Genomic DNA, 230,686 nt, shown 5'->3' on the forward strand with positions numbered 1-230,686 from the left:
AAAATGGATTTCCTGTACCCGCAACGAAAACACAAACTTCACCTTGGCTCAAATGACGGATAGCATCACGACTTGAATAAGACTCTACTACCGTACCAATTGGCAATGCAGACATAAGACGAGTTCTGATATTACGACGAACTAGAGCATCACGCATAGCTAAGCCATTCATTACAGTTGCAAGCATACCCATTTGATCGCCTGTTACACGACCAACTAGGCCATCTTTTTGCAACTGACTACCACGGTACAAATTACCGCCACCCACAACGATACCCACTTGTACACCCAAGCCAACCAAGTGTGCAATTGAAAGGGACATATGATCTAAAACTTGGGCATCAATACCCATGTCTTTATTACCTGACAATGCCTCACCAGATAATTTTAATAGGATACGTGAATAACGAGGGCTAATTGTTTCCGCCATGACTTTGCTCCAAAACCTCTTAAACTGAATGCTCTTTAATATATTTCGATTAAACCGATTTAATTTTAATTAACTTTGCAAATAAATCGTATTCATCCGCATCGGTAATTTCGACTTCCAACATATCGCCCGGTTGAATAGTGTTCTTATCGATATCTTCTACAAACACATTACCGTCAATTTCTGGAGCATCAGCATAAGAACGTGCAACGGCAACAGGATATTCATCTTCTAAACTATCGACCAAAACAGTCATCGTTTGACCAATACGTTTTTGCAATCTGGCAGCAGAAATTTCTTGCTGGACTTGCATAAAGCGCTCGTAACGCTCTTGTTTAATTTCTTCTGGCACATGATCTGGCAAATCATTTGCCGTTGCACCTTCTACTGGTGAATAGGTAAAACAACCCACACGATCAAGTTGAGCTTCTACGAGCCAATCAAGTAACAGTTGGAAGTCTTCTTCAGTTTCACCTGGGAAACCCACCACAAAAGTAGAACGGATCACAAGATCAGGACATTTTTCACGCCACAACTTAATTTTTTCTAGTGTATTTTCACTATGAGCCGGACGCTTCATTAACTTAAGAATACGTGGGCTTGCATGTTGAAATGGAATATCTAGATATGGCAGAATTTTACCTTGTGCCATTAAATCAATTACTGCATCCACATGTGGATATGGATAAACATAGTGTAAACGCACCCAGATGCCCAGTTGGCCTAGTGCTTCACACATGTCGAAGAATTTTGTCTTAACAGGCTGACCATTCCAAAAATCAAGTTTGTACTTGGTGTCTACGCCATAAGCTGATGTATCTTGAGAAATAACCAAGATTTCTTTAACACCCGCTCTTTTAAGCGCAGCAGCTTCTTCTAATACACTACCGACTGGACGAGAAACCAAGTCACCACGCATACTTGGGATAATACAGAAGGTACAACGATGGTTACATCCTTCAGATATTTTTAAGTAAGCATAATGCTTTGGTGTTAATCGAATTCCTTGTTCAGGAACTAAGTCAACAAACGGGTTATGTTTAGGTGGTGCTGGTACATATTCATGCACAGCTTCCATCACATCTTGATAAGCTGCTGCACCAGTAACCTTTAAAACGTTTGGATGCATTTGACGAATTTTATCTTCGTCTTTACCTAAGCATCCAGTAACGATCACTCGACCATTTTCACTCATGGCCTCGCCAATTGCATCTAGCGACTCTTGTACCGCAGATTCAATAAAACCACAGGTATTAACAACTACTAAATCAGCACCATTATAATCTGATGCAACTTGATAACCTTCAGTCTTTAACTGAGTTAAAATTCGTTCAGAATCTACCAATGCCTTAGGACAACCTAAAGAAACAAAACCGACTTTGGGGGTCTTCATGAATCTGCGCTCCACTTGAATGCGCGTATTGTATGTCTTTTCTTGTCTCAAGCATAGGTGGAAAGCCTACTCTTTGTGTAATGCACCAAAATACAACCAACATTTGCACCAAAACTCATCTTTGCACCAATTTAGATCATGTTATTATCTAAACTTAAGCCATCTGCTTTGATCAAAAGATATAAAGAACGATTTCAGCGCGTTTTTAAGTACCTTAAAACTTTAAAAGAACCCATAAACAAAGTTGGCGTATATTTTGCATCGTTCATGTTCTATAACGGTGAAAATCCGATAACCAAGAAGATGCCATTGCGCTATTTTAAGACAGGAACGATTCGCTAATGGATCAACACAACCCTATCGACTATCGCCTATTGGTAGACAATTTAACTACTGCGATTTTATTAATCGATAGTAACTTGAATATTTTTTATTTAAATTCAGCCTGCGAAGCACTATTTGACATTAGTTTGCTCCGTGCTTCAGGACAGCCCGTTTTAAACTTGCTTCATGCACCTGACGATACTTTTAATACGCATGAAGCTTTATTGAACACAATAAAAACCGGACAACCCTATACGCGTCGAGAAGCTGTCATTAATGTCAACTTTAAAGATCTCCACGTGGATTACACAGTTTCTCAATTAAATGCAGGTAAAAGCTACCATCCATTACTGTTGATCGAACTTAATCCAATTGATCGCATGTTAAAGATTTCAAAAGAAGAAAATCTGGTTCAACAGCATCAAGTCGCTAGACAGCTCGTACGTGGTGTTGCACATGAAATTAAAAACCCACTTGCAGGTATTCGGGGAGCAACCCAGTTACTCGCTCGTAGTTTAAATGATAAGACTTATGCTGAATTCACCGATGTCATTATTAATGAAGTAGATCGTTTAACTAACTTGGCTGATACCATGTTAGGTTCTAGACAACTACCAAGCTATGAAAATGTTAACGTACACGAACCCTTAGAACGAGTACGCTCTCTTATTGCAAACCAGACAAAGAAGAAAATTAAAATTATACGTGACTATGATTTGTCATTACCCGATGTTAATGCCGATCGAGATCAGTTAATACAGGTCATGCTCAATATTAGTGTAAATGCAATTCAAGCCATTACAGAAAACAAAGCATTTTTTATAGATCAGGAACCGGAATTAATTCTACGTACGCGAATACAGCGTCTTGTCACGATTAATGGTGTACTGAATCGATCCACCGTTCGGGTCGACATTGAAGATAATGGACCAGGCATTCCTGAAAGTATTTTAGAGTCTGTGTTTTATCCGTTGGTTACCGGACGAGCAAAAGGTACTGGGCTTGGCCTGAGTATTGCACAGAATATTATGCATCAACATAACGGAATGATTGAATGCCAATCTGTTCCTGGAAAAACTATTTTTAGCTTATATTTACCTTGGGAGTCAGACCGTGTCGCGAAATAAAATATGGGTTATTGATGATGATCGCGCCATGCGATGGGTATTGGAAAAGACCTTTAAAGAAGAGGGTTTTGATGTTACCAATTTTGAAGAAGCTCAAACTGCGCTTGAACGTTTGCATCATGACGCTCCCGATGTCATTTTAACTGACATCCGCATGCCTGGGATTGATGGGTTAACTTTCTTATCTAAAGTCAAAAACACTCATCCAGATTTACCTGTCATTATTATGACTGCACACTCCGATTTAGAATCTGCTGTTTCAAGCTATCAAACAGGTGCTTTTGAATATTTACCAAAGCCATTTGATATTGATGAAGCTTTAGCTTTAGTAAATCGTGCAATCCTGCATATCAACAAGCTACAACAGCAAGAAGCTACAAAAACAGCTTTACCTCTTCAATCAACAGAAATTATTGGTGAATCTCCAGCAATGCAGGAGGTTTTCCGCGCCATCGGCCGTTTATCTCAATCTCATATTACCGTTTTAATTAATGGTGAATCAGGTACAGGTAAAGAACTAGTTGCGCATGCTTTACACAAGCACTCCCCACGCCGTGCCAAGCCTTTTATTGCTTTAAATATGGCTGCAATTCCAAAAGACTTGATTGAAACCGAGTTGTTTGGTCATGAAAAAGGCGCTTTTACAGGAGCAAACACTCAGCATCAAGGCCGCTTTGAACAAGCAAATGGCGGAACACTATTCCTTGATGAAATTGGTGACATGCCATTTGAAACACAGACTCGACTACTTCGTGTCCTTGCCGACGGTGAATTTTATCGTGTAGGTGGACATATCCCAGTTAAAGTTGATGTTCGAATCGTTGCAGCAACGCATCAGGATTTAGAAAAGCTGGTAAATGAAGGTCGCTTCCGTGAAGACTTATATCACCGCTTAAATGTGATCCGCATTCACATTCCTAAACTTGCTCACCGTAGCGAAGATATCCCAATGCTTGCTCAGCACTTTCTTGCGCGTGCAGGTAAAGAGCTTGGCGTAAGTCCAAAAATCTTACGTACCGAGACGACAGATTATATGCAACAGTTGCCATGGCCCGGCAATGTTCGACAACTTGAAAACACGTGCCGCTGGTTAACTGTAATGATCACCGGGCGTGAAGTGTATCCAGAAGATTTACCTTCTGAGCTCAAACAGGTTCCATTGCAAAAGAATACTGATGCTGGACAACCTGCCCCTTCATTTGAACGCATTTCTTTACACCATTGGGATGAACTGTTAAACCAGTGGGCAATTCAAAAGCTTAAGAATGGTGAAATGAAGATTTTGGATATCGCTACACCAATGTTTGAACGCACATTAATTAACGCTGCTTTACAACAAACACGTGGACGCAAACGCCACGCAGCAGAATTACTGGGTTGGGGTCGCAACACCTTAACTCGCAAGTTAAAAGAACTTGGAATGGATTCTGCTGACGATGATGAAGAAGATGAACATAAGGTTACCCAAACTGAAGCCTAAAAAGCTTATTACCTAAATGAAAAGCGGCTAAGGATGTCTTAGCCGCTTTATTTTTTTATTAAATTTAAAAATGAACATCAGGTTACATCATTAGAGCACCCTAAAAATAGATCTAACCAACTATTTTATATAAGTTAATTTTAAAGTTATTTTATTTAGTGTTCAGCAGTTGATCTAAAAAAATAGTGATGACCATCCTTAAAGATAGTTTTGCTATACTAAATAAGCAAAGTTAGTCGTTGTTATTAAATTTTATGCATGATTCAGTCCTTGAGTCACATCATTCAGTATGTGAAAAACCTCAAACACGCCGCGGTATTGAACGTCGTTTAGCTCTTCTGTTAAGCGCGACCGAGCTGTTCCTGGAAAAAGGATATGATGCCGTTTCACTTGATGACATTGTTAATCATGCCGGTGGCTCTAAGGCTTCTATTTATAAATATTTTGGCAATAAAGAGGGGCTTTTTGCCGCTATTTGTGATCATAAACGTGAAATGTTTTTTAAAGATGTATGTATTCCATTCCAACCAGAAAAAAGTACTTTAAGAGAATATCTTATTCAAACACTCAATCGTGTTTATGTTCACATTATTCAACCCGAACATGTTGCTTTTTTACGACTTATTATCGAACAGACCGAGTGTAATACTGTGCTCATACAATACCTATATGACAAATGGGTACACAATTTACAAAACACGCTTACCCAAGCATTAGAGTCTGCAGATAAATCAGGGGAAATTACATGCAATTCTCCCTATTATTCTTCACTCATGTATTTTGGGATTTTACGCGATATTGAATGGCGTATGATTATGGGTATGCCCGCTCTACCAGATGAGAAAGAAGCTATTGATTATATTGAATATTGCGTAGATATTTTCCTCAAGGGCCACCATAAAGTCTAATTCTTTTGCATTTTAAAATGCTTATAGTATAGTAGACTTCTTTTTTTCCACATCCACCCAGCCAACAACAGATAATTGTTGTATTTCATAACAATTATTATGGAGTAGCTACATGGCTCTAAGACATTTCCTGACTTTACGTGATCTATCCACTCTAGAACTTAATCGCATTTTAGAACGCGCAAGCGAGCTTAAAAAAATGCAGCATGACAATAAGGTATTCCAACCTTTTGTTGGTAAAGTATTGGGAATGATTTTTGAGAAATCAAGCACGCGTACACGTATCTCTTTTGAAGCAGGCATTAATCAATTTGGTGGTAGTGCGATTTTTCTATCGCCTCGCGACACACAATTAGGTCGTGGTGAACCGATTGAAGACTCAGCACGTGTAATTTCAAGTATGCTTGATATTGTGATGATTCGTACTTTCGGTCATGACATTGTTGAACGTTTTGCATCGTATTCAAAAGTTCCTGTTATTAACGGTTTGACAGATGACCATCATCCTTGCCAGTTACTTGCAGATTTACAGACTTATAATGAACACCGCGGTAGCATTAAAGGCAAAACTGTTGCTTGGATTGGTGATGGCAATAATATGTGCAACTCATATATTGAAGCTGCACACATGATGGGCTTTAAACTCAAAATTGCATCGCCGAAAGGATATGAGCCTAAACCTGAATTTCTAGCAGAGTTTGGTCATTGTGTTGAAGTTTTTGACAATGCAGAAGACGCTGCTGTAAATGCTGATCTCATTGTGACAGATGTATGGGCAAGTATGGGACAAGAAGAAGAACAGAAGCTTCGTGAAAGAGCCTTTGCTGCTTTTCAAGTCAATGAAAAATTAATGGGATTTGCTCATCCTGACTGTTTGTTCATGCACTGTTTACCTGCCCATCGTGGTGAAGAAATTTCTGAAACAATGCTAGACCATAAAAATGCAGTGGTCTGGGATGAAGCTGAAAATCGCCTACATGCACAAAAAGCCTTGATGGAATTTTTACTAAATGAACATCTAAAATAAGCTTAATTTCTTTCTTTAAAAACAGCACTTTTATCGTGCTGTTTTTTTATTTTCTAAATTACTTCTTTTGTTTAGTATAATTTTTTTAATATTCTTGTTTAGGCTGATGAATATATAAGCAAGCCGTATTTTATCTCTCATATATAATCGTGTATAACATTGAACACAATAAGCCAAACTCACTCTTGCTGAGTACGATCATGACCACTCTTGAACAATCATTAGCTCAAATCCCTACTTTTTCTGTTATTCATGAGCACTTATTTAGTTCAGCTCAACCCTCAATCGAACAACTGAAACTGATTAAAGAATATGGTTGCAGTACAGTCATTAATCTCGCTTTAAGTAACGCACCAAATCATATTGAAAATGAAGATCGTATTTGTTTAGACCTCGGTTTAAATTATATCCATATTCCAATTGATTGGGAGACTCCATCTGCCGAGCAATGTTTATTGGTACTCGATCTCATTGATCATTTAGTCCAGAATGAAATTGTCTGGATTCACTGTACTAAAAACGATCGCTCTAGTTGCCTCATGTATGTCTATAGACAGTTTTATATGAATATGGACATGCCTACTTCTCAAGATTTACTCCATGAAATTTGGGAACCTAATGAAACTTGGACAGGGCTTATTCATAGCATTACCTTACAGCTACAAGGCCGTAAGGCAACTCTAGAGCTTCAACAGTCTTTGCAACAGGTCGATCACTTAGTGTGATGAGAGACTAGAACAGTTGCTGTAGCTAAAATACCTTCTTGACGACCGGTAAACCCAAGTTTTTCGGTTGTCGTCGCTTTAATACTAATTTGATTAACATCTACATTTAAAACATTAGCAATACTTTGACGCATTTCCAAATTATGCTTAGCTAATTTGGGACGCTCACAAGCCACCGTAATATCAGCATTATTTAACTGATAACCGCGATCCAATATGAGTTGGTAAACATGCTTTAACAATACTCGACTATCTGCGCCTTTGTATTCTGGGTCAGTGTCAGGAAAGTGTTGTCCAATATCTCCGAGTGCCAGAGCACCTAACAAAGCATCACACAGAGCATGAAGCACCACATCGCCATCAGAGTGTGCTTTCAAGCCATGTGCATGTGGAATTTGAATGCCAGCCAATGTAACGAAGTCCCCCGCTTCAAAGGCATGTACATCCATTCCTTGTCCAATTCGAATTTGAGCAACCATATAACTATTACCTTCCATAAAAACTTAAGAAATCTTGTATTCAGCCTTTCTGTTTCGCTATAGTACACCTAGCAAAGTAGACTGAAAGTATAAGCGATCATGCTGTCTAATACTGATATGAATCAATTGAAAAGATTAAGTTTTGCCGTGACACTGAGTTGTTTATGTTCATCTCTTGTCTTTGCAGAATCAATAGACTGCTCCAACTCTGGAACTGAGCTTAAAATCTGCTCAAAAACATTTAGTGAATCGAAGAAACAACTCGATAATAAATATCTTTCCGCATATTTAGTTACTGATGCCCCCTTACAGCTTTTACAGGATACACAAAAGTTATGGTCTAAACATACTCAGCAATGCAAGAGTAATACATGCATTCAGCAACAGTTTGATTTACGTACTGATGACCTAAATTTTTATGCATCACTTAAGCAAACGCTTACCCAACATTATCTTAAGTTTGAAAATGGACGTATAGCTGCACAACCTGTTCACATTCAAGTCCATCAGCTTGCAAAGGATAAAATCAAGATTGAAGGAATCGCATACCGCAATCCAAATAACCGTAAAGAAACTCAAACGATTTCCTTAATGGCCTATAGTTCACCTGAACAAAAAAGTGAAATTTTGGACAATGAGCACAACTGTAAATATCAGTTTAATTTTCAAAAAGCTTTACTTCATGTGAAAACCCAACAAAAAGGCTGTGAGCGTTTTAGCGGAATCTACCGATTATATGATTAATTTAATACTTAAAATAAAAGCCAGTGTTTAAACACTGGCTTTTTTACTTTCTAGACCGGATATTTTTGAGCAATATCCTGACCCACTAAAACTGCTGTCGCCGCAGACAAAGTCCACCCTAAATGTCCATGTCCGGTATTATAGAAAATTCGAGGTTGTTTAGACTGCTTCACCACAGGCAGCATATTAGGCATCATAGGTCTTAAACCCGCCCAAGGCACCACATGCTCAGTGGAAATATCGAAATTACGGTTTACCCAATTTACTAAAGGTTGAATACGATCAGCCCGTATGTCGCGGTTGTAACCGTTAAATTCAGCAGTCCCTGCCACGCGCAACCGATCTTTACCTAAACGAGAAGTCACGATTTTAGCACTTTCATCTAGTAAACTTACCCACGGTGCATTCTTTACACTTTGCTCATCTTTTAATTGCACGGTAATTGAATAACCTTTTACGGGATAAACATTTACTCGCTCACCAATCATATCGGCGAGTTGATAACTCCCTACACCACCACAAACCACAAGCACATCACCTTCGATTTGGATGCTATCAGATTCAACAAGATAAGGGTGCTCTGCACTTGGCTGACAACTTACGATCACTTTGTCTGGATGACACTTAATATCTGTGACTTCCAGACCAAATTTATACTCAACACCGTATTGTTTAGTCTTTTCAGCCAAAGAGGTTGAATATTTATGAATATCCCCCGTTGCATCACTTGGCGTGTAATAACCACCAAAATATTCACCTGTTAACGATGGCTCTATTGTTTTCATCTCATCAGGTGAAACTGAATAACGCTCCAATTTACCTTTATTCAAGACATCATTGACTTGTTTAGCAATCTCGTAGTCAGCCTTACTATGATACATATGAAGAATGCCACGTTTCTCCAAATCAAACTGAAGTTGTTCTTTTTCTGCAACTTCAAACAAGCGCTTACGAGCGAGTAATGCCAATCGGACCGTCTCGATCGTATTGGCTTCATAGTGTTTAATATGGGATAAGAACTCAACCAGCCAACTATACTTATGCAAACTAAATGAAGGATTCAGTAGTAGCGGCGCATCTTTTTGTCTCATCCACTTAAAGCCCTTAACTACAGTGGCTTTTTGGTTCCATACTTCGGCGTTACAAGCCGATAATTGCCCTCCATTGGCAAATGATGTTTCCATTGCAGGATATAGATGTCGATCAATCACTGTGACTTGATAACCCAGTTGCGATAATTCATAGGCAGAGGTAACCCCTGTGATTCCCGCACCTATCACAATAACATGTGGCATAACAGACTCCTCAGAAATGCAAAACATTTCATCAGTACAGCCCATCTGTCATTGGTACCTGAGAGTTTCGACCCCAACGTTACCTTTTAACGTTTAGATCTTCCCCTTCGGTGAGTTTATAATTTATAAGTTATTATTTTCACTTCTTATAAATCTAAGCTTCTCTCCAGATTTTTTAATTATTACAGTCCTTCTGCCTGAGAGTTTCCGGGCTTGTTGCTCCTTCGGCGGGTTCTTTCGAACCTCTCTCCCGCAATAATTTTGTATTTATATAAGCAATGTATCTGCCACTTTAAAAAAAACGCATTCTTTTCTTGTAAACTTTTGTACCGATAATTATCAAGTTATAAATCATTAATTTAATTATAAAAATAAAAAAGGTGAATCTTTATGAATTCACCTTTTGTGTTTAATTAGAGTTTTCCATTGAGCACTGGGTCTGAAACTATACCCTTCCATTGCTCACGCAAGGTCGGTAAATAAAATTTCTCACCAATAGTGACCAGTTCTGCATCAATCAATGCGTGAACTTCGTGCATAAAAATATAATCAAGTGCAACCAAAGAGAGTTCATGATTTTTTTGGGCAGTTTTTTTGCGTTTCGCTTGAGCTTGTTTCACTAACTCATTCGCAAAGTTTTTATCTTTATAAGCCGTAATTGCATTTAAACGAAGTTCAATAACACCCCATCCAGCCAATAGCTTTTTAAAGACATCAAAATCTTCTGAAGTTGATTCCCATGTTACATTTTCTAGATCGTTATCATCGGGTAAAACTGGCAATAACAGATCACCTGTACTTGGGAAAATCTTTTTAAGATTTAACAGAAACTTAACAGGCTGATCACCGGGATAATCATTAAATTGCACATGTTGTTCGGTATCTGTTAAATAAATAGAGAGCATTCAAAAATCCTTAGCTAAGCTTCTGTTTTCAATTACTTTATCCTCAATTCTGCAAATTAGATGCAAAACAAAAACAATATAAAAACAGGACAAGGTGCGCATTTTAACAATTATGACAGCTTATTCAACGCTAATTCGCCATTAATTAGTGAAACTTCCCTCCTCTTGATAAAAAGCCCTCCGAAAAGAGCTCTTTGTTGATGCAGGCTCAATTCTTGCCATCGCTATAAACCCTACCAATAACTTGTCTTTAGCAGGGCTTCTTATGCCGTAATAGATATACAGCTAATAAGACTTTTTAATAAAGTTGTTCGCCCTAGTTCTAAACTAAACTGAAGAAATAAACTCTGCTGTAGTTTTTAACTGAGCAAAAGCATTGCTTAAAACTTGGTTATGATGATCAATGACTTGCGGAGCATTTAAAGCTGCCGAATCAGTTGTTGTATGTGCATCTGAAATTAGTGTCACTTTATATCCATACTCTGAAGCAGCCCTAACAGTAGTATCAATACAATATTCAGTTTTCATTCCAGTCATTATGATTTCATCAATATCAAGTTTCTCTAATACTTCTTTTAAAACAGTATTTTTAAAGCTGCTCGGGTACATTTTTTTAATGACTGTATCTTTATGTGGATTAAAAGGTAAATCTGTAATTAGTTGAGTGTTCGGGCTGTTTGGATCTAATGGTGTACCTTTCTCACCGACATGCCGAATAAAGATAATTGGTCTATCATTCAACCGGCAATATTCAATAAGGCTAAGAATATTTAAAAGTACAAGTTTGACATTATGTGGCTTAGGGTCCCCGTTAAATAAGCCATTTTGCATATCAATAACGAGTAAAGCCGATTTTGAGTTACTACTGAGTTTTTTCATAATCTTTCTCTGTAAAACCAATAATGAACAGAGAAAAATTAACCCAGCCATTATTGGCTGGGTTTGGTTATCTTATTAAGTCACTTTAATAAAAAATCACACGCAGCCTTCCTTAAAGGTCGTGGTGGTTGTGGTGATTTTATTCAAAAAACAGTTCATTTGTTTTAACTGCCCATAATTAAAGCGTGATTAACCATACCATAGCTTTTTCAAAAGAAATAAAGCTTTTTAACTTTTTTATTCTGTGAAGTACCTTTTACTCTTACCTAGTTCTTACAGAAATACTTCATACTAAAAAACTAATTTATTTAACTGACAGTAAGTATTCATATGCTGTTTTTTCATCACTCTGTAGTTTAATGACTGCATCAGTTTCATCATTCAAAGTAAGGTTAAATACTTTCTCACCATCATAAGAAATTTGATGGCCCATACGGAATTCTGAATCAATTGACTCAAGAATAATAAAATTCCCTTCGATACTCGAAGCAATATAGTAAGTATTGTTCCGATGAACATATCTAATTGTGTACATCACTATTTAAATTCCATCTAAAAAATTATGTTTTTTCTTAAATAATAAAAAAAGCTCACTTCCTGATCTCAAGCAGAAATGAAGCTAGCGAAAAAAGATCCGCCCTTCTTTTGATTTCTAGCACTAATCGTTCAGCGCCAAACTAATATATAAATATTACAGAAATACTTAACAATAAAAAACCCCGCCATTAGTCGATACTGAGTCGGGTTTCTTATAGCGCCATATGTCTGAGAGAACTAACTCTCACATGGGCTAACTTCTATTTAAATTAATCTTTACACTTAACTTTCAAAACGGCTGCTTTGGTATTTACTGGAATTAGCAGTCCTGAATTATAGACACTATGATGATTTACGATTTTGTTATTGCTATCCAACTCATCAAAACCTTTATCTTTACATATTTCCTCTGCTTTCCCTATTAACTTTGACCTCAAAGCTTCTCTTGAACCAAATGCATTACTTTGAGCATGAAGTTGGTAAACACCAGGATTCACCTCAGCTACAGTAGGTGGAAACATTTGTAGACAACCGGACAAGGTACAAGCTGCTATTGCTAAAACAACTATTGATTTAGTCTTTTTCATTTATTTGAACTTAAAATAAAATAACGTAGCAAAAATAAAGTCTAGATATGACATTTATATTTCAAGGTATAAAAAAAGCCCACTTTTTCAAGCAGGCCTTCCCCTTATGATTTTTTGCGCTGATCATTCAGGACTTTTGTTGTACTTAGCAACTCGCGGATATTACAGAAGTATTTGACAATAAAAAAGCCCATTAGAAGAGATTATTTACTATTTGGTGAAACCATTTTTTCAGGTTTAACCACTTCATCAAATTGCTCTGCCGTAACTAAACCAAGCTCAACAGCAACCTGCTTTAAAGTTTTATTTTCTTTATAAGCGGTCTTGGCAACTTTTGCAGAATTTTCATAACCAATCACTGGATTTAAAGCAGTGACCAACATGAGAGAATTATGTAAGAAGTGATCAATTTTATCCTGATTAGGCTCAATTCCCACCGCACAGTGATCATTAAAACTATTACACGCATCGCCAAGCAACTGAATAGACTGCAATAAGTTGTAAGCAATCACTGGCATAAATACGTTTAATTCAAAGTTACCTGAAGCACCAGCCACATTAATGGTCGTATCATTTCCAAGCACTTGTGCAACAACCATCGTCATTGCTTCACTTTGTGTTGGGTTTACTTTGCCCGGCATAATACTTGAACCAGGTTCATTTTCAGGAATACGGATTTCACCGAAACCACAACGTGGACCACTGGCCAACCAGCGAATATCATTCGCAATTTTATTTAAACTGACTGCAAGCGTTTTTAATGCGCCAGAAGCAAAAACAGCAGCATCACGTCCTGCAAGTGCTTCAAATTTGTTTGGAGCAGTCACAAATGGTAAGCCCGTAAGTAAAGCAAGCTGATCCGCTGCTTTCACTGCATAGTCAGGATGTGCATTTAGCCCTGTACCTACCGCAGTACCACCCAATGGTAATTCATATAAGCCTGTTAATGCCTGTTGCAAACGAACTAATCCATGCTCAAGCTGAGAAACATAGCCACTGAATTCTTGACCTAATGTTAATGGCGTTGCATCTTGTAAATGGGTACGACCAATTTTAACAATAGACTGAAACTCATCAGATTTTTTTTGCAAAGTTGCTTTAAGCTGCTCTACAGCAGGAATGAGTAATTCATTAATTTGCAAACTTGCAGCAACATGGATTGCCGTTGGAAATGAGTCGTTCGTTGATTGAGCACGATTGACATGGTCATTTGGATGTACAGGTTTTTGGGCACCTAACACTTGACCTAATTTTTGGTTTGCAATATTTGCAATCACTTCATTGCAGTTCATGTTACTTTGCGTACCAGAACCAGTCTGCCATACAACTAAAGGAAACTGAGAATCCCATTTACCATCAATTACTTCTTCAGCCGCGCCCACAATATATTGGCTCAAATCTTGCGGTAACTGTTCAAGTTCAGCATTGGTTATCGCAGCAGCCTTTTTTACTAGCCCCATTGCTCGAATCATGGCACGTGGTAATCGTTCTTGCCCGATTTTAAAGTTCTGTAAGCTGCGTTGAGTCTGTGCTCCCCACAATGCTTCATTCGGAACTTCAATCTCACCCATAGTGTCATGTTCAATTCGTGTTTGCATAGAAACCTCAGTTGTCTGGTTAAAGAACTTACGGGCTGAAGCAAGTATTTGCTCTGGCTAGTTAATTTTTAATATCGTACTCAAGCATTTCATTATTGTAAATAAGAATCATTATCCTATCTTCCATTTAATGTATTTTGATAAAAGCGCCATTCATCTTCAATCATTTGTTTTAACGAGCGTTTAGGTGTCCATTGCAATAATGTTTTTGCTTTTTCTATATTTGCCCCAACCTGACCTAACTCAACATGCTTATAAATCGCAGGTTGAGTCGCAATTTCGGCTTGAGTTACTTGTGAAATTTCATCTAGTAATTGACGAATAGAGTGAACTTGGTCATGGGCAATATTAAATGCCTCACAACAATGTGTTTGATTACGCAGCCAATGTAAGCTTGCAGTTACAGCTTCACACACATCTAAAACGTGTAGAAAACTGCGTTCAGTCGTCTGGTCTGATGTTTCAGCTTGATCTTGTAATTCAATTAAATCGCGTTGCATGGCTGCAACTTGCATCGCAAGCGGTACAATATTTTTAGGGAGCTGTGCGACATATTCTCCAAGCACCCCATGTTCAAATGCACCGACAATATTAGATAAGCGCAAGATTGCAATTTTCCACTCATGATCAATTTTATAAGTATCACGGATGATTTCTTCAATCATCTGTTGAGACTTAATATAAGGATTAGGATAAGTGTAATTAAATTCGTCTGTTTCGCTTAATTGCAAACCAGATTTTCCATAAGCTGCAAGGCTTGACAGCTGAATAAAGTGACGAACACCTGTGCGTTGCATGGCACGCAGTAAACTCATGATGCAACTTACATTATCATTATAATATTCAAGAGGTTTAAGATTAGATTCTTCAATTGATTTAAACCCAGCAGTATGAATAACTGCATCAATTGAATATTGCTCAAAGACCTTATTCAATGCAGGTGTATTACGTACATCAAGTTTAACAAATGGAACGTACATACCAGAAATAAACTCTAGCCGTTCCAGCGTTTGTAAGGTCGAATTAGCCAAATTATCGACAATTACCACTTCTTGCCCTTGGGCCATTAGACTCAAAGCAATGTGTGAACCGATAAAGCCTAAACCACCTGTCACTAAAATCATTGTATACTTACCTTTCTCTTAATGCATCTACGCCCATTTAGACGTATGACCATAGTGAATTCTTAATGAGTACATTACTACTAATTACCTCTGCTCCTACTTCCATTCATGCTTGGCATGCGTTAGGACTTGCTCAGGCACTCAAAAGTAAAAATGAAGACTTTCGTGTATTCTTTTACCAAGACGGCGTGCAGGTTGCTAATGATTTTCAATGGGTTCCTGACGACCAGCGTAATTTAACGCATGAATGGCAAAAGCTTTCGATTCGACTTCCTGTATGTGTGAGTGCTGCCCTCGCTCGTGGTATTACCGATGCAGAAAATGCCAGTCGCCATCACCTTACTCATTACAACCTTGCCAAAGACTTTCAACTCGTCGGGTTAGGTGAACTTGCTGATGCGGTACAGTCAGCGTCTCGTCTTATTCAATTTTAAGTTACTTTGTTTGCTTAGATTGTTGCTTTTAAAAGGTATATTGTGTGAAATCTGTACTCGTCATTTTAAGCCAAGCCAACTTAACTAGTCTTCAAATCAATGAAAGCCTTTCCGCTACTATGGTTTTAGCAACCTTTGGCTCACCAGTCAAAGTATTATTGAAAGATGCTGCTCTTAGTCTCTTGCAAAATGACCTGAGCTTTAACCAGTTTCATCATACCTTCAAAGTAGCATCAAATATGGTCGAAAGCTTTGAATTTTATGATTTAAGCCCAATTCTTATCGAAAGCAAAAATCAACAAAATCCTTTTGTTCAACAAACAGAACAAGAGCTCGAATTCATTCAGTTAAATAATGAGTTCATTCAGTCTTTTGACCATGTCTTATATTGGTAGATGAAGGTGTAAATTTAATGAATCCATCAACACTTTATCTCGTGCAATCTACTTATCACAATACACCGAATATTATTGATGAATTAGGTCATCTTTATCAGGTAGGTGACCAAATTATTTTTATGGGTGATTCTGTTGCAAGGCTTTCAGCTCAAATTATTCAACAGTTTAAATCTGTTTCATGCTTAAGTATCGAAAAAGATTTACTCGATGCAGATACTTTAGCTCAGATAAATGTATTGGACTATGATCAATTTGCAGATTTAGTTTTAACGTTTAACCGCTGTATTTCTCTTAAATAATAGATTTAGGCTAGTTTCATGAATTTAGAATTAGACCAAGATGGTCATTTGGTTGATTATACAATTTGGAATCCTGAAGTTGCACAAGAGCTTGCCAAGTCACTTGATCTTGAACTAACGGATTGGCATTTCGAAGTTTTAGCTGCTGTGCGTCAGTTTTATCAACAGTTTGGGCACTCTCCAGCAACTCGCCCACTCATTAAATTTTTAATGAAAACCGTAAGTCCAGAAATTAATAATGCCGTTTTACAGCAACAATTTAATACTGGTTTAGTTGCCCGCCATTTAAGTCGTTTAGCAGGTGTTCCTAAACCAGCAAATTGTTTATAAAGCTAAGCAAACTTTTTAGCAGCAGCGACGCATAAAAGGGTTGCTGCTGTAACCACCAACATCGACCAGCTCACATGTTCATGCAATAAGGCTGCCGCAATGGCTAGACCCATTAAAGGCTGTAAGAGTTGTAGTTGACTAATCGCAGCAATTCCACCTTGGGCAAGTCCTTTATACCAAAAAAAGAAACCAATAAGCATGCTAAACAAAGACACATAAATGAGGCCAACTACAGCTGATGCCGATATATTCTGGAAAGAAGTAGGCATATAAAAAATAGTAAGAAACAGCATGAAGGGTAATGATAAAATGAGCGCCCAACAAATGACCTGCCACCCGCCTATTTTTCTTGAAAGTACACCGCCTTCTGCATAGCCAAAACCACAGAAAATAATCGCCATCAACATATAAAAGTCCCCTATTCCAAGTGATGTATCACCAGAAATAAAAAACATATAAGCAAAAACAACCGCACTCCCCAAGACTGCAAATATCCAGAAAAATTGATTCGGCTTTTCTCCACCTCTCAGTACAGCAAATATTGCAGTTGCAAGCGGCAAAAGACTAACAAAGACAATTGAATGAGCTGCATTCATATATTGCAAAGCGAGGGCGGTAAATAACGGAAAACCAATCACCACCCCTATAGCAACAATGGCAAGAGGCCACCAATCTTGTTTGGCTGGTTTCTTTTGTTTTAAAACCAATATAAGAATAAGTCCTAAAATACCAGCAATTGCCGCACGTGCTGCGGTTAGAAAGCCTGGTTCAAACCCCATTACAGCTACACGTGTCGCTGGTAGCGAGCCTGCAAAAATAGCCACGCCAATAAAACCATTTACCCAGCCATTCATAAACCTATTCATAATTTTCTCCGTCACTATACGAAGAATTTAAGCTGTGCTAAGGTGATTAAACCAGATACAAAGCAGTACAATTTAAAAGAACTGTTATGTACTCACCACCAGTACAGTTGAGATTGTAAGCCCGTGAACCAGAGCAAAACAAAAATTGAAATTGTCATTTCAGAGATTGAGCAACAAATAAAAAATCGATCTTTAATGCCCGGAGCACGCTTACCTTCTGTTCGTAAATTAGCAAATGATTTGGGTTTTTCAGTCTCAACCGTCGTAGAAGCATATGAAAGATTAATTGCTTTGGGGAAAATTGAATCAAGAACAGGATCGGGATTTTATATTGTTGGTCCGCTCGCCCCCTTAGCTTTAAGTGAATTAGGCCCTAAATTAGATCGTTCAGTTGATCCATTATGGATTTCACGTCAATCTTTGGAAGCGAAAGCAGATGTTTTTAAGCCCGGCTGCGGTTGGCTACCCGATGACTGGATGCCACTAGACAGTATTCGTAAAGCTTTAAGGATGGCTGCAAGGAGTTCAGACGCTTGTTTAATGGGTTATTCAACCCCGTTAGGATTACCACCTTTGCGGGATTTGTTAGCAAGACGTGCACAATCAAAAGGAATAGATGCAAATCTGAATCAAGTACTTTTAACAGATTCTGGTACTCAATCGATCGATTTAGTTTTCCGGTTTTTACTAAAGCCCGATGACGTCGTTCTGATTGATGATCCTTGTTATTTTAATTTTCATGCATTGCTTAAAGTTCATCAAGTCAAGGTCATTGGTATTCCCTACACACCAACAGGTCCCGACTTAGAAGCATTTAAAGAAGCAATTGATACTTATAACCCACGTCTTTATATCACCAACTCAGGAATTCACAATCCAACTGGAGCAACGCTTTCTCTTTCTACGGCGCACCAACTCTTAAAATTGATTGAGCAATCTAACTTAATAGTAGTTGAAGACGATATTTTCTCAGATTTTGAATATACACCAGCTCCTAGGCTCGCGGCTTTAGATAATCTTTCACGCGTAATTTTTATTGGAAGCTTTTCTAAAACATTATCTGCTTCTATTCGTTGTGGCTATATTATTGCCAAACCTGAATGGATGGATCAGCTCACCGACCTAAAAATTGCCACAAGTTTTTCTCACAATGGTGTTTCTGCTGAAGTTTTGCTTACCGCTTTAACAGATGGCTCTTACCGTAAACATATAGAACTATTAAAAGTTCGTTTAGCAAAAGCCATGCACGATACTATTACAAAACTTGAACCTCTGGGTATAAAGCCATGGATTAAGCCTCAAGCGGGAATTTTTGTTTGGTGTCATTTGCCAGACGGTATTGAAGCTTCAAAAATTGCGAAATATTGTATTAATCATAATGTGATTCTTGCGCCAGGCAATGCTTTTAGCCAAGCTCCTAATGCTGGTCAATTCATACGATTTAATGTAGCGCAGTCAAATCATGAACATATTTATAAGACTCTTGCTGATGCTATTCAACAAGAGTCTTCATAATTTATAGAGAGAAAATTAAGCTTGTTTCTGTTTTTGTTCAATATATGCAAAATAGCCTGGTCCAGCTGAGACTTGCACTTGTTTTGCATGTAAAGGCTCACGGCAGACCGAACATACCATAACAGGTTCAAACTTATGTCCACAAGTTTTATGACGATATTCTAGTGGCTTACCTAAACCTTGATCCATCCATTTATCTGCCCAATTCGCCATAGACAAGATAATTGGATAAAGTTCAAAGCCCTTATCAGTGAGTTTGTATTCAAAGCGTTCTTGACGATCAAAATAAGGAGCTTTGGCTAATATTTCATATTCAACCAAACGCTTTAAACGATCTGAGAGAACATGACGAGTTACGCCTAATGATTTTTGAAAATCGTCAAAACGTCGTATTCCCATAAAAGCATTACGTAATATTAGCATCGTCCATCGATCGCCAATCACTGATAGCATACGAGCAACCGAACAAGGTTGATCACCGATGTCATCCCATTTCATCTTTATGCGTTCCTCGATATTTTCTAGCCCAACGGCCCTATTGTTTATACCCTAAACCACTTACTACGATTTATGCAACATTCATTATAAAAATAACTTCTTATCAACTTTATAAAAAAATTTCATTATGAAAAAAAGAGAAAGTTATTATTAAAAATTGCTAAATAAATATAACCCACTCATTTTTCATAATGAGTCATATTTATCCTTCTTTATAATTAATTTGAAATAAATACGCCTTTCAATATATTGCCTGCTTCCAGTTTTACGCCTGCCGGAATGCGAACCAAACAATTGGCCTGCATTAAGTTACTCAGCATATGTGATTGCTGTTTTGCCAGACTTTTGATTTTAAGCTGTCCATTTTCAAAATAAGCATACATTCGTAAAAAACGCTCACGTGCATCTTCTTTTAAATCATGATCTAAAATCGCACTAAACCACTCCGGCCCTGCTTGATTTCCCTGTAAAGTATCTAGTAATGCCTTACCATACACTTGCATAGACACATAGACCGCAGCGGGATTACCCGGCAAACCGAGCAAATAACAACAATGATCTGTTTCTGGGGTTGAATATTCAGCAAAGAACAATGGTTTGCCAGGTTTCTGTTTTACTTTCCAAAAGATTTGTTTAAAACCAACCTCAAAAGCACATGGTCGTACAAAGTCATAATCACCTACAGAGACTCCACCTGTCGTTATAATGACATCATGGCTGTCTTTTAACTGATTAAAGTAATGTGTGACTTGCTCTGCCTCATCTGCCACATGAATCAGTTCAACATCCAAGCCATAATCTTCAAACCAAGCTTTTAATAATGGCCCATTTGCATCAAAGATTTTGCCGTCGACAAGATCTTCTGCCGTTTCTGCAACTTCATCACCAGTCACCAAAACAGCGACTTTCGGTGCACGATAAACTTCAACAGTTTGCACACCTGCCATACTTAAGGCAGCCAAGCTTCCAATATTTAGAAACTGTCCAGTTTGTGCTAGCAATTGTTCTTTCTGGACTTCTTCACCTGTAAATCGAATATCAGCTTGGGGACGTATATGCTCAGTTAAGCAAATTTCTTGGGTCGAAAGAACCGATACAATTTCCTGCCGAGCAACATGTGTTGTTCCTTCTGGAATTTTACCGCCTGTGAATATACGAATAGCCTGACCTTCATGAAGGGTGTCATGGCTCTCACTTCCCGCTCGAATCTCGCCCGTAACCTGAAATTTTTGATTATTTAAATCTTCCGCATGGCTACAAAGTGCATAACCATCTACAGCACTTTGAGAAAAGCTTGGAAGATTAATTTCTGAATAAATTTCTTTAGCGAGATATCTGCTTAGACTGTTTTGAAGAACTTGGTTAATCGAACCCAACTTTTTTGGCTGCTTAATAATCAGCTCAAGTGCTTCATCTACACTAATTAATCCACGCTCTGTACCACAACCTGACATTATTCATAGCCTCCCGGATGCGGTAAATCACGGCACACATCAAAAATATGAACGAGGGCTGGTAAAATAGCAGCCATTGATTCACTTGCTCCACCACGGCTTCCCGGTAAAGTCACCACTAGAGAACGGTCAATAAAACCTGCTACTCCGCGAGACATTGCAGCATATGGCGTGCGTTTTTGTCCAAAAGATCGTGCAGCTTCCATTAAGCCATCTAGCTTACGCTCAAGAAGTGGCTCTAATGTATCGACCGTAATGTCACGCTTACCAATTCCGGTTCCACCCACCGTCATAATGCAAGCATATGACTTACTCAGCTCAAGCACTAAATCTTTTAGAACATCTGCTTCATCAGGCAAAATTTGATAATGGATCGGATCAAACCCTGCTTCAGTTAAAGTTTCAACCACAGATTTTCCGGCTGTATCGGGTTTTCTACCAGCTGCAACAGTGTCGGATAACACGATAACAGCAGCTGAAACGGGTTGACGAAGAACACGTTTAAAGTGCGATTTCCCACCCTTTTTCTTAAGCAGTTTACATTGATCCATCCAGAGTTCTTCTGGCTCACAATGCGGTTTTAACATGTCGTAAATGGTTAAACCTGCAAGGCTTGCAGCCGTGAGGGCTTCCATTTCTACCCCAGTAGGACCAATGGTTTCGACCACCGTAATAATCTTTACAAAATCATGTTCTAATTCATATTCAACATCTGCGCGATAAATCGGCAGTGGATGACACAAAGGAATCAGCTCATCGGTTCGTTTGGCTGCCAAGATTCCTGCAACACGTGCAGTTTTTAATGCATCACCTTTTTCGGTGTTCCCTTGTCTTAATAGCTCAATACAGTGTGGGGGTGCATATAAAATGGCTTGTGCTTCAGCAACACGATAACTTTCCGGCTTCATTCCTACGTTTTTCATTATTTATCCTAGTGGTGCATATTTCAGTGTGAGTGTTCATGGCCGGCATGATGGTGGTGATGCTTGTGCTCTTGTGGCGCATCTTTGCGAATACAACAACCTTCTACATAATGACTCGTACCGTCTGTAAAGAACTCTTCTTTAAAAACTGGCACTTCATGCTTCACCCGCTCAACCGCTTCCTCGCATGCTTGAAAAGCTTCACGGCGATGGGCTGCATAAGCAATCGCAATAATGGCTGTCTCACCTACATCCAGATGACCAATCCGATGAACGACCCGCACATAAGATACCTGATACTTTTTCTCAATTTCCAGTTCAATTTCACGTATCATTTTTTCAGAAAGTGGCTTATAGGACGTATATTTCAACGATTTAACAGCTTTACCCTCATGATGATTACGAACCGTACCTATAAAAATATCGATTCCACCACATTCAGGAAATGATTGGATAGGATCAAAAGTATCTAAACTTAAAGCCTGCTCTTGTATACGTGCAAAATCTCGCATGATTCATCCTCCTGCAACTGGTGACAATAAAACCAAAGTACATGGCTCACTTAAAGTAGATTGTCTCGTTATGACATTATCGCCAATCGCACATGCACATTTTTCCATGGCTTGTGTACATTCTGGATATAATGAAACAATTTCATCTAATACATTTTTAACCAAAATATGATTGGGACAAACCAACGAAAGGTTTTGAGGAAGCAATTTTTCAATTGCACCAAACGCTTCGATTTTAATTTGGATAGATTGCTGCATTTATCCCCCAAGCATATGCATACTGATTTTACGGGTTTGTTGATGTTGTAAGGCATGAAAGCCTTTAGCTTTGTGCCAAATATATGGCATAACCATATCTGTTAACTGTTGAATATACATTGCATGATCAGCTGTAGTACGCGCACGTAATAATGATTGAAGCTGCGGTTTAATATTGAGACCTTGCGGTGCAAATAAACAGTTGTAGAGTTCGCCTTGTGCAGTTAACCGTATACGGTCGCATTGATGGCAAAATGAATGAGTGATTGTGGAAATAATCCCAAGAGAGTAACTATTATTGATCAGATATTGGCGTGCTGGCTCATGCTGTTGTTCGACGACCTGTACTGAATAATGGGGTTGCAAAGCCTGTAAAATTTCAGCCTCACTCACTACATCTTTGCTAGACCAAAGCGCATCGCCATCAAGTGGCATAAACTCAATAAAGCGTAAAGGAATATGATTGGCGATTGACCATTTAACCATCGGTAAGATCTGATCGTCGTTTTTATTTTTCATCAGTACGCAGTTAATTTTGAATGGTAATCCTACATCCTTAGCAGCCTGAATACCCTCGAGAACGGGTTCTAATTTTTTCTTGGTTAGCTCTTTAAACTGAATAGCATCAAGACTGTCTAAACTAATATTTAAGTCATCTAATCCGGCATCTTTTAACTGCCTAGCGTATTTTGCAAGGTAATGCCCATTTGTAGTCATTGAAATACGTTTTAGGCCTAACGCCTTCAAAGCTTGTAACTCACGAACAAAATGCACAATGCCTTGACGCATTAATGGTTCGCCGCCTGTAATGCGGATACTTTCAACACCATGTTGCACCATAAAATGACAAAATTGAAAGAGTGCCTCAAAACCAAGCAGATCTTGCTTATTCAACCATTCAGGATGTTCAGGCATGCAATATACACACTTAAAGTTACAGCGATCAGTTACGGAAATACGCAGCTTTCGCTTTATACGACCATATTGGTCTTGAAGAACCAAAGGCGTATGTTCAGAGTGATATTGTTTCATCATTTGCACTCATATCGAGAACAGTTCAAATATTGCTGGCACTTTTTCTGAGCAATTAAAATAGAAATTTGCTCTTCAATAGTGCTGTGCTGTTTAAGCAAAATTTGTTCCAATTCTATTTATCATCCATAGTTTTTTAGGGTATCAGCAAGATTAACGTCGTCCAATTTTTGTCTTAAATTTTAAAGCTGTACAAATTTAGTGCGACGTCAATCTCTAGTATGCCCTACATTATTTCTAGCATTTTTCTAGACGGATGGGTACATATTTATGGTACGGCGTTTTCGATAAAGGATCACAATGTTCACCAGACACCAGAAGATTTAATTGTGGCCCTATTGGTTCTCCACCTTGAAAGCGCATGCCATAACCATGTGGAAGTGACACAACACCTTTTCGCATACCCTCATCAAAATCTACAGTTACCTGAATTTCTCCATGTTGGGAGATACATTTAAGTTGATCTCCTACTGCTACATTCAGGTTTGTTGCGTCTTCAGGATGAATTCGCAAAGCGCCTTCTGCATCTACTTTTCGCCATGCAGGGTCACGGTAAATCTGATTAGCGTTATAACTACGGCGCTCCCCCGACAAAAGTATGAAAGGAAACTCTTCAATACTAAATTGATGGTTTTTTAAATTTGCCAACTCACTCAACATCTCTGGGATAACCAGACGTATTTTTTTGTCTTTGTATGCCACGAGCTTCCACATTTCATCATATTCATGTTGTGATAACACTACACCTGAACGCTGATTTAAAATTTGCTCAAACAACCGAACACCTAACGTTAAAGGATTACCTTTGTAACCTGCACGACGCACCGCTTTGGTATGTAAAACAGCATATTGAATAGACAGAGGTAATAAAAAAGCAACTGAAGCAGCTGAGTTTTCTAAATGTTTACCTAAAGTGCGATAGAGAATTGAAGCTGCAAAAGGAATGTATTTTTTATGTCGAGCAAAAGTTAAACCCAAAGCCGACAGATAAGGTAAATATGCTGTTTTTTTCGAGTCGACCGCAGCTATTTTTTCTAACACTGGAAAGCTTTTAGGAATGACCTTCATGGCTTCAAGTAATCGTGTATAAATTTCTGCTTCGGGTAACGTATTGCCTTGGGCAGTGAATACCGGATGTCTCAGGTGAAAACCATTTTTAGGAAACTCAAGATTAAACCCTGTAAATTCCCATTTTTCAAATTGCGTATGTGCAGGCAAAATATAATCTGCAAATCTAGCTGTTTCCGTCATGGCAACATCGACTACGACCAACAAATCTAATGCTTTAAATGCTTTTTCGTATGCGGGTGTATCGGGATAGGTTAATAAAGGATTACAGCTATCAACAAAAACTGCGCGAATTCGTTTTTCGCCTGCTTTTAATATTTCGTCAGGTAAAATATTGGGTGGGAAAAGACCTGAGATGGGAAACATTTTATGGTAAACACTGCGTCGATATTTCGGCTTTCTTTCATCGGTATCGCTTAAAATTGGAATAAACATAGTGTGTAAATTATTGGTGCCTTGTTTTCCAAAGTTTCCGGTCAATAAATACAGTAGTTTTTCTAAATATCCGTTTAATGTCGTATTTAAAGTATGCTGAATACCTAAATCGATGCGCACACAGCCTCTTTTAGCCTTCGCAAAATCTCTTACCACTTGATAAATCAAATCGACTGGTACATCAGCTTTTGCAATATATTCTTCAATCGGGACACGGCTAAAAGTTGTTTTTACCTCTTCAAACCCTTGTGTATGCTGTTCAATGAACTTCGCATCATAAAGTTGTTCTTTAATAATAATGGCAATCATGGCCGACATTAAAAAAGCATCTGTTCCAGGTTTTAACTGCACATGAATATCTGCTTGTTTTGCCGTTTCGGTAACACGTGGGTCAAACACCACCATGGTACGGTTGGGGTCTTTTTTAATATGCTTTAGCGTGTCTCGTGCATTGGGAATGCCATGTGCCTGAAACGGATTTGTACCAATAAAAAGTACATAATCAGCGTATTCAACATCTTCGGTGGTATGACAGGCCTGATTTCCAAATAAACGCCCATTAAGCCAAAAATCACCCGTTTTTTCTTGGGCAAGAGAGTTGTAAGCATAATAACTTTTCATGGCTAGCAAAAGTTGACGCCCGTAAGCTGCACCCAGATGATTACCCTGACCACCGCCCCCAACAGAAGCAAAAGCGGTACCGCCAAAATTATCTCTAATCTGAACTAAACGCTCGGCAATTTCTTGTATAGCATTATCCCAACTAATTTCTTGAAAAGAACCATCTGGTTGACGTTTTAACGGCGTAGTCAAACGGTCTGCATGCTGCTGATAATGCTGTAATCTTGCGGCTTTTTGACAAATGTAGCCTTGTGAAAATGGATGCTCTGGATTACCTTTAATTTTGACAAATTGATTATCTTTAATTTCGACACTTAACCCGCAATTTCTTGAACACAAAATACATGCGGTAACATCCGTTTTGTTTTCCTTTAGCGCTTCTACCATTTCGATTGACTCCCTTTATTTTTATGCATATGGATAGAACTAAAACAATAAGTTCCAAAATAGAACTTATATAATAAATAGTCAACGGCACAAAAATTAAAAACGTTTTTCGCATGACCAATGTAAGGTTAAAAGCTCTTCAAATATATCGTTAATTTGCTGTAAAAATTTCTTTAAATGCTGTGATTTGTTTGTATTGCTGAAGCTCATCTAGAGAATTGATGCTATGAAAAAATAAATTTTGTTTTTGAAATATGGCGACTTGTGCATGTAAAAGCTTAAAGCACTCTTTCAAACTTAAGCATTGTTTTTCAATTTGCTCTGTTATCGTGATTAGACTTTCACGCTTTAACAAACAAAATGGGTACAAGGCATCTCCATTAATTGACACATAAGCGGCTTGAGCTTGTTTATTTTTCCTAAGTGCACTGTGTAATTTGGCAACGACTTGTGTTGGTACATAGGTCACATCACAGGGAATAAACAAAACATAATCTGCTTCTACATGTGACCACGCACTTTTCATACCCATCAGTGGGCCGAAAAATCCAGAAGCATCGTCTTGAAAACATTTAATATCTGGCACAATACTCTGATAGATGGAGTAGTCGCGATGACTATTCACCCAAATTTCAGACACTGATAGTTTTAATTTTTGATGAATTTTAAGAAGTTGGGGTTCACCATCAAATTGCTGCAACAACTTATTTAAACCGTTCATACGGCGGGCTTGTCCACCCGCCAGAATGACCAGATCAGTTACGGGATATCCCTTATTCACACTTCCACCTCCTGTTGGCAAGCTTTAATCAGGCCACGGATTTCAGGTAAACATGAACCACAGTTCCCACCCGCTTTTAAACAAGCAGTGACCTGTTTTTCATGAGTAATATTTTGCGTTTTAATGGCTTCAATAATTTTATTCTTACCCACTTTAAAACAACTACACACTAAAGGCCCATCATTATTTGTAGCAGACATTGGCATGCCCGCTAGCAAAGCTTTGCGGTGCAAGGCACTTAAACGCTCACGTTTAAACAGACTCGCTACCCAATCACGGTCTGGCAATAAATCTGGCGGTGCAATATATAAGCTTGCAATTACAATGCCATCTTTCAAAATAACGCTATGACTCAGTTGTGAAGAGATATCTTCAATACTTAACCATTCAAAAGTTTCATCGGCAAATGGCAAGAAATTTTTCAGGTTCTTTTGAGTATCATGAAAAGTTTGGCGGTCTGCAAGCTCATAACGGTTGGTTTTAACCATTTTGACCTTAGTCCACCATGCACAGTGATGTAGCGATTGTTGGATATGCGAATCATATCCTTCACGAACATAGAGCACACCTTGCCAAGTGGTATAGAACGGCTGAATGGTGACAGGTGTATGTTTAAACTCAGGCTCGCCTGAAATTGCATCAACTTCTGGGTTAACCACTTTACCAATACGAGCGTCGGAGGCAACTTGTTCAGTCCAGTGAATCGGTGCAAAAATTTGCCCACGACGTACACCCGATGAGAATGTCACACGTAATACACAACTGCCCCACTTTGAACGAACTTCAACCAAACCTTGATCACGCACACCAAACTTTAGCGCATCGCTCGGGTGAATCTCACAGAACGGTTCTGCGCGGTGACTGGTTAAGTTTGCTGACAAGCCAGTACGGGTCATGGTATGCCACTGATCACGGATACGGCCAGTGTTCAAAATGAGTGGATAGTCTTCCGAAACTGCATGAACTGGATCAATTGCGACCGTTGGAATCAGTTTTGCCTTCGCATTTTTATAGCTAAATTGGCCCTTGCCAAACAGTTGCTGAACGGCTTTAGCATCTTGGGTTTTATCCCACACTGGCCATTGTAGAGGTTGCAGAGCATCGTACTCAGCAGCATTTAAGTTCATCAAACCTTTAAGGTTGAAATAACGAAAAATACTACTTTCTTCACGCGCATCTATATCTACATTATCTTGTGCAGATAGTGCCGCATGCTCATTAAAGATGTCACTAGGACCCGCAAAGTCAAAACCATTAAAGCCTAATTTTTTCGCAACTTGGCTCACTGACCACCAGTCTGCTTTTGCTTCACCTGGAGCAGGTAGGAAAGCACGCTGACGAGAGATACGGCGTTCAGAGTTAGTTACAGTACCGTCTTTTTCTCCCCAACCTAAAGCAGGAAGTAAAATATCAGCATATGCTGTCGTATCGGTATCTGCACAAATATCTGACACCACGACCAGCTCGCATTTTTCTAATGCACGTTTGACTTGGTCTGCATCAGGCAAACTCACAACAGGATTAGTTGCCATAATCCAGATGGCTTTAATTTTTCCTGATTCAACAGCACGGAACAAATCAACTGCTTTTAAGCCCGCTTGATTAGCAATGAATGGGCTATCCCAAAAGGTTTGCACGACTTTTTGATGCAGTGGGTTATCTAAATCCATGTGAGCTGCTAGCATATTTGCCAAGCCACCCACTTCTCGGCCACCCATCGCATTGGGTTGCCCGGTCATTGAAAACGGTGCTGCGCCCAGTTTACCAATTTTTCCAGTGAGTAAATGACAGTTAATAATACTATTGGCTTTATTTACACCCTGAGTGGATTGATTCACACCCATTGAAAATAGGGTTACCACTTTTTCTGTCTGAGCAAATTTCTCAAAGAACTGCTGTAACTTATCTAGCGCAATTCCTGTACGCTTTGCCACATACTCCATATCAGTTTCTGGCTGACTGCTCGCCAAAACTTCTTGTAAACCTTCGGTATAGGTATCGACAAAAGCTTGATCGGCATGACCATTTTGATATAAGTATTGAAATAAGCCATTAAATAAGGCGACATCTTGGCCCGGTAAAATCGGCAAATGTAAATCGGCTTGTTCACAGGTACTGGTAAAGCGTGGGTCAATCACCACCACAAACATATCTGGGTTTTGGCTCTTTGCCTGCATAATCCGTTGATAAAGTACCGGATGACACCATGCAGTATTGGAACCCACCAATACCACCATGTCTGCGTGTTCAAAATCTTCATAGCTTGCTGGTACAAGATCTTCACCAAAGCTACGTTTGTGTCCAGCCACCGCTGATGACATACAAAGACGTGAGTTAGTATCGATGTTGGCTGTACCTAAGTAACCTTTTACAAATTTGTTAACGACATAATAGTCTTCAGTAAGCAATTGTCCTGAAACATAAAAAGCGATGCTGTCACGACCATATTGATCGATACAAGATTGGAATTTATCGGCAATCTTATCGATTGCATCATCCCATGTAGTTACAGTCCGATGAGACTTACGTCCCATCATTGGCTGTAAAACACGTGTTTCTAACCCCAAAGTATCCGCAAGACGGCTACCTTTAATGCATAAGCGTCCAAAGTTGGAGGGATGCTCTGCATCCCCCTCAACTTGAACCACAGGCCCTTGAGGTTTTTGTTGAACGTGTACACTGACACCGCAACCAACACCACAATATGGACATGTTGTTTTAGTTGTTTTTGCCACATGATCGGAGCTATCGATTTCAACGCTTGGAATACTGTTCATAACTGCTCCTTTCCCTATTTAGCCTGCATTTTTTAATGCAAAATCTCGACCAAATAACAGTTTATTTCTGAATGAAGAAACAGGGGTTTGATCTGCGATTAACTCTGCATACCACATGCCATCTTCAGTATCACCAAACAATACTGCACCAATTACTCTATCGCTTTGAATGATAATGCGTTTGTAAATCTGGCGTTTTTCATCGTTCAGGATAATGTCTTCATAATCATCTTTCGGCTCAAAATTGCCCGCAGAGAATACATCGACACCACTGACTTTTAACTGGGTCGGTACAGTCGGTGCCTTAAAGGTTAAACTACCATGCTCAGCCAAGTGCGTCGCACAGATAAAGGCTTGGCCCCATAATGGCTCAACCAAACCAAATGTTTGCCCACGGTGTTCAATACACTCACCCACAGCATAAATACTTGGGTCAAAGGTTTGCATAGTGTCATTCACCAATACGCCGCGGTTACAGCGTAAACCTGCACTTTGTGCCAAGCTAATATTTGGTCGGATACCAACTGCAAAGACCACAAGGTCTGCATCTAAAACAGTACCGTCTTTTAGTCGAATCTGTTTTACATGACCATTTTCATCACCTACCAATGCTTCTGTATTGGCTTCGGTAATAATATTAATGCCTTTCTGTTCAATGCTATGACGAAGTAACTGACTCGCACGGCCGTCGAGTTGACGCTCCATAATACGGTCCATTAAATGCAATACGGTCACATTCATACCACGTTGCTTTAAACCGTAAGCTGCCTCCAAACCGAGTAAGCCACCACCAATCACTACTGCATTGCTTTTTGAACCGCAGTACTCAATCATGGTGTTAACGTCATAAATATCACGGAAGGTTAAAACACCTTTTAAATCGACACCTTGAACTGGAGGAATAAATGGTGCCGAACCGGTTGCCAAGATCAAACGGTCATAATCAACTGTTTGTTCCTTTTCGGTGTAAACCACTTTACGTGGGCGATCAATTTTTACAGCTTTGTCGCCTGCAATAAATTTGATGCCTTTATCGCTATACCATTTTGGTGGGTGCAGCATAATGTCTTCAATGGTTTTTTCACCCGATAAAACCGGAGATAACATAATACGGTTGTAGTTACCCCAAGGTTCTTCACCAATCACCGTGACTTCATAACGATCTGGCGCCATATCAAGTAAATCTTCTAGGCAACGCATACCTGCTAAGCCATTACCAATCAGTACTAGTTTAAGTTTGTCTTGAGAGACACCTGTATTGGTAATATAAGTTTTTTGTGGCACGAGGTTGATCAAAACACGACCATCAACAATTTTGCTTGGATAAACTGAAAGTTTTTGATCTTTATCTTCTAAACAGCGACCAGTTGCCAAACTAAAGTGTTGTTTATAAATTGGTGATGCAATTACACGCTCACCTTGTAAATCGCCAATAATCCCACGGCTCATGACGTTGGCTTGGCTAAATGGATCCTTATTGCTCAGCACATAAACGCGTTTTTCATGTCCAACTCGGAAGATTGCAACTGCTTGATCACCCACTAGCGCACCAGCGCCAGTGTTTGGGATTAAATCATCTAGTGCACACACATCAATCCATTGATCATCAGGAAGCATATTTTTGTCTTGTACAATATTCATAGAAATTCTCCTGCTTATGCTTCAACCATTGGAATACGGTCTTCTGAACGCTCAACGTCTGTTAATGGTCGGATTTGGCCACGTTCAGTCGTAAATTGAATGTGTGGATCGGCCTGTTCATTTGCACTTGCATTGATATAAGTTTGGAAGCGTTTACGAACTTCAGGATTTTCTACCGCAGTACGCCATTCATCTTGATATGTGCCAATGACATGTTCCATACGGCGCTCAAGCTCAGCAGCCAACCCAAGAGAATCATCAACCACCACAGATTTAAGGTAGTCCAAACCACCTTCCATGTTGTCGCGCCATACGCTGGTACGTTGTAAACGGTCTGCTGTTTGAATGTAGAACATATAGAAACGGTCGATATAACGGATGAGTGTTACTTTATCGAGGTCAGATGCAAGCAATTCTGCATGACGCGGTTTCATACCACCATTACCACACACATAAAGGTTCCAACCTTTTTCAGTCGCGATAATACCAACGTCTTTACCTTGTGCTTCGGCACACTCACGTGTACAGCCAGACACCGCCATTTTTAATTTATGTGGTGAACGTAAACCCTTGTAGCGATTTTCAAGCTCAATCGCTAAACCAACTGAGTTGTCTACACCATAACGACACCAAGTACTTCCGACACAAGATTTCACGGTACGTAATGACTTACCGTATGCATGACCCGATTCAAAACCAGCAGCATTCAATTCTTCCCAAATGAATGGAAGCTCATGAACTTGTGCACCGAACATATCGACACGTTGACCACCAGTGATTTTGGTATACAGATTATATTTCTTGGCAATTTGACCAATGGCAATTAAACCATCTGGAGTCACTTCACCGCCAGCCATACGTGGTACGACCGAGTAAGAACCATCTTTTTGGATGTTACCCAAGTAGTAGTCGTTACTGTCTTGCAGACCTGCATGACTTGGTTCAAGTACGAAGTCATTCCAGCAAGATGCTAAGATGTTAGCCGCAGCAGGTTTACAGATATCACACCCTAAACCATGACCATGTTGATCAATCAAGTCATCAAAAGTTTTGATTTCATTAACACGAACCAAGTGATACAACTCTTGACGTGAGTACGGGAAGTGTTCGCAAATGTGGTTGTTAACGGTTACACCTTGACGTTGTAACTCAGATTTCAATACTTGAGTTACTAATGGTGCACAACCACCACATGCAGTTGCTGCTTTGGTGCATTTCTTCAATGCACCTAAAGAAGTCGAGCCATCGCTAATTGCTTGGCAAATGTCTGCTTTTGATACGTTGTTACATGAACAGATCGTTGCGCTATCTGGAAGTAAATCTACACCGCTACCACCAGATTTACCTGCTGATTGCTCAAAGCCCGGCATGATTAAACTTTCAGGCACTGCCGGTAAATCCAGACCGTTTAACATCATTTGTAAAAGGTCGTTATATTCTTTGGCATCGCCCACTAAAACTGCACCAAGCAACTTAGTTTTGTCTGCATTTACAACAATCTTTTTATAAACTAGTGCATGCTCATCTGTATAGAAGTAGCTTAATGCACCCGGAGTCATGGCATGCGCGTCACCTACAGATGCAACATCAACACCCATCAATTTCAACTTGGTGCTCATATCCGCACCAGCGAAAGAGTGACATTCTTCATCTAACACATGTTTCGCTGCAATACGTGCCATGTCATAGCCCGGTGCAACTAAACCATAGATTTTGTTTTGCCAAAGCGCACATTCACCAATTGCGTAAATGTTGCTATCTGAGGTTTGGCAGTAATCATTAATCACGATACCGCCACGTTCACCAATCGCCAGACCACTATTACGTGCTAACTCATCACGTGGACGAATGCCTGCTGAGAATAAAATGATATCTGCTTCAAGTTCACTACCATCAGCAAACTTCATCACATGAGTTGTGCTATCACCGCATTCAATGCATTGAGTCGCTTTTTGCGTGTGAACTTTTACACCCAAATCTTCAATTTTACGACGTAGAACTTTACCACCCAAGTCATCAATTTGAACTGCCATCAAACGTGGAGCAAACTCAACAACGTGCGTTTCCAAATCTAAGTCACGTAATGCTTTAGCTGCTTCAAGACCAAGCAAACCACCGCCAATGACCACGCCAGTTTTAGCGTTCAAGCTCGCTGCACGAATCGCATCTAAGTCTTCAATGGTACGGTAAACAAAGCAGTTTTCACGGTCATTACCCGAAATTGGAGGAACGAACGCATACGAACCTGTTGCCAACACCAATTTGTCATAGCTAATCACATCGCCATGATTGGTTGTTATTGTTTGTGCGGCAGTATCAATTGCAGTTGCTTTGGTATTTAAACGCAGGTCTATGCCATGAGCATCAGCAAAGTCAAAACGAGCTAAAGATAAATCTTTTGCCGATTTCCCCGAAAAATATTCAGTCAAATGTACGCGGTCATACGCGATACGAGGTTCTTCCGCGAGGATAGTGATTTCCAGTTCATCATCTGCTTTTTCTAAAATGGCTTCGATGAATTTGTGGCCCACCATACCATGACCAATCATTACCAATTTCATAGTGTTTCTCCTCAAATCACGTTGCTTTTAAGCTGCGTTATTACGTTCTCAAATAGACGTTGTTCTTTTGCTTTGTGCTCTACCGAGAAGCGAATCAACATCACGAAGCATCTAGCTGCTTGAAACCAATTTTTTTCACTCATTGACGACGCCCAATGCACAGCAAAGTCATAAAAAGAAATAAAAAAAGCGAGCCCCCTCATAGAGAAGGCTCGCATCGCTGGAACTGAAAATTTAAATAATTCAGATGTAACTTTTTTATGCAATAAAAATAAAGACATGACCTTCACTCCGACTGAACGTAACTTCTTTGTGTGTACGGTTGCACTCACAAACTCGATCAGAACGGACATCGTTGGCCGTCTTTAAAACTCTTGGTCGTCTTCGACCTGTAATTAAGTAAGCACTTTGCATGCCAATATTTTAAAAACTTAATAAGATAATATTTTTTATATTTAATTTCATATAGATAATAATTTTCAATGTGTAGGTAAAGAATTAAGTCTTATTTTGCCTGCTCCATCACTGCACACTTATATGGTTTAAATAAAAATACGCCTTGCTACAAAATGAATCGTATTTTTGCACCAAGATTGATCAGACCCATACTTTGGCATGCTAAAGTGCCATTAAAGCTCGATTTTTTCGTTAGTTTTCGATGGCACTAATCTTGCTTAAAAAACTGATAACAAAAAACGCGTCGAATTGGCGCATTTTCTTAGCCTGATTTTCTGAACTTATGCCAAAACTCAAAATAGCCCTTATTGATGATGATCATGCGCGAGCCGACTATATAAGAAAAAGTCTGCTTGAAAATGATTTTGAAGTGGTCGCTTGCCTTACTTTGGACCACTTGAATATCTTTCGCCTCGAACATTTACAAGCTGATGTGATCTTGCTTGATATGGACCATCCTCACCGTGACATTATTGAAAGCTGTGTCAGTAGCTATGACCTTCCTACCGTTCTGTTCACAAAAAATTCAGATAAAGACACAATCAAACAAGCCATAGATGCGGGGGTGACTGCTTATATTGTTGATGGCATAGACCCTGCCCGCTTACATACCATTTTAGAAATCTCTATTGAGCAATATAAAAAACACAAAAAACTCGAAGGAGATCTAAAAGATGCTCAAACTAAACTCGCTGATCGTAAAGATGTTGAAAAAGCCAAAGTTTTACTTATGCAACTCCATGGCCTTCCTGAAGATACAGCATTCCAGTTGCTCAGAAAAAATGCCATGAGCCACCGTATCACGATTGGAGAAATGGCGCGGCGTTTACTTGACGCCCAAAAATTACTTGGCAATCAACTAAAGGATGAATAAATGAGCACAATAGAAAAGACTCAGTTACAACTCGGCTATATTCCTTTGCTTGATTGTCTTGCATTGCTTTGGGCAAAACAAAGAGGTTTCTTTGACGAAGTAGGGCTCGATGTTACTTTAGTTAAAGAAGCTTCATGGGCAAGTCTTCGCGACCGCCTTGCTTTTGGTTTATTAGATGCAGCTCACTGCTTATCTGCAATGTTACCTGCGGCCGCAGTAGGATCAGATCAAATTGGTACACCACTGCAAACCTCACTAGTTTTGAGTGAAAATCGTGCATTTATCAGCTTAAGCCAAAAATTAACACATCAACTTAAACTTCAAGAAAATGATACAGCTCAAGTAACGGCGCAAAAAGTGGTGCATTACATTGAACAAGGTCATTCCCTTTCTTTAGCACATGTGTTTAAGCACTCCATTCATCATTATTGTTTAAGAGAATGGTTAGCTTTAGCAAACCCTGAACTCGCTCAATCGATTCAGCTCAAAACCTTACCACCACCTTATATGGTCGAAGCACTAGATAAACATGTGATTGATGGGTTCTGTGTTGGAGAACCTTGGAATACTCAAGGCGAGCTTCTCGGTTTAAGTAAAATGATTTGCTCAAGCCAGAACATTATTCCACCTGTGGCTGACAAGGTTTTAGCCGTAACGCAAGAATGGGCTGAACAGCATCCACAAACGCTGGTTGCACTCACCGCTGCAATTATGAAAGCTCAGCAAGAACTTAGCGAACTAGAAGACTTTGCTCCAATTTTAAAATTATTGGTCGAATTTGGAATTGTTCGTTTTCATTGCTCCGAAGAAGTGCATGTCGACAAATACTATATGATTCAGAATATTGTCCGTCATTTGGTAAAAGAAAGCGCTCTTCCGAAAGTAGAAGACTTTTATTGGCTCTTTCAGCAAATGCAGAAGTGGGATGACCTTCAGCTAGACCAAACGCAAATCAATGCACTGGGTCATAAATGCATCAATCTTGCGGCTTATGAACAAGCGAAACAGCTTAATTTCGTCTAACACGCCCTATCAATCAACAAAAAAAAGCTGTCTTTTATATAAAAGACAGCTTGAAAGACCCATAAGACAAAATGCGAAACACGCATTACTATACTTTTTGGACTCAATTGATCCATTTAAAATATAGCGCTTATGGACATGATCATATCCATCTAAACGTATCATTTTCAGACATTTTCATATCAATAACTGACACATCATCAATTTCACTTAATCATCCTTAACATTTTAAGCAAGCCTTTGAATATTGCTTTTTTTGTAGGCGTTAAATGTGGTCATAAACTCTACAAAATGTAGGCTGCATAAAATATGTTAATCAGCACAAATATTCCGATTTAATTTTAAAGCAATTTCAGTCACGAGTTTTAATTTGCAAAACCCTATGCTCATTAAATTATTTTTTATAGGTGAAAAGTAATTTATTGCCTATCTAGTTATATTTAAAACATTTATTAATTAGTCACTTTATAAAATATAAATATTAACATTCAAATAATTACACAAAAAAATTTAGTGAAAATTCCTATAAGTCACCCCTCTTTTGCGTTACAAACCGCAACAATCATGTCACAATTGGTAATAATAATTAAATTAATAATCATTATCATTCACATCACATAAAAACCTGAGAAGATCTACCATGATCCATGAAAATATTCTCGACTGCATAGGCAAAACGCCACTATTACAATTATCAAGGCTATTCACGCATCAATCGATCTCAGTGATTGCGAAAATGGAATTGTTAAATCCAGGAGGAAGTATTAAAGACCGTCCAGCATTATTCATGCTACAGGAAGGCCTGAAATCTGGAGTAATTAATAAAGATAGTCATATTGTTGAAAGTTCTTCAGGAAACTTAGCCATCGCACTTGCAATGGCATGCAAAATATACGGATTAAAATTTACTGCCGTTATTGACCCGAAAATTGCTTCAGCAAACTTACAAATGTTGAAGCTTTACAAAGCCAATATCGAAATGGTCTCTGAAAAAGACCAAAACGGCGGTTATTTAAAAACCAGAATTGACACTGTAAAGCGGCTATGCCAACAACTGCCGAATGCTGTCTGGATTAATCAATATGCAAATCCAAACAACTGGAAAAGCCACTATTTTGGTGAAGCTGAAGAAATCCTAAATCAAATTGATCGCAAGATTGATTACCTCGTGATCGGGGCAAGCACCTCCGGCACGATTATGGGTGTGTCCCGTCGCCTTAAAGAAAAGTTCCCAGAATTAAAAGTGATTGCAGTCGATATTGTTGGCTCTGTCTTGTTTGGGGGCACATCTGGTCCACGCGAAATTCCCGGTATTGGAGCAAGTACTGTTCCACCTCTGCTCTCCCCCGATGAAATTGATGATGTCATTTATGTGGATGACTATGAATCGGCAGTCGGTTGCAGAGAACTTCTTGAACATGAAGGAATCTTTGCAGGCGGCTCAAGCGGCTCATCTATTTCAGCCATAAAAAAACTCATTCCAACCATTCCCGAAGGTTCATGCGTCTTAACGCTGCTGCCTGATCGAGGCGACCGTTATCTAGATCTAGTTTATGCCGATGAATGGTTCGAAATGATCAAGAAACGTCACTTCAATCGAAACTTACGACGTCAAGAAAACCTTACTTTACAAAATGTTGTTTAACCTTCTCCTTAGGACATATTCATGAGCAATTTGGCTACTCTTCGTTATCTTAGTCAATCAGATTTATTAAATCTTGGTGCAAATCATAGCAATTCATTTATTGAAGCGATTACTGAAGGTTTAACCCTCCATGCAAATAAACAGTTTGTACAACCCCTAAAACCTTACCTCCGCTGGCAAGGTGCAGACCACATTGCTGACCGTATTATTGCAATGCCTTGTTATTTAGGCGGCAACGACCCGATTGCCGGAATCAAATGGATTGGTTCAAGACAACATAACCCTAAAAAATTCAATATTCCGCGTGCCAGCGCACTGATTGTTCTGAATGACTCAGAAACAAATTACCCAGTCGCAGTGATGGAAGGCAGCTTAATTAGCGCAATGCGAACTGCTGCAATTACGGGTGTTTCGATTAAGTATCTAGCTAAAAAAGACTTTTCAGATATTACCGTGATTGGCTGCGGACCAATTGCTCAAATGCAGATTAAGACTGTGCTTGAACAATACGCTCAAGTGAAAAAAATACATTTATTTGATGTGAACCCTGAAGCAGCTGAAAAACTCAAAGCCTTGTTTCTTTCAGAATATCCACATCTAGAAATTGAAATTCATGACAGTGCCAAATCTGCGATTCAACAAGCAGATGTACTCATTACTTGTACGGTTTCAGATAAGCCTTACATCCCATTTGAGTGGCTTAAAAAGGGCTGCTTTGTTTCAAATATTTCAATTATGGATATTGAGCCTGAAGTCTTCTTAAAAGTGGACAAAGTTATTGTGGACGACTGGGACCAATCAAATCGAGAAAAGAAAGTCATCAACGTACTAGTTGAAGACGGCTTATTCAGTCGTGAAAAACTGCATGCTGAACTTGGCGACATCATTATTGGTCATAAAAACGGCCGCGAACATGAAGATGAAATCATTTTGCTCAATCCAATGGGCATGGCGATTGATGACATTGTTTGCGCTAAATGGTTCTTCAATGCCGCACAAGAACAAAACGTTGGCACGGTTCTACCACTTTTATAAGAATAGGAATAACTAAAATGCTAGATCGGATTTACACAGCACAACTACAAAAAACAATAGATGCCCTCTACATGGAGAATTATGGAGATTTTAGAGATCATATTTCCTATAAAAAGCCTTATCTGGCAATCACTCTAAATGATGAGTTGGAACTCTATTTCAGCTGTTTAAAAGTAGATGGTGTAAATCCTTTCTATGTTACTCAACCGGAAGTTTTACTTCATAACCTCTCGAGTAATACGACTTCTAAAATTTCTATTTCTGAAGTTTTTACCTATTTAACCCAAGCATCTTGGTGGCCCTCACCTCATCATCAAAAAGCGATTGACTATTGGCTCGACAACTTAGTAACGGCTGAAAAAATCCCTCAAATTTTACAGTCAGCACTTTCATTTTCTTCGCCTTTAATTACCAGTGAATTGCTATCGCTGGTAGCTGATCGTCCATTTCATCCGTTCGCTCACTCAAAAGGTGAACTTGCACCACTTACGACTCAAAAAGAAATTGAAGTGTATTGGTGGGCTTTTAAGAAAGATGACGTGATCAACAATATGGATTCAATTCCTTATAAAGAACTATTGCTATCAGACTCTGAAACCAACCTTATTACTGAAAAAATGGCCGAGCTTTCAGATGACTACTTAGCACTTCCTTTATTAGAGACTCAACATCGCTATTTAAAGTTTGAAGAAAATAAGTATGACGGTATTGACCTGAACCATGTCACGACAATTGGTTTACCGACTTCATCTTTAAGAACCCTTATTCACAACTCAAATCCTAATCTGCATTTAAAACTATCAACAAATGCCAAAACATTAGGTGCGATCCGTTCTATGCCCGGACGTTATTTAATGAATGGTCACAGGGCATATGATTTTTTAAATGAAGTCATTAATGAAACTCCTTTAATAAAAAATCACCTCTTTTTAAGTAATGAAACGCATTGGTGGGTACTGGGTAAACAAGAGCACATTGTAAAAAATTTAGGTGTAATCGGTTGCCAAGTAAGGCACCTACCCGAATTTTGCCAAGATAAAAACGTCACCCCAATTACCATGTCGGCTTTAAGCTGCACCTATATTGACCCTTGGAAAACTTTAGGCGTTGAAGGTGATAAATGGTCATTATTAAAAGATCTTAGCGTTCATTTTATTCAAACATTCTTAACGCTTTGGTCGAAAGGAATCATGCCTGAATGCCATGGGCAAAACACCATGGTGTGTTATGAAAATAATAAGTTCAAATGCTTTATTTTGCGTGACCACGATACCTTAAGAATATGCACACCAGCAATTGAAGAAAGTGGGTTTACTCCTCCAATCTATACCATCGACACGAGCACGCCAAACAATCTTATCTTTACTAAAAATGAAGACTTATTTAACTACTTCATCACCTTAGGGATTCAAATTAACCTCTACCCAATTGCTTTAGCTGCGTTGAAATATACAGATCGTTCAGAAAGCGATTTTTGGGAGATGGTTCAAGACATTATTCATGATTTTGTAGAAACCCAACCGATTTCAGAACAGACAAAGTCTCAAATTCAAACCTATCTTTTTGACAATAAGACTTGGCCGTTCAAACAGCTACTTACGCCGCTGTTAGCCCAAGAAAGTGATTCGACGGGAATGCCAAGCAAAATCGGAACCACGTCAAACCCTTATCAAGGCTTATCTGTTTCTAGCTATGAGACCATGGATATCTAAATCATGCGCTCATCTCGCCTAGATCATTTCGTTATTTTGCTCTGTCAGTTTTTTTCCACTTTCGGGCTCATGGTGCTTATTCCGATCATGCCGCTTTATATGGAAAAACTGACGGTGCATATGAGTGCTCCCACTATCTGGGCAGGTTTGGCACTCGCTGCACCCGCAATTGGCAGTTTATTTACCGCACCGATTGTTGGTCACCTATCAGACACTTTTGGCCATAAAAAAGCACTGCTACTTTCATTGGCTGGTTTTTGTATTTCCATACTGCTCATGGCTAGCGCCCAGCATTTATACCTATTTATTTTTGCGCGGATTTTACTTGGGTTTTGCGGTCTTTCAGTCATTTTAAATGCCTATGTTTCATATCTTTCTAATGAACAACAACGAGGTGCGGCTTTTGGGCAACTACAAAGTAGTGTTGCGCTAGCTTGCCTGTGTGGTCCAGTACTCGGCGGTATATTTATGGACCACTGGCGGGTTGAAATATTACTTAATGCAACTGCATTTATTGTAGTTACATTAATTGTGATCGCATCCTTTTTATTAGCCAATCCAGTTAAAGCTGAGGCTGTAAAAAACAAAGAAAAATCTAAAATTCCAGACTTTTTTGATAGAACAATTTTTTCTTGGCTGAGTGCTGGCATCTTGGTGCAAGCCGGCGGCTTTGGTTTAGTGTCTTGCTTCGTTTTATATATTAGTGAAATAAGCCAAAGCACTCATTCATCGTTATCTGCTGCAAGTTTAACAGGCACAATCCATGCGCTTTCATGGGGAGCTGCTTTTATTGCGGCAACCTATTGGGGAAAAAGAAATGATGATAAGGGAGATTCTTTTAATAACTTCGTTTACGCATCTTTAATTTGTGGCATCACGATTTTCGCGTTGATATGGGTGTCTAATCTCTGGCTCATTCTTATATTGCGACTCATACAAGGTTTTTGCTTCGCAGCGCTTATTCCTTCGATCTTACACACGATTTCTCTAAAAGCTGGCACTCAAAGCCAAGGAAAAGTGATCGGCATTTCTAACAGTGCTTTTGTCTTAGGCCAACTTTTTGGTCCGATCACCATCACGCTTACCTACTCATTTTTCAATATTACAGCCGCATTAATCTGCACCTCTTTATTTTTTATCGGTGCGGGCTTAGTGGTGATTTTGAATAGATTCTTAATGGATACAATTTTAGAAGAGGCACAAGAATGAACTCAATTATTACAACCGATGCATGGTCTTATAAACTTTTCGAACAGTACCTGAATACTTTCTTTCGCGAACTGAAAGTAGATCTTGAAGAGCACATTATCTCAGCTCAAGATTCCCCTTTATTCACACGAGATGCGGAACAGCCGAACTCAATCTATTTTTCTTATACGTTTAATGCGTCTAATACGATTGTTTATGGTGCAGTTCAACACTTCTCAACCACTGGCTATCATCGATATCAGCGTGGCTTTGCTCTGCAAAACTTAAGCGAAAATACTTTTGACTCTCTAAATGATCCTAAAAATTTGGTGAAACTCATTACCGATGAGTTAAATAACCTATTCAAAGACAAAAACCAGAACAAGAACCTTTATTCCGATATTGCCAATAGTATCGAGAACACAAAATTCTTTTTAGAAAATAGACCATCTCAAACAACATCTAAAGCTTTGAGTGGTTTTCAGGCTACTGAACAAGGAATGTTATATGGCCACCCTTTTCATGTCACCTCTAAAGCCAACTTAGGCTTTTCTAAAGAAGACATGAAAAAGTATAGCCCTGAGTTAGGTGCAAGTTTCCAACTCCACTACTTCGCAATTCATTCTTCTTTAATAGAAAAATTAATGAGTGAAACTCAAGCCTCGAACCGTATTGAAGATGAAGTTTTAAACATTGCAAAAGAGCGCTTGCAAGAAAATCTAGCCAACTATGAGCTCATGCCAACCCACCCTTGGCAAGCTAACTTCTTACTTCAACATTCATCTTTAAAGAAATATTTAGACAGTCAAGAAATCATACATCTGGGTGCATTAGGCCAAACCGTGTGGCCTACCTCATCAGTTCGCACAGTGTGGTTACCTCAATCCAACCTATTCTTAAAGCTCTCAATTGATGTGCGAATTACCAGTTTCATTCGTAATAACCCAATGGATGAAATGGAAAGAGCTATTGATGCAAGCAAAATTATTATCAATCACAAGATTAATGAGCAATATCCAGACCTTGTGATTCTGCCAGAGTTAGAGGCGAAAACAGTCAAAATTCCAGAGCTTGAAAGTTCATTTGGCATTATTTATAGAGCTGGACTCACGCCTGAGGTATTAGAAAATACAAGAATGCTCGGTGGCTTGGTTGAAGAAAATGAAAACTATGAAATTCCTCTATTAAGCTTTATTCAACAAGCTGCACCCAACCAAAATTTACAAGCACCTGATGCAAAAGACTTCATTACTTTTTGGTGGAAACAGTACGTTAAAGTTTCACTCATTCCATTAATTGAATTGTTTGCAAATAAAGGCATTAGCGTAGAAGCGCATATGCAAAACAGTTTAATGGAATTTAAAAATGGCTATCCACATCGCCTCATTCTTCGAGATATGGAAGGCATTAGTATTGTTCCAGAAATGATAGAAGATGACTCATCTATTTCTGAAGATAGTACCGTTTGGTTCTCTCAAAAAGATGCATGGACCTTTTTAAAATATTACCTCGTTATCAACCATATTGCTCATCTCATCAGCGCGATTGCACGAGTTACCGTAATTGAAGAATCTGAACTTTGGCAAGCAACACGACTTACCCTTACACAAGAAAAATTTACCGCCAAAGGTCAGCACTACCGCGATTTATTAATTAATTCACTCACATTACCAATTAAGGCAAATATGTTAAATACGCTCTACCACAGTGGTGGCAATCCAATCTGGATTGAAGTTGAAAATCCTATTTATAAATATCGCGGCGCAGAAGCCCTTTGCCCTCTTCAACCGACACAGCAAGCCAACTATAAGACTCTTGCAGAAAATCGAGTGATGGGCCAATTATTAGAAGCGCTTATCTTTGAAAATACCTTTAAATATGAACTTTCTAAAGGTCAGATCAAGTTTTATATTTCCGATACCATTTTTTATACCTGTGCGGCTAAACGACATTTCAGCTTTAAACGAATTAAGTTAGATCCTTCAAGCTTAGTCCGTTCTGATATTACTTTAGGCGCTGAAACCCGTCCTAACTTAAAAATGCTACTTGCCGATCTAAAAAATATTATTGAAGCTGACCCAGTTAAATGGCAAAACTTTAATGATGAACTCAATTTAACTTACGTTAAACATGCGCAGACTTTGAGCCAAGCACCTGCCCAACCTTTAAGAACTTTGCCTTATTTAGAACAAGAAGCAAGGATTACCAATGCGCATTTATACCATCCAAGCTTTAAGTCTCGTATTGGCTTCGATTTAAAAGAAAATCAAAAATATGCACCTGAGCTTTCTGAAGGTTTTACGGTTAAATGGGCAGCGACTCATAACAGTTTATGCAAACTGGTTTTAAGTGAAACCATTAACTTAGAGCAGCTTTATAAACAGCATTTTTCAGAAAAAGATCTACAAGCCATTAATGATCAATTGAAAGAGCAAAATGTAGATTTTAAAGATTATATCCTCACTCCAATTCACCCGTGGCAGTGGGATAAAATTATTGAATTATATTATCAAGATGCAATCAGCAACCAACTGATCATCTCTTTAGACATTGAAGGGTCAACTTATTTACCTCAGCAGTCGATTCGAACCTTATCAAATATTAGCGATATCTCGGCACTTTCTCTCAAGTTGGCAATGAACTTAGTCAATACCTCCACATCTCGTGTATTGGCACCGCATACCGTTCAAAATGCGGCAAAAATGAGTGACTGGCTTTATAACATTGTCGAGCAAGACCATATTTTAGAAAAGCATCGCAAGCCTGTCATTCTAAGAGAGATTGGCGGTCTTTCAGTTAACCAGCAAATTGCTTTACCTGTTCAATACGGCGCACTCGCCTGCATTTGGCGCGAAAGTATTTACAGCTACTTAAAAGAAGGTGAATCGGCAACACCTGTAACTGGCCTAATGCAAGTCGATACTGACCAAAAACCTTTAATTGATGAGTGGATTCAAGAGTACGGTATCGAGTTCTGGTTAGAAAAATTACTCACCAATGCTTATTTGCCTATCATGCATATTTTATGGTGCCACGGCCTCGCTTTAGAGTCACATGCCCAAAACATGGTACTGATTCATAAAAATGGCCTGCCAGTTAAGGCAGCCTTGAAAGATTTCCACGATGGAATTCGTTTTAGTCGTCATCTTTTACGTGAGCCAGATCTTTTACCTAACTTACAAGATGCGCCAAAAGAGCACGCCAAAATTAACCCGAACTCGTTCTTGGAAACCCACTCTTCAAATGAGTTAAGAGACTTTACTCAAGATGCACTTTGGTTTGTAAATTTGGCAGAGTTAGCGATTTTCTTAAATGAGCATTATGACTTCGATGAAATCAAATTCTGGACAATGTTAAGAACCATCATCAATCAGCACAAGGAAGCTCATCCAGAGTTTGCCGAGCGATATGAATTGTTTAACTTTACAGATGACACCATCGATATTGAACAGCTCGCAAGCCGCCGTTTCCTTCCGGAAATTCGCTTAAGAGTACAAACCACACCGAACCCGCTTAGCCTTATTAAGGAAATCGAATATGAATAAGCATTCGATTTCTTTTAAGAAACGAATAGCAAATGGTGAGATGCTCTACGGAATATTTTGTTCCGTAGCATCTCCCATTAATGTCGAACAACTGGCACTTGCGGGCTATGACTTTATTATTATCGACTTGGAACATACTTTATTTACCACGTCCCAAGTCGAGACCATGATTTTAGCAGCTAGAGCCACGTCTATTGATGTGTTTGTAAGAGTGCCTTTAAATGCTAACCACCTAGTTTTACCTTTGCTTGATGCAGGGGTAACTGGCATTGTTTTCCCGCGTATTGAAAATGCCCAGCAGGCACGAGAAGCTGTGAATTATTGCCACTATATGCCGCTTGGTCAAAGAGGACTGAATTCGACAAGATTAAATCGATACGGCATTGATGATTTAGCCAGTTTTGTTCAACAAGCTGCAAGCGAGACGGTTATGGTTGCCATGATTGAAAGCTTAGAAGGACTAGAACAACTAGATGAAATTCTAAAAGTCGAAGGCATCGATATTATTCTTGAAGGTGCTGCCGACCTTTCCCAATCTATGGGAATGCCGTGGCAAACCAGCCATCCGAAGGTCAAAGAAAAAGTCCAAGAGATGTATGCAAAGACAAAAAATAGTCAAAAGCATTTCTGTGCTATTCCCCGACAACCTGAGGATATCGCGGCGTGGAAACAACAATCTGTTCAGCTTTTTGTACTCGGTGATGACCGCAGCATTATCCGCCGCGCCCATCAAAATCACCTCAATGCTTTTAAAGAAATCTAATCACTATTCAATTTTTTGGGGGAATAAACACTTATTCCCCTAATGCATTGAATAAATTTCAGATATATTATTTTTTAAGCAATTAATAATATTGTTAATTACAATGATTCTCATTTATAATTCGCTCAATTTAAAATCACTCTCAGGGCGAGAAAATGGGAAATAAGATAAAAAGTAATAAGCTTTTTACGAGAAAGTCAGAAGTTAAAAATATCATTCCACTCCTTTCACTTGGTGGGGCTATTTTTCTTTCAAATTCAGCATTTGCAGCTTCACCTGCTGAAACCACAGAAACAGAAAAGAAACCTGAAGCACTCCCTACAATTACAATTACTGCTTCACGTGCAGATGAACTTTCTACTTCTGCTAAACAAGTCACCAAACTAGATGAAAAACAAATTGAACTTTTAAGAAATGGTTCCTCTGGAAGTATTGCAACCGTTTTAGCCAAAGCTGTACCGGGCCTGTCTGACTCAAGCCGAACCATTACCGATTACGGTCAAACTTTACGTGGTCGTAATGCCCTAATCTTGGTCGATGGCGTGCCAATGAACCTTACACGTGATACAGCTAGAGGACTTTCAGCAATTGATCCTGAGAGTATTGCGAACATTGAAGTGATTCGCGGCAGTAACGCAATTTATGGCGGTGGCGCTGCGGGTGGTATTATTTCAATTACCACGAAAGCTGCGGGTGGTGAACCTACTGCAAAAACCGTCATTGGGCTACAAACACCTTTAACGAATTTCCGTTCTGATGCTTTGGGTGGAGATATTCACCAATATTTCACAGGCAGCTTTAACGCCTTTGACTATGCACTCGACTTTGGCTATCAGCGTATTGGTAGTCCGTACGATGCAAGTGGTGACCGAGTTGCACCAGAACCAAGTCAGGGCGACCTTTATGATGCCGATGCCTACAGCGTAGGCGGCAAGCTGGGTTACCATATTGATGACAATCAATACCTACAATTTGCCGCTAATTATTATAATGCCGAACAAGACTCAGATTATGCATCTGACACAAGGGTTAAGAATACCCCTGCTGGAACTGTACCAGCGAAAGCCATTAAAGGCTTAAAACTCAAAGACCAGACTAAAAACGAAAACCAGATATACAATCTAACCTATAACCATAAAGACCTGTTTGGTAATAAGGTTGATGCTCAAATTTATTACCGTGACTTCTTTACTCGTTTTTCACCATTTGACGCACGTGTTGCCCCAGATAAAGTCAGCCCACGCGGTGGACAAGTGGATCAGGTCTATCAAGAAAATAACGTACTCGGTAGCCGTTTAACTATTACCACACCACTTGAGTTTTTAGGTGATACCTCATTGGTTTGGGGTGGCGACTTTAGCCGTGAAAAAAGCGAAATGCCTTTGGATATTTTCGATCAAAAAATTTATGATCAATCTGGTGGTTTAGAGTTTGTAAAAATTGGCAAGCTCATTTATTTACCTGAACTCACCACGCAAAGTGTGGGTGGTTTTCTACAGTTAAAACACCGCTTTAATGATCAATGGTCAGCTGAAGCTGGTACGCGTTATGAAGACAGCTATGCACAAATTGATAGCTTTATTCCATTATCACAATTAGGCAAAACCAACCCTTACACTGTTCCGGGCGGAAAAGTGAAAGCTGATGCATGGTTATACAATGCTAATGTGACTTTCTCTCCAAATGATCAACACTCGATCTATGCATCGTTTAACCAAGGCTTTCAGTTACCTGATGTCGGTGTGATCATCCGAAATGCCGACACAGGTTTTAACCTTGGCTCATCATTCTTAGAGCCTGTAAAAGTTGATAACTATGAGTTGGGCTGGAAAGGAAATTTCAATAACTTCTCTTCAAGTTTAGCGGTATTCCACTCTACTTCTGACCTTGGTGCTGTGCAACCAGTGAGTAATAGTTTGGTTATGCTTAGAACCAAAGAGAAAGTCACTGGTGTTGAAGCAACACTTGATTATCTTGACGATGCAAATATTTGGGGAACTGGTGGTAGTGTTACGTGGATGAAAGGCCGTGAAAAACCTCAAAACGGTGCTGAACAAGACATGACAGGTTTCCGTATTCCACCATTAAAACTTACAGCTTACGTTTCTTATAGCCCAACTGAAACTTGGACCAACCGTCTACAAGCAACTTACTTCGGTTCAGAAGATTACCGCTTGAATGGTGTAAATAGTTTTGGTCGCTACGATGTAAAAACTTATACAACAGCCGATTTAATCAGTAGCTTTGCGCTTAACAAAAAAGACACTGTGACGATTGGTTTAGAGAACATGTTTAACCGCAAATACTATCCTCTCTATAGTCAATTATTAAGATCTGGTAATAACACCAGCCACTTAGTCGCAAATGGCGCAACGCTTAAAGTTTCTTATAGCCATAAATGGTAATTAAAATTACATAGAATGTGTCACAAAAAAGGAGATCTATACGGTCTCCTTTTTTATTTAAAAATTATTTAAGCCTTATCTTCTTTTCTTTGTTGGCTAAAAGCAAGGTTGTCGGAAATCCCCTAGCTTTCCAGCAGAAATTTTGTTAACTTGATTTTGTTACATATTCAAGATGTGATTTTCTCCCAACACTTTTCAACATCGTGTTTATGAAATCCAATTCATGCATGTGGCTTTAGTAATATTTTAAGGGGAAATCATAATGGAAATTTCACATCGAGAAATTTATGCGCTTGTAGACATTAATAATTGTTATGTCAGTTGTGAGCGACTATTCAATCCCAAACTTATTGGTTTGCCTGTTGTGGTACTTTCTAACAACGATGGATGTGTTGTATCACGCAGCGAAGAAGCAAAAGACCTGGGTATAAAGATGGCAACCCCATGGTATCAAATTGAAGAAGAAGCTCTCAAAGCAGGCGTACACGTCTATTCAAGCAACTACACTTTATATGCCGAGATGTCTCGTCGCTTTTTTTCGGTTCTTGGGGAGTTTTTCTCATCCGATGATTTAGAGGCTTATTCTATTGATGAGTGCTTTATACGTCTGACTCCTTATCTTCAATCTCTAGAGATCCATTCTTATTGTGGCAAAGTCGTAGAAACGCTAGATGAATGGTTAAGCTTACCTTGTTGTATTGGCATCGGATATTCAAAAACTCAGGCAAAGTTAGCCAATCACTATGCCAAAAAAATTAAAAGCTTTAATAGGATTTGTAATTTCACTACTTTAGATCCCCTACTTCTTGAAGACCTCATGCAACAAACTTCTGTTAAAGAAGTCTGGGGAATTGGCTACCAATTGGTCAAACAACTACGAAGCTATGAAATTTATTCATGCTTAGACTTAACTTTTGCCAATGAATACCATCTAGCCAAAGCTTTTTCTGTGGTTATGGCACGTACCATTCGTGAGCTAAAAGGCCAATCCTGCATTCAACTTGATGATCCTGCCATCCTAACAAAACGAATTTTAGCATCACGAAGTTTCGCTCAAGCTTTATCCAGCATTGAGATTATTAAACAAGCGCTTATCTTCCATCTCAATCGTGCTCATCGGCGTTTAATGAAACAAGAACAACTCTGTGCGTGCATTCAAGTCATGCTTTATGAAAAAACAGATAAACCACCTTATAAAAAAGCGTCATCTCAAGCAATTGGCTTAACGTATGCAACAGATGATCTATGCATATTAACCAAAGCAGCAATGCAACAAATTGATGTTTTATATAAAGAAAATAAAAAATACATTAAGATTGGAGTTTTATTTTGTGGTTTGCACGCCCGTCAACATCACATTGATGATTTATGGCAACCTCTTGAGTTGATCCAGCAAAGACAACAACTCATGAAAACACTAAGTACAGTGCGTAATCGATTCGGTAGTCACTATTTACAAGTGGGCTATCATTCGCGTAGCCCATCTTGGCATATGAAACAATGTCACCGGTCAAAAAACTATCTAACTCGATGGAATGAGCTACTCGTAATTGAAGAGAACTCTACAGCCGTTACACAAAATACATGAACTGTTTTTGTCAATTCAGTTTAAAATAAGCTTCATTAAATTACTTGAAATTTTGTCATTTTTTAACATTGCTAAATCATCGCAAAATTTACAATATATAAGCCGAATTTGGCGTACCCTTTCTGCGACAATTAAAACAAATTATAAAAAAATTGTAGAAACATATGCCATAATAAGCAAACTTTGCAGACATCTTGCAAAGACTATTTGCAACTTTAGAGCTGGAGCAATCTGAATGAGTTCGACCATTTTGGTGATTCATGGACCGAATTTGAATTTGCTGGGAAAACGCGAACCAGAAGTATATGGTCATCTTACCTTAGGTGATATTAACCAACAACTTATTACCCAAGCTCAACGCGCATCAATTACATTAGATACTTTCCAGAGCAACTGGGAAGGTGCCATTGTTGACCGTATTCATCAGGCACAAACTGAAGGCGTAAAACTTATTATTATTAATCCTGCCGCCCTCACTCATACTTCTGTTGCTCTACGCGATGCTCTACTTGGCGTTGCCATTCCATTTATCGAAGTACATTTGTCGAATGTTCATGCACGAGAAGCATTCCGACACCATTCTTATTTATCTGATAAAGCAATCGGCGTGATTTGTGGTCTAGGTGCAAAAGGCTATAGTTTTGCACTCGATTACGCCATTGAAAAAATTCAACCATCTAACCCAAACTAGTTTAGGAATAGTCGCCCATGGATATCCGCAAAATTAAGAAACTCATCGATTTAATGATTGAGTCTGACTTGCAAGCGATTGAAGTTAAAGAAGGTGATCAATCAATCGCTTTAACTCGTCGTAGTCCAGTCGTTGCTGCGGCTGGTGTAGCACTTCCGGCAGCTCCTGTTGCAGAAGCACCAGTTGCAAAAACACCACGTGGAGCAGTTGAACCTTCTCCAATGGTTGGCGTGTTCTACGCTGCTCCAAGCCCAGGCGAAGCACCATTTGTTAAAGTAGGTCAAACTGTATCTGCTGGTGAAACTTTGGGTATTATTGAAGCAATGAAAATCATGAACCCAATTGAAGCAACTCAAAGTGGCGTGGTTGAAGAAATTTTAGTGAAAAATGGTGATGTTATCCAATTCGGTCAACCTTTATTCCGTTATCGCGCGTAATTACCTCGGGGACGTCTATGTTGCAAAAAGTTTTAATTGCAAACCGTGGTGAAATCGCTTTACGAATTACCCGGGCTTGCAAAACATTAGGAATCAAGACTGTTGGTATCTATTCAGATGCTGATAAGGATTTGATGCATTTACGTTTTGTTGATGAAGCAGTATGTATTGGTCCGGGCGCAAGTAGTGATAGCTATTTAAATATCCCGGCAATTATTACTGCTGCAGAAATTACTGGTGCTGATGCCATTCACCCTGGTTATGGTTTCCTTTCAGAAAATGCTGAGTTTGCTGAAATTGTAGAAAGTTCAGGCTTTACTTTTATTGGTCCTCGTCCAGAACATATTCGCCTCATGGGGAATAAAGTTTCTGCGATTGTTGCCATGAAAAAAGCAGGCGTACCTACTGTACCGGGTTGCGACCATGCTGTAACCATCCACAATGCCTTAGCTGAAGCGAAAGAAATCGGTTTCCCGCTTATTGTTAAAGCGGCATCTGGTGGTGGTGGACGTGGTATGCGTATTGTTGAGCGTGTAGATACACTACTTGAATCAGTTCAAGCAGCACAACGCGATGCAGAAATGTGGTTTGGTGATGATACTGTTTACATGGAGCGTTTTTTACAAAAACCTCGCCATGTCGAAGTTCAAATTCTTGGTGATGGTAATGGTCATGCGATTCATTTATATGACCGTGACTGTTCATTACAACGTCGTCACCAAAAAGTGCTAGAAGAAGCACCTGCACCAAACCTGCCAGAACAAGCTCGAGCTGATATTTTAGAAGCGTGTGTTCATGCATGTCAGCTAATGCAATATCGCGGTGCTGGTACGTTTGAATTTTTATTTGAAGACGGTGAATTCTTCTTTATCGAAATGAACACTCGTGTTCAGGTAGAGCACCCTGTTACCGAAATGGTGACTGGTGTTGACATTATTGAACAACAGCTACGTATTGCAGGCGGGCTAGGACTAGAACTTCAACAAGAAGATATCAAAGTTCAAGGACATGCCATCGAATGTCGTATCAATGCAGAAGATCCAACAACTTTCTTACCTTCACCGGGTAAAATTGAAAGTTTCTATGCGCCAGGCGGTGCGGGTATTCGTTTAGACTCTCATATCTATCCAGAATATAGCATTCCACCTTACTATGACTCTATGATTGCCAAACTGATTTCTCATGGTAAAGACCGTGAAACGTCAATTGCACGTATGCGTCAAGCTTTAGATGAAATGATCCTTACAGGAATTAAAACCAATATTCCTCTGCATAAAGATCTTATTTTGCAAGATAAAAGCTTCTGCTCTCAAGCAATGGACATCCATTACCTTGAAAAACACTTGCTAAAGCAATTGGAAGAAAAGAAGAAAGCTGAAACTGCATAATAAAAAAAGCCTCTTATAAATAAGAGGCTTTTTTTATATCTATTACTTTATGGTAGTACTCTACGCAAAGTCGCAAAACACTGCTCCCCCTTAGCGGTTGAACAGAAGTTAATAGTATGATCATTTTTCCACTGTACAAAATATTGAGAAACATCACCTGTTTGATCTTGTTTCTGTCCAGAACAATCCATTTTATTATTATCAAATTTAATTTGCATGACTAAAGCAGCTAACTGCTCTTTAGGATCATCTGACGGTTGATATTCATATAAGCCATATGACCATTCTTGACCACTTTTGATCACTACATCATTACTGCTACGGAAATTATAATATTCCACACATTTCTTATTATTTGGAATTTCCATTCCCCATAATCCCATAATTTCAGGACGCGTAACAATACGTATAGCATTAGGATTATTTGCTGTCCGAACGAGTTGTTCGGCTGGCTGCTGAGTCGCCGTTTCTGCCACAGCTAAACCAGAACAAGCCCACAATAATCCAATAATATAAATATTTTTCATAGATTTATTAATCATTAAACGCATGAACTTAAGTTAGCATATTTTTTGACAAATTCACGGGTTCATAACCATATAAAAACAATATTTTTCAACTGTAACGTGCTACAACAAGTCATCAAACAATTTTATATTTACTTGCTTTTTTCAATATAAATACCTTGTTTTTCATCATTTCGAGCTTATGCCGTTGAAGAGTCGATTTGTTTAGGAAGCCACATTACAAAGCATAAGCCTAAGAGTACAACCAAGCTGGTACACATAAAGATAATTTCACCGGAAAAAATTTTCCAAAAATGTCCAGCTAGAACACTACCCAAAGCTACACCTAAGCCCCACATAGTGCTGTAAAGAGCTTGTCCACGCCCTTGTTGTCCAGCCGAGAAATTTTGAAAAATAACTCGCATCGCAATTAAGTGAAATAGACCAAAACTAAAAGCATGTAAACACTGTGCAAAAAGTTGACCAACAAAATAATGTGAAAATAGTGCAACTAACATCCAGCGTATGCTCGTCACTAGTAAACACACAATCACCAAACTACGCCATGAAAAACGTTGAAAAATCTTTGGAGCAATTGAAAACATAAAAATTTCTGCACAAACACCCATAGCCCATAAAAATCCAATTTCAGTTGTACTGAAATTCAAAGATTTTAGAAAATTACTATAAAAACTATAAAAAGGCGCATGCGAAAAAAGTAAAATAAATTCAATGGTAAAAAATGCAGCTACTGTCGGGCGCTTAAGTACGGGAAGTAAAGGCTCTAACAGCTTTTGTGAGGTAGGCGCACCATCCGGTTCTCGAATTGTGAAAGACCAAATAAATGCCAATGAAGCAATAATTAATAATAAAATCGGAAGCATCGAAATAGGTACTATTTCTAGAAGTGCACCAATAACGAAAACACCCACAATGAATCCAACAGATCCCCACTTACGGATTTTGCCATAAAGTTTAGCTTTTTGATCGCCCAACCAAAATAAAGTAACCCCTTCAAATTGAGCTAAAATAGCATTTTGAAAGAAACTAAAAATAAGCATGAGTAAAGCAATGGATTGAAACGTATTTGGAACTATAAAAATAGCCAGCCATATACATGATTCCATCCAAGTCGCCAACCGTACTAATAGCATTCGCTTACCAGATTTGTCAGCAATCCATCCCCATACCAATGGTGCAAAGAAACGCGTTACAATAGCAATTGACGATAAAACACCAATTTCTTGATAATTAAACCCTTGATCTTGAAGATATAAATTCCAGTAAGGCATAAATGTGCCAACAATGGAATAATAGAAAAAGTAGAATCCTGACAGTCTAGCTGTGATTGTTAATGGTTGCATTCGGTTGCTTTATCTTGCATTTTCAAATAGTTAATCATAATTAAAGTTGCATCCGCTTGTACCACAATGCTGTATTTTGCAATTCAACAGTCTACAAATCAGTCTACAAATTTATTTTTCAAATAATTTAAAAAAATTTGTAGACTGCATGCTTTTTAAGCTAAACACATCCAACTTTCAAACCTGAGTAATTCTATCATTTTGAATAGGATAGAATTGAATTATTATCAGTTCATGGCTAAGTTTTGCTTCTTAATAGAAAGAAATTAGTAAAGTGAAATTATGAAAGATTGGGTTTACTTTTATATCGAGCACACAATTAAATATGGTCAGCCTTTCTATAAAGAGTCAGGCTGGTCATTAAATTTAAAAAATAGTTTTATAGTTATGAGCATGATAATAAGCTAAACAAAAAGAAATGATACAATGGCGGGATTATCATTTGGATAGTTGGGTGAGCTGATTTAATCCTTAGAATTTGATAATGAAATTGTATACAGTAAGTTTAGAGAATTTTATTAAATGAAAAAATTAAACCTCTTCAAAAGAAATATAGTACCAAATGAATTAGCAGAAACTATTTCACTTAGTTTGATTTTTTATATCGTTTTAGCGTGTTTTGCATTATGTATTGGTCTCGCTCTTACCACAATATTTGGAACAGCTGAGCCAGACATTCCTTCAGTGATATCAAATATGTTTGTCTGGTCAGCCACTTTAATTTCCCCTTTAGTAGTAATACTATTGATTAATTCATGGAAATCTCAGAAAAATTATGAATTAAAGAAAGAATATGCTTCAAATATTTTAAAAGATACTCATTCTATTGAATTGTATTTGATTGATACGATTGCTTTGATTAAAACAATGCAAGATATAAATAAGTATCTAGTTGTATATAAAAAATACTTTCATTACCAACCTATGGATGTGTCGGAAGATTTACAAAAATCTTATGCAAATATTAAAATATTTAATGAGTTATATGATAAAAGTTTTGGTGAAAAATTTTCTAAACTTCAAATTTATAGCCATGCTATTGATGAGAACATTAAAGAATTAATTTCTGCATATTCTGTTTATTTTGAGTCTCTTGTTAAAGAGTTACCTGATTTATTAAAGAATGAAAACCATAATTTCAAGAAGCTTTTTCCATATGAAGACTTTCCTATAAAACTTACCAATGAAATAGGGCCCGTTAATATTTGTTTATCCGAACCGCTAGAAATAGAAATTCAAGATAAAAATACTGGAGAATTTAATTGTTATGCTAAATTCACTTCTTTATCTAACCTAGTTGATGAAACAAAAATACTGCTTAAAGACCTTCAAAATAGCTGTATAAACTCTCTTAGGGTTTAGGTATGGGATAAATTATGTGTGCAAATTATGAGCCTATATCAAAAGATCGGGTACACCTTTTAGATTTACTCGAACCTACTTTCGACTATAAAGCGGATATTTATCCTGGTTATGACTGCCCTCTTATTTTTAGCAATAATGGGAATATAGAATGGAGATCTGTTAAGTTTGGTTTGATTCCAAAATGGAAACATGACCTTAAATATTCTCGCTTTACTTATAATGCTAGAACCGAAACTGTTTCTACACTACATAGTTTTAGACATGCATGGGCTAAAAGTCAGTTTGCACTAATACCTGTAGAAAAGATTTATGAACCCAAATATGTGAACGGGAAAGCAGAACGTTGGGGAATTTATCGTGAAGATCGCATGCCATTCACTGTGGCTGCCATTTATGAATCTACAATAATTGAGGGGCAGCAAGTTAGATCTATGGCTATGCTGACTATCAATGCAGACAATCACCCTTTCATGAGCCAGTTTCATAAACCTGAGGATGAGAAAAGATCGATCATTGTTATTCCAGAAGAGTATCGAGAAGATTGGTTGAACTGTAAAAAAGAAGATGCTGATCAATTTTTCTTTGAAATGCCGATCGGTGAATTTTCTACATCCTCTATTAGACGCTTACAAATTTAATTAATAGATCTTCGTTCTTCACGAGGTATTGGTCCTTCATGCAGAATTACACGATCGACAAGTCTATTGATTCTTGGATTGTTGTTATAGAGAACATTCAACATCCTTTCTAATATTACAAATGAATCAAATAAGTCTTCTAATTTAATATCATCATCTTCGTGACTTCCAGCATTCCCCAGCCATTTTATTGCTAACATTTGGCTCTTAATCGGATGCAATGGATGGGATTCATTTATTGAGCTTATTCTTTTATTAAGTGAAATGAACCTATCATGAGAGTCTCTTCCCGGGATATTGTTCAATGTTAAAATGACTTCTATTGCAGCTCTAATTTTATTTACTGCACTACTAGGAGATACTGGCGTCAAATCAAATGCATATAAAACAATGCCTTTAACTTCACCTGGTGTAGTTTGGGGAATATTAAAATAATTTATAGCTGGCAAGAAAAACTTAGGAACAAAGAAGCTTTCATAATAAGCGTCTTCTGGCTCACCATATTCACCATGAGAATATATAAGCTCTTCACCGCCTATTCCAACTGATTGAACAACCTCCAAACAATGAGGATTGGTACATCGATAAACTACAGAGTAAGAGTATTCAATCCATTCAGGCTCAAATTCATCACATTTGCGCAATTTTTTACTATTTTCTTTTTCTACTTTATTAAGAGATTGTATATCAATTACCAGACAAGATCTTATACAAATGGGGCAATTAAATGGAACCTCATCATTGACATGAAATTTTTTAAGATACTTGATTGCATTCATATTTATTGATTTTAAATTGACATATTTAATTAAAGTTTAACCTTAATTAAAATTAAAAATCCATAAACGATTCATCAATTTCCTGTATTTCATCAAAATCAGTTTGAATTTTAGTATAGCTCTAGGCATAAAAATGGGCGTTTCCCCTATTCCAGATCAAAGATATTGTTCAGCAAAACAAGATAATCGTACTTTCAAACAATTATGCAATGTATGCAGAAATGTCTAGACATTTTCATAAAATTCTGAGCTCGTACGTAACCGCAGAAGAAGTTGAGCCTTACTCAATAGATTAGTGTTTCGTTGATTTTATTAGAGAAAGATCTCGTCTAGTTGGTCTACAAACTTACTGTTAAAAAAACCAATTAGAATTAAAAGCATTACCAAAATATATGGCTGAGCTAAGTGAAGAACAATCTCAAAATTTAAGACTGGAATTGGCAAAAATATATTTTAAAGGATATTCAGATTACACAGAAAGTAAAAGTGATACAGCTACTGCAAGTCAAATAAGCTCTTCATTAGAACAAGTTTCAAAATAAATAGTTGAAATTAAGAATATTATTTCAAAATAGATAAATAGCCCTCAAAGGAGGGCTAAAATATAGTTATACAGATTAATTATTTAATCAGATTCTCAAATAATATTTATTAAATGATTAATCTACCGATAACTTTTCATTTATTATTTTAAATTCATTTTGAATAGAGTCAAAGCCATATTTATTTTCAAGTCTTTTAATAATAAAATGGCCTAATGCTATATCTTGATAGTAGTCTATAAAAAGAGTATTTATTGTGGCACCAGTAATTGCACCCACAGCAGGGATAATTTGTGTAGCAACCTTTCCAGTTATTGCTATACCAAATTTTTGTGTGACTATTTCAACAAGCTTCGCCATAAAAACTCCAATTTGTGCAGGAGAAAGACCTTTTAGCATTGCTTCTTTTAAAACTGTTTTGCCAAACTCCTTGTTAAATGATTTTAAAACTTCATTAATTGCTATACGTGTAAAATAATATCCCGTATCTGTTCCATCATCTGACTTAGTTGGTCCACCAAAAGAAAAGACCTCTAAGCACATTCTTTTAGTCTCCATATCAGTAATATCAAAGCCTTCACTTCTTGCAATATCTGCAACGGCTCTCATAATAATGGTTATGGAAATTGGAATTTCTACTACTAATGCAGGAGCTCCAAAAATACCCCCTATTGCGCCAGTACTTGCTGCTAAGAGTTTATGCTTAATAGTTGAGGATTCCATTTGCTTATTATTCATTGTTTTTACAGCACCATCTATTGATTTTATTAATGCTGATGAAACAGTTCCTTGAATTGACTTTTTTAATTTTACTGGAAGTTTTTCAACTGCACCCTCGATAGGACTACCAATTATATTAGAAATTTGAGCAGTGATACTAGGGGTAGTTAAAAGCTCGACAGCTTTTTTTAGATCATTGTAGTCTTGTAAATTTTCCTGAATTTTCATAAGTGCAAGAATATAAGTGAAGTTTATTAAGTTAAAAGTATTGATAACATGTATTAGGTATTTTATCTATATTTAATACTATTCTATTTTCTTATACCAAATAATTACCTTACATATATTTTAGTAAATATCAATATTACTTATCGCATGTACTATATATTGCTGTGCAACCTAAAAGCAGAATGCACAGCAATACAATAAATCTTCATTATGAAATTCGATTAGCTATCCAGCCATAAAAGAATTGTTCTTGCGTGGGATTGCGTTCACATATTTCAATATAACGCTGCCCTTGCATAATATTAAGAACTCGAACAAGCACTTTCTCTCCGTCTTTCCCCCGTTTGGCCAAATAGGTTTTTAGAGCTCCTAATGTTGTTGATCCATAGACACCATCAATCACAAGATCAGGAAAACCAGCTTTACCTTGGTTATTCAGCAAGTTCAATGCACGTTGTAAAAGTGGCTTTGTAAATCCAGTACCACAATTAACGCCAGTGTCTAAAATCTCTTCAGCAACTAACGAGCTAATTACATTCACCTGATCAAATCGTGGATCTGTCCAATACTGTTTCCGATAAATCGATTTAGCTACATCAAGCGGCAAATCTTTCATGTTGCCCTTAAAACCATTTGCTCGAGCAACTGCTTCAGTAATGCCGTACTTGGTTGCTCCTCCTCGATCCGCTGGATTATTTACGTACCCACCTTCACGTTTAATAAGTTCTTCAAGATATTGTTCAATGTTCATTTCAATTTTCCTTTAGACGTAAAAAAAGCCACCGGAAGGTGGCTTGAAAGTTGTGTTGCTTATTGCTGCTTTGTATCTTCAGACTTCTTTTTCTTTTCAAGTTCAGAACTACCAAAGTAATAACCGCAAGCCATAGACATAGCCCCTGCAATAAAACCTAAGGCAGTGTTGATTTGAGTGCTATTTTCACGTGGCATTTCCACAAAAAACAAGGCAATCACCAATACAAACATTAATGCTACAAGAGCAAATGAAAGATAGGCTCTAGTTTGTTCACTGCTCATCGTTATCACCTTTTAAACGTTTTTTAGTCAGCTCATATTGCTTCGTTTGAAGCGCATGAATCTCGTCCTTACGCTTTTCATCTCGCTTTTTGAAATAAAGATTCGTTAGGTAGGTTGCTATACCGATTAAGATTGAAAAGACAACGGCCCAATCAATTTTACCTATTACACCGATCAAGCTGCCTCCTACTACATAGCCATAAGTAAATTTTGTTGCAGTCGCGGCAGCCGTACTTGCAGCCGCTTCGACTACACTATTTGTTTGACCGTTCATACATGCCTTCCTCCAGATCATAGGCAATAAAAAAGCACCCGAAATGGGTGCTCTAAGTACTTTCAAAGTATTAAAGGGTTTGTAAGATTTTCCCTCCATTTATCAATTTAGTTGTAAGAGGTTCCACTCCGATAATTGCCGTACCACCTGCTCCTGGTTGGCCTTCTGTTGTGCCATGGTATTGCCAGTTCCATGTTCCATCATTCGTTGACTTGGTACCACGCTGTCCCCAGCCTCCGCCATCACCGGATAAAGGGGGTCCATAACGACCATCATTTGGCGTTCTATAACCTTTACCCGATATCTCAGCTTCAGCATCAGTAACTTTTACTACTAATAAATACCCCCCTTCCAGATACCAGCGCCAATCCTGAGTATCATTGTAAATCGGCTGACCAGTCATAACACGACCAAACGGTGCACCGGCTCCTCCAGGAACACCCTGCACTCCATAACCTAGCTCGGTATAAATACCGCTTGGTGTAGCCCCGCCTCCAGAGCCACCTCGAGCCAAAGTTCCTCCGTCAATAATGAGATTCAATTTGCTATGTCGATTCATTAAGCCTGGTGCACCTTGGAATCCATCACGACGTGTTTTGGTGAAGTTGTAATCAGGATCCGTAGACCACGCACCAAAAGCAAGATGAGGCAAACCGCCATCACCACCACGACCAACTACTGAACCTTTAATCGTGAGATTTACAGTAAGACCAGAAGGAAACTCTCCTGTATCAATCGCTGGTAATTCAGGAGCAGCTGGAATAATAAATTCTCTTCTTGCAGGGCTGTCATGATAATCAAACTTATATACCATTCGTGTTTCAGGTCGAAGTGAACTGGAACTCGAAACCAAAGCACCAGCTTCAACAATAAAGCTAATTTCTCCAGTCGTTGGCAAGTCACCTCTTTGCATCTGATACAAACGTGCAAGATTAATATCGAGCTGGTCATAACGGATGTAAATCGGAGAGTTATCAATTGGTACGTCAATAAAGTCTTTATCGTTTAGGTAATACCGAACATCGTAATTTACTGCTGTAACGGTATTTGAGAACTTATCAACCGGATCTTTTTTAGCTACCAGATAAGGTAATGAGTCTTTTGTATCGTCATTAACAACCGTATAGATTGTATTCACAAAATCATCGGAACTCAGCTTTAAAGCGCCATTTGGCAACCGTCCTAAAACTACTTTGTTCTTAGCAGATCCAGCAGTAATAGGAAGTAGATCAACGGTACCATCACCCATTTGTAAATAAATCACGTAACTTTTGCCTGCTATGAAATCAACATCATGGCTTAGAGTGAGAATTAAGCCCTCTTGTTTCACCACATCACCACTTTGATGGATGCCATTTCGATAATCAGCTACAGCAATACGGTCACGTAAAACCAGTAATTCCGATTCTGGCGCTGCATCAAAGGTAATGGATTTGCGCTGAAAGCGGAGCTTGTTCCACAACCGATACGCATTAAAACGGGCTTGCCATTTATTTCGTACACCAACAGATTTAACCTCTTTAGGGTTCTTGGCTCCCTTATCCGGCAAATAAATATTGATACGGCTATCATCAGCCGGATCCGTATATTCATAGACCAACCCATCATAGTCATCCATCATGCCTAGCGTTAGATCATGCTTATAACTATCTGGGATGATATTCCTGAAGTTAAACAGCAATACCGAGTTATCAGTTGGACGCTCAAAGTAGATCTTTAGCTTGTTGTTCTGACGATAAGCAGTACAAAACACCGCATCACAAAGGTTGGTAACTAGCTCTTCAAATGAAAGATTCGTATCATCAATCGTCGTACAGAACTCGGCTGCTAAGGGCGTACCGAAGTAATCGACAATATCGTTATAAGTACGATAGATGTTTTCAATATCAATCTCATCGACCGTTCGGCGGCCAATCTTGTCATCGAGCGTCATTGATACCAGTGCATCTGCAAAGCTTGAAGTTGGAAACAATTCTGTCGTCATTGCTCCATTTTTATAGGTGGGCAACATCCGCTGAAGGTCAAAATTGATCTTGCGTGACTTAACAGATAAAGCTCCAGTCGTTGCATATGTACGTGCACGAAAAACCGTTTCATGTTCATACATCGTGCTTTGCAATGGAAATGCACCGTATAAGGCTTGCCACTTCACTTCATCAACTACAGTCGTCACTGCTGGAGTTGGAGTTAAACGTCGAGCACGTACGCTACAGCGCCCTTGAAATGTAACCATATCCAGCGTTGCGCCAACCGTCTGGCGTGATTTCGCGGAGCCTTTAAGAATGATCTGCTTTAGCATTGGATTACCAATAGCTGCGCCAGACTCATTAACTGGAGTTACTTCAACTTCAATCGTGACATTGACTGCCGCCTGATTGCCTCCTGAAGAGACTGTATAAAGCCCATTATTCGCCACAAAATTAAAGATGACGCGATTACGTTCAATATTGTCCAGGATAAACGGGCCGATCCATTTCTCGCCAATAGATGAAAGCTTTGGTGAGGCAGCAGCTGTTTGCTGGTTAGTGAGTTCTTTTACCTTTAGCCAGTTCGGATTAACTGCTGCCGGGTTAGACAAAGCCATTCGATCATCAGCAACGGATAAGACGCTGTAAGTGCCGTTTAAATCGTATGTTTGCCCGTTATAAGTAAAAGAAGCATTAGTAATTTCTACACGGTCATTACTGACAAATTTAGTCGTTAAATCGGTATTGTTAGCAGCTGCTCGAAGGATCTCATTGGGATAAGCAAAATGAAGATAATTGGTGCCTTCCAGACTTTGAGTGTCCGCAGGTCGCAAGATCTGACCATTCACCGAGTTTTGGTGCTGGACAGTTAAAGGCGGCGTAGTAATTTCGCTACCGAGCGAAAAATAAGGCTGTCCAGAAACAATATCGACACCTGGTCGAAAGACCTCTACCGACGCGCCTGCAATATCAACAATGTTGGTTTCACCATCGTAAGCACCTTTGATGTGATAATGGCCACGCCCAATACAACCAACAAGATGTTCAACTTCAACGTTGTTTTCATAGACTTTGTAAGGAACTGCAATTAAATCGGGCGTATCCCAAGCAGCCCCATAAATATCAGCAATACGGCCATTTACCCGCATTTTGTTTTCGCGATTTGAAAGCTCATTATTTGCAGATGATGATTGGTTGTTATTCTGAGTAGTTTGGGCAATTGACGGCGCGGGCATTAAAAATGCAATCGCCACACTTAAAACAATAGAAACAATAGCAGCAATAAGCGCAGGCATACCTTTTGGGTTTTCTATCACAATGAAAGTGCCTGGCAAGAAATCAAGCTGCTTTAAGTCATAAGCATTCTTCGGTGTAACTTCATTGGCAAAAGAGATCTCCGCATGATCCATATTGCTTGATGTATGAAAAATACGGACATGTTCAGGCAGATATTCATATTTTGAAGTAAGCCATTGCCCGATAGTTTCGGCATGTTCAATTGTCTTCTCTTCAGATAATGGATCTTGTTTATAAATAATCTTAATCATAGTAACTAACCCGACTAAACCCCATTGCTTTAATGACGTCTTCAGCTAAATAAGTGACTCCACTCTCCATGAGGTGTAAAACCTTCTGCCCACGAAAAAGCCCCACATGCGGGGGCTTATTTCTTTGTCTCGGATGGAAGGCGACTATGCAGCCTTCCTTGGGCATGGGCAGAGGATTTAAGAGTTTTAATCGTGAGACTTTAAATTCGATATGGCCTTTAGGTTGCATGAATAAATCCAAAGCTTCACTCCGATCTACTCCATATAGATCTAGAGCGGCTTCATGTGCAAAGTGAACACAGTTGTAGTGCTCTTCGTCGTATTGCTTATCAAGCAAATGATCATGACTTTTCATACAGCCCCCTTCAGCCCACTAAACCGATCTAATGAAAAAATGTCACCAGTTTTGGAAGTATTTAAACGAGGGGATTCAGCTTTAAATGTCACGGCTTTATTGTTCATTGAAACTCCAGCAAGTTGAAGGCCAAGCAAATAATGGATTGGTGTATTCAAGTTATCTGAACTATAGAGCCGATAATTAACAGTAGGTTTCACATCTGCAAATTGACCTTCCAGCACACGCTCAAACTCATCTGGCAATATATCGCCAAGACCAGAAACTGAGACAGTTAAAGTCTGGTCCAGATCACCTAACATTCCGGATCTTTGAATCGTTAATGGTAAATATTCATAGTAGAACTGGCCTGACCCTTCTTTGTGCTGTACATAGACACCTCTATCGTCATTACGAACGACACGATAAGTGTTTAGAAAAGATGGATGTGATAGCTCAATACACTCCAGTTGATAGATATCGACTTTACGATTGAGAAAGAACTTGGCGTATTCGTTATCCATTAGACCTCCCAATCTTTGATCAATGCTGCATCAGCTATAAGGTTCGGCTGGTTCTGAACAACTTCAATCTGAGCGGTTACCCGGTAAAGATTTCCATTTACTTCATTAGTCTTGAAAGACTCGGGAATAAAGTTGCATTGGTATTGCTGACGTGTGCCCTGATCAATGACCAGATCCGCATAAAACGATGCTGGTTTGCTTTGGTATACACGCCAGAAAGCCATCATTTTATTGAAATCTGTTTTACTTAAATTCCAGTTCACATCGACAATATGGCTATTACGTTTTACATCGATGTAATAGCGCCCTCGACCTCCGTCCATCTGCTGACGCTTTACATCATCACCTGGTGTTACGCCATAGCCATTTGTTTGAGGATTTAGCTTTAACTTGTACATAACTTTCCTTCAGGCAATAAAAAACCACCTCAAAGGGTGGCTTTAAAATAATTTCAAATCACTATAGCTGAGCTAATTCCTTACTAATAAGCTCAGATTCAAATACTGAATATTCTGCTACTTTCCTTGAAACTGCTTGTTCCATTCTATAATCAGCTTTAGTTCTTAGTTTTTTTAAACTAGTAATTCTAGAATGTAACTCTAATGCAGCTTCATGAGATTCATTCTTGTCTTGCGAATTAGGATACCCCTTTAAACGACTAATAGTTCGAACATGTACCCCACCTTTCTGATTCGTTTCTTGCCACATCAATCTATTTTCAACATGGTCAATTAATTCATAGAAAGTGAAATAGTAAGCTCTACTTACAATATTCCTTAATTGAATATGTTCAATCTTGCTTACATTGGTAAGCATCTCTTTACAGTAGTCTAGGGTATCCTGATTACTCATCAACACTCTCATCAAATGGTAAGAACAAATAAGAAACTTTATTCAGTTCATCCAGTAACCCAGATGCATAACATTTCCGCGCTAACAATTTATTTAGATCAGAAATGGTCTTAAAATCTTTGTCTATAAATACAGTAACTAAGAATTCCTCCTCAATATAGCTATACTCTACAGATTGGCATTTTGATCCACTGTTAAGAATAATATTATGTACAATTTCTAAAATAGCAATTAACGATGTTTTGCTTATCTCTAATTCATCTTGAATTAATTTGAGATGTAAAAATACTTTATGGATTTCATGATCGTGTTTAAATAAATCTGACTTATCAATATTTCCACTTAAAAAAAACTCAAGCTCAATCCAAGTCGGCAAAGTTTCTCTTAATTCTAAATTCAGTTTCCTCGAAATATTAATTATTTTTTCATTTACCTCGACAGCCTTCACATAATTAAATGTTTGATTAAAAATATAATGTAAATTTCTTAATACTTTTAAGTCATTAGAATTCAGAAAAATTTCATTTGCTAATTTGTCAGCTACAATCAAATTATTAGCATATAATTCAACCAAGCTTTTACACATAAGCCACCAGTCCTCAGGTGTAATGGATTTTGCCTCGTTAAGTAATCGATTACATCTAGCATATTTGAACTCACTAAGAATTTCTGCTGGTTTTAATTCGGTAAGAAGTAAAACAAGTTCATCTATTTTCTTTAAAGGTACTGGTTGAGACATTTTCAATCAATGAAAACTGTAAAACCAATACTCTACTAAAACTTTGAATAATTTTAAAGAAAATGCCGTTAAGACATTTTCTTTAATTATCTATCGATTTCTTCTTGCAGTTGTATTCTCAGTCAATGAGCGGCTGATTAGAGAGTTTGGATTTTTAATATCCTCGCTTACTAATCTTGGTACCGCTTTTGGAAGTTGCTTATCCAGTTCTTCCCTTACGATGATCCGGACAGTTTTCTCATCCAGTTGTTCGGCTTCAACTATTGCACCGCTAACCTGATTCACAACTTCAATCTTGAAATTGATAGTTGGAGAAGATTGCTCAAGAGAAGGCATAAACTCAGCTTGAGGGCGTGGAGATTGCCCTGAGGTAAAGTCCTGCACATCTTCAAGATTTGATCTATCTTGGACTAAACCATTTGAAGAGAAGTAGACTTTGCCATCATGGAATAGATCTGAGTTCGCCATGTTAGATGGGTTGGCTGCACTAGCATTACCTTTATAAATAATCTGATCATCTTGATAAGACTGATTAAAGATGTTCGAAATATCTCTACTTTGGCTAAATGCCCGTGAACTCTGATTAGCCCGATTCATGACATTTTCAAAACTGGTATTGTATTGAGCATGGTTCGAAATAAATGAATCTGGACTTGTGGCCCGTCTCATTTGTTCAACTTTCTCAACTCCTCCCCATTTTTTAATATCATCCTGAGACCAGACAATCTCGCCCTTGTGCACAGCTCCAGCAATATCATACTTCTTACCTTTCCCTGTATAACCACCATCAGCAAAGCCTTTGGAAGGATCCAGAAGAATAGGACTTGAATTACCACGTTCTCTGAAGATCGAAACTTCCTTCAGCAATTCTTTCTGAGCATTCTGAACTGTGCTGTTTGAAACAGAACTATTTAGAATTTTCGAGTTAGAGAAATTAGATACGTTCGATTTATTAGCAATATAGGATTTACTACTTTGAATCGATTTATCCAGAACTTTGCTTAAGCTTGAGTTATTCCCAGCGTACTGGTTAGTAATGTTCTGCACATCACCCGATCTTGAAACCGCATCTTTGCTTGGCTTGAAAGCATTAACGATAATCTGATTCTCTCGAGTAGGTTGATTAAAAATATTCGAGATAGTTTGATTTTCATTAAAAGCTTTTGAGCTTAGGAATGAACGATTAAAGACATTTTCTGCTGAAGTGTTGTTAGTGGCATGGTTATTAATAAATGCTTCAGGGCCTGAGCTCTTACGCATATTCTCAACCAATCCAACACCACCCCAACGTTTAATATCTTCTTGCGACCAGACCACCTCGCCTTTATGGACAATACCAGCAGGTTCGTATTTACCACCAGATCCGGTGAAACCACCATTAGCAAAGCCTTGATCTTTAATTGCCCGGATGTTTGCAACCAAACTTGCTGTACTAGCAGCCACACTAGCCATAGCAACTAAGTTGTATGGAAATGGATTTGCAGATGCTTGTGCGATACCTTGTTGAATTGAAATCATTGACTGAGCAATAGCAAATGCTTTATTCGCAGCAAACATGATTTTATAGGCTTTAGATTGTTCACCAAACATAGAACCAAACGTCGATGTAAGTGATCCCATCATTTGTTGTCCATACATGAGTTGCAAGTTCAATCTATCTTGTTGGTGTTTATCCTCTATCTCCTGAACACTTTGCGCATATTTAGTCGCAATTAATGCTCGTTGTTCCTGAGCTGTCTGAATAATTGCAGTTTTCTTATTTTCGAAATCCTGCTGACTAATGAGTTGCTGCTCAAATTGTGCATTTAACGCATCAAGTGAATTCTGTTCATTTAAATTAACCACTCCTATTTGACTATCGAAAAAATTTGTCGCGGAGCTCATACGACTAGATCGCTCCTGATCCTGTCTATAAAACTCACTAGTGCCATTCATATCAGCCCGAACGCCACCCCATGTTTGTCCAGCTTTTGTCGCCCGATCAAGTGTTTCAAGCTGCTCTTGTGATTTCGATAAAGCAATTCGCTTTCTTCTTTCTTCCTCATCCTTTGCAGTTTTTTGGATTTCAAGGCGCTCTAATCTGTAACGTTCTTGCATTGCTTCTGTTTCAGATAGCAGAAAAATACGAGCCTGTAATAAACGCCGTTCTTGAGCTAATTTTACTAATGCAATCTCTTGTTTTAGTTGTTGAGCTAAGATATCAACGGCTTCTTTTCGCTGTTCTTTAGTCAACTCTAAATCATGTTCAGCATCAAACTGCCGTTTAGCAAAACTTTCTTTTAAAAGCTGTTCTTCGCTCTTAGTAAAGTCACGAAATGAATCAAGCTTAGTTTTTGTTGCTTGCTCAGCAATGGCAATATCATTATCCGCTCGTGCTTGCAGCTCTGCTTTAATTTCAGCTTTACGCTCAGGGCTAAAATTAGCCTTATCAACATCTTCAAGATTTTTGGCCAGATCATTTCGAATCTTTGTTACTTGATTCGCAACATCATTTTCTAACTTAAGCCTGAGATTAGCTTGTTCTTCAGCCAGCTTAGTGGAGTCTTGAATAAGTTTATCGAAGTCTTTTGATGAAATATCACCAGCTTTAAAACCATTTGCTCCAGCTGTATACGACTTTACGTTTGCAAGATATTGCTTAGTTTCTTTAAATCCATCTGCCTTTCCGCTTCTTACATTACCTGGACCAGCGTTGTAAGCCATAACGGCCTTATTTACATCACCACCAAACTGTTTAAGAAGGTCTGAAACATACTTAATCATTCCATTAACGCTAGATTCTTCACTTCTAACATCAACACCATACTGTTTGGCTGTAGCTGGCATAAATTGTGCCAAACCTTGAGCACCGACTGGTGATGTTAATAATTTGCCTTTACGATAAGTATCTCCCCTACTTTCCTGCATAATCATGCCCTCAATCAGGCCTTGAGGGATACCTGCTGCTGCTGCCTTTCCAGAAATATTATATTTACTAGATAAAGCCTGAACTTTGGCATTTACTGATAGTACTTTTTGCTGTTTCGATAGCTCACTTGTAGTTTCCTTTAATGCTTTATTCTTAGCATCAATTACTTGCTTGTTCTGTTCCTCAATATCTAGCACCTGCAAGCCTTTTTGAGCTATTTGATAGGTGTATTCAACACCCTCCTTTCTCGCCCAATTTGCACTTTTAAGTAGCTCCTCTGCTTGTTTTTCGGTAAAGCCCTTTGCGAGAGCAAATTTCATAAAATATGCATCATATTCACGATCATAAAGAGAATCGGCATATTTCTTTTGTGCATTTTTTGCAGCTAATGCAGCCCTCTCATTCTCATTTAAGGACTTGGTATTTTTATCAACTCCGACAATGGCATTTTCAGCCTTATTTCCTGCAAGTGTTACCTCAATACCAAACAGGCTATATGTTTGTTTTGTCTTAGCTGCTGTTTCTGCTGCTTCATCATAAGCACTCACTTGTTTAAGCAATGCATCCCGTAAATCGGGCGGAATCTTTTCACCCTTTAATTGCTCAATTGCCTCAGTATAAGAAATGGTGCCAAGTCGTGCTTTATTTGAAATTTCAGCAACTTTAGCATTGCCCACTGCATAGTTCTGTATATTGATCAATGCCGACCCGACCGCCATTTCTTGCCGTTCTAACGCCTTGTTTTGATCTTCAATTGTCGCTGCTAAATCCCCTAATTTTTCCTTACGTTGTTCATCATTAAGGGCTTTGATTTCTTCCTTAGTCAATTTTGCAGCTTCAGCTTGCTCTTTTAGCTTTGCTGTAGCTTCAGCAGATTTACTTGAGAAATACATGTAAGTCGCAGCCAAAGCAGTCACACCTAATGTGATTGCCCCAATTGGACCACCAATCAATCCCCATGCTCCGCTTAATAAACCTGCCATTGAAGCGCTTTTACCTTGAGCTAACGTAACGGCCTTCGTTGCGTTCTCAACATTTTTGGCTGCAAGTACATATCTGGCACTAGCTGCGCTTGCTCCAAATCTGGCTTGAGTTTCGGCATTTGTTGCTCTTACATTCACCAAATGCGCTTCAGCTTCGGCCAGTGCTGCTTTTGCGCTTTCGATCGACTTTTGCTTTTGTAATTGTGAAGCAGCATTGTCAGCAACTAAGGACCCTACTTTGGTATTTAGAGCCGATACTTGTGTTGCAATTGCTTTGGTTAGTAATGCCGTACCACCCAGAATAGCTACATAAGAGATTGATTCTAAATTTTCGGCTAGAACCTTAATTGAACCAGATAATACTTGAGCTGCCCCGCTTCCCTGGCTAGCTTCTCCGACAAATTTAGTAATCTCATTATTAAGAAGAGTTAATGACTGGCTGATCGTAATATCAGTTTTACTAAATAATGCATCTACATCAGACTCTACATTTCTAAGAGCTTTTACAATTTCTTGTGATGTAATTTTTCCTTCAGCTGCAACTGAACGTAACTCACCTACAGTAATTCCCATACCCTGAGCAATAGCTTTTGCTAAGGCCGGAGTTTGTTCCATGACAGAGTTCAGTTCCTCACCACGCAATGTACCGCTTGCGAGTGCTTGTCCAAACTGCATCAATGAAGCATCTGCTGCTTCTGCAGTTGCTCCACTAATAGCCACTGCTTTTGATACTGTTTCAGTTAAACGCGCAGTGTCGTCCATTGTTAGATTTAAAGTTTTGGAATTGTCACTAAAGCGCTGATACACCTGTAAAACTGAATCCCAAGTTGAATAGGTATTTTGAGCAATCCTAAATGTATCTTCAGTCGCCTTATTTAGCTCCGTCTGGTCTTTAGTAACTAGCTTTAAACGGTTTTGTAACCCTGTATAAGCATCAATTTTAGTAATGGCCGCATTGATCGTAACCAATCCTGCCATATACCCAGCCAAAGCCTTAATTGAAGTGCCAAATGAGTTAGCCGCTTTTTCCTGTTTATCCAGCTCATTGGTTGTAGCTTTAATTTCTTGAGCAAATTTATGATTTTGTTGAGTTGCTTGCTTAGTAACTTCAACCGTTTTTTGAACTGAAGTATTTGAATTATTAACTGTGGTATTAAAGTTCTGAACAATGTTATTGGTAATAGAAAGCTGTTTCTCCATATCTTTTGATGATTTAGAAGCGGAATCACCTCGAGCAGTAAATTTTGACAATTCTTCTGCCAAGGCTTTGACATTACGTTCAGCATTCTGTGAATCAATAACAATGACTAGACGGGATTCTTGTGTCATTTTACTTTCCTCTAGGCAATAAAAAAGCCCACAAGAGGTGAGCTATGAATTTTGGGTAATAAAAAACCTACTCAGTGAGTAGGTTCTGTTTAAGTTAAATATAATTACTAAGCTGGGCAGTTAAACCAATTGGGCCTTGCAAGAAATCTCTGTCCATTAGACATGGCTATCACCGAACAGTCTGCATCGATCAACGGCTCATTTTGCAGGTTCCTGAAATCTAACAATCGAGAGATATCTCGTGCTGCTTCATTCGCTTTCACTACTAAGTGTGAATAATACGCGAACTTCTTCATATCAAGCATTTTGACAGCTAGCAGAACTGGAAAGATTTCATCATTTTCTATTATGACTGCTTCAGTAAGCTTGCGAACCAGCTCGTATGCTTCTTTATCAAACAATGAACCTTGTGACTTCTTCTCTGCACTACTGTACATAGCAATCAAATGATGAACATATTCAACCGCTACGGGAATCATGTCATAAGGAATTTCATCAATACTATTTGTACCAAAACGTTGATTGATAATTTTCCATGCATCACTTGAATTTAGGTGTTTAGTCTTAGCCACAAGTAAAGCATGTGCATCATGTAGTGGAGTGCGTTCTGATTTGTGGGTTTTGGCAACTGGTTGCCCAATCTCTTTGTCAAGAACATCAAGTACCCATTTTCTGAACTGCTTTGCTACGGAAGTACGGGCAAAGAAAGTAATGAGATGACACCCTCTTGGATTAAAAACCCTTACAGTTTTAAGTAAGTTTTTATCTTTCTTCGAGACACTCAAATTGAGGGTCTCGATATTTTCAACTACCCTCAAATTGAAGGTCGTTGTCATTTCATTAGTAAATTCATCTTTGTTCCGCTCATAAATCTGAGTTACTGCATCAGTTTTGGCATATCCTAATGCTTTAGCTAATTCGCTTGCGGTTAGCCAAATTTGCTGATTATGCTGAACAGGTTGAAAATTTACATCATTAAAGCTTAATGCTAAACTAGACATCGTTAACTTACCTCGTAATTGTTGACTTCAATTAAGCCCTGTCCGCCAAGATCATGGGCTTTTTTGTTGTCTGTAATAATCATGCTTTCGCTACGTTTTGTTTTGCTCTAGCTTCTAACCATTCTTCAATAATTAAAACAAGCTGAGCTGTTTGTGTTCTACGATCTTTGACTGTTTCAATCTTAAATCGCTCCAATGTTTCTTCAGGTATCCGAAAGTTTACCTGAGGGTCCTGTTTTGCCATTTCGGCCTCCATATAGCACATGATGTAAAATAACATCACAATCAAATTAAAGCACGTGCTATACAATAAATCAACTATAAACCTATAGGTTTTGACTATTTTTTTATAGCACCCTATAGTTAGCAAATACTAAGTTTTCGTTATGACTCTATGGCACGCACAGATCCGCAAGTTAATTTTAGAATACCCGCCGAACTCAAAGACAAATTAGACGATGCTGCTAAAGAAAATGGCAGAACACTTACAGCAGAACTCATACTTCGCCTTGAAATGACTTTTGAGCATGATGATCAAGTACAAGACTTACAGGGAAGAGTTGATCAATTAGATAAAGATGTAGATTGGTTGAAAAAAAATTTACTAGATGTAATGCAAGATGCGGGGCTGTATGACCCAAATCAGCAGAACTAAAAAAGCACCCTAGGGTGCTTTTTTACGAATTAAATCAACTTGGGGTCTTGATCTCACCTTTTAGACACCCATCAAGAACCTGTAATGCAAAAGCATCGCTATTATTACTTTTATATCCTTCATCTATTGTTTTAAAATAAATTTTACGATCTTCTTCTGTGTTTGCATCAATTGTATTTTTGGATGTACCTACAGGGACGCCTGCTAATTTTGATTTAACAACAGCAGCAGCAAAATTTGAATACGATACACAAGCATCCTTTTTTGTGTTGTCTAGTTTGCTATTACTTTCACAATGAGCAATCCATCCTCTAGCAAAGCTCTGAGGATCATCAGAATCCTCATCATAAAAAATAGGCATTTCATTAGAAATATAAAACCTCCTAAATCCTATATACCCACCATAGCTATTTTTAGCGTTTACCTCACCACAGTATCCTTTCACATTTTGAAATTGTGCAGAGCTTGGGTCTTTTAATGAATTTAAAACAATTTCTTTTGTTTTATTTTCTGTTTTTTGGCACCCAAACAAACCAAAAATTAAACTTAATAAAATAATTTTTTTCATTTTAATTAGCTCACTTAGCAGGTGCTTTATTTAGCAACTGATCAACCAGTTCATTAATTTTTGTTTCAGTACTGCGCCATTTATTCGGGGCTAACCCACCATTTCCACGTAATCTAAAGGAAGCTTCGGAAACTTGTCTTCCATTTTGTAAAAGATTGAATTGAGCAGCAACCATATATGGTGCCATATCCCAAGAACGAGTAGCTGTATAGTTTAAAGTAGTCTGACAAAGACTTAAGTTATCAGTATCTTTATAAGTTTTTGCGTCAATATTATAGCGAGTAAAACTACGCTCTACGATTTGATTAAAATCCTTGATGATAACTTTTGGGTTATCGATAATACAAACCTGTCGAATAGAGTCTGGGTTAAAACCAGTAGCATTATTAACTTGTATTGATGTACACCCCACCAACCCTATACTTACTAAGCAAGCAGCCAATATTTTCTTCATGAATTTTCACCATTTGTTATAAAGTGTACCAACTTTAACAAACTGGTTACTAAATGTCACATAGAGAAAAACCACCCGAAGGTGGTTTAATTGTTATTCATATTCTTATTGAGCTCACGCCCAATTGTTGAACCAATATCTTCACCCGTATTAAAAAGATATTTATAAACTTTTGGGCCTATTAAAATTAAGAGAATTATTAAAGTAATTAGCCAGAAATATTTTTTCATTTAACACCTGTGATTAACTTTAAAACATGAATGTATCAAACATATTATTCAAGTCTTAAGTGATAAAAATCAAACACAATTAACTACAAAAGTTTTTTTATAAAAGCTAATCACCTCCTCAAAGTCTCTTAATAGGATCGCCTCTGTGTAGAGATTCGGTGAAAGCTTGAGCAGAGCTGGCATGTACTGTTTTTTGTAGACATCAGGATAGGTATTGCACAATATCTCCCGCTTCCGTTGAAGTGGAATATCTCGATTTTCTAGGTCATCGAGCATCTTCCCTATTTCTTGATCCGCACTCATGAATTGCGCTTCAACTGAAGGAGGCAGTGCCTTACTTTCAGCTTGTTTAGTGCAGCTAACTAAAACCGCCAAAGAAATAGACAACCCCAATGTATAAAAAAGTTTTCCTAACATATTAATTTTCAATATAAATTATCGCCAACATTATACATTTCCACATATCAAAATTCATTAACTAAAATAGCCATCATGAAGATAGCTATTTCTTACTTTTTGGGTTTGGTTGAAATTTTCTTATGGGCTTCTTCAATAAATAAATTGTCTAAAGCAAAGATACAGTCATTAAAGATATGAGCATCAACAGGTAAATCATTATGCTCAGCATATACATTGATTGCCTGCTGATCTAAGCATAACGGTACGCTTTGCTCATATCGTCTAGATCTAATAATCGTGCTATAGGCTGCTAGAATTGAGTCAGCCGCATAAGAATATTCTGGTGGATCTGGAATATGTCCACCTAAGAACTTGATTTGTTCGATTTCGTGCGGCGTTTTCGACGCATAGGTCTTTTGGTACTTGTAGAGTTCGATGACTTTCCCAGAATCGTCGCCTTGTCTTTGTCAGCTTCTTCCTGAATTTTTTGCGCCTGCTCTTTAACGAATGACCAGATCAATAGTCCAATATCACCAAGGTTAAGAAGCTTAGAAGCATTTTCTGGTGTATACGGTTTTTCAGATTCTACTGTTTCACCTTCTTCAACTTCAGCGAAAACAACGCCTTTCCAGTCTTCAATTAAATGAGCGCCAGCCGCATCTAATAAAAGCTCATGATAGAGCTTGCTGTTTTCATCTCTCACCATTACATCATAGCCTTTTGATGAAATTTGATTGCCTGCTTTTTCTAATGCAACTTGAAAAGGTTTATAGCCGATACCACGAATTTTAAACTCTGCTTGTCCACCTGCAGTTTCAAACGTACACCACTTCGATACTTCTGAACTTCGTACAATTCCAACTTTTAAAGCCATAACTACCTCGAATATTTAGGAATAAAAAAGCCCATGGGATTCCATAGGCTCTAAGGTTGATTAATTTGAATTACACAAGAGCACGCACAATTGTTGGGGCTGTTCGTACTTGAGCAAAGTTAATATCTAAAGTGATGATGTCATCACCACCACCATCCGGGTGATTGGCTTCCATGACTTCTAATTGCGGGAAGTTGAACGAGTATTTACTCCCTTTACTATCTTTGATGTCGAAAGTCAGGGTAAATACATCACGGGTTTTAATGGCATCAATCCAGCCTGCTGCTGTAGCCGAGAACATGAATGAAGCATTCGCTTCAATATCCATCATCTTCTCTAAGTAAAACTCTGGAGTGTATTTGCCTGAACCGATACAGCGGATCGCTTCGAGGTTGTTATTGATTGAAAGCGTAAGTGACTGCATACACGCTTTACCTTGAATTGACTGGCCATTAACTAGCAAGTTTTCAACGTTTGGCATGCTAACCAATGGACGGCTTGATGCTGCTACTGGATTCGTAACTGGGTTTACTTGCTGACGGGTAAATGAATTACCAACTAAACCAAAGTTACCTGTAATTTTGCCAGTGGTCTGAATCGTAATTTCACCAGTATTAACCTGAACGCCACGGTAAATAAAGATTTGTCCAACATCTTCAAATACTTTCACTAATGTTAATGATTTACGGACTGTACCGCCAATTGTTAAGCTATTTGTCGCCCAGTTATTAAAGGCTAAGGCACTTAAGAATAGATCGAAGGTACCGAGAGATAATTCAAACTCTAACTGGCCTGCTACTTCAGCTTCAGTTACTACACCACCTTGACGATAACGTGAATCAACAACTTCGCTACTTTCTTCAGTAGAGACGTTTTCAGAAAGTCCATCCGTTACACGGCGAACTGTATACCAAATTGGGTTTGCTGGAGTCGTCCCTAATACTGCTTCTTCACAAGCATATAATCGAATTTTTGCGCCTGAACTCATTTATAGTTCTCCAAAATTTAGGCATAAAAAAACCCGCTTCATAAGCGGGTTGGTAAAAATAGAGGGTGTAAAAAACCCGCTAAATTAGCGGGTCTTTACTGGGTTTCTTCTGAGAGTTCTGGCGGTGCTATACCGACCATGGCAGCAGCTACTGCTTCTGATAAGTTAGTTAGCTGGAAGTCGACTGGAGTTTCACTCATCAGTTCTTCAGACTCCGATTCTGGCTCTTCATGCAGTCGGATATCAATCCAACGTGCTTCTGGAATTTCGATAGGGTTGTCGAGATCTGCAACTACTGCTGCAAGTTCAAAATCAAATTTACGTTTACAGGTTTTAATTGAAATGTCGCCATTTTCTAGAGTGTCATACACCACAGCAACGATTGTATTTCCGTTAGCATCTTTTGGCACTTCGATATACCAACCTTCCAGAGCAAAACCTAACGAACCTTTAAGCAGATACTCACCCACATCGACTTTCTCAAATTCAATCGGTTGTTTATATGCTTCTTCATTTAGTTCAATATGATCGCTAAATAATTTAACTATTGGCGAGGCTGCTTTAATAAATCCATTAGCATCAACTGTGGTATTTCTTGAACAATAGATTTTTGACCAAGTGTCCCACACGTTGTTATTTTTAATTCTAATTTGGGGGTTATAAGACTGAATGGGATTCCAAAGTTGAATACAATAATTTCCAGATAATGCTGCCAAGTTAATGCATATACCCTGATTAGATCCAACTGCACCAGGAGAGACTGAGCCAGCCCACTCTGAAGGTGTTGCAAACATACAATTTACTTTTTTGTCATTTGCTTCACTTGAACTGGCAGTGACCATAGGCGAAGAAACACCCCATCCAAATGCACCAACTTGCATTACATTGCCAACTTGCTCACCAACGGCTTTAGTAGCAGCATCTCTTAATCCCTGAACCTGGGTCCAATCAGGTGTTAAGTTTGGAATACCAGATGCAAACGGCAGCATAAATTGCCGCTTACCTTGAGCAGAGTTATATTGAAATGGCCGATGATCCCATGAAAATTTAAAAACTAGATTTGCCATTATGCTGTTACTCCATCAATCACCTGAAAAGTCAAAGTTTCAGTATGTTGAATAACACCGCCAACTACGGCTTTAATATCCATTTGGCACAAACCCAGAGGCCATGCAGCTGTGCTTGCTCCCGATTTCACGTTAAGCCAACCTTTTTGTGTACTTTGGTTCAATGGAGCACAAGTCAATGTGGCTACTGCTGCACCATCCACCAATGATTTAACTTGTGATGTAAATGTATAGCTTGTTAGGTCGATGGCTCGGCGAACATCATCAGGTGGATATTGCAATGCATCATCGACATCGACCAACTGCAAATTCAAGTTGAATGTGTCACCACGCTTAAAACAAAAATTGCTCATAAGTGATTCCTGTAAAAATAAAAAAACCACCGATGAGGTGGTTTTGTTGGGTTGCGTTTCTAGTAAGATAGCAATCGAGAACTTTGGCTTAATCTACTGTTCTATGGGTCAGATATTCAATTTTGTATTTCAGATTCTTGCTGCATACATTCTTGCTCGATGTCACTCATAAAATTCGACATCACCACCATTTTCCCGGTTACATCTGGAGTTATAGGGGCTTTATACGCTTTTTGAATAAGTTCATTAATTTCATTTTTATTGTATTTTTCATCAACTGAGCGAAGTTATTTTATGAGTTGGTTTTGTTTTACCCCATCCTGTCTCAAACCCATAATTGAAAATGCTCTATTCGCCAAAATGAAACAATGATCTCCTTCGTCTTTGCTAAGAACTTCTTGCAAACTATTTGTTTTATCATTGGCAATAGTTACAGGTGAAATCAAAATTAAAGGCAGTAGAATCAATTTTTTATTTATACATTTCACTTTATTTTACCCTAAATTCAACTCTTATAATCTTAGCGTAAAAATTATCATCATCCATATAACCTTTAGCTTTAATTTGATATTCATGATTCATATCAATTCACCGTAAATCCAATGGTCACATTGTATTGCACAAAGTCAGCATCTTTCCCAGCGTCAATCGATTCGCCCTTTAAACACTCTAAACCATCAATCGAGTAATACTCAAAATGCGCGAGTAATGCATCACTCAGAACTGTCAGAGCTTTTTCTCCAGTATGGAGTCGATCGAAGCATTGAATCATGATATTACCAGTACGACGGGTACAAGGTTTATCAGCAATACCTGAAGTAAAGCTGGCTCCGCCTGCTATCTTTAAACGACACCACAAGCCTTCCTTTGGCACTGTAAAGCCTGGTGCATTTGGATACTGGATTCTATCCTGGGCAATACCAGTAAAGCTTTGCATACGATCGATAATTGCTTGCCTAGTCTGCTCTAAAGTCATTGCCATCTTAACCACCATACTTTTGAGAAATAAAGGTAAAGGTAGTGTTATAAATACCTTGTGGTGCTTGATCAGACCAACCATTTTCTAAACGTTCTGCATAAGGTTGGTTATTCTGTATGTAGACCAAATTACCCAGCTTAAACTTAACGGCTTGAATAGCTGCATCTTGCACGGCATTTGTTTCAGGCCCACGTACACCATAGTCACCAGATCCAATCGAAACAATATGAGAAGCACGATAAGCACCCGTATCAACGGGACTTGAAACGACTAAAGACTGAACAGCATCCATGGTAATTTTCTTTACCTTTTCCTCTGCTGTTTTAGCCACATCAAAACTGAAATCAGTTGGCTTTTTCCCCTTCCATCCCATCATTTACCTCACTTTCTTCATACATTTTAAAAAGGTCTTGTGCAATCGCTTGAATTGAATATGCTTCAAATTCTGAACTAGGCTCTTTTTCTCCCATGAGCTTTTTAACCTTCTGCCACACATGAACCGCTTCATGTAAAAGCAATCCGTAAACCTCAATCAAATTTCTTTCTGAAGTGTCGCCAAGTTGGACAACTGCATACGCACCATTAGAATAAAAATCAACTTGTGCCGCTGCAGCTTCAACAGACAAGAACATATCAACCTTATTCATGTCTTCGAATAACAGATCCATATGAAGCTGATTTCTAGCAAGCGTGTATTGAACATGTTGGAATGGTGAGATATGCCATAAAGGAACGTAATCTGTGCTAACCATCGTCTAACCTATCAACTAGGCAAAGGCGTTTCAGATGCCTCTCTGCCATCAAATGCGTTATGAATAAAAATGCCATCCTCATATTTTGGATGGCATTCACAGTGAAAGAATGAATGTGGTTTTAGATCATCATCAGGTACCACCTGAATGCTGTCATAAAACTCATGTACGCTCCAAGTCATTAAACCTTCCTCAACTGACATTTCCAAATAGTTGCTGCTGGATCCTGTTGAATATGTTTGACACGAAATGCCCCCAAGGGTGTAACCCACTCATCTTCCATTTTAGGTACCATAGTCACTTCATTTTGAAGCACGGTCGCTTTCTTATCTGTGGCCAGCACTCCAAGCGTTTGTATTTCATATTGACTATATGAGCCAAACAGAACGCCACGGCCTGAATAGTTTTCTTTAACTTCAACATGAGTTTCTGTCTTAGGATCCCAATTCGTTTTAGAAATCCGCTCACATGTAAAGGTATGAACGGCATCTGCTAAATCTTCATTAAATGCTTCAGCAATATCTGCCTGAATTTCGTCACGTAAGCCCATTATTTATGCCCTGTAAAGTGGAATGCCGAAGCCATTAAAACTTGCATTAGGATCTTTCAAATCAAGCGAATCAATATAATCAATAGCTATCTGTTCAAAGCTAGAAATCACTTCAGTACCTTCTTGATACTCTTTTTCAGATTCGACTGAATCAGCTTTAACTTTCTTTCGTTTAAGCAACTGCTCTTTGCCGTTATAAATTACTTTGGCCAGAATGCCTTTAATGATTTCGCAAGCAGCATCTTTAAGAAGTGAATCTATAGGATCCGGCACAAATCCAATTCGTTTTTTCATCCAGACATTTGCAAGTTGAACCAGACGAGCTTTATCACTGTCTGGTGCAAAATCGCTGCCCAAAATTGAATTTGCGTCATCTACAGTAATAAAGCTCATTTCATTATTCCTTTGGGATTAATTTAAGTAGTTCTGGTTTTGTTGCAGATGGTTTGTAGCCAATGTCTTTACTTGCCAAATATTCTTTTAATTGATCGTTAGACCAACTTTCAAAATCATTTGTCGACGTTTCTGTTGCTGGATTTTCTGCCGCTTTTCCAGCTTCCAATTCAGCAATACGCGCTTGCATAGCAGCAACATCATTTTTAAAAGCTTCGAATTCAGCTTTCACAACTTCAGTTTGTTCTTCAGCTGTTTTAACGGCATTGTTAGCTAAAATAACATCATCTTTTAGGCGTGAATTTTTCGATAGCAGTTCTGAATAATTGCCAGCACCTTTTTCTAAGATTTCAACTTGCTGCTTGAGCTGAGTGTTTTCTTCCGTAACTTTAAGGCGCTCAGCTTTTGTTTCATCAATGACCTCTTGCAGCTCAGGGGTAATTCCCACCGAGACATTTACTGTGGCCAAAGTCGTTTTTGTAGGCTCTTCCAATTTGCGAACTTCAACTGGAATATCCAAAGCTTCATAATCATTTTGGATTTTTGGATAATCACCAAAGATGATTACCTCTTCAGCACTTCGATTTGGATATTCATAATAGTCAGGGTTTGCAATGGTCCCTGCTTCTGAAGCTGCAGTTGCAGCAATACGTGTATAGATTAATTTCATGATGCTTTTCTCTTATTAATAAAAAAGAGGGCTTAATAGCCCTCCAATAAAATTAGATGTTTTAGGTTTTAAGGCGTACCAGACAAATCCAACAATGTACCAGCAGTCATTTTGTTGCTGGTTGCATGTTTCAGCCAGTTTGCACTTGAACCCAGTAAAGAAAGATCAGGATTAATACCTTTGGTTGTATCCCAGCTATAACCAAGAAGATCCATGTTAAAGGTACCTTCAGCACGCATACCAATTCCTAAGTTTTCTTCATCATTAATGTCGTAAGCTCGGAAGCCTGGTACTTGTGATTCAGTGACAGTAACAGCTCCCACTTGCAAACCAAATGCATCATCATCGCCTACGGCATCAGTAACCAATACCGGCTTACCTAAAGTACCTGGTAAACCACCATAGATAACGATTTCAGATTCGCCATAAATCTGCTTAGTGATTGCATCATCAACAATATCGAAATAGGTGTCTGAATTCATTACCCATAAACTAATACGGCCAAACTTATCGCCAAACTTGCGCATACCACGTGTTAATGCTTTACGACCGTCTACAGCGATACTGCCTTTTGCAACCATATCAGGATTGCTTGTAATCGCTGCTTTTAATGAAGCCAAGCTGTACTGCAAACGCCCTGCAACTAAAGCATCTGCCAAATCATAGCCAAGAATCATTGCAAACTCTTCAGGTGTACGAGCACGGCGCTTGAATGCCTCTTCAGTAGAAGCATAAGGACCATATTTATAGGGAATTTTCACCCCTACAGATTCACCAGCGCCAATTTTTTCAGGGTTAACTTTAGCATTTGAGTTCACATCACGATGCTTGATGCTTCCCCCCACTCGGTAAAAAGAATCTTTGCTAAAATCACCTTCAATGATTTCGTTGCGATAAACAATCGCTCCAGCGGATGCCTCATTAAACACATTCAAATTGTCTTGCAAACGCTCTAAATAAGCAGTTTGAGCCAATTGGTTGTAGATGATCATGTCTGAATTTACTGTAGTCATAACTACTTATCTCCAAATGTTTAATAATTAGTTTGGTAGTTTTAGGAAAGAATCTTGGCCATGTTCTTTGATGTATTCAGCTCTTTGAGATACTGACATCTCGCTACGCTTCATACCTGCAGGCGCTCCACCTTTGCCCCCACTTTGGAAACCACCGCCATTCCCTTTACCACCTTTAAGGATTAAGTCTTTATGCTGGTATCCACCAACCAAGGACTCTAAAGCTTCATCAACATTTGCAAGTTCACCAGGGCGCAGACGGGAATAAATTTTTTCCCCTTTTTGGTCGTAGGCAACCACCTTGCCTTCTTCGATTTTGAAGTGCTGGCCAAAGGTTGCTTGAACCATATCAACTGGAACTGCAATGTTGTCTTGAATGTACTTAGAACGAGCAAAACCACCGCCAATAAGCTCACCATGCAATTGAGCTTCTAGAGAATCACGCTGCTGAACAATAGGAGCATATTTTTCTTCAACTGCCTTGATAGCTTCAGCTTTCACTTTCTCAACTTCACCAGCATCCACCAGTTTTTTATCGTCAAGGTTTTGAATTGTCTGAATTGCTTTCTTAGCTGCTGTTGGATCATCGATTCCTTCAAAAGCTTTTAGGGCTTTTTCCGCCGCTTCTTTAGCTTCACGATTCGTTTTAGCTTCATTGTTTAAACGTGCAATAGTTGCTACAGAGTGAACGGCATCATGTGGCATCTCTTTACCATCATCATGAACATAGATAGGCTTATCGCCCTCTACTTCCGCATATACCTTACCGTCGATCGTTACTGTTTTAAGTTTCATGGGTCATCCAACCTATATTTTCAAAATGGGCATCTACCCGGTTTCGCCGTCTGCATCAACTTTCGGCAGGCAATAAAAAAGCAGCCCTTAGGCTGCTCATTTCACAATTAAAAAATTTAGTAATTGACTTGATTATCATTACATCCGTTAAAACTTATTTTTTGTTTAACCTCTCTTAACTCATCATGAATTTTCGACAGATTGGAATCAACACTTACTCCTTGTCTCTTCATATAAGTTACATACTCTTTGGGATATTTAGTTACTAACTCATAAAATTTAAACTCATTCATCAAAGAACTGCACTTTAGACGCTGCGATTCAATTTTTTCAGCTTGAGTTAAAATCTTACCTTTACTTATTTCTTTAAATCTTAACTCTGCATGTTGAGCTATATTGCTCTCTTCCATAATCTTTAAATATTCATTTTCAAAGCTATCATTTTGACCTGCAAAAATATTGCTTGAAAAAGCTAGACTACATATTAATAAAATTCGTTTCATTCTTATTCCAGCTTATAATTTTAGAAAACTCTTAGTCACACGGATAATCTGTATCTTTCAATAGACCCTTCATCCGTAAATAGGATTCTTGCTGCTTATCATGAAATTTTTTTATATCCTCTAATTTGGATTCGTCCTCAATATTATTTTTCTTCATTAACGCTTTATAAGCTGAAAAATTATTAACTACAAAATCAAGTTGAGTTACCCTAGTTTTACTTAACTTACACCAACTACTTTTAGATTTAATCTTTTCAGATTCTGGTACTTTCTGATCATCATAATTTCTAGAATCAGCAGCATTATTGATAATAGCTTTTGTAAGATCATTAGTTAATTGTTGATACTTTTTTTCAAATTCTTCACTACTTAAAGCAAAACAATTGCTTGCAAAAGTAAGACCTAATATAAAACTTAAAAATTTCATTATAATTTTCCTAAATTAATTCTAGCTCAAGCATTATATCTATTAAAAAATTAGCAAATAACCTCTTAGTAATAAAAAAGCACCCTAAGGTGCTATTGAATTAATAAATTGGGTTAATTAGAAATTGAGGTTTTAACTGTCACACCTGTTAGAAAGTGTTTTTCTGAACCGCCCAAGCATGTGGCACTAGAAAAATTCGCATAAACATCTTGTACATTTACGCCTGTATCTTTTTCAAATTTACTGATCAATTCAGCAATATGACCTGTAAGTGTTCTTTCTAGCTCTTCTTTTCTCTTCACGTATTCAGCAACTGATATTTCAGACATTTTGCTTATCCTCTTTTACTAAAGATATAGTTCAAATTAATGTGGGGTAAGTGCTTTCAATCTTTCAAATGAAAAACCATAAATCGACATGGCTCTTGAAATCTTTATTTGAAGAAAAGGCACCAAAACTAATTTTGTGTTCAAAATGTATTGAGCATCCGACATATTGATTTGTTTTTCAGCCATTTGTATAACCTTTCGCTACGTTTCCTTTGCTTGAGTTAATCTGGGTTCCTCACCCACTAAACGAACACCATAAGCGCCATAAGCTTCAAAAGTCACAGTAATAGTTGCAGGTCCATTTAAGGCATCAGAATTCACCTGTACTGCCCTTTGTCCAGCTAGCGGCAGTCCAGTTTCTTCATCACAAATAACTAAATAACCTTTTAAGGTCGGGTGACGCTTTAGCACTAAATATCTTGATTCACTCATAAGCCCAACTCCTTAAATGCCAGCTCGTCCAACTTTCGAAGTTGGTCTAATGTGTATAACCGCCCATCAGGGTCAAAGAACTTTTCAAAATCAAACTTTCCTTCTTTATAAAGTTTGTACCTCTTAGGCCCTAGCCACTCCTTTTGAAAGAAATCATCTGTTTTCTTAAAGAATTCTTTGAAAGTTGTATTGGCATCAAGCTGGCCTATTAATTGGCTGCGCTCATCTTTCGGGATGTCTTTAACTCGTCGTTCATCCATTACAAACGGTCTTTCACCAATTAATTGCCCATCTTTTTCCACTGGTACCAAGATACTACGGCAATGTGGATGCAAAGGCGGTACACGTTTGGCGGGGTCGTTTATTTCCCAAATTGAGCCATCAAGCGAAGCACATAGCTTAGATGTTCTTCCATCAAGTACACTTACAAATCGGACATATTCAAAGCCAATCTTCTTATAGCTATCTAGATAAGCTTGATTAGCCACATGACTTCGTACAGTCCGAACAGTACGGTCAATATCAGATTTAGTGCTGTTTAACAGACCATCTTCGAAATTAAGGCGTTTGGTACCGCGAATACGCTGGATAATTTCTTGGTTTGTTTTACCTGTGCTAATCCCATCACGAATCGCGTATTCAACTTTCTGGCGGGCACTTTCAGCAATTCTCGATAAGAGATCATCTACAAGAGCTCCACCAGCCAAGGGAACTTTCTTAGCAGCTGAATAGAGCTTTTCACCATCGGGTTTACTAATTTTTGCGCCGAATAACTTGGCGATATAACTAGCTTCGTAAACGGCCATAGCTGTAGCTGAAACGGCGAATGCTTCAGGTAAGCTTGTATTAACACTACTAAACCATACGGAAATTAAATCTCTAATTTCCTTTAGATTTGAAGTTGTGTATTTGCCTCCAGCCAAAGCAATCTTTTCTGAATCACTAAGCTCATCCAATAAATCACGAAGCTTTGAAAGCATTGCGTTCGTATCATTATTGAATAAACCCAATAATTCATTTACTGATTGCGAAGAAGCACGATAAAGATAAGCCTGGTGTTGAGTGAGTACCTCCAAAAGATTTTTAATATCTTTAGCCATATCACCCTACCTATAGATTCACTGTTCCGTCTTTTTCGCCTTCAATGTTGTCCAGCTCTTCTTTATACTTTTGTTTTGGGAACATTCCAGTCTGGTTATATTCCCACCAAGATTTAAATGAAGAACGGCCTTGTAAAGCGGCCTCATACAATTGACGAGCTAGTTCAGCTTGATACCCTTGCTTGTTAAATTCCTGGCTGATTTCGAACATCAGGTCATCTTTAGTCAGAACATCAACATTAGGCGTTACAAACTTAGCTGCCCATCTTAGAGCCATAGAGAAGGCTTCATTCATATTCACAACACATAATGAAAGAACCGAATGCTGTACGGCATCATCACTGTTTGATTCTGTAGCTGTCTTTTTGGCTGCTGAACCCTTTTCAATTAAACGCGCACCCATCTCTTTCATCTGATCCCATTTATCCTTCATAGCTTCCCGAGCTAAAGTGTTTGGATCTGCTTGTACAATCCCCAAATCACCGTTTTCAGGTAAAGGTAATAGAACTTTTGCACCGATATAAATGCCGCGCTTTTTGGCCTCGTCGTACCAAGCCCAATTGACTCCCTTTGCATAAAACTGTGGTTGGCCCATATAAAAAACGGACTCTTGAAAGTCCGCACTATCTCTATAATGAGCTAAATTAAGATTAGCTAATGGGAGCAAGGGAGGCTTTTTAATCTCTTCGGAGTTATCAATAGCTCCCACAAAGGTGAAAGGAATATATGACCAGGTATCACCGTTATAATCAGTTGGTGACTTCTTTTCTCCCCCCATCCAAGTACCTTTATCCCCTTTGGTGTAAACCTGAACTGTATAGATGTAATTTTCTTCACTATCAGGTTCTAAACGAAGAACTCGGTACTGCTCTACCTCTGTTTTGCTGAAACCATCATTGCCACGTTCAGAAGTAAATTCACGGATGACCACTAAGCAAAGCTTTTTCTGGTTATCAATCATCATTGAATCCCAATTGATTACATCAATGGCATTCAATAAGTGAATCATCGGATAGGCTTTTTGCTGTTTAAACTCTGCAAGGTTTCGAGCCGGTGTAACTTCCGGATAGTCAACATATAGAGCGCATCGGTAGTGCTTCAATAAATGGCGAATACCCGTCTGTGCCAATTGATAAGCACTTAATCCTGCGCCGTTTGCATTACGTTCTAAATGATCCAGCTCAGAGGGAAACTTAAAGCTTGGATCTGTGGCAAATGCAGCACCGACTAAACTATTTGACGTAGTACCTGTAACTTCATAAAAGACAGCACGGATAAGGTAAGCAAGATATGCGCTCTTATTTGCTGGCGTTTTGTCATGTGCATTAGGCTTAGGTAAGTACTTTTCACCTTTAGCTTTAACTGCATCCTCACCCTCACAAACATCATCTAATTTTTGCCAATAAGGCAAGTTTTTAACATAGTCAGGATGTTTAAAAGTTACGTCACTCATCGAGCAAACCCCATATCAGCAAAGAAGACTTCAAAGCCTTCATGTAATTCATTAAAAGCATCAGAACCAGCATCAACCTGGTCGTCATTTGTTCCGTTAGGAAAATTTCGAAGCTCTTCAATAAAAGCCTTATTCCAGTCACCTTTAAGCATTCGCACATTTCCCACGTTAACCTGAGCAGCAAAGGGTTGTGCCCTTGTTAGCTTGTCACCTGAGACTGGCTTAGCAATCACGCTATAACCAGCTAGAAGCTTCACAAAAGCGCTAGCTTGTGATTTACCTGCTTGACCAGGATCCTGAGGGATACGAACAGTGACGTTTTTGCCGTCTAGCTCAGTAGTTTGCTTTAACCGCTTATTAACGTTGTCTGGACCAAGCTGTCCTTTCGTTACATCAACAAGATACGTATAGCCATCTGCACCTAAAGCTTCCTTAACACCTGCTGTAAAGTCACCTTCATTCTCAGTTGCACCAAAGTCCCACGCTCGCACCTGCTTCACCACATCCGCAGGTAAAGCATCCACAATTTCAATATTGTCAGGCTTAAAAAAACCGCCTGCTGGCGGTGATGGCATTTGTCGGTATTGCCCGGCAAAAACATAAGGAGCAGCTTGCTCCATTTGCTTTAATTTTTGAATATTGTGTTTTGCAGGCCATAAGGCAGAACCATCTTCTTGAATAGCTGAAAGACAAAGGTGCTCCCAGACTTCTCCGTTACCACCAGCTACAGGTACACCATCTTTTCGATCACCTAACAACCAGCCTGCTAAATCATCTTCGTGCAAACGTTGCATAATGACGATAATCGGCGTTTCAGGTGAGTTTGTACGTGACTCGAGTGTGTTCTGGAACCAGTCAATCACACCTTCTCGAATTGTTTTAGAAGATGCTTCATGTGCTTTATGTGGATCATCAATAATGATACAGCCACCAAAGTCGTCTCTTAGTTTTCCTGCTCCGAACCCCGTAATGGTACCGCCAGTACCAGTCGCATAGCAGACACCACCCTCTGATGTGCGCCAGAAGTCTTTAGCCTTACTGTCATCTCTCAAAGCAAAATTAGGAAAAACTTTCTTATAGGCTTCCTCTTGCACAAGTCCCCTAATTTGGAATGCATTATTAGCTGCCAGCATTGCGGAATAACTGATATGAATAAATTCAGAATCAGGCTTTTTACCGTAACACCATGCCATAAAATTAATTACGACAATCTCAGTTTTAGAATAACGAGGCGGTAAATTAATAACTAACCGCTTGGTTTCTCCGCGATAGACTTTCATTAAAGCCTCACAGAGTTCTAAATGGTGCCAGTTATGCATCCATTTATAACCACGGCGCTCCTTAAACATGTACCTTGTGAAGAAATATAAATCTTCTTGCGCCTCGATCCGGATGGCTTTATCCCGAGCCGCATCAGTACTCATCTAAGACCTCCCTCCGCGCTTTTAAATACTCTTCCATTGGAACAGGCACATCTGAATTAACAGTTTGAACTGGTCCGCCGTCTTTGCCTGTTATTTCTTGGCGGTTGGTAAATTGTCCACCAATATCTTTTGCAGCTTGTTCTAGAATTTTTAGCGCTGTTTTAACATTTCTAGTTCTATCAAGCTGTCTTTGGTATTGCTTCAGACGGTAATACTTATTAGCAATTGGAATATCAATTAAGCCTTCATCAAATCTCTCTCGGGTCGATTCAAAAAGCTCAACAAATTTCTTACTTAAGTTTCTGCCCGAATATTTCGTTGGGTCATAGCATTCGCATTGGCTACGACTAATATCAACACCAAACTCTTGCTTGACCTGTTCAACCACTTCTTGAGGGGTATCACGGCATGCAAGAGCTTGAACAATAAATATTTTCACAGGCTCTTTTAGTGCTGCCATAAATTCCCCTTCGTACAGCTACGTACAGCAAACAGGTCAAAAAAAGAGCCGCAAGGCTCAGTTGATTACACAGTTTCCGCAGCATCTTGAAATATCTAGATCCGAAACAAACGGCGGATTCTTGGCGACTTCAATAAGCCGCTTAACATTTTTGCTTGGGCCCCATCGTTTAACCACACCAATAAACTCTTCAACATCGTGACCAGCAAGATAGTGCTTAGGTAAGCCCGTATTATCGCTATAAAGGATCTCGCCATCTTCATCTTTCATAACGCCAATGTGATACAACTCGTGCTCAATCAAATAACAAAATTCAGAATCGTTAGCCCGCTCGCAAAATGAAGCATCGACGGTAATTAAGTAAGTTGGTACCGCACCAAACCAATCACGCATTTGTTGTTCCTGGCGAGCTTTCTTCCAGCCGCCAACATTAAACATAACCTTTTCACACTGACCTAAAACCATAGCCTGTTTACTTTTAAATGCAGTTGAAGCCCAGGCAAATGCTAAGAACTCTTCATTGTCATGAAGTAGCTCAGCTATATGATCATGATCCGGATTATGAAGAGGTCCACCAATTTTTAAATAGTTAGAAATAACCCACTTCTTTAAATCCGGTGCAGGAATTATACGGGTTGCTTCCTCTTCATCTGCTTGGTCAATAAAATCAGTTGGAGGAAATGGTCTGATCTGATCCATTAAATATTTGCCTCTTTAAATTTTTTAGCCACTGACTAGCGTATTCAGTCCGTAACTGCAAAGGTCCAGACTCGTCAATACGGCATCTTGATGCTGTCTCTATGCGAATTACGGTATAACCCATCTCTTCAGCCACATCGTAACGATCAAGGCTCCATGCTTTGTTTTTAAGCTTACCCTTGCGTCCACCTGACCAAGGTCCACCCGCAATTTCAACTAAAATACGATGTTCAATTAAATGAAAATCAAAACGCCAATGCTTTGTAGACTTAAACTGGAATTTCTTTTCATACTTAATTCCCAGATTATCTAAAGTTTCAGTAAATTCCTCTTCTGCTTCTAAGTACTTCTGTGTTGCTTTAGGCAGTGGTCTACTTTTGGGTTTGTTTTTAGGTTCTTTTTTTCTTGTAAGCCAAAAGTATTCTTTAGAATCCATTTATTACCACCATTAAAAAAACCTCCCGAAGGAGGTAATTAAATCTTATCCTGGATGTTTAAGTTTAGATAAGAACTTTTGCAAATTTGGATTGCTACCAAAATTCACATACAAAGGTTCTTCAACCCCCATAAAATGAATCTTCACAGACGCTTCGCTTTCAAACACTAAAATATGAGCAATAGCCGAAAGATTAATAACTTGATCACTATAAAAATAAAACATCTCTATCTCCTTAATAAGAGATATTTTTATACCATAGAATGCAAAAAAGCCCACCAAATGATGAGCTTTAAAACCAGTTCTTTACTTACACTTCGAACACTGTAACATGAATATGCCATACCCTGTATTTACAGTCAAGAAGATTGATTTTCCACAACTACTATCTTGATGAACTTTTCAATTTGAAAATGCGGATAACGTGACTTGATAAAGGCTAATCCACATTTAATGTCCTGTTGAATTTGCGAACCATATGTATCACTACTCTTTGCAATATCACGAATTGACTCACCCATAACGTAATGCCACCAGATCGCCCCAATCCACTCCTGAAGTACCTCATCATCTATAGATTGAAGATCAAGTATCAATCTATGGATTGCACGTGCTTCGTTATCATTTAACTGACAGCAAGTGCCCTTACGACGAGTACACAAGCGATCTTTTAAATTATCATCGCTCATATACATAGCCATTAATTGTTCACGTTGTTTTTGAGTGATGCGTTTAGTTGGCATGGTTTTAACAACCATCACCATGGTTTCATTGTCACCATTGATCCAAGCACCAAGCTGACGGCACCACTCCTCAAAACTATATTTAGACCAATCGACTGTTTGTAAAATGTGTTGTTGTACTGGCATATTCATAATCATCCCACCAATTGCTCAATTTGTTTAATCGCCACGCCTGCTTTAACTTGCTCTGTACTGAACCGTAAAACTGTAAAACCCATCATTGCCGCTTCGTTGTATTTTTCCATGTCTCCGATATACCCCTTCCCTCTTGTATGGCGACCTCCGCTCCAGATCCCGCCTTCCACCTCTACCAAAATCTTTGTACCTGTAATTAAAAAATCTGCTCTCCATTTACGTGTTGGATGGAATTTGTATTCCTGTTCAAAGCCGATCTTGTGTGTTTTTAAGTGCTGTACAAGCGTTGCCTCACCTTCACTCACAACACGTTCTTTTTTTACTGAAGCACGGCGCTTAGGTTTGCTCCGTGGTTTTGCATAAAGACGTTTGTAATCAGCAAGGCTCATTGATGACATCAAGCACTCCCCTTAAGCAGTTGATCCAATTCCCTCGCAAAATGGCTATACATCTGAGACTTTTCAAAATCTCTGATTAGACTTAACTCATGTGCTTCAGATCTGTACTTTTGAGCTAATTCATTTAATGAGTTTTTTAGCCCATCTAACCATTCAATCCGCGTTTGTAGCTCTCTATTCTCCTTATTCACTTCAAAGCCAACTTGGATTTCTTTTTCTAGCTCTTGATTCATCTCAAGCCATTCTTTCTCAAGTTCATCCACTTTCGCTTGCTGGTGTTGATAAATGCACCACATGTTATTTAGAGCAAGCGTGTAATTTGAAAACTTCCCATGACCCTCAAACCTGAAACAATTAGCCTTTGCGTCATATTCGTAATGTTGTAGTTCTCGTGCACACCAACAAGGAACCACTTCAGCTACATCTTTTAGAAACGCTTCTCTACACTTATCCATTGCTAACCTCATATGATTCAAAGAAAAACGTGACAGGCTTTTGAATAAACTCAACAAGACCAAAGCGCATCAAGTGGCGGATCTGCGAGCAATCGCGAGGAACTTGAATATCGCGATAATGAGCTAAAAGATTTCGCCACGACTCTAAAGACAATGAACGCTTGTTGTGATTACATGCAGTGCATGCTGGCATTAAGTTTTCGTATGTGTCGTTTTCAAGCTTTTCTGGCTTACCTGTAGTTAAATCACGAACTACTGCTACCAAATGATCTGCATGCCATTTATCACCAAGCACTTCCCCACAGTAGGCACAATGGCCGCCAAACTTCTTCTTGAGCTCAGCACGTTGTTGTTTATTTAATTTCATACATTCGCCCCATAAGAACTTCTGAATATTGAGAAAACATCTCTCACGCTTAAATCAAGAGAACGCTTGAAAACCTCTTGAACGTGAAAGCCAAGCTCTGAATCATCTTCAACCTGTATGTAATCAATTAATTTGTCTTGGACTAAACCAGTTAAGTAATTAAATGGTTCTGCCTCATCATCCCAACCGTCGTCATATGTTTGATAATGAATGTGCAACACCCAATCATTTGCCCATGTCTCAAAATCATCTGGATGGCATAAACCAAAACTAATTAACAAATCCATGGCCTTCTTATTTAGCTTCTTCTGTTGACGCTTTTTCATAGATTTACCCCTTCAATGAGCTGAAGAATATTTTTAGGGATTGGCATACCTTCACGGCGGCACATTTCTGCATATTCATGTGGATTGTCAAAAGGATCTGGTCCCAACTCTTGTTTGATTTCAGGCTCTTTTTCCTTGGCTTGAAGCTTTTGCACTGGTGCAGGTTTACGCCCATTGATTTTTAAACGGTCCATCAATGAATTGAGATGCTTTTGCGCCTCATCGTTTGAAACTGGTTTATGTTCCTTTTGCCCATTTTTCTGTGCTAATAAAATTGGTTCTTGATACCAAGCTTGGATTTTTCCCTTTAACTGCGCTTCAGCCTTGTATTCGTCATAGACCTTGATAAATTCCTTCTTTGCCTTGTACATTTCACCGTCTTGGATGAGTGAATAGACCTGATCCAATACAAACTTGGCCAAGGTCGTAATTTCTTGGTTTTGCTCTCTACCATCTGGCAAAGTTACTTTTTTGTGATTAGAAATTTGAGTGTATTCACAAACTTTCACCCATGCTTTCTCAGCACTCCACCAGTCATCACCCATGCACATTGCGCGGAATTCAGCAAAGTTAGGCATGTAACGGTCAACACTTGCATAAAATAGCGCTAGGCCTCTTTGTAGCTGGTTAGGAGTTACCCCAAACAATGCTTTAGCAAGTTGTTGTTCAACGATTTGCATCGGAACTGCATTCTTGCCTTCAACTGGAAAGTTCTTGTTGAATTGAACCGCATACTTAGTTCTGTATGCAGCGATCAGTTCTTTCAAATAACTCTCAAAAGGCGCTAGTTCAGTCATGATTAATAGCCTCCAAAATCGTGCTGTACTGGCGTCACATCAATCACATTTGAACGATTGCCTTCAGCGTACATTTGAGTGAAATAGCCCGGTTCTTCAGGAATGTTTTGAGAAGGTGTTTTTTCTTGAATCAGATTTTGGCGAGGTTCAAACACGCCTTGATAATTTCCAATAATTGAGTTTTCAAGAGATTGGTTTGCCAATGGACCAAACGATTTAAGTTTTTTAAGGATTAACTTAACGGCGTTTTCAGAAAGTGGTTTTTTAATGCTGATACGCATATCAACAAAATTGTTCCACAGCTCTGAATCTACTGATGCAGGCAGTTCAACTGAACGTGGATTAAAATCATTTGGTTTTTCTGATTTAGGTTTTTCAGAAACAGACTCACTTTTTTTATTTATTTTTTTAATACTTTGAGAGTTGTTTTTGATAGTGATACTTTGTGTGTTAAAAATTTTTACTAGTAGCGGTAAAATATTTTTACTAGTCTGGTTAAAAATTTTTACTAGCAGTGGTAAAGAATTTTTACTAGTTTGACTATAAATTTTAGGCAGTAAAAATTTTTTACTAGGGAATTTAACCATCAAACCAACGCTAGTATCGTTACCTAATTTGAAGGTATTTCCGTGAATTGTGCTTGGTTGTTCCACGACTAAACCGACCTTTACAAGCTCGTTTAAACACTTAACAACTGTCGGTCTACTCTTCCCTGTAATTTCCTCAAATTGAGACAAAGAGATGGAATCCATCTCCTTATTCCAGCCCCGTGTTTTACGGCAAATAACCAAGTAAATTTTGCATGATGCATCAGAGATTTTATTTAAAACCTCATCTACAAAAGCATTAGGAACTTGGAATGAATTGGGTACGAAATTACTCATGTGATTTTGTCTCCAATTTGACAAGTCCACGCATTTCCAACTGTCGGATAATTCTTGGCGGAATAAATTCGTTGTTGATTTTGTAGCGAGTACGAGACTTTTCTTTCACTTGAATTAGCTTGTGTCCACCCTCCATGAGACGGCGAACAGTTATAGCTTGCCCCCCCATATGTGTAGTTTCTTCAAGCAGATAAAAACGTTCTTGGGCTTCTATGGCGGCATTCATGACAGAAAGTGGCATAGATGCTAACTCTTTGGCTGAATAGATTTTTACTGGTTGCTCCAGAGGAATCACATTTTCGATAGGTGTTTTTGAGGGGGATGCTCCCTCGTTTCTTCTTGCTGCATATCTCATGATTTGCCACCTTTTGGCTTAACATAGCCACCAAATGAATCAACCATCCCAGCCTTAACAAGACTAGCTACTACACTCTGTGCTAACCATTGCGTTATGCGAAATTGACGAGCCATAGCCTCTGAAAATTCAACCTTCGTAACTGCTGCATTATTTTCGTCATAACCCTTATTGCGTAAATTTTGCTTTTTCATTTCAAATAATTGACCAAGCACACGTAATGCGGGTTCATAAAAAGACTGAGTTTCACTTTGCTGACGAGAATCTTTGATTTGCTGTGTGAAGCTGTTCATGAAACCTCCGCTAATGCTTGCTCAGCACTTATTAGGCGGCGTTTAGCGTTGAGTTCTGCAACTGTTGCTGTGCGGATTTGAAAATTCAAACGACCATAAAATAAAGAATCAATACCCTTGAGATGGATAAGCCTTTTTGACCTTCCAACAACTTCAAATAGATTGTGGTAGTCATCCTCACCAACCATCACAACAACATCACCTACTAAAAAATCTGGTAAGTTGTATTTAGCTATTTGATTTGATAAATTAGTTTGCATATTCATTGGTTTCCGTATTGATGAATTGAAAAGCCTGATCTCGACCATCAGGCTTTTTTAATTTCTAGGATTTGAGATTCAGGATTTACCCCAACCCGCCCAAGTATTCCCAAGCTCTCCCTTTTCTTCCTATTTTTATTAGCTCTTTCAAGCATTAAGCTAACTTCGTGGTAATCACCCATGATTGCTTTTTCTAAAAGGACAATTGCTTGATGTGCATAATCATTCCCTCTAACGTCTGCAATAAGACGCAATCGCTCCATCATGTCTGGGAGCATCTTCAAACGAAGATCTTCTTTTTCAAGACTCATGACACCCTCTTAACTGGTAGTGTTGGTTCTTGTTCAAGCAACTTGAATGCAGCAGCTTCGGGTACAAATTCACCCCACTGGTAAACTGCTTGACGGCTAATTTTTAATAGTTTTGCGATTTTTGGCGCATTGAACCGAGCCAAAACATCTGATGTTTTCATCTCAATTCGCATAATTAATTCCAATTTCAACTTTACTTTGTCAAGTCTACTTTACCAATAAAAGTTTAGCAAGCTTTACAAATGAGAAGTTAAGATTTCTTTACATTTCGTTTATGGCAATAGCCATGAGATTTACACTATGAGCACTCTTCAAGAGCGAATGTCTTTAGCTATAAAGCACTATGAATCTACAACAGGAAAAAGATTCAAAAATACTGAATTGGCTAGATTTGCGGGCGTGAGCAGAGCTAATGTTGGGTTGTGGGTAAATGGCCCAACCCAAGAATTAGAGGGGTCAAATTTAGTTAAAGCTGCCGAGTTTTTAGGTGTTTCTAAAGATTGGCTTGCTGGACAAAGCAATAAAATGATTGCCACACAATTGGATGGCAGTGGTGCACAATTAAATGTTCTAGATATTGAAGCTTTTAAGCAGAAGTACAATATTCCAGATAGTGAAGATGCCGTTAAATTTATTCAAACCCCAATAAAGCCATTCCCTATTCAAAAAAGATATGTTCCTGTTAAAGCCTATTCAAAGATGGGAATGGATGGGTATTTCACAGATATGGGATATGATGGAAATGCTGGTGATGGTTATATCCCCACTCACACTGCTGGAGCAAATGCATATGGCATAAAGGGTACTGGTGACTCAATGTTTCCAGCTATTCGTAATGGCTGGTATGTGGTATGCGATCCCGATGCGGAACTTGTACCAATGGAATTTGTTCAAGTCTGCTTAAAAGATGGACGATGCACAATTAAGGAATTCATTGGTATACAGAATGATGTGTTAAGTCTTATTGCGGTAAATGGTGGTGAGCGTCTTACCTTTGGTATGGATGAGGTTGAGAGCATTACAGCTATTACTGATATCGTTCCGCCAAGTCAGCATAGACAAGATCATCCTAATGGTTATTAAAACTGTGAACCCGGCGCAACTTACTGATCTGCTCGCCTGTTTTAGCGAGCTGTGTAATTAAAATTTATTAAAAAAGAGAACATAATGATCGCAACACTTAATAAATCAAAAACTGCGCTAACGATCAATCGTCAAGAATTCAAATTGGCATTAGGAAAAATTGGTGCAGGAATTGATAAACAAATAACCTCCCTTAAAAAAGCCAAGCAGAGCTATGATGCTGCGGAAATGGCAAGAGAAGTCATTAGTGAAGCAAATATCTTTGAGGCTATTATTGAGGGCTTTAACGAGGCAGAAAGTACCAATCTAAAACTGGTAGATATAAGCAATTTAGATCAGGCACAAGGCTGGATTGATGAATTTTTAGAAAAATATTCAAACGAGTAAATCATTATGGGGAAGAAATATCATCAACCTGAGCTACACAAATATAGGTGTCTAACAAGCCCTGAGCAGATGGCTATACATCAAATGCTTATCTCCTATGTTCGTGAGGATCACAGATTTAACATCATAATGATGGGGAATGCTGAGCCCTACAATTTAGTAAAACTGCTAAGTGTGAATTTTGAAAATGAAGCTGATGGGATATGGATTCATTTTGAAACTATTACTGGTGAAAAGTTAGCCCTACCAATTGATTACTTATCAAGAATTGAGTTTTCAGGGCAACAAGAAATTTAATTAAAAAAGATTAGGATTGGGCTTAAAGAAGTCCTAGGGATATGAAATGGAATCCACGATATGCAAAAAATTGAAGTTAATTCCCGCAATATCAGTCATGTTCTCTATCAACATTTCTTATTGACGGTAGTACTTAGAACAGGTGAAAGGTTTATTTACAGACTTCTTGAATCAAGCACATTCAAAGAATTTGTTGATTCAAAAGATAAAGATAAATTTTATAGAAGCCATATTGATGCTAATAAAAATTTTAAGCGCATTCAGCTTTTTGTGTAATTGAAACCGTGACCCGACACGGCCCTTTAGAACATATCGGGTGGAGAAAATTGTGAGACAAGAATCGAAAGAGGCCTTAGCACTAGAACTTACCAAAGCCGTTATTAATGAACGATCTAAGAATGAAAGCGCTTTTGATATTACAGATCCTGGATTATGGATCTATGAATATACAGAAGCTCTTAAAAAGATTAATGAGGCGTATGAGGAGCAGTCAGCTGATCAAGCGTTAGATATATGGCCGAAGCTCAATCCATAATATTTGCCTTATACCCGTGCTTAATAAAGAAATTAGCCATGTGCTTCTCAAATTGAGGCACTTTGCTTTCACAAATCAGAACCGTGATTTTTCTCACTTTCCGTATATTAATAAATTCATCTGCAGCTTCAATATCTAACATTCTTTGCTTTATATCTTTATTTGCAAAATCACTTTCCTTAGGTTTTAGTAAATTGAAACGTGCTGCTTTTCTAGATTTTTTGCTCATAACAAACTCCATCCAACCCACCACCACGGTGGGTTTTCTTTTGTCTATTAAAACATATTGTTTAGTGTAATTTACAATAATTTGTAAATACCTCTTTACAGTAAATAATATGTAAAGTACTCTTTACTCATTCCTTAATAAAAAGCACGCTAGACCGACTAAAACCTGCGTGCTTTTACTCAATGAGTGAGATAAGTATGAACGTAAATGCAATTCCTTTCAACCAAATCAAAGTTACGGGCTTTACAGCTTTAGTTTTGATTGCTGGTTTAGCTTCTTGCGAATACAAGACAGCTCAATCTAGCTACGTACCAAACACGCAATTCACACCGCAAACGCAACCTAGTGCATATGGTGTACAGACTGCAAAAATCACAGGTAAAACTTCAGGCGTTGCCGTTATCAAACTTGATGGCTTCCGAGTAAACGTTAGCTTTGACTTTGAGGCTCATCCAGATAGTTACGGCGTACAAGGCTCAGAGTTCACTGCTGTAGATGTAACTCAGCTCACAATTAATGAAATCACCGATGTAAACGGTAAGTCTTACAGCGATTTCACTGATTACAACGATCACCGCAATATCAATGCCCTTCTAAAAGGCTTCATCGAACGTAATAAGTTGGTGGAGGCTTAATCATGGCTAATTTCAAAAAACACCCAGATGGCTACAAGTCATATTTAGGCCGTGACAACACTGGTTTGTATTCAGTACGTATCGGCTGGCAAGTATTTGCTTCAAATGCAAATGGCACCGTGCTGTACAAAATCATCAAAGAAGTTAAGACGCCTCTAAACGTTGAAAACTTCAAAAAAGATAGCCCAGCAGTATGGGAAGTTCTCACCCAAGAGATCAGCTTTCAACGCAAAAAGAAATTAGCTATCGATCTTCGTGAATCAAATATTCCCGCGTACGACCGTAATGCTTACAAGCAAAAGCGCGGCTTCACTGGCTCAAGATAGCTCTAAAAAAATTAATGAATACTGAATAATGAGGAATGAATAATGAGTATAGCAACCCTAATTCTTGGTCAATCTGGTACTGGTAAGTCGACAAGCTTAAGAAACCTCAATCCGCAGCACGTATTGTTGATTCAGGTTATTAAAAAACCACTGCCATTTCGCTCACCTAATTGGACATACATCACACCCGAAAACAAACAGGGTTCAATTCTTGTTTCTGATAATCCGCAATTCATTATCAATGTGATCAATGGGTCAAAGAGACCAATCATCATTATTGATGACTTTCAGTATGTGATGGCAAATGAGTTTATGCGACGTAGTACTGAAAAAAGTTTTGATAAGTTCACAGAGATTGGCCGCAATGCTTGGGATGTATTCAATGCAGCAATCAATGCTCACGACCATAAGCGCGTCTACCTCTTAAGCCACACCGAAGAGGATGGCCAAGGAAAAACTAAAATTAAAACCATCGGAAAAATGTTGGATGAAAAGATCACGCTTGAGGGCATGGTTACCATTTGCCTTCAAACATCCGTGGTTAATGATCAATACATCTTTCAAACCAAAAACAGCGGCTACTCAACTGTTAAAGCGCCTATGGACCTCTTTGCAAGTGACCATATCGAAAACGATTTAAATGAAGTGGATGTTGCCATTTGTGAGTTTTATGGCATCCCCAACCCACAAGTTCAATCACAAAATCAAACTGCTTAAACATTTATTAATTTATTGGAGCTACCCATGACTCAACAATACAAATCATTTGGCTTTAATCCTGAATCAGCAAAACAAGCAGACACAGGTAACCGCATCGAAGAGGCAGGTAAATATATCGGTCTCATTAAACATATGGAGTTTGTCACAGCAAATTCTGGAACTACAGGGTTTGAAATAGAGTTTGAAACAGATTCAAAACAATCTGCTTCTTTGACAATTTATACAGAGAAAGCTGATGGCACCCCACTCAGTGGTGTTCATAAAATTAATGCTTTGCTTGCATGTATAGGTGTTAAAGGTCTTACACCGACAAATCGCCAGATTGAAAAATACAATTTTGATTCAGGTAAACGCGAAATGATGAACTGTGTGGTTGCACCAGAGGTTGCAAACGCTCGAATTGGTTTCTTATTGCAGCGCGAAAACTATCAAAATGGTAAAGGTGAATGGAAATTCCAAATGAATTTCTTCTCTTGCTTCCATGCTCAAAGTGAATTAATGGCTAAAGAGCTACTTGATCGTAAAACAGTTCCTGAGGCCCTGCCTAAGTCTTTAGCTAATCTGATGTCTAACCCGATTACCACTCGTAAACCTAAAAATAATGGTGGTTATCAGCAAAATAATAATTTTGGTGGTGGTTATAACCAAAACTCCAATAACGGATATAACCAAGGCGGACATGGATATCAAAATAATTATGATGATGTGCCGCTTTTATTAGATAACGGCCCATCTTATAACGACGATCTTCCGTATTAATAGGTGGTCATAATGGAAGCGATTATTTTAGATACTGAAACACATACATTGCATGGATATCCAATTGAGATTGCTCATGCTCCTTGTTCTTTTGTTGATGGGAAGTTAGTTGTAAATAAGGCAGAAGTATTTGATGAATACTTCTCCTGTCCAGAACCAATTGCGTACGGCGCTATGGCTATTCATCACATTCTTGAAAGCGACATTGCAGACAAGCCAAGTTATGAAACTTTCCGTGCTCCGGAATGTGAATTCATCATTGGCCATAATATTGATTATGACATTCAAGCTATTCGATTAGCTCATAAAGATTTTAATGCGAAGGCTATTTGCACACTTGCCCTTTCAAGAATGGTCTGGCCCGAAGAAGCTCATAACATTTCAGCATTAGTTTACATGCTGACTAAGGGTAGTGAAAAAGCCCGTCAAAGCATTCGCAATGCCCACAATACAAAGCAGGACGTATTTTTAACAGGCTTTGTATTAACCCATATTTGTAAGAATCTCGGCCTTAAAGATATGCAATCGCTCTACCTTGCATCTGAACATGCTCGAGTTCCGACTGTCATGCCTTTTGGTAAATACAAAGGGGCAAAAATTAAGGATCTACCTGCTGATTATGTTGCTTGGCTGTTAAGACAAGACGACATAGATAAATACGTACTCAAGGCATTACAAGGATAAGAACATGACAAATTTAATTTCAGCTCAAGAAGCATTTAACGCATTACAAAACGGCAAAGAAGTACTATGCAGCAAGTTATTTGAAAACGATTTCAAAACACTTGAAAGCTACCCAGCTACTATTTTTGTTATGCCGGGTTATGAATTTTGCATTAAAGCCGAATTAATGGAACTTGCAGGTATCCAATTTACCAAGCCTTTAGTTGCTCATGAAGTTGAAGATGATCAAGAGATTTTTATCGTCACACCAACTCGTGTTTTAAGAACTAAGTTTCATCCTGAAAATTGCGAAATCTATTATAGCGTTTTGAATGGTTTTGCTCAGGCCGATGCAGAAAATGCAGTGCTTCAACTAAAAGCCTTAGGTGCGATTTTTGGTCAAGTTATTGACCATATAGATGTTGAAGATGGTTTTAATGATAAGCCTAAAAATCAACGAGGGAAAAGATCTTCAAAGGCTTCGACTCAAAAACAAGTTGAGGTAACTAAAGCCGAAGATCTTCCAGAAAATATGGCTATTGCTTTAGACACTGCGATTGTTATCACTGAAGGGTCTTATGTTTCCTCTTCTGAGGACCTATTAGTTCCAGTTACTAACGAACCTGAAGTAGATCCTGAATATCAAAAGACACTTGATACCCTGCTGCAACGTGTTAAAGAGTCTAAAACACCAGCCGAAGTAAATGCTGTTTATCGCTACACCCATGCATGGTCTGACAAACAAATGGAGCCTTTACTTCAAGCAACTCACAAGCGTTTAACTCAACTTGCAGATGAAAAGCCTGTAGAGAGTGAGCCACCATCATTAATGGTTCAGATCCAGAATGCACCAGATCTTACTACATTGGATGCTCTTGAAATTGATGTGGCAAGTCGTGCCCTAGAAATTCAACCTAAGCTCATGGGTTTCGTAAAAAAACGTCGTTTTGAATTAGAAAATCCACCAGTTAATGAACCTGATTATTTACCGGAGGAACCTTTCTAATGTCGAAACAGACTTTTCCAGAGTTTCTTTTCGAGCCAAAGCTGCTACCCCAGCAGCTTTTCGAGAAGTTCATAGTTTTCAACGTTAATGCTGGCTATCGCGGAAGAGGTACACCGCAAGGTGTAAACCTGATTAAAGGCAATAAAGCCACCCTCACCTTGACCGATAAAGGTGAGATGAACAAAGCAGCTCAAGAGCGCTACAAGTTAATGCTTTTGAAGTATTTCAAAGAAGGTCGCTCAGCAATGGATGAGCTGAATCACGAAGTTAAACGTATTTATAAAATGGTGGCGTGAATGATTGATTTAAAAACTAAACAAGCATTTTGGGTGGAACAATTACCATTCTTTAAAGAAAAATATTGGCTTCCAAATCATTTAGAAGTCCTTGAATTTGACATGGTTGGTGGGTGTTTTGAAATAGCTGATGGTATCAAAATCGAACTAAGTGAAGAGGATATTTTAGAAATTTACCACCGCGTTAATAGTGGTTGGGCAATGTGGAAAAAAGCTGTAACTTTCATGAAAGCACAAGCTCAGGTAATGCCAACTTGGATCAGCGTCGAAGATGAAGAGCCACCAGCAGACACTATGGTTTTAATTTGTTGGTCGGACTCACCAGACGTTCAACCAGAAAGTGACTACATGACATGTGATGAAGACTTAAATCATATTTGGGCTAATTTTGAAAGAGACCCACCAACACATTGGATGTACTTTCACAAGGTGCCAAGCAAATCGGGAGCTGAATCATGAAAATGACTGAACGAGAAGCTTTTGAATATTGGGCAGATGCTAAGTGCTATTACTTAGACAAGCGCGAGGATGGTGGATATGAAAAAGGCTCAACAGCTTTGGCTTGGGAGATTGCTCAATATTTCATGGCAGTAGGCAGAGCTCAAGCGGTGCCTGACACTCACTTGCTTGTTGAAAAGAAAAATACCGAAGACTGGTATCTCGACGATGATGAATATCTCTGGTTAGACCACGATGGAATAGATGGAACTTTATGTGAATTGAGTATTGGGGAGGTTAAGCCAGTTCAACATAAAGAATATTTAATCACTCAAAGCAATACTTTGTATGCAGCAAGAGTCTGGGATGATAACGATGATCATATTGCATGGAAATTGTTTGATTCACAAGAGACTGCCTTAGACGCTGCAAATCATTGCAAACAGATGTATGAAGCAAGCGAATCGGGAGCCGAGCAATGAATAAAATGACGCATGAACAATTTTTGTTGATGAAACTTGCTGAAGAAGCAACTGAAATTGCACAAATTGCCCTAAAGACTGCTCAGTTTGGCATGACAGAGAAACACCCTGATTTACCTCTGAATAACTTAGAAAGAATTCATTTAGAACTTAATGATCTTCATGCTGTAGTTGATGAACTAAATACATATTGTCAATTTGGTTTTGAAGCTAATCATGCTGCAAAGATCAATAAAATCGAAAAGTTAAACAAATATCTAGGTTATTCAATTCAGCTTGGAAAGGTTGAAAACGTTCCTGCAATTTTTGGCGGTTCAGAATCTGAATATAAGTCTCAACAAGAGACTCTTGTTCATAGCATAACTTTAACATGCGCTGAATTAAAAGAAGCATGTAATTTTGGTGCACCAGATGATACACAAGATCAAATGGATGATTTAGTAACAATTGGCTGGCATGAGAATGGGCATAGTGGTGCTGGTTACTATGCTTGCATGTCTGAATGTGAAGAAGAAGGTTGTATAAAGTTGGGTGAAAGCAAATCGGGAGCTGCTAATGAGTAAATCAACTTTATGGGCCGTTGCAATGCGGCCCGAAGGTGATGGCCCTTTCAAACAAACGCCAGCAGCTTCTAAAGAGATAGCCGAGAGAGCTGTTGAACGTTATAGAAAAATGCATGAAAAGGAAGGTAACAACTTTTTCCTAGAAATTTTCGATGATGTTATTAAAGTCCAGAAATGGCACGGTACCCGTAAGGACCATATTAAAAATCTATTTTATGTAGAAAGCTGGTTCACCCAAGCCATGTATCAATGCTTTGATTTGAAGACAGCTGAACGTGTTTTTAAATTTGATGAAATTGTGAATTGCTACAAGAAAGGATCTGCTCCCCTTGTAACCAAAAGCTTTGATGAAGCAAAACAATTTTACGGATCTGGAGCTGAAGCATGAGTGGATTAACCAAGGTTTTGGATGGTGGTGATTTTCGTGATCGTTGGAGTGAGCTATGTATCAAGCTCGAAGATTATGAAAATATCAATTGTGATAATTACGAACAAGAACTTCATGATTTATTTGAATACCACAGTTTTGAATTTGATGAATCAAAGCACGAATATTGGGAAGCTGAATAATGAGTGAATTTAGTTCTATCAAAGTGCGATTAAAGCTCTCAATTGGCTTTGCTGTGGGAAACCATGAAGAAGATGTATTGCTAAGTGACTACATCTCGGAAAAAGAATGGAATGCATTAGGCTTCTTTGAAAAGCAAGAATTTGTTGAAAAGGAAATCTTAAATGAATGGGCAAATGAATATATAGAGAAATGTGCTGAGGTATTGGAATGAGTGAAAAATACAGTTTTCTATTATTAGTTATGGCTATTTTTGGAATTGCATTGCTACGAACTGGAAAATATACCGATAGTTTTGTATATGCAGTTTCAATAGCTTATCTGGTGCTTTTTGTGCTGACCCACTTCAAGCCGATCGTTATTAATAACAATGACTTTTCAGGCTCAAAAGTGAGTTTGGAAGTAGATGAAGTTAAAGCGGAAAGTAAGGAGGGGTGAAATGTTAAAAGACTTAAGAAATCTATCTGATGCAGAGCAACAGGAATATTTAGATCGCTTCATAATGGCGAATGAAGAACAGAAATTCCCCCAAGAAGTTGTAGCGCTTTACTTGGATTGCTCACCATGGACCTTAGCAAGAATGCGATGTGATCAGTCATCCATGCCTTTTTCAAAAATTGGTAGACGGGTTTCTTACAAGAAGAAAGATGTACTACAGTATGAAAAGAGCAAGACTGTGCTAAATACAGCGCAGCTTGCAACGATATAAGGCGGTCACCCCGCCTTTATATCTTTTAGTCTTTCACTCCAAACAGATTGGTAATTAAAACAATCTATTTTTCCTTGATAAACTGCTTCTATCATATTCATTGATGCTTTTAATTCTTCATCAGGTATTTGAACATACCCTCCTGTGACATCTACTCTAGGCTTAGCAGTATGGTTTAATAGCCTTTTAGTCACATAAATATTAAATCTTAATAAATTACATATAGTCGCAAAAGTTCGGCGGAAATCATGCATAGAAACATAATAGTCAACCTCATTACCAACCCTATTTAATAGCGTATCAACTTTAGTTGCATGCATATTCCAAGAAGTAGGCATCTTTGTTGCTGGGAAAACCCAGTCGTTTTCTTTTAACAGCCAACGTTCACGCAAAATACTTTGTAAATGGTCTCCAATTGGGAACATGTGATCTGTACCATTTTTGGTATCTCTAAAAGTTAATGTTCCATTCTTGAGATTCACATCCACCCACTTCAATGAACACGCTTCTTGCTTTCGACACCCGGTATACATACACATCAAAACTAAATCCCGATGTGTGTTTGATCTTGCTGTATTTTCAAGATTCAACTCATCTTCATAGCTAAGGACTGCATTGTAATATTTGTGGATAATATCTTTGTGTAGATGTCTGTCTCTACTAGCAATCTTATTCCATCCTTTAGTTACGGAAATAATGTCAACTGGATTAGTTTTAAGGATCGGATTTTCATCTGTTGAATAAAGAACATGGATGTACTTCCATAAAGTACCTAAAAGAGATATTGCACCATTTGCAGATGATTCACTGATATTTGATACTTCAATAAAACGATCTAAGACTTCCTGCTTGGTAATCTGAAAAAGCTTCCTATTACCCCATCCTAAATATAGATCAAAGTATTTGTTGTATTGCTTTATCGTCTTTGGTTTAAAGTCATTTCTATCAATATAAATTTGAAGCGCTTCATTCACAGTAATTTCCAAAGGATTAGAAACATTCTTTGCTCTAGTTGGCTTCTCATATTCATTGTTTGAAATTTTCGCAAGAATCATCTGAGCTTTTGCACGAGCATTTGTAGCAGGAAGATCGGTTGTCTTGCCAATCGTTACTCGAAAAAGCTCACCCTCGTGTCTGCGCTCAACTATATATGTTTTACTTTTATTGGTTACCCTTACAGCAAAACCAATTAGTTCTGAGTCTCGATATATTTTTTGACCTTTTTCTGTTAATGGAATAGCATCAACAGTAGATTTGTTGAGTTTCATGTCTTAAACCAGTTTTAGCGAACTATGATTTAACCATGTTTCTCAACAGTCTACAAATAGTCTACAAGTACTTTTTAGTCTCAATAAAATACGTCATTTTTTAAGCTTAAGTATTTAATTTTAATAATCTTTATAATTTTAGAAGATCTACAAGCACACTATAGAAAAAGTAGAATCCGCCGAGTCTAGTTTGGATTGTAAGTGGTTGGAACAAGTGGTAAACCTTTGTATTTTCAATAGGTTAAAATTCGAGATAATTGTATATATCAAAACATCCCAACCCTACAATTCTAACACTTTGTTTTGCAATACAAATAACTAATTTATTAATAACCAGCTTTGCCCCTAAAAGCTTTTTTATTGATAAGAAAGATTAAATAAAGATAAGCAAACTGTAATTTAATTTGTACAATGTGTTAACTTGTGTAAAAATACATTTAATATTCATAAGGTATTTATTCATCAGATGTTTTTTCTTATTTTCTTAATTTGTCTTTTTCTGTTTTTACTTATCCTAAAACAACATTACCGTTAACCGTCTTTTATCAACCATCTTTTCTGTAAAAGCTTTTCTACTTCCTTTAAATTAGAACAATTAAAAATCAAATTTATAGACATCACTCTTTAGAACTAAATTTTCAAATTAAGCTTAGCTTAAATATCGAATATCAAACTCACGGATATTCACATTACCAACCCAGTACCAGAAACATACTCAACATTAAATTCAAAAATTTAATCAATAAGTTACTGTAACAACTATCGTATCTGAGTAATTACCGGGAGTCGTTGAAATAATAGTACCTTGTGGAATTTTTCCATAGACATTTGTACTTTGAGCACTCCCCGAGCCTGTTTTGGAAACACCTCCAGAACCGCCCACTGCGGTTACACCACCTGTAGTATCCCATACCGTACTATAAGTCGAGTTCTGATATAACTGATAGGGAATATATTGACTACTACCATTTGTCATACGTCTAAAGCCACCAGCAATACGGTTATTTCCATCACCCAAATAAATACTGTATGGCGTTCCATTGTTACAAGTGGTATTCACTGCACCTTGGGCAGTGTAATCACGACTAGTTGAACCAATATCATTAATATTGCCGAAATCGACATTTGATGTTGAATCTAATTGGCATAAACTCGGTACAACATAATTAGCCGTTATAGTGGTATTACCTGAATCCCAACCGCCTCCGCTATTACCTTCACAGACACTACTAGAGCTTGCCTGCATGTCCCAAAAAAGCTGAACCGTACCAGTATATGTACCTTTAGGATATGCAGTGAGCGAACCAGTGCGGGCTGGAACTTTTACATTTACAGAGTAACTAATAATATTATTTGGAGCGACTGTTCTCACTGGTCCATACCAAACATTTGAGGTCTGATTTGTAGTAGAAGAACCTGCCCCACCTACAGTTGCAATGACTGTATAAGGTAATGAAACACTGTTATTGGTGTTTGTGGTTCCCGTAAATACGGTTTTCATACACATATAAGCTGAAATTTCAGGAGTAGTACGTCCGCCAAGACATCTAATCGTGCCGGAAAAGTTGATGTTTGCATCACTATTAATTGTGGCAGCCGTATAGGTATATGTACTATTAGTGGTTCCAGTTACCGTACAAGCCGCATGTGCAGAGCTAAAAAATGCATATAATATAAAAGACAGAACAATTGCTAAAATATACTTTATGGCCAATGAAAGCTTTTTACCCTTCATCCAAAAACTATGACTGACAGTAGTTATCGACATACATAAGGCCCCAACTTTTTAGCACTGTATTGCTTATTTTCATACGCAAAATTAACTTGGCATGAACCATGATCCAGAAGATCTACTTCAAGTTTGTTTTGTTTTAATAGATTTGGAATAAATACTTCACCATCGTAGCCAACTACCCCATCTTGCTGTCCATTAATTCGAACGCTATAACCCGGCAATAACGCTGAGTTATTCGAATCAACAAGTTTGACTAATCCTGAAATGACCTGATGAGCGCCAAAGTCAACCAAGGTTCCTTGGCGATAACCTACGAATGCTGTTTGGTTAGTTGAAGTAACATCCCATTCTAAAGGTAAATATGATGGGTCTAGATAGATATGATGAAGCTGATAAGGTCTTAAATTTGAAATTAAGAATCGACCAGTTCGATCAGTCGCTCCTAAATTGACTCCACCATTTAGAATTTGGCTTTGCGGTCCAGCATTGGTCACAACTGCATAGCCATCTCCAATTTCATTAGCCGCAAAAATCCGCCCTGCTGCCGCAACCAACGATCCTGTCGCTGAAAGTGCAACCTGATCGTTATCTCCAATTCGGTTATATCGACCTGTCAGATAAGCAGCACGGGCACGGTAAGATGCATAGATAGATGCATTGTTTTGATTGGCATCCTGATCATGCTCAACATAGCCTCCCCATCCAAATGCACCGATTTGTGGGTCACTAAATCCATTTATTTCTTGTCTATATGTTGTTTTACCACTTTCATTAGAAATACTTGTAATCGCATTGACTCTGGTAGATGGTGTGTAACGCAGCGCAAAGTAAATGCCATAATCTTTGTGATTTTCATAATCTTTATACGCTGAGGTATAAAATCCCCAGTTCTTGTTCAGACTTCCACTTAAATTGGCAGAGACTAACCTATAAGAGTTGTCGCTAAATTTAATCTGGTTATAACCCAGATAAGCTCCATACCCCTCATAAAAATTATAGTTAATTCCTGCCCTAAAAATCTCATCTGCCAGCGCACTGTAGCTTAGATAGTTTTTGGGTTCAGCATCTGTTTGATTATCTTTTAAATATCGAATTTGAGACACACGGGCAAGGTCAAAGTAGTTATCGAATACTTTGCGATAACTGGTATTAAACGAAATATTCTTGCTAATACGCCCTTCTAAACCTACTAAGGCAGAATAGCCGTTTTCATCTTTATATTGACTCGCTGCAATGTCAGCATTAATTACCCCAAAACCAAACAGGTTCTTGGCAAAGCCTGTGCCCAGATTTGATAGGCCATCTGTAGAAGCCTCTGCACCACCGCTGAAGGTCAACGAGTTGCTGTAGCCGTATCGGATCGCACCCGAAGCAAAGGTGACATCATCATAATCATTCGAATACAAGCCATAGTTATAGCGTGGAACCCCGACATCTACTGAAAATTCATTAATGCCTTTTGCCAGAATTTTAGATGAAAAATAGTAAGCCTGTTTGGTAATGCTCTGCTGACCCGTTGCATCCGTGGTCACAAGCGTGACTTCATTTCCGGAAATAAACGGGAGCTGCTTAATATCAAACGGGCCTGAGGGAACAAGTCCTGAATAAATCTTTTGTTGGTTGACATATAAATCTAATGTCGAAGGCAGTGCAGCCGAACCAGAAAATTGTGGGAGTGCCGAAGTGACAATATCTCCTCGTTGGGTGTAAGCACTCGACCACTGAAAACCAGCTAGACGTACACTACTCCCCCAGTCAGAACTATTGGAAATAAAGTCCCCTAAGGTATATATCCTGATCTTTTCAGGATCTACGTACTGCCACTTACTTTCCAGACGTACCCACTTTTCATGGCTATAACTAGTTTCATTACTGCCGTTGTATAAAACCCCTGATGAAAAATTACCGATTGCGCTGTTAAAGATCCCTTCTGCAGAACCGGAGAAAACATTCTCGTCATTGGTCAGGGTGTGATACAGGCTATAGTTCAAAATGGCTGCGTTTAAAGGCTTCATTTTTAGTAAATGAGGACTGGTAATCTGCTGACCATTTAAGTCAACTGAATAATCCGCCAACATGTTCAACGGAACTTGTAAGTTTAAAGCTTGCTCATTCTCTAGATATTTAAACTGGATTCCTTTTAGTTCATTAATACACACCCATTGAGTATCTGGAATGTGTTCATCCATTTTCACTCTTAAAGTTTTTAAGTCACGAACACGAATATACAGCTTTCCATCTTGATCTTGGCGTACCGATATTAAATCTGTTGAAATATTCGAGTTAATAGAAATCTTTAAAAAAAGCTGTGTGTAAGCCTTATCAGAACTAAACACCTGATGAGAAGAGTTTGTAACTTCCGGAATACTTGGTAAAGCAATATTGGTGTTATCTTGCAATGATTCAGCAAAAGCATGAATCGGCAAGTACATAACACATAAGGCACTTACGAGATATTTCATATGTGCCTCTTTAAAGAGATGTTTGCTTACCGTTAATATTTAATGAAATATTATATTTATGATCCGCTTGAAATTTGAAATCAGGGCTAATATTAAAACTTCTTGCTTTGCCAGCAAGAATATAACCATTCACCGTATTTACTTTAATGGCATAGCTTTTATTTTCTGTTACATCAACAAGTGTTAAATTATTTAAAAGTGCATGTCGATTGCCAACATTGCTAATCATAAGAGAAGAATTATTTTGCTCTTGTTGAATTGACCAAGTAAGTTTAGTAATTGCATCTTTATTTACGACAAATAGAGGCAATGACGAACGTAGTAGTACGTTAACCCCTTGATCCGCTTTACGGTTATCAATCGGTTTTGGTAGTTCATCAATAATAATACGGTATGTTTGCTCACCAGAAACTGGTGCTGGATTAATTCTAACTACACGTAAATTATAAGAATCATTAGGTTGTAATTTTAAAAATGGTGGACTAACCGCGATCTCATCTGTAGGGATTAATTGATCTTGCCCAGCATTTTGGCGCCATTCAAATACACGTACCTGCAAATCAGTACTTTCATTTGACTGGTTATATAAACTAATTGAGGACGCCGATTGATCATTTAATATTTCAATACTTACAGGCGAAAGACGAATTGATGCAGCGTTCAGCATACTAGGCAAAAATAACAATAAACTTGTAATAACAAAGATATTTTTTCTCATGATTTGCCCAGAACTACTTTTCTCAAATTAGGCTAGCTCTCTCAATCAAGAGCTAGCAATGACACAATAAAACTTATTAAAAATTAATAAGTCACTGTTACAGTTACAGTGTCAACATAGCTACCTGCACTTGGCAAAGTTGAGCCAGCAGGGATACGACCATAGACGTTAATTGCTTGTGGCACACCAGTACCAGTACCACTATATGCAGTAGTTGAAATACCAATTGCTGTTGCACGGTTAGTGTCAGAGAAGAGGTTGTAAGGAATAAATTCGTTGCTTGTTGCACCACCAATCATACGACGTTGAGTTGTTTGAGCATTTTGTCCAGCATCGAAAGCCAAGGTCCATGGCACAGTGTTGTTACATAAAACTTTGATGGCCGTACCACCTGTCGTTGTAGTGTCTGCATCTACGTTGCTAGCAAGAGAACTTAAAGTACCAAAATCTAAAACTGCGTTAGCTGTTGTACCGGTAGCTGAAGTATTCAATACACAGCTATTTGTAATTGTTGCTTTAACAGTCAAGGTGCCTGTTGCTGTTGCAGCATTTGCTGCAGTGATAGACATTAAACCCATAGCAATTGCTGGTAAACAAATGAGAGACTTTTTCATGGTAAAAAACCTTTTTTACATTACGCCAATAAAATTAATAGATGTAAAAACTAGCCTTCCCCAATACAATCACTAGCTTTTCTGATTGTTTTTTCAAAGCATTATTTTTTTACTCTACTGACCGCGCATAATACAAAAAAACAACAAAAACACTAACATAAGTTTCATTTTAAATATCAATTAATAGTTCAACTTCTGATGAATTTCTCAATTAGAAAAATTTTTATGGTTTATTACACTTTTTATATGAATTTTCGATACTTTTATTTATCTTTTATTAGTTTTACTAAAAAAATTATAGCTTTTCATTAGTTAAAATTTACCATCACTTTTAGTAATTTATATTTTTTTAACCTTTGGTCAAAAAAACAAGAACAAAAAGTAAGCTACTGATTGTTCTATATATTTTAAATGAATAAGAAAACAATATTTTATGAATAAGAAATCTAAGTAACTTATAACAGTTCTAGGATTTTTTAAGAACTTTCAGTAATTAAAACAACTTTTCACATACCAGAAGTGGGTAGCATTAGCTTAACTATTTCTAAAAATTAAATGAAAAGACAGGCCGAGAAATCCACCCACCATAGCAAAACCTAATTGTATATAGGCTTTGCCATACCAAGCCAATTCCTTAAATTGATAGTCTCCACTGCGAGAGTTGATCACAAACATATTCCTAATATCCCAACTATGAAATCCTTTAGGTCTCTCAGCAAAAAAATCTAGAATAGGCGTAAACCCTAAAACAAATAAAATCCCCAGTAAGGGATAAAAGATATATCCCGGAAAGATCAGCACAACTAAACATTTATAAAATCCATTAATTTTATAATTTATCTTAATGCTAAAAGATTCAGATTAAATATTATTTATAGTCAAAATACTTTCTATTTAAAAATATATTCCTAAATCAAGCGAACCTTTGAATGTACTCTTTCTTGTCCCCTAAAACTAACAATTCCATACTTGTAGTTTTACTTCCTTCTTGGCAAGGTATGTGCCAGTAAAACATTAGGAATTTGTTCCAATATGGCGAGTCCAGCACAAATCATTCGACATAAATTTCTCAATACATTCTTTTCACGCCATTCTCTTTGGTTCTTATGTATTTTTACTGCACTCAGCATTACATGGTTTCGCACCGTATATACACCTCATAGTATCTATTATTTTATTTCAGATACTCTACTTAACGGTTTATGGGTACTCACAGGTGCACTAAGCTTATTAGGCCTTTATGATGTTTTGCAGAATAAACATTCAATTTTAAGAAACTACCCAATTATGGGGCATTTCCGTTTTTTGTTTGAAGATATACGCCCAGAAATTCGTCAATACTTTATTGAAGCGGATCAAGATGCTCTACCTTTTTCTCGTATGCAAAGAAGTCTAGTTTATCAACGCGCTAAAAATGAAAATGCAGATAAACCTTTTGGTTCAATCATTGACGTTTATCAAGAAAACTATCGCTTTATTGTCCACTCAATAAGCCCTTGCCCACCAGCAGATCCAAAGAGTTTCCGTATTCAGGTTGGTAATGCACAATGCCTTCAACCTTATAGTGCATCAATCATGAATATTTCTGCCATGAGCTTTGGTAGTTTAAGTGCAAATGCAATCCGCGCATTAAATAAAGGTGCACAGTTAGGTGGGTTTTATCATGATACTGGCGAAGGTAGTTTAAGCCCTTATCATCTGGAAAATGGCGGTGATATTGTTTGGCAAATTGCCAGTGGTTATTTTGGTTGCCGTACCCTAGACGGAAAATTTGACGAGCAAAAGTTTGCCAAACAATCCCAATTACCACAGATCAAGATGATTGAACTGAAGCTTTCCCAAGGTGCTAAACCAGGCCACGGCGGTATTTTACCTAAACATAAAATTACCGCAGAAATTGCCGAAATCCGCGGCGTTTCTCGCGATCATGACTGTATTTCTCCTGCAAAGCATTCTAGTTTTTCTACCCCAATTGAAATGATGCATTTCTTACAGAAGTTGCGCACATTATCTGGCGGGAAACCAGTTGGTTTTAAACTGTGTATTGGTCAGCCTTGGCAATTTATGAGTATTGTTAAAGCAATGCTTGAAACAAAAATTGTTCCTGATTTTATTGTAGTCGATGGTTCTGAAGGCGGTACAGGTGCAGCACCAATTGAGTTTAGCGATAATATTGGCACACCATTACGTGAAGGCTTGCGCTTTGTCCATAACACGCTTGTCGGTGCAGGGCTAAGAGATCAAGTTAAGATTGGTGCGAGTGGTAAAATCATTAGTGCATTCGATATTGCCAGTACTTTTGCACTAGGTGCAGATTGGGTTAACTCGGCACGTGGTTTCATGTTTGCTGTTGGATGTATTCAGGCACAAAGCTGTCACACTAACCAATGCCCTGTAGGTGTTGCAACCCAAGATAAAGACCGCCAAAAAGCAATTGATGTACCGACCAAATCAGAACGGGTATTTAATTTTCATAAAAATACATTGCATGCATTATCAGAAATGATTGCTGCGGCTGGTTTACGTCATCCTTCAGATATTAAAGCCCACCATTTGGCTCAGCGAGTAAACGACCGTGAAATTAAGAACTATGCTCAATTGCATTTTTTCTTAAAAGAAGGTGAACTTTTACAATCTGAACTTAATAACGACGATGATAATTTTTATTATCGAATGTGGAATATGGCTGATGCCAATCATTTCTAATTTATATTAAGCCTATAATTTGAGCATTACATTCATAGTGTGATGCTCTTCCATATTTAAAAATAATATGTGATTTTTGATTAAATTCCACTCTCTTTTTAATTTGTATTTAATCGATTTTTCACCTAATATAAAAGTATAAATAACGTACACACTTTAATTTTATTTAATAAAAATTTTTTAATGCTTATAACAAGAAGGTATCTCATCATGTTGAAAAAAACATTCATCTCTTCTTTTGTCGCACTGGCAGTAGGTTTAAGTAGCTATGCTGTTGCTTGTACACGTGCCGTATATTTAGGCAATAACCAACATATTATTACTGCTCGCTCAATGGACTGGAAAGTTGATACGGGTACAAATTTGTGGATTATGCCAAGTGGCATTGCTCGTGATGGTAGTGCAGGCTCCAATTCAATAAAATGGACATCTAAATATGGAAGTGTGATTGCCACAGGTTATGAAGTTTCCACAACAGATGGCATGAATGAAGCTGGATTGGTTGCCAATATTTTATGGTTAGTAGAATCTCAATATCCAGATGTAAAAAAATCTAATAAACCATTACTAAGCATTGCAGCTTGGGCGCAATATGTACTCGATAATTTCGCAACTGTCGATGAAGCCGTTAAAGCATTAGAAAAAGAACCTTACACCATTGTTACCGACAATGTTCCAGGTGAATCAAGGCTTACCACCCTGCATTTATCTATTTCTGACAAAACAGGTGATAGCGCAATTATTGAATATATTGACGGAAAGCAGATTATTCACCATAGTCGCAGCTATCAAGTCATGACTAACTCACCTACTTTCGATAAGCAACTCGCACTTGCCGAATACTGGAAACAAATTGGTGGAACGATCATGCTCCCTGGTACAAACCGAGCATCTGATCGCTTTGCACGTGCATCATTTTATATTAATGCAATTCCTAAAAATGATGATAGTAAACAGGCTCAAGCCTCTGTATTTAGTGTGATTCGAAATGCGTCTGTTCCCTATGGACTAAATACTCAAGAAGAACCTAATATCTCTTCAACTCGTTGGCGAACTGTGGCCGATCATAAACAGATGCTCTATTTTTTCGAGTCTGCCCTATCACCAAATGTGTTTTGGGTTGACTTAAAAAAGATTAATTTTAAAGATGGTAAAACGCGTAGACTTGATTTAGGGCCCGATCAAAGCCATATCTATGCAGGTGATGCTACTTCTTCCTTTAAAATTGCAAAACCATTTGTATTTTTAAGCCCAACTACACGTTAATTTATGTCAAAATTATTGGCCTTAACATAAATAATATTAAACATACTATCTTGGAATTTATATGATGAAGAAATCTCTACTCTTATTGGGTTCTTGTCTACTTACAACGGCTTGCAGCACCACACAATTTGGTACAGATAAAGCAACAGCTCCTACAGTAGTAAAGACAGCTGGTCAGCTCAACTGTTTACCAACTGAATTATGTCCTAGCTTGCTCGTTAAATGGAACGAGAATCAAAAAGATCAGCTGCGTGTAGATGTTCATTTAAGTAGTAGTTATAACTTTTATGATATTAACGAGTTAATATTTGATATTGATGGCAAACGATTTACTTATCAACCCGCTCAAGCGACTGAAAAAACGAATGTAAGTCGATTAGTGCCTAAACATTCAACTACGTTCTTTATTATTCCAAGCCAATTCTTACAAGAGTTTAAAAATGCTCAAAATGTAAACGTTTTAATAAAAACGGATAAAGGAACGATTGAACGCAATATGTATAGTCCACAAAAGCAATCTTCAGTTTATAAAAACTTCATGCAGCTTTATCAAAATTCAAAATAAAGCAGATAGATTAAGTCATGCATCTATCCAAATATCCAAAATTATTGGATAGATGCATGATTTTTTAATAATAAAAATGTTTTGGTTTCGCATGTAAAAAGGCTGGAATCAATCCTGTTAAAGCCGCACGTATATCTGCACGTTCATTAATTAATTGATGTGAACCTTCTTCAAGCATTAATAGCGTTTGAAGCCTAAATTTACGACGAATAAATTCAATGTTGTAACGCCAGTCAACCGTTTGATCGAGAGCACCTTGTGCAAGCCAGACAGGGATACGGCAAGCGGGCCGTTCTTCCATTTCTTGCATCCATTTTGACATTGCCAAAATCCAGTCCATCCCCATCATCCGAGGTTGCAACGGATCTTTTAAGCGAATAAAGCGTAAGAATTCAGGATTATGATTATTACGTCTAAAGTGTCTTGGTACTTGGCGCTTAATACGGCGAATAATGCCCAATCCAACTGGGTTATGCCACCATGCTGTTTTTGCAGGACGAATCAAAGGAGAAAGTAATAAGACTCTATCTACAATCGGATCTTGGCGTTTTTCAGCATATTCCAATAAATGATGCATCCAAATTGCCCCGCCCGTGCTTTGTCCAATTCCCACCCAAGGTTTAGGCAACTGATCTGCATGTTTCACATATTGATAAACAGCCATCAGTACTTGTTGATAGTGGTCAAAATTTTGAATGCTTGCCGGTGAACCATTACTGAGGCCATGACCAGGTAAGTCATAGGTAATTACACTGAAACCTTGTTCAAGAATTTCTCGAATGATGGGCTGATAAATACCGCTATGCTCAAGATAACCATGTAATAAACAGACAGTACCTTGAATTTTGTCTATTTTAGGTTTGAAAACCTGCACATGTAAGCGAAATAAAGGCATTTGAACATAGCCTTGCCAATGGTCACATTCAAGTAAATGTAAGCCATACAACTTGCGATAGGCCAGTAAATCGCGAGATGGTTCTTCTAGGGTATTTAAATTGAGTGGACTTAAAACCTGTGGTGTAAGATCACGGTTCGGGACCGGTAAATCTAATTGCTTTAATACAGCAGGATTGAGAAATGGGATATCTGACATTAAGGCACCTCTCGACAATCGCTTGAACCAAACAACATGTCGCGAATTGTCGCAAGTAATTCATAATTCGCACGGCGGCTATGATCGTAATTTTGCACACTTGGTTGCCAGCGTGTAAGTGATGTTGGCATTGGAGCTACAACAGGAATCGTTTCTATACCATTTAAGGCAAATAGTCGACGTGTACGCGGCATATGATATTCATCAGTAACCAACATAACCGTCGGAGCGCCCCCTTTCTTCTGAAGCAACAAAGAGCTAAATCGTGTATTTTCACATGTATTCATACTACGTTTTTCTAATAGTTTTGCTTCCACACCGCGCTCTTTTAACCAAGTTTGCATATAAGGCGCTTCAACACCGCTAAGCACAATAGGAAGATGACTTTGTTTTTCAATTTCTAAAGTTTTTTCCAAGCGTAAGCGGGTGTAGCCATTAACCACAATATCTTTACCATTTTTATCTAAGGTTAATCCGCCACCCAATACAACAATTGCATAAGGTTCTGATAACTTTTTAGACTGGACTGGTATTGGGTTTTTACGGACATACTCAATTTTCTGTTCAGGTTCACTAACAGCTTTTTGATGCTCTGGTACTTCAGGCTTTCTTGCCAAGAACTCTGTATATTGTTCTGTAAGTGCCTTATTTTCAGAGCTACTAATCAAAAGTGACTCGTCAACTGGGCTGCTTGCTTCATCTGCCGCATCAATTTCTGAGTTTCTAACCACTAAAGGAACAGTTACGGAAGCGGCTGCCTCTGAATCTTGTTCCTTTTCTTCTAAAAGAATAATTTGCTGCAAAGCCTTATAGTTTTCTTGAAGATAGGTCAGATCTGTTGTCTTTTTTTCACGTAAAGCTTTTTCAGTCAGCTTTAAATATGCTTGACGAGCAATCCATAGATTTGAGCCTGGTTCTAAATTGTCATGCTCACTTAATGCAGCCTGTCTCTGGCTTTCAGCAGCGACTTGATTAACATCAACCGGTACAAAATAATTAAGTCCAGCTACAATTAATTTTGAATAAAACGGCGAATATAAAAAAACCACGAAACAGCCCAATAGTAAAAATAGCACGGTGACTACTTGTACTAAACGTACCATTAAGTGTACTTGTGGCATAAAACTATTCCGTATGATTTTCAATTAAACCTAAACTGTTATAAAGCACAGGCTCTGGTTCTAACATAATATGGAAACGCTGATCAACATCATGTTGTACAGCCTGATAAGTTTTCTTTACATCAGTAAGAGATGCATTGGCATAATTCACCAAAACCAATGCCTGTTTATGAAACATACCCACCATATCAAGTTGTTTACCTTTCCAACCCACCTGATCAATTAACCATCCTGCTGCAATTTTAACGTTTCCACTCGCTTGAGGATAATGTGGAATTGTTGAGAATTGTGTGACTAAGCGCTCAAATTCTTGAGGATTAACTATTGGATTTTTAAAGAAACTTCCCACATTTGGATATTCTTTTGGATCAGGGAGTTTACTTTGACGAATATGAATGACTTGATTTTGTAAGTTCTCGGCAGTCTGATTATCTCCAACTGCTTGCTTCAAATCACCATAGTTAAGCTTTAAATGGGGATGTTTAAGCAATTTAAAAGTCACATGCGTAATGATGTAACGGTTCGGATCATCTTTAAAAATGCTATGACGATAGGCGAAACGGCAATCTGCTTCTAAAATTGTCTGAGTTTGTTTAAGTTTACGGTCATATACTTGTACCGATTCAATAAACTCACCTACTTCTACCCCATAAGCACCAATATTTTGTACAGGTGAAGCACCGACTAATCCAGGAATAAGTGCAAGATTTTGCAAGCCAAACCAATTTTGCTGAGTACTGTATAAAACGAAATCATGCCAGACTTGGCCTGCACCAACATTAACTCGAACGAAATCATCATCGTTCGATAAAACTTCGATACCCTGAATATCTAGATGAATAACCAACGCATTGATCTGTTGCGGCAGTAGCATATTGCTACCGCCCGATAATACAAGTACATTTAAATTATGCTGCTCAGCAAAACCCAGAGCTCCCTCAATATCCTGAATAGTTTGGACTTTGGTGTAGTGAGACGCTGTTGCATCTAAACTCAAAGTATTGAATGGCTTAAGCTGTACCTGATTTTGAATTTGCATTGTATTGAAAAACCTACTCTTAAACATTCAATTGTTTTTTTAAAATATTAATCCACGCCAAACTACTGGACTCGCATTGATTGAGTACACGTTCAAAGCCCTCAGCTCCGCCATAATAAGGGTCAGGTAAGGCTTGTTGTGGATATTGGGGATCATGCTCGCTCATTAAAGCTACTTTTGCACGAATTTGATGAGTCCCAAACTGAGAAACCGCACTTTGTAGCATGTCATGAATATCATTAAAGTTTTGATGATCCATTGCCAAAATCAAATCAAATTCTAAAAAGTCTTGAGTTGAAAGCTGTCTTGCACGTAAAGAGGATAAGTCATAGCCTCTTTTTTTAGCGTGTAGCTGACTACGCTGATCTGGTGCTTTATTTGGATGATAATTACTCGTTCCAGCAGAATCGACAAGTATATTGAGTTGATGTGCATCACAATAATGTCTAAAAACCACTTCAGCCGTGGGAGAACGGCAAATATTTCCTAAACAGACACATAACACCTTATATTGTGTTTCCATTAGAAATTACTTCCAAATATTTGAATTACATAGAAATAAATATGGTGCATGCAGAATCCTAACAAAACTATAAATTATTGTCAGAATTGAATTGACCATTGTGACGTGTTGCATTTTGTCAAAACTCACATGGCTTGAAAAGGAAAATAATGTTTATCAATAGATTAAAAGTTGATAAATCAGTCGACAAACGATCTGATCTTCTAATTTTCAAGAAAATAATAAAGCCCTCATCAGAGGGCTTTTACACAAAGGAATAACTTTTTTATATTATTTTTTTCTGTTCATTTCATTTTTCGTTTAGACATAAAAAGGCCACTCGAAAGTGGCTGGCGAGGAGTCTTTTAATTTGATGGACTTTTTACAAAGCTACTCCACAAATATCTTTGGTACCAGTTGGATAACTTTGTGTAATTTTCGATTTATCAAGTAGGAACTCGATAGAGACATCTTTGTTCGCATCAGTTGCTGCTAAATCATAAAAATTAGAGGTTAGTGAAAAATACAGGTTATCCAGTTTAGAAGGGAATGTTGCAAAATATCCTTTATTTACCCCATTAAAAACCAAACCAACTTGATTAGAGTTCTGATTGATATAAATACCAATCTTTTGGTAACCATCAGAAGTAACTTCCGGAGCTAAACTAAATCCATTAGTAACTAACGCACTATCATTTGATGTAGTTTGAATATAAAAATTATTACTTGTCGGCCCATGTTGGTAAGCAACTATAAAATGTACAGCCTTACCGTTCTGCATGATTCCACCAGATAAAGCTGGGAAAATATTTACATAACCAGTATTACCTAGTGTAGGAACTTTAATTTTATATTCAAAAGCTATTATTCCGGTTGTCGGTAGTATTTTGTCACCACGTGTATAGAGCGAAGCTTGATTATCATTTGCGGCTAATACCCTTGTCAGATAATCCTGACTATAAGCCGTATAAATTGGACTTTGTTGAGATGTCTTATAAGAAAACTTATTTCCTATAATAGTTGGAAACTTCTGAACAGAAATATTACCTAAAGATTGCAACTGAGCTAATGTTGCATCAAAGCTATATGTACACTCAGCAAATACACTACTGATTCCACTGAAGCCCATTATTGTTGCTAAAATAATATTTTTCACGTCGTTACCCTGTTTTTATTTTGAACATTCAGTATAAACAGGTCTCTAAACAATTTAATTAAATCCGACAAATGACAGAAATATATGTGATCTAGTTAATAATACCGCCAGAAGCAGGTTAACTACTTTGAATATCATCTTTGGCTTTCTTAACTTCTTTGATCACTTCTACAATCTTTTTTCGTCTATGAAATTAAGGATCTATCAGGCTAAGTATCATCACTACAACTGCGGCAATTAATGCGAATGCTAAAGTCGCTCTAATTATAAGCAAAAACCTAATTTTTTGAAGGTTTAAATAGTTTTTTAATTAGTAGTCTATTTATCTGATATTACTTACAAAAAAAGCCCAATATTATGGGCTTTTAAGTAAAACTAGGATAAAAATCATTTATTTTTAAAAAGTTTATCCGTCATTTTTCTATCAACTTTACTACGATGTCCATTTTCAAAGTATCGATCAACATGGCATAGTTTTGTTTTGGTATCACAGAACACACCATTTGAGAGTGTGAATGCTGAAGTATCAAAATCACCTTGAGAGAATGCTCTGTTCGCTTTGTTAGTTCCTAAGTATTTGGCTGTAAGTTTTTTAGATACACCTTTCTTGTCAGCGCAGATATATTTGTCACAAATTACACCATTTTTAGGTGAATAGACGCTAGAGCTGGTTTTCGCCATTGCTGCTGAGCTAAGCATTAAACAAGAACATCCAATAAGACTAAGTACAGTTTTAGAAATTTTCACTTTTGAACCGAATAAAATTATAAATTGTTAGGGCATTATATGAATTAGTAGTCTTCAGGAAAATCTACCGAACAGTATAAATAACAAAAAAGCCCACCTTTCCATAAACGTTTAAATACCTTGCGTGATCTCCGCCTACCTTCCCCCTCCTACCATATGAAAGTAGTGCTTATCTCATACAACACTCAACATAATCACTTCAGAACTACTTTATTTTAAAGTGTCTTATGCTAAGTTACTTAAAGATTGAATCCTAAAGAACCCTTCTACAATAATGTTCAAAAATAAGGAAATAACGTATATGAGCCATTTTCAATTTCAAACCGTTCCAAATATCATCTCAGGCTTAGGCTCTATACAAGAATTAAAGAATGTTTTGTCATCAAAAGCTTACCGTAAGTTATTACTCGTCACCGATGCAGGCATGATCAAAAATCAATTACATGTTCCCATCATTCAAATTTTAGATACGCTTAATATTGAACATGTCATTTATGCCGATGTTCAAGCTGACCCACCAGAACAAGTGGTATTAGATGCAGCTAATTATGCAAAACAGCAAAATGTAGATGCCATTATTGGTTTTGGCGGTGGTAGTTCTTTAGATGTTGCAAAAGTAATTGCTCTACTCGCACACCCCGACCAGACCCAAAGTTTGCAAGACATGTATGGCGTAAATCAGGTAACCACAGCTCGCCTTCCGCTTATCTTAATTCCAACTACAGCTGGTACAGGCTCGGAAGTCACTCCAATTTCAATTGTGACTACGGGCGAGACAACAAAAATGGGGATTGTCTCTCCAGTACTGTATGCAGATACCGCTATTTTGGATGCAACATTTACTCAAAATTTACCAGCTCACATTACTGCTGCAACAGGCATTGATGCGATGGTGCATGCCATTGAGGCATATACCTCTAAGCATAAAAAGAATATTTATACCGATATTTTAGCCAAAAATGCTTTGAAGTTACTGAACCATAACTTACCGAAAGTTCTTAAAAACGGTAATGACTTAGAAGCAAGGCAAAACATGCTTTTCGCCTCGATGCTTGCAGGTCAAGCATTTGCAAATTCACCCGTTGCCGCTGTACATGCTTTAGCTTACCCACTTGGCGGGCATTTTCATTTATCGCATGGGCATACTAATGCCTTAGTGTTGGTAGAAGTATTAAAATTTAATGCACCAAATGCAAAAAAATACTATGCGGAACTGATGCAATGGCTAGATCCATATAGCAATGGCAGCACAGATGGTTTGTGTGATCTGTTTATTGACCATATGCAAAACCATTTAGATCGTAGTGGTTTGGTCTTAAAGCTTAGAGATTTGAATATTGAAGAGTCTAGTCTACCTAAGCTTGCTCAAGATGCCATGCTACAAACTCGCTTGCTACAAAATAACCCTCGTGACATGACAGAAGCTGCTGCTTTGGCAATTTATCAGGCGATTCATTAATGACTAAACCAGTTTTAAAAACCCGCGATCAATTTAAGTTCTTTTTAGACATTCAGACCCGTTGGGCAGATAATGATATCTATGGTCATGTGAATAATGTGACTTACTATAGTTACTTTGATACGGCGGCCAATGCTTTGCTCATTCAAAAAACAGGTTTTGATATTCATCAATCACAATCAATTGGCTTAGTGGTCGATTCAGCTTGTAGTTTTTTTCAGGAATTATCTTTTCCCGAAATTATTCAGGTAGGTGTTGCGATTGGTAAAATCGGTAACACTTCACTGCGCTATGAACTGGCCATCTTTAAACAAGGCCAAGAGCAAGCTTCAGCTCAAGGACATTTTGTGCATGTGTTTGTTAATCGTGAAACGCGTAAAACTGTTCCAATTTCTGAGTCTACTCGTGACGTTTTAGAGAAATTTTTATTATAAAAAATGAGGCAAAAAGAAAATGAGCTATTCTTTTTGCCTCTTCATTATTTAGAGCATTGCTGGATCACTAAATGAGTCCTCGCCCGTTTCAACCCGACCAGCAAAGCGTCGGTAATAAGACACATCACTTTGGCATGTGATTTCAAAATCATACCAATGCCCTACATCAGCCAAAGCCCAGTGTTGTTTAACGACTTGACCCGCTTTTACGGTAAGTTGTAATGGAGCATCCTGTCGGTATGCGCATGGTTTTACCGTTAATATTGCATCCTTAGCCCCGTCATTCATAAGCTCTACATAGACATCACCATTAGCAATGTCATAACACACTCGAATTTCAGGTTTAATTCCACTATCGACAATACGTTGAGTATCACCTTTAAAGTGACGATGATAACCATTTGGACCCAAAACCCATAGGTCATAACGGCCTAAGTTATCTTTTAAAGCATCCCATTCATCATCTAAGGTTTTATTCGGCTCTACAATATAACGCTTTGGAATACGGTCGAGATTGAGCTTGTCATACACATGAAAAACCGCCGCTTGCTGACCTGTATTAGAGAAAATCAATTGCACCTTTCCATCTGCTTTACAACGCGCACTGGTATGCAACTCATAAGGCAATGCTCGTGACAGACGTATACCACTTTGCTGAATCGGTAACTTGCTATCTGTTGGTACTGGAACAGCAGGTAAAGCCTCTTGATTTTCTCTTAACTCATCTGCCTGTAAACGTGTTTGTTTTCCATTGAGCTGCGGTAAAACATCGGCATTTGGAGTTTTAAAATTAAATGCGCTGGTTAAATCACCACACACTGCACGGCGGTATGGACTAATATTCGGCTCTTTTACACCAAATCGTTTTTCTAAAAACATAAGCACGGACGTATGGTCAAAAACTTGAGAGTTGACCCAACCACCACGGCTCCATGGAGAAATCACATATAATGGAACACGAGGCCCGGGACCATAAACACGCCCATCAGGTGTAGGCTGAGAATGGCTTCCCTCTGGTGCAGCATGATCAAAATATTCATCCTGCATATCGGCACTACTTAATGTTGATTTACCTGCGTATTGACCATTTTTAAGTCGAGATGGCGCAGATGGTGATGGTACGTGGTCAAAATAGCCATCATTTTCATCAAAATTGATAATCAGTGCTGTTTTACTCCAAACCTCTGGCACAGCAGTTAATGCATCAATAATTTCTTGAATAAACCACGCCCCTTGAACTGGGCTTGAAGGGTCTGGATGTTCACAGTAAATTGACGGCGCATTAATCCAAGAGACTTGCGGCAATTTTCCTTCACGAATGTCTCGTTTAAAAGCGTCGAGGTATTCTTCTGGTTTATTGCCTGGTAAAGTATTTGCGATGCCCTTATATAATGGATTTTTGGCATTATCAGTCGCAGCTTCATAAGCTTTATACGGTAATTTTTGTCCCGTGTCGGCATATGGTTTGTTCGGTTCACCACCACTTGCAACTGGATAACCAGATGCGATATTTGCCTTTCTAAATGAGCGGAATGCACCAAGCATATTATCACCCCATTCATCTGGCATATTTTGATAACAAATCCAGTTTACTCCTGCTTCTTCCAAACGCTCGGCATAGGTCTTCCATGTATAACCTCGATCTGCCGTGGCTGGATTACCATCAATCCAGTCCCATTCATTGTTTACAAATGAACGCTTGGTTGGTGTTGCCCCATTTGTGCCTGTTAAGTGAAAAGACCGATTCGCATCTGTTCCCGTGTGCATAGAGCAATGGTAGGCATCACAAATCGTAAAAGCATTTGCAAGCGCAAACTGATATGGAATTTCTTTTTCTTTAAAATAGCCCATTGATATATCGGTTTTATGGGCTGGCCAATTCGCCATACGCCCATTATCCCAAGCCAACTGACTGTCATTCCATGTATGAGGCGTACCATCTGCACGCTGTGCATTATTGACTGTACCATCTAAATGAAAAGGCGTTAAAACTTGCCCGTTATTTCTGAGTTGCTCCCATACACGGCGGCCACTCGGTAGAGGAATCGTAAAACGATCAGCAAAACCTCGAACGCCTTTTAATGTTCCAAAATAATGGTCAAAAGATCGATTTTCCTGCATTAAAATAATAACGTGTTCGACATCTTGAATTGTGCCTGTTTTATTGTTTGCAGGAATTGCCAAAGCTTTTTGAATACTAGATGGGAAAGCCGCCAATGCCGCAGCACCAAAGCCCATATTTAAAGAGTAATTTAAAAATTTACGACGTGTAATCATGATCAGGTTCTTTTTATTATTTAAGTTTATGGAGCGCAGCGCATTACAGGCTTTTTACCTGTGTCTGGTGCATTTGAATTATCATTTGATGAGTCGTTACAGCCACTCAGCAAAAGTGCGCTGATCAATAAAAAATATGAATATTTAAAAGAAGTTATTCCTGCGTATTGCCTTTTCATGTCTATGTACAATCCATTTAAAATCTAAAATGGCTAACATAGAAAAGTACAATGACAGTGACGTGACCTGAATGTTTCAATCCCGTGAAAAAGCATGGAATTGTATATTTTCCAAGCTCATCACAGGACTAAAAAGTTAAGGCTTTAATTGAATATTTTGTAATTCGCCATCAAAGGTCTCTATGAGGCTTTTAATGACTGGCTGTTGTTGTAATAACTCAGCTGCTCTTTGAAAGGCTTTTTCTTTACGCGCACTTTGAATGATATATGGTGTAGCCGTATTTACAGCACCATATTCAACTGTAAATTGGGTATCAGGCCATTGCTCATTTAATGCATCAATAAGACCTTGTTGTAATTGAGTCAACATATTTTCATATTCTTGAGGAATATGGAAAACTGTATTGCCACCAATTTGACCTGTCATCACGCCATGCTGAGCAAGCTCTTGAACGGCTGGAGAGAGTTGACTAGTTCTAAACCAATATTCCCATTTTGCTAGTGTCCACTCGCCTTCTAAGGTTTGCGTAGTTAGCTTCAAAATGTCTTGAGGCATAAGCTGCCCGTTATCAGTTGCACTAACTTCTTTTACAGCTTCAACCTTCTCAATCGCCTCTGGGGTTTCCACCAGTAACGCTTGCTCGACAACAGGTTCTAAGGCTAAATCATTAGTAACGGGCGTATCTTGGGCAAGTGAAAAATCAATGCTAGGTGCTTCAAATAAACCTATAGGCTCAGCAGTGAAAGCTGGTTCAGGTTCAATACTTCGGGTCTGGGTTTCAGCCTGAACTTGTACTGACTTTTGTTCTGGTAGCGGAATGAAATCTTCCTCCAAAACATTACTTGTTTCTTGAACAGACACTGACTCAAATCCGATTAACTCATGATGATTTGGGTCAAATACCATTAAGTCCTGATTAGACTGAGGTTCAGGTTCAGGTTCAGGTTCAGGTTCAGGTTCAGGTTCAGGTTCAGGTTCAGGTTCAGGTTCAGGTTCAGGTTCAGGTTCAACAATAGCGGGTTGGTTAATAACTTCAACTGGCTGCACAGCACTTACATGAGCAATATCTTGGGCTGTTTGTTGAATTTGGGGATTCACAACAACTTGCTGATTTTGTTGAACTGGCTCTGACACGATAATTTCATTTGGCGCTAAGGGACGGAATGCCAATAAGCGTAAAACGCACATTTCAAAACCTTGTTCTTGCGTCACGGCAAGTTGTAGGTCAGATCGTCCTTTACATGCAATTTGGTAATAAAGCTGTAAATCTTGAGCAGAAATCAGCTTGGACAGTTGCATGATTTTGCGATTGATTTCATCGCTATATTTTAAACTCAAATCAGGCAGATATTGCAAAATTGCCAATTCATGCAATGTCGAAATCAACTGATCAAGTACAAGTGAAACATCGAGTGCTTGATGTCTAAATTGTAATAAAAGCTGACTCACTTTTTCACGTTGGTTCTGATGAATCGCTAAAATCAAATCATAAATAATGGTGCGGTCAATTAGACCGAGCATTTCTTTAACATCTTGATGCTGTACAGCACCCTGACCATAGGCAATTGCCTGATCGGTTAAAGATAATGCATCACGTAATGAACCTTGAGCAGACTCGGCAATTTGCCAAATTGCATCTTGATCAGAAACAATCTGTTCTTTTTCAAGAATAGTGCCAAGATGCTTTGTAATTTCATCGACAGCTAAAGGCCGCAATGTAAATTGCAAACAACGGGAAATGACCGTAATCGGCAGTTTTTGTGGATCAGTCGTTGCAAATAAAAATTTAACGTGTTCTGGTGGTTCTTCTAATGTTTTTAATAACGCATTAAAGGAATGCGTAGATAACATATGTACTTCGTCAATCAGGTAAACTTTAAAACGACCTTGCGTTGGCGCATAAGGAACGTTGTCTAAAAGTTCACGCGTATCTTCTACTTTTGTTCTTGAAGCAGCATCAATTTCAATCAAATCAATAAAACGGCCTTCGTTTACCGCTTTACAAGTTGCACAGACTTCACATGGTGTAGAGGTCACACCTGTTTCACAGTTTAAACACTTGGCTAAAATACGTGCAATTGTGGTCTTCCCCACACCACGCGTTCCTGTAAATAAATAAGCATGGTGTAGACGACCGCGTTCCAATGCACTGCTTAATGCACGAGAAACATGGTTTTGCCCCACTAACTCATTGAAATTACGTGGACGGTATTTTCTAGCAAGTACTTGATACATGTATGCTCCTTGTTACAGGCATAAGCATACTTTGTTTTTAAAAGAGAGTGAACGCATAAAGCTCATATCCGTACAGATAAACTGCGAACTATACTCTTTTCTCATCTGAACCATTTATTTGACTAAGGGTGATCATGATGTAACTCGTGATCAGTGACTCCGTCATCCATCGTTTGTACTAGTCCAACCCCATCTTTAATTTCAGCCGAATAATTTCCTTTCTCGGTAAAAATTTGCATGATCGTATAGTGGTCTTTTTGACTTTGGGTGATGGTAAAGAAATTCTGATTTGGATCTCCCTGATCAAATTTCCCAGTCCACCGAACAATATCTTGATCAACAGGTTCAATCTCTACAATTTTTCCTGTGCGGTTAATTCCATATTCCAACATTTGAAACTTAACCGTATCACCCACTTTTTTGAGTTCAATCACGTTTGGATCATACTTAATCACCATACCTTGTCCATTTTTAATCAGTGGAAAATTAACATTAGAAGGCAGCTGATCCTTTTCTATCTCATTAAAAAAAATTTGTTGCTTAGATAATCTTTCTTTCTCTGACGGACTCAGATTCATTGTATTTTGACGAGCAAAACCATTCTGACTTTCAACTCGCTTTAAGCTAACTTCACTTTTCAGGCTATCTGCAGATGACGTTAAAGCAGAAGAACTTTGCTGTGAAAATGCGAGCCAGATGAGAACTGCTAGCGCTAAACAAGCGATAGCAGTTCCTATTAACAATTTATTTTTTTTCATTATTTACAGCTAAAAATAGAGATTAGTTATATAGGGAAATTTTCTGTGCATTTAGGTTAATGACACTTACCGCATCAATTTTTCCTTCCTCACCCAAACGGACACCATATTTAGGGTTATATAAGTATGGGCTAGAGTAAAAATTAATATTATTACCTCCCATCGCGGTACTTCCTAGAGGATGAGCAAAGCCTGAACCAATATTGGTTGAACCATTATGGTATAGGCCAAGATTATGTCCCACCTCATGACGCATAGCAGCAAAAGAACAACCCGCAATATCATTTGCACCAATCATGTTATATGAAGATGCATTAATCCATGCCCAGCCACAACCGCCATCGCCTGGTTCATTGCCTTGATAATAGACGCCATCAGCCAATACGCGTTTGCGTTCATTTTGTACGGTCGTGTCATCGCGTCCAAAAGAAATCGCTTCTTTTAAAGTTGCAGCAGGTATTTTATAAGTTAAATAGCCCACATCTCTTAAGTAAAAACGAGCATTTGAATTTTCAGCAGTTAAATTCGTTAAATTTACGCCTTCAATCATTCTCAATTTTGCAGCGCTCTCTCCTAAAATTGAATTTACTTCTGGACTAGAAACCAACAACATATCAATCATATAACTATCTACTGACCAGCCTTGAGCCGTGTAAATAAAACGGCGATTTTCACCATTTTTAATGGTCGAAGACAAACCATTGGCAGCATTAATATAGGTATCAGCCGATGCATTTGACGCAATAACCACCTTATCCCCGACTTGAGCTTTAACTGGTAGTTGCAAGGTTGGCTGCCAATTTGAGGTAGAAAGTTTTACCTTTAAAGCGGGTTGAGTCATATTCGGTAAAATTGCAGGAATTGTTGCCGATGAATCAATCACCTTCGTTGGTGAAGAGATCAGCTGCCAATATCCTTTATCACTGACATACATAAACTCATATTGATCGCCTGTTTTTAGCGTTAAAGTCGCTTGGCTATTAATATTGGTATTATTAATTTTTGCAGACCAAGTCGCGGTAGATTTAATAACAATTCTATCCCGATCATTTGCAGTCGCTGGTAGAGTAAAATTGGATACCCAATTCCCATCCCCAAATGAAACTTCTGTAAGTGGACTATTTACAGCTGCTAAAGATGTTCCAATTTGCTGAACATTTAACTTCTGCGGTTTAATATACTCTGGCACCCATTTTCCTAAAGCAGAATAATATTTAAACCAATATTCAGACCCATTTTTTAATAAAAAACTACTTGGAAATAGCAAATTTGCTTTATCTATATTGGAATCAGCACTTGCTGTGGAAACAATTTGTACAGTCGTTCCATCGCGTACATCACTTGGTAATGCAATGGTTTGTGCCCATTTGTCATTTTGAATGAGTACTTTTTGTATGGATGCAGTTGTTAACGGTACAACCTCATAGTTAGCACCATTCGTAGGACTCACTGTCGCCAACTGAGCAATCCATTTATTTTGAGCGGTATTAAAGACGAATTGGTAAACATCCCCGCTATTTATCTTCAACACTTCTAACGGAATATTCGTATTAGAAGTATCTAAATAACTACTATAAGCCGCACTAGAGCGAATCGTAATTTTATCTAGATTATTAGCACTTGCTGGTAAAGAGAGATTTTTGACCCAATTCCCATTTGCTAAAGAAAATTCTAAATCTGAATAACCAGATGGAATTGATCCACTATTATTATTCTGATTGGGTGAAAGTACAGTTGCGGCATATACAAGTGAAGATGCAACAATTGCTCCGATAATGAATGATGTTTTTAATTTAAAATTCACAGCAGCCTCTTTTATTTGTTTTTAGATTTTTCGAGTAGCAGATTAACAAACCATTTTTTTACAGTCAATTTTTGATCAATTAATTTTTTATTAAATTTCAATTACATGACCACTGAATCATTTTGAAATAAAAATATGAAACTTATTAAATAATAATTTTTTTATGAGAATTAAATAACTAAAATACTTCAATATGAGGAAAATATTAAAACGATATTTATTTAAGGATAAAAAGAAAGAAAACTCTCTCTTTTTATCCTTTATTTAAAGACTCTAATTCACTTTCTTTGGAAAACTAAACCAGACAAATGCAGTTAAAAGAAAGAAACAAATGGCTGAGATTGTAAGTACCCAACTGTGTGCATAGCTAAAAGCATGCTGAGCAACTGCAATTAATTGTCCTCCCAAAGGACTTTCAAGGTTAGAAGCCAATTGCATGGTTTCACCAATCGAAATACTCGCTTTTTCAATTAAGTTCGTCGGGAGTTCCTCTGGCAAAATAATTGAGCGACTATAAAACCAAGACAACATCAGGCCAAAAATAGCGACACCTAAACCAGCACCGAGCTCATAGGCCATACCTTCAATCGCACCTGCTGCACTTGCTTTGTTTGGTGGTACAGAAGACATAATGGCTGCTGTAGAAGCCAGTAAAGCAATCTCAATGCTAAAACCTAAAAAGACCATACACGTCCATGCTAAAAAGTGATCAGTCGAAAAGTTAAGCTGGGCAAGTCCCCATAGACTAAAGCCACTTATTAAAATCCCAACAGTAGATACAAGTCTAAGTCCCCATTTATTTAAACAGATTCCTGCTAATGGACCACCTAAACTAATTGCAATCATAAATGGAATAATAAACATGGCTGCTTGTAATGGAGAAAAACCATGCACAAACTGCAACTCTTGTGACAAGAGTAATTCAAAGCCAACCAAAGCAATCATGGAAACGACAGCCATGACAATGCTGGTAGAAATGACTGGATGTTTAAACAACTCCAAATCAATCATTGGAGTCGCACTTCTTTTTTGGCTACGAATGAAGTGAATTAAAGCACTTACCCCAACCACAAACATCATGACTGTGAGTACCGAGAAGTTGTACATGGCCGATTTGATCGAATAGATCAGACTTAAAATCGCCACAACCAACACTAAAGCTTGGCCTAAATTAATTGGTTGATCGGTTTTCTCTTCCTGCTTAGGAATGATCATGACAATCATGACCAGAACAACCAAAATAATTGGGATGTTGATGAGGAATACTGCTCCCCAATGGAAATGCTCTAGTAAAAAACCACCCACTAATGGACCAAAAGCGGCACCACCGCCCCCTACTGTCGACCAAAGGCCAAGTGCAAAATTCCTTTGCTTTTCTTCGGTAAAAGCATTTCGAATGCCCGATAAAGTTGCAGGAATAAGCATAGCTGCCCCTAGCCCTAAAAGAGCACGGGAAGCAATTAAAGCATAGGCTGTTGGTGAAAAAGCAGCTGCCAGTGAACCGACTCCAAAAATTGCAGTTCCAATAAATAATAATTTTTTAAAGCCAATACGGTCACCGAGTGCACCCATCGGCAAAATCAAACCCGCCATAATCAGTGAATAAATATCAATGATCCATAAAAGCTGATTGGCAGTTAAATTCAATGCTGCACTTAAAGATGGTGTTGCAACATGCATCACTGTTGCATCAATTGTAACCGGCAAATAAATAAGGACGATGATTGTCAGAATTAACCATTTCTTTTGCATAACGCTCTTCGATATCCAAAACTTGGACATGTGTTCAAATTAAGGTTATTATATACACAATTGGACACTTGTCCAACTTTAAATTTTAATGTAATTTGTCTCGAATTCAGTCAGATGAAATAAACATGGCCTATCTTAATCGTGATCAACGCAGAGAAATGATTCTGCAAGCTGCTATGCGAGTTGCTTTGGCTGAAGGTTTTACAGCCATGACGGTACGTAGAATCGCAAGTGAAGCCCAAACCTCAACTGGACAAGTTCATCATCACTTTTCGTCGGCATCACATTTAAAAGCTGAAGCTTTTTTAAAGCTTATGGAACAGCTGGATGAAATTGAACAAGCTCTACAAACAACTAGCCAATTTCAAAGGCTCTTTATCTTATTAGGTGCGGAAAACATAGACAGACTTCAACCCTACTTACGCTTATGGAATGAAGCTGAACTCTTGATTGAACAAGATATAGAAATACAAAAAGCTTATAACTTGGCCATGCAAAGCTGGCATCAAACGATTGTTCAAGCGATTGAAAGTGGCAAAAAGGACGGTGAGTTTAAAACTCTATCTAACTCAACAGACATTGCTTGGCGTTTGATTGCTTTTGTATGCGGTCTAGAAGGTATTTATAAACTTGGATTACAAGGACTGGCTGAAGAAGATTTTAAACGCCATACAGAAGTGATTATTCGCTTAGAATTATTATAAATGCAGAGCTGGCATTTATTAAAAATACCAGCATTTTTGAAAGTACAGAATTTAGAACCAGCCTTTTCGGCCTTTTAAAATTTGGTCGGTACAACGTAAGGCTTCTTGAGTTAGGCCCCACAAACGATAGTCACCCGTTATTGACCCAATCTGAAAGTTATGGGTATAAGCAAAGCTAAGATCACGTTCAGGATCACACCATGCACCTGAGCCATTGTAGCCAATATGACCAAAACCATTTTTAGCACGCTTACCCATGGTAATAATACGGTGATAACCTAAACGCCAATTCATTGGAATTGGCATAACACGATCACGTGCATAACTTTGAATGGTACTGAGCTCTTTAAATATTTCTGGGCGAATAAGTTGCTGTCCATCCCATTCACCGTGACTTGCTAGCATCGCATAAATTTTGGCAAGGCTACTTGCAGTAAATGTCCCATTTGCTGCCGGAATAACAGTTTGTAACCCTTCATCACTAAAGAAACTAAAATGCTTCATTCCTTTTGGAATCATAGCATCTTGAAAATCTTGCGGGTCTTGTCCAGTCCACGTAATCATTTTTTCAGAGAGTGAACTTTTGCGCGGCTGCAGCTTTTTTACTTTTTCAACTTGAGTAGATGCTGGTTTTTCTGGTTTCGGTTGAATAATTAGACGTGCTACACGATCTAACTCACTTGCAGGCGTTCCAAAATAAGCACCATCTAACTGCAACGGTTCAACAAGATATTTTTGCATGAGCTGATGTAAAGATTGACCAGTTGCTTTTTCAAGCACGCCGCCCACAAGCCAACCAAATGTTAAAGCTTGATAAGCATTACCCTCTCCAGCAACGAATCTTGGCTTAGTCGCCGCAACCACATCTAACATGTGTGACCAGTCGAGCATTTCTCTCGCACTTTCGATGGTATTTCGAATATCAAACATGCCGCTTTGATGGCTCAGCACATGACGCAATGTCATTTGCTCTTTACCATTTTGAGCAAACTCAGGCCAATAAGTCGAAATCGGTTTGTCGTATTCTAAAAAACCCTCACTTACTAAAATGTGAGCTAAAGTCGCAAGTATACCTTTACCTGTAGAGTAGCAAACTGCCAAGGTATCTGGTTGCCAAGCTTCAGTTTGTGATTTTAGACCGGTGTAAATATCGACAACTTTCTGGCCTCTAAAATAAACCGCTAAGGCAGCTCCACCTTGTCCCGTTCTAGCGTCTTGAAGACGGCTAAACTGGTGAGCTAAATCAATAAAACGTTCATCTAAAATACCGTGATAGTTTTGGGTATCGGCCAGTAAAATCTCTTTAATCACATGAAGTTCCTTGCATTTTTTGTTATTTTACTCAAAAGCAGCCCAAACACCTGTTCAGGCTGCTGATATTTTTATAATGCTTTTACAGTTCCTGCAACATGCGGTTTTTGTGATTTCGTATTACGAATCAAGAAATCAGTCTTTTTGTCTGCATTGGCAGTTAAAAACTCAACTTTTGAAGGTAGGTACATTGGCAATTTAAACCACACATCTGCTTCATAAGCATTTGGTAATTCAAGATTCGCTAGTGCTTTAGCTTTGCTCCACATGCCATGTGCAATTGCTTGCTTAAAGCCAAATGCTTTCGCAGTAAGGGCATGGATGTGAATTAAGTTGAAATCACCTGACACTTTCGCATAACGGCGACCTGTGTTTTCTAAAATATCCCACTCTGCCTTTGGCACATAAGCTGGGGCCTGCTCTTCTTTAGCTTTCTCGCCGACTCTTTTCTCAACTTTTTGGCGAGATAAATAAGTCGTTAAGCCTTCCATAACTACTTCGTTACCAACTTTTGCCGTGGTAATAAAGTCAAACTGAACACCTTTATCATGCGGTTTTAATTCCCCAAACTTACATGACAGAGTGAGTTTTTCAGTTACACCAATTAGTCTGGTTTGTTTAATCTGGTTACGAATATGGACTAAGCCTAAAATCGGAAATGGAAATGCTTCTGCCGTCATCATGTGCATTTGCAAACTTTGCGACAACACAGCCAAATAAATCGCAGGTACAAAGCCATTATTTTTAAAGCCACATACTTCGTTATAAGCTTTGAGATGACTTTGATCAATCTCAAGACTATCAACCACATATTCAACTTGCGGCAAGATTTTTGGCCCTTTAGGCTTTTTAAAGATTAAACCTTGCACAACTTTTGGATAAGCCAATGCCGCTTTTGGTAGCTGGCTAAAATGACGAGTATTCATACCTAACCTTTTATAATTTATAGATTCTTGAATAAAAAAGGGATGCCCAAGCACCCCTTATCTTTAGCTCAGAGTGCTTAAGCGCCTAACAAGCTTTGACCACAGACACGTACCACGTTGCCATTTACGCCTGTAGATGCAGTTGATGCAAACCATGCAATCGTTTCTGCTACATCAACAGGTAAACCGCCTTGTTGCATTGAGTTCATACGACGGCCAGCTTCACGAATTGCAAATGGAATCGCAGCAGTCATTTGAGTTTCGATAAAACCAGGTGCTACTGCGTTAATGGTAATCCCATTTTTTAGAATAGGTGCAGTAAATTTCACTAAACCAATCACACCTGCTTTAGATGCAGCATAGTTCGTTTGACCAAGGTTACCTGCAATACCACTAATTGATGATACGCAAACAATACGGCCATTTGCATTTAGACCATCGTTTTCTAACAAGTAGTCATTTACACGTTCAGCAGCAGACAAGTTAATGTTAATCACTAAATCCCAAAGCTCTGGCTTCATGTTTGCCAAAGTCTTGTCACGAGTAATACCCGCATTATGGACGATAATATCTAAACCGCCTTGTTTTGCAGCAGCAGTTTTAATTTTTTCACCAGCATCAGCAGCTGTAATATCAATTGCCAATGTAGAACCGCCAATGTCCGCAGCTACACGGTCAAGGTCAGCTTGCTGCTGAGGTACATCTAGACAAATGACATGAGCGCCATCACGCGCCAATACATGTGCAATTGCCTCACCAATACCACGGCTTGCACCTGTTACTAACGCAGTTTTACCAGCAAGCGGTTTTGCCCAATCAACATCAACGACATCTGCTTTAGAAATACGAACAACTTGACCAGATACATAAGCTGAACGCGGAGAAAGCAAGAAGCGTAAAGTTGATTCAAGGTTCGCAGCAGCACCTTCATCTACATAGACAACTTGAGCAGTAATACCCTTTTTAAATTCTTTACCTACAGATTTGATAAAACCTTCAAGAGCGCGCTGAGCAATCGCCTGTTTTACAGTTTTTGCAGTTTCAGGAGTAGTACCAATCACAATAACACGACCAGAAGTCGCAACTTGACGTGCAATCGGGTTAAAGAATTTATAAAGCTCATTTAACTGTTCTGAGTTTTGTATACCAGAAGCATCAAATACAACTGCTTTAAATTTTGATTCTTTGTCGCCTGCATTGAATGGACGTAAATTTAAACCAACTTTTGCAGCGTCTTGTTGTAATGCAACATTATTGCCTACATAACTATCTGCATGAATATTGCTAAGTACTTGTGCGATCGCACCAGACAATACACTTGACGGCGCTGCGCCAACCAATACTGCACCATTCACTACTGGCTGAGCACTTTCAAAACGCTCTAATGCAACTGGTGATGGTAAACCCAGATTTTTAACAACAAATTTACCAATTGGAGATTGTGTAAATGCTTGGTATTGATCAGTCATGATTATTATCTCTCAAAAAAATGATTTTCTACGACAGGCTTCATTATGTTAGGAAATGCGGAGAAACAATATGAAAGCAGTCGTTCATTAGAGTCATCCCAAATCATACTTGAGTTGATCTTTTGATGTCTTGACCTGAATGCTATCTACAATGTCATTCTAGTCAATACAGGTCTATTTGAATTGTGTTAAGGTAGCGTATAAGAATATCGTTAATATGCTTGGAAAAGCCTTATGAGCAAAACAACTCAAGAAAATCCAGCAGTCGAGAATTCTGCTCAGGAAAAAGTGTCAAATACATCAAAGTCGGCTTCTAACACGGCTAAGCGTAACAGCACTACTCCTAAAGCAGCAACTAATACACCAAAAACGACACGTACTCGTTCAACGACTGCACCTGCACGAAGCCCTCGTAATAAGAGCGCTGCTTCTGCACCCCCTTCTACATCTTCTAATGTAGCTGCAGCACCAAAAGCAACAAAAACCAAAACTTCTGTTCAACAGGATAAAACCATGAGCCAAAACACTGTTCGCCGCGTTGCAATTATTGGTGGCAACCGCATTCCATTTGCACGTTCAAATACTGCTTATTTTAAAGCATCGAATTCTGACATGCTGACAGCAGCATTGAATGGTTTGGTTGAGCGCTTTAACTTACAAGGTAAGCGTATTGGTGAAGTCGTTGCTGGTGCTGTTTTAAAACACAGCCGTGACTTTAATATGACTCGTGAAGTTGTATTGAGCACTGATCTTGCTCCTGAAACTCCAGCTTACGACATTCAAATTGCTTGTGGTACAGGCTTACAAGCTGCTTTTGTTGTTGCTAACAAAATTGCACTTGGTCAAATTGATGTAGGTATTGCAGGCGGTGTAGACACCACTTCTGATGCCCCAATCGCTGTTGGTGATGGTTTACGTAAAGTTTTGCTTGAGCTCAATGTTGCTAAAACTGGTAAAGACCGTCTTAAAGCATTAACAAAAATTGATTTTAAAAAGCTTCTTGATGCGCCAAGCAATGGTGAACCACGTACTGGCCTTTCAATGGGTGAACACCAAGCAATTACTGCATTGGAATGGGGTATTACTCGCGAAGCTCAAGACGAACTCGCTGCAAGCAGCCATCAAAAACTTGCTGCTGCTTATGAGCGCGGTTTCTTTGATGACTTAATCACTCCATTCTTAGGTCTTAACCGTGACAACAACTTACGTGCAGACAGCACAGTTGAAAAACTTGCTAAATTAAAGCCTGTTTTCGGTAAAGGCGAAACTGCAACAATGACAGCAGGTAACTCAACTCCGTTGACTGATGGTGCATCTGTTGTGCTACTTGCTTCTGAAGAATGGGCAAAAGAAAACGGTCATGAAGTTTTAGCTTACCTTTCTTTCTCTGAAACCGCTGCTGTGGACTTCATTGGTAAAAATGGTCCTAAAGAAGGCTTATTGATGGCTCCTGCTTATGCAGTACCTCGTATGCTTAAGCGTGCAAACCTTAAACTTCAAGATTTCGATTTCTACGAAATTCATGAAGCATTTGCATCTCAAGTATTGTCTACATTGAAAGCTTGGGAAGATGAAAAATTCTGTAAAGAACGTCTTGGTTTAGATGCACCATTGGGTTCAATTGACCGCTCTAAACTTAACGTAAATGGCTCATCTTTAGGTGCAGGCCATCCATTTGCTGCAACTGGTGGCCGTATCTTGGCAACTGCTGCTAAATTGATTAATCAAAAAGGTTCAGGCCGCGCATTAATCTCTATCTGTACTGCTGGCGGTGAAGGTGTAGTTGCAATTGTAGAGAAATAATTTCTACATCTAACTACAAAAAATAAGCACCCATTTGGGTGCTTATTTCATTTTAGGATTTATAAATTTAGTGCAGTGAGGCAGCTTTTGCTTCTGGGAAAAACTTATCTTCGATATGGTCATAACACCATTGGAAAATGAAGGTATAGACCAAAATACAAAGTGTTAAACCAATATCTAAAATAAGCGCATCAATGACATTCATCTGTAGCATATAAGCAATCATCGGCACTGTTGCAATCAGCAAACCGCCTTCAAAACCAACCGCATGTAAAATCCTTACAGGGATTGTTCTTTCCCAATTATATTTATGCTCTACTTTCTCAAAGTAGTGGTTAAAAATCATATTCCAGAAAACTGAAACCACTGCCATAAACACACCGAGTGTTCCGGTTACGTCCATAGGCATATCAAAAATAAAACTTAATGCAATCGCAATGATGACCAATAAAATTCCTTCATAACTGATTGCATGAATGATCCTTCTCTTGGAAATCAACATTTTTAAATACTCAATAATACTTGGATAATGTGCATTTTATTTTTATAATATTGATTAATCCAATCAGGTTCTTTCAGTTTTTTTGACAGATGAATATTAATCAAGAACAATTACTCATGTTTCAGGCCGTTATAGAAACTGGATCCTTTTCAGCAGCAGCACGTAAACTTGGAAAAGTTCCTTCGGCTGTAAGTATGTCTATTGCCAACTTAGAAATTGATCTGGACTTAACCTTATTTGATCGTAAAGGTCGTGAGCCCGTCCCTACTGACGAAGCACGGGTTTTATATGAAAAGACTTCTCAGCTTTTGATTGAGATGAATCAATGGAAACAACATGCCCATGCGTTAAGCACAGGTTTAGAAGCTAACTTAACCATTGTGATTGTATCTGAACTCTTGCACACCAACTGGACCGACTATATTTGTCTTTTAGAGAGTCGTTTCCCTGACCTACAAATTAATATTGTTTCTGCCCCTCAAGAAGATGCGCTTCAAATGTTGTTAGATGGCTCTGCCCAACTTGCACTCATGTTTGAACGTGAGCATCTAGATAACAGAGAACAGTTTGTAGAGCTCAAACCTGAGGCTTTAATTCCAGTTATTTCAAATAGTCATCTACTCGCAAGCCAAAATCAGGTTTCTTATGAACAGATCCTCACAACACGACAAATTGTTGTGGCAAGTCGAGATGAGACATTAAAACCCGAATTACTTTTTTCGAAACATTACTGGCGTACAGATAACCACCACTCTGCTTGCTTAATGATTTTACGTGATCTGGGCTGGGGGGTTCTTCCGCAAGAAATGTTTAAAGAAAACCCTGAACTTAAAAATAAGCTTAAAATATTGAATTTATTAGATTTCACTCCAAGATTTGAATATTACGTAGATTTGGTATGGAGTCGTGAAAGTGAGCTTGGTGCTGCTGCCAGATTCCTTATTGAACATATCCGTAAGCAACGAACGCAACAGGTCCCTTAAAATTATTTCAATTTAGATGCAGAATCTAAACGTTTTTCTTTGAAATATAACAATTGATATATCGACAGTATGAATAGACTTTGTGCTATAAAGAAAATATAAGATTTATTACTGAAGATGTTGAATATCAATGACTCATACAGCACTTGACCAATTAAAAACACTAACGACCGTTGTTGCCGACAGTAGCGACCTTGATGCAATTCGTAAATTTCGTCCATTAGACGCGACGACCAATCCTTCATTGATTACGGCAGCAGCAGAACAACCAGAAAGTAAAGAACTCATTGAAGATGCTTATTATCAAGCCAAAGAAGAAGGCTATAGCAACGATGAGTTAATCGAAAGAACCATTGATATTTTAACCGTAAAATTCGGTGTAGAAATTTTAAAACTGATTGAAGGTCGCGTTTCGACTGAAGTTGATGCTGCCCTTTCATATAACACCGAAGCGACCATTCAAAAAGCGCATGAATTATGTGAACTTTACAACGGTTACGGTATTGATCAGTCACGTATTCTTATTAAAATTGCGTCGACTTGGGAAGGTATTCAAGCCGCAAAAGTACTCGAAGCTGAAGGGATTGCTTGTAACCTCACTCTCCTTTTCGGATTACATCAAGCTCAAGCATGCGCAGATGCAAAAGTAACTTTAATTTCACCATTTGTAGGTCGTATTCTAGACTGGTACAAAAAAGCTGAAGGTGTCGATTCTTACCCAATCGAAAAAGACCCAGGTGTGGTGTCAGTTAAAAAAATCTATAACTACTACAAACAACAAAATATCCCGACTCAAGTGATGGGTGCGAGCTTCCGTAGTATCGATCAAGTTCTTGGACTTGCTGGCTGTGATTTGCTAACGATCTCTCCGGGCTTACTTACACAGCTTGAGCAAGATACACGTACAGTTGATGCAGCTCTTGATGCAACTAAATCAAAGCAAGCAGATGCTATTGTTAGACCCGCTCAAGATGAGCAAAGTTTTAAAGACGAACTTAATCATGACTTAATGGCATTCCAACTTTTACAAGGTGGTGTTGATGGCTTTATTAAAGCTCGTGACCAATTAAGTTTCTTATTACGTCAGTCTTTTGGAATTGATGCGGAAATTAAACCTTAAAAAACTGCACTTTTCATACAAAATCACCGATTTTTGTTATCATGGCAAAAATCGGTTTTTTATTGGGTTTCTCGTGTTCGGCATAACAGATTTAACAACATATATTATTGGTACATTCCTAATTGTGTTATTGCCGGGGCCCAATTCTCTTTATGTGATGTCAATTGCTTCACGTTACGGTATTAAAACTGGATATATGGGTGCATTAGGTATTTTTACCGGTGATCTTATTTTAATGCTTTGTACCGTATTAGGTGCAGCCTCTTTATTAAAAGCATTCCCATGGGTATTTGTTATTCTTAAATTAACAGGTGCACTTTATCTATCTTATCTAGGCTTTAAGCTCTTACAAGGTAGTATTCAACGCTGGAAACAACGTAATCAACCACAACCTGAAATGGCTGATTTACCAGCTTTAGATAAAATTCATCCTTATAAAACAGCATTAAGCATTAGTTTACTCAACCCAAAAGCGATTTTATTTTTCTTATCTTTCTTTGTTCAATTTGTTGAACCCGATTATGCCTACCCAGCACTAAGCTTTTTAATTTTAGCGATTATTTTACAGGTGATTAGCTTTAGTTATTTAACGGCATTAATCTTCTCTGGAATTAAACTTTCAGCATTTTTTAAACAGAACCATAAAATTGCAGCAAGTAGTATTTTTTTAGTCGGGATTCTATTTTTCGGATTCGGTTTAAAACTGGCAACCTCAACAATCTAATCATCTTTATCCTAGTTTTTGCATTTGTGAAGTTAAAACATAATGAACTGCTAAAATGCCAGCATGCCATCTGTTTTAACTTCATTGAGCACAAAAAATGTTCTGACTTGTCTTACCCCTGGTAAAGCAATAATTTTTTCACTATGAAATCGATTGAAAGCAGCTAAATCTTTAACACGAATTTTTAAAAAATAATCGACCTCTCCAGCAACCAGATAGCATTCTAGAACATTTTCCAAATCACCAGATGCTTGTTCAAATGCCTGAAAGCTGTCTGGAGTTGAGCGGTCTAAAACCACACCAACGAGTACTACCGTATCACGCTGCACCATGCTCGGATTGATCCGAGCACGCACATCTAAAATTGCCCCAATTTTAAAAAGACGCTGTGTATGATTCCAACAAGATGAAGTACTTATGCCTACAAGCTTAGCCAGTTCAGCATTACTTAAGCGCCCATTTTCTTGTAAAGCACGCATAATTTTCAATTCAAGTGGTGACAAGTTTTCAGTCTGTTCTTCCATAAAACAATATCCTAAATTTAGTGTCACTTCCGAAAGGAATAATAGCATTATTCAATATTTTTAAAATATTATTTCTATTTTAAGTAAAAAATAGAAAGCACCTTCTTTAAAAAAATTGTTAGATTTACCTAGCTGAAAGCAGAGACAGAAACATATTAATTTTTCAGGGATTTAGAACATTTAGCTATGCAAAAGATTCTTCAAGATTTTTCAATTCCGGCCGTATTTGCTGGCTTTATCACTTTTTTAATAGGTATAAGTGTTTCGGCCATTTTAGTGATTCAAGCGGCTCAAGCTTTAGGAGCTTCACCCGAGCAAATCACCTCATGGTTTTGGGCTTTAGGCTTAGGTATTGGTTTATCAGGATTCATACTTTCTTGGAAATTTAAATATCCTGTAGCAACAGCATGGTCAACCGCAGGCCTCGCTTTAATTATGGCAACAGGCAGTGGCTATAGCTTAAATGAAGCGATTGGTGCTTTTTTAGTGGGTGGTTTACTGACTGCTATTTTAGGCTTTTCAGGTATATTTCAAAAAGCACTTTCATATATTCCTCAAAGCTTAACCAGTGCCATGCTTGCAGGTGTTTTACTCAAATTTGGTATTTCCCTGTTCGCCAGTTTGCAAAATGATTGGGAATTCGTTTTATCTTTACTGGTCATTTATATCATTACAAAAAGATTATGGCCCCGTTATAGCATTGTATTCACAGCACTTGCGGGTATTGCCCTGTGCCCTGTCTTTTTAGAATTTCATATGCCTACACTTCAGTGGTCTTTGGCTAAACCTGTTTGGATTAGTCCGGAATTTAGCTGGTCAGCAATTTTGGGCTTAGCTCTACCACTTTTTGTGATTAGCATGGCTTCGCAATATTTACCCGGAATTGCCATGATTAAAAGTTATGGCTATAAACCGCATGTTAATCAACTGATTGGCTGGACAGGTTTAACCCAAGTTGTGCTTGCACCTTTTGGATGTTATAGCGTAAATATTGCTGCGATTAGTGCGGCTGTAAGCTTAGATGACCAAGTTCATCCTGACCCAAGTAAACGATATATTGCAGGCATGAGCTGTGGTTTTTTCTACATTTTAATGGGCCTGTTTGCCGCAACATTGACAAGCTTGCTGATGTCTTTTCCACATATCTTTATTGTAGCTTTAGCTGGCATTGCATTATTTGGTACGATCAGCCACAACATTGCAATCGCATTTGCTCAGGTTGAAGATCGTGAAGCTGCATTATTTACCTTTTTATGTAGTGCTTCTGGCATTCAATTTTTCGGTATCGGATCGGCCTTTTGGGGACTGATAGTGGGTGTAGTTGTATATTTTATTTTAAGACTTAAAGTCAAAAAAAGTTAATAAAAAAGCGTTCATAGCCCTTATTTTCAATGCTATGAACGCTTTTTCATCTTATTTCTTATAGCTCTCTTACTACAACTGACTTCGCCATTTTGTCATGCCAGCCTTGTTTTTTAGCATCAAATGCGACCCAAAAAAGACCAATACCAAAGACTAAAATTGATGGAATATAGCCAATATATCGAATAATACTCTGCATGACTGTTAGCTTATTGCCTGTTTTTTCATCTAAAACTTTTAATCGCATCAATCGTTTACCTGGAGTACCTGCAAAATACAGCCAACATAAAACTGAATACAATAAAGGAAATACATAATTCACGATCAAATCGAACCAATAGTTTTGTGGTTTCGTACTTAAGCCAGTGGCAAAGACTAAATCATAATCCCCTTGATAAAAAATCCATGCCGCAGGAATAACTGCCAAAAAAAGAATAAGAGTATCAATAATCATTGCACCAAATCTTAACCAGAACCCTGCATACTCATACTTATAAGTCATGCTCACCTCGCTTTGTTATTGTTTAATCGCTACAAACGCTTTTACAATTTTACTTTCATCCTAAATGAAACTTTTTTATTTTTAAATACTTAAATAAATTTAAAATTTTCCACTTTTATATTTTATTGTAATAATTTCGATAAAAAAAACGTTATTACATCAATATTCATCATAAAAAAAATAATTTAATCTTTTAGAACTGAAATTTTTCGTTTCAGTTCTATTGAAAAGTTTTATAGACAATTAAAAATATAAATACATATTTTATTTACTTCCAGAACAAAATATCTAATTTAAATTCTTTTTTTAATAATAATGCTGCAGATAATAGAGCTAATCCAATAACAATTAAAAAAACACTTAAGCTGACTAATCCACAAACAATAGCTACACTACCTAATATAGTTAAAACATAAAATATAATTACACTGAGTGTTGGCATTTCAATTTATTCCACTACTTAAAAATAAAAGCAATTTATTCTATCGAGTTTATAAACGATTGCTGTTTTCAAATGTTCATTACACTATTAATTTGTATCATCATACAATAATCATGTTATAAAACTTATTTAGTGTTACTTTAGTTTAATAGACAGTGATGAAGGTCACATAACTTTTATTTAATTTCAAAGTAATGCTTTTCAGTCACAAGTTTGATTTTCAAATTTTTATATAACCGCTCTTTTGAATCTTCGAGCGACGGAACAACTTTCTCTGCAAATTTATCTTCAGTCATGAGTCTGGCATACGTTTTATAGCCAATGACTAATTTTTCGGGTTCTTTACCTGTTTGACGAAACTCTTCAATGAGTTTATTGACTTTCTTTGCTGTTAAATCAGCCATCTTTCTCACTCTCCCCCTTAGTTCACTATTTTGTTATACGGTTTCTATATGACAGAAATATGAACGGTAATTTTTTGTAATTTTCATGTAAATATTATCAATTATTCAGAAATAGCACTTAAACTCCATCACAACCAATACAAGAATAAATATAAGCAAATGATTTAAAATAGTTTTATTTAATTTTTCTTTCGTTTAGTCGAATAGATGTTTACCGAGAATGAAATATGTTAATCTTTAATTAATAAATGCTTCATACATATAACAACTGTAAATAAGAGGAATAACATTATGAATTACCAACATATTATTGTACCTGTCGATGGTTCTGAAATTTCTTTAGCAGCAGCAAGACAAGCAGCTCATATTGCCAAAGCATTTGGTAGTAGATTAACCGCTATTAGCTTAGTGGCAGTAGATCCTTTTAGCGGCGTAGATTTCTACTATATCTCGCCAGTTGTAAAAGATTATTTTGTTGAAGCACGCGCCAATGCTGAAAAAACTCTCGCTAAAGTAAAAGCTTTATGTGCTGAAGAAGGTATTGATGCCGAAACTCAGATTATCCAAGGTGAAATTTCTTCAGATGGTATTCTTAAAGCTGTAGAAGATTTAGGTTCAGACTTGATTGTGATTGGTTCTCATGGTCGTAAAGGCTTCCAAAAACTTATTTTGGGTAGTTTTGCTCAAGATGTTTTAAACAGTACCAAAATTCAGGTATTGGTTGTAAAAGAATAAACTTTTTAAATGAAAAGAACCCAATCCAACGATTGGGTTTTTTAATAGAATAAACCGTATAAATTTTACACTAATCAAAAACCCAGATAGAATAGCTTCTTATTCTTCCAATTTCGTGAGTCACGCCAATGAAGTAAGTCTTTTTTCCCATCAATTTTTTCTTTTTTTGATGTGCAAAATAGACTATTTTTTGTGATTTAACGTCTCTGCTTAAAACTACTTTTTCCTATTTTGTACATCCTGTATTTATGAGGTTTTTTATGACTCAGCAGGCATGTGTAATATCACAGCTGACTTTAGAATTTTCATCTAAAGTCATGTTTAAACAACTCAATTTTAGCCTTGAATCGAATCAGGTGTCTGCCTTAATTGGCCGTAATGGTCAGGGCAAATCCTTGCTTATGCAAATGTTAAATCAGACGCTTAAATCAGATTCAATTCTTACATCTGGACAAATATCTTGGCATATAAAACATGCATATTTACCTCAATTGCATCGGTTAACTGGACTGACCATAGCTGAAGCATTAGATATCTTAGATATTTATCAAGCTTTTAAAAGAGTTGAACAAGGTGTTGCCAGTTTCAATGACTATGATTTATTGGAAGGTAAATGGGATTTACCCACCTTATGGAATACTCTCTTAGAGTCCGCTCATTTACCCACTGATTTAGACTTTCCAATTAAAAACTTAAGTGAAGGTCAAAAAACCAAGTTGGCCTTAAGCTGTTTATTTTTAAAATCAGATCACTACTTACTTCTTGATGAACCTAGCAATCATCTAGATCAGGAATCTAGAAAATGGTTAATTGATCATTTGAAAAGACACCCAGCAGGTGCACTGATCATTAGTCATGACCGAACTTTGTTGAACGAAGTAAACCATATTTATCATTTAAATGAACACGGCTTACATCACACAACAGGAAACTATGAACAATTTTATGCACAGTATCAAACTAACATTGCGGCTTTAGAACAATCTGTTCAACAAAACCAACGTGAAGTTAAGCACATGAAGCAAAAGCAACATGAAGTATTAATGAAAGCTCAGAAACGTGAACGTGCTGGCAATAAATTAAGAGAGTCAAATTCTCAAGCCAAAATTTTGCTCGATTTTAAAAAGGAACAAGCGGGCCAAAGTATTGCGGCTATACAGTCTCAGCATCAACGTCAAATCTCAAATAGTCAAAACGAGTTAAAAGACAAAAAACTGCGGCTTGAAACTGTCAAATCACAACAGTTTGTCTTCCCTACCTTCCAAAAGAAATCTGGAGAAATTCTTCGGGTTAAAGGGTTAAAGTTGAAATATGGAACTCAACAAACAATAGATTTAGCTGTACATACCGCCCAAAAAATCCACATAACGGGTCAAAATGGTATCGGAAAGTCAACACTGCTTAAAGCAATCAATGCACAGAAAAATCAGTCAAACAAAAGCATTCAATTATTTGTAGAGTGTTTTTATCTAGATCAAAACTTTAGCTTTTTACGTGATGGGATGACTGTTATTGAGAATTTAACTCACATGAATAGCGAGCTTTCAGAATTGGAATGGAGAAATTTATTAGGCCAACTGCGAATTCGCGGTGATAAGGTATCCAACTATTATCTCAGCTAAGTGGTGGTGAAAAACTCAAAGTAGCTTTATTAGCGCTTAGCCAGATAAAACCTACACCTGAACTCCTGTTATTAGATGAACCAGAAAATCATTTAGATATTGAATCAAGGGAGTTACTCGCTCATGCCATTCAGAGTTATGAAGGTGCTGTATTACTCATTTCGCACGACCCACTGTTTGTTGAAAATTGCGGTATAAGTGAGTCATTTTCGTTAGCCGAATAGTTTTCACTCAGACTATTTCTTCAAATTTACTAGCTCTCATGTGAAAGCTAGTAAATTTTATCGATTATTATTTTTTTACTTTATTTAATAATTCGATATCTAGACTATATTTCACCGTCTTATTTTTACGAGCACTATTACGCATTTGATAAACTTGAATAATATAATCGCCATCAACTGGCAAAGTAAGCTCTCCTTTAAAGCCTACAGTTGAGCCAATTAATAATGCATTATCTTTACCTGGTTTTTTACCTGGTGCAAAAATATTGACATAGGCTAAATTACCAAGACTATTAATATTAAATCTTAAAATCTGACCATTTTTCGCAAAGATTCTATACTTTACGTCATCATAGCCCTGAAATTTTCCAGTTAATGTTAGGTGTGTTGAACCTTGTAAGAAATTAACTTTCTGCTCAATATTTTTAGCTAACGCAGATAAAGAGGTAGTCGAAATCAATGTAGAAATTAATAAAGTTTTAATGATTTTTTTCAATTTCTAACCCTCAAAATTATTTTCAAATAATTATATAAAAAATAATTTTTATAGAATTTTACTTTATGTATAAGTTTCATTAGTTATAGCTATTTTTTATAACGAATAACAAATTAAATATCTCAAAGTTCCAGTTTTACTTTCTCTTTGAGATACTCCATTTAAATAGTTAAAAGATTAAAATCGATATCCTACCCCTAAATAGGTTATCAATGGATCAATATCAACTTTTGTTGTCGCATGAATTAAGCGAGTTCCCGTGTTTTTGATTAACTACATCAATTTGGGCTTTATTACTCAACTTTGCATAAGATACAGACGCAACCGTATACCATGAATCATTAAAATCATAAGTAAAACCGGCAGTAAAAATGGGTGCTATAGCGTCATCAGCATCAACATTCACAACCATCTCTCCACTGGATTCTTTCCGGTCTAAAGCTGCTCCTGCTTTGCCATCTAACACATTCTGAATCATATGGCCTGCGGAGACTAAATCAGAGCGAATCCCTTCATTGAGTTTAATATCATTAAAATGGGCATACATTAAACCAGCTCCAATATAGGGTCTAAACTTATTTACCCCACTTTTACCAAACTGATATTGTGCTTCTATGGTTGGTGTCCATGCTCGAATAGATGCAGCTTTAGATTTATTCCCTAGGTTGGTAATTGGAATCGCTTGACCTAAGGTAATCCCATTAGGGAAAAGATATTTCACCAAGTCATTAGGAGACATTGCGACTCCACTTAACGGTGCTAAGATTTCTCCTTTTCCTTTAATATCTACTTTAGGTGGAATTCCGCCAATAAATTGTAAAGACACATGATCATTAAGATAATAGTTAAAGGTTAAACCCAACGTATCTGCATCATCAACCTCAAGACCTGCATCATTTTGTTGCCAGTTTTCTATTCCACGAACTGTCGCAATACCGGAAACTTCAGATTTAATATTGCCATCAGCATCAAGCATAACCTCTCGCATATATTCATCTTTTAGAGCTAGCTCTAGAAATTCCTTTTGATTAAAGACTTCTCCTCCTAAATCCACTTCTGTGGCATTCGGATCAACAGAATTTAAAAAGCTTGTGGTTGAAATAGTACCGACTTTAGCTGCAGTTCCATTTTTAACAGCGGTATTAATATTAAATGGATTAGCATTACCTTGGGGCATTACATGTAACCAACCAGCAGATACAGAGAATCTTTTAAATCCTTCCGCATAACTCATGCTTGTTATTACAGATAATGAACTCAATATTGCTATTTTTATTACTATTTTTTTCATTTTTATTCCATCCTAGAAATATATTGCTGATTTTGCAATATATGTATGGAATATAGACAAGTTGCCGTTTTTATCAATCGGTATATTTTAAAATATAATTAATTTAGATAAACCCATCAATTTATGCTGCTAATTACATGAAATAGTTATCTAATTTTTCTGACAAATGGAAATATTATGCAAATAAATAATTTAACGATCGGTAAAATACCTTAAAGTTTTAAATAGTCTAATTTTAATACTCGCATGCTTTTGTGATTGAACCAATTAGATAGAACTGAGGTCGAAATTTAACTCCACGCCTTACCTCTATTTCGATAAAATTTAAAGAAGTTAACTTAATTTAAAAAATTAAAGCGTATGATTGGTCAATAAATAAGGAAGAATTTTAATGAATATTACGATTCGTGATGAGCGAAATGAGGATGTTGAAGCAATAGAAAAACTAACGAAAGCAGCTTTTCAAAATGCTGAGCACACCAGTCATACAGAACATTGTATTGTGAATAGTTTAAGAAACCACGGACAATTGACCATCTCTCTAGTCGCGATTGAAGATGGTTCTGTTATTGGGCATGTTGCTATTTCTCCAGTTCAAATGAGTTCAGGGGAAATGGGTTGGTATGGTTTAGGCCCTATTTCTGTTCATCCAAATAAACAGGGGCTTGGTATTGGCTCGCTTCTGATGAATAAATCACTAGATAAATTAAAAAAGTTAGGCGCAGAAGGATGTGTTTTACTTGGTGATCCCAATTATTACAGCAGATTTGGTTTTAAAGCATATCCTGAGCTAATTTTGCCCGATGTGCCAAGTGAATATTTCCAAGCCTTAAGCTTCTCAGGCAATATTCCTAAAGGAAACGTACACTATCATGAGGCATTTAATGCAACACAATAATAAAAATTATAGTCGTTAAAAAGAAAACTCCTTAGAACAGGAGTTTTCTTTTTTGTTTGCTCTGAGCAATTTTTATATAAATGATCTAGTTTTATTTAACACGCTCAATCTTAAAAACTTCAATATCAGTTGGCTTAACTCTATGTGTATCCACCTCTCCTACAACACGGACTTTATCTCCGGCTTTTAGTTGCAGAGGCTTCCACAAGTCATCATCTACATCAATTACAATTGATCCAGTTGCATCTTTAAACTCAAAATGATCACCAGCAATATGCTTTACAATAGTGCCTGTTAACGTAACACCGGACTCATCAGCCAAGGTTTTTGCTTTAGACACCGTGACTACATTTTTTGTCGCTTCTTTCAATAAGGCAGCATCTGGTTTAGCCAATACTGCATTACTGCCCAATAAAGCCAGCCCAGTGAGTGTTGCTAAGAATATTTTTTTCATTACGATGACCTACTTTTAATGTTCTTAGTTATATAAACAAATTCTTTTAAACTTATAGATTTAGCTTTTGTGGTTTTTTGTATCTTATTAGAGTCTTTGTTTAATGAGGATGAATAGAAACACCAAATAATCTGTTTAAGTTTTCTCTTCCAACAAGCATTTTGAGCCTTTAGTTGTATCGTTAATTTACTTAAGAAAATGCTTTCCTTAAGTAAATTAAACTCAGCATTAAAATATCAATTAATCGTTAAACAACAAGTTGTCCTAAATCCAATAAAACATTCATAGCCTCTGTCTCGTCTGTTGTTTGCATAACAATCATTCGGTCATATGAAATTCCACCAATCTCAATATAAATTTTCGGGTGTGGAAGCTGAGGAATATAGACTTTTAGGGGCTGATAAAGAGCAAGAAGATAACCAAATGAATCATAAGGATAATGATCATTTTTTAATGTCTTCTTTACCACAACATAAGTATTTAATATGTCTAGAATAAAACCATATTCATTTTCAGAATGAAATTTAGCGTCCATACCCACCTCCTTGATTAATTAATATTTTTATAATCAAATTTAAAGGTTAAATTTCTGATCTGATGGCATTTGAACCAATTTACTTTAAATATAGAGTTATATTTAAAATGATTCGTGTTGAATTTAAATATATTTAAAACCTAGCATATTAGTCAACATATTTTGAACAGCAACATTAAAAATAAATATTTTGAGTTACAAATCACACTTTGAGGTAAAAATACAAAGATATAAAAAAGCCCATCTTACGATGGGCTTGAGAATTTATAGATTATGAATCTTTGTCCATTGAATGAGGGGTTGTCGTTTTATCTTGCTGTTTTGTATCGTTTTCACCTTGGCAAGCGCTCACACTTAAAGAAATAATCGCAGCTAAACCTAAGGTAGCCATAATTTTTGTCATACTTCGCCTCATGAATTGTTCAGATAGTGAGTTAATAAATACTTTTTATTAGTTTTACGATCAGCATACGTTTCTAAGCTTTTTTGTAGATTTAGCGCAAAAATGTAAAGGTCTTTAGTTTTATATTTAAATATCAACTTAAGATTTGGCCATTAAACGTTAACTGAGTGTCTGAGCGTTTTAATGAGTAATTCATATAAGTGATCTACAGCCTTCGACTCTAACGAGGACCTACTCCGATAAACCGCAGCCTCCATCGGCTCTAAAGGTCCGAGGCCATGATCTGCACCTAATATGGTTAAATGCTCAGGAGCGCTACACTGCGTGAACACGGCGATTGCTAAACCGCTTTCAACTGCTGCAATTTGGCCCGCTAAACTTGAACTGTTGTATACCACTCGATAACGGCGCCCTTGTAATGCTAAAGAATGAATAGCACTCTTTTTGGCTTGGCTGGTACTTTCATAAACTGCAATTGGAAGTGGGTCTTCTCGCCAGAGTTCAAACTGTGGAGACCCTACCCATACCATTGGTTCATGAAATAAAAGTGTTCCTTGACGAGCGTTATCTCTCGAAATTAATGCTAAGTCTATATCACCACTTTCTACCCGTGGAATTAAAGACGTTGATTGCTCACAGATCAACTCGATCTCAACACCTCCATAACGTGGTGCAAAACGCTTGAGTACAGGTGTTAAATATTTAGCAGCATAGTCATCGGGCACTCCAAGGCGTATACGTCCCTTCAATTCATCTCCATGAAATGCCATTTGTGCTTCTGCATGTAAATCGAGAATACGGCGTGCATAACCTAAAAGTAGTTGTCCTTGAGAAGTTAATTCAATTTGTCGATGCGTTCGTATTAAAAGTTGGCAATGTAGAGCTTCTTCTAATTTTTTCAATTGCATACTAACAGCAGATTGCGAACGATATAGCTCAGGCGCTGCATTTGACAATGAGCCTGTATCTACTACTGTGACAAAACACTTCAGCCAATCAATCTGTAGGTTTTTTAAAGTCATTACAATTTATCTATTCGATTTTCAAATAGTATATAAAAGAATTATGCGCTTTTCTTTACTTATTCTCTCTTCCATACTGAAATCATAATAAGTTCAACGCGATTTATTTGCCTATTCACAATTTTAACCAATATCAGTACATGATTAATGACTGAACAACACATTAATAGCTGCACTTACTAACAATTTTATCACTTCGTATTTCTTAGGTATTACACACTAGGAGGAGGTTTTATGCGCCTAAATAAACAGTTGCTTGCATCACAAAGTGCGACATCGGCTTTTGTTTTACTCTGGGGTAGTGCCGCGATTTTTACTCAATGGGGGTTAGATAATGCCTCGCCCATAGCATTATTAATTCTGCGTTTTTCAACTGCTTTGATTGTTCTGTTCGTACTTGCTCTTTTTAGAAAAAGACTTTTACCCAAACATGGAACTCGAAAACAAGTTCTGCTGACTGGGCTACTTATTATTGCAGGTTATTCAATTTGCTATTTTAAAGCCATGGCCCATGGAGTCACTCCTGGCTTAATGGCAACAATTATGGGAATACAGCCCATACTCACGCTTTGCCTTCTGGAAAAGAACTGGCAAAAAGAAAGACTGTTAGGATTATGCATCTCTTTAGCGGGGCTCATACTTTTAGTATGGAAAAGCCTAACGCTGTCTTTTATTGCTCCAATTGGTATGCTGTTTGCCTTGGCTGCCCTCATCTGTATAACTTTTGGGGCCATAATGCAAAAGAACATTCAACAAGCCCCTACAGATGTCTTACCGCTACAATATGTAATCAGTCTTATCGTCTGCTTATTTATAGTTCCCTTTGAACATTTTGAAATAACATGGAATTCACAACTGATTATTTCAGTCTTATTTCTTGGAATTTTAATTTCTGTAGTCGCTCAGCTTTTACTTTACCGACTTCTAAGTCAGGGCAATATTGTAAATGTGACAAGCCTGTTTTATTTGGTTCCTATCGTGACTGCACTTTTAGATTTTCTAATTTTAAAAAATAAGTTACCACTGGCAGGTTTAATTGGGATGATTGCAATTTTGCTAGGCTTAATGCTCGTATTTAAAAAGAAATAATTCTTAAAGGTTTTAGTGTGTAACCCTCAGTTGAGGGTTTTATTTTTGAATACAAACTTAAACCAATTTTTTCCAGTCAGTGCCGATTTGAGCTAATGCGGGTAATTCATCGCTATTAAAAACATTAAAGTTTCGGTCAATGGCAAATCGATAGATAGGTATAGAATCAGCTTCAGTTTTCTTAAAGAATCTGAAGTTTTCAGTAAGGTGATAATTGCCAGCTTCTGTAGATTTTATTGCTGTTCCTGATGGTATATGGATATAACTTTCACACTCCACTTCAACATTATTTCCGGCAAGATCTTGATATGAAAATTTCATGTTTCAATCCTTTTTAACTTTTTATGATTGAGAAAAACTTAACACGCTATTTGATGAGATTACGGAAACTTTTTTCAACTAATTGTTTAAGTGTGTATATTTGGTTAAAAGCTCATCCTTGTAATATATCTTTATACACTTGTCTCATGTCTAATCTAAATAGGTTTTTTCATGCTCAGTAAAACAGCATTACTCGGAATACTTTTAAGTATTTTCTTTTGTTGTTTCAGCCATTCTTTATAAAATTTTTTATCAGATTGTTCCAAAAAACTGTCCTTATCCTTATTACAAGAAGCAACGCCCGTATTTCCAGATAGTACACACGGCCAATTGTTTAATTGGGGTGTTAAAACAGCATTACTCATTAATGAAAGCTCTTCTAACCTAATCAGATTCATCCTTACTCCCTTGCTTCCCTCTAGCGCTACACACAAATAACACGTCCTCAAAAATGCAAAGTGCAAATTTTGTGTATTGATTTATCAAAGATGTAAGTTGCTATAGGAATGAATAAATTGAGTTTAAATAGAGTGAAGAAGATATTTAGAATGTTTTCTTCTTTGTTACTTCAATTTCAGATATACTGAACTTAGTATGAGATGAGCCTTATATAGTTCATTGCTAGATCAATGAACGACTAAGCCCTTCGCTTTCGAGCAAGGGCTTTTTTAACGCCTATAATTTGAGAAAATTATGCCTATCTGAACTGTCTGGTCGGACATTGGTTTGCCTTTATAGGGCAGGTCTGTTAGATTGGTCTTGTTCATCAACTCCTATTGTTGATGAATACTGAAGCCTGATTCGTAGCATCAGGCTTTTTTTACACCTAAAACTTGTATAAATGATCCTGCCAAAATGATGACATATGATCTCGGCGTGACCTGAAACAAAGTAAATAAAACTATATAATAAACTGCACTATCTTACTTTTAGCCAAGAGCCAACTTCTTTTAGCACATCAACTAAACCGTTTAATTTCTTACCATCTTCCGTTAATGAGTACTCAACTTTAACAGGAACTTCCGCAAAAACTTCTCTGTTAATAAAACCTTCTTCTTCAAGAAAACGTAGCTCTAAAGTTAACATTCTTTGAGAAATATTAGGTATTGCCCGTCTTAGCTCATTAAAACGCATAGGTCTTTCGATGAGAAATGAAATAATTAACATTCTCCAACGACCACCCAATACTGTCATTGCCTCTTCTACAGAACAGCCAGAAATATTATCTTTCATTGTCTAATTGGGTATAAAAAATATACCTATATAACAAAATAGTGCCTAATTTACAATCTATACCTAGTGATGAATAATAGTTTTTCATTACGAAAAAACTGGTCTATATGATGGAATATAAAGAAGTTGCTAAAAAAACGATTAATCATTTGTACTCAGCACATGCATCTATACGAACTTCTGGCATTGATCCTCAAATAGTTGCTTTAGCTGAGTTATATGTGTCACAAATCAACGGCTGTGCTTACTGCTGCGCTTTTCATGCTCAAGAATTAAGAGATATGGGAGTAAACCAAGAAGTCATTGATAAAATTCCGGGCTACAAACATTCGAATGTCTTTTCAAAGAAGCAACTTCTTGCTCTTGAACTTGCAGAGGCAGTCACTTTTTTATCTGAAAAAATTGAAACTGTAAAAGCTCATTTAACCGAGTATTTTAATGAACGAGAGATTGTAGAGTTGACGACCAGTATTTCACTCATGGGAGCATTAAACAGACTCAGAATCACCTTAGGGGATAAAAGTTAATCGATTCAATTCCTATATGAAAAAGCCCTGACCATTCGAGGCTTTTTCATGACTCTTTAACCAAGTGTAATAAAAAATTGAGACAACTACTTTGATGATAAAAACAATTTCTTTTCCATTGCACGGCGATTAACCAGCCCCTGCAAACGCTTACCGCCTGCATTTACCCAGACATCAAACTGGTTTGCTGCTTCTTTGTAATCACCTGAATTTAACTTTTTGAGTAAGGTCGAATGTTTAAAGGCACCTACCCCAATGTTATACGTTAGAGAGACTAGTGCATCGAATTGATTCTGTTTTAAAGGAACTTTTACAGAACTATTTACTGCACGCTCAAATATCTTTAAATCGTGCTGCATATAGGTTTTAGCTTGTTCAAGAGAGCATCGGTCTTCTTCACTTACACGCTTACCATTAGGGTATCGCGTCGTGCCATATCCAATAGTCCAGACGCCAGTACCGTCATCATAAGCACTAAGTTTTAACCCCTCAAAATTACAGATTTGGTTTACACCATCCACACTAAGAGACATCTCATCAACAGCAACACCTATCAATTCATTGCCATGATCAGTTGCCGTAGCAATGAGGTGATCCGCTGTTGCATCTTGGTGAGGCTTGGCAGTAAAAATTTTGCGGAGATAATCCAATATTTTTTGCATTTAATGCCCTGTTATTTACTTTTCTCTGTAACCCAAAGCGTAATATATCCTTGAACTACAGGCTGCCCATCCGCTCTATAAGCGCTAACTTTTATTTGCATATCTCCCACCTTCCATTCCTCATCAATTGTTGCTACTAACTTAATATCAGAATCTGCCTTAGCGACATAATTTACGCTCATGCTTTTGGGTAACCATCTTAAATGTTGAGGCACAGATGCTTCAGCTAACACACCCATGACAAATTCCAGCCCATTACATATCGCAATCACGTGTACCGTCCCGATATGATTTTCGATTGATTTATTTTTTTTGATCGAGGCTTCACACACATCTACATCTAATTTATTGATAATTGGATTTACAGTCTGAAAATATGGAGCAACTCGGCTAACGACTTTTGACAATAGCGTTAATCCGCCCGGTACGGTCTTCAAAGTCCTAAAAGCGATCAGAACATCATTGACAGGTGGAACTGCTTTATTTTTGATTTTGTTGGTAAATGTAGAAATATAATTACTCATAGTTTTACTTCAATTCGAGAATAAATCATTCAATAAATATATATGTACACATCTCTACACTCATTGCTTAGGTATCAATTTTTTGAGTCATTAATGATAATGATTGAATAACCTCTAGCATATCGTACTGTTCAGATAAAAAATCAAACCTATTAAAAATGCCCAATATTGAATTGGGCTTTGAGTTATTGTTCGATTTCGATCGGATCCCCATCTTCAGGACGAATGTGTCGCTCGCCATCATCTGCGGGATCTACACTTGAGCCATCTTTTGTAATGCTGTTATATAACTCATCCTCTTTTTTATCATCGATAAATTCTTCATCAGCAAAATCGAGAGGCTCTTCATCATCGTCAAAATTTAAGGGTTTTTCTTCATCTATCATGAGATTCATCCTTTACTTAACTTGTGTCATTCCATCCTTAAATAATTAACGGATAGATTCAACACCAAACAATCATCATTTGTGTAACTGACACTTTAAGATACATTTTCCAATAAAAACCGCCCTAGAAGGCGGTTGCTAAATTCTTATTCACTAGCGATAGAAGTACAGTAAATAATTATTTCACTCTATTTCCACAAACTAGCAGTACTGCACATAAAGGTTTTTCAACTTTTTTAAGAAGAACTCATTTATTTCGCTTGAAATTTCATATTGAATCTTCTTGCTTGTTTTCTTACTTCTGGATTGGAAGGCAAAGCAAATGGACTTGCACGCCAGATCGCTTTTTCAATACTTGTTTTAAATTTTTGTTCTTCTTTATCTAAAAAGATGATTTGCTCAATTTCCCCACTATCACTTAAAAATACTTTAACGCTTGCACTCATCCCTGTAGAAGACTTTGGAATATCCCATATTTTATAAATTTTCTTTTGATATTGCTTTTTATATATCTCAGCCTCTGAGGTAATTTTATTATCATTCACTTGAGCAGAAGTAACTTGCTTGTGACCAGTAGTACACCCAACTAATAAAAATAAAGAAGCAATAATAGTGAAGTTTTTCATTTAAAATACCTTTTTTCAATAACTAAAATTTAACAGTTTAAAATTTAAAAAACTACCCGAAGGTGGTATTAATCATTGAATATCCTTAATCAGCAAAGGTGGTAAGCCGTTCTTATTCCACCTTTGTTTAAATTAATGTTTTATTTTTCTTTAAAAAGGGACTTCATAACGGATATTCATATTTGAATTTTCTGGAATATTATAGATATCTTGATCGGTAAAAATTCCATGCTCAGGTGTTTTAAAACTATTAAAGGCTTTATTTTCTGGAACAATTGGAGGTTTATTTAAGTAATTTTCTTGAGAATTATATGTAGATGAAGCACAGCCAATCAGCCCAAAACCCAATAAAGATATAACTAAAAACGTCTTCATAAATTTCGCCCACTGTTATAAAAACCACGCAATTTAACAAATTTAATCCCCATTGTCACACCTGTACTATTTAGTTAATCTTAATAATAAATTTAAAAGAAGCATTTTAAAAAATTAGAATCTGCTACAGGGCAAATATTAAAATTAGATAATAGACAAACACTCTAAAATGAAGAATTTTAAATTTTATTTTATATAAAATTCTTTGTGTGAAGCTTTCAATAGAACTTCACACAAACCAGTCCATTCACCCTATTATTGACCAGATGATCAAATACCCTAAAGACAAAACCTTTAAAAATTAAAATTTAATGTTACAATACAGTGATTTACTCAATTTCAATTGGACCTCAAAAGAAATGAATAGATTGTTATTAACTTTTTTATTTTTAAATATTAGTCTTTTTTCTCCCGTAGCTTTTTCTGAAACAAACACGTTTCAAATGAAACAAGAATATAATCACCCTAACTTTAATCAGCATAAGAGCATGTTTGCGGTAAACGCGAGTTCTCAAGACCATAAATTTAATGGGCAACCAAAAGACTTTTCTAATTCTGCCGTTCATCATCAAAATGTAGATTTTTTTGAAATTGCGAAACAGTATCAAGAAAATGAAGCTAAGCCGTCCTACTCTACTGATGAAACAGTAAATATGAGTGATCATGACCGTAGTCTTTACTACATTAGAAATCATGATAATGTGAATATTCAAAGAGAAATTCATGGTCAGCAGTTTAAATCACTCAAACAACAGCGAGATAAGGGCGTAATTTCGAATGATGTATATAAAGAAAAGGTCTACAAAATCTTAAGCCAACCTTCTTTTAAATAAGTGAAAAGCCCTCGCTAGAGGGCTTTTCTTTAACTATTAAAAGTCTTAGCCAATTTAAGCAAGCATCGACATAAAATATTCTAATAACTTATCCCTTTCATCGATCTTATTTGCACTTAAAAGCTGAACCATTGCTCCATCAATCACAAATAAAAACATGTAAGCATCTTCAACTGTGGCTGTAACTTTTACGGTTAAAAGTAGCTTATAAATTTCGTTAATGAACCAATTTCGGTAGTCAATGACGAGTTTATAGGCCACAGGATAAAGCTTTTCAATTTCAAAAATCGCTTTAAATGGCAAACGATAAAAGCCGTTTAAGTTTGCATGTAAAAAGTAGATTTTCTTTAACTTATCGAACACCATAAGTTCTTGGTATGAATAAATAATAGAAAACACCTCATGCTTTAATGCGTCTTTTTGAAAAGTCAGAGACATCTCAACCAGTTTTTCTTTAGAGTGAAAGTAATTATAAAAGGTGGCTTTTGGAATTTTGGCTTCACTAATAATTCGGTCGATACCAATGTAAAACCCATGTTGATTAAATAAATATTTTGCCGCGTGGAGCACTTGTAGTGCTTTAAATGAAGCTTCTAAATTTGGCATAGATATACCGTTTAAAATAAATTTTTGTTGTATATAAATGAGATAGAAATGCCGTCACTCTTAAAATGAGCGCTAAAAACAGGCATGCGAAAACGACACAAAAGTGGTGTGTTCACCTATCTCAGGTTTTATTGTTGCTATGATTTTTTAGTCGTAATGATCTAAAGGTTAAAACCTATAGTCGATTAAACCGCTTTAAATGCCAGTTGAATGGTATCGGTAGAGAGAGTTTGGCAAAGGCCAATAAACAAGAAGAAATAGTACGCATGAGCGGACTCCTAGATGAAATAGAAGTTCTGCCAAATCACTGCTAAATGATTATGGTGGCAGAACGAAGAAGGGTTAGCAGACCAGTCATCTAGGAACCGGCACGCCCGAGGGCGTCCCTCCTCCGTCCTACCGCTACGAAGGGAGACGAACGAGTTCGACACCAAAAAATTGCTTTTTTGATGTCCTAGATGAAAACGGTCTGCTAAAACCGACTGGCAATGTGGCCAGCAGGCAAAGAATAATCGTAGAGGTTTTGAGTGTCAATGTTCTAAATTGAAGAAGTAAGAATATTGAATATAAAAAAGCTCTTTAAATAACAAGAGCTTTAAATATTGAAACTTACTTAGTCTCTTTTACATGAAATGACTGTATAAGCCGAGTTAAATTATTTTCTATATTCTGCCAATCAGCTAAATGCATATCACTGTAATGTGCGGTAATACTCATCGGCAGTCCCTTCACATTAAAAGTATGACTACAATAGTATTGCTGATTTGGTTTAGCATAGTCCTCTAGAATAGCCTGTTCAGGATCTGGTTTACTTAATAAATAAGTACGAGCAAAAGTACTACAACTAATATAAGAGGCTATATTTCCATCAGCGTCTTTTTTGAAATAAATCTTATAATGATTATAATCCTCTATTACATCCTCAGGATATTTCTTTCGCCAATCCTTATAAACAAGAACTTTATAGAACCCGCCTGGTAAATTAGGATCTAGTGATACAACTTCTGTTAAGCCTAATTCTGGAGCTGGTTTAGTTTGTATATATTTAATTAATTTTGGCGTTTCAAAATACTCTTTCGGATGAAACACTGAACTTAAATTTATGCCCATTGTAATTTCTGCATCACTAGCATTCACTTTATGGTTCTTAGGTATCCAGCTATTTAAGGAAAACCAAATTACATACTTATAAAACTCTTCCCAGCCCTTAGGTATTTCATAATCAGCTCTTACTGATTCAGGATTAAAAATATGTAAATTTTCTAATGTTTTTCCTTTGTAATCAGGTAAAAGAACTTGAAAAAGTTCTGTACATTGAAATCTATCACACAAGGCCTTGCCACTCTCATATCGTTGCTTTTCTCTGAATTCCAGATCTTTCTTTCGTGAAGATTCAGAAATAGCAGTTGCATCCATAAGATAATTTGCTGGAATATCTAATGTGACTCCATTAGGGTCAAATTCAGATGGCCAAATCTCTCTATACAATGGTGGATGTAAATAATATTCTCTAAATAAAATCTTTTCTTTGTAATTGTGATATTTGCCATAACCAAAGATTGCAACTAACAAAAGTATCAGTAAATACCTCTTCTTAAGAAGAAAAGATATTGAGGAAGCTTTTTTCATAAAGCCTCTCCTGATAACAAATTCAATTCTTTATTCATTTATAATTTTCAAGATTCACAAAAGGTGTAAGTCGTATCTATTCTTTATATTAAGCTAAATTAGGAAGAAATATTATAAGAAAATTGATTTATATTGGCTTAATAACTAGTACATTGCTTAGTGTTATGCAATAAAAGTACTTTAAATGTAAAAGTGTTATTTATTTTAAATTAATAAAAAAGATCAAGGAACTTATAAGATCCGCAAAGAGCACTGTTTAACCATACTTACTAAAACAGTGCTCTTTACTCTTTTATTTATTCGACATGTTCATCATTTTAGAGTGATCCATATTCATCATCTGTGAATGATCCATTTCACTCATTTTAGAATGATCCATTTGAGACATACCTGCCATGTTGCCATGCTCATGCTGCGTATGGTCTTGCTGTATTTTTCCATCATTCTTCATGCTACAAGGTTTTGTGCATTTTTCTTGTGCTTTAGAATTTGGCTTGATTTCCGCATTCGCAGCCGTTGTTTGTTTTGCATCTTCTGCCCAAGACTGGGTTCCAGTAATTAAAGCGCCAACACACATAAGCGTTGTTAAACTACGGCGAAATAGAGTTTTCATTTTTAGATCCAAAAATTAACTTTATCTAAATACCCTATAGGCTTCCAACGGACATCTAGGTGACCTGAAAATGACATTTTTGTAATCTACGCCGAATCATGTGTTTATAACGTTATTATATTCCCAGTGAATAATATGAGATTTTTTATAAATGAGAATCTTATTGGTTGAAGATGAAATAAAAACAGGTGATTACCTTAAACAAGGTTTATCTGAAGCTGGATATATTACCGATTGGGTAACTGATGGATTATCAGGTAAACATCAAGCGCTTGTAGAAGAATATGACTTGATTATTCTGGATGTGATGTTACCGAAGTTAGATGGTTGGAACATCATTAACGATATCCGAAAAAGCGGCAAAACCATGCCCATTCTTTTTCTTTCAGCCCGTGATCAAATTGAAGACAGAGTTAAAGGTCTAGAACTTGGGGCCGATGATTATCTGGTAAAACCTTTTGCTTTTGCTGAGCTGCTTGCCAGAATAAAAAGCCTACTCCGTCGTGGGCAACAAAAAGAAGATAGTAATATTATTACAATTGCCGATCTTGAGCTTGATCTTCGTAAGCGTCGTGTCACTCGAGCGGGTCAACGTATTGACTTAACAGCTAAAGAGTTTGCATTGATGGAATTATTCATGCGTAGACGTGGAGAAATCTTACCTCGCACCCTCATTGCTTCTCAAATATGGGATATGAATTTTGATAGTGACACCAATGTTGTAGAAGTCGCTATTAAACGTTTAAGAAATAAAATAGATAGTAACTTCAGCCCTAAGCTGATCCAGAACATACGAGGAATGGGCTATGTTTTAGAGGTTGAAGATGCCTAATAAACTGTTTAATGCGATCAGCTTTCGTATTGCAATCCTTTTTTCTTTTTCTACGGTTATTATTTTAATGATTATGGGATTGGTCATTCACCAACTCGTCATGCATCATTTTGAAACTCAAGATAGAACTCAATTAGAAGGTAAAATTCAACTTGTAGAAAACCTACTTGAGCAAAATCATCACAATCCTTCTGAATTAAACTTATATTTAAAAGATGCCTTAGTTGGACATCACGACCTGATCGTGCAAATAGAGCGCCCGAGCGGTCAAATTATTTTTAGCTCATCACCAACAGCGCTTAAGAGTAAAACATTAGTAAAATCTAAACATGGTCCGTGGCTTGAATGGAAAGTCCAAAATAAAATTTATCATGGCTTAATTTATAAAAAGTCTTTCGATCAAAATAGCGCTATTCCATCGGCTCAAATTATTGTGGGTATTGATACATCTGAGCATCTACATTTCTTAAACGATTTTAGACGTCAGCTCTTATATATCGGCGTTATCGGTACAATTTGTTTGATGCTCTTGGGGTGGTTTGCTGCTTGGCGTGGGCTCCGTCCAGTTCAAAACATGGCAAAGGTTGCAGAAGGTATTTCGGCTCAACATCTTTCCGAACGGTTAGAAGTCGACAACACGCCAACTGAACTAAAATCGTTAGCTATCGCATTTAACGATATGTTAGATCGACTAGAAACAGCCGTAGGAAAACTCTCAGATTTTTCATCTGATCTTGCCCATGAAATTAGAACACCGATTAACAACTTGATGACTCAAACCCAAGTTTGTCTATCGCGTAGTCGAGATATCTCTACCTATCAGGAAATTCTATTTTCCAACTTGGAAGAGTTTGAACGTTTAGCCCGAATGGTGTCCGATATGCTCTTTCTTGCCAAAGCAGAACATAGCTTACATAGAGCAAACTTACAACAAGTAAATCTGGTCAAAGAAGTCTCGGCATTATTTGATTTTTATGATGCGATTGCTGCTGAAAAAGGCATGTCACTAAAACAAACTGGCCAAGGTTATGTCGAGGGTGATCCTTCAATGTTACGCCGAGCGCTTAACAATCTTTTATCAAATGCAATCAAATATGGTAAATCAGATTCGATCATCAAAATTAAATGCCAACAGAATAGTGATACAACTGAACTAACCATTGAAAATGAAAGCTCCCCCCTATCACAAGAACAACTCACTCGATTATTTGATCGTTTTTATCGTACAGATGCGTCAAGACAGCGAGTTGAGGAAGGTACAGGGTTGGGGTTAGCAATTACCAAATCTATTCTTGATGTACATGGAGCTACTATTCAGGCGAACTATGAGAATGGGCATATTACTTTTAAAATCATCTTTCAAAATTAAGTGTATTCCTGATCTCTCATATTCATTTATTAGTTAAATTGACCTAACTGGAAAATATTATCAAAACAGAAAAACTCTTTGGTACTGATAAATTCTCAATTTTTTAAAATGACAAAAATGTAATTTTGGAGTCATCAACGCGTTTCTCTCTATCTTGAATAATAGGCATACAAAGAGTGTGACCAATAAAGTACGTCCTTTATTTTAATTCAGTCATTACTTAGTCAAATATTCATTTTACGAGGATGAAAACATGAAACTTTTTCACAACAAAATGACCGCTCTACGGAATGTTCTAGTAGGAGCAACTATGATTGTTGCTGCTTCAAACGTATTTGCACATGTCAGCCTAGTTAGCGCAAACCCTGGTATTAATGCTTCGGTAGTGAGTCAACCTAAAAATATAACGCTTAATTTTGGCGGCGAAGTCATGTTAATGAACGTTAAGTTGCTTGATGCTCAACGTACAGACATTCCTTTAAATTACCAAGTGAGTCATGATTTAAAAAAATCATTTGAAGTCGCTGTGCCAAAGCTAAAAAAAGGAAAATATACCGTAGTGTGGACCACAATGGGCTCTGATGGTCACAACATGAGTGGCGAATATACTTTCACTATTAAATAAACCAGAAAAATAAAAAAGTATCGCTAATCCATGCCAGCAATGAGCTGGCATATTGTATAGAGAGAAGAATATGGCGCCTGAAACTTGGATATATGCGACTTGGCTTGTTAAAGCTTTTTTATACTTGGGGACCGCATTTGTTATTGGAGGTGCCTTCTGTTATTTCTTGCTTGGACACTATGTAGAAATTAAAAAAATTATTATCAAATACATCACTGTTGGTGCAGGGTTGGGGTTTGTCTCAAGTACTTTAGGCTTCTTCATTCTCATCGGAAGTTTTGCCAATACTGGCCTATCAGGTATGTGGGATAGTAACTATATCAATCTGCTCATTAACACGCCGATTGGTCACGTCCACATCATTCGATCAGTCAGCTTTCTGCTTTTATTGCTCTTTATGCTCGTAAAATTAAGCAGTGGAAATAGTCAGATTTCTAAATTTGAAGGATCAATTTTCGCTCTACTATTAATACCCATTGTTTTCAGTTTTTCTCAATTAGGTCATGTCACAAATTTATCCTTATTTGCGCAAATCTTACTATCAACACATGTACTCGCAATGTCTTTATGGATGGGTTCACTCTATCCCTTATGGAAATCGAGCAGAATAATTCAAGGCATACCGTTAAAAGAACGTATGCATCTTTTTGGAAAAATTGCAGCCTTTATTGTCGGTGTTTTACTTGTCTGTGGTGTTACTATTGCCCTGCTATTACTTAAAGATTTCAATACGCTGGTCAATACCCCTTATGGGCATGGATTCATTATAAAACTACTCTTTGTGCTATGTATTTTATTGCTAGCAGCCTTTAACAAATGGTATTTCACTCCTCGTTTACAACACTCAAAATTTGCAAACCAGTTGGGTTACGCCATTTTATTTGAAATGTCATTAGGTCTAGCCATTCTTTTAACAACGAGCTATATCACGACTGTTGTTGGTATTGAATAAAAAGGAATATATCAGATCTATCTTTATCTAGGATATTTTTAAGTTTTATGATTATAAAGTAGAGTCAACAATGATTAAAATTCAAACTACTATTCAATAATTTAGCTTCAGTAAACAGTATGATTATTTATATAATGTATATAATTCGAACCAACAAACTATTAATTTTCTTATTAGAGCATTAAATATACACGCGAAAATCTGTAATATAATGCTAATAATAAAAAATTTCTAAAATTTAAAAAATAATAATTAGTAACTATATATATTAAAAATTACTTATTTTTGAGTATATCTAACTAATACCAGAAGAATATTTTAAAGATGAGATCTAAATATTTTGATAAATTATGCAATATACAGATCTGTCTGTATAAGCACATAACCCGCTTAAATATATTAGACTTTAGTCTAATGTTTTTGTGACAAAATAAAAATAAGATGTCGGCTGGGTAACGAGTGAATAAATAATTACACCCAAAATATCATTAATAAATCAGGAACATAACAATGACTTCGCCTTTAATGAATAATTACCTTAACTTTGCTTCTGGAATTGCCCATCAGCAATATTTACCAGCCGAAGAAGGTATCCTTAGGGCTTTTAACGATGGTTGCACCCACTGGTATGTGGATGGAAGTTTGCATGGGGAAATGGTTCCAGACTGGTCTTCTGAACGAATTGAAAATCTAAATAACTTAATAAAAAAATATAATGTACAACCTATTTTCCATGGTAACTTCAAAGCACCATTAGGTAGCGATGTAGATTATTTACGCGAAGCAGCCGTTGAATATGTTAAAAAAGAAATTGATATTGCCGCAAAAATTGGGGCGCCGTTAGTTATTCACGGTGGTGGTATTGTAGAACCAAAGAAAATTGTATTGGCTAAACAAAAAGCTCTCGATAACTATATTTTATCTGTTAAAGAATTAGCTGAATATGCTGGTGAAAAATCAGTTGATATTTATTTAGAGAATTTATCAAATTATAAAAACTATCGCCCTTTCCATTATGTATTTACCCACATGGAAGAATACGATTATGTTTTTAATAAAATTGACCACAAAAATGTCTATTTCTTCTTAGATGCAGGACATGCAAATGTGGGTGAAGGCGATCCTGTTGCTGTGGTAGACAAATACCATGACAAAATTAAAGGTATTTCTTTTAGCAATAACAATGGTGAACAAGATCAACACTTTAGTATTGGTCGCGGTACTGTAAATTATTCTGACTTTATCGAAACAATTAACCGCCACAATTGGAAAGGTCTTGTTGCCTTTGAAGTAAGAGACAAAACTACTTTAGATTCAGTTAAAGAATTGGCAAGCGCATAAAACTAAAAGCCTTCTGAGGAACATCAGAAGGCTTTTTTATTTAAATAATTCATTTTTAAAAGGATATATTAAGTGAGTGGTTTACTAGTTTTCATAACAATTGCCTTTCTTACGCTATCTAGTCCAGGACCAGGCGTTTTATTTACAGTTACAAACTCAATAAATTATGGGGTACGTACAGCCCTGTTTGGAATTATTGGGTTAATTATTGGCATGTTTGTCATTGCAGTCATTTCAGCGAGTGGAGTTGGTTTAATCATTACCAGTAATCCCACTATTTTTACTGTATTAAAATTTGTTGGTGCATTTTATTTAATGTATCTAGGCTATAAAAACTTTGTCAAAACGTCACCTTCTCAAGATTTATTAGACACCGAAACAAGTGAAAAAGCGGTGAGTAAATCTAAATTATTCTATCAAGGATTATTTGCATCACTTCTCAACCCAAAAACTATTGTTTTCTTTATTGCTTTATTTCCACAATTTATTGATATAAAAGAAAAAATAATCAACCAATTTTTAATTCTATCTCTAACTTTTTGCCTTATTGGTTTCTTAATCCACTTGGTATACGCTAATTTTTCTTCAATTTTTAAAGAAAAAATGCTGTCTGGAAATAACTTTGCTCGATTAAATAAAATCAGTGGTTGTATCTTTTTTATTCTCGCTGTTTTGCTAATTACTCAATAAATAAAACTTGTTGTAAATGCTTTTTAACTAAAAGCGTTTACAACTTAAAGTATTTCCGCATTCATCCAACTACTCTTCAACAAATTTAAGCTTGAAGAACTTGCTGATTTAATTTGGCTTGAATCAGCAAGTTATATGCATGAGTTTAAAAAACCTATTGTTTTAACTTAATTTTATTTAGTGTCATACATAAGGCTTTTTTGTCGGCCTCTTTAAGTTGAGGATGCTGTACAGACCACATGTAGCCACAGCTATGAGGTGCCTTGTTATTATTTTTCTTAAGTTCATAGGCAATATTTTTTAGAAGCTCCGTGTTTAGCGTACTAATTTTTAAACGTACTTCTGCTAAATCTTGGGGCTTCCAATTGGTTTCCGGACTCGATAACCAGTCGGCTCGATATCGGTACTGAATTGCCTTAGCAACATTCATTTGAGTCACAATAAATGGCTTCACTGTTTCGCTATTTAAACCAAAAGATTCAGCTTCGGAAACAGATTGATCGAGAACTTTCTTTTCTTGAGTTAAATCTTCAATCGGCAAATGCTGCTCTGCTTTATAACCTGCTACATCCTTCATATAAGATAAGCGCTCGTTAATTAAACGGGCAGTCTGATCATATTGATATGCTTGAGCTAATGAAGAAAAGCACATGAAAACTGCCAACGTACAAACCGCTTTAATAGCTTGCTGAACACGCTTAATTTTTGCCATGTAATACCTATCGAAATTATTGTTTTGTCATCATTCCAGATCAGTACTGTATTTTAACAACATGCAAAAGTAAAATTTCAAGATAGGCTAAGTTCTTGGCTCCATGCCGAATCAGGTTGTTGATAGATGTGTTGGCATACTTGCTTAAGAGATGAGGTAAAGTGCTGGTTTTGTCCATCCCATTTCTCAACCATACAATAGGTGATATGAATGCCCTTAGGTTGAAACTCTCTTGCCAATGACTGCGCTAAAGCACGAATTCCAGCGAACATGCTTTGGCTTAATACATCATAATGAATCGAGTTGCTAAATGGCGCTCCAAGAAAAATAACTGTGCCCCGTTGCTGTTTTAGCATAGGCTTAATCACAGCTTGCGCTACACTCACTGCACTTAAACCGGTGGTCTGCCAATGGTGTTCAATCTCTTCTAAAGATAAAGCCTCAATATTTGGCGAAGATGAAAAGTTCGGCTGAAACACACATAGTTCAATTGTATGTCTGTGACTGGAAATATAATTCAACAAGCTTTTTAAATGATCTGCATTCACCAAGTTCAAATGAACTGCTGTCACACCATCATTTATAGAATGCACTTGTATATTCTGCACGGCTGAATCATGCACAACTTGATAAAGATGTAATGGAGAATGTGCATTTTTATCTAAAATTACAAAGTCACGCTCGATCAAGTGTAAGTCATGACCGGCAACGACAACACAGCCCTGCTTTTTTTGAAATCTCTGACATATTTTTTTTAGCATTTTAGTCTCTCAAAATTTTTCTTGATAAGGGCGTAAATCCAACTCATGTGTCCAAAGCTCAGGCATTTGTTGGTAAAGCATCCAATAGTTTTCTGCAATTGCGTCAATATTGAGTCCGCCCGTGCCACGCGTAAGACGGGCTAAACGCCCTAGGCCAAATAATGCTTTATTCACTCTATCGCCATCGACCATTCCATCAATAATCACATGAGCAATATGTATGCCTTGTGATTTATAGATTTGAGCTAAATTTAGTGCATAAGCTCGCAAGGCAGATTTCCCCATTGTAAAAGCTGCAAAAAAAGGTTTTCCGCGTAAAGAAGCACTCGCCCCAGTAAAAATAAGCGTACCGTAGTTTTGATCTTTAAAGATTTTTAGACAGCTTTGAGAAACTAAATACGCCGATAGAAAAGTGGATTGCCACATTTGAGTAAAAAACGATAGCGGGCTGCGTAAAAAAATTGAGGGAATATTCCCTCCTACATTGTGAATTACAGCAGTAATGCGCTCATTTTGGCTGGTGATTGTGTCAAACAAAGCTTGTACTTGCTTCACATCTTCTGCATCTAAACGAAATGCAACAGCGTCACCGCCTTTCGAATGGATTTCGGCAGCCACTGCTTCAATTTTTTGGAAAGTACGCCCAGCGACATAAACTTTTAAGCCTTCTTTTGCAAAACGATGGCACACAGCTGCACCAATACCTTGTGATGCCCCAACGCCAATAACAACTACACAATCTAATTTTTTATCTGGTGTTGCTAATGTCATAATCGTTTCACCCTGTTTGTTTTTTATACCATAATGCAATAGACGGTCGATCCAAAATTTCTTTACGAAACTTTTTGCTTGTGCGAATCACTTCACCTAGTTGGGCAACAACAGCAATGTCTGCAATTGTCTGAGAATCTCCAACCAACCACTCACTTTGTGATAAAACTTGTTCGATACGATCAAGGTGTCTTCTGAACTCTTCTTCAACATGTTCAGCTTTCATTCGGCCAAGGCCCTGAAAGAAAAGCTGTGTTTTCAATTCAGCTAAAATAAATCCTTTTACCATTGGCTTTTCATACGCTGGGCGGCCAATACTGCTAATGCGAATTGCTTCTTTTAAAGCTTCTGGATCATTTACTCGTAAATAGACTTCATAAAAATAGAGAGACTCATCTGCCCAGTCTTCCCATAACTCTGCAAGTGCCTTTTGATTTGGATCTTCTGGATAGAGCCGAGGCGTATCTGGATAAGTTTCATCCAGATAACGAGCAATTCGAGTACTATCTTGAATACGCTGACCATTATGGTCAATTACCGGCACCTTGCCCACTTTACTCAATAAAGGAACTTTAGCTCCCAAAATACCGTTATAGTTAACTGTTTCAAATGAAATTCCTTTAAATTTCAAAATTCTTGAAACTTTCTGACAAAATGGCGAAATCTCCCATTGATGCAAAATAATATCCGACATTTATTCACCTTTATTTTAATTGCCTGTTTTACTTGCTAGTTCTTTTTTGGAACTAATCAATAAATATACAGTATGTATTTTTAAGTCAAACTGTTTTTGATGACGAATAAGTTTCAAAAAACTAAAATCATTTGATTTATATCGTTTTATGCTCAGCCAATTTTAATGAATATAATTAAAATTACGCGGAACCATGCGACTAACATAGAACCGCGTATATTTGATAAATTAATAAGTCACTGTAACCACAACACTATCAGAATAGTTTCCTGGTGTACTTGCAATGGAAGTACCTTGTGGAATTTTTCCATAGACAGGTGTGCTTTGAGCGCTACCTGTTCCCGTACCAGACACTCCACCGGCTCCCCCAACATTGGTTACGCCACCTGTGGCATCCCACACCGTACTATAGTTAGAGTCTTTATATAACTGATAGGGAATATATTCATTATTACCATTGGTCATACGCCTAAATCCACCGCTTATACGGTTATTCCCATCCCCTAAATAAATGCTATATGGCGTTCCATAATTACAGGTCGAATTTACAGCTCCTTGCGCTGTGTAATCATGCTTAGTCGTACTAATATCATTAATATTGCCGAAATCTACAGTTGAGGTTGAGTTTAATTGGCACAAACTTGGTACTACAAAGTTCGCTGTTAAAGTTACATTTCCAGAGTCCCAGCTGAGTAAATCGCCTAAACATAACACCGCTAGAAGATCCATATCCCAAAATAGTTGAACCGTAGCTGTATAGGTTCCTTGAGGATATGCAATGAGCGACCCTGTTCGGGCTGGTACTTTCACATTTACTGAGTAATTAAGAATATTATTTGAAGCAAGTGTTACCACTGGGCCATACCAAACATTGGAGGTTTGGTTGGTGGTAGACGAACCTGCTCCACCTAAAGTTGCAGTGACTGTATAAGGTAATGAAACACTATTATTGGCGTTCGTGTTTCCCGTAAATACGGTCTTCATACACATAAACGGAGAGATCTGAGGTATTATTCCTCCATTCGTGCAAGTAATTGTTCCTGAAAGGTTTACAGTTGCATCACTATTAATATTTGCAGCCGTGTAGGTAAACGTATTATTTGTGGTTCCAGCTACCGTACAAGCAGCATGTACCGGACTAAAAACTGCATAAACGAGATAAAATAAGCAAATACCTATAATGTATTTTAAAGCCAATGAAAATTTCTTATAGCTCTCTATTTGAGCCTTATTCATAATATTTAATGACATACATAAGGTCCCAATTTCTTAGTTGAGTACTGATTACTGTTATAAGTGAAGTCAACTTGGCATGAACCATGATCCAGAAGATCGACTTCAAGTTTGTTTTGCTTTAATAGATTTGGAATAAATACTTCACCGTCGTAGCCAACTACCCCATCTTGCTGTCCATTAATTCGAACCGTATAACCCGGCAATAACGGTGAGTTCTTTTGGTCAACAAGTTTGACTAATCCTGAAATGACCTGATGAGCGCCAAAATCAATAAGGCCACCTTGGCGATAACCTACAACTGTTTTTTGATCTGTAGATTTAACACTCCAATTCAAAGGAAGATACGATGGATCTAAATAAATATGGTTCTCTTTATATGGCATGAGACTTGGAATCAGAAATCTTCCAGAATTATCAGTTACGCCCAAGTTGATTCCGCCATTTATAATTTGGCTTTGTGGCCCAGCATTGGTTACAACAGCGTAACCATCTCCAATTTCATTGGCCGCAAAAATCCGCCCTGCTGCCGCAACCAATGATCCTGTCGCTGAAACTGCAACCTGATCGTTATCTCCAATTCGGTTATATCGACCTGTCAGATAAGCCGCCCGAGCACGGTAAGATGCATAGATAGATGCATTGTTTTGATTGGCATCCTGATTGTGCTCAACATAGCCACCCCATCCAAATGAACCGATTTGAGGTTCTGATAAACCGAATATTTCTTGTCGATAACTCAGCCTGCCACCATCATTAGATACACTTGTAATCGCATTAACTCGGGTAGACGGTGTATAACGCAACGCAAAGTAAATGCCATAGTCTTTGTGATTTTCATAATCTTTATACGCTGAGCTATAAAATCCCCAGTTCTTATTCAGGCTTCCGCTTAAATTGGCAGAGACTAACTTGTAGGAGTTATCACTAAATTTAATCTGGTTATAACCCAGATAGGCACTATACCCTTCGTAAAAGTTATAGCTCATCCCTGCCCTAAAAATCTCATCTGCCAACGCACTGTAGCTCAGATAGTTCTGTAGCTCAGAAGTAATCTGGTTATCTTTTAAATATCGAATTTGGGACACACGGGCAAGGTCAAAGTAGTTATCGAAGACTTTGCGGTAACTGGTATTAAACGAAATATTCTTACTAATACGCCCTTCCAAACCAACCAAGGCAGAATAACCGTTTTCATCTTTATATTGGCTCGCTGCAATATCAGCATTAATTACCCCAAAACCAAACAGGTTCTTGGCAAAACCAGTGCCCAGATTTGATAGACCATCTGTAGAAGCCTCTGCACCACCGCTTAAAGTCAGTGAGTTACTATAACCATACCGAATCGCACCTGAAGCAAAGGTGGCATCATCATAATCGTTCGAATACAACCCATAGTTATAACGTGGAACCCCGACATCTACTGAAAATTCATTAATGCCTTTTGCTAAAATTTTAGATGAAAAATAGTAAGCCTGTTTGGTAATGCTCTGCTGCCCCGTTGCATCGGTGGTCACAAGTGTGACTTCATTTCCGGAAATAAACGGCAGCTGCTTAATGTCAAATGGGCCTGAAGGCACTAGTCCTGAATAAATCTTTTGTTGATTGACATATAAATCTAATGTCGAAGGCAGTGCAGCCGAACCGGAAAATTGTGGGAGTGCAGAAGTGACAATATCACCACGTTGGGTATAGGCACTCGACCACTGAAAACCAGCAAGACGTACACTATTCCCCCAATCAGAACTATTGGAAATAAAGTCCCCTAAGGTATATATCCTGATCTTTTCAGGGTCGACATACTGCCACTTACTTTCCAGACGTACCCACTTTTCATGGCTATAACTAGTTTCATTACTACCGTTATATAAAACCCCTGATGAAAAATTACCAATTGCGCTGTTAAAGATCCCTTCTGCCGAACCGGAGAAAACATTCTCGTCATTGGTCACGGTGTGATACAGGCTATAGTTCAAAATGGCCGCATTTAAGGGTTTCATTTTCAGTAAATGAGGGCTTGTGAGTTGTTGACCATTTAAGTCAACTGAATAATCCGCCAACATGTTCGACGGAACTTGTAAGTTTAGAGATTGTTCATTCTCTAGATATTTAAACTGAATTCCTTTTAGCTCGTTAATACACACCCATTGGCTATCAGCAACATGCTCATCCATTTTCACTCTTAAAGTTTTTAAGGTCCCAGAGCGAATATATAGCTTTCCATCCTTAGATTGCTTCACAGCAACCAAGTCTTCAGCAGCATTTGAATTAATAGAAACGACTAAAAAAAGCTGAGTAAAATTAAGATATTGTTCCTCTTCATTTATATTCCCCTGTGTATATTTATTATTGCTATCTATAGATTTAGGAACACTGGGAATTGGAGTGTTCGTATTATCTTGGAGTTGCTCAGCAAAAGAATACGCCGGAAGATATGCAACACATAAGACACCTATAATGTATTTCATATAAGCCTCTTAAAGTGTGGTTTTCTTACCATTAACTGTCAGAGAAACGCTGTATTTATGATTTGGCTGATATGTAAAATTATTAATAGAGTAGCTTCGTGCCTGCTCCGCAAGAATATAACCATTCACGGTATTTACTTTAATGGGATAGCTTTTATTTGTTGTGGTATCCACAAGCGTTAAGTCATTTAAAAGTGCATGCCGGTTTCCAATATTACTAATATTTAAGGAAGGCACCTCCTGATTAGCATCAATTTTCCAATTCAATTGAGTAATCGCATCTTTATTTACTACAAATACAGGCAATGACGAGCGTAAAAGCACGTTAACCCCTTGAGCTGCTTTACGGCTATCAATTGGTTTTGGTAGTTCATCAATAATAATGCGATACGTTTTTTCACCAGAAACGGGTGCTGGATTAATTCTAACTACACGCAAGTTATAAGAATCATTAGACTGTAATTTTAAAAATGGTGGACTAATTGCGATCTCATCTGTAGGTGTTAACTGATCCTGTCCATTTTTTTGAGTCCATTCAAATACACGAATCTGCAAATCAGTACTTTCATTTGACTGATTAAATAAACTAATTGAAGACGCGTTTTGATTACTTAATATTTCTACATTCACAGGTGAAAGACGAATTGTAGCGGCGTTAATAATGCTAGAAAAAGATAAGAATAATCCCGTAATAATAAAGATATTTTTTTTCATGATTTACTCAAATATAACTTTTTTAATGTGTTAGCCCTTTCAAAAGGGCTAACAATATTTCTAATTTATAAAAATTAATAAGTTACTGTTATTGTTACTGTATCAAGATAGCTACCCGCACTCGGCAGCGTTGAACCAGCAGGAATACGGCCATATACATTCACTGTTTGTACTGCACCACTACCAGTTCCACTATAGGCAGTCGTTGCAATGCCGATTGCTGTGGCATGCCCCGAATCTGAGTAGAGATTATAAGGAATATATTCGTTGCTTGTTGCACCACCAATCATACGACGTTGAGTCGTCTGCGCATTTTGCCCAGCATCGAAAGCCAAGGTCCACGGTACAGTGTTGTTACAAAGGACTTTGATTGAGGTACCACCTGTCGTTGTGGTGTCTGCATCAACGTTACTCGCAAGAGAACTTAAAGTCCCAAAGTCTAAAACTGCATTCGCTGTTGTACCTGTAGCGGAAGTATTCAATACACAACTATTCGTTACTGTTGCCTTAACAGTTAATGTACCCGTTGCTGTAGCTGCATTTGCTGAATTGAGAGAAAATAATGCTACGGCAATTACTGATAAATGAAAAAAAGTCTTTTTCATAGTCAAAACCTTTTAAATTAAATTGTTAAAACTAATAGATATAAAAAATTTAGCACTTATTCTTACAATCATTTTTTATTTGACTGCTCCTTTTAAAGTTTATTTTTTACCCTATTTTTTAACATCATACATAAAAACAATTAAAATGCATGATCTTATTATTATTTTAATTTCTAATTAACAAAATATAATTACTCAAACCAACGCCATAGATACAAAAATTAACACACCCAAAAACCAACCCATTGATTTAAATAATTTAAATAAAACCTTCATAAAATTTATTAAGTAAAATTTAAATAAATATGTCAAAAATTTAGCTAATTTTATGAAACTAAATACTAATTACAGAGTTACTTACTTATTTTTATATTATTGCTCTCTTAAATTTTGATTGTATATGCTTACTTAAAGATAAATTTCAAACAAACTATTAAAGATTATAATTTAAATAAAAGTAAAATGATGAGTAGTAGAGCTAAAGACGAATCACAATAAGGAAAGTTTTATTTTTTAAAGCATTAAATCTCTATAGAGACATATAAAAATAAAGGCCTCTTACGAGACCTTTATTTTTTATATTTAAGCCTAATTAAACACTTAACATACTATTTAAAGTTTCAGAGACATTTTTCGATTTCACTTTAGGCTGCAATGCTTGCAAAGCCTGTTGCACTTGAGTCCGCTGAGGTTCTGCCAAAGTGTACCAACGCGACAATACCTGTAACAGTCGTGAACCTAAAATTGGGTTCTTCTCGTCAAGATATTGTGCAAGGTTAATAAAGTGAGCTACACCAAAGCCCCACGTGTTTTCAGGATTATTTGATAATCCTCCACTCACCGCACGAATACGGTTTGGAGTTTTTAAATCATAATCTGGATGTTGAGTAAGGTATTCAATTGTTTCAGTTGTCGCATTTGGGTTTGCAGCCTGAATCATAAACCACTGATCTAAAGATAAAGCTTCATCTTTAAAACGATCATAGAAATCAGCAAGTACATCTTGAGCTTGAGGCGCATTTTGCCAAACCAGTACACGTAGCGCACCTAAACGTTCAGACATATTACCTGTATTTTGGTATTGCACATGCGCAAGTTCAAATGCGGTTTGATCACCCTGACGAGCCATCATCATCAGCATAATGTTCTTTAACGCACGCACACCCATTGCCAAAGAAAATTCTTTTTGCAGATCAGGGTCAAGTGTAAGGTAAGTATCTTTCCAGAATGAACCCAACTCTTGTGCTAAACGATTGAGCAATGCTTCACGTTTTACATGAATATCAGCTGGTGTATAGTTCTGATCTATACGGCTACCCAAATAACCTTCGCTTGGTACATCAAACAAACGCGATGCCAATAGCGGGTCGCGACCAACTAACTCAGGCAAAGTACTTTGAATTGCCTGAATGTATGCATCAGCAGAATGGTCTTCTAGCAAAATACGTTCAAGCAAAGTTTGCGTTGCTTGCCATTGGTTAAAGCCGTTTGTTTCGTGCTGAATTAAGAAAGCTAATTCTTCATCAGTATAATTAAACACAAGATTTACGGGTGCAGAGAAATTACGGAGTAGCGAAACAACTGGCTGTTCAGTCACACCTGTAAACTCAATGGTTGCCTCATCTTGGTCAAACAAATACACGCCATCTTTAACATCGTTTACAAACAAGCTTTCACTATGCAATGTATATTGCTCCCCTGTTTTAGCATTAAATAATGCTAATGCCACAGGAATCGGAACAGCTTTTAAATTTGGATATTTAGGATGTGCTTTTAGGCTTTGTTTAAAGCTTAAACGGTAAGTTTGTGCTGCTGCATCATATTCACCTTTTGCTTCAAGCTTTGGCGTACCTGGTTGGTTATACCAAGTTAAGAATGCAGATAAATCAACACCCGAACCCGCAGTTAATGCAGCAACCCAATCTTCTACAGTTACAGCTTGTCCATCATGACGGCGGAAATATTCATCCGTTCCTTGACGGTATTTTTCTTTACCTAACAAGGTCGACATCATGCGGTTAATTTCCGCACCTTTTTCATAGACAGTTGCAGTATAGAAGTTATTAATTTCCACAAAGTGATCTGGACGTGGTGGGTGCGATAATGGACCTGCATCTTCAGGGAATTGATGTGATTTAAGTACAGCGACGTCATCAATACGTTGAACCGCAGCAGATTGTAAATCTTCAGAGAACGACTGATCGCGGAATACCGTTAAGCCTTCTTTTAAGCACAGCTGGAACCAGTCACGGCAAGTAATACGATTCCCTGTCCAGTTATGGAAATATTCGTGGGCAATCACAGACTGTACACGCATAATCGCTGCATCAGTCGTATATTCTTCATCAGCAAGCACACACGAAGTATTAAAGATGTTTAAACCTTTATTTTCCATGGCACCCATGTTGAACTGGCTAACAGCAACAATCATATAGTTGTCTAGGTCATAAGCACGGCCGTAGTGTTCTTCATCCCAATGCATAGAATGCTTTAATGCTTCCATCGCGATATGGCATTTTGGAATGTCTTTCTCGATTGCATAGATTTCTAAAGCAACATCACGCCCTTCCGAAGTCGTGTAACGATCTTTAAGAACTGCTAAATCACCAATGACACAAGCAAATAAATAACTTGGCTTTTTGGTCGGATCTTGCCAAATCGCGAAGTGGCGGTTTTCACCAGCCTCACCTGTTTCTAGCAAATTACCATTGGCAAGTAGTACTGGATATTTTTTGTCTGCTTCTACGCGTGTAGTAAATACAGAAAGTACATCTGGACGGTCTGGATAGAATGTGATTTTACGGAAACCTTCAGGTTCGTTCTGCGTTACAAACAAGTCATCTGCTTTATATAAGCCTTCTAATTGAGTATTCGTTTCAGGATGAATAATGACTTGCGTTTGTAAAATGACTTCATCTGGTGCATTAGTGATCACCAGTTGTTCACTATCGAGTGAATATTGTGCAGGAGTGAGAATTTGTCCATTTAACTGAACAGACTGTAATTCTAGGTCACGGCCTAATAGCACCAGATCACCAGCAGTTTGACGCTTCATCACTAATGTCGAATCAACAATTGTTTTGTCATCATATACTTGGATATCAAGATTAATTGATTCAACCAAGAATGCAGGTTTTTGATAATCTTTTAAATAAACTGTCTGATCTGCCTGAACTGGAGGCTGCGCCGCAATATTCATCTTTATTCCTTATATACTCGTCTAAACGGTAGTATGAGTCGTCATGAAATATCATACGCCAAGTCATACATACTGTATTTGATTACCTTTATGAAATTAATGGGACTTCATTTATACATTTCAAATTAGAATCTTGTTTTATTAGCACAGATTAGACCAAATTTACGATAATCGTTGTTTATATAAGCAATCTATACAATAAAAATAAAACACCTTTAGCTTTTAACATTTTTTAGAGTCAGCTTACATTTTGGGCATGGTTCTTGCCTAATTAAATATACCAATATGGGTATCTAAATTAGAACAAGAGGTGTCAGCATGGAATTTAAAGCACATTTTCATCGACTAGAGAACATTAAAGCTATTCATGATCTATCAGCAGCAGGACTCGATCACCATGTGATTGCCGTGTTCTTATCTGCGGAAGGTATTTCTATTACCACTCAGGAGGTTACTTCTATTGTTAATACTTACGATGCGTTAGGGAAACTGAAATTACCAAGTAAAAAAGTACAGGCGCTTATTAAGGCCAAAAAGCTTGGCCAAAATGATGAGAGCTTGCCGTGCCCTGTTTAATTCAACTTTTTAGCCCACTATGAAAACCTAAAATCGAAACATAGATTTTAGGTTTTTCTATTTTAACAACAAACGAAAGTGGCAATCTCCGCCATCTACAGCGCGGCTGTGTATAATAGCCCCATCATTTTTATTTTATGTTCGGAGCAAAATGGCCTTACAAATTCTACAGAAACAGCTAGATGAAAGTAGCCATTGTCCTCTCTGCCAAGCTTCAATGTACTGGGTAGATGCCGAGCAATTTGAACAAGACATTCAATTTCATGAATGCAGTCATTGTCAGCACCGTCTATTTAAAGATCAAAGAATGACTTGCCACTGTGATACATGCACAAAACAACGGAAAAAGCTTCTACAACAAACACGCCTACAAGAACAACGCCATTTTAAGTCAAAAGAACAGCCACAACGCAGTCTGGAACAGCTCAGTTTTTTGCATAAACTTTTCTTGCTGAGTCTTTTAGATGAATATGCACGTGAAGAAATCGCTCATGATGAATATATTCATTGGGACAAAATTAAATACCATCACATCACGCCTAACTGGATGTTTCAGAGCTATTTAATTAAACAGTTGCATAAAGATGGCATTTTGGATGCAAATGACCAAACTGATGACCCACAATGTTTTCACTTAAATATTCGTTTAGATGGCTACAGTGATCCAAGTTTATTTAGTGTGGCTCAGCAACTACGTAATTGGTTTTATGAAAATTTAAGCTTTGGTATTCCTTTTCGTAGTGCAGATGAAGTTAAAGACGTACTTTTTCAGGTGCTCTATCAAGAAATTATCCAGTTCATGCAGTTCTATTGCCGAACTTGGGGTATCCAAATTGCTGGAAATTCAAATTTTCAAAGCTTTTGCTATCGTTTAATGGATTCACTCGCAATTGGACAGATTTATTATCTGGTACAAACTGCACTCGAATATCTGTATAAACAAAAAATTTTACAGCCTCGCAATGATAAATTTATTAATACCAATCTATTAAAGAAGACTTTAGAACAATATCGCGAAAGAGCCGTGACCGAAAAGTGGGAAACCTCTATGCTCCCCCGTCCTCACAATATTCCTTACAGTAAAATGAGTTATATTTTGCTTAATCGTTTCTTGGGTTACGACGAACAGATATTTGTGCAACCTGTATGGAAAGCATGGCGAAAAATTGAACCACGTTTAAACTTTTATTCTGTCAAACGTTGTATGTATTGTGGTTCAAATGATTTAACCGTTGACTATGATGCAGCAGATTATGTTTCTTTGATTTGCCAAAAATGTAAGCATCAAGACCACTATTTTACCCACTAAATTTATAATCACTTTGGCTTACTAGGGATAATAATATGACATCGACATCTAGTTTAATTGAACAGGTCATTGAGGCTTGGCAGAACATGCAAGCCAAAACGCCTCTTGTACAATGTATTACCAATAGCGTTGCTACAAACTATACGGCCAATGTATTACTCGCGTCTGGTGCCTCGCCTGCGATGATTGATAATCCTTACGAAGCAGAAAGCTTTACCAAAATCGCATCGGCCTTGAGCATTAATTTAGGTACACCCACCACTGAGCAAATGCAAGCCATGCAGATCTCAGCTAAAACAGCTCAGCTAAATGATATTCCATGGGTACTTGATCCGGTAGGTTATGGACCAATTTTAGCTTGGCGTAGTCAAATGACAGATGAGCTTTTGCAATTTAAGCCAAGCGTTATTCGTGGTAATGCTTCAGAAATCAGTACGCTTGCAGGTAATCAGGTTCAATCTAAAGGTGTAGATAGCACCCTAAGTAGTGATGATGTCTATCGACAAGCTTACGCGCTATTAGTACATACAGACTGTATCGCAATTTCAGGCGAGTCAGATTACATTCTGTCTAAAGAACTAGATGTCGTTATCCAAATTAACGGCGGCAGCCCCTTACAACCTAAAATTACAGCAACAGGATGTGCTTTGGGTGCGTTAATCGCTGCATATAGTGCGGTAACGACTCCAACTATTGCAGCGCTTTCAGCTCATATACATTTTGCAATTGCGGGTAAACTTGCATCCAATCAGGCACAAACCATGGGAAGTTTTAGTACCATTTTTATGGACTATATTCATATGTTAGATGCCAACCTGATTGAGCAATATGCAAATATCAAGCTGTTTGGTTTAAAGGCATAACCACAAGAAGTTATGCCTTTGTGGGTAAGAGGATATTTTAAATCTGCCGATAGTACTGATAATCACAAACCAGTCGCAGCTTTATAATTTATACAACTTGCTTAAAATAATCTTCTTTTGGCATATCAACAAGTTCAACACACAATTGAATTTCTTTATTAAACTCTTGTTGTAGATAATTTTTATTACTGAGTGCCGCTAACAACTGATCACCCATCAGTTGTTTTTGCTCTGCATTTCTTCCCGACAAAATATAAACTTTTACATGAATATAAGCCTGTTCTAATCCCAAACCAATTAGGAAAACATCATCTTTACGCGCACGGCTTTTAATGTCTTCTGGGCTAAACAACTCTGTTTCAATGAGCGTTGTATTAATTTCTTCAAGTAATTGTTTTGCGTTTAATCCAGTTAAGTTATCTGAATAATCAACTACAATGTGCGGCATAGCCACCTCAATTTATGTAATAAGTAATTAAGCTAATTAAACTTTACTCAATAAATAATAAAGCTAATCGAACCTGATCATATCCCATTCGAGGGCTGGTTGCTTCAACGATTGGTCTTAGTTTGATCGAACCATCATCAGAAAAATGATCTGGATTTTGGCGCTTTTTCAGTTTCTTATAAATTTTTCGGATTTCTTCGACTACTTCTTCCCCAGGATGGGCAACCGAAATATCCAGTTTTTGTTCTTTATGAAGTCGCGCCAAATGGTTAATGATTGTAGCTGGGGTTAGACCACGTTCATGCGCAATATCTTCAATCTCATAGCCTTCTTCAAACAACGCACGTGTTTCGTCTAGAGTTGCCGAGGCATAATTTTGTTTCGCACCTTTTGAGAGTTTTTTCTCATTACGAGAAATCTCAGTTTCATTTAAAGTTCCGCCACAATGACGAATAAATGCTTTGTGCTGAGCAGTTAAATCTACATCTGCAAAGTTATCTTCAGCTTCTTTAGACAACTCTTGGAAACGACGATCGGCTTTTACAGCCAAGCTATCTAGCTCTAGAGCTTGCTCGTTAATCCCTAATAACTTTAATCCAGTTAAAGATTTCAAACGCGACAATGCCACATAGCCCTGACCTTTTTCAAAGGTGTTCATGAGGTTAATTTCGGCAGCTTCTAAGGTCATCCCTTGGCTTTTATGAATGGTAATCGCCCACGCCAAACGAAGTGGGATTTGCTGGAAACTGGCAATCACTTTACCTGCATCATTTTCAACTGACCAAGTTTCAGGCGCAACAAGCAATGTCGTACCATCGGTTAGTTTCACCTTCGGCAACAAACCATTTTCATCATCTTCTTCAAAACCAATGACTTCACCTAAACTCCCATTGATATATCCCATATCAAAGTTGTTTTTTACAAACATGACTTTTGCATGTTTCTTTAAGGTGAGTTCTTCTGGTGCACGAACCGAAGATTTTAAAGTTTCTACCAGTTTTTCATTACCATCTAAAACCGCATTAAATTGATGTCCTTCATTATCAATTTCATTTAAGTGCTGATAATTGATATTGTCGACATCCATATTGTGTGTATAAAGACGAGTAAAGGTCTCACCAATATCATGGGAGCGTGATTGACGTAATGCGTGTAAATGATCTGATTGAATATTTTGCGCACGAATGGCATTTAAAATCTGGTTAAGAATTTCATCATCTTGGCGGTGTTGTTCTGTTAAATAACATACGCGAAATTTAGCTTCGACCCATGCATCAGACATAAAACAGAACTTGTCACGGTTGGCTTCACTATTACGTCCAACTGGTGGCAACTGAAAGAAATCTCCGGCAACAATGACTTGGATACCGCCAAATGCCTCATCGCTTTCTTTAAAATATTTTAAAACCTGATTCACCAGATTAAGCTGTTTTGCATGTAACATCGAAATTTCATCAATGACGAGAACTTGCGCATTTTCAAGGTGTTCCTTGAGATATTTACGCTCTTTCATACGTTTTAGGTCATCATCAGTTAACTGATCTTTAATCCCGATGCCTGCCCATGTATGAATCGTCATGCCGTTCATATGCGTTGCAGCAATACCTGTAGATGCCGTAATAGCCACAGGCACTTTACGTGCTTTTAAGTATTGGATGTACTGATTGAGTGTATAGGTTTTCCCTGCACCAGCCGAACCGGTTAAAAAGACATTTTCACCTGCTTTAAGCAGTTTAAGCGCAGTTTCCTGTTTCATAATCTCATAAGTACATCTTCAACAGCCCATAGCTTAACGACTTTCCCGAAAAAATTAAATGAATGAGCTAGAATTTCTGTAAAATCAATATAAATCAATAATTAACATTAAAATAATATTTGGTAGGTTTTTGGTAGGTAGGAAAATAATCTTCACATCACAATACTAAGGCCATGGTGAGGCTCACCTGTAATAACAAACAATGGATTTATGGAAGAAGGAATCACTCCATGGCTTTTAAAAATATTGCAGATCAAACAAACGGTTTTTATATTCCCTGTGTATCACTCTTTGGACCAGGATGTGCCAAAGAAATAGGTACAAAGGCACAAAACCTCGGCGCAAAAAAAGCATTAATTGTGACCGATGAAGGCTTATTTAAATTTGGTGTCGCAGATCTTATCGCAAACTATTTAACTGAAGCAGGCGTTGCTAGCCATATTTTTCCGGGTGCAGAACCCAACCCAACCGATATTAATGTTCATAACGGTGTAAATGCCTATAACGACAATGGCTGTGACTTTATTGTATCGCTAGGTGGTGGTTCATCTCATGACTGTGCAAAAGGGATTGGCCTAGTCACTGCTGGTGGTGGTCATATTCGTGATTACGAAGGTATCGATAAAAGTAAGATACCAATGACGCCATTGATTGCAGTCAACACAACCGCTGGTACAGCATCTGAAATGACCCGTTTCTGTATTATTACCAATACAGACACTCACGTAAAAATGGCAATTGTCGACTGGCGTTGTACCCCACTCATTGCAATTGATGACCCGAAACTCATGATTGCAAAACCGGCTGGTTTAACGGCTGCAACAGGTATGGATGCTTTAACCCATGCTGTTGAAGCCTATGTTTCTACAGCAGCCAATCCAATTACCGATGCGTGTGCAGAAAAAGCTATCACCATGATTAGTCAATGGTTACAACCTGCTGTAGCAAACGGTGAAAATATCGAAGCACGTGATGCAATGAGCTATGCACAGTACTTAGCTGGTATGGCATTTAACAATGCATCTCTAGGCTATGTACATGCAATGGCGCATCAATTGGGCGGTTTCTATAACCTACCTCACGGCGTATGTAACGCAATCTTGTTACCACACGTGTGCGAATTTAACTTAATTGCTTGTCCAGATCGCTACGCAAAAATCGCAGATTTAATGGGTGTAAAAACTCATGGACTGACGGTGATGGAAGCTGCATATGCTGCAATTGATGCCATTCGTAAACTGTCTTCATCCATTGGTATCCCATCTGGATTAACAGAGCTAGGCGTAAAAACTGAAGACCTTGCGGTTATGGCCGATAACGCTCAAAAAGATGCATGTATGCTGACCAATCCACGTAAAGCAAATCATGCACAAGTTGTGGAGATTTTCAAAGCAGCACTTTAATACTGATGTAATGGCACATCCCTCTAGTAAGTCAAACCCTCCGACCGTTGACTTACTTTTTGGGGAATACTTAGCTCCAGCGGTATTCCCTTTTTTTAAACCTCTATTCCAATCCAACCTCTAAACCTGATTGACAATTCGCCCATTTCATTGAAGGATACTCAGCATGTCTTAATTACAATAGCTCGATAAAAATGAATACATCCTCAGCTACTCAAAATTATGTTCCAGATATTTTAGGTACTGGCTACGAACAGCTCACACTCAACTTTCCCAATGATTACGAAGGTAAAGTTGTTGCCACATTGGTTCGTAAAAAGGCCGCTCAATCGACTCAAAAAGCCGTGCTGTATATTCATGGTTTTTTAGATTATTTCTTTCAAACTGAAATGGCTGAACAATTCAATGCGCATGGTTACGACTTCTATGCCTTGGATTTAAGAAAATATGGTCGTTCCAAGCTACCCCATCAAATCTTCTATAATGTGCTTGATTTAAGTGAATACGATGCCGAAATTACTCAAGCATTAGATATCATTGCTAAAGAACAGCACACACAAGTATTGCTTGCAGGCCATTCGACTGGCGGTTTGACAGCAACGCTTTATGCTGCCCATCACCCGAACCACCCTCTGATTAAAGCGCTATGGACGAATAGTCCATTTTATGACTTTAATTTAAGCTTGGTCGAAAAGAAGTTTGGTATTCCAATGCTCAGTCGTGTAGGAAAATATCTACCTAAAGTTAAATTCCCAAGCCAACTGAACAAATGGTACACCGCAAGTCTTCACAAAGAACTTAAAGGCGAATGGGACTTTAATCTGGACTGGAAACCAACGTCTGCCCCTACTGTTCAACTCAGCTTTCTACATGCGATTCATACAGCACAAAAAGAAATACATCGCGGAGTTAAACTCGATATCCCTGCACTGATTATGCATTCTCATCAGACTAAAAACCCTAAAAAATGGGGAGCCGATGCGACTCAAAGCGATGTAATTTTAGACGTTAAAGACATTGAAAAATTTGGCAAAAAAATCAAAGGTGATGTCTCTGTTGTCTCTATTCACAATGGCTTGCATGATTTAGTCCTTTCAGCCCAGCCAGTACGAGAACAAGTCTATCAACAATTGTTCCAGTGGCTGGATCAAAAAATCACTTAACTGAGCTTAGGTGAGTCAAGGTATTTCATCAGCAATTGATGCGCGGGATGTTCACTCGGTACTAACTCCATAAGACGTTCTACCGCATCGATTGCTTCAGGGAAATGAGCTAAATGCTTAAGTAATAAATCTGTTTCTTGTGTTTTAAAAATTGCATCGCTCAAGCGCGATTCAAGGCAGTCACGCCATGCACATAAAAACGGGCTTTCAGTTTTTGCCAGAAAAACACCTGTGTAAAGCTGCAAAGCAGAAGCCGCATATCCCGCATCCAATGCTTGTTCAGCTTGTAAAAAATCGGCTTCAACATGTACAAGCAAACGATATGGCCGAGATCCAAGTAAACCACCCAAAATATCTCGAAGTTGAGACATTTCAGCTTTAAGCGTACCCATACTCACTTTACGTTCGCCATAGAGCGCCTGATAAAGATGCTCTAAAGTTAAGCCATGGGGACATAAGGCCAATATTGTCAAAATTTCAATTTGACGCGGTGTTAATAACAAACTTTTGCCATTAAATTTAACTTGTGGCGTCGAAAATGCACGAATATGTAATTGCTGACGCTGCTGCTCTAGCAAGGCAGATTGAATAATTGATGCACAACGTTCGGCAGCCAATATTCCTAAACTATTATGGTTCTTCCAAGTAGTCGATAAATCAACCACACCAAGGGTTTGTTTTGAGTATGGATCGATAATTGGTGCGGCATAGCACACCCAATCATGAATCGATTCCATATAATGTTCATTAGAAAAAACACAACTTGATTGTTGAGTTTTTAAAGATAAAGCCAATGCATTGGTGCCAACAAATTCTTCACGCCATTGCCCACCCTGCACAAAGTGAACACGCTCAGCTGCACTTTGCATTTGAGCACTTGTTGCCGTCCAAATGATCGTACTACCAATGTCACCAACAGCGATCACCATTGAGGATTGTTCAGCGATATGACGTAAGTCGTCGGCACACTGACTTAAAGCCATATCTAAAGCATTTTGTGAAGCAGATTTTTTCTCGACTAATGGAGCAGCAAAACGCTCTTTAGGAATCGCAGCAGAGGCTGACCGTTCCCATGAACTTGCAATACTTTGACCCAGTTTGGCAGCATTTTGAGGAGAGAGACTATTTTGCGTACGCAGTTGATCAATCAACGTCCGTTGCTGCAATAAATCCTTTTTTGTGAACATTTGTAAATTCCTTATATATCCACATTTCTATTCCAACCTTTCTCCAACCTTCTTCTTTATATCCTAATTATACAAAGTACGAAAGTACCTACTGACAGGGTTCTTGTTAGTCTTTAGTCCTAAAAAGCAAAGGAATATTTATATGCGCTATATCGATCCAAATCAACCAGGCTCAAAAGTTCAATTTAAATCACAATATGAAAATTTTATTGGCGGTGAATGGGTTGCACCTGTAAAGGGTGCATATTTTGATAATGTATCTCCTGTTGACGGAAAAGCTTTCACACGTATTCCACGATCTAGTGCCGAAGATATCGAACTCGCGCTAGATGCAGCGCACAAAGCGAAAGCAACATGGAATAAAGCCTCACCAACGGTACGCTCTAATATACTTTTAAAAATTGCTGATCGTTTAGAAGCAAATCTTGAAATGCTTGCTGTTGCAGAAACTTGGGATAACGGTAAAGCGGTTCGTGAAACTTTAGCAGCAGACCTTCCACTTGCGATTGACCATTTCCGTTATTTCGCAGGTTGTATTCGTGCTCAAGAAGGCGGCATCTCTGAAATTGATGAAGATACAATTGCCTACCATTTCCATGAGCCATTAGGTGTGGTTGGCCAAATCATTCCATGGAACTTCCCGATTTTAATGGCAGCATGGAAACTTGCTCCTGCTCTAGCGGCGGGTAACTGTGTCGTAATTAAACCAGCAGAGCAAACACCAGTAGGTATTTTACTGGTTGCTGAACTCATCCAAGATATCTTACCGCCGGGTGTACTTAATATTGTCAATGGTTTCGGTTCAGAAGTCGGGCGTCCGTTAGCGACAAACCCACGTATTGCAAAAATCGCGTTCACAGGTTCAACTCAAACTGGACAAATGGTGATGCAATATGCGACCGAAAATATTATTCCAGTGACATTAGAACTTGGCGGTAAGTCACCAAACCTTTTCTTTGAAGATATCATGGATAAAGAAGATGATTTCTTAGAAAAAACACTTGAAGGTTTTGCGATGTTTGCCTTGAACCAAGGTGAAGTATGTACTTGCCCTTCTCGTGCTTTAGTACAAGAAAGTATTGCTGATCAGTTCTTGGAGTTGGCTGTAGAGCGTGTAAAACGTATTAAAACTGGTCATCCGCTTGATACTGAAACTATGATTGGTGCTCAAGCATCTCTACAACAGCAAGAGAAAATCTTACGTTGTATTAACACAGGTCGTGAAGAAGGTGCAGAGCTCTTACTTGGTGGTAGTGGCCGTAAAGAAGTAGGCGATGGTTACTATGTTGATCCGACTATTTTTAAAGGTCACAATGGCATGCAAGTTTTCCAAGAAGAAATTTTTGGACCTGTACTTGCTGTGACAACGTTCAAAGACTTTGACGATGCAATTAAAATTGCCAATGACACCATGTATGGTTTAGGTGCAGGTGTTTGGTCACGTTCAGCACACATTTCTTATCGTGCTGGTCGCGCTATTGAGGCGGGCCGTGTCTGGACAAACTGCTATAACATCTACCCTGCTCATGCTGCATTTGGTGGCTACAAAAAGTCAGGTATTGGCCGTGAAAACCACAAGATGATGTTAGATCATTATCAACAAACTAAAAACTTGTTGGTTAGTTATTCAACTAAACCAATGGGCTTCTTCTAAGTTCTGCACCAAGTTGATACCAGACTATCAACATTAGAAAGAAGTAAGCTCATTAATTATGTAAGAAGCCAGTAATTTAGATTACTGGCTTCTTTATTTAGTGCTGTTAGTTCTCAAGTTTTTATCATTTGGAATAAAAAAGTACCATCTATTATCTAAAGTGCTTCATTTAGGCATTGCTTTTGCATTGATTCATACAAACCCACTCGCAGGAGTATTGTATGAATCAACCAGAAACAACTTCCGTTATTGCTTCAAGCGCAGAAGTTTCATCAGCAGAATATTTTGCTCAGCGTCAACTTAAACAAGGTACTGTGGGTTGGTTACTCCTGATTGGTTTAGGCGTGGCTTATGTGATATCTGGTGATTTTGCCGGTTGGAACTTCGGTATTGCCCAAGGTGGTTGGGGTGGTATGTTTATTGCCACTGCCCTCGCTGCAATCATGTACCTGTGCCTATGTCTTTCTATGTCAGAAATGTCCACCATGATGCCGACAGCAGGTGGCGGTTATAGTTTTGCGCGTGCTGCCTTTGGTCCTTTTGGTGGCTATTTAACAGGAACAGCCATTTTAATTGAATACGCAATTGCTCCTGCGGCGATTGCTGTATTTATTGGCGGTTATTGCGAATCTCTTTTTGGCATTAATGGCTGGATGATTTACCTCGCCTGCTACGCGATTTTTATGGGCATACATCTGAAAGGTGCCGGCGAAGCCTTAAAAATTATGTTCGCAATTACACTTGTCGCAGCGGTTGCTCTTATAGTGTTTATTGCTGCAATGATTCCGCATTTTAATGCACAAAACCTGTTAGATATTCCAGTCGGTACAGCAGCTGGCGCTAGTCGTTTCTTACCCCATGGTTACTTAGGTATATGGGCAGCTGTTCCTTTTGCAATCTGGTTTTTCCTTGCAGTTGAAGGTGTTCCTTTAGCAGCAGAAGAAGCAAAAGATCCTGCAAAATCACTACCACGCGGATTAATAGGTGCAATGCTAATTTTAACTGCCTTTGCTATGCTCATTTTATTCTTGGGTGCAGGCGCAGCGGGTGCAAGTACTTTACAAAACTCTGGTGCTCCCCTCGTAGATGCTCTGGTTAAAGTTTATGGCACCAACACTTGGCTTGCGACTTTCGTGAACTTTGTGGGTTTAGCTGGTTTAATCGCGAGTTTCTTTTCAATTATCTATGCTTATTCACGTCAAATCTTTGCATTGTCACGTGCTGGCTATTTACCAACCTCACTCTCTTTAACCAATAAAAATAAAGCCCCTTATCTCGCAATTATTATTCCGGGCATTATCGGTTTCTTGCTTTCACTTACTAAAGAAGGCGATTCACTGATTTTAATTGCCGTTTTTGGTGCAACCATTTCTTATGTGTTGATTCTCTTATCCCACATCAAATTACGCCTATCTAAACCCGACATGCCTCGTCCCTATAAAACACCAGGTAGCATTGTGACCTCAAGCATTGCATTAGTTTTAGCTGTGGCTGCGGTAGTTGCAGGTTTTGTGGTAAACCCGAAAGTTTGGTTTATTGCTGCTGCTATTTACGTGGCATTTATTGCTTACTTTTTATTCTATAGCCGCTATCATTTAGTGAAAGGTACACCAGAAGAAGAGTTTGCAAATATTAAAGCTGCTGAACAAGAGCTATAAATAAAAGGATGCAACCATGAGTTATCGCAATATTGTCGCCAATCAGCAATATCACTTTGCTGACCTAAAAACTTTAATGGCAAAAGCAACGCCATTACGTTCAGGCGATGAGTTAGCGGGTGTAGCTGCCAGAGATGCAACTGAACATGTTGCGGCACAAATGACACTGGCCGATGTACCACTTAAAACTTTTTTAAATGAAGTAGTGGTCAATTACGAAACAGATGAAATTACGCGACTGATTATTGATGAACATGATCTGGCAGCCTTTGCTCCTATTTCACACTTTACAGTAGGTGATTTTCGGAATTGGTTACTTGGAGAAGAAGCAACTGCACAAAGCTTAAAAGCATTAGCATCAGGTTTAACTCCAGAAATGGTGGCTGCTGTCAGCAAAATTATGCGCAATCAAGATTTGATTTATGTCGCCAGCAAATGTGAAGTCGTTACCCAGTTTCGCAATACCATCGGTCTAAAAGGCCATCTTTCTACCCGTTTGCAACCCAATCACCCTACCGACGATGTTCTTGGTATTTCCGCCAGTATTTTAGATGGCTTGATGTATGGTAATGGTGATGCCGTGATTGGCATTAACCCTGCGACAGATAATTTACATAATTTGTCAGAGCTACTGAAATTGCTTGATCATGTAATTCAGGAATATCAAATTCCGACGCAGTCCTGCGTGCTCACGCATATCAGTTCAGGTATTCAACTCGCTGAAAAAAATGTGCCGATTGATTTAATGTTTCAATCAATCGCTGGCACACAACTGGCTAACGAAGGTTTTGGAATATCGCTCGACTTACTACAAGAAGGATATGAAGCCACACTTGCACTCAAACGCGGAACCATTGGACAAAACGTTATGTACTTTGAAACTGGTCAAGGTAGTGCATTATCAAGCAATGCACATCACGGCGTTGACCAGCAAACATTGGAAACTCGTGCCTATGCAGTGGCTCGTAAATATAACCCGCTTTTAGTAAATACAGTCGTCGGTTTTATTGGCCCAGAGTACCTTTTTAACGGCAAACAAATTATACGCGCAGGTCTAGAAGACCACTTTTGTGGCAAATTACTTGGTGTGCCAATGGGCTGCGACATTTGCTATACCAACCATGCCGATGCAGACCAAAATGATATGGATGTTCTCCTTACCCTATTTGGTGCGGCGGGCATCAACTTTATTATGGGTATTCCAGGCTCAGATGATGTCATGCTCAATTATCAAACGACTTCGTTCCATGATGCCCTTTATCTAAGACAACTCTTAGGTTTAAAACCCGCTCCTGAGTTTTCTGCTTGGCTTGAACAACAGGGCATTTTTAAACAACAAAACTCTCAAATTTGCTGGGCAGATCACATGCCCGACCAATTCTCTCGTCTGCTCATGAATTAGGGAGAACGCCATGAAACTGAACCGTGATATTCAATATCCCTCCTCTACCCATCAAGATCAGTGGGAAAAACTCAAACAGTTTACCGATGCCCGTATTGCTTTGGGTCGTGCGGGTTGCAGTATCCCAACACGAGCCTTACTTGAATTCCAGTTGTCGCATGCACAAGCAAAAGATGCGGTTTATCAAGATCTGGACGTTTTTCATTTATCTGAACAATTACAGCAACAGCAGCTTCCAAGCATTCATGTACAAAGTAATGCATCCAATAAAGAAATTTATCTCAAACGCCCAGATTTAGGACGTCAGCTTTCAAGCCAATCAAAAGATGTCTTAATTAAGGAATATGCAGAAAATCCACAACAGTACGATGTTTGTATTGTGGTAGGTGATGGACTCTCTGCAAGAGCAATTGAAGCGAACGCTGTGGCATTTATTGCAGCACTAAGCGAACAAATTCAGCAAGAAAACTGGAGTCTTGCACCAATTGCACTTGCGACAGGTAGCCGAGTTGCTCTTGGCGATGAAGTCGCAGAAATCTTTAAAGCATCTATGCTTGTTATGCTTATTGGCGAACGTCCGGGACTAAGCTCTCCCGATAGTATGGGCATTTACTATACATGGAATGCATATTCAGGCTGCCTCGATGCGAAACGCAATTGTATTTCCAATGTTCGCCCAGCAGGCTTAAGTATTCCAGTTGCGGTACAACGTTTAATGGCATTAATGAAAAAATCAAAACAACTCGGTTTTTCAGGCGTTAATTTAAAAGATGAACATCAACTTTCAGATATAGGTCTTGAGGGAACTCAAAAGCTATTATTTTAAACAGTAGAATATGTTTAGGGATTTATTCATAAATAGATAATCCTTTGCATAACAACATCATTTTAACGAAAAATATCAATTTTCAGGTATTGACGATTTATACAGATATTTTCTTCTTTATATTTATCGCTATACTCCACCTATTGATCTTCTATGAATCATTTGTATGAGCACAACAAACACCTTCCCAAAAACTATTTATGCCATTCAGCATCTTGCTTTCGAAGACTTAGGTTCATTAGAAGATGTCTTTTATCAACTCGGATTTCGAGTCCGTTATTTTGAGGCGGGAGTTGATGATTTAACCCCTGCTTTTTCACATGAAGGTTTAACTATTATTTTAGGCGGTCCAATCGGAGTTTATGAAACTGACGATTATCCATTCTTAAAAGATGAAATCGCTTTACTCAAACAACGTTTAGCAGCTGATAAACCTACTTTGGGCATTTGCCTAGGCGCACAGCTTATTGCTCATGCACTTGGCGCAAAAGTATATGCAGGACATCAAAAAGAAATTGGCTGGGGTTCACTGAGTTTAAGCCTACGCGCTAATCAAGTTTTATCTGGTTTGCTTAATAATGTGCATGTTCTACATTGGCATGGTGACACTTTCGACCTTCCTGAAAATGCAGTGCTTTTAGCAAGCTCTGATATTTATACCAATCAGGCATTTGAAGTCGGGAATAATATTCTTGCCTTGCAGTTCCACATTGAAACCACTGAAGAACATTTTGAAAAGTGGTTAATTGGTCATACATGTGAACTTCGCCATGCAAATGTTTCGATTCCAAAGCTTCGCGAAGATAATTTGCAGTACGCTCAAGCGCTCGAACATGCTGCATTTGAAATTATTCAAAAATTTCTCAAACGTATTGGATATAGTGGTTAATTGCTTTTTTATTACTATAAATAAGTTTAAATGCTTTTTTATTAACCAAAAGGTAGCGTAACAACCTATCTTTTGGGACATTTTATATTAAATTAAGTCTACTGCTTCACTATACTTTTCTTCACAAATATAAATAGTTAAATCATTATGGAAATCCTGAAATTTATTAAAAGCTTTAATACGGTGAATACCTATTTATCGCTAGCGTCTATTTTTCTTATAATCATTGTCCTTTATTTTTATGTGGTTAATCCAGCCTAGCTTATTTGCCAAAGCACCATAAAGCATAATATATGTAAGCGAATAGATATAAAAAAGCCCAACTAAGTTGGGCTTTTTTATATCTGCTATTTACTCAAAACCTGTTACTCGTCGTGTTACTTTTTTTCAGGCTTGAAGCTATCTTTCAAATCGAGAATACGGTTAAACACTGGTTTTTCAGGTGAATGATCGTGCTGATCTGCAACGAAATAACCCTCTCGTTCAAACTGGAAACGATCTTCACGACTCGCTTGTGCCAAAGCAGGTTCAATTACAGCTTCTAATACTTTCATCGAATCTGGATTTAGGTTTGCCAAGAAATCATCACCTGTTTCAGGGTCTGCTTCTGTGAACAAACGATCGTAAATACGTACTTCAGCAGGAATACCTTTGGTTGCAGATACCCAGTGAATCACACCTTTCACTTTACGACCTTCAGGATTTTTACCTAAAGTTTCAGGGTCAATTGAACATTTCAGCTCAACCACTTCACCATTTGCATCCTTAATGACTTCATCACATTTAATCACGTAAGCATGACGTAAACGTACTTCGCCGTCAGGAACTAAGCGTTTAAAGCCTTTTGGCGGTACTTCCTCAAAGTCTTTACGGTCAATATAGATTTCCTTAGTTAAAGGAATTACACGATCACCCATATCAACGTTAGGATGGCGAGCATGCGTAAGATCCATATCTTCTGGCAAATTGGTCAAAGTCACTTTAAGTGGACTTAAAACAGCCATACCACGCGCAGCTGTATTTTCCAAAGATTGGCGAATACAGAACTCAAGCATTGCAACATCTACAATACCATCAGTTTTTGACACACCTACACGTTTACAGAAATCACGTAAACCCTCTGGAGTAAAACCACGACGACGCATACCTACTACTGTTGGCATACGCGGGTCATCCCAACCATTCACATGACCACCTTCCACCAACTTACGTAATTTACGTTTTGATGTAATGGTGTAGTCCACGTTTAAACGTGAAGATTCATACTGATGTGGAACTGCTTTAGATTTTACCTTTTCTACAATCCAGTCATAAAACGGACGGTGATCTTGGAACTCTAATGTACAAAGCGAATGAGTAATCCCCTCAATAGCATCAGACAATGGATGAGCATAGTCATACATTGGATAGATTTTCCATTTATCACCTGTTTGGTGATGCTCTGAATGCAATACGCGATATAAAATTGGGTCACGCATGTGTACGTTTGGGCTTGCCATATCAATTTTGGCACGTAAAACAGCTTCACCCTCTTTAAATTCACCACTACGCATTTTTTCAAAGCGAGCAAGGTTCTCTTCAACAGATGCATCACGGTATGGTGAATTTTTACCCGGCTCAACAAAACTACCGCGGTTTAACTTAATTTCTTCTGGAGATTGTAAATCAACATAAGCATCGCCTTGCTCAATCAATTGAACAGCCCATGCATATAATTGATCAAAATAACTTGATGCATAGCGTGGCTCACCATTCCAGTTAAAACCAAGCCACTTCACATCATTCGCAATACCGTCAACGTACTCTTGTTCTTCAGCATCAGGGTTTGTATCGTCAAAACGTAAATTACATAAACCATCAAACTCTTCAGCCACACCAAAGTTTAGGCAAATCGCTTTTACATGACCAATATGCAAATAACCATTTGGTTCTGGTGGAAAACGCGTTACGATCTGATTTGCACGTCCAGTAGCCAAGTCTTCAGTAATGACTTGGCGAACAAAATCTAAGCCAGCCTGTTGTTCTTGCTGCGCAGAATCGACAGAGGCATGAGTATTCGGTGTCGGGTTATTTGGCAGGCTCGAGACAACATCATTAGGCTTCATAGTGTATCAATCACTTCTTTGTAGATAAAATTTCGAAAAATTTAAACGCTATCTTCATTTTTAACAAAGATTTTAACGTTTTTTACTTGCCTTGTAGTTTACAGTTTGCTTATGCTTCTCTCAACCAAAAACCCATGGTCATAAGCCCATGTTTAGGAGATTAATGTAATGAGTTTTCCTCAAGTCGAATTAAACACCAATAAAGGTCGTATTGTTCTTGAACTGAATGCTGAAAAAGCACCTAAAACGGTAGCAAACTTTTTAGAATATGTACGTGACGGTTTTTATGACGGCGTTATTTTCCACCGCGTCATTGATGGTTTCATGATCCAAGGTGGCGGTATGGATGAAAACTTCAAAGAAAAAGCAACACGTGACTCAATTGAAAATGAAGCTGATAACGGTTTAAGCAACGACGAAGGTACGATTGCAATGGCGCGTACTCAAGCTCCTCACTCAGCGTCTGCTCAATTCTTTATCAACGTGAAAAATAACTCTTTCTTGAACCATACCTCTAAAACTGCTCAAGGTTGGGGTTATGCTGTATTTGGTAAAGTTGTTGAAGGTCTAGACATTGTTGAAGCAATCAAAGGTGTTCGCACTGGCAACCGTGGTTATCACGCTGACGTTCCTTTAGAAAACGTTGTAATCGAATCTGCTAAAATTATTTCTGAATAATTTTAGGATAAAGCTGTGACTTATCTGTTTATCTCAGATTTACATTTGTCACCTGAACACCCTCGACTCGTTCGAGGGTTTTTAGACTTATTGGTGCATTACCAAGATAAAAATACTCAGCTCTACATTTTAGGCGATTGGTTTAATGCCTGGATTGGAGATGACTATTCAGCACCATGGCTCGATGAAATTGTCGATGCCTTAAAGGCTTTTACTCAAAAGGGTAATCGAGTTTACTTTCAAGTAGGCAATCGGGATTTTGCTCTTAATCAAGTTTTCCTCAATAAATTTAATGGCGTTTTACTCCCTGACATTTATTCCCTCAATATTGCAGGACATCAATATCGTCTAGAACACGGCGATGCATTATGTACAGATGACGTTTCTTATCAAAGATTTAAAAAGATTATTCGAAATCCTCTATTAGTCGCTCTTTTACGCCGAACTCCACTTAGTTTTCGCACTAAGCTGGTTAATGGCTTCCGCAAGAGAAGCTCCGCGGATAAACAGCAAAAAAGCTATGAAATCATGGATGTAAATGAGCAAGCAGTTCTGTCTGCTTTAACAAATGTAGATACACTGATTCATGGGCATACTCACCGCCCTTCAATTCATCAAGTGCAAGATAAACAACGAATTGTTCTTGGCGATTGGCGTGAGGATCAGGCTTATATTTTAGAAATTGATCCATCCTCAAATACGCAACAGCTCGAATTGATTATCTGGAATTATTAGCTAGTAATTAGTCATTTTTTATTTCAACTTTCAATTCTTTAATTTTTTTATTTAAATCAGAATCGTAAATCACACACATGCTGGCAATAAATATAAATTTCCAGCTTATATGTGTATGATCGTGATACTCAATGTATAAAATAAGAAGACTCAATACAAATATAAGAATGATAAAGGCTTTAACAATTCTAATTTCTCGCAACTTACTCTTTGCATCGGTTGGCATTAAATCAATCATTTTCAATAGATTACTAAAACTTTATATAAACATTATATTTCTTTATCAAATTACATAGGAAATGTTTTTGAATAAAATAGCGTATGATGACAAAGATTAAATTCTCTCAATTGCCATAAGATTGATATGGAGTAGACCTATGGACCTATTGAATTCTGTTAAAAGCCGCTATACAACAAAAGCGTACGATTCTGAAAAGAAAATTCCTCAAGAAAAAATTAATAAATTATTAGAAATTTTACGTTTTTCACCTTCTTCAGTGAATATACAGCCTTGGCACTTTTTTGTTGCAGATAATCTTGCAGCTAAAGAAAGAATAGCGAAAGCCCTAACAGGTAAATATGCTTACAATGGTCCCAAAGTGCTTGAGTCATCACACACACTTGTATTTTGCACAAAAACAGATATTTCATCTGAATACTTAAATCAATTACTTGAACAAGATGATTTAAGTGGCCGTTTTAAAGATGAAAAAGCTAAATTAGGCCAAAAAGATACTCGCCATGGCTATGTTGAGTTCTATCGAAATGAGCAGAAAAATTTATTTGGATGGATGGAAAATCAAACATTCATTGCTTTGGGGCAACTACTTTTTGCTGCGGGTTTAGAAGGAATTGATGCAACCCCAATGGGCGGCTTTGATGAAGACATTTTAAATACTGAGTTAGGTTTAACTGAAAAAGGCTTACGTAGTTCGGTCATTGTTTCTCTAGGTTATCGCAGTGAAAACGATTTTAATGCCAAACTACCTAAATCACGCCTACCAGATGAAGTTATTTTTACCTATTTATAAAATTAGAATAGTTCAAGAGATTCAAGTCTCTTGAACTATAAAGCCATTGCCCTAGCTAAACAAATCACACCACTTATCCCAAATAAAATACCTAAAGTGGTCTGCCATTTTAATTTTTCTTTATATAAAATAACACCACTTGCAATGCCTAATAGCACCACAAGAATATTCATACTTGCAAAAACAATTGCAGGTGAATCCTTTAAAAGAATATGAGCTTTCACATATAAAGCAATATTAGAAAAATTAAGTACACCTAATATCAACCCAGCTATAGCACTTTTAAACTGCCATTTTTGGATTTTCTGCACCAATAAATATGAAATTGATAATATAAAAGCTGTAATAAAAATAAGATTCAAAGTGAGTGTAAATTGAAGACCTAAACTACTCGTATATTTTAAGAGAATATCTACTGCGGCATATCCACACCAAACACTTAATAGAGCAAAAATTGCTTTTCGAGATTGATGATTCGAAGAATTACTCATTTGTCCAAAAAGGACAAGTAAAACAGCAAAAATTCCTAAACCTATTCCCCATAGCTTTAATGCATTAAATTGTTCATGAAAAAAGAAATAAGCTGCGAGTAAAGAAAGTACGACAGAAAGACGCTGTGCAACTTCGGTCTTAACAATTCCTGCATATTCTAATGACTTGGCTAAACACAGAAAAATACTGGGCAAAATCAATCCTAATGCAATAATTAGCCACCAAGGGGTCTTTTGTATTGAAATATGTTGAATATCAGGCTGAAACCACCAAAAGCAAAGAAGACTCGCGCTCGCATAGTTCCATGCAATCATTTGTAACGGCTGATACCCTTTTTTCTTTAAGTTTTTTAATAGGATAGACACCAAAACACTACTTAAAGCAGCAGCCAATATTAATATCATCGATTAAAACTCTATTTATTTAAATATATGAGTCACCATGGTCAAATCATGACCTTTGATGAGTTTAATATTTTGAATTAACTTTTAAATAAACATAAAAAAACCAGTCATTATCTGACTGGTTTCTTTTTAAGATATCAATTAACGATTATTTTCGTCTTCTTGACCATCTTCAAATTTAGTATCGTTGTCAAAACCACCTTGATGACCACCGAAGCCGCCTTGACCACCGAAACCACCACCTTGACCACCGAAGCCACCTTGACCGCCGAAGCCACCACCTTGACCACCAAAACCGCCTTGACCACCGAAGCCGCCTTGAGCGCCACCGAAGCCACCTTGAGCACCACCAAAGCCACCGCCTTGACCGCCACCGAAGCCACCAGTAGGTTGACCACCAAAACCGCCTTGTGTGGTGCCGCCTTGTGCTGGGAAGCCTGTACCTTGCGCGCCTGCTGGGCGTGGGTTACGTGCTGGAACAACAGTTGAAATCGCGTGTTTGTAAACCATTTGACTTACTGTATTTTTTAATAAAACAACATATTGGTCAAATGATTCAATATGACCCTGTAATTTAATACCGTTCACAAGGAAAATAGAAACAGGGATACGTTCTTTACGGAGAGAATTTAAGAACGGATCTTGTAAAGTTTGACCTTTAGACATTTTTAACTCCAAAAAAAAATTTTTAAATCAGCGCAAAAAAACTATCTTTATTTTTCAACTAAAAATTATAAAAAGACAGTGTGCAAATTTTGCTTTATCCATAAGAGTTTCGCAAGTCTTCTTTCGCCTGCTTTATCGTCAAGTAAGTTTTAAAATCGTGTATTTCTTGCAAAGAACGTAACCACGTATATTGACGTTTGGCAAGTTGTCGTGTTGCAAATAAAGCTTTATCCTCCATTTCACGTTTACTTTTGAGACTTATATCACTTTTTAATAGAAATTCTAGTGCTTGTCGATAACCCACTGAACGCATTGAGGGTAAATTTTCATCTAAATCGTATTTTTCAATTAGAGCTTCAACTTCACTCAAAAAACCGATATCCCACATTTTGCTTAATCTTTGCTCAATGCGTTGATGTAATTCTACCCGATCTGGAAGTAAAGCATAATTATGAAATATGTATCGATATGGTACGTTTTTTGGTTGTTCTGCCTGCAATTTAGTAATTGGCTCACCCGTAAGCTTATAAACTTCTAGTGCTCGAATAATCCTTTGCTTATCAGTCACATTAAATTTTATAGCCGCGGCAGGATCTACAGAAACTAATTCGTCATAAACAGCCTGCCACCCTTCATTTAAAGCTTTTTCTTCAATTGCTGCCCGAACTTGGGCATCTGCACTCGGTAAATTACTCGATAGGCCTTCTAATAATGCCTTAAAGTACAACATTGTGCCTCCTACCAAGATAGGAGTTTTCCCGCGTGAATGCATGTCATCAATCAACTTAGATGCATCTTCAACAAATTGAGCAGCTGAATAAACTTCAAGAGGAGTAATCAGATCAATTAAATGATGAGGATATAGCGCTTGTTCTTCACGAGTTGGCTTAGCAGTACCGATATCCATATCTTTATAAACGAGAGCAGAATCAACAGAAATCAGCTCAAAATTTCCACGCTCGTATAACTCACATGCCAAAGCGGTTTTTCCGCTCGCAGTTGGTCCCATTAAATTGATGACGGGCAATTGATTTGACATGTAAAACTACTCTCCTCGAGCAAATAATTTATCTAATTGAGATAATGGAAATGCACGCCAAGTTGGCCTTCCATGGTTACATTGGCTCGCAAATTCGGTTTGTTCCATTTGGCGAAGTAAAGCATTCATTTCCGAAAGACTGAGTTGTCGATGTGCACGTACTGCTCCATGGCATGCCATTCCAGCTAATAACTCATCTCTTTTTTGAAGTAATCCTTGTGCTTCATCATTTGGATCTAAATCATTTAAAAGTTCAGGAATAAGATTTTCAAAGTCAGCTTTTTGTAATATGGCTGGTACTCCCCGAACAATAATCTGCTCGTCCCCATATAAATCAATTTCCAGTCCTAAGCGCTCAAGTTGAGGTTTCAACTCCTCTACCCGCACAGCCTGCATACGGCTAATAGAAATGACTTTAGGTATAAGCAACTGTTGAGATGTCCAAAACTCTGGTTTGTCCCAAGCATTTTTCATTTGCTGTAATAAAATTCGCTCATGTGCTGCATGCATATCAACAATAATCAGCCCTTCTGTATTTTGCGCTAAAACATAAATTCCATGAAGTTGAGCAATTGCAATGCCTAACGGAAATTCATCAACTTTAGTTACTGGCTCAATATCTTCATTCACTGAAAAATTAGCAGGTTGATCACGCAGTGGCGCTAAGTATGTCTTTAACGCATTATTTAACTGAGCAGAACCGTTATATTTTGGGGTTTGATCTGCATAGTGAACAGCTTGCGGACGACTAGCATTAAAATCAGTTAATAGCTCTGTCGGTGCATTCTGAGCTCGCGCTTCATTGTCTGGATTTAAAGCTTCATTTGCCCGATGCAGCGTAAATTGTTCTTGATATTTAGGTTGAGGCTGCACAGAGTAGTCTAAGGCTTCATCCACTTTCATCGCTTGAGCTAAATCAGCGCTCGCTGTCTGAAATTGCGACAGAGTTTCTTTTGCATAATGTCTTACAAACTCATGCACTTCTCTCTGATTTAAAAAGCGAATTTCATGCTTGGTCGGATGAACATTCACATCGATATTTTCAGGATCAACTTCTAAAAAAAGTAAATATGATGAATGTTGGTGGCCGTGTAAAATACCGTCATATGCCATACGTAGTGCATGTGAAATCGTTTTATCTTTAACAATACGACCATTTACGTAGACATATTGCATATCAGCCTGCGCACGAGCATCTGAAGGATGGCCAAGCCAACCTGATAACCGCATGCTAATACTTTCGGCATCCATCCAATATGCATTTTGTACGAATTGCGAACCGAGCAGTTGTTGCACTCGCTGAAAACGGAGCTCTCCGCTATCAGCTATAGGCAAATTAATTCTAATATTATCATTATGCTCAAGCACAAAACGTATATCAAAATGCGTTAAAGCCAGACGACGAACAATCTCTTCAATATGACCAAATTCAGTCGTTGGTTTCTTTAAAAATTTACGGCGTGCCGGTACATTAAAAAATAAGTCCTGAACACGTATGTGAGTTCCCTTTTGAGCAGCAACAGCTTGTACTTCTTGATGATCAAATGCTGTGCCGTTTACTTCAACCTGATGGCCAATACCACTTTCATCTTGGCTACTCGTCAATGTCAATCTTGAAACTGCGGCAATCGAAGCAAGTGCCTCCCCGCGAAATCCCAAACTTACAATAGCGTGTAAATCTTCTGCAGTTTTAATTTTACTTGTCGCATGGCGCATGACGGCTAATGCCAAATCTTCAGAATGAATACCATGCCCATTATCAATAATTTCTATGAGGGTCGAACCACCTTGAGCGATCCGTACAATGAGTTCAGTTGCACCCGCATCGATGGAGTTTTCTAATAATTCTTTAACAACAGATGAAGGACGTTCAATCACCTCACCAGCAGCAATCTGGTTGGCTAACGCTGCGTCTAAAGTATGAATACGACGTTGTGTTAGCTTTTCATCAGTCATGAAGCTGTTCCTGCAAAGTCTGATACAAAGGTTCTGTGGGTAGAGTTAAAGTTACAAAACGACTCAACTCATCCTCTGACTTTTGAATATCGATAATGATATCTGCCTGAGGAATTTCATCACCACCTTTTGATGGCCATTCAAATAAAAATAATGCATCTGTGACATCTAGATAATCACGGATTCCCATTAATTCAAGTTCATAAGGATCATTCAAACGATATAAGTCAAAATGAAAAATTTCTTTCTCATTGATTTTATACGGCTCAACTAGTGTATAGGTTGGACTTTTAACAGAGCCTTTATGACCCAAAGCCTGTAAGAAATAGCGCGTAAGTGTGGTTTTACCCGCACCTAAGTCTCCAATTAAATAAATCACACCTGACTGAACATGTTGCGCCAACGCTTGAGCTAGACGCCCAGTATCTTCTTCATGATTTAAGACCAATTTCAATGAATACGACATAGCACACATAACATGATTCAAAATAATCGATATGATAACATTGCCCTGCCTTAAAAGCCTACTCAAGCCCTAGAAGTTGGCTTTTTTTATATCAATTCTCTTACATATTTATACTTTTTTATGTCTAGTCCGAACGATTTTTTGCCACCTATGGTTGATGGTGTAAGCGCAAGCCAAGTTTATCTTCCTGCACAAACAAATACTCAAACTATTTATGAGTATCTATGCCAACATTTTCAACATATTAAAGTTCAAGAGTGGCAACAACGATTTCAGGATGGACTTATTTATGGGGCAAATGGACAAAAATTAACATTAGATAGCCCCTATCAAAGCAATACGCATATCTTTTATTATCGATTTCTTGCCTATGAGCCACATGTTCCTTTCGAGCATCGAATTTTATTTGAAAATGATGACTTACTGGTGGTCGATAAACCTCATTTTTTAACAATTAGCCCAACTGGACAATATGTGCAAGAAACATTATTAGTTCGACTTAAAAAACAGACAGGCAATGAATTTTTAACACCGATACATCGATTAGACCGTGAAACTGCTGGGGTTGTTCTATTTTGCAAACAGGTTGAATCGCGAGGTATTTACCAACAATTATTTGCGGAGCGTCAAATCAATAAAACTTACCACGCTATCGCTCCTTATAAAAAAGAATTAAAACTTCCTCAAACATTACATTTGCATCTAGATAAAGGGACTCCTTTTTACACCATGCAAGTTGTGGCAAATGCTAAAGCAAACACTCAGACCTATATTGAGCTTATTGAACATAACCAGATTTGGGCTAAATATCGTTTAACACCGACAACAGGTAAACAGCACCAGCTTCGTGTACATCTTAATTATCTAGATATTGCGATTAAGAATGATCCATTTTACCCGACTGTTCAACATAAGGCAGATGATGATTTTTCAGAGCCATTACAACTTTTAGCTAAGCACATTTCATTTGTCGATCCACTCACGAAAGGGGAAATGTTTTTCAATTCTCAGTTTGAATTGACGTTGTAATGTAAGCGTAATGACAAAAAGATTGTTTTTTATGCCGAAAAACATTGAAATTACATTGCGATGGTTTAAAATAAATTCCTAAAAATTAAAAATCATTTGGTTTTGTTATTCATGCGAAAAACAGAAGTTTATCAGGTTCGACTGGACTCCCAAGAGAAAAAGCAGGCTTTTGCTGTTTTTAAACAATTGGGAATTACCCCTGCCCAAGCGGTACGACTTTTTTTTAAACAAGTCGTATTAACTAAATCTATTCCTTTTGCGATCGAAAATCAGAGTATTAATATGGAACAATTATTAAAACTCCGAAAAGCAAAAGCATCTTCATTAAATCAAAACCCATCGACTTTAAGCGAAGATGATGACCATGAAGATTTGTTTGAAGAACTAAACGCACTTCTTGGTGAGAGCGACAAAACTTAACACTGTTGCATTTATAAACAAGTTTTAACGTCAAAAAGCTCTTTTTTTCGTTATGCTCTCTTTGTAAAAATATAATGATAAGTTACAAGGAGTACCAAATGATCGTTAGACGAGCGACTTTTGAAGATTTAGACCAACTCGCCGTTTTGTTTGATGAATACCGCCAGTTTTATGGGGCTTCTTCTAATTTTAATGAATCACTTTACTTTCTTAAACAACGTTTTGAGAATAGAGAAAGTGTTTTTTTCATTCATATTAAAGATGACAAAATCACCGGATTCGTTCTACTCTATTTAGGTTTTTCTTCAGTTGCTTGTTCAACATATTATATTTTAGATGATGTATATGTTACGCCAATTTTTCGTCGCCAAGGCTCAGCCAAACAGTTAATCGATACTGCCATTTTATTTGCAAAACAACAAAATGCCCTACGCATTAGCCTAGAAACTCAAAGCAATAACCATGAGTCTCATCGTCTATATGAACAAATGGGCTTCATTCGGGATAGTGAGTTCCAGACCTTCCATTGCTTTCTTAAATAATATTTTGTGCTAGCTGCTTTTGCTGCTCTGATAAATAAATCCATTCCCCATCTGCTATTTCAGGTAAAACCAATTGACCTACTTGATGGCGATGCAATGCTTCTACTTTATTTCCTACAGCAGCAATCATTCTTTTGACTTGGTGATAAACACCTTGATGGATGGTCATCGTTAATTTGTGAGTTTCCAACATTGCTACATCGGTTGCAGCAAAAATGCCTTTTTCCTGATGTAAGCTGACACCTTCGCTTAACATTACGATTTGCTCAGATGTCACTGGATCCAGAGTCGTAACATGATAAACCTTTGGAACATGTTTACGAGGATGGGTTAAAGCTTGAAGATATTTACCATCATCAGTAAGTAAGAGTAAGCCTGTTGTATCTTGATCTAAACGCCCAATTGCTTGGACGCCTCGATGAATCATGATTTCAGGTAAAAGACTAAAAACGCTTTGATGATGCTGAGGCTGATGTGAACATTCAAAACCTTTTGGTTTTTTTAATGCAATATAAACTTGTTCTCGATACTGGTAAGTTTGTCCAAAAAGCGAAAATTCTAAATTTTCAGGAGAAAATTGCTTTTTAAGATCATCGGCAATTTCTCCATCAACACTTACAGAACCATTTTTTATTAACTGCTGACAATATTTACGTGAACCAAACCCTTGTGATTGTAAAATTTTTTCCAGCAGCATGGAGGTTTCTCTTTAGGACAAAACACTCATTTTAACGCAGTTTCAACTCCCTACTCACTATTCTTTGCATTTAGTTCCTTAAACTGCGCTCTATTCTTCAATTACTCGATAAATATTTTCGTTCTGTTCACTTTCGAATAACAATTCGGTTGTAGGTAAAATAATTTCATTATCAACAATAATATGTTCAATACGTTGGCTTAGCTTTAAAGTTTCATTTTCGTGTTCAACTAAATTTTGCTTTAATTGAGCCTTGGCATCATGAATCTGATCAAACTGATCTTTAATTTTGATATCTACAATTTCCATAGTCATTATCCTATGTTCATGAGTAATGACTATTTTTATAACACAACTTCAAAAAACTATAAGATTTAACTTGTTAATTTATATAACATTGTGTCCAAGCGTAACCGAAAATTAAAACTCTTTATCAATGAGCGATATACAATCAAATTTTATTAAAAATAAAATCTAAGATCTGCTGAATCTTTTAAAGCTTTCACATTCCTACTCTTAAATATTATACAATTCCATTTTATTTACTTGCCCACCCCGCTCCCATGCTTGCCCAATTTGATGTTAATTTAGTTGTCCTTCTAGTTCTACTTATCTGTGGTTTACTAAGTCAAAATGCAGCTGTAACCATTGCAGCAGGTGTGTTAATTGTCGTTAAAATTACGCCTTTAAATCAGTTTTTCCCTTTTATTCAAGCACATGGTCTTAATTTAGGAATTCTTATTTTAACCATTGGGGTACTCACACCCATTGCCAGCGGAAAACTGAGCGGAGAGAGTATTTTAAAGTCCTTTGTTAGTATTAAATCACTGGTTGCCATTGCAATCGGTCTGTTAGTCGCATGGTTAGGTGGCCGCGGTGTAAAACTTATGTCGAGTCAACCTGATGTTGTTGCAGGTCTATTAATTGGCACAGTTGCTGGCGTCGCCTTGCTCCGTGGTGTACCTGTCGGCCCTCTTATTGCAGCAGGTTTACTCTCTTTATTTATCGGTAAATAAATTTTTTCGATATAAAAAAAGGCGCCATTGGGCACCTTTTTTTATGCTTAAGCTAAATGAATTGCTCTAGCCAGAATAATACGAAGTTCGTTTTAAAGAGAACTTTTCTAACTGCTTTAAGAACCCTTCAAAATAACTTTTTTCTTTTTCTTCAGTTCGATAGCCCGCATATAACGTCCGTCGTAAGCCTGTACGTGAAACGCAATCTAAACGGCGACTCGTAACCCATCCCTTTTGTTCATATTCATTCACTACCCAATCAGGTAAAGCAGCAATACCTCGTCCGCTTGCAACAAGTTGAATAAGCATTTGGGTTAAATCTGTTGTTCGTATTTGCTTAGGCTGAATATTTGCCGGAATGAAAAGTTTAGACATAATATCTAAACGGTGCTTATCAACTGGATAAGTAATTAAAACTTCTTCTGCTAACTCTTGAACCGTAATATTTTCAGCACGGACCAATGGATGTGTGTTGGATAGAACCAAACGCGATTCATATTCAAAAATAGGAAAATACTCAATTCCCTTTAAGGCAATTGGATCGGCTGTAATAAGCAAATCAAATTCAGCATTTTGTAAAAGCTCATGTGGATTAGCTTCAAATCCAGAAGCAAAGTCTAAATCAACATCTGGGTATTGATGTCGATATTGATTCAATAACGGCATTAACCAATCAAAACAGCTATGGCATTCAGATGAAAAGATAATCCTGCCGGTCTGTCCATGCACAATACGAGTAATATCACTATGTGTAATCTGGATTTGCGGTAAAACATCATCAGCTAACTTGAGTAAGCGTTGCCCTACATTAGAAAAGCTAACAGGTCGGCTACGTCGATTCACCACCTCTACCCCATACCAATGATCTAATTCTTTTAATTGGTGAGAGATAGCCGAGGGCGTTAAACAAAGATCATTCGCTGCTGAAACTAATGAACCATGTTCACGTAAGGCAACTAAAGTTTTAAGGTGGCGTATTTCTAACATGGGCCCAAGCCTAAAAAAGAGATTTATCTATGAATGTCTTAATCTTATCTTTGCCTTTCAACAAATAGGATAACTGTAGATAAATCTTCACTAATGAATATTATTCATTTTACCATGGAATTAATTAATTTGTCTCAACATGAATTATTTTTCACAATTATCCTATCAGATGAATTTTTTTAATTTAAAGGTGAAGGTACAACTGTGTAGCTTACAATTACTGCTTAATTGAAATCGAAAAGAATTTTATAAAAACAAAAAATAGACCCGTTCTAGGTCTATTTCTTATGAAAATTAATAATTACTGCGCCCACACATTTAAGCTAACAATCGTATAACTTTGATTTTTAGGTTTTACCTTTAAATTTAGTGGAGCTGTTACTTCTACTAAATACTCTCCAGCCTTTGGAAATTTAAGCTCAACCTGACCGTTGCTATCTGCTTTAAACTGCTGCACTTGTTTATCCGTCGCGCCTTTTTCTCTTAAATTAATTTCAGCATTCGCGAGACTTGTTCCTTTCTCACTTATGGTTAATTTAACAGGTTGAGCAACTTTAATTGTGTTGGGATGTACAGAAAAGTTAACTTTAATCGGTGTGTTTGGAAATTGAATATCTGAAACTTTTCCTTTAGAAAGATAACTTTGTAATACCCACTCTCGTGTTACTTCTTCTGTTTTAATATTTTTCGCTTTAATGTCAGCTGGAATTAAATATTCACGTTCTGCTTTCGGTGGGGCTTTATCAGCTGGCATATCAAAAAATAAATGCCACGTTTTTTGATCATATACATATTTTAAAGGATAACTTGCTTGTGACTGAATGATATAAGTTCCCTCTTCTGGCAAATCGACATCAAAAACCGTGGCCGATTTATGCAAAGCTTCCGTCGTAATCGTCTTAAGCTCATTTTTAGGAGTAATTACAGTAAGCTTGGCATCCTTTAAAGCATACTCACTATTTAATGCTTCTTCGGCATAACCTGCAATTACGGGTACCTGAGTTTGTTCTGTTTTATAAGCTAAAGGCGCTACATAGGGCTCATGAGCAAAGCCTGTGGTACATATACATGCAAGAGGCACAATTAAAAATTTATTCATTCTTACAAAATCCTGTTGTACACAAAGTTAAAAAAATTCAGACAAAAGATACGCAGCTACAGTATACATAAATAAAAATCATTATTATTATCATTTAATATTTAAACTTAAAATTTCCTAATCTTTTATTCAAAAAGAAACTGGTTGAGTTCTTAGTCACCAAATGGATTGAATCGTTCCAATCTGGTTGATTTTGCATTTAGCCTCGGCAGTCTTAATTTTAGTTTTTTATTATTCTGTACTCTTTTCCCTTATACTGCTCTTTTTGAGTCTTTTCTTAACCTATTATGGCGTCCCCGCAATCTCCTCTATCTACACATCAACACTATTCACTATTTTTAGCAATTTTCTCACTCGCTGTAGGTGGTTTTTGTATTGGAACCACCGAATTCGTCGCAATGGGACTGATTCAGGAAATTGCCAATAACTTAAAAATTACAGTACCAGAAGCTGGGCACTTTATTAGTGCTTATGCATTAGGTGTGGTTATTGGTGCTCCCATCATCGCTATTCTTGGAGCTAAAGTTCCTAGAAAAACGTTATTACTTGGCTTAATGCTTTTTTATGGTATTGCCAACGCTTGTACTGCTTTAGCCCATACACCCGAAACTGTTTTAGTTTCACGTTTCATTGCAGGCTTACCCCATGGGGCATATTTTGGTGTCGGAGCATTAGTGGCAGCTGAACTAGCTGGTCCTTCACGAAGAGCATCTGCTGTTGCCCAAATGATGATGGGTCTTACAGTAGCAACTGTGATTGGTGTACCTTTGGCAACTTGGTTAGGTCAAAATTTTGGTTGGAGAGCTGGCTTTGAATTTTCAGCGACTATCGCTTTCTTCACCTTAATTGCTGTTGGCTTCTTTGTACCCAATATTCCAGTCCAAGCAAAAGCAAGCATAAAAACAGAATTAGCTGGCCTTAAAAATATCAACATGTGGTTAACACTAGCGGTAGGTGCAATCGGTTTTGGAGGCATGTTTTCTGTTTACAGCTATGTCTCACCTATTTTGACTGAATATACACAAGTGAATATCCAAATCGTCCCTATCGCTTTGGCTATTTGGGGTATTGGTATGGTTATTGGTGGCTTAGCCGCAGGATGGCTTGCAGATAAAAATCTGAATAAAACGATTGTAGGCGTGCTGATCAGTTCAGCTATCGCTTTTGTGGTGGCTAGTTTCTTAATGAGTAATATTTATACTGCTATTGCCTCATTATTTTTGATTGGTCTTACCGTAATGGGATTAGGTGGAGCATTACAGACTCGTCTAATGGATGTCGCTGGCGATGCTCAAACGTTAGCAGCGTCACTCAACCACTCTGCCTTTAATATGGCCAACGCACTAGGTGCATTTCTAGGTGGATGGGTACTCAGTCACCAAATGGGTTGGATCGCGCCAATCTGGGTCGGTTTTGTCTTAAGCCTCGGTGGCCTTATCGTTTTACTTATTGCCTTTGCCGTAGAGAAAGCAAGTAAGAAAATTTAATCAAAGAAGAAGCTAACTAATTTTTCTAATCAGTTAGCTTACCGCCACAGTGAGGGCAATAACATTTTGTCTCTCTAACCGACTCTTCTTCCTCTAATACTTTTTCACGCATAATTTGAATAATCAGGTTATGCGCTTGTTCTTTTGGCAACCCGACTTTTTGACGGATTCGTTCTATTTCAGCTTCGTCATGTAAAATATCAATCCCTCGTACTTGAAGTAACTCACGAAATTCTTGCTCTAGTCTTTGATTCCGTTGATTGAGTTCATTTGCAAGCCCAGATGCTAAAATACCAGCTGGTAACGCTGCAATACCAACACCTAAAATGGTAATGAGTGCGCCTAATAACTTTCCTAAACTGGTCACTGGGGTGACATCGCCATAACCTACTGTGGTTAAAGTAACCACCGCCCACCACATAGATTTAGGTATTGAACTAAAAGCTTCTGGCTGAGCTTTATTTTCAACCACATAAATTCCAGAAGCAGTCATAATAATCATAATAATTAAAATAAAGATAACTGCCTGAAAAGAGCCCTTCTCACGCTTAATCACACATAACAATATCTGTAGTGAGATAAAATACCGTGTCAATTTTAATAAACGAAGTAAACGTAATATTCTGAGCATACGAAGATCGATTCGTACGAAGAAATTGAGATAAGCAGGTAAGATTGCCATCAAATCAATAATTGCTTCCCCGCTCTTCATCCAGTTCAAGCGGATTTTCCATGCAGATTGTGTCGTATCTCGATCTGCAACACTCCATAGTCTTAATAGATATTCAATACTAAAAATTGCAATTGAAATAACTTCAAAATAGTCGAACCAAACATGATAACTTGTGTACAAATCATTTACTGTTTCTAACAAAACAGCAGCGACGTTGCCAACAATTAAAACAACTAAAAAATAATTAATACATCTACTTACCGTAGTTTCATAGTCATGATTATGGAGATTATTATAGAAGAACTTACGCAATCCCTTCCAAGCTGAATTTTGCATATTGATCTGACCACTTGATATTAAAGACATAGTAAGCTCTCGCCCTCTATTCACCAATATAGTCTTTAATAAATTTTCCTTCACTCACTTGCATTTAAAATTTTCTACTTTTTTCTCAGGTCAATTCACCGCTACACATCGGAATTCATTTTCTTCCCACCACTGCACATCATAGATGCCTGGGTGTGATTTCAAAATAAGATTAATATAGTTTTGCAGCAACATAATATGATGAGTAATATCAAGCTTTCTAAATAAAAACTTTCTTAAAATAGGTGTATTTGGAGAAATAAAAATTGCGAATCCATTGCTATATTCTTCATAGACACTGATTCCAAGATACATGGTTATTTCGGGCAAAGGAATTTCAATTTGCCATCCCCAGTTTTCACTATATAGCTCTATATTTAAATGATATCTATTTTTCAAAATACTAAAAATATATTGTGCAATATCTTCAGTTTTTTGAACTAAAACACCTTCTTCATCGGAGTATGTTTTTTGAGCATATCGTTGATAATCATCAAATTTAAATTCAACAATTGTCTTTAGCATTCTTAAATTCCCTATATAAAATACCCATATTTTTTTTAATTATTTTTAAGTTCGTTTAATTATTTTAAAACAAAAAACCAGTTAATTTCTAGTACTATATTTAATTTTATATATATCAAATTAAAAAATGTCATATTTAGTATTTTTGAATAAACATATGAACCAATTCACACTTTTAATAAAAACAACAATTCATAAAGTCTATTTTTTACCCAAAATTATATATAAGTTATTTTATTAAATAATTTTTTCACTCTTTATATCTTAATCTAGATATATAAATTATTTTTTGATCTTTAAAATTTTCTAAAAATTAGTATTAGAATATATTAATTTAATTAGATATCTTTATAGCTTTTTCTAAAACTAACAATACTAGGTACTATTTATTAGACTGATACCTATACAGAGAATTTATAATTTTGGAATCAATTTCAGAGCCAAAGTTTCAGAAAAACTTAATAATACCAAATAAACCAAAGAAATTCTTAACACAAAAATTTCATCCCTTTTATTAAGATGAAAATTAGTACTTCCCGCTCGTGATTTTTAAGTTTTTTGAATTTTTGTATCATTTAATCGATAATAGAACTTTAATATTTATTTCTTTAGCGATTCACTCATAAAGAACTTTAAATTTTTTTTAAACATATGAAAACAAGGGGAAATTACATGGGATTTAAAGCCCTCCCTACACTTATTTCTTTATTTATTACATTGTTAATCTGGTTTGTGATTCCTGTACCCGCAGGTGTTGATCCTGATGCATGGCATTTATTAGCGATGTTTGTAGGTGTGATTGCCGCAATCATCGGTAAAGCTATGCCAATTGGTGCAATTGCGATTCTTGCTATCACCTTAGTCGCTGTGACAGGTGTTACCAATGACAGCCCAAGTGGAGCCATTCAAGATGCCCTTAGTAGCTTTGCTAACCCACTAATCTGGCTGATTGGTATTTCCATCATGATCTCTAAAGGTTTGCAAAAAACTGGATTGGGTGCACGGTTAGGCTATTTATTTATCGCAGTTTGGGGCAAAAAAACCATTGGTATTGGCTATAGCATGGTGCTTTCCGAACTCATTCTCGCCCCTGTAACACCCAGCAATACGGCACGTGGTGGTGGAATTATTCACCCGATTGTACTGGCAATTTCTACTAGTTATGACTCCGATCCTGCTAAAGGCACTGAAGGTCGGATGGGAAAATACTTATCATTGGTTAACTACCAAGCCAACCCGATTACCTCTGCAATGTTCATTACAGCAACTGCCCCTAACCCATTAGTAGTTGATTTAGTGGCAAAGGCTACCAATAGTGATATTTCTTTAAGTTGGAGCACTTGGGCACTGGCGATGTTAGTACCTGGATTAATTGCTTTAATCATCATGCCTTTGATTATGTATTTGATGTATCCACCCGAAGTCAAAGAAACACCTAATGCAGCTCAGTTTGCTAAAACTAAATTAAAAGAAATGGGACCGGTCAGTAAAAATGAAATCATTATGCTTGGTGTATTCGGTATTTTATTGATGCTATGGGCGGGTATTCCTGCCATGATTTTTGGCTCCGCTTGGGCTGTTGACCCAACGACGACTGCTTTTATTGGTTTAGGATTATTGCTACTTACAGGTGTTTTAACTTGGGATGATATCCTGACTCAAAAAAGCGCGTGGGATACCATTACTTGGTTCGCTGCATTAGTCATGATGGCAACTTATTTAAATAAGCTTGGCTTGATTACATGGTTCTCTAGTATCTTAGAAACCAGTATTGGCCATTTAGGTCTAAGCTGGATGCCAGCTTGTTTATTATTAATGCTTGCCTATCTATATGCACATTATATGTTCGCTAGCACTACGGCACATATTACCGCGATGTTCGCAGCCTTCTATACGGCAGGACTTGCACTCGGTGCACCGCCAATGTTGTTTGCTTTAATGATGGCAGCAGCTTCAAGTATTATGATGACATTAACCCATTACGCGACCGGAACTTCACCTGTAGTGTTTGGTTCGGGTTACACCACACTAGGTGAATGGTGGAAAGCTGGCTTTGTCATGAGCGTGGTTAATATCATTATTTTTGTAGTAATTGGCGGACTTTGGTGGAAAGTGTTGGGTTATTGGTGATTTTATAAATATGGAGGAATATTCTTATGCTAATAGGAATGTTTCTCTAAATTTAAATGCGAATGTATAAATAATATTACCATCAGTATAAATATCTCTTAATCTTAAAAATCTTTTGCCTAATTTTAATTTAAATAAGAATTCTCTCTATCAATCAAGGCATTCCACTCTTCATGACTATAAAGTTTAAGATTGGTCAATTGGGTACCTACTAGTAAAAAGTGATCATCCCATGTCAATACTTCTCTGCTGTCCTCTAACGTTCTGTTTGAAAAAATGGGAAATAAAATCTCGTTAAAATGCATTATTCCAATTTCAAGTAAATGCTTCACCTCTTTAGGATTCTCAGGAATTGAATAAAAGACAGGTATATTTTTAATTAATTTAGAGGCGATTTCGCGTGGTTCAGAATAGAAATCATCTAAATACCATTTTTCGTCATCACATCTCCATAAATATGCATCAAAACTATTTTGCTTAATTAATAAGGTTTCAGTAATGGCATTCGGGTCTTGATACCAAACAATAAACTCTAGAGCCTTTGTTGGAATTATTGAAAACGTCGGTAATTTTAGATAAGGATAATCTTTTAATATTATGGAGAATAATTGCTGAATTGAGCTTTCCAACTCTTCAATTTTTTGTTTTTTATTCAAAATATTTTCTAATTCAAAAATATTTTTTTCTATATTTAAAATGCTTTTCATTGTTATAAAAAATAAGGGCTGATTAATCAGCCCTTATTTTATCTTTTTGCTCAAGCAAAGCATAGCTTTGCTCTTTCGCTAGGGGAAAAGCCTATCGGCTTTTCTTAATCCTAGCTCATTAAGTCAATTGAGCAGCAGAGATTTTCTTAGTATCAACTTGATCAGCTTCTTTAGTATATTCGCTCATCTTGTCGAAGTTTAAGTATTTGTAGATCTCAGCAGAAGCGCTGTCGATTTGCGACGCGTACTGTTGATATTCTTCTGGGCTTGGTAATTTACCAAGAACCGCAGCTACAGATGCAAGCTCAGCAGAAGCTAAGTAAACATTTGCACCTTGACCTAAACGGTTAGGGAAGTTACGAGTAGAAGTCGATACACATGTTGTGTTCGGCGCTACACGTGCTTGGTTACCCATACAAAGTGAACAGCCTGGCATCTCAGTACGCGCACCAGCACGACCATAGATGTTGTATAAGCCTTCTTCCATCAATTGGTGCTCGTCCATACGTGTTGGTGGAGCCAACCATAAACGAGTAGACAATGAGCCACTAGGTACTTTGTCAAGTAACTGACCCGCTGCACGGAAGTGACCGATGTTAGTCATACAAGAACCGATGAATACTTCATCAATCTTGTCGCCTTGAACGTCAGAAAGAAGTTTAGCGTCATCTGGATCGTTCGGGCAGCAAAGAATTGGTTCTTTGATGTCAGCAAGATCGATTTCGTAAACTTTTAAGTATTCAGCATCAGCATCAGCTTTTAACAAGCTTGGGTTGTCTAACCACTTCTGCATGTTTTCAGCACGACGCGCCATTGTACGAGCATCGCCATAACCTTCTGCGATCATCCACTTCAACATGGTGATGTTAGAACGTAAGTATTCAGCAACTTTCTCTTCTGAAAGTGTGATTGAACAGCCAGCAGCAGAACGTTCAGCAGATGCATCAGAAAGTTCGAATGCTTGCTCAACAGTCAAGTCATTTTCCATTTCTGATAAATCGATCTCAAGGATACGCCCAGAGAAGATGTTTTTCTTACCTTTCTTCTCTACAGTTAAGTCACCCGCTTGAATCGCGTAGTAAGGAATTGCATGTACAAGGTCACGTAAAGTGATACCAGGTTGCATTTTACCTTTGAACTTAACAAGTACAGACTCTGGCATATCAAGTGGCATAACACCAGTTGCAGCTGCGAATGCAACAAGACCAGAACCCGCAGGGAAAGAAATACCGATTGGGAAACGAGTATGTGAGTCACCACCAGTACCAACTGTATCTGGAAGTAACATACGGTTTAACCAAGAGTGGATAATACCGTCACCTGGACGTAAAGATACACCACCACGGTTCATGATGAAGTCAGGTAATGTATGGTGAGTTGTTACGTCAACTGGTTTTGGATATGCAGCAGTGTGACAGAAAGACTGCATTACCAAGTCAGCAGAGAAGCCCAAGCACGCTAAGTCTTTTAACTCGTCACGAGTCATTGGACCAGTTGTATCTTGAGAACCAACAGTCGTCATCTTAGGTTCACAGTAAGTACCCGGACGGATACCTTGACCTTCAGCTAAACCACATGCACGGCCAACCATTTTCTGAGCTTGCGTGAAGCCTTTACCAGTGTCAGCAGGTTGTACAGGTGTACGGAACAATGTAGAAGGTGCAAGACCTAATTCTTCACGTGCTTTAGTTGTCAAACCACGACCAATGATCAAGTTAATACGACCACCAGCACGTACTTCGTCTAAAAGTACTGGAGTTTTAAGTTCTGCTTCTGAAATTTGTACGCCATCTTTAAAAGCAGTAACTTTTGCAGCAGCGTGGTCAATTTTCAATACAACTTCGTCGCCCATGTTCATGTTAGCAACGTCGATTTCTACAGGTAATGCACCTGCGTCTTCCATTGTATTAAAGAAAATTGGAGCGATTTTAGAACCTAAGCACACACCACCATCTTTTTTGTTTGGAATGTGTGGAAGTTCGTCACCGAAGAACCAAAGTACAGAGTTAGTTGCTGATTTACGTGAAGAACCTGTACCAACAACGTCACCAACATAAGCAACTTGGTTGCCTTTCGCGATGAGTTCTTTGATTTGGTTTAATGGACCAACTTCACCTGGTTTTTCAGGATTGATACCATCACGCTCGTTTTTCAACATTGCATTTGCGTGTAATGGAATATCTGGACGGCTCCAAGCATCTTGTGCTGGAGACAAGTCATCAGTATTTGTTTCACCAGTTACTTTGAACACAGTGATTTTAATTTCTTCTGGAACGTCAGGACGGCTTGTGAACCATTCTGCGTCTGCCCAAGATTGTAAAACAGCTTTAGCATTGGCATTACCCGCTTTTGCTTTATCTGCTACGTCATGGAATGCATCAAATACAAGAAGTGTTTTCTTTAACGCTTCAGCAGCTAGGCTTGCAAGTTCAGCATTATCAAGAAGCTCAACAAGTGGTGCTACGTTATAACCACCAAGCATCGTGCCAAGTAAGTAAACTGCACGTTCTTTAGAAACGAGTGGTGAAGTTGCTTCGCCTTTTGCAATCGCTGCCAAGAACGCTGCCTTTACATAAGCTGCTTGGTCAACACCTGCAGGAACACGGTTTTCAAGCAAATCAACCAAAAACGCTTCTTCGCCTGCTGGTGGATTTTTTAATAGTTCAACAAGCTGAGCTGTTTGAGCATCATCAAGTGGCTTCGGTGGGACTCCGAGTGCGGCACGTTCTTCAACGTGTTGGCGGTAAGCTTCTAGCACGGTGTTCATTCCTCTTTTTTTGAAAAATTACTTGCAAATTCCAGCTTTCTTAAAAAGCTTCACAAGTAATATGGACTATAAAAGTTTACTAGAGTTCAAGGTAAAAGTTAATGAAAACGGGGTGTTTCTCCGTGATGCCCATTATTTTGTATCTAAATACCCATGTATAAATAATAAGCATATTAGCCAAATTTGGGCTATTTTTAAGCAAAAATGCCTTACATGAGAGGAAATTCAATAACCTTACACAATTAGAACGATTTATATTTTGGCATTTTGTCATGAGGTGTTGCCAAACACTCATCCATCGCTTGCTTTCTAACTTTTTCTTGGAGTGCTTGAGAATCTTTAGTCAGTTCTTCTTTTGGAATTGCATAAACTTTTTCAATAATATTAAGAATGAACTTTTTCGTAATGTCATCTTCAATCTTATTTGCATGCTCAACTGCTTGAGTTTTTTCAATTGCTTGCTGACGATCAAAAACAATACTTCTCGCTGCATTTCCTACGCTAGTACAAAAGCCATGCCACTGCTCTTCGGGTGTTAAAGGCTTCTTTTCTGAACAACCGACAAAGAATAAGCTCATTGCAATCAATAAAATCTTTTTCATCATTTCACTACACTAATTATTGCTGTCGATATCATACGGAAAATCATCAGTTTTGCAAAAATTGCCATAAAAAAACCGAGATAAAAACCTCAGTCTTTTTATATCAAGCATTAGAAATGCCAAGTTTTTAATTCGGATCAATTGAAAAATTTGATATCCGTAGGTGTTGATATTTTTGCTGCATCACCAGCAGGTTTTAAGGTGCCATTTTTTGCATCAAAGCGAAATAAACTAATGTTATTACTAAAAACGTTTGTCACATATAGGTATTTACCAGACGCATCGAAGGAGAAAGCCCGTGGTTCAATACCATTCGCTTTATAAACTGTTGGTTTACCTAGCAATCCATTCTGTTGAATTTTAAATACTAAAAGTTTGTTGTCTGCACCACGATTGGCAGCAATCACGTATTTGCCATTTGGACTGAGGATAATTCCACTCGCGCTTTTAAATTCAGGTGTTTTGTCTTCGTGAATTAGTTTTAGCTCAGCCACTTTTTTCAAATGACCATCTTGCACATTAAATGTCACAATTTCACTTCGCATTTCTGCGGTAACGTATGCATGTTTGCCATTTGGTGAAAAGACCATATGACGTGGACCAGAACCGTGCTTAAAGGTCACATCTCGACTGCTGTCCGCTTCAAGTGGTTGAGGCTTATTTGGGTTATAACGAAAGGTATAGACTTTGTCATTTCCAAGATCGCTAGCATATAAATACTTGCCATCTGGGCTGAAAGTTGTCGAGTGTGCATGACCACTCTCCTGACGCCCTTTAACATGACCAGAACCTTCCGCGAAAACAATATTTTGAACCATTTCACCCAAATGGCCGTTTGGCAAAACTGGCAAAACAGCCACCCCACCACGACCTTTATCGAATGCCGAATAGTTCGACACAAATAAGAATTTACCATCTAAACTGATTGATGCGTGTGTTGGATGTCCACCATGGCTATTCACTGTGTTCAACACTTCTACCTTACCATTTTGAACTGATAAAGCAGTCACCGCTCCTTCATTCTCTTCATTAGTCGTATATGCAAAACGACCATCTTTCGATTTTACAATCCAAGAAGGACTTTTCATTTTCAACACATTAATAGGAGTTAAAGTTCCATTGCTATTCACTTGAAGCTGGTACAGACCTTCACTGGCTTGTTTTGGTTTTTGCACAAGCGGTGCATCAGGGATAGATGTCCATGTCCCCACTAAAGCGATTTGTTGTTGTGCGGCATTTACGGCGGAGCACCATCCAAATGACAAAAGCGTCAACGACAATGTTGCTGTTAACTTGTGAATTAGCCCACGATATTTAATATTTGTATCGTTGTCCTTGCCATATTTTATTTCAACATAAGTATCTATTTTCACGTTTATTTCCTTGAAAAAATTCACCTTATTTGCACTTATCAACAAGGTATTATCAATCTAATTTCATTTAATGTTTCTGAAAACTAATTTATAAAACAGCAATTTTCAAGTGAATTTTCTTTAATCAGAAGTCTACTCAAGGTGGGCTTACTTTTAAGAGAATCGATGGTTTATATAGTAAATATTCAACTTTTTTAAATGTTATGAAGGTGTTATTAAATTAAAAGCCCACTTGAAGTGAGCTTTTAATTCATACATTTAGAAGCGCCAGTTGTAGAAAAGATCGATCGCTCTTTCTAAAGATTGACTTGCTTCTAGGTATAAACGGCGGTTCATTTGATAACGTAACGTAAGCTTGTTGACTGGAGTAAACACACCTACACCATAACGAATAAACAGATCAGGTGTAATATAGCCAGTTAAACTCACCTGAGTATCATCACCTGTACCTTGAGCATCTAAAGCTAATCCACTTAGACCGAAAGTACGTCCAATCTGGTTAGTTAAGGCACGTGTACCGCCCAAGCCCATACTGATACCCGCAGCAGCAATGGTGTTATTTACATCAGATTTAAACCCTTCCGCATTACTTAAACCACTTGAACCTTCATTAATACGTCCCGTAACGAGCGCATTTAATGCTTCTTGCTCAGATAGTCCTGCATCATTATAAACCTGAATGTTTGGCGATGTCGCAGTACCTGTAACACGTACCCCAACCATACTACCCTGAACATTTTTGTTTGCATCTATATCTAATGTTGGGTTTGCCAATGGACCATTAAAACGTGCAATCGCTCGATTCAAATCTAGACTTTGTCCATAAGCTTCAATTTTCACTTTTTGACTGACACCAATTGCCCCGTTAGCTCTCATTGCAGTCTCATAGCCACGTTGGCTTAAATTTAGGCGACCAACTAATGGAATATTACTGTTAAAGCCTTGGAATATTACTTGCTTTCCAATATTAACAGTAATATCAGCTCGGATATCCCAAGGTTTAGCAGCACGTAAAATTGCAAGCGGGTCTTGGCCTTGTCGAACTATGCGGACATCTGATGAGGTATTAATGACTGGAGCAGTTGTTTCTGGCATTGAAATTCGCGCACGAGGAACATCCACCGATCCTTTTAAGCTTAAACGCTTATCGAAAGGATACATATCAAGTGTAAGGTTTGGATTAGCAATTGCAGTAATTAATGGCGCCTGACGTACAAGTAAATTATCACCTTTGAGGTTTAATTGAAGACGCGGTGCATCTTTCCATTCAAAACTGCCTTTTAAAAGCCCCACACCTTGACCACTGTTAAATGCTCCATCAATGGTTGCCATATTCTGACGAATTGATGAGTAAACCTGAACATTAGTTAAATTAACTGGCAGCGAAATCATACTGATTGCACCATTTTTCAGGCGCATTTCACCAGTAAACTGTGGCTGAGTTAATGTACCATTGACCTTACCTGCTAAAGCCAAGGTTCCACTTAGTGTGCGGACATCTTGAATAAATGGTTTCAAGACTTTTAATTGAACATCATTAAAAGCGACCTCACCATGCATTGGCATTGATGGCTGGAATGGATTGATAATAACATTCGCATATCCCGTACCAATATCAGGTGTTTTAACATCAACACGGAACAATAGACCTTCTGATACACTTTTTGCAATAACACTTAGCTCATCATAAGCCAGAGTAGTTGCAGGGTCTTGAGGATCTTCAGCAGCTAAACCAATTTCACCTTTACGTGTAATTAAACGTGCGTCAAGTTTTGGATTGCCTCCATTTACCCACGATGCCTTGGCATAACCATTTAATTGTCCAGTCATCGCTAAGCCTTCTGGCATAAATGCCGCGAAGTCACTTAAATCCATGTTTTGAGTTACAAATGAAATATTACCGCGGGCCTTACTTACTCGTACTGGCTGGTCAAAGCAGAGCTGGCTATTCACACTTTGCCAGCAGTGTTGACCTACATATAGCTCAGACCGTGCCGAAGAATAAATCACTGGAGCATTTTGATTTTGTGCTAAACGAATGCGTTTTGAATCAAAACTTCCTTTCTGAATTTGACCTAACCAATCATTATTTTGGTTAAACCCGCCCGCCAACTGAACATAGAATTTGGAAATACTATTATTGCCGAGTACTTTCAATAGATGCGCTTTTCTTGTTCCAGTTAAATTCAATTCGGCAGACTGAATTTGTCTATTTCCACTCCGCAAATTATCTAATTTTGCGGTTAATTGAGTCGGTGTTGTTTCCGATGTTGGAAGCTCCCCTTGAATACTCAACCGCTTCACACTTACTAAAGTATTAAATGCAAAGTTATCTACCGCGATATTTGCTGTTGCTTTTAAACGTGGTTGTGATTGAACATTTAGGTCGCCATAAGCTCGACCACGCAACCCTGGATATAACTCGTAGAGTGCGGGTGCATTGAGCTTGATTTTTAGATTTTGTGCATTACCTGTCGCTTGTAGCTGATTCTGCCCGTACACTAAAAATAAATTATTGGCTTCAAACTGCTGAGGTAAAAAGCCTTTTTGATTAGAATCCATCAATAAAGATAAATTACCCTTACCGCGAACAGGTTTATTATTTATAAAGCCAGCAAGATTCAATTGCTGAATATTAATTCGTTTCAAATGATCTGACCAAACCCCTTGGGTTTTCAGATTCCCTGAAAGTTCACCTTTAATACTTGAGACAAAATATTGTGGTTTAAAGCGTACCAATGAACTATTAATATCCCATGCAATGCGATCTTTTAAATTCACAGAACCTGTCGCATAGATTTTCCCAGCTACACCATCATGTTGTAACTGGTTAATTCGAATAAAATCTGGCGTACCTGCTATAGAAAACTTCAATAAACCATTTGCCTGTTTTAAGGCTTTTAAAGATCCATCATAATTAACCGCAAAACCTTTAAAGCCACCACCAGCTTTCACATCATGGAATAATAATGCTGCTGTACTTTTACCACCTAAAGTTACAGTCTCTTGACCCGCCTGAGCCAGTCGACCCGTTAAATCAATTTTCTCAAATTGAATGATTTGCTGGTTTGGTTTAGCAAAACCATTCGCTTTAATCGAACCATTTAAAAGATTAACAGGTGCTGCTGCATGAATACTTTGTGGGTTAAAATCTTTTGCATTTAACAATGCGTTCCAAACCAACTGACGTTTTTCGGTAGGAAGCAACACTTTAGCCTGACCAGTTAAACTACCTTTTTCAGCAGTAAAACTAAAATTGGGAACATTTAAAACATTATCTTTAACATTCAAGTTGGCTAGATATTGTCCTGCTGGCAATAAAGTTTTTTCATGCTGATATACTTTTGTAGCAACTTTAATATCTTGCTGACCATCACGTAATGTTAAATCAACCTGACCACTGTCACTGCTTAACCATCCAATATAAGGCATTGCACGGTCTATTTTCGTCCAAGCTACATTCATGAGCATCGGTTGAGGTTTATTATTTTTTTCTGGCGCCTGATTAAACTTGAGTTTCCAAGACTCATAACGATCAAAATCAACATTAGCAAATACTTCAGTACCTTTTTCCAAAGAGCCGGTTGAAGCAACAGCAGCATCTAAACTTGGCGGTAAAAAGTCTTGAACAACCTGAGGAATTGCTTTGTCTTTAGGATTAATATGATCTAAACGGCCTTTGATATCCCAAGTAACATGATCTTTCCAGCTCACCAAACCTTTAAGGTTAACAGTGCCTTTCATGACTTGGCCATTAAAATCGGTAATATTAAGTTGATGAACCAAGTCAGTATTCATTAAAGCGTTGTATTGACCTTCAGGTAAATTCTCACCCTTTAAATCTGTATCAACTGCTAAATTAAGTTGTTTAATATCGCCTTGAAACTTGATCACACCATTTTTTGCAAATAATTTTTGTTCAACCAATAAGGGTAAGTGATAATTTTTGAGTAATAACTGACCTTGCATTGGAACTTCATCACGAACAGGATGTAATACCACCCAACCCGTTAACAAATCGGGAGTTGTTGTTGCAACACCAGCTTTTAAAGTATCTAAACTTCCGCGAGCTACGACTTTAATATTTTGAATATTTAAACTTTTTAAAGATGGGATTCTTAAATCTGCTGTCGCATTTAATGGATATTTACCGCTGAAATCCATTTTTCCTGTGGCATTGTGGACTGAAAGATAGCCCATATCCATGCTAGATTTTTCAAATTCCAGTTTGGTCTCTGACCAAACTGTATCTTGCAAATGAACATCATGAAAACTTACATCTGAGGTCGCTAACTTAATCTCTAAATGATCAACATCGGCTTCATCAACACGTAGAACAAATGGCAACTTAATAGGCTTAAATTCGAATGCTTTACCAGAGGGCGGAGTTTTATTAATAATACGTAAGTTACGCACATCTGCATGGCTCAAATGCACTTCTTTTTCCAATAATAAAGAGCGCCATCCTAAACCTACGTCAGCTCTATCTAATGAAACATCAACGTCCTTTAATTGCACCAAAACATTCTTAAGAATAATTCCGCGCAGTAAGTTCCCGCCTTCGTATTCATATTTAATTATTTTCTGAGCTTCTAAAACCCGATCTAATAAAAAACGACTTCCGCGATCTGTTGACATCATGATCACTAACGAAGACGCTAATAATAAAAATATGATCAATATCGTCAGCACGAAACTACGCAAAATGCGCCGCTTCTTAGGTGAACTAGGTGCCGAAGTTGGCTGCTGTTCTACATCCGCCATAAAATAAACCTAATAAAATTTTATTTTTAAAGTTGTGGGCCTATAAAGAAATGTAAACGAATCGGATGGTTTTCATCTGAAATACCCGAAGCGACATCTAAACGGATTGGCCCGATTGGAGACTTCCAGCGAATTCCAACCCCAACGCTATAAGCTGCTGGATTACTAAAGTCTTTATCATAGGCATTACCAAAGTCAGAGAAAACAGCGGCTCGCCAACCGTCCTTAAACTGATAGTTATATTCTAAAGAACCGATAGCCAAAGCTTGTCCCCCAATTTTATATCCATCTACTTCTGGGGAAAGACTCTTATAGTCAAACCCACGAATGGTTTGGTCACCACCCGTAAAGAATCTAAGATTGTACGGAACTTTGTCAAAGTCATCGGTAAAAATGTAGCTAAGGTCAGATCTTCCAACGAATTGATGATCATCATTTTCGCCAAGAGAATAAATAAATCTCCAACCCGCACTTGCTATTGCCATATTGGCATCGGACAGTAAACTCTCGCTACCTAATTCTACTTTATAGGTTTGTTTAAAAGCCTTAGTTGGGTTCAAACGTGTATTACTAGAAGTTTTAGAAGTTTCATAACTAAATAATAATGCTTCTTGCTCTGATGCGGCAGTTTTAAAAGCATCTGGTAATTCAGAAATATCAACATTACCCTGTTGGGTTAAACGGTCTAAACGATAGCGGACACCAAAAGTATGTTGCCAGTTCCCTAACGGACGTTTAATGATACGCTCTCCACCAACAACAGCGGATTCAGTAAGTAAACTTACATCTGGACCAATATCATCACGTGTTTCACGCTCATATCCGCCCACAATATTAAAATAGTCATTTAACGGGTGTTTATAAGGAATACTATATCGGCCATCAATAGATTGACGAATTTGTGAGACTTCCAAGTTGGCATCAAAAGAATGACCATATTTATTTACAATAGAACGACGATACTGACTACGTAGACGCGCACCCGTATCGGTCCCGTAACCAACACCCGTTTCTAAACTATTTAGCTTATCTGCATTTAAAGTCACAATGACTGGAATTCTTTTAGTTTCACGTGCTTGTGCTTGTAAGCGGTCCTGTTCAGTTTCTTGTTCATCTTGCTGAACTGACGCACTTTGCAACATAGCAGTTTGAGGTTCTGCTTCTTTGGCCTTTTGTGTTCCTGCAAACTGTTTTTCATCGACTACGTTTTGTGTAACTTCTTTATTAGATGTCGCTAATTGACGTGCTTTAGCCAGTTGTCGTTGTTCAGGTGAAAGCAAATTAGACTCATCAACATCAATATTTTGCTCATCCACTAAAGCCTGCAAATCTGGCGGTAACTCAAGTTGTTTTTCAATTGGATCAGGTTTGATACTATCAACCAAAGTGTAATTAAAATAACGAGAGTTTGTTAGGTTGTTTGCTAACACATTTACTCGCCAAAATGCATAGTCATCGCCGTCTTTCCAAGGCGCCATACTTTCTAAAATATTCAAATTTAATGGCAAAGGTTTCGATGGATCACTCATCCGAAACTCAACCTTATCTAATTTGTAACGCTCACCTGTTTCATAGCGTAAGTTAATATTAGCTTTATTTTCTGGCTGGCTCACTTTCACATCATGCAACCGCCAATAAGCATCAAAATAACCGTTATCAGACGCTGCATTAACAATACGATCTTTAGTGGTTTCATATAAACCATGGTTAAAGATATCACCAACATCCTGATCAGGAACTAAGCGAATAACCTGAAATTGTGGTTGCTTTTCACCAGCCCCACTAAATTCGATATTTTGCTCATTAATTCGTACTGGTTCATTTGGCGTAACCTTAACACGAACCCGACTCGGACTTAATTTTTCAAATCGGAATTCCGCATTATAGTAACCAACTGCTTGTGCGGCCTGATTACATAACGTTCTGAGCTGAGGTAAAGCTGCATTGAAATCTTCAAATGACTCTTGAGTAAATGTCGATAGCTTACCTTTAATATTTTTAGCCAGCACATCTGAAGCACCTTCTACATCTGCACTAATACGCGGCACTTGCTCTATCGGAATTGCACGTGGCGGACGAACTTTATTTAAAATGCGCTTAAAGAAACCCGCTTGCTCAGGCGGTTCTTCGGCCTCTGGCGTTAACTCTGGTAAGGTTTTTCCAGTTTCATTGGCTTCGACTACAATCTTGCTATCAGATTGAATCTCGTGCATAAGCTGGTCAATATTTACAGGTGCTTGTTTAATTTCTTGTATTTCAGACTGCGTCGCATCACTTACCGTTACTTCAGGTAGCTTCTGAGTCCCATTTTGAAAACTCTGCGCTTCATTTTTAGCTTCTTCCGCTACCCTATAAATTTCATTTGCCATGTTTTGGTCAACAGGCATATCTGGTAAATCTTCGAGATTATCCAGTGTAATTGGCTTAAATTCGTCAATTTGATTTGGAAATTGTTCTTGTTGTTGCAATATAGCCAAGCTATCTTGTTGTTGCTGAGCCTGAGTCACAAGTGTAGCAATATCTGTAATTGGCGCAGTATTTTGCTGATCTACCGAAGCTAATTGTTCTGCTGAAGTATCAGACACAGTTGGGCTTGCAGTTGACGAACTAGCTGCAACAGAAGTTTGAGCAAAACTTGGCGTTACACAAACACTTAACAACAAGCTGCTACAAATAAGTTTAGGAATCCCCTGCATTTTTAAAATTAAATGCATAGAATGAGCGAGAGTTGACTGTTTAAACTTAATTTTAGAAGGCATAGAAAACTCTAGACTTATTTTTTAATAAAACGCACCAAGGTGAGTGTAAAACTCACTCAAAACCATTGATTTTTCATTTAATCAAGCGTTAAAAATATCATACATGGTTTTCTCTGCAAATTAACAATCGGTCACATTTTTTTATAAAACACAATGAAGTTTGCACATGATGAAACAAGATGAGCACCTGATGACATCACGTCGGTTCGTACCGATGTTTTTTACCCAGTTTTTTGGCGCATTAAATGATAACGTTTTTAAGCAAGCTTTATTATTAGTGATTACTTATGGTTTGATTCAGCAACAATCTGCCCCAGTAAGTACCCTCAATAATTTAGCAGCTCTCTTGTTTATTTTGCCCTATTTCTTTTTTTCGGCCACTGCTGGACAAATTGCAGATAAATATGAGCGCTCACAACTCGTCCGTGGCATAAAAATTTTAGAAATTATTATTATGCTCATTGGTTCTGCTGGTTTTTTATTGGGGCACTTATGGTTGCTGCTTATTGCTTTATTCTTAATGGGTACACATTCAACATTCTTTGGCCCCATCAAGTACGCAATTTTGCCTGAAATTTTAAAACCGCACGAGTTAATGTCTGGTAATGCTCTGTTTCAGTCAGGCACTTCAATGGCAATTTTATTCGGGATGATTTTAGGTGGTGCTGTAATTGCATCATCACATGGAAACTTATTGTGGATTAGTCTTACCGTTGTGATTATTGCTTGCATTGGCTATTTATGTAGTCGGTTCATTTTACCTCAAAAAGTTGCTGCTCCCGATTTAAAGATTGACTGGAATTTCATTCGTACAAGCTTTCAAACCATTAAATATGCCAAAAGCTTACCTTTAGTATTCACTATTTTGTTAGGTAACTCATGGTACTGGTTTTATGGCGCTACTTATTTAACGCAAATTCCACAGCTCACCCAACAAAACCTCCATGCTTCAGAAAACGTTGTTAGTCTTTTGCTTACTTTCTTTTCAGTCGGTATTGGTGTCGGGTCACTTCTTTGCCGTAAAATTGGTGGTTCAGAAATTAATATTAAAATGGTGCCGATTGGTGCTATTGGCCTTACTGTTTTTGCGCTCTACCTTGCTGCCAGTTTAGCTTTTGTTCCCGAAAGAACTGGGGCATTACTTACGTTAAAAGATATTTTCACTCAAGGCTGGGTTTACTATCATGTAATGTTAGCAGTGACTTTACTGGGGATTAGCGGCGGTTTTTATATTGTTCCGCTTTATGCCATGATGCAGGCTTATTCTCCGCGCTCACATCGTGCCCGTGTCGTTGCGGCTAATAACATTTTGAATGCCGTTTTTATGGTTTCTTCAGCAATTTTTTCAATTTTAATCTTAAGTGTTTTAAAAATTGATATTAAAATACTTTTTATTATTACAGCTGTACTTAGTGCAATCTTTAGTATTTGGCTTCTAGCACGACTAAAACCAATGCTTGCCACAGCACATCTTTCTTTAGAGGACTAATTTATGCGCCACTATACTGGAATTGATCAGCTCATTAACTCTTTTGATCAA

243 protein-coding genes, 6 pseudogenes and 1 riboswitch (2 of these 250 running past the window's edge) are annotated in these 230,686 nt (G+C 37.8%); of the genes and pseudogenes, 94 read left to right on the plus strand and 155 right to left on the minus strand.

Features of this window, described 5'->3' with window-relative positions:
• Both pyrH and rimO read right to left on the minus strand, forming a co-directional pair.
• Positions 1-430, minus strand: partial view of a UMP kinase gene (gene pyrH / locus ASF86_RS06545; RefSeq protein ID WP_003652185.1) — the 5' portion only. 299 nt of this gene lie to the left of the window's left edge; 430 of the gene's 729 nt are visible here — the first part of the coding sequence; it begins with the start codon at positions 428-430; the stop codon falls past the left edge of the window.
• 49 nt (positions 431-479) lie between these two features.
• A complete protein-coding gene (rimO, locus tag ASF86_RS06550) occupies positions 480-1,823 on the minus strand; it encodes a 30S ribosomal protein S12 methylthiotransferase RimO (protein WP_056480626.1) in 1,344 nt (447 codons plus the stop codon).
• A 341-nt stretch (positions 1,824-2,164) separates the two neighbouring features.
• On the opposite strand from rimO, the gene glnL reads away from it, so the two are divergent.
• From glnL to ASF86_RS06575, 5 genes are all read left to right on the plus strand, one after another.
• On the plus strand, positions 2,165-3,274 hold the full coding sequence (gene glnL, locus ASF86_RS06555) for a nitrogen regulation protein NR(II) (RefSeq protein ID WP_003652188.1): 1,110 nt from the start codon (positions 2,165-2,167) through the stop codon (positions 3,272-3,274).
• Positions 3,261-4,754, plus strand: a complete 1,494-nt coding sequence (gene glnG, locus ASF86_RS06560) for a nitrogen regulation protein NR(I) (protein ID WP_005039979.1) — start codon at positions 3,261-3,263, stop codon at positions 4,752-4,754. Before glnL ends, glnG begins: the two co-directional genes overlap by 14 nt.
• A 254-nt stretch (positions 4,755-5,008) precedes the next feature.
• Positions 5,009-5,662, plus strand: a complete 654-nt coding sequence (locus tag ASF86_RS06565; RefSeq protein ID WP_005039977.1) for a TetR/AcrR family transcriptional regulator — start codon at positions 5,009-5,011, stop codon at positions 5,660-5,662.
• 112 nt (positions 5,663-5,774) lie between these two features.
• Positions 5,775-6,689, plus strand: coding sequence for an ornithine carbamoyltransferase (argF, locus tag ASF86_RS06570; protein ID WP_005039975.1), 915 nt, complete (start codon positions 5,775-5,777; stop codon positions 6,687-6,689).
• A gap of 200 nt (positions 6,690-6,889) precedes the next feature.
• Positions 6,890-7,414, plus strand: coding sequence for a protein tyrosine phosphatase family protein (locus ASF86_RS06575; protein ID WP_004643117.1), 525 nt, complete (start codon positions 6,890-6,892; stop codon positions 7,412-7,414).
• Here the strand turns inward: ASF86_RS06575 and ispF are convergent.
• The gene (gene ispF / locus ASF86_RS06580) at positions 7,402-7,893 is read right to left on the minus strand and encodes a 2-C-methyl-D-erythritol 2,4-cyclodiphosphate synthase (RefSeq protein ID WP_056481779.1); all 492 of its coding nucleotides are present in this window, start codon (positions 7,891-7,893) and stop codon (positions 7,402-7,404) included. The genes ASF86_RS06575 and ispF overlap by 13 nt on opposite strands.
• Before the next feature lie 99 nt (positions 7,894-7,992).
• Here ispF and ASF86_RS06585 point away from each other — a divergent pair, with 99 nt between their 5' ends.
• Positions 7,993-8,637 carry a hypothetical protein gene (locus ASF86_RS06585; protein ID WP_056480628.1) on the plus strand — a complete coding sequence of 215 codons (645 nt, stop codon included), beginning with the start codon at positions 7,993-7,995 and terminating at the stop codon, positions 8,635-8,637.
• A gap of 50 nt (positions 8,638-8,687) precedes the next feature.
• On the opposite strand, the gene ASF86_RS06590 is transcribed toward ASF86_RS06585, so the two are convergent.
• From ASF86_RS06590 to ASF86_RS06620, 7 genes are all read right to left on the minus strand, one after another.
• The gene (locus ASF86_RS06590; protein ID WP_056480631.1) at positions 8,688-9,932 is read right to left on the minus strand and encodes a D-amino acid dehydrogenase; all 1,245 of its coding nucleotides are present in this window, start codon (positions 9,930-9,932) and stop codon (positions 8,688-8,690) included.
• A gap of 175 nt (positions 9,933-10,107) precedes the next feature.
• Positions 10,108-10,195, minus strand: a riboswitch (glycine riboswitch).
• A 150-nt stretch (positions 10,196-10,345) separates the two neighbouring features.
• Entirely contained in the window at positions 10,346-10,837 is a 492-nt protein-coding gene (locus ASF86_RS06595; protein WP_056480634.1) for a hypothetical protein, read from the minus strand.
• A 327-nt stretch (positions 10,838-11,164) separates the two neighbouring features.
• The gene (locus ASF86_RS06600) at positions 11,165-11,716 is read right to left on the minus strand and encodes a cysteine hydrolase family protein (protein ID WP_056480637.1); all 552 of its coding nucleotides are present in this window, start codon (positions 11,714-11,716) and stop codon (positions 11,165-11,167) included.
• A gap of 304 nt (positions 11,717-12,020) precedes the next feature.
• The gene (locus tag ASF86_RS19860; protein WP_056480640.1) at positions 12,021-12,251 is read right to left on the minus strand and encodes a hypothetical protein; all 231 of its coding nucleotides are present in this window, start codon (positions 12,249-12,251) and stop codon (positions 12,021-12,023) included.
• Between the two features lie 271 nt (positions 12,252-12,522).
• Positions 12,523-12,840 carry a hypothetical protein gene (locus ASF86_RS06610; RefSeq protein ID WP_056480643.1) on the minus strand — a complete coding sequence of 106 codons (318 nt, stop codon included), beginning with the start codon at positions 12,838-12,840 and terminating at the stop codon, positions 12,523-12,525.
• Positions 12,841-13,043: 203 nt separating this feature from the next.
• Positions 13,044-14,438 carry a class II fumarate hydratase gene (fumC, locus tag ASF86_RS06615; protein ID WP_004643127.1) on the minus strand — a complete coding sequence of 465 codons (1,395 nt, stop codon included), beginning with the start codon at positions 14,436-14,438 and terminating at the stop codon, positions 13,044-13,046.
• A 116-nt stretch (positions 14,439-14,554) separates the two neighbouring features.
• A complete protein-coding gene (locus ASF86_RS06620; protein ID WP_056480645.1) occupies positions 14,555-15,562 on the minus strand; it encodes an NAD-dependent epimerase/dehydratase family protein in 1,008 nt (335 codons plus the stop codon).
• 65 nt (positions 15,563-15,627) lie between these two features.
• Between ASF86_RS06620 and tusD the strand changes: the two genes are divergently transcribed.
• Genes tusD through ASF86_RS06640 form a run of 4 tightly spaced genes read left to right on the plus strand, consistent with a single transcriptional unit; the run spans position 15,628 to position 17,023 of the window.
• On the plus strand, positions 15,628-15,996 hold the full coding sequence (gene tusD / locus ASF86_RS06625; protein ID WP_003652216.1) for a sulfurtransferase complex subunit TusD: 369 nt from the start codon (positions 15,628-15,630) through the stop codon (positions 15,994-15,996).
• A 44-nt stretch (positions 15,997-16,040) separates the two neighbouring features.
• Positions 16,041-16,391 carry a hypothetical protein gene (locus tag ASF86_RS06630; RefSeq protein ID WP_003652218.1) on the plus strand — a complete coding sequence of 117 codons (351 nt, stop codon included), beginning with the start codon at positions 16,041-16,043 and terminating at the stop codon, positions 16,389-16,391.
• A 17-nt stretch (positions 16,392-16,408) separates the two neighbouring features.
• Positions 16,409-16,693, plus strand: coding sequence for a hypothetical protein (locus tag ASF86_RS06635; protein ID WP_056480647.1), 285 nt, complete (start codon positions 16,409-16,411; stop codon positions 16,691-16,693).
• 18 nt (positions 16,694-16,711) lie between these two features.
• Positions 16,712-17,023 (plus strand): TusE/DsrC/DsvC family sulfur relay protein, encoded by a 312-nt coding sequence (locus ASF86_RS06640; RefSeq protein ID WP_056480649.1) that lies wholly within the window; start codon positions 16,712-16,714, stop codon positions 17,021-17,023.
• A 2-nt stretch (positions 17,024-17,025) separates the two neighbouring features.
• Here the strand turns inward: ASF86_RS06640 and ASF86_RS06645 are convergent, their stop codons facing one another.
• Positions 17,026-17,889 carry a DMT family transporter gene (locus ASF86_RS06645; protein WP_045125612.1) on the minus strand — a complete coding sequence of 288 codons (864 nt, stop codon included), beginning with the start codon at positions 17,887-17,889 and terminating at the stop codon, positions 17,026-17,028.
• 123 nt (positions 17,890-18,012) lie between these two features.
• Between ASF86_RS06645 and ASF86_RS06650 the strand changes: the two genes are divergently transcribed.
• Positions 18,013-19,404, plus strand: coding sequence for a PLP-dependent aminotransferase family protein (locus ASF86_RS06650; protein ID WP_056480650.1), 1,392 nt, complete (start codon positions 18,013-18,015; stop codon positions 19,402-19,404).
• A 15-nt stretch (positions 19,405-19,419) separates the two neighbouring features.
• Here ASF86_RS06650 and ASF86_RS06655 read toward each other — a convergent pair whose 3' ends face one another.
• The 12 genes from ASF86_RS06655 to ASF86_RS06710 all read right to left on the minus strand — a co-directional run bounded on the left by ASF86_RS06655 (position 19,420) and on the right by ASF86_RS06710 (position 34,705).
• Positions 19,420-19,902, minus strand: coding sequence for a winged helix-turn-helix transcriptional regulator (locus tag ASF86_RS06655; RefSeq protein ID WP_003652226.1), 483 nt, complete (start codon positions 19,900-19,902; stop codon positions 19,420-19,422).
• 218 nt (positions 19,903-20,120) lie between these two features.
• On the minus strand, positions 20,121-21,356 hold the full coding sequence (locus tag ASF86_RS06660) for a molybdopterin molybdotransferase MoeA (protein WP_056480652.1): 1,236 nt from the start codon (positions 21,354-21,356) through the stop codon (positions 20,121-20,123).
• Positions 21,356-22,279: a bifunctional molybdenum cofactor biosynthesis protein MoaC/MoaB gene (moaCB, locus tag ASF86_RS06665; RefSeq protein WP_003652229.1), complete on the minus strand. Its 924-nt coding sequence runs from the start codon at positions 22,277-22,279 to the stop codon at positions 21,356-21,358. Before moaCB ends, ASF86_RS06660 begins: the two co-directional genes overlap by 1 nt.
• A 23-nt stretch (positions 22,280-22,302) precedes the next feature.
• Complete coding sequence (locus ASF86_RS06670; RefSeq protein ID WP_005039956.1) at positions 22,303-22,791, minus strand: molybdenum cofactor biosynthesis protein MoaE; 489 nt, start codon at positions 22,789-22,791, stop codon at positions 22,303-22,305.
• Between the two features lie 3 nt (positions 22,792-22,794).
• On the minus strand, positions 22,795-23,049 hold the full coding sequence (locus ASF86_RS06675) for a hypothetical protein (RefSeq protein WP_056480654.1): 255 nt from the start codon (positions 23,047-23,049) through the stop codon (positions 22,795-22,797).
• Positions 23,050-24,090 carry a GTP 3',8-cyclase MoaA gene (gene moaA, locus ASF86_RS06680; protein ID WP_081407568.1) on the minus strand — a complete coding sequence of 347 codons (1,041 nt, stop codon included), beginning with the start codon at positions 24,088-24,090 and terminating at the stop codon, positions 23,050-23,052.
• Positions 24,091-24,318: 228 nt separating this feature from the next.
• On the minus strand, positions 24,319-26,592 hold the full coding sequence (locus ASF86_RS06685) for a molybdopterin-dependent oxidoreductase (protein WP_056480657.1): 2,274 nt from the start codon (positions 26,590-26,592) through the stop codon (positions 24,319-24,321).
• 151 nt (positions 26,593-26,743) lie between these two features.
• Positions 26,744-27,373 carry a molybdenum cofactor guanylyltransferase gene (locus ASF86_RS06690; protein WP_056480659.1) on the minus strand — a complete coding sequence of 210 codons (630 nt, stop codon included), beginning with the start codon at positions 27,371-27,373 and terminating at the stop codon, positions 26,744-26,746.
• On the minus strand, positions 27,370-30,150 hold the full coding sequence (locus tag ASF86_RS06695; RefSeq protein WP_056480661.1) for a nitrate reductase: 2,781 nt from the start codon (positions 30,148-30,150) through the stop codon (positions 27,370-27,372). Before ASF86_RS06695 ends, ASF86_RS06690 begins: the two co-directional genes overlap by 4 nt.
• Positions 30,151-30,168: 18 nt before the next feature.
• Positions 30,169-31,791, minus strand: coding sequence for a nitrite reductase small subunit NirD (gene nirD, locus ASF86_RS06700; protein ID WP_056480663.1), 1,623 nt, complete (start codon positions 31,789-31,791; stop codon positions 30,169-30,171).
• A 14-nt stretch (positions 31,792-31,805) separates the two neighbouring features.
• Positions 31,806-34,352 carry a nitrite reductase large subunit NirB gene (gene nirB, locus ASF86_RS06705; RefSeq protein WP_056480665.1) on the minus strand — a complete coding sequence of 849 codons (2,547 nt, stop codon included), beginning with the start codon at positions 34,350-34,352 and terminating at the stop codon, positions 31,806-31,808.
• Between the two features lie 11 nt (positions 34,353-34,363).
• Positions 34,364-34,705 carry a hypothetical protein gene (locus tag ASF86_RS06710; protein ID WP_056480667.1) on the minus strand — a complete coding sequence of 114 codons (342 nt, stop codon included), beginning with the start codon at positions 34,703-34,705 and terminating at the stop codon, positions 34,364-34,366.
• Between the two features lie 386 nt (positions 34,706-35,091).
• Here ASF86_RS06710 and ASF86_RS06715 point away from each other — a divergent pair, with 386 nt between their 5' ends.
• Together ASF86_RS06715 and ASF86_RS06720 are read left to right on the plus strand one after the other, a co-directional pair.
• On the plus strand, positions 35,092-35,682 hold the full coding sequence (locus ASF86_RS06715) for an ANTAR domain-containing response regulator (RefSeq protein ID WP_003652246.1): 591 nt from the start codon (positions 35,092-35,094) through the stop codon (positions 35,680-35,682).
• Complete coding sequence (locus ASF86_RS06720) at positions 35,683-36,705, plus strand: ABC transporter substrate-binding protein (protein WP_056480669.1); 1,023 nt, start codon at positions 35,683-35,685, stop codon at positions 36,703-36,705.
• On the opposite strand, the gene ASF86_RS19115 is transcribed toward ASF86_RS06720, so the two are convergent.
• Positions 36,702-36,821 carry a hypothetical protein gene (locus tag ASF86_RS19115; RefSeq protein WP_080632082.1) on the minus strand — a complete coding sequence of 40 codons (120 nt, stop codon included), beginning with the start codon at positions 36,819-36,821 and terminating at the stop codon, positions 36,702-36,704. The genes ASF86_RS06720 and ASF86_RS19115 overlap by 4 nt on opposite strands.
• A gap of 524 nt (positions 36,822-37,345) precedes the next feature.
• Between ASF86_RS19115 and sbnA the strand changes: the two genes are divergently transcribed.
• The 11 genes from sbnA to accC all read left to right on the plus strand — a co-directional run bounded on the left by sbnA (position 37,346) and on the right by accC (position 53,102).
• Positions 37,346-38,350, plus strand: coding sequence for a 2,3-diaminopropionate biosynthesis protein SbnA (gene sbnA / locus ASF86_RS06725; RefSeq protein ID WP_003652249.1), 1,005 nt, complete (start codon positions 37,346-37,348; stop codon positions 38,348-38,350).
• A 21-nt stretch (positions 38,351-38,371) separates the two neighbouring features.
• Positions 38,372-39,385 carry a 2,3-diaminopropionate biosynthesis protein SbnB gene (sbnB, locus tag ASF86_RS06730; RefSeq protein ID WP_003652251.1) on the plus strand — a complete coding sequence of 338 codons (1,014 nt, stop codon included), beginning with the start codon at positions 38,372-38,374 and terminating at the stop codon, positions 39,383-39,385.
• Positions 39,386-39,456: 71 nt separating this feature from the next.
• Positions 39,457-41,097, plus strand: a complete 1,641-nt coding sequence (locus ASF86_RS06735; RefSeq protein ID WP_081407647.1) for an IucA/IucC family protein — start codon at positions 39,457-39,459, stop codon at positions 41,095-41,097.
• A 3-nt stretch (positions 41,098-41,100) separates the two neighbouring features.
• Positions 41,101-42,306 (plus strand): MFS transporter, encoded by a 1,206-nt coding sequence (locus tag ASF86_RS06740; RefSeq protein ID WP_056480672.1) that lies wholly within the window; start codon positions 41,101-41,103, stop codon positions 42,304-42,306.
• A complete protein-coding gene (locus ASF86_RS06745; RefSeq protein ID WP_056480674.1) occupies positions 42,303-45,830 on the plus strand; it encodes an IucA/IucC family protein in 3,528 nt (1,175 codons plus the stop codon). Before ASF86_RS06740 ends, ASF86_RS06745 begins: the two co-directional genes overlap by 4 nt.
• Complete coding sequence (locus tag ASF86_RS06750) at positions 45,823-46,593, plus strand: HpcH/HpaI aldolase family protein (protein ID WP_056480677.1); 771 nt, start codon at positions 45,823-45,825, stop codon at positions 46,591-46,593. The genes ASF86_RS06745 and ASF86_RS06750 overlap by 8 nt, the downstream gene beginning before the upstream one ends.
• 155 nt (positions 46,594-46,748) lie before the next feature.
• Complete coding sequence (locus ASF86_RS06755) at positions 46,749-48,998, plus strand: TonB-dependent receptor (protein WP_056480678.1); 2,250 nt, start codon at positions 46,749-46,751, stop codon at positions 48,996-48,998.
• 262 nt (positions 48,999-49,260) lie between these two features.
• Positions 49,261-50,586: a Y-family DNA polymerase gene (locus ASF86_RS06760; RefSeq protein WP_056480679.1), complete on the plus strand. Its 1,326-nt coding sequence runs from the start codon at positions 49,261-49,263 to the stop codon at positions 50,584-50,586.
• Positions 50,587-50,821: 235 nt separating this feature from the next.
• Complete coding sequence (gene aroQ / locus ASF86_RS06765; RefSeq protein ID WP_003652261.1) at positions 50,822-51,277, plus strand: type II 3-dehydroquinate dehydratase; 456 nt, start codon at positions 50,822-50,824, stop codon at positions 51,275-51,277.
• A gap of 17 nt (positions 51,278-51,294) precedes the next feature.
• A complete protein-coding gene (locus ASF86_RS06770; RefSeq protein ID WP_003652263.1) occupies positions 51,295-51,714 on the plus strand; it encodes an acetyl-CoA carboxylase biotin carboxyl carrier protein in 420 nt (139 codons plus the stop codon).
• Positions 51,715-51,731: 17 nt separating this feature from the next.
• On the plus strand, positions 51,732-53,102 hold the full coding sequence (gene accC, locus ASF86_RS06775; protein WP_003652264.1) for an acetyl-CoA carboxylase biotin carboxylase subunit: 1,371 nt from the start codon (positions 51,732-51,734) through the stop codon (positions 53,100-53,102).
• A 47-nt stretch (positions 53,103-53,149) separates the two neighbouring features.
• Here accC and ASF86_RS06780 read toward each other — a convergent pair whose 3' ends face one another.
• Positions 53,150-53,653, minus strand: coding sequence for a hypothetical protein (locus ASF86_RS06780; protein WP_056480680.1), 504 nt, complete (start codon positions 53,651-53,653; stop codon positions 53,150-53,152).
• Positions 53,654-53,808: 155 nt separating this feature from the next.
• Positions 53,809-54,972, minus strand: a complete 1,164-nt coding sequence (locus tag ASF86_RS06785; RefSeq protein WP_081407569.1) for an MFS transporter — start codon at positions 54,970-54,972, stop codon at positions 53,809-53,811.
• A 522-nt stretch (positions 54,973-55,494) separates the two neighbouring features.
• Here ASF86_RS06785 and ASF86_RS20030 point away from each other — a divergent pair.
• Together ASF86_RS20030 and ASF86_RS06795 are read left to right on the plus strand one after the other, a co-directional pair.
• Positions 55,495-56,334: a hypothetical protein gene (locus tag ASF86_RS20030; RefSeq protein ID WP_081407570.1), complete on the plus strand. Its 840-nt coding sequence runs from the start codon at positions 55,495-55,497 to the stop codon at positions 56,332-56,334.
• 14 nt (positions 56,335-56,348) lie between these two features.
• Positions 56,349-56,975 (plus strand): SOS response-associated peptidase family protein, encoded by a 627-nt coding sequence (locus ASF86_RS06795; RefSeq protein WP_056480682.1) that lies wholly within the window; start codon positions 56,349-56,351, stop codon positions 56,973-56,975.
• On the opposite strand, the gene ASF86_RS06800 is transcribed toward ASF86_RS06795, so the two are convergent.
• Entirely contained in the window at positions 56,972-57,754 is a 783-nt protein-coding gene (locus ASF86_RS06800) for a DUF4145 domain-containing protein (RefSeq protein WP_056480683.1), read from the minus strand. The two genes, ASF86_RS06795 and ASF86_RS06800, sit on opposite strands and share 4 nt — an antisense overlap.
• 106 nt (positions 57,755-57,860) lie before the next feature.
• Between ASF86_RS06800 and ASF86_RS19125 the strand changes: the two are divergent.
• A pseudogene (locus tag ASF86_RS19125) lies at positions 57,861-58,047 on the plus strand (DNA polymerase V subunit UmuC); the annotation flags it as partial.
• Between the two features lie 99 nt (positions 58,048-58,146).
• Positions 58,147-58,296, plus strand: coding sequence for a hypothetical protein (locus tag ASF86_RS19620; protein WP_155860157.1), 150 nt, complete (start codon positions 58,147-58,149; stop codon positions 58,294-58,296).
• Positions 58,297-58,413: 117 nt separating this feature from the next.
• Here the strand turns inward: ASF86_RS19620 and ASF86_RS06805 are convergent, their stop codons facing one another.
• From ASF86_RS06805 to ASF86_RS06865, 13 genes are all read right to left on the minus strand, one after another.
• Positions 58,414-59,244 carry an EcsC family protein gene (locus ASF86_RS06805; protein WP_056480684.1) on the minus strand — a complete coding sequence of 277 codons (831 nt, stop codon included), beginning with the start codon at positions 59,242-59,244 and terminating at the stop codon, positions 58,414-58,416.
• A 208-nt stretch (positions 59,245-59,452) separates the two neighbouring features.
• Entirely contained in the window at positions 59,453-59,995 is a 543-nt protein-coding gene (locus tag ASF86_RS06810; RefSeq protein ID WP_056480685.1) for a glycoside hydrolase family 108 protein, read from the minus strand.
• 59 nt (positions 59,996-60,054) lie between these two features.
• On the minus strand, positions 60,055-60,279 hold the full coding sequence (locus tag ASF86_RS06815; RefSeq protein WP_056480686.1) for a hypothetical protein: 225 nt from the start codon (positions 60,277-60,279) through the stop codon (positions 60,055-60,057).
• Positions 60,269-60,553: a phage holin gene (locus tag ASF86_RS06820; protein WP_005042458.1), complete on the minus strand. Its 285-nt coding sequence runs from the start codon at positions 60,551-60,553 to the stop codon at positions 60,269-60,271. The genes ASF86_RS06815 and ASF86_RS06820 overlap by 11 nt, the downstream gene beginning before the upstream one ends.
• A 70-nt stretch (positions 60,554-60,623) precedes the next feature.
• A complete protein-coding gene (locus ASF86_RS06825; RefSeq protein WP_056480687.1) occupies positions 60,624-64,067 on the minus strand; it encodes a host specificity factor TipJ family phage tail protein in 3,444 nt (1,147 codons plus the stop codon).
• On the minus strand, positions 64,060-64,422 hold the full coding sequence (locus tag ASF86_RS06830; RefSeq protein WP_056480688.1) for a hypothetical protein: 363 nt from the start codon (positions 64,420-64,422) through the stop codon (positions 64,060-64,062). Before ASF86_RS06830 ends, ASF86_RS06825 begins: the two co-directional genes overlap by 8 nt.
• On the minus strand, positions 64,419-64,925 hold the full coding sequence (locus tag ASF86_RS06835) for a DUF1833 family protein (RefSeq protein WP_056480689.1): 507 nt from the start codon (positions 64,923-64,925) through the stop codon (positions 64,419-64,421). Before ASF86_RS06835 ends, ASF86_RS06830 begins: the two co-directional genes overlap by 4 nt.
• Positions 64,925-65,323: a hypothetical protein gene (locus tag ASF86_RS06840; protein ID WP_056480690.1), complete on the minus strand. Its 399-nt coding sequence runs from the start codon at positions 65,321-65,323 to the stop codon at positions 64,925-64,927. Before ASF86_RS06840 ends, ASF86_RS06835 begins: the two co-directional genes overlap by 1 nt.
• A gap of 61 nt (positions 65,324-65,384) precedes the next feature.
• On the minus strand, positions 65,385-65,777 hold the full coding sequence (locus ASF86_RS06845; RefSeq protein WP_056480691.1) for a hypothetical protein: 393 nt from the start codon (positions 65,775-65,777) through the stop codon (positions 65,385-65,387).
• Positions 65,770-66,516, minus strand: a complete 747-nt coding sequence (locus tag ASF86_RS06850) for a hypothetical protein (protein ID WP_056480692.1) — start codon at positions 66,514-66,516, stop codon at positions 65,770-65,772. The genes ASF86_RS06845 and ASF86_RS06850 overlap by 8 nt, the downstream gene beginning before the upstream one ends.
• A 90-nt stretch (positions 66,517-66,606) precedes the next feature.
• Positions 66,607-71,736: a tape measure protein gene (locus ASF86_RS06855; RefSeq protein WP_056480693.1), complete on the minus strand. Its 5,130-nt coding sequence runs from the start codon at positions 71,734-71,736 to the stop codon at positions 66,607-66,609.
• Positions 71,737-71,843: 107 nt separating this feature from the next.
• Positions 71,844-72,737 carry a Bro-N domain-containing protein gene (locus ASF86_RS06860; RefSeq protein ID WP_056480694.1) on the minus strand — a complete coding sequence of 298 codons (894 nt, stop codon included), beginning with the start codon at positions 72,735-72,737 and terminating at the stop codon, positions 71,844-71,846.
• A 79-nt stretch (positions 72,738-72,816) separates the two neighbouring features.
• On the minus strand, positions 72,817-72,981 hold the full coding sequence (locus tag ASF86_RS06865; protein WP_056480696.1) for a hypothetical protein: 165 nt from the start codon (positions 72,979-72,981) through the stop codon (positions 72,817-72,819).
• Positions 72,982-73,131: 150 nt separating this feature from the next.
• On the opposite strand from ASF86_RS06865, the gene ASF86_RS06870 reads away from it, so the two are divergent.
• Positions 73,132-73,392, plus strand: coding sequence for an Arc family DNA-binding protein (locus ASF86_RS06870; protein WP_056480698.1), 261 nt, complete (start codon positions 73,132-73,134; stop codon positions 73,390-73,392).
• Positions 73,393-73,426: 34 nt separating this feature from the next.
• Here ASF86_RS06870 and ASF86_RS06875 read toward each other — a convergent pair whose 3' ends face one another.
• The 40 genes from ASF86_RS06875 to ASF86_RS19145 all read right to left on the minus strand — a co-directional run bounded on the left by ASF86_RS06875 (position 73,427) and on the right by ASF86_RS19145 (position 96,237).
• A complete protein-coding gene (locus ASF86_RS06875) occupies positions 73,427-73,960 on the minus strand; it encodes a hypothetical protein (RefSeq protein WP_056480700.1) in 534 nt (177 codons plus the stop codon).
• Positions 73,961-73,970: 10 nt separating this feature from the next.
• Positions 73,971-74,414 carry an Sbal_3080 family lipoprotein gene (locus ASF86_RS06880; protein WP_056480702.1) on the minus strand — a complete coding sequence of 148 codons (444 nt, stop codon included), beginning with the start codon at positions 74,412-74,414 and terminating at the stop codon, positions 73,971-73,973.
• 299 nt (positions 74,415-74,713) lie between these two features.
• Positions 74,714-75,061, minus strand: coding sequence for a hypothetical protein (locus tag ASF86_RS06885; protein WP_056480704.1), 348 nt, complete (start codon positions 75,059-75,061; stop codon positions 74,714-74,716).
• A gap of 346 nt (positions 75,062-75,407) precedes the next feature.
• A complete protein-coding gene (locus ASF86_RS06890; RefSeq protein WP_056480706.1) occupies positions 75,408-75,917 on the minus strand; it encodes a hypothetical protein in 510 nt (169 codons plus the stop codon).
• Positions 75,918-75,987: 70 nt separating this feature from the next.
• Positions 75,988-76,905: a phage tail tube protein gene (locus ASF86_RS06895; RefSeq protein WP_056480708.1), complete on the minus strand. Its 918-nt coding sequence runs from the start codon at positions 76,903-76,905 to the stop codon at positions 75,988-75,990.
• A gap of 95 nt (positions 76,906-77,000) precedes the next feature.
• Positions 77,001-77,972, minus strand: coding sequence for a hypothetical protein (locus tag ASF86_RS06900; protein ID WP_056480710.1), 972 nt, complete (start codon positions 77,970-77,972; stop codon positions 77,001-77,003).
• The gene (locus ASF86_RS06905) at positions 77,972-78,325 is read right to left on the minus strand and encodes a hypothetical protein (RefSeq protein ID WP_056480712.1); all 354 of its coding nucleotides are present in this window, start codon (positions 78,323-78,325) and stop codon (positions 77,972-77,974) included. The genes ASF86_RS06900 and ASF86_RS06905 overlap by 1 nt, the downstream gene beginning before the upstream one ends.
• 583 nt (positions 78,326-78,908) lie before the next feature.
• Positions 78,909-79,307 carry a phage tail terminator-like protein gene (locus ASF86_RS06915; protein WP_056480716.1) on the minus strand — a complete coding sequence of 133 codons (399 nt, stop codon included), beginning with the start codon at positions 79,305-79,307 and terminating at the stop codon, positions 78,909-78,911.
• Between the two features lies 1 nt (position 79,308).
• Positions 79,309-79,677: a hypothetical protein gene (locus ASF86_RS06920; RefSeq protein WP_056481782.1), complete on the minus strand. Its 369-nt coding sequence runs from the start codon at positions 79,675-79,677 to the stop codon at positions 79,309-79,311.
• Complete coding sequence (locus ASF86_RS06925; RefSeq protein WP_056480718.1) at positions 79,649-80,056, minus strand: hypothetical protein; 408 nt, start codon at positions 80,054-80,056, stop codon at positions 79,649-79,651. The genes ASF86_RS06920 and ASF86_RS06925 overlap by 29 nt, the downstream gene beginning before the upstream one ends.
• Before the next feature lie 11 nt (positions 80,057-80,067).
• A complete protein-coding gene (locus tag ASF86_RS19790; RefSeq protein WP_171252325.1) occupies positions 80,068-80,238 on the minus strand; it encodes a hypothetical protein in 171 nt (56 codons plus the stop codon).
• Complete coding sequence (locus ASF86_RS06930; protein ID WP_056480720.1) at positions 80,238-80,606, minus strand: hypothetical protein; 369 nt, start codon at positions 80,604-80,606, stop codon at positions 80,238-80,240. The genes ASF86_RS19790 and ASF86_RS06930 overlap by 1 nt, the downstream gene beginning before the upstream one ends.
• A 3-nt stretch (positions 80,607-80,609) precedes the next feature.
• Positions 80,610-80,999, minus strand: coding sequence for a hypothetical protein (locus ASF86_RS06935; RefSeq protein ID WP_056480722.1), 390 nt, complete (start codon positions 80,997-80,999; stop codon positions 80,610-80,612).
• Between the two features lie 4 nt (positions 81,000-81,003).
• Positions 81,004-81,669 (minus strand): Ish1 domain-containing protein, encoded by a 666-nt coding sequence (locus tag ASF86_RS06940; protein WP_056480724.1) that lies wholly within the window; start codon positions 81,667-81,669, stop codon positions 81,004-81,006.
• A 68-nt stretch (positions 81,670-81,737) separates the two neighbouring features.
• Positions 81,738-82,682 carry a major capsid protein gene (locus ASF86_RS06945; RefSeq protein ID WP_056480726.1) on the minus strand — a complete coding sequence of 315 codons (945 nt, stop codon included), beginning with the start codon at positions 82,680-82,682 and terminating at the stop codon, positions 81,738-81,740.
• A 27-nt stretch (positions 82,683-82,709) separates the two neighbouring features.
• Positions 82,710-83,477 (minus strand): DUF6651 domain-containing protein, encoded by a 768-nt coding sequence (locus ASF86_RS06950; protein WP_056480728.1) that lies wholly within the window; start codon positions 83,475-83,477, stop codon positions 82,710-82,712.
• Positions 83,478-83,593: 116 nt separating this feature from the next.
• Complete coding sequence (locus ASF86_RS06955; protein WP_056480730.1) at positions 83,594-83,980, minus strand: hypothetical protein; 387 nt, start codon at positions 83,978-83,980, stop codon at positions 83,594-83,596.
• Between the two features lie 31 nt (positions 83,981-84,011).
• Positions 84,012-84,407 carry a hypothetical protein gene (locus tag ASF86_RS06960; protein ID WP_056480732.1) on the minus strand — a complete coding sequence of 132 codons (396 nt, stop codon included), beginning with the start codon at positions 84,405-84,407 and terminating at the stop codon, positions 84,012-84,014.
• Between the two features lie 113 nt (positions 84,408-84,520).
• The gene (locus ASF86_RS06965; RefSeq protein ID WP_001290162.1) at positions 84,521-84,736 is read right to left on the minus strand and encodes a hypothetical protein; all 216 of its coding nucleotides are present in this window, start codon (positions 84,734-84,736) and stop codon (positions 84,521-84,523) included.
• Between the two features lie 36 nt (positions 84,737-84,772).
• Positions 84,773-84,922: a hypothetical protein gene (locus ASF86_RS19795; RefSeq protein WP_171252326.1), complete on the minus strand. Its 150-nt coding sequence runs from the start codon at positions 84,920-84,922 to the stop codon at positions 84,773-84,775.
• A 15-nt stretch (positions 84,923-84,937) separates the two neighbouring features.
• Entirely contained in the window at positions 84,938-85,168 is a 231-nt protein-coding gene (locus tag ASF86_RS06970) for a hypothetical protein (RefSeq protein WP_056480734.1), read from the minus strand.
• A complete protein-coding gene (locus ASF86_RS06975; protein ID WP_056480735.1) occupies positions 85,165-86,268 on the minus strand; it encodes a minor capsid protein in 1,104 nt (367 codons plus the stop codon). The genes ASF86_RS06970 and ASF86_RS06975 overlap by 4 nt, the downstream gene beginning before the upstream one ends.
• Before the next feature lie 10 nt (positions 86,269-86,278).
• Entirely contained in the window at positions 86,279-87,721 is a 1,443-nt protein-coding gene (locus ASF86_RS06980) for a DUF4055 domain-containing protein (RefSeq protein WP_056480736.1), read from the minus strand.
• Positions 87,718-89,145: a phage terminase large subunit gene (gene terL, locus ASF86_RS06985; protein ID WP_056480737.1), complete on the minus strand. Its 1,428-nt coding sequence runs from the start codon at positions 89,143-89,145 to the stop codon at positions 87,718-87,720. The genes ASF86_RS06980 and terL overlap by 4 nt, the downstream gene beginning before the upstream one ends.
• Positions 89,135-89,605 (minus strand): DUF2280 domain-containing protein, encoded by a 471-nt coding sequence (locus tag ASF86_RS06990; protein WP_056480739.1) that lies wholly within the window; start codon positions 89,603-89,605, stop codon positions 89,135-89,137. Before ASF86_RS06990 ends, terL begins: the two co-directional genes overlap by 11 nt.
• Positions 89,606-89,662: 57 nt before the next feature.
• Complete coding sequence (locus tag ASF86_RS06995) at positions 89,663-90,304, minus strand: putative metallopeptidase (RefSeq protein ID WP_056480741.1); 642 nt, start codon at positions 90,302-90,304, stop codon at positions 89,663-89,665.
• Complete coding sequence (locus tag ASF86_RS07000) at positions 90,273-90,740, minus strand: hypothetical protein (RefSeq protein ID WP_056480743.1); 468 nt, start codon at positions 90,738-90,740, stop codon at positions 90,273-90,275. Before ASF86_RS07000 ends, ASF86_RS06995 begins: the two co-directional genes overlap by 32 nt.
• A 45-nt stretch (positions 90,741-90,785) precedes the next feature.
• The gene (locus ASF86_RS07005; protein WP_056480745.1) at positions 90,786-90,965 is read right to left on the minus strand and encodes a hypothetical protein; all 180 of its coding nucleotides are present in this window, start codon (positions 90,963-90,965) and stop codon (positions 90,786-90,788) included.
• A 134-nt stretch (positions 90,966-91,099) separates the two neighbouring features.
• Positions 91,100-91,621: a hypothetical protein gene (locus tag ASF86_RS07010; RefSeq protein ID WP_171252327.1), complete on the minus strand. Its 522-nt coding sequence runs from the start codon at positions 91,619-91,621 to the stop codon at positions 91,100-91,102.
• The gene (locus tag ASF86_RS07015) at positions 91,618-92,016 is read right to left on the minus strand and encodes a DUF559 domain-containing protein (RefSeq protein WP_056480747.1); all 399 of its coding nucleotides are present in this window, start codon (positions 92,014-92,016) and stop codon (positions 91,618-91,620) included. The genes ASF86_RS07010 and ASF86_RS07015 overlap by 4 nt, the downstream gene beginning before the upstream one ends.
• A complete protein-coding gene (locus ASF86_RS19140; RefSeq protein ID WP_081407572.1) occupies positions 92,016-92,471 on the minus strand; it encodes a hypothetical protein in 456 nt (151 codons plus the stop codon). The genes ASF86_RS07015 and ASF86_RS19140 overlap by 1 nt, the downstream gene beginning before the upstream one ends.
• The gene (locus ASF86_RS07025) at positions 92,464-92,838 is read right to left on the minus strand and encodes an HNH endonuclease (RefSeq protein ID WP_056480749.1); all 375 of its coding nucleotides are present in this window, start codon (positions 92,836-92,838) and stop codon (positions 92,464-92,466) included. Before ASF86_RS07025 ends, ASF86_RS19140 begins: the two co-directional genes overlap by 8 nt.
• Positions 92,835-93,164 carry a hypothetical protein gene (locus ASF86_RS07030; protein WP_056480751.1) on the minus strand — a complete coding sequence of 110 codons (330 nt, stop codon included), beginning with the start codon at positions 93,162-93,164 and terminating at the stop codon, positions 92,835-92,837. The genes ASF86_RS07025 and ASF86_RS07030 overlap by 4 nt, the downstream gene beginning before the upstream one ends.
• A complete protein-coding gene (locus ASF86_RS07035; protein ID WP_056480753.1) occupies positions 93,161-93,961 on the minus strand; it encodes a hypothetical protein in 801 nt (266 codons plus the stop codon). The genes ASF86_RS07030 and ASF86_RS07035 overlap by 4 nt, the downstream gene beginning before the upstream one ends.
• A 2-nt stretch (positions 93,962-93,963) precedes the next feature.
• Positions 93,964-94,845 carry a replication protein gene (locus tag ASF86_RS07040; RefSeq protein ID WP_056480755.1) on the minus strand — a complete coding sequence of 294 codons (882 nt, stop codon included), beginning with the start codon at positions 94,843-94,845 and terminating at the stop codon, positions 93,964-93,966.
• The gene (locus ASF86_RS07045) at positions 94,838-95,200 is read right to left on the minus strand and encodes a hypothetical protein (protein WP_056480757.1); all 363 of its coding nucleotides are present in this window, start codon (positions 95,198-95,200) and stop codon (positions 94,838-94,840) included. Before ASF86_RS07045 ends, ASF86_RS07040 begins: the two co-directional genes overlap by 8 nt.
• A complete protein-coding gene (locus ASF86_RS07050; protein ID WP_056480758.1) occupies positions 95,197-95,493 on the minus strand; it encodes a hypothetical protein in 297 nt (98 codons plus the stop codon). The genes ASF86_RS07045 and ASF86_RS07050 overlap by 4 nt, the downstream gene beginning before the upstream one ends.
• Positions 95,490-95,753, minus strand: coding sequence for a hypothetical protein (locus ASF86_RS07055; protein ID WP_056481790.1), 264 nt, complete (start codon positions 95,751-95,753; stop codon positions 95,490-95,492). The genes ASF86_RS07050 and ASF86_RS07055 overlap by 4 nt, the downstream gene beginning before the upstream one ends.
• A gap of 47 nt (positions 95,754-95,800) precedes the next feature.
• Complete coding sequence (locus ASF86_RS07060) at positions 95,801-96,064, minus strand: hypothetical protein (RefSeq protein WP_056480760.1); 264 nt, start codon at positions 96,062-96,064, stop codon at positions 95,801-95,803.
• Entirely contained in the window at positions 96,061-96,237 is a 177-nt protein-coding gene (locus tag ASF86_RS19145; RefSeq protein WP_001217698.1) for a Cro/CI family transcriptional regulator, read from the minus strand. The genes ASF86_RS07060 and ASF86_RS19145 overlap by 4 nt, the downstream gene beginning before the upstream one ends.
• A 127-nt stretch (positions 96,238-96,364) precedes the next feature.
• Here ASF86_RS19145 and ASF86_RS07065 point away from each other — a divergent pair, with 127 nt between their 5' ends.
• From ASF86_RS07065 to ASF86_RS07085, 5 genes are all read left to right on the plus strand, one after another.
• Positions 96,365-97,147, plus strand: a complete 783-nt coding sequence (locus tag ASF86_RS07065; protein ID WP_056480762.1) for a S24 family peptidase — start codon at positions 96,365-96,367, stop codon at positions 97,145-97,147.
• An 84-nt stretch (positions 97,148-97,231) separates the two neighbouring features.
• Positions 97,232-97,534, plus strand: coding sequence for a hypothetical protein (locus tag ASF86_RS07070; protein ID WP_056480765.1), 303 nt, complete (start codon positions 97,232-97,234; stop codon positions 97,532-97,534).
• Positions 97,535-97,540: 6 nt separating this feature from the next.
• The gene (locus tag ASF86_RS07075) at positions 97,541-97,831 is read left to right on the plus strand and encodes a hypothetical protein (protein ID WP_056480767.1); all 291 of its coding nucleotides are present in this window, start codon (positions 97,541-97,543) and stop codon (positions 97,829-97,831) included.
• A 60-nt stretch (positions 97,832-97,891) separates the two neighbouring features.
• On the plus strand, positions 97,892-98,107 hold the full coding sequence (locus ASF86_RS07080) for a KTSC domain-containing protein (RefSeq protein WP_056480769.1): 216 nt from the start codon (positions 97,892-97,894) through the stop codon (positions 98,105-98,107).
• A gap of 52 nt (positions 98,108-98,159) precedes the next feature.
• Positions 98,160-98,366: a hypothetical protein gene (locus ASF86_RS07085; RefSeq protein WP_056480771.1), complete on the plus strand. Its 207-nt coding sequence runs from the start codon at positions 98,160-98,162 to the stop codon at positions 98,364-98,366.
• Here ASF86_RS07085 and ASF86_RS07090 read toward each other — a convergent pair.
• Complete coding sequence (locus ASF86_RS07090; protein ID WP_056480773.1) at positions 98,356-98,595, minus strand: hypothetical protein; 240 nt, start codon at positions 98,593-98,595, stop codon at positions 98,356-98,358. The genes ASF86_RS07085 and ASF86_RS07090 overlap by 11 nt on opposite strands.
• A 197-nt stretch (positions 98,596-98,792) precedes the next feature.
• Here ASF86_RS07090 and ASF86_RS07095 point away from each other — a divergent pair, with 197 nt between their 5' ends.
• From ASF86_RS07095 to ASF86_RS07165, 15 genes are read left to right on the plus strand one after another with little or no spacing between them, the layout of a single operon-like run.
• The gene (locus tag ASF86_RS07095; protein WP_056480775.1) at positions 98,793-99,230 is read left to right on the plus strand and encodes a hypothetical protein; all 438 of its coding nucleotides are present in this window, start codon (positions 98,793-98,795) and stop codon (positions 99,228-99,230) included.
• A 2-nt stretch (positions 99,231-99,232) separates the two neighbouring features.
• Positions 99,233-99,556 (plus strand): hypothetical protein, encoded by a 324-nt coding sequence (locus ASF86_RS07100; RefSeq protein ID WP_056480777.1) that lies wholly within the window; start codon positions 99,233-99,235, stop codon positions 99,554-99,556.
• Positions 99,557-99,598: 42 nt separating this feature from the next.
• A complete protein-coding gene (locus ASF86_RS07105; protein WP_056480779.1) occupies positions 99,599-100,273 on the plus strand; it encodes a hypothetical protein in 675 nt (224 codons plus the stop codon).
• A 27-nt stretch (positions 100,274-100,300) separates the two neighbouring features.
• A complete protein-coding gene (locus ASF86_RS07110; RefSeq protein WP_056480781.1) occupies positions 100,301-101,035 on the plus strand; it encodes a hypothetical protein in 735 nt (244 codons plus the stop codon).
• 12 nt (positions 101,036-101,047) lie between these two features.
• Complete coding sequence (locus ASF86_RS07115) at positions 101,048-101,719, plus strand: putative quorum-sensing-regulated virulence factor (RefSeq protein WP_056480783.1); 672 nt, start codon at positions 101,048-101,050, stop codon at positions 101,717-101,719.
• Between the two features lie 4 nt (positions 101,720-101,723).
• Positions 101,724-102,704, plus strand: a complete 981-nt coding sequence (locus ASF86_RS07120) for a hypothetical protein (protein ID WP_056480785.1) — start codon at positions 101,724-101,726, stop codon at positions 102,702-102,704.
• Positions 102,704-103,000 carry a hypothetical protein gene (locus ASF86_RS07125; protein ID WP_056480787.1) on the plus strand — a complete coding sequence of 99 codons (297 nt, stop codon included), beginning with the start codon at positions 102,704-102,706 and terminating at the stop codon, positions 102,998-103,000. Before ASF86_RS07120 ends, ASF86_RS07125 begins: the two co-directional genes overlap by 1 nt.
• Entirely contained in the window at positions 103,001-103,459 is a 459-nt protein-coding gene (locus tag ASF86_RS07130; RefSeq protein ID WP_056480789.1) for a DUF551 domain-containing protein, read from the plus strand. It abuts the gene before it with no gap.
• Positions 103,456-103,920: a hypothetical protein gene (locus tag ASF86_RS07135; protein ID WP_056480791.1), complete on the plus strand. Its 465-nt coding sequence runs from the start codon at positions 103,456-103,458 to the stop codon at positions 103,918-103,920. The genes ASF86_RS07130 and ASF86_RS07135 overlap by 4 nt, the downstream gene beginning before the upstream one ends.
• Positions 103,917-104,483 (plus strand): hypothetical protein, encoded by a 567-nt coding sequence (locus tag ASF86_RS20035; protein ID WP_227508780.1) that lies wholly within the window; start codon positions 103,917-103,919, stop codon positions 104,481-104,483. Before ASF86_RS07135 ends, ASF86_RS20035 begins: the two co-directional genes overlap by 4 nt.
• A complete protein-coding gene (locus tag ASF86_RS07145) occupies positions 104,476-104,871 on the plus strand; it encodes a hypothetical protein (protein ID WP_056480793.1) in 396 nt (131 codons plus the stop codon). The genes ASF86_RS20035 and ASF86_RS07145 overlap by 8 nt, the downstream gene beginning before the upstream one ends.
• A complete protein-coding gene (locus ASF86_RS07150; RefSeq protein ID WP_056480795.1) occupies positions 104,868-105,053 on the plus strand; it encodes a hypothetical protein in 186 nt (61 codons plus the stop codon). Before ASF86_RS07145 ends, ASF86_RS07150 begins: the two co-directional genes overlap by 4 nt.
• On the plus strand, positions 105,053-105,265 hold the full coding sequence (locus tag ASF86_RS07155; RefSeq protein WP_056480798.1) for a hypothetical protein: 213 nt from the start codon (positions 105,053-105,055) through the stop codon (positions 105,263-105,265). Before ASF86_RS07150 ends, ASF86_RS07155 begins: the two co-directional genes overlap by 1 nt.
• Positions 105,262-105,489 carry a hypothetical protein gene (locus ASF86_RS07160; protein WP_056480800.1) on the plus strand — a complete coding sequence of 76 codons (228 nt, stop codon included), beginning with the start codon at positions 105,262-105,264 and terminating at the stop codon, positions 105,487-105,489. Before ASF86_RS07155 ends, ASF86_RS07160 begins: the two co-directional genes overlap by 4 nt.
• Position 105,490: 1 nt before the next feature.
• Positions 105,491-105,760: a hypothetical protein gene (locus tag ASF86_RS07165; protein WP_056480802.1), complete on the plus strand. Its 270-nt coding sequence runs from the start codon at positions 105,491-105,493 to the stop codon at positions 105,758-105,760.
• A 5-nt stretch (positions 105,761-105,765) separates the two neighbouring features.
• Here the strand turns inward: ASF86_RS07165 and ASF86_RS07170 are convergent, their stop codons facing one another.
• From ASF86_RS07170 to ASF86_RS07195, 6 genes and pseudogenes are all read right to left on the minus strand, one after another.
• Positions 105,766-107,028: a tyrosine-type recombinase/integrase gene (locus ASF86_RS07170; protein WP_056480804.1), complete on the minus strand. Its 1,263-nt coding sequence runs from the start codon at positions 107,026-107,028 to the stop codon at positions 105,766-105,768.
• A 739-nt stretch (positions 107,029-107,767) separates the two neighbouring features.
• Complete coding sequence (locus tag ASF86_RS07175; protein ID WP_413772530.1) at positions 107,768-108,763, minus strand: spore coat U domain-containing protein; 996 nt, start codon at positions 108,761-108,763, stop codon at positions 107,768-107,770.
• Between the two features lie 23 nt (positions 108,764-108,786).
• Entirely contained in the window at positions 108,787-111,195 is a 2,409-nt protein-coding gene (locus tag ASF86_RS07180) for a fimbria/pilus outer membrane usher protein (protein WP_155860167.1), read from the minus strand.
• A gap of 40 nt (positions 111,196-111,235) precedes the next feature.
• Positions 111,236-111,943 (minus strand): molecular chaperone, encoded by a 708-nt coding sequence (locus tag ASF86_RS07185; RefSeq protein ID WP_056480810.1) that lies wholly within the window; start codon positions 111,941-111,943, stop codon positions 111,236-111,238.
• An 83-nt stretch (positions 111,944-112,026) separates the two neighbouring features.
• Positions 112,027-112,557: a spore coat U domain-containing protein gene (locus tag ASF86_RS07190; protein ID WP_056480812.1), complete on the minus strand. Its 531-nt coding sequence runs from the start codon at positions 112,555-112,557 to the stop codon at positions 112,027-112,029.
• Positions 112,558-113,091: 534 nt separating this feature from the next.
• Positions 113,092-113,352 (minus strand): annotated as a pseudogene (locus tag ASF86_RS07195) (hypothetical protein); the annotation flags it as partial.
• A gap of 237 nt (positions 113,353-113,589) precedes the next feature.
• Here ASF86_RS07195 and ASF86_RS07200 point away from each other — a divergent pair.
• The 3 genes from ASF86_RS07200 to ASF86_RS07210 all read left to right on the plus strand — a co-directional run bounded on the left by ASF86_RS07200 (position 113,590) and on the right by ASF86_RS07210 (position 117,094).
• Positions 113,590-115,263: an FMN-binding glutamate synthase family protein gene (locus ASF86_RS07200; RefSeq protein ID WP_056480816.1), complete on the plus strand. Its 1,674-nt coding sequence runs from the start codon at positions 113,590-113,592 to the stop codon at positions 115,261-115,263.
• 210 nt (positions 115,264-115,473) lie between these two features.
• On the plus strand, positions 115,474-116,529 hold the full coding sequence (locus ASF86_RS07205) for a linear amide C-N hydrolase (protein ID WP_056480818.1): 1,056 nt from the start codon (positions 115,474-115,476) through the stop codon (positions 116,527-116,529).
• A 61-nt stretch (positions 116,530-116,590) separates the two neighbouring features.
• Complete coding sequence (locus ASF86_RS07210; protein WP_005039888.1) at positions 116,591-117,094, plus strand: hypothetical protein; 504 nt, start codon at positions 116,591-116,593, stop codon at positions 117,092-117,094.
• 64 nt (positions 117,095-117,158) lie between these two features.
• Here ASF86_RS07210 and ASF86_RS07215 read toward each other — a convergent pair whose 3' ends face one another.
• The 6 genes from ASF86_RS07215 to ASF86_RS07240 form a co-directional block, all read right to left on the minus strand.
• Positions 117,159-118,187 carry an alpha/beta hydrolase gene (locus tag ASF86_RS07215; RefSeq protein WP_005039886.1) on the minus strand — a complete coding sequence of 343 codons (1,029 nt, stop codon included), beginning with the start codon at positions 118,185-118,187 and terminating at the stop codon, positions 117,159-117,161.
• Complete coding sequence (locus tag ASF86_RS07220; RefSeq protein WP_056480820.1) at positions 118,187-119,308, minus strand: YdcF family protein; 1,122 nt, start codon at positions 119,306-119,308, stop codon at positions 118,187-118,189. Before ASF86_RS07220 ends, ASF86_RS07215 begins: the two co-directional genes overlap by 1 nt.
• Before the next feature lie 4 nt (positions 119,309-119,312).
• Positions 119,313-120,347 (minus strand): UDP-N-acetylmuramate dehydrogenase, encoded by a 1,035-nt coding sequence (gene murB, locus ASF86_RS07225; protein ID WP_056480822.1) that lies wholly within the window; start codon positions 120,345-120,347, stop codon positions 119,313-119,315.
• A gap of 19 nt (positions 120,348-120,366) precedes the next feature.
• Entirely contained in the window at positions 120,367-120,870 is a 504-nt protein-coding gene (locus ASF86_RS07230; RefSeq protein WP_056480824.1) for a low molecular weight protein-tyrosine-phosphatase, read from the minus strand.
• Positions 120,871-121,231: 361 nt separating this feature from the next.
• Positions 121,232-122,005, minus strand: coding sequence for a DUF4882 family protein (locus ASF86_RS07235; protein WP_056480826.1), 774 nt, complete (start codon positions 122,003-122,005; stop codon positions 121,232-121,234).
• A 387-nt stretch (positions 122,006-122,392) separates the two neighbouring features.
• Positions 122,393-122,704, minus strand: a complete 312-nt coding sequence (locus ASF86_RS07240) for a YcgJ family protein (RefSeq protein WP_004643179.1) — start codon at positions 122,702-122,704, stop codon at positions 122,393-122,395.
• 349 nt (positions 122,705-123,053) lie between these two features.
• On the opposite strand from ASF86_RS07240, the gene ASF86_RS07245 reads away from it, so the two are divergent.
• Positions 123,054-124,211 (plus strand): iron-containing alcohol dehydrogenase, encoded by a 1,158-nt coding sequence (locus ASF86_RS07245; RefSeq protein WP_056480828.1) that lies wholly within the window; start codon positions 123,054-123,056, stop codon positions 124,209-124,211.
• Complete coding sequence (locus ASF86_RS07250; RefSeq protein WP_056480830.1) at positions 124,211-124,645, plus strand: acyl-CoA thioesterase; 435 nt, start codon at positions 124,211-124,213, stop codon at positions 124,643-124,645. The genes ASF86_RS07245 and ASF86_RS07250 overlap by 1 nt, the downstream gene beginning before the upstream one ends.
• Before the next feature lie 48 nt (positions 124,646-124,693).
• Here the strand turns inward: ASF86_RS07250 and ASF86_RS07255 are convergent, their stop codons facing one another.
• From ASF86_RS07255 to amvA, 5 genes are all read right to left on the minus strand, one after another.
• Entirely contained in the window at positions 124,694-126,922 is a 2,229-nt protein-coding gene (locus ASF86_RS07255; protein WP_056480832.1) for a phosphocholine-specific phospholipase C, read from the minus strand.
• Between the two features lie 315 nt (positions 126,923-127,237).
• The gene (locus ASF86_RS07260; protein ID WP_056480834.1) at positions 127,238-129,337 is read right to left on the minus strand and encodes a DNA polymerase III subunit gamma/tau; all 2,100 of its coding nucleotides are present in this window, start codon (positions 129,335-129,337) and stop codon (positions 127,238-127,240) included.
• Positions 129,338-129,459: 122 nt separating this feature from the next.
• Positions 129,460-130,095, minus strand: a complete 636-nt coding sequence (gene cpaB, locus ASF86_RS07265) for a metalloprotease secretion chaperone CpaB (RefSeq protein ID WP_056480838.1) — start codon at positions 130,093-130,095, stop codon at positions 129,460-129,462.
• A gap of 22 nt (positions 130,096-130,117) precedes the next feature.
• Complete coding sequence (cpaA, locus tag ASF86_RS07270) at positions 130,118-131,899, minus strand: metalloendopeptidase CpaA (RefSeq protein WP_056480840.1); 1,782 nt, start codon at positions 131,897-131,899, stop codon at positions 130,118-130,120.
• Between the two features lie 273 nt (positions 131,900-132,172).
• Positions 132,173-133,651: a multidrug efflux MFS transporter AmvA gene (amvA, locus tag ASF86_RS07275; protein WP_056480842.1), complete on the minus strand. Its 1,479-nt coding sequence runs from the start codon at positions 133,649-133,651 to the stop codon at positions 132,173-132,175.
• A gap of 125 nt (positions 133,652-133,776) precedes the next feature.
• Between amvA and ASF86_RS07280 the strand changes: the two genes are divergently transcribed.
• Positions 133,777-134,355 (plus strand): TetR family transcriptional regulator, encoded by a 579-nt coding sequence (locus ASF86_RS07280; RefSeq protein WP_056480844.1) that lies wholly within the window; start codon positions 133,777-133,779, stop codon positions 134,353-134,355.
• Positions 134,356-134,406: 51 nt separating this feature from the next.
• Here ASF86_RS07280 and ASF86_RS07285 read toward each other — a convergent pair whose 3' ends face one another.
• The 3 genes from ASF86_RS07285 to ASF86_RS07295 all read right to left on the minus strand — a co-directional run bounded on the left by ASF86_RS07285 (position 134,407) and on the right by ASF86_RS07295 (position 138,061).
• Positions 134,407-135,666: a serine hydrolase domain-containing protein gene (locus tag ASF86_RS07285; RefSeq protein ID WP_056480846.1), complete on the minus strand. Its 1,260-nt coding sequence runs from the start codon at positions 135,664-135,666 to the stop codon at positions 134,407-134,409.
• Positions 135,667-135,737: 71 nt separating this feature from the next.
• On the minus strand, positions 135,738-136,592 hold the full coding sequence (locus tag ASF86_RS07290; RefSeq protein WP_056480847.1) for a MaoC family dehydratase: 855 nt from the start codon (positions 136,590-136,592) through the stop codon (positions 135,738-135,740).
• Positions 136,593-136,669: 77 nt separating this feature from the next.
• Positions 136,670-138,061, minus strand: coding sequence for a 3-oxoacyl-ACP reductase (locus tag ASF86_RS07295; RefSeq protein ID WP_005039855.1), 1,392 nt, complete (start codon positions 138,059-138,061; stop codon positions 136,670-136,672).
• Between the two features lie 234 nt (positions 138,062-138,295).
• Between ASF86_RS07295 and ASF86_RS07300 the strand changes: the two genes are divergently transcribed.
• The gene (locus tag ASF86_RS07300; RefSeq protein ID WP_045430848.1) at positions 138,296-139,864 is read left to right on the plus strand and encodes an acetyl-CoA C-acetyltransferase; all 1,569 of its coding nucleotides are present in this window, start codon (positions 138,296-138,298) and stop codon (positions 139,862-139,864) included.
• Between the two features lie 67 nt (positions 139,865-139,931).
• Here the strand turns inward: ASF86_RS07300 and aceI are convergent, their stop codons facing one another.
• Positions 139,932-140,366, minus strand: a complete 435-nt coding sequence (gene aceI, locus ASF86_RS07305) for a chlorhexidine efflux PACE transporter AceI (protein ID WP_004643197.1) — start codon at positions 140,364-140,366, stop codon at positions 139,932-139,934.
• Positions 140,367-140,455: 89 nt separating this feature from the next.
• Here aceI and ASF86_RS07310 point away from each other — a divergent pair, with 89 nt between their 5' ends.
• From ASF86_RS07310 to leuE, 3 genes are all read left to right on the plus strand, one after another.
• Positions 140,456-141,349, plus strand: a complete 894-nt coding sequence (locus tag ASF86_RS07310) for a LysR family transcriptional regulator (RefSeq protein WP_056480850.1) — start codon at positions 140,456-140,458, stop codon at positions 141,347-141,349.
• A 130-nt stretch (positions 141,350-141,479) separates the two neighbouring features.
• Entirely contained in the window at positions 141,480-142,469 is a 990-nt protein-coding gene (gene tal, locus ASF86_RS07315) for a transaldolase (protein WP_056480852.1), read from the plus strand.
• Positions 142,470-142,542: 73 nt separating this feature from the next.
• Complete coding sequence (gene leuE / locus ASF86_RS07320; protein WP_003652317.1) at positions 142,543-143,193, plus strand: leucine efflux protein LeuE; 651 nt, start codon at positions 142,543-142,545, stop codon at positions 143,191-143,193.
• Positions 143,194-143,243: 50 nt separating this feature from the next.
• On the opposite strand, the gene ASF86_RS07325 is transcribed toward leuE, so the two are convergent.
• Positions 143,244-143,717, minus strand: coding sequence for an Lrp/AsnC family transcriptional regulator (locus ASF86_RS07325; RefSeq protein ID WP_056480854.1), 474 nt, complete (start codon positions 143,715-143,717; stop codon positions 143,244-143,246).
• A gap of 186 nt (positions 143,718-143,903) precedes the next feature.
• Between ASF86_RS07325 and ASF86_RS07330 the strand changes: the two genes are divergently transcribed.
• A complete protein-coding gene (locus ASF86_RS07330; protein WP_056480856.1) occupies positions 143,904-145,079 on the plus strand; it encodes a benzoate/H(+) symporter BenE family transporter in 1,176 nt (391 codons plus the stop codon).
• Between the two features lie 58 nt (positions 145,080-145,137).
• Here ASF86_RS07330 and ASF86_RS07335 read toward each other — a convergent pair whose 3' ends face one another.
• The 3 genes from ASF86_RS07335 to ASF86_RS07340 form a co-directional block, all read right to left on the minus strand.
• A complete protein-coding gene (locus tag ASF86_RS07335) occupies positions 145,138-145,581 on the minus strand; it encodes an RDD family protein (RefSeq protein WP_056480858.1) in 444 nt (147 codons plus the stop codon).
• 268 nt (positions 145,582-145,849) lie between these two features.
• Positions 145,850-146,023, minus strand: coding sequence for a hypothetical protein (locus ASF86_RS19150; protein WP_081407573.1), 174 nt, complete (start codon positions 146,021-146,023; stop codon positions 145,850-145,852).
• 176 nt (positions 146,024-146,199) lie between these two features.
• The gene (locus tag ASF86_RS07340; RefSeq protein ID WP_004791683.1) at positions 146,200-146,427 is read right to left on the minus strand and encodes a hypothetical protein; all 228 of its coding nucleotides are present in this window, start codon (positions 146,425-146,427) and stop codon (positions 146,200-146,202) included.
• 291 nt (positions 146,428-146,718) lie between these two features.
• Between ASF86_RS07340 and ASF86_RS07345 the strand changes: the two genes are divergently transcribed.
• Positions 146,719-147,162, plus strand: a complete 444-nt coding sequence (locus ASF86_RS07345) for a universal stress protein (RefSeq protein ID WP_056480860.1) — start codon at positions 146,719-146,721, stop codon at positions 147,160-147,162.
• A gap of 260 nt (positions 147,163-147,422) precedes the next feature.
• Positions 147,423-149,008: pseudogene (locus tag ASF86_RS07350) on the plus strand (ATP-binding cassette domain-containing protein).
• Between the two features lie 67 nt (positions 149,009-149,075).
• Here ASF86_RS07350 and ASF86_RS07355 read toward each other — a convergent pair.
• Both ASF86_RS07355 and ASF86_RS07360 read right to left on the minus strand, forming a co-directional pair.
• Entirely contained in the window at positions 149,076-149,504 is a 429-nt protein-coding gene (locus ASF86_RS07355; RefSeq protein WP_056480862.1) for a hypothetical protein, read from the minus strand.
• A 177-nt stretch (positions 149,505-149,681) separates the two neighbouring features.
• Positions 149,682-150,795: pseudogene (locus tag ASF86_RS07360) on the minus strand (OmpW/AlkL family protein).
• Between the two features lie 391 nt (positions 150,796-151,186).
• On the opposite strand from ASF86_RS07360, the gene ASF86_RS07365 reads away from it, so the two are divergent.
• On the plus strand, positions 151,187-151,693 hold the full coding sequence (locus ASF86_RS07365; RefSeq protein ID WP_056480864.1) for a GNAT family N-acetyltransferase: 507 nt from the start codon (positions 151,187-151,189) through the stop codon (positions 151,691-151,693).
• Between the two features lie 91 nt (positions 151,694-151,784).
• Here ASF86_RS07365 and ASF86_RS07370 read toward each other — a convergent pair whose 3' ends face one another.
• The 4 genes from ASF86_RS07370 to ASF86_RS07380 all read right to left on the minus strand — a co-directional run bounded on the left by ASF86_RS07370 (position 151,785) and on the right by ASF86_RS07380 (position 154,107).
• Positions 151,785-152,147: a NirD/YgiW/YdeI family stress tolerance protein gene (locus ASF86_RS07370; protein ID WP_005039831.1), complete on the minus strand. Its 363-nt coding sequence runs from the start codon at positions 152,145-152,147 to the stop codon at positions 151,785-151,787.
• 247 nt (positions 152,148-152,394) lie between these two features.
• Entirely contained in the window at positions 152,395-152,682 is a 288-nt protein-coding gene (locus ASF86_RS07375; protein WP_005039828.1) for a hypothetical protein, read from the minus strand.
• Between the two features lie 271 nt (positions 152,683-152,953).
• A complete protein-coding gene (locus ASF86_RS19160; RefSeq protein ID WP_004643213.1) occupies positions 152,954-153,085 on the minus strand; it encodes a hypothetical protein in 132 nt (43 codons plus the stop codon).
• A gap of 152 nt (positions 153,086-153,237) precedes the next feature.
• On the minus strand, positions 153,238-154,107 hold the full coding sequence (locus ASF86_RS07380; RefSeq protein WP_005039826.1) for a LysR family transcriptional regulator: 870 nt from the start codon (positions 154,105-154,107) through the stop codon (positions 153,238-153,240).
• A 234-nt stretch (positions 154,108-154,341) separates the two neighbouring features.
• Between ASF86_RS07380 and ASF86_RS07385 the strand changes: the two genes are divergently transcribed.
• The gene (locus ASF86_RS07385; RefSeq protein WP_056480866.1) at positions 154,342-155,196 is read left to right on the plus strand and encodes a DMT family transporter; all 855 of its coding nucleotides are present in this window, start codon (positions 154,342-154,344) and stop codon (positions 155,194-155,196) included.
• Positions 155,197-155,253: 57 nt separating this feature from the next.
• Here the strand turns inward: ASF86_RS07385 and ASF86_RS07390 are convergent, their stop codons facing one another.
• The 3 genes from ASF86_RS07390 to ASF86_RS07400 form a co-directional block, all read right to left on the minus strand.
• Positions 155,254-155,517 carry a hypothetical protein gene (locus ASF86_RS07390; protein ID WP_056480868.1) on the minus strand — a complete coding sequence of 88 codons (264 nt, stop codon included), beginning with the start codon at positions 155,515-155,517 and terminating at the stop codon, positions 155,254-155,256.
• A 155-nt stretch (positions 155,518-155,672) separates the two neighbouring features.
• On the minus strand, positions 155,673-155,915 hold the full coding sequence (locus ASF86_RS07395) for a hypothetical protein (protein WP_056480870.1): 243 nt from the start codon (positions 155,913-155,915) through the stop codon (positions 155,673-155,675).
• Positions 155,916-156,435: 520 nt separating this feature from the next.
• Positions 156,436-156,750 (minus strand): winged helix-turn-helix transcriptional regulator, encoded by a 315-nt coding sequence (locus ASF86_RS07400; RefSeq protein WP_056480872.1) that lies wholly within the window; start codon positions 156,748-156,750, stop codon positions 156,436-156,438.
• Between the two features lie 110 nt (positions 156,751-156,860).
• On the opposite strand from ASF86_RS07400, the gene ASF86_RS07405 reads away from it, so the two are divergent.
• Positions 156,861-157,277, plus strand: a complete 417-nt coding sequence (locus tag ASF86_RS07405) for a carboxymuconolactone decarboxylase family protein (protein WP_056481793.1) — start codon at positions 156,861-156,863, stop codon at positions 157,275-157,277.
• 86 nt (positions 157,278-157,363) lie between these two features.
• Here the strand turns inward: ASF86_RS07405 and ASF86_RS07410 are convergent, their stop codons facing one another.
• The 5 genes from ASF86_RS07410 to ASF86_RS07430 all read right to left on the minus strand — a co-directional run bounded on the left by ASF86_RS07410 (position 157,364) and on the right by ASF86_RS07430 (position 159,850).
• Positions 157,364-157,939 (minus strand): lysozyme, encoded by a 576-nt coding sequence (locus ASF86_RS07410; RefSeq protein ID WP_056480874.1) that lies wholly within the window; start codon positions 157,937-157,939, stop codon positions 157,364-157,366.
• Positions 157,940-157,950: 11 nt separating this feature from the next.
• Positions 157,951-158,463: a hotdog fold domain-containing protein gene (locus tag ASF86_RS07415; protein WP_056480876.1), complete on the minus strand. Its 513-nt coding sequence runs from the start codon at positions 158,461-158,463 to the stop codon at positions 157,951-157,953.
• A 185-nt stretch (positions 158,464-158,648) separates the two neighbouring features.
• Positions 158,649-158,849: a hypothetical protein gene (locus tag ASF86_RS07420; protein ID WP_003652344.1), complete on the minus strand. Its 201-nt coding sequence runs from the start codon at positions 158,847-158,849 to the stop codon at positions 158,649-158,651.
• Positions 158,850-159,100: 251 nt separating this feature from the next.
• The gene (locus ASF86_RS07425) at positions 159,101-159,475 is read right to left on the minus strand and encodes a TonB C-terminal domain-containing protein (RefSeq protein ID WP_017392144.1); all 375 of its coding nucleotides are present in this window, start codon (positions 159,473-159,475) and stop codon (positions 159,101-159,103) included.
• A gap of 150 nt (positions 159,476-159,625) precedes the next feature.
• Positions 159,626-159,850, minus strand: a complete 225-nt coding sequence (locus ASF86_RS07430; protein ID WP_005039804.1) for a hypothetical protein — start codon at positions 159,848-159,850, stop codon at positions 159,626-159,628.
• 311 nt (positions 159,851-160,161) lie between these two features.
• Between ASF86_RS07430 and ASF86_RS07435 the strand changes: the two genes are divergently transcribed.
• Positions 160,162-160,683, plus strand: a complete 522-nt coding sequence (locus ASF86_RS07435; RefSeq protein ID WP_056480878.1) for a hypothetical protein — start codon at positions 160,162-160,164, stop codon at positions 160,681-160,683.
• Positions 160,684-160,737: 54 nt separating this feature from the next.
• Here the strand turns inward: ASF86_RS07435 and ASF86_RS07440 are convergent, their stop codons facing one another.
• From ASF86_RS07440 to ASF86_RS07450, 3 genes are all read right to left on the minus strand, one after another.
• Complete coding sequence (locus ASF86_RS07440) at positions 160,738-161,289, minus strand: TetR/AcrR family transcriptional regulator (protein WP_056480880.1); 552 nt, start codon at positions 161,287-161,289, stop codon at positions 160,738-160,740.
• A 609-nt stretch (positions 161,290-161,898) separates the two neighbouring features.
• Positions 161,899-162,918, minus strand: a complete 1,020-nt coding sequence (locus tag ASF86_RS07445; RefSeq protein ID WP_056480882.1) for a hypothetical protein — start codon at positions 162,916-162,918, stop codon at positions 161,899-161,901.
• A gap of 292 nt (positions 162,919-163,210) precedes the next feature.
• A complete protein-coding gene (locus tag ASF86_RS07450) occupies positions 163,211-163,531 on the minus strand; it encodes a hypothetical protein (RefSeq protein ID WP_056480884.1) in 321 nt (106 codons plus the stop codon).
• A gap of 151 nt (positions 163,532-163,682) precedes the next feature.
• Between ASF86_RS07450 and ASF86_RS07455 the strand changes: the two genes are divergently transcribed.
• The 6 genes from ASF86_RS07455 (at position 163,683) to ASF86_RS07480 (ending at position 169,340) form a co-directional block, all read left to right on the plus strand.
• Positions 163,683-164,363: a heavy metal response regulator transcription factor gene (locus ASF86_RS07455; RefSeq protein WP_056480886.1), complete on the plus strand. Its 681-nt coding sequence runs from the start codon at positions 163,683-163,685 to the stop codon at positions 164,361-164,363.
• Positions 164,356-165,732: a heavy metal sensor histidine kinase gene (locus tag ASF86_RS07460; protein ID WP_056480888.1), complete on the plus strand. Its 1,377-nt coding sequence runs from the start codon at positions 164,356-164,358 to the stop codon at positions 165,730-165,732. Before ASF86_RS07455 ends, ASF86_RS07460 begins: the two co-directional genes overlap by 8 nt.
• 253 nt (positions 165,733-165,985) lie before the next feature.
• Positions 165,986-166,357 carry a copper resistance protein CopC gene (locus tag ASF86_RS07465; RefSeq protein WP_056480890.1) on the plus strand — a complete coding sequence of 124 codons (372 nt, stop codon included), beginning with the start codon at positions 165,986-165,988 and terminating at the stop codon, positions 166,355-166,357.
• 70 nt (positions 166,358-166,427) lie between these two features.
• Positions 166,428-167,309 carry a copper resistance D family protein gene (locus ASF86_RS07470; protein WP_056480892.1) on the plus strand — a complete coding sequence of 294 codons (882 nt, stop codon included), beginning with the start codon at positions 166,428-166,430 and terminating at the stop codon, positions 167,307-167,309.
• A 510-nt stretch (positions 167,310-167,819) separates the two neighbouring features.
• Complete coding sequence (locus tag ASF86_RS07475; RefSeq protein ID WP_056480894.1) at positions 167,820-168,650, plus strand: sugar phosphate isomerase/epimerase family protein; 831 nt, start codon at positions 167,820-167,822, stop codon at positions 168,648-168,650.
• 72 nt (positions 168,651-168,722) lie between these two features.
• Positions 168,723-169,340, plus strand: coding sequence for a LysE family translocator (locus ASF86_RS07480; protein ID WP_016137774.1), 618 nt, complete (start codon positions 168,723-168,725; stop codon positions 169,338-169,340).
• A 154-nt stretch (positions 169,341-169,494) separates the two neighbouring features.
• On the opposite strand, the gene ASF86_RS07485 is transcribed toward ASF86_RS07480, so the two are convergent.
• From ASF86_RS07485 to pepN, 9 genes are all read right to left on the minus strand, one after another.
• Positions 169,495-170,052 (minus strand): chorismate mutase, encoded by a 558-nt coding sequence (locus ASF86_RS07485; protein ID WP_056480896.1) that lies wholly within the window; start codon positions 170,050-170,052, stop codon positions 169,495-169,497.
• A 77-nt stretch (positions 170,053-170,129) separates the two neighbouring features.
• On the minus strand, positions 170,130-170,813 hold the full coding sequence (locus ASF86_RS07490) for an SDR family NAD(P)-dependent oxidoreductase (RefSeq protein WP_056480898.1): 684 nt from the start codon (positions 170,811-170,813) through the stop codon (positions 170,130-170,132).
• Between the two features lie 9 nt (positions 170,814-170,822).
• On the minus strand, positions 170,823-171,584 hold the full coding sequence (locus ASF86_RS07495) for an SDR family NAD(P)-dependent oxidoreductase (protein ID WP_056481796.1): 762 nt from the start codon (positions 171,582-171,584) through the stop codon (positions 170,823-170,825).
• Positions 171,585-171,591: 7 nt separating this feature from the next.
• The gene (locus tag ASF86_RS07500) at positions 171,592-172,278 is read right to left on the minus strand and encodes a glutathione S-transferase family protein (protein WP_056480900.1); all 687 of its coding nucleotides are present in this window, start codon (positions 172,276-172,278) and stop codon (positions 171,592-171,594) included.
• Positions 172,279-172,506: 228 nt separating this feature from the next.
• A complete protein-coding gene (locus ASF86_RS07505; RefSeq protein ID WP_056480902.1) occupies positions 172,507-173,529 on the minus strand; it encodes a spore coat U domain-containing protein in 1,023 nt (340 codons plus the stop codon).
• Positions 173,520-175,979: a fimbria/pilus outer membrane usher protein gene (locus ASF86_RS07510; protein ID WP_056480904.1), complete on the minus strand. Its 2,460-nt coding sequence runs from the start codon at positions 175,977-175,979 to the stop codon at positions 173,520-173,522. Before ASF86_RS07510 ends, ASF86_RS07505 begins: the two co-directional genes overlap by 10 nt.
• 9 nt (positions 175,980-175,988) lie before the next feature.
• Positions 175,989-176,693 carry a molecular chaperone gene (locus tag ASF86_RS07515; RefSeq protein ID WP_056480906.1) on the minus strand — a complete coding sequence of 235 codons (705 nt, stop codon included), beginning with the start codon at positions 176,691-176,693 and terminating at the stop codon, positions 175,989-175,991.
• Between the two features lie 74 nt (positions 176,694-176,767).
• On the minus strand, positions 176,768-177,304 hold the full coding sequence (locus tag ASF86_RS07520) for a spore coat U domain-containing protein (RefSeq protein ID WP_201784113.1): 537 nt from the start codon (positions 177,302-177,304) through the stop codon (positions 176,768-176,770).
• A gap of 586 nt (positions 177,305-177,890) precedes the next feature.
• Positions 177,891-180,497, minus strand: a complete 2,607-nt coding sequence (pepN, locus tag ASF86_RS07525) for an aminopeptidase N (protein ID WP_056480909.1) — start codon at positions 180,495-180,497, stop codon at positions 177,891-177,893.
• Between the two features lie 318 nt (positions 180,498-180,815).
• Between pepN and ASF86_RS07530 the strand changes: the two genes are divergently transcribed.
• From ASF86_RS07530 to thiM, 3 genes are all read left to right on the plus strand, one after another.
• Positions 180,816-181,073, plus strand: a complete 258-nt coding sequence (locus tag ASF86_RS07530) for a hypothetical protein (protein WP_004643236.1) — start codon at positions 180,816-180,818, stop codon at positions 181,071-181,073.
• Between the two features lie 151 nt (positions 181,074-181,224).
• Positions 181,225-182,382, plus strand: a complete 1,158-nt coding sequence (locus ASF86_RS07535) for a hypothetical protein (RefSeq protein ID WP_056480911.1) — start codon at positions 181,225-181,227, stop codon at positions 182,380-182,382.
• A 35-nt stretch (positions 182,383-182,417) separates the two neighbouring features.
• Positions 182,418-183,245, plus strand: a complete 828-nt coding sequence (thiM, locus tag ASF86_RS07540; protein WP_056480912.1) for a hydroxyethylthiazole kinase — start codon at positions 182,418-182,420, stop codon at positions 183,243-183,245.
• An 88-nt stretch (positions 183,246-183,333) separates the two neighbouring features.
• Here the strand turns inward: thiM and ASF86_RS07545 are convergent, their stop codons facing one another.
• Positions 183,334-183,693, minus strand: a complete 360-nt coding sequence (locus ASF86_RS07545; RefSeq protein WP_005039756.1) for a 5-carboxymethyl-2-hydroxymuconate Delta-isomerase — start codon at positions 183,691-183,693, stop codon at positions 183,334-183,336.
• A 43-nt stretch (positions 183,694-183,736) separates the two neighbouring features.
• The gene (locus ASF86_RS07550; protein WP_005039753.1) at positions 183,737-185,449 is read right to left on the minus strand and encodes an AAA family ATPase; all 1,713 of its coding nucleotides are present in this window, start codon (positions 185,447-185,449) and stop codon (positions 183,737-183,739) included.
• 230 nt (positions 185,450-185,679) lie between these two features.
• Between ASF86_RS07550 and mdh the strand changes: the two genes are divergently transcribed.
• Both mdh and ASF86_RS07560 read left to right on the plus strand, forming a co-directional pair.
• Entirely contained in the window at positions 185,680-186,852 is a 1,173-nt protein-coding gene (gene mdh, locus ASF86_RS07555; RefSeq protein WP_056480914.1) for an iron-dependent methanol dehydrogenase, read from the plus strand.
• Positions 186,853-187,046: 194 nt separating this feature from the next.
• A complete protein-coding gene (locus ASF86_RS07560; protein ID WP_056480916.1) occupies positions 187,047-188,015 on the plus strand; it encodes an alpha/beta hydrolase in 969 nt (322 codons plus the stop codon).
• On the opposite strand, the gene ASF86_RS07565 is transcribed toward ASF86_RS07560, so the two are convergent.
• Positions 188,012-189,202 carry a helix-turn-helix domain-containing protein gene (locus tag ASF86_RS07565; RefSeq protein WP_003652386.1) on the minus strand — a complete coding sequence of 397 codons (1,191 nt, stop codon included), beginning with the start codon at positions 189,200-189,202 and terminating at the stop codon, positions 188,012-188,014. The two genes, ASF86_RS07560 and ASF86_RS07565, sit on opposite strands and share 4 nt — an antisense overlap.
• Before the next feature lie 142 nt (positions 189,203-189,344).
• On the opposite strand from ASF86_RS07565, the gene ASF86_RS07570 reads away from it, so the two are divergent.
• The 6 genes from ASF86_RS07570 to ASF86_RS20040 all read left to right on the plus strand — a co-directional run bounded on the left by ASF86_RS07570 (position 189,345) and on the right by ASF86_RS20040 (position 195,892).
• Positions 189,345-190,856 carry an aldehyde dehydrogenase family protein gene (locus ASF86_RS07570; protein ID WP_004643247.1) on the plus strand — a complete coding sequence of 504 codons (1,512 nt, stop codon included), beginning with the start codon at positions 189,345-189,347 and terminating at the stop codon, positions 190,854-190,856.
• 221 nt (positions 190,857-191,077) lie between these two features.
• Positions 191,078-192,514 (plus strand): ethanolamine permease, encoded by a 1,437-nt coding sequence (gene eat, locus ASF86_RS07575; RefSeq protein ID WP_056480918.1) that lies wholly within the window; start codon positions 191,078-191,080, stop codon positions 192,512-192,514.
• A 16-nt stretch (positions 192,515-192,530) separates the two neighbouring features.
• Entirely contained in the window at positions 192,531-193,916 is a 1,386-nt protein-coding gene (locus ASF86_RS07580; RefSeq protein WP_056480919.1) for an ethanolamine ammonia-lyase subunit EutB, read from the plus strand.
• A gap of 10 nt (positions 193,917-193,926) precedes the next feature.
• Entirely contained in the window at positions 193,927-194,742 is an 816-nt protein-coding gene (gene eutC, locus ASF86_RS07585) for an ethanolamine ammonia-lyase subunit EutC (protein ID WP_056480922.1), read from the plus strand.
• A gap of 166 nt (positions 194,743-194,908) precedes the next feature.
• Positions 194,909-195,631, plus strand: a complete 723-nt coding sequence (locus ASF86_RS07590; protein WP_056480923.1) for a glutamine amidotransferase — start codon at positions 194,909-194,911, stop codon at positions 195,629-195,631.
• Positions 195,632-195,778: 147 nt separating this feature from the next.
• Positions 195,779-195,892: a hypothetical protein gene (locus ASF86_RS20040; protein ID WP_081407574.1), complete on the plus strand. Its 114-nt coding sequence runs from the start codon at positions 195,779-195,781 to the stop codon at positions 195,890-195,892.
• 116 nt (positions 195,893-196,008) lie between these two features.
• Here the strand turns inward: ASF86_RS20040 and ASF86_RS07595 are convergent, their stop codons facing one another.
• Positions 196,009-197,736, minus strand: coding sequence for a glutamine--tRNA ligase/YqeY domain fusion protein (locus tag ASF86_RS07595; protein ID WP_056480926.1), 1,728 nt, complete (start codon positions 197,734-197,736; stop codon positions 196,009-196,011).
• A gap of 168 nt (positions 197,737-197,904) precedes the next feature.
• Here ASF86_RS07595 and ASF86_RS07600 point away from each other — a divergent pair, with 168 nt between their 5' ends.
• Positions 197,905-198,414: a peptidylprolyl isomerase gene (locus ASF86_RS07600; RefSeq protein WP_003652397.1), complete on the plus strand. Its 510-nt coding sequence runs from the start codon at positions 197,905-197,907 to the stop codon at positions 198,412-198,414.
• Positions 198,415-198,429: 15 nt separating this feature from the next.
• Positions 198,430-199,149 (plus strand): UDP-2,3-diacylglucosamine diphosphatase, encoded by a 720-nt coding sequence (locus tag ASF86_RS07605; protein ID WP_056480928.1) that lies wholly within the window; start codon positions 198,430-198,432, stop codon positions 199,147-199,149.
• Between the two features lie 7 nt (positions 199,150-199,156).
• Here ASF86_RS07605 and ASF86_RS07610 read toward each other — a convergent pair whose 3' ends face one another.
• Positions 199,157-199,387, minus strand: coding sequence for a hypothetical protein (locus tag ASF86_RS07610; protein WP_056480931.1), 231 nt, complete (start codon positions 199,385-199,387; stop codon positions 199,157-199,159).
• 139 nt (positions 199,388-199,526) lie between these two features.
• On the opposite strand from ASF86_RS07610, the gene nfsB reads away from it, so the two are divergent.
• On the plus strand, positions 199,527-200,180 hold the full coding sequence (gene nfsB / locus ASF86_RS07615; protein ID WP_017392110.1) for an oxygen-insensitive NAD(P)H nitroreductase: 654 nt from the start codon (positions 199,527-199,529) through the stop codon (positions 200,178-200,180).
• Between the two features lie 35 nt (positions 200,181-200,215).
• Here the strand turns inward: nfsB and ASF86_RS07620 are convergent, their stop codons facing one another.
• The 5 genes from ASF86_RS07620 to tsaE form a co-directional block, all read right to left on the minus strand.
• Positions 200,216-201,076: a DMT family transporter gene (locus ASF86_RS07620; RefSeq protein WP_056480933.1), complete on the minus strand. Its 861-nt coding sequence runs from the start codon at positions 201,074-201,076 to the stop codon at positions 200,216-200,218.
• A 141-nt stretch (positions 201,077-201,217) separates the two neighbouring features.
• Positions 201,218-201,742, minus strand: a complete 525-nt coding sequence (hfq, locus tag ASF86_RS07625) for an RNA chaperone Hfq (RefSeq protein WP_017392108.1) — start codon at positions 201,740-201,742, stop codon at positions 201,218-201,220.
• 94 nt (positions 201,743-201,836) lie between these two features.
• A complete protein-coding gene (gene miaA / locus ASF86_RS07630; protein WP_056480935.1) occupies positions 201,837-202,781 on the minus strand; it encodes a tRNA (adenosine(37)-N6)-dimethylallyltransferase MiaA in 945 nt (314 codons plus the stop codon).
• A 6-nt stretch (positions 202,782-202,787) separates the two neighbouring features.
• Positions 202,788-204,737: a DNA mismatch repair endonuclease MutL gene (gene mutL / locus ASF86_RS07635; RefSeq protein ID WP_056480937.1), complete on the minus strand. Its 1,950-nt coding sequence runs from the start codon at positions 204,735-204,737 to the stop codon at positions 202,788-202,790.
• Positions 204,730-205,203 carry a tRNA (adenosine(37)-N6)-threonylcarbamoyltransferase complex ATPase subunit type 1 TsaE gene (gene tsaE / locus ASF86_RS07640; RefSeq protein ID WP_005046403.1) on the minus strand — a complete coding sequence of 158 codons (474 nt, stop codon included), beginning with the start codon at positions 205,201-205,203 and terminating at the stop codon, positions 204,730-204,732. The genes mutL and tsaE overlap by 8 nt, the downstream gene beginning before the upstream one ends.
• 120 nt (positions 205,204-205,323) lie before the next feature.
• Here tsaE and ASF86_RS07645 point away from each other — a divergent pair, with 120 nt between their 5' ends.
• From ASF86_RS07645 to ASF86_RS07655, 3 genes are all read left to right on the plus strand, one after another.
• The gene (locus ASF86_RS07645; RefSeq protein WP_056480938.1) at positions 205,324-206,232 is read left to right on the plus strand and encodes a pseudouridine synthase; all 909 of its coding nucleotides are present in this window, start codon (positions 205,324-205,326) and stop codon (positions 206,230-206,232) included.
• Between the two features lie 111 nt (positions 206,233-206,343).
• Positions 206,344-206,652, plus strand: coding sequence for a type II toxin-antitoxin system RelB/DinJ family antitoxin (locus ASF86_RS07650; protein WP_004643266.1), 309 nt, complete (start codon positions 206,344-206,346; stop codon positions 206,650-206,652).
• Positions 206,653-206,750: 98 nt separating this feature from the next.
• Positions 206,751-207,194, plus strand: a complete 444-nt coding sequence (locus tag ASF86_RS07655; protein WP_017392103.1) for a GNAT family N-acetyltransferase — start codon at positions 206,751-206,753, stop codon at positions 207,192-207,194.
• On the opposite strand, the gene ASF86_RS07660 is transcribed toward ASF86_RS07655, so the two are convergent.
• Both ASF86_RS07660 and ASF86_RS07665 read right to left on the minus strand, forming a co-directional pair.
• On the minus strand, positions 207,187-207,891 hold the full coding sequence (locus ASF86_RS07660; protein ID WP_056480941.1) for a pseudouridine synthase: 705 nt from the start codon (positions 207,889-207,891) through the stop codon (positions 207,187-207,189). The genes ASF86_RS07655 and ASF86_RS07660 overlap by 8 nt on opposite strands.
• Before the next feature lie 90 nt (positions 207,892-207,981).
• Positions 207,982-208,200, minus strand: coding sequence for a hypothetical protein (locus tag ASF86_RS07665; protein WP_004643270.1), 219 nt, complete (start codon positions 208,198-208,200; stop codon positions 207,982-207,984).
• 254 nt (positions 208,201-208,454) lie between these two features.
• Here ASF86_RS07665 and ASF86_RS07670 point away from each other — a divergent pair, with 254 nt between their 5' ends.
• Positions 208,455-208,907, plus strand: a complete 453-nt coding sequence (locus ASF86_RS07670) for a DUF441 domain-containing protein (RefSeq protein WP_003652413.1) — start codon at positions 208,455-208,457, stop codon at positions 208,905-208,907.
• 66 nt (positions 208,908-208,973) lie between these two features.
• Here ASF86_RS07670 and ASF86_RS07675 read toward each other — a convergent pair whose 3' ends face one another.
• A complete protein-coding gene (locus ASF86_RS07675) occupies positions 208,974-209,894 on the minus strand; it encodes a LysR family transcriptional regulator (protein WP_056480943.1) in 921 nt (306 codons plus the stop codon).
• A gap of 301 nt (positions 209,895-210,195) precedes the next feature.
• Complete coding sequence (locus tag ASF86_RS07680) at positions 210,196-210,993, minus strand: DUF4198 domain-containing protein (protein ID WP_056480945.1); 798 nt, start codon at positions 210,991-210,993, stop codon at positions 210,196-210,198.
• Between the two features lie 287 nt (positions 210,994-211,280).
• Between ASF86_RS07680 and ASF86_RS07685 the strand changes: the two genes are divergently transcribed.
• Positions 211,281-212,480 (plus strand): MFS transporter, encoded by a 1,200-nt coding sequence (locus ASF86_RS07685; protein WP_056480946.1) that lies wholly within the window; start codon positions 211,281-211,283, stop codon positions 212,478-212,480.
• A gap of 25 nt (positions 212,481-212,505) precedes the next feature.
• On the opposite strand, the gene ASF86_RS07690 is transcribed toward ASF86_RS07685, so the two are convergent.
• Together ASF86_RS07690 and ASF86_RS07695 are read right to left on the minus strand one after the other, a co-directional pair.
• A complete protein-coding gene (locus tag ASF86_RS07690) occupies positions 212,506-213,489 on the minus strand; it encodes an ion transporter (protein ID WP_005039691.1) in 984 nt (327 codons plus the stop codon).
• A 120-nt stretch (positions 213,490-213,609) separates the two neighbouring features.
• The gene (locus tag ASF86_RS07695; RefSeq protein WP_056480948.1) at positions 213,610-214,044 is read right to left on the minus strand and encodes a hypothetical protein; all 435 of its coding nucleotides are present in this window, start codon (positions 214,042-214,044) and stop codon (positions 213,610-213,612) included.
• 672 nt (positions 214,045-214,716) lie between these two features.
• On the opposite strand from ASF86_RS07695, the gene ASF86_RS07700 reads away from it, so the two are divergent.
• Positions 214,717-216,174 carry a DASS family sodium-coupled anion symporter gene (locus ASF86_RS07700; RefSeq protein WP_056480950.1) on the plus strand — a complete coding sequence of 486 codons (1,458 nt, stop codon included), beginning with the start codon at positions 214,717-214,719 and terminating at the stop codon, positions 216,172-216,174.
• 125 nt (positions 216,175-216,299) lie between these two features.
• On the opposite strand, the gene ASF86_RS07705 is transcribed toward ASF86_RS07700, so the two are convergent.
• From ASF86_RS07705 to ASF86_RS20250, 7 genes and pseudogenes are all read right to left on the minus strand, one after another.
• Complete coding sequence (locus ASF86_RS07705) at positions 216,300-216,881, minus strand: hypothetical protein (RefSeq protein ID WP_056480952.1); 582 nt, start codon at positions 216,879-216,881, stop codon at positions 216,300-216,302.
• Between the two features lie 118 nt (positions 216,882-216,999).
• Positions 217,000-219,639: a bifunctional aconitate hydratase 2/2-methylisocitrate dehydratase gene (locus tag ASF86_RS07710; protein ID WP_004643279.1), complete on the minus strand. Its 2,640-nt coding sequence runs from the start codon at positions 219,637-219,639 to the stop codon at positions 217,000-217,002.
• A gap of 251 nt (positions 219,640-219,890) precedes the next feature.
• Positions 219,891-220,253, minus strand: a complete 363-nt coding sequence (locus ASF86_RS07715; protein ID WP_081407576.1) for a hypothetical protein — start codon at positions 220,251-220,253, stop codon at positions 219,891-219,893.
• Positions 220,254-220,387: 134 nt separating this feature from the next.
• Entirely contained in the window at positions 220,388-221,623 is a 1,236-nt protein-coding gene (locus tag ASF86_RS07720) for a lactonase family protein (RefSeq protein WP_056480954.1), read from the minus strand.
• Between the two features lie 258 nt (positions 221,624-221,881).
• Positions 221,882-226,387: a translocation/assembly module TamB domain-containing protein gene (locus ASF86_RS07725; protein WP_056480956.1), complete on the minus strand. Its 4,506-nt coding sequence runs from the start codon at positions 226,385-226,387 to the stop codon at positions 221,882-221,884.
• A 26-nt stretch (positions 226,388-226,413) separates the two neighbouring features.
• Positions 226,414-227,466, minus strand: a pseudogene (locus ASF86_RS20245) (autotransporter assembly complex protein TamA); the annotation flags it as partial.
• 99 nt (positions 227,467-227,565) lie between these two features.
• Positions 227,566-229,146 (minus strand): annotated as a pseudogene (locus ASF86_RS20250) (POTRA domain-containing protein); the annotation flags it as partial.
• A 166-nt stretch (positions 229,147-229,312) separates the two neighbouring features.
• Here ASF86_RS20250 and ASF86_RS07735 point away from each other — a divergent pair.
• Both ASF86_RS07735 and coq7 read left to right on the plus strand, forming a co-directional pair.
• Complete coding sequence (locus tag ASF86_RS07735; protein WP_081407577.1) at positions 229,313-230,635, plus strand: MFS transporter; 1,323 nt, start codon at positions 229,313-229,315, stop codon at positions 230,633-230,635.
• A 3-nt stretch (positions 230,636-230,638) separates the two neighbouring features.
• On the plus strand, positions 230,639-230,686 hold the start of the coding sequence (coq7, locus tag ASF86_RS07740; RefSeq protein WP_004643288.1) for a 2-polyprenyl-3-methyl-6-methoxy-1,4-benzoquinone monooxygenase. Its footprint extends 588 nt past the window's final position; 48 of the gene's 636 nt are visible here — the first part of the coding sequence; its start codon is at positions 230,639-230,641; its stop codon lies beyond the right edge, outside the window.

The organism is Acinetobacter sp. Leaf130, assembly GCF_001423205.1.
GTDB lineage: Bacteria > Pseudomonadota > Gammaproteobacteria > Pseudomonadales > Moraxellaceae > Acinetobacter > Acinetobacter calcoaceticus.

What these genes read in the sequence shown, in the direction of transcription:
- tal (WP_056480852.1), top strand. Translation starts at nt 141,480, where the DNA reads ATGACTCATACAGCACTTGACCAATTAAAAACACTAACGACCGTTGTT.
- ASF86_RS06640 (WP_056480649.1), top strand. Translation starts at nt 16,712, where the DNA reads ATGAATTTAGAATTAGACCAAGATGGTCATTTGGTTGATTATACAATT.
- eutC (WP_056480922.1), top strand. Translation starts at nt 193,927, where the DNA reads ATGAAACTGAACCGTGATATTCAATATCCCTCCTCTACCCATCAAGAT.
- aceI (WP_004643197.1), bottom strand. Translation starts at nt 140,366, where the DNA reads ATGTTGATTTCCAAGAGAAGGATCATTCATGCAATCAGTTATGAAGGA.
- ASF86_RS07365 (WP_056480864.1), top strand. Translation starts at nt 151,187, where the DNA reads ATGAATATTACGATTCGTGATGAGCGAAATGAGGATGTTGAAGCAATA.
- ASF86_RS06610 (WP_056480643.1), bottom strand. Translation starts at nt 12,840, where the DNA reads ATGAAAAAGACTAAATCAATAGTTGTTTTAGCAATAGCAGCTTGTACC.
- ASF86_RS07580 (WP_056480919.1), top strand. Translation starts at nt 192,531, where the DNA reads ATGAGTTATCGCAATATTGTCGCCAATCAGCAATATCACTTTGCTGAC.
- ASF86_RS07400 (WP_056480872.1), bottom strand. Translation starts at nt 156,750, where the DNA reads ATGAAAGATAATATTTCTGGCTGTTCTGTAGAAGAGGCAATGACAGTA.
- terL (WP_056480737.1), bottom strand. Translation starts at nt 89,145, where the DNA reads ATGAGTACTGATGCGGCTCGGGATAAAGCCATCCGGATCGAGGCGCAA.
- ASF86_RS07450 (WP_056480884.1), bottom strand. Translation starts at nt 163,531, where the DNA reads ATGAAAACTCTATTTCGCCGTAGTTTAACAACGCTTATGTGTGTTGGC.
- ASF86_RS07570 (WP_004643247.1), top strand. Translation starts at nt 189,345, where the DNA reads ATGCGCTATATCGATCCAAATCAACCAGGCTCAAAAGTTCAATTTAAA.
- ASF86_RS06860 (WP_056480694.1), bottom strand. Translation starts at nt 72,737, where the DNA reads ATGTCTAGTTTAGCATTAAGCTTTAATGATGTAAATTTTCAACCTGTT.
- ASF86_RS07290 (WP_056480847.1), bottom strand. Translation starts at nt 136,592, where the DNA reads ATGAATACTCGTCATTTTAGCCAGCTACCAAAAGCGGCATTGGCTTAT.
- ASF86_RS07295 (WP_005039855.1), bottom strand. Translation starts at nt 138,061, where the DNA reads ATGACTGATCAATACCAAGCATTTACACAATCTCCAATTGGTAAATTT.
- ASF86_RS06935 (WP_056480722.1), bottom strand. Translation starts at nt 80,999, where the DNA reads ATGAGCTTTATTACTGTAGATGACGCAAATTCAATTTTGGGCAGCGAT.
- ASF86_RS07465 (WP_056480890.1), top strand. Translation starts at nt 165,986, where the DNA reads ATGAAACTTTTTCACAACAAAATGACCGCTCTACGGAATGTTCTAGTA.
- ASF86_RS07175 (WP_413772530.1), bottom strand. Translation starts at nt 108,763, where the DNA reads ATGAAGGGTAAAAAGCTTTCATTGGCCATAAAGTATATTTTAGCAATT.
- ASF86_RS07280 (WP_056480844.1), top strand. Translation starts at nt 133,777, where the DNA reads ATGGCCTATCTTAATCGTGATCAACGCAGAGAAATGATTCTGCAAGCT.
- ASF86_RS07095 (WP_056480775.1), top strand. Translation starts at nt 98,793, where the DNA reads ATGAACGTAAATGCAATTCCTTTCAACCAAATCAAAGTTACGGGCTTT.
- ASF86_RS07690 (WP_005039691.1), bottom strand. Translation starts at nt 213,489, where the DNA reads ATGCAAAATTCAGCTTGGAAGGGATTGCGTAAGTTCTTCTATAATAAT.
- ASF86_RS19160 (WP_004643213.1), bottom strand. Translation starts at nt 153,085, where the DNA reads ATGACAAAAATTATGGCTACCTTAGGTTTAGCTGCGATTATTTCTTTA.
- ASF86_RS06660 (WP_056480652.1), bottom strand. Translation starts at nt 21,356, where the DNA reads ATGTCAGGTTGTGGTACAGAGCGTGGATTAATTAGTGTAGATGAAGCA.
- ASF86_RS06825 (WP_056480687.1), bottom strand. Translation starts at nt 64,067, where the DNA reads ATGATTAAGATTATTTATAAACAAGATCCATTATCTGAAGAGAAGACA.
- ASF86_RS06880 (WP_056480702.1), bottom strand. Translation starts at nt 74,414, where the DNA reads ATGAAGAAAATATTGGCTGCTTGCTTAGTAAGTATAGGGTTGGTGGGG.
- ASF86_RS07120 (WP_056480785.1), top strand. Translation starts at nt 101,724, where the DNA reads ATGACAAATTTAATTTCAGCTCAAGAAGCATTTAACGCATTACAAAAC.
- ASF86_RS06745 (WP_056480674.1), top strand. Translation starts at nt 42,303, where the DNA reads ATGAACTCAATTATTACAACCGATGCATGGTCTTATAAACTTTTCGAA.
- ASF86_RS07330 (WP_056480856.1), top strand. Translation starts at nt 143,904, where the DNA reads ATGCAAAAGATTCTTCAAGATTTTTCAATTCCGGCCGTATTTGCTGGC.
- ASF86_RS06885 (WP_056480704.1), bottom strand. Translation starts at nt 75,061, where the DNA reads ATGTTAGGAAAACTTTTTTATACATTGGGGTTGTCTATTTCTTTGGCG.
- ASF86_RS06815 (WP_056480686.1), bottom strand. Translation starts at nt 60,279, where the DNA reads ATGAGCAGTGAACAAACTAGAGCCTATCTTTCATTTGCTCTTGTAGCA.
- ASF86_RS07325 (WP_056480854.1), bottom strand. Translation starts at nt 143,717, where the DNA reads ATGGAAGAACAGACTGAAAACTTGTCACCACTTGAATTGAAAATTATG.
- ASF86_RS06695 (WP_056480661.1), bottom strand. Translation starts at nt 30,150, where the DNA reads ATGAACAGTATTCCAAGCGTTGAAATCGATAGCTCCGATCATGTGGCA.
- ASF86_RS07310 (WP_056480850.1), top strand. Translation starts at nt 140,456, where the DNA reads ATGAATATTAATCAAGAACAATTACTCATGTTTCAGGCCGTTATAGAA.
- ASF86_RS06740 (WP_056480672.1), top strand. Translation starts at nt 41,101, where the DNA reads ATGCGCTCATCTCGCCTAGATCATTTCGTTATTTTGCTCTGTCAGTTT.
- ASF86_RS06875 (WP_056480700.1), bottom strand. Translation starts at nt 73,960, where the DNA reads ATGAAAAAAATTATTTTATTAAGTTTAATTTTTGGTTTGTTTGGGTGC.
- rimO (WP_056480626.1), bottom strand. Translation starts at nt 1,823, where the DNA reads ATGAAGACCCCCAAAGTCGGTTTTGTTTCTTTAGGTTGTCCTAAGGCA.
- ASF86_RS19795 (WP_171252326.1), bottom strand. Translation starts at nt 84,922, where the DNA reads ATGGCTGAAAAACAAATCAATATGTCGGATGCTCAATACATTTTGAAC.
- ASF86_RS07150 (WP_056480795.1), top strand. Translation starts at nt 104,868, where the DNA reads ATGAGTGGATTAACCAAGGTTTTGGATGGTGGTGATTTTCGTGATCGT.
- ASF86_RS07530 (WP_004643236.1), top strand. Translation starts at nt 180,816, where the DNA reads ATGGAATTTAAAGCACATTTTCATCGACTAGAGAACATTAAAGCTATT.
- ASF86_RS06955 (WP_056480730.1), bottom strand. Translation starts at nt 83,980, where the DNA reads ATGAAACGAATTTTATTAATATGTAGTCTAGCTTTTTCAAGCAATATT.
- ASF86_RS19790 (WP_171252325.1), bottom strand. Translation starts at nt 80,238, where the DNA reads ATGACTTGGAGCGTACATGAGTTTTATGACAGCATTCAGGTGGTACCT.
- ASF86_RS07345 (WP_056480860.1), top strand. Translation starts at nt 146,719, where the DNA reads ATGAATTACCAACATATTATTGTACCTGTCGATGGTTCTGAAATTTCT.
- ASF86_RS07510 (WP_056480904.1), bottom strand. Translation starts at nt 175,979, where the DNA reads ATGAAATACATTATAGGTGTCTTATGTGTTGCATATCTTCCGGCGTAT.
- aroQ (WP_003652261.1), top strand. Translation starts at nt 50,822, where the DNA reads ATGAGTTCGACCATTTTGGTGATTCATGGACCGAATTTGAATTTGCTG.
- tsaE (WP_005046403.1), bottom strand. Translation starts at nt 205,203, where the DNA reads ATGTCGTATTCATTGAAATTGGTCTTAAATCATGAAGAAGATACTGGG.
- ASF86_RS06755 (WP_056480678.1), top strand. Translation starts at nt 46,749, where the DNA reads ATGGGAAATAAGATAAAAAGTAATAAGCTTTTTACGAGAAAGTCAGAA.
- mdh (WP_056480914.1), top strand. Translation starts at nt 185,680, where the DNA reads ATGGCTTTTAAAAATATTGCAGATCAAACAAACGGTTTTTATATTCCC.
- ASF86_RS06800 (WP_056480683.1), bottom strand. Translation starts at nt 57,754, where the DNA reads ATGAATGCAATCAAGTATCTTAAAAAATTTCATGTCAATGATGAGGTT.
- ASF86_RS06785 (WP_081407569.1), bottom strand. Translation starts at nt 54,972, where the DNA reads ATGCAACCATTAACAATCACAGCTAGACTGTCAGGATTCTACTTTTTC.
- ASF86_RS07100 (WP_056480777.1), top strand. Translation starts at nt 99,233, where the DNA reads ATGGCTAATTTCAAAAAACACCCAGATGGCTACAAGTCATATTTAGGC.
- ASF86_RS06585 (WP_056480628.1), top strand. Translation starts at nt 7,993, where the DNA reads ATGCTGTCTAATACTGATATGAATCAATTGAAAAGATTAAGTTTTGCC.
- ASF86_RS07685 (WP_056480946.1), top strand. Translation starts at nt 211,281, where the DNA reads ATGGCGTCCCCGCAATCTCCTCTATCTACACATCAACACTATTCACTA.
- ASF86_RS07595 (WP_056480926.1), bottom strand. Translation starts at nt 197,736, where the DNA reads ATGAAGCCTAATGATGTTGTCTCGAGCCTGCCAAATAACCCGACACCG.
- sbnA (WP_003652249.1), top strand. Translation starts at nt 37,346, where the DNA reads ATGATCCATGAAAATATTCTCGACTGCATAGGCAAAACGCCACTATTA.
- ASF86_RS06835 (WP_056480689.1), bottom strand. Translation starts at nt 64,925, where the DNA reads ATGGATAACGAATACGCCAAGTTCTTTCTCAATCGTAAAGTCGATATC.
- moaCB (WP_003652229.1), bottom strand. Translation starts at nt 22,279, where the DNA reads ATGAAAAACGTAGGAATGAAGCCGGAAAGTTATCGTGTTGCTGAAGCA.
- ASF86_RS06805 (WP_056480684.1), bottom strand. Translation starts at nt 59,244, where the DNA reads ATGAAAATTCAGGAAAATTTACAAGACTACAATGATCTAAAAAAAGCT.
- ASF86_RS06780 (WP_056480680.1), bottom strand. Translation starts at nt 53,653, where the DNA reads ATGCGTTTAATGATTAATAAATCTATGAAAAATATTTATATTATTGGA.
- nirD (WP_056480663.1), bottom strand. Translation starts at nt 31,791, where the DNA reads ATGAATATTGTACAAGACAAAAATATGCTTCCTGATGATCAATGGATT.
- ASF86_RS19115 (WP_080632082.1), bottom strand. Translation starts at nt 36,821, where the DNA reads ATGGATCAATTGAGTCCAAAAAGTATAGTAATGCGTGTTTCGCATTTT.
- ASF86_RS07080 (WP_056480769.1), top strand. Translation starts at nt 97,892, where the DNA reads ATGCAAAAAATTGAAGTTAATTCCCGCAATATCAGTCATGTTCTCTAT.
- ASF86_RS07655 (WP_017392103.1), top strand. Translation starts at nt 206,751, where the DNA reads ATGATCGTTAGACGAGCGACTTTTGAAGATTTAGACCAACTCGCCGTT.
- ASF86_RS06995 (WP_056480741.1), bottom strand. Translation starts at nt 90,304, where the DNA reads ATGGATCAGATCAGACCATTTCCTCCAACTGATTTTATTGACCAAGCA.
- ASF86_RS07045 (WP_056480757.1), bottom strand. Translation starts at nt 95,200, where the DNA reads ATGAGATATGCAGCAAGAAGAAACGAGGGAGCATCCCCCTCAAAAACA.
- ASF86_RS07070 (WP_056480765.1), top strand. Translation starts at nt 97,232, where the DNA reads ATGATCGCAACACTTAATAAATCAAAAACTGCGCTAACGATCAATCGT.
- ASF86_RS06565 (WP_005039977.1), top strand. Translation starts at nt 5,009, where the DNA reads ATGCATGATTCAGTCCTTGAGTCACATCATTCAGTATGTGAAAAACCT.
- ASF86_RS07515 (WP_056480906.1), bottom strand. Translation starts at nt 176,693, where the DNA reads ATGAAAAAAAATATCTTTATTATTACGGGATTATTCTTATCTTTTTCT.
- ASF86_RS19140 (WP_081407572.1), bottom strand. Translation starts at nt 92,471, where the DNA reads ATGGATAAGTGTAGAGAAGCGTTTCTAAAAGATGTAGCTGAAGTGGTT.
- ASF86_RS06715 (WP_003652246.1), top strand. Translation starts at nt 35,092, where the DNA reads ATGCCAAAACTCAAAATAGCCCTTATTGATGATGATCATGCGCGAGCC.
- ASF86_RS06855 (WP_056480693.1), bottom strand. Translation starts at nt 71,736, where the DNA reads ATGACACAAGAATCCCGTCTAGTCATTGTTATTGATTCACAGAATGCT.
- ASF86_RS06990 (WP_056480739.1), bottom strand. Translation starts at nt 89,605, where the DNA reads ATGGCAGCACTAAAAGAGCCTGTGAAAATATTTATTGTTCAAGCTCTT.
- hfq (WP_017392108.1), bottom strand. Translation starts at nt 201,742, where the DNA reads ATGTCTAAAGGTCAAACTTTACAAGATCCGTTCTTAAATTCTCTCCGT.
- ASF86_RS07375 (WP_005039828.1), bottom strand. Translation starts at nt 152,682, where the DNA reads ATGGACGCTAAATTTCATTCTGAAAATGAATATGGTTTTATTCTAGAC.
- ASF86_RS07415 (WP_056480876.1), bottom strand. Translation starts at nt 158,463, where the DNA reads ATGAGTAATTATATTTCTACATTTACCAACAAAATCAAAAATAAAGCA.
- ASF86_RS07200 (WP_056480816.1), top strand. Translation starts at nt 113,590, where the DNA reads ATGGCGAGTCCAGCACAAATCATTCGACATAAATTTCTCAATACATTC.
- ASF86_RS06850 (WP_056480692.1), bottom strand. Translation starts at nt 66,516, where the DNA reads ATGTCTCAACCAGTACCTTTAAAGAAAATAGATGAACTTGTTTTACTT.
- ASF86_RS06675 (WP_056480654.1), bottom strand. Translation starts at nt 23,049, where the DNA reads ATGCAGCAATCTATCCAAATTAAAATCGAAGCGTTTGGTGCAATTGAA.
- ASF86_RS20035 (WP_227508780.1), top strand. Translation starts at nt 103,917, where the DNA reads ATGAATAAAATGACGCATGAACAATTTTTGTTGATGAAACTTGCTGAA.
- ASF86_RS07620 (WP_056480933.1), bottom strand. Translation starts at nt 201,076, where the DNA reads ATGATATTAATATTGGCTGCTGCTTTAAGTAGTGTTTTGGTGTCTATC.
- glnL (WP_003652188.1), top strand. Translation starts at nt 2,165, where the DNA reads ATGGATCAACACAACCCTATCGACTATCGCCTATTGGTAGACAATTTA.
- cpaB (WP_056480838.1), bottom strand. Translation starts at nt 130,095, where the DNA reads ATGAAAAAAAATAAATTGTTAATAGGAACTGCTATCGCTTGTTTAGCG.
- ASF86_RS06930 (WP_056480720.1), bottom strand. Translation starts at nt 80,606, where the DNA reads ATGGGCTTACGTGACGAAATTCAGGCAGATATTGCTGAAGCATTTAAT.
- ASF86_RS07145 (WP_056480793.1), top strand. Translation starts at nt 104,476, where the DNA reads ATGAGTAAATCAACTTTATGGGCCGTTGCAATGCGGCCCGAAGGTGAT.
- ASF86_RS06575 (WP_004643117.1), top strand. Translation starts at nt 6,890, where the DNA reads ATGACCACTCTTGAACAATCATTAGCTCAAATCCCTACTTTTTCTGTT.
- ASF86_RS07610 (WP_056480931.1), bottom strand. Translation starts at nt 199,387, where the DNA reads ATGATTGATTTAATGCCAACCGATGCAAAGAGTAAGTTGCGAGAAATT.
- ASF86_RS07705 (WP_056480952.1), bottom strand. Translation starts at nt 216,881, where the DNA reads ATGAAAAGCATTTTAAATATAGAAAAAAATATTTTTGAATTAGAAAAT.
- ASF86_RS06770 (WP_003652263.1), top strand. Translation starts at nt 51,295, where the DNA reads ATGGATATCCGCAAAATTAAGAAACTCATCGATTTAATGATTGAGTCT.
- ASF86_RS07160 (WP_056480800.1), top strand. Translation starts at nt 105,262, where the DNA reads ATGAGTGAAAAATACAGTTTTCTATTATTAGTTATGGCTATTTTTGGA.
- ASF86_RS06670 (WP_005039956.1), bottom strand. Translation starts at nt 22,791, where the DNA reads ATGCGAGATTTTGCACGTATACAAGAGCAGGCTTTAAGTTTAGATACT.
- ASF86_RS19620 (WP_155860157.1), top strand. Translation starts at nt 58,147, where the DNA reads ATGGCTGAGCTAAGTGAAGAACAATCTCAAAATTTAAGACTGGAATTG.
- nirB (WP_056480665.1), bottom strand. Translation starts at nt 34,352, where the DNA reads ATGAAATTGGTAATGATTGGTCATGGTATGGTGGGCCACAAATTCATC.
- ASF86_RS20040 (WP_081407574.1), top strand. Translation starts at nt 195,779, where the DNA reads ATGGAAATCCTGAAATTTATTAAAAGCTTTAATACGGTGAATACCTAT.
- ASF86_RS07500 (WP_056480900.1), bottom strand. Translation starts at nt 172,278, where the DNA reads ATGTCGGATATTATTTTGCATCAATGGGAGATTTCGCCATTTTGTCAG.
- ASF86_RS06845 (WP_056480691.1), bottom strand. Translation starts at nt 65,777, where the DNA reads ATGAGTAATCAGGATACCCTAGACTACTGTAAAGAGATGCTTACCAAT.
- ASF86_RS07460 (WP_056480888.1), top strand. Translation starts at nt 164,356, where the DNA reads ATGCCTAATAAACTGTTTAATGCGATCAGCTTTCGTATTGCAATCCTT.
- miaA (WP_056480935.1), bottom strand. Translation starts at nt 202,781, where the DNA reads ATGTCAAATCAATTGCCCGTCATCAATTTAATGGGACCAACTGCGAGC.
- ASF86_RS07405 (WP_056481793.1), top strand. Translation starts at nt 156,861, where the DNA reads ATGGAATATAAAGAAGTTGCTAAAAAAACGATTAATCATTTGTACTCA.
- ASF86_RS07065 (WP_056480762.1), top strand. Translation starts at nt 96,365, where the DNA reads ATGAGCACTCTTCAAGAGCGAATGTCTTTAGCTATAAAGCACTATGAA.
- ASF86_RS07000 (WP_056480743.1), bottom strand. Translation starts at nt 90,740, where the DNA reads ATGGATTCTAAAGAATACTTTTGGCTTACAAGAAAAAAAGAACCTAAA.
- ASF86_RS20030 (WP_081407570.1), top strand. Translation starts at nt 55,495, where the DNA reads ATGAAAAAATTAAACCTCTTCAAAAGAAATATAGTACCAAATGAATTA.
- ASF86_RS07115 (WP_056480783.1), top strand. Translation starts at nt 101,048, where the DNA reads ATGGAAGCGATTATTTTAGATACTGAAACACATACATTGCATGGATAT.
- ASF86_RS07210 (WP_005039888.1), top strand. Translation starts at nt 116,591, where the DNA reads ATGATGAAGAAATCTCTACTCTTATTGGGTTCTTGTCTACTTACAACG.
- ASF86_RS07430 (WP_005039804.1), bottom strand. Translation starts at nt 159,850, where the DNA reads ATGAAGACGTTTTTAGTTATATCTTTATTGGGTTTTGGGCTGATTGGC.
- ASF86_RS07125 (WP_056480787.1), top strand. Translation starts at nt 102,704, where the DNA reads ATGTCGAAACAGACTTTTCCAGAGTTTCTTTTCGAGCCAAAGCTGCTA.
- ASF86_RS06655 (WP_003652226.1), bottom strand. Translation starts at nt 19,902, where the DNA reads ATGAAATGGGATGACATCGGTGATCAACCTTGTTCGGTTGCTCGTATG.
- ASF86_RS07055 (WP_056481790.1), bottom strand. Translation starts at nt 95,753, where the DNA reads ATGCAAACTAATTTATCAAATCAAATAGCTAAATACAACTTACCAGAT.
- ASF86_RS07185 (WP_056480810.1), bottom strand. Translation starts at nt 111,943, where the DNA reads ATGAGAAAAAATATCTTTGTTATTACAAGTTTATTGTTATTTTTGCCT.
- ASF86_RS06980 (WP_056480736.1), bottom strand. Translation starts at nt 87,721, where the DNA reads ATGAGTGACGTAACTTTTAAACATCCTGACTATGTTAAAAACTTGCCT.
- ASF86_RS07050 (WP_056480758.1), bottom strand. Translation starts at nt 95,493, where the DNA reads ATGAACAGCTTCACACAGCAAATCAAAGATTCTCGTCAGCAAAGTGAA.
- ASF86_RS07410 (WP_056480874.1), bottom strand. Translation starts at nt 157,939, where the DNA reads ATGCAAAAAATATTGGATTATCTCCGCAAAATTTTTACTGCCAAGCCT.
- ASF86_RS07110 (WP_056480781.1), top strand. Translation starts at nt 100,301, where the DNA reads ATGACTCAACAATACAAATCATTTGGCTTTAATCCTGAATCAGCAAAA.
- ASF86_RS07215 (WP_005039886.1), bottom strand. Translation starts at nt 118,187, where the DNA reads ATGTCAGATATCCCATTTCTCAATCCTGCTGTATTAAAGCAATTAGAT.
- ASF86_RS07060 (WP_056480760.1), bottom strand. Translation starts at nt 96,064, where the DNA reads ATGAGTCTTGAAAAAGAAGATCTTCGTTTGAAGATGCTCCCAGACATG.
- ASF86_RS07030 (WP_056480751.1), bottom strand. Translation starts at nt 93,164, where the DNA reads ATGAAAAAGCGTCAACAGAAGAAGCTAAATAAGAAGGCCATGGATTTG.
- ASF86_RS06865 (WP_056480696.1), bottom strand. Translation starts at nt 72,981, where the DNA reads ATGGCAAAACAGGACCCTCAGGTAAACTTTCGGATACCTGAAGAAACA.
- ASF86_RS06920 (WP_056481782.1), bottom strand. Translation starts at nt 79,677, where the DNA reads ATGGGATGGAAGGGGAAAAAGCCAACTGATTTCAGTTTTGATGTGGCT.
- ASF86_RS07075 (WP_056480767.1), top strand. Translation starts at nt 97,541, where the DNA reads ATGGGGAAGAAATATCATCAACCTGAGCTACACAAATATAGGTGTCTA.
- ASF86_RS07170 (WP_056480804.1), bottom strand. Translation starts at nt 107,028, where the DNA reads ATGAAACTCAACAAATCTACTGTTGATGCTATTCCATTAACAGAAAAA.
- ASF86_RS06620 (WP_056480645.1), bottom strand. Translation starts at nt 15,562, where the DNA reads ATGATTTTAGTGACAGGTGGTTTAGGCTTTATCGGTTCACACATTGCT.
- amvA (WP_056480842.1), bottom strand. Translation starts at nt 133,651, where the DNA reads ATGCAAAAGAAATGGTTAATTCTGACAATCATCGTCCTTATTTATTTG.
- ASF86_RS06915 (WP_056480716.1), bottom strand. Translation starts at nt 79,307, where the DNA reads ATGGCAATGACTTTAGAGCAGACTAGGCAAGCAATTATCGATCGTATG.
- ASF86_RS07650 (WP_004643266.1), top strand. Translation starts at nt 206,344, where the DNA reads ATGCGAAAAACAGAAGTTTATCAGGTTCGACTGGACTCCCAAGAGAAA.
- ASF86_RS07255 (WP_056480832.1), bottom strand. Translation starts at nt 126,922, where the DNA reads ATGATTACACGTCGTAAATTTTTAAATTACTCTTTAAATATGGGCTTT.
- ASF86_RS07495 (WP_056481796.1), bottom strand. Translation starts at nt 171,584, where the DNA reads ATGACATTAGCAACACCAGATAAAAAATTAGATTGTGTAGTTGTTATT.
- ASF86_RS07340 (WP_004791683.1), bottom strand. Translation starts at nt 146,427, where the DNA reads ATGGCTGATTTAACAGCAAAGAAAGTCAATAAACTCATTGAAGAGTTT.
- ASF86_RS06895 (WP_056480708.1), bottom strand. Translation starts at nt 76,905, where the DNA reads ATGAGTTCAGGCGCAAAAATTCGATTATATGCTTGTGAAGAAGCAGTA.
- fumC (WP_004643127.1), bottom strand. Translation starts at nt 14,438, where the DNA reads ATGCAAACACGAATTGAACATGACACTATGGGTGAGATTGAAGTTCCG.
- ASF86_RS07675 (WP_056480943.1), bottom strand. Translation starts at nt 209,894, where the DNA reads ATGTTAGAAATACGCCACCTTAAAACTTTAGTTGCCTTACGTGAACAT.
- ASF86_RS06685 (WP_056480657.1), bottom strand. Translation starts at nt 26,592, where the DNA reads ATGGTAGAAGCGCTAAAGGAAAACAAAACGGATGTTACCGCATGTATT.
- ASF86_RS07485 (WP_056480896.1), bottom strand. Translation starts at nt 170,052, where the DNA reads ATGGCAAAAATTAAGCGTGTTCAGCAAGCTATTAAAGCGGTTTGTACG.
- ASF86_RS06960 (WP_056480732.1), bottom strand. Translation starts at nt 84,407, where the DNA reads ATGAAATTTTTAAGTTTTATATTAGGTCTTACTTTTGCAAGCAATTGT.
- ASF86_RS06890 (WP_056480706.1), bottom strand. Translation starts at nt 75,917, where the DNA reads ATGGCTTTAAAAGTTGGAATTGTACGAAGTTCAGAAGTATCGAAGTGG.
- ASF86_RS07590 (WP_056480923.1), top strand. Translation starts at nt 194,909, where the DNA reads ATGAGCACAACAAACACCTTCCCAAAAACTATTTATGCCATTCAGCAT.
- ASF86_RS06595 (WP_056480634.1), bottom strand. Translation starts at nt 10,837, where the DNA reads ATGCTCTCTATTTATTTAACAGATACCGAACAACATGTGCAATTTAAT.
- ASF86_RS06905 (WP_056480712.1), bottom strand. Translation starts at nt 78,325, where the DNA reads ATGAGCAATTTTTGTTTTAAGCGTGGTGACACATTCAACTTGAATTTG.
- ASF86_RS07490 (WP_056480898.1), bottom strand. Translation starts at nt 170,813, where the DNA reads ATGCTAAAAAAAATATGTCAGAGATTTCAAAAAAAGCAGGGCTGTGTT.
- ASF86_RS07220 (WP_056480820.1), bottom strand. Translation starts at nt 119,308, where the DNA reads ATGCCACAAGTACACTTAATGGTACGTTTAGTACAAGTAGTCACCGTG.
- ASF86_RS07035 (WP_056480753.1), bottom strand. Translation starts at nt 93,961, where the DNA reads ATGACTGAACTAGCGCCTTTTGAGAGTTATTTGAAAGAACTGATCGCT.
- ASF86_RS07380 (WP_005039826.1), bottom strand. Translation starts at nt 154,107, where the DNA reads ATGACTTTAAAAAACCTACAGATTGATTGGCTGAAGTGTTTTGTCACA.
- ASF86_RS06945 (WP_056480726.1), bottom strand. Translation starts at nt 82,682, where the DNA reads ATGACTACAGTAAATTCAGACATGATCATCTACAACCAATTGGCTCAA.
- ASF86_RS06820 (WP_005042458.1), bottom strand. Translation starts at nt 60,553, where the DNA reads ATGAACGGTCAAACAAATAGTGTAGTCGAAGCGGCTGCAAGTACGGCT.
- ASF86_RS07645 (WP_056480938.1), top strand. Translation starts at nt 205,324, where the DNA reads ATGTCTAGTCCGAACGATTTTTTGCCACCTATGGTTGATGGTGTAAGC.
- ASF86_RS07390 (WP_056480868.1), bottom strand. Translation starts at nt 155,517, where the DNA reads ATGAAATTTTCATATCAAGATCTTGCCGGAAATAATGTTGAAGTGGAG.
- ASF86_RS07425 (WP_017392144.1), bottom strand. Translation starts at nt 159,475, where the DNA reads ATGAAAAACTTCACTATTATTGCTTCTTTATTTTTATTAGTTGGGTGT.
- ASF86_RS07105 (WP_056480779.1), top strand. Translation starts at nt 99,599, where the DNA reads ATGAGTATAGCAACCCTAATTCTTGGTCAATCTGGTACTGGTAAGTCG.
- eat (WP_056480918.1), top strand. Translation starts at nt 191,078, where the DNA reads ATGAATCAACCAGAAACAACTTCCGTTATTGCTTCAAGCGCAGAAGTT.
- ASF86_RS07180 (WP_155860167.1), bottom strand. Translation starts at nt 111,195, where the DNA reads ATGTACTTGCCGATTCATGCTTTTGCTGAATCATTGCAAGATAACACC.
- thiM (WP_056480912.1), top strand. Translation starts at nt 182,418, where the DNA reads ATGACATCGACATCTAGTTTAATTGAACAGGTCATTGAGGCTTGGCAG.
- ASF86_RS07335 (WP_056480858.1), bottom strand. Translation starts at nt 145,581, where the DNA reads ATGACTTATAAGTATGAGTATGCAGGGTTCTGGTTAAGATTTGGTGCA.
- ASF86_RS07245 (WP_056480828.1), top strand. Translation starts at nt 123,054, where the DNA reads ATGAGCCATTTTCAATTTCAAACCGTTCCAAATATCATCTCAGGCTTA.
- ASF86_RS06950 (WP_056480728.1), bottom strand. Translation starts at nt 83,477, where the DNA reads ATGAAACTTAAAACAGTAACGATCGACGGTAAGGTATATGCGGAAGTA.
- ASF86_RS06600 (WP_056480637.1), bottom strand. Translation starts at nt 11,716, where the DNA reads ATGAAAAAACTCAGTAGTAACTCAAAATCGGCTTTACTCGTTATTGAT.
- ASF86_RS07505 (WP_056480902.1), bottom strand. Translation starts at nt 173,529, where the DNA reads ATGTCATTAAATATTATGAATAAGGCTCAAATAGAGAGCTATAAGAAA.
- ASF86_RS06645 (WP_045125612.1), bottom strand. Translation starts at nt 17,889, where the DNA reads ATGAATAGGTTTATGAATGGCTGGGTAAATGGTTTTATTGGCGTGGCT.
- ASF86_RS06900 (WP_056480710.1), bottom strand. Translation starts at nt 77,972, where the DNA reads ATGGCAAATCTAGTTTTTAAATTTTCATGGGATCATCGGCCATTTCAA.
- ASF86_RS19860 (WP_056480640.1), bottom strand. Translation starts at nt 12,251, where the DNA reads ATGTACACAATTAGATATGTTCATCGGAACAATACTTACTATATTGCT.
- ASF86_RS07475 (WP_056480894.1), top strand. Translation starts at nt 167,820, where the DNA reads ATGACTTCGCCTTTAATGAATAATTACCTTAACTTTGCTTCTGGAATT.
- ASF86_RS07025 (WP_056480749.1), bottom strand. Translation starts at nt 92,838, where the DNA reads ATGAAATTAAATAAACAACAACGTGCTGAGCTCAAGAAGAAGTTTGGC.
- ASF86_RS07260 (WP_056480834.1), bottom strand. Translation starts at nt 129,337, where the DNA reads ATGTATCAAGTACTTGCTAGAAAATACCGTCCACGTAATTTCAATGAG.
- argF (WP_005039975.1), top strand. Translation starts at nt 5,775, where the DNA reads ATGGCTCTAAGACATTTCCTGACTTTACGTGATCTATCCACTCTAGAA.
- ASF86_RS07565 (WP_003652386.1), bottom strand. Translation starts at nt 189,202, where the DNA reads ATGTTCACAAAAAAGGATTTATTGCAGCAACGGACGTTGATTGATCAA.
- ASF86_RS07015 (WP_056480747.1), bottom strand. Translation starts at nt 92,016, where the DNA reads ATGTCATCAATGAGCCTTGCTGATTACAAACGTCTTTATGCAAAACCA.
- ASF86_RS07155 (WP_056480798.1), top strand. Translation starts at nt 105,053, where the DNA reads ATGAGTGAATTTAGTTCTATCAAAGTGCGATTAAAGCTCTCAATTGGC.
- ASF86_RS07135 (WP_056480791.1), top strand. Translation starts at nt 103,456, where the DNA reads ATGAAAATGACTGAACGAGAAGCTTTTGAATATTGGGCAGATGCTAAG.
- pepN (WP_056480909.1), bottom strand. Translation starts at nt 180,497, where the DNA reads ATGAATATTGCGGCGCAGCCTCCAGTTCAGGCAGATCAGACAGTTTAT.
- ASF86_RS06720 (WP_056480669.1), top strand. Translation starts at nt 35,683, where the DNA reads ATGAGCACAATAGAAAAGACTCAGTTACAACTCGGCTATATTCCTTTG.
- ASF86_RS06710 (WP_056480667.1), bottom strand. Translation starts at nt 34,705, where the DNA reads ATGTCCGTTCTGATCGAGTTTGTGAGTGCAACCGTACACACAAAGAAG.
- ASF86_RS07165 (WP_056480802.1), top strand. Translation starts at nt 105,491, where the DNA reads ATGTTAAAAGACTTAAGAAATCTATCTGATGCAGAGCAACAGGAATAT.
- ASF86_RS07560 (WP_056480916.1), top strand. Translation starts at nt 187,047, where the DNA reads ATGAATACATCCTCAGCTACTCAAAATTATGTTCCAGATATTTTAGGT.
- mutL (WP_056480937.1), bottom strand. Translation starts at nt 204,737, where the DNA reads ATGACTGATGAAAAGCTAACACAACGTCGTATTCATACTTTAGACGCA.
- ispF (WP_056481779.1), bottom strand. Translation starts at nt 7,893, where the DNA reads ATGGTTGCTCAAATTCGAATTGGACAAGGAATGGATGTACATGCCTTT.
- murB (WP_056480822.1), bottom strand. Translation starts at nt 120,347, where the DNA reads ATGCAAATTCAAAATCAGGTACAGCTTAAGCCATTCAATACTTTGAGT.
- ASF86_RS19145 (WP_001217698.1), bottom strand. Translation starts at nt 96,237, where the DNA reads ATGCGAATTGAGATGAAAACATCAGATGTTTTGGCTCGGTTCAATGCG.
- ASF86_RS07440 (WP_056480880.1), bottom strand. Translation starts at nt 161,289, where the DNA reads ATGCCAAATTTAGAAGCTTCATTTAAAGCACTACAAGTGCTCCACGCG.
- tusD (WP_003652216.1), top strand. Translation starts at nt 15,628, where the DNA reads ATGAGTACATTACTACTAATTACCTCTGCTCCTACTTCCATTCATGCT.
- ASF86_RS07700 (WP_056480950.1), top strand. Translation starts at nt 214,717, where the DNA reads ATGGGATTTAAAGCCCTCCCTACACTTATTTCTTTATTTATTACATTG.
- ASF86_RS06975 (WP_056480735.1), bottom strand. Translation starts at nt 86,268, where the DNA reads ATGGCTAAAGATATTAAAAATCTTTTGGAGGTACTCACTCAACACCAG.
- ASF86_RS06940 (WP_056480724.1), bottom strand. Translation starts at nt 81,669, where the DNA reads ATGAAATTAATCTATACACGTATTGCTGCAACTGCAGCTTCAGAAGCA.
- ASF86_RS06735 (WP_081407647.1), top strand. Translation starts at nt 39,457, where the DNA reads ATGGAGAATTATGGAGATTTTAGAGATCATATTTCCTATAAAAAGCCT.
- ASF86_RS07230 (WP_056480824.1), bottom strand. Translation starts at nt 120,870, where the DNA reads ATGGAAACACAATATAAGGTGTTATGTGTCTGTTTAGGAAATATTTGC.
- ASF86_RS07010 (WP_171252327.1), bottom strand. Translation starts at nt 91,621, where the DNA reads ATGATTATGAATATGCCAGTACAACAACACATTTTACAAACAGTCGAT.
- sbnB (WP_003652251.1), top strand. Translation starts at nt 38,372, where the DNA reads ATGAGCAATTTGGCTACTCTTCGTTATCTTAGTCAATCAGATTTATTA.
- ASF86_RS06840 (WP_056480690.1), bottom strand. Translation starts at nt 65,323, where the DNA reads ATGTACAAGTTAAAGCTAAATCCTCAAACAAATGGCTATGGCGTAACA.
- ASF86_RS07695 (WP_056480948.1), bottom strand. Translation starts at nt 214,044, where the DNA reads ATGCTAAAGACAATTGTTGAATTTAAATTTGATGATTATCAACGATAT.
- ASF86_RS07735 (WP_081407577.1), top strand. Translation starts at nt 229,313, where the DNA reads ATGATGAAACAAGATGAGCACCTGATGACATCACGTCGGTTCGTACCG.
- ASF86_RS07385 (WP_056480866.1), top strand. Translation starts at nt 154,342, where the DNA reads ATGCGCCTAAATAAACAGTTGCTTGCATCACAAAGTGCGACATCGGCT.
- ASF86_RS07205 (WP_056480818.1), top strand. Translation starts at nt 115,474, where the DNA reads ATGTTGAAAAAAACATTCATCTCTTCTTTTGTCGCACTGGCAGTAGGT.
- ASF86_RS19150 (WP_081407573.1), bottom strand. Translation starts at nt 146,023, where the DNA reads ATGCCAACACTCAGTGTAATTATATTTTATGTTTTAACTATATTAGGT.
- ASF86_RS07190 (WP_056480812.1), bottom strand. Translation starts at nt 112,557, where the DNA reads ATGAAAAAGTCTCTCATTTGTTTACCAGCAATTGCTATGGGTTTAATG.
- ASF86_RS07470 (WP_056480892.1), top strand. Translation starts at nt 166,428, where the DNA reads ATGGCGCCTGAAACTTGGATATATGCGACTTGGCTTGTTAAAGCTTTT.
- ASF86_RS07550 (WP_005039753.1), bottom strand. Translation starts at nt 185,449, where the DNA reads ATGAAACAGGAAACTGCGCTTAAACTGCTTAAAGCAGGTGAAAATGTC.
- ASF86_RS06750 (WP_056480677.1), top strand. Translation starts at nt 45,823, where the DNA reads ATGAATAAGCATTCGATTTCTTTTAAGAAACGAATAGCAAATGGTGAG.
- ASF86_RS07040 (WP_056480755.1), bottom strand. Translation starts at nt 94,845, where the DNA reads ATGAGTAATTTCGTACCCAATTCATTCCAAGTTCCTAATGCTTTTGTA.
- ASF86_RS07600 (WP_003652397.1), top strand. Translation starts at nt 197,905, where the DNA reads ATGAGTTTTCCTCAAGTCGAATTAAACACCAATAAAGGTCGTATTGTT.
- ASF86_RS07395 (WP_056480870.1), bottom strand. Translation starts at nt 155,915, where the DNA reads ATGAATCTGATTAGGTTAGAAGAGCTTTCATTAATGAGTAATGCTGTT.
- ASF86_RS07005 (WP_056480745.1), bottom strand. Translation starts at nt 90,965, where the DNA reads ATGTTTTATTTTTATAGTGATCAAGTTATTAATCTTTCGGCTATTGCT.
- ASF86_RS07300 (WP_045430848.1), top strand. Translation starts at nt 138,296, where the DNA reads ATGAGCAAAACAACTCAAGAAAATCCAGCAGTCGAGAATTCTGCTCAG.
- ASF86_RS06965 (WP_001290162.1), bottom strand. Translation starts at nt 84,736, where the DNA reads ATGTCTGAAATATCAGTTGCTGAATACGTGAAGAGAAAAGAAGAGCTA.
- ASF86_RS06760 (WP_056480679.1), top strand. Translation starts at nt 49,261, where the DNA reads ATGGAAATTTCACATCGAGAAATTTATGCGCTTGTAGACATTAATAAT.
- ASF86_RS07445 (WP_056480882.1), bottom strand. Translation starts at nt 162,918, where the DNA reads ATGAAAAAAGCTTCCTCAATATCTTTTCTTCTTAAGAAGAGGTATTTA.
- ASF86_RS07535 (WP_056480911.1), top strand. Translation starts at nt 181,225, where the DNA reads ATGGCCTTACAAATTCTACAGAAACAGCTAGATGAAAGTAGCCATTGT.
- ASF86_RS07370 (WP_005039831.1), bottom strand. Translation starts at nt 152,147, where the DNA reads ATGAAAAAAATATTCTTAGCAACACTCACTGGGCTGGCTTTATTGGGC.
- ASF86_RS06590 (WP_056480631.1), bottom strand. Translation starts at nt 9,932, where the DNA reads ATGCCACATGTTATTGTGATAGGTGCGGGAATCACAGGGGTTACCTCT.
- ASF86_RS07665 (WP_004643270.1), bottom strand. Translation starts at nt 208,200, where the DNA reads ATGGAAATTGTAGATATCAAAATTAAAGATCAGTTTGATCAGATTCAT.
- ASF86_RS07090 (WP_056480773.1), bottom strand. Translation starts at nt 98,595, where the DNA reads ATGAGCAAAAAATCTAGAAAAGCAGCACGTTTCAATTTACTAAAACCT.
- ASF86_RS06810 (WP_056480685.1), bottom strand. Translation starts at nt 59,995, where the DNA reads ATGAACATTGAACAATATCTTGAAGAACTTATTAAACGTGAAGGTGGG.
- ASF86_RS07715 (WP_081407576.1), bottom strand. Translation starts at nt 220,253, where the DNA reads ATGATGAAAAAGATTTTATTGATTGCAATGAGCTTATTCTTTGTCGGT.
- ASF86_RS07545 (WP_005039756.1), bottom strand. Translation starts at nt 183,693, where the DNA reads ATGCCGCACATTGTAGTTGATTATTCAGATAACTTAACTGGATTAAAC.
- ASF86_RS06970 (WP_056480734.1), bottom strand. Translation starts at nt 85,168, where the DNA reads ATGAGTGAATCAAGATATTTAGTGCTAAAGCGTCACCCGACCTTAAAA.
- ASF86_RS07250 (WP_056480830.1), top strand. Translation starts at nt 124,211, where the DNA reads ATGACTAAACCAGTTTTAAAAACCCGCGATCAATTTAAGTTCTTTTTA.
- ASF86_RS07670 (WP_003652413.1), top strand. Translation starts at nt 208,455, where the DNA reads ATGCTTGCCCAATTTGATGTTAATTTAGTTGTCCTTCTAGTTCTACTT.
- nfsB (WP_017392110.1), top strand. Translation starts at nt 199,527, where the DNA reads ATGGACCTATTGAATTCTGTTAAAAGCCGCTATACAACAAAAGCGTAC.
- ASF86_RS07130 (WP_056480789.1), top strand. Translation starts at nt 103,001, where the DNA reads ATGATTGATTTAAAAACTAAACAAGCATTTTGGGTGGAACAATTACCA.
- ASF86_RS07240 (WP_004643179.1), bottom strand. Translation starts at nt 122,704, where the DNA reads ATGCTTAGCTCAGCAGCAATGGCGAAAACCAGCTCTAGCGTCTATTCA.
- ASF86_RS06795 (WP_056480682.1), top strand. Translation starts at nt 56,349, where the DNA reads ATGTGTGCAAATTATGAGCCTATATCAAAAGATCGGGTACACCTTTTA.
- ASF86_RS07455 (WP_056480886.1), top strand. Translation starts at nt 163,683, where the DNA reads ATGAGAATCTTATTGGTTGAAGATGAAATAAAAACAGGTGATTACCTT.
- ASF86_RS06830 (WP_056480688.1), bottom strand. Translation starts at nt 64,422, where the DNA reads ATGAAAAGTCATGATCATTTGCTTGATAAGCAATACGACGAAGAGCAC.
- ASF86_RS06635 (WP_056480647.1), top strand. Translation starts at nt 16,409, where the DNA reads ATGAATCCATCAACACTTTATCTCGTGCAATCTACTTATCACAATACA.
- accC (WP_003652264.1), top strand. Translation starts at nt 51,732, where the DNA reads ATGTTGCAAAAAGTTTTAATTGCAAACCGTGGTGAAATCGCTTTACGA.
- ASF86_RS07435 (WP_056480878.1), top strand. Translation starts at nt 160,162, where the DNA reads ATGTTACAATACAGTGATTTACTCAATTTCAATTGGACCTCAAAAGAA.
- ASF86_RS07420 (WP_003652344.1), bottom strand. Translation starts at nt 158,849, where the DNA reads ATGATAGATGAAGAAAAACCCTTAAATTTTGACGATGATGAAGAGCCT.
- ASF86_RS06870 (WP_056480698.1), top strand. Translation starts at nt 73,132, where the DNA reads ATGGCACGCACAGATCCGCAAGTTAATTTTAGAATACCCGCCGAACTC.
- ASF86_RS07725 (WP_056480956.1), bottom strand. Translation starts at nt 226,387, where the DNA reads ATGGCGGATGTAGAACAGCAGCCAACTTCGGCACCTAGTTCACCTAAG.
- ASF86_RS06925 (WP_056480718.1), bottom strand. Translation starts at nt 80,056, where the DNA reads ATGGTTAGCACAGATTACGTTCCTTTATGGCATATCTCACCATTCCAA.
- ASF86_RS07680 (WP_056480945.1), bottom strand. Translation starts at nt 210,993, where the DNA reads ATGAATAAATTTTTAATTGTGCCTCTTGCATGTATATGTACCACAGGC.
- ASF86_RS07660 (WP_056480941.1), bottom strand. Translation starts at nt 207,891, where the DNA reads ATGCTGCTGGAAAAAATTTTACAATCACAAGGGTTTGGTTCACGTAAA.